Annotated in this window: 203 protein-coding genes and 2 pseudogenes (1 of these 205 only partly in view); 90 read left to right on the forward strand and 115 right to left on the reverse strand. The window is 68.7% G+C overall.

Features of this window, described 5'->3' with window-relative positions; all coding sequences use genetic code 11:
• From VPH43_RS21750 to VPH43_RS21780, 7 genes are all read right to left on the reverse strand, one after another.
• Window positions 1–796: the 5' end (the start) of a VPS10 domain-containing protein gene (locus tag VPH43_RS21750; protein WP_328579860.1), read on the reverse strand. It extends 1,529 nt beyond the left edge of the window; only the first 796 of its 2,325 coding nucleotides appear in the window; the start codon lies at window positions 794–796; its stop codon lies beyond the left edge, outside the window.
• Window positions 797–1,218: 422 nt separating this feature from the next.
• Window positions 1,219–2,529: a LacI family DNA-binding transcriptional regulator gene (locus VPH43_RS21755; RefSeq protein WP_328579861.1), complete on the reverse strand. Its 1,311-nt coding sequence runs from the start codon at window positions 2,527–2,529 to the stop codon at window positions 1,219–1,221.
• Between the two features lie 37 nt (window positions 2,530–2,566).
• Complete coding sequence (gene arr, locus VPH43_RS21760; protein ID WP_328579862.1) at window positions 2,567–2,965, reverse strand: NAD(+)--rifampin ADP-ribosyltransferase; 399 nt, start codon at window positions 2,963–2,965, stop codon at window positions 2,567–2,569.
• On the reverse strand, window positions 2,962–3,537 hold the full coding sequence (locus VPH43_RS21765; RefSeq protein WP_328579863.1) for a TetR/AcrR family transcriptional regulator: 576 nt from the start codon (window positions 3,535–3,537) through the stop codon (window positions 2,962–2,964). Before VPH43_RS21765 ends, arr begins: the two co-directional genes overlap by 4 nt.
• Before the next feature lie 109 nt (window positions 3,538–3,646).
• Window positions 3,647–5,125, reverse strand: a complete 1,479-nt coding sequence (gene gtfA / locus VPH43_RS21770) for a sucrose phosphorylase (protein ID WP_328579864.1) — start codon at window positions 5,123–5,125, stop codon at window positions 3,647–3,649.
• A gap of 60 nt (window positions 5,126–5,185) precedes the next feature.
• Window positions 5,186–6,526, reverse strand: a complete 1,341-nt coding sequence (locus tag VPH43_RS21775) for an MFS transporter (protein ID WP_328579865.1) — start codon at window positions 6,524–6,526, stop codon at window positions 5,186–5,188.
• A 36-nt stretch (window positions 6,527–6,562) separates the two neighbouring features.
• Window positions 6,563–8,893: a TonB-dependent receptor gene (locus VPH43_RS21780; protein ID WP_328579866.1), complete on the reverse strand. Its 2,331-nt coding sequence runs from the start codon at window positions 8,891–8,893 to the stop codon at window positions 6,563–6,565.
• Window positions 8,894–9,138: 245 nt separating this feature from the next.
• On the opposite strand from VPH43_RS21780, the gene VPH43_RS21785 reads away from it, so the two are divergent.
• The 5 genes from VPH43_RS21785 (at window position 9,139) to VPH43_RS21805 (ending at window position 14,315) form a co-directional block, all read left to right on the forward strand.
• Window positions 9,139–10,140 (forward strand): substrate-binding domain-containing protein, encoded by a 1,002-nt coding sequence (locus VPH43_RS21785; RefSeq protein ID WP_328579867.1) that lies wholly within the window; start codon window positions 9,139–9,141, stop codon window positions 10,138–10,140.
• Between the two features lie 226 nt (window positions 10,141–10,366).
• A complete protein-coding gene (locus VPH43_RS21790; RefSeq protein ID WP_328579868.1) occupies window positions 10,367–10,792 on the forward strand; it encodes a hypothetical protein in 426 nt (141 codons plus the stop codon).
• Window positions 10,793–10,894: 102 nt separating this feature from the next.
• Complete coding sequence (locus tag VPH43_RS21795; RefSeq protein WP_328579869.1) at window positions 10,895–11,869, forward strand: Bug family tripartite tricarboxylate transporter substrate binding protein; 975 nt, start codon at window positions 10,895–10,897, stop codon at window positions 11,867–11,869.
• A gap of 71 nt (window positions 11,870–11,940) precedes the next feature.
• The gene (locus VPH43_RS21800) at window positions 11,941–12,957 is read left to right on the forward strand and encodes a MerR family transcriptional regulator (RefSeq protein ID WP_328579870.1); all 1,017 of its coding nucleotides are present in this window, start codon (window positions 11,941–11,943) and stop codon (window positions 12,955–12,957) included.
• A 38-nt stretch (window positions 12,958–12,995) separates the two neighbouring features.
• Window positions 12,996–14,315 (forward strand): MFS transporter, encoded by a 1,320-nt coding sequence (locus tag VPH43_RS21805; RefSeq protein WP_328579871.1) that lies wholly within the window; start codon window positions 12,996–12,998, stop codon window positions 14,313–14,315.
• Between the two features lie 52 nt (window positions 14,316–14,367).
• Here the strand turns inward: VPH43_RS21805 and VPH43_RS21810 are convergent, their stop codons facing one another.
• The 7 genes from VPH43_RS21810 to VPH43_RS21840 form a co-directional block, all read right to left on the reverse strand.
• Window positions 14,368–14,628 (reverse strand): hypothetical protein, encoded by a 261-nt coding sequence (locus VPH43_RS21810; RefSeq protein WP_328579872.1) that lies wholly within the window; start codon window positions 14,626–14,628, stop codon window positions 14,368–14,370.
• Window positions 14,629–14,661: 33 nt separating this feature from the next.
• Window positions 14,662–18,183, reverse strand: a complete 3,522-nt coding sequence (locus VPH43_RS21815; RefSeq protein ID WP_328579873.1) for a choice-of-anchor D domain-containing protein — start codon at window positions 18,181–18,183, stop codon at window positions 14,662–14,664.
• A complete protein-coding gene (locus tag VPH43_RS21820; protein ID WP_328579874.1) occupies window positions 18,180–18,497 on the reverse strand; it encodes a hypothetical protein in 318 nt (105 codons plus the stop codon). Before VPH43_RS21820 ends, VPH43_RS21815 begins: the two co-directional genes overlap by 4 nt.
• Window positions 18,498–18,562: 65 nt before the next feature.
• On the reverse strand, window positions 18,563–20,290 hold the full coding sequence (locus tag VPH43_RS21825) for a sensor histidine kinase (protein ID WP_328579875.1): 1,728 nt from the start codon (window positions 20,288–20,290) through the stop codon (window positions 18,563–18,565).
• 192 nt (window positions 20,291–20,482) lie between these two features.
• A complete protein-coding gene (locus VPH43_RS21830; protein ID WP_328579876.1) occupies window positions 20,483–21,466 on the reverse strand; it encodes a Bug family tripartite tricarboxylate transporter substrate binding protein in 984 nt (327 codons plus the stop codon).
• Window positions 21,463–21,855: an AtuA-related protein gene (locus VPH43_RS21835; RefSeq protein ID WP_328579877.1), complete on the reverse strand. Its 393-nt coding sequence runs from the start codon at window positions 21,853–21,855 to the stop codon at window positions 21,463–21,465. Before VPH43_RS21835 ends, VPH43_RS21830 begins: the two co-directional genes overlap by 4 nt.
• Window positions 21,852–23,198 (reverse strand): acyclic terpene utilization AtuA family protein, encoded by a 1,347-nt coding sequence (locus tag VPH43_RS21840; RefSeq protein ID WP_328579878.1) that lies wholly within the window; start codon window positions 23,196–23,198, stop codon window positions 21,852–21,854. Before VPH43_RS21840 ends, VPH43_RS21835 begins: the two co-directional genes overlap by 4 nt.
• A gap of 70 nt (window positions 23,199–23,268) precedes the next feature.
• On the opposite strand from VPH43_RS21840, the gene VPH43_RS21845 reads away from it, so the two are divergent.
• Entirely contained in the window at window positions 23,269–24,168 is a 900-nt protein-coding gene (locus VPH43_RS21845) for a LysR family transcriptional regulator (protein WP_328579879.1), read from the forward strand.
• Between the two features lie 22 nt (window positions 24,169–24,190).
• Here the strand turns inward: VPH43_RS21845 and VPH43_RS21850 are convergent, their stop codons facing one another.
• Window positions 24,191–24,730, reverse strand: coding sequence for a sensor histidine kinase (locus tag VPH43_RS21850; RefSeq protein WP_328579880.1), 540 nt, complete (start codon window positions 24,728–24,730; stop codon window positions 24,191–24,193).
• A 4-nt stretch (window positions 24,731–24,734) separates the two neighbouring features.
• Here VPH43_RS21850 and VPH43_RS21855 point away from each other — a divergent pair, with 4 nt between their 5' ends.
• Window positions 24,735–24,902: a hypothetical protein gene (locus VPH43_RS21855; protein ID WP_328579881.1), complete on the forward strand. Its 168-nt coding sequence runs from the start codon at window positions 24,735–24,737 to the stop codon at window positions 24,900–24,902.
• 27 nt (window positions 24,903–24,929) lie between these two features.
• Here the strand turns inward: VPH43_RS21855 and VPH43_RS21860 are convergent, their stop codons facing one another.
• Window positions 24,930–25,919, reverse strand: coding sequence for a LysR substrate-binding domain-containing protein (locus VPH43_RS21860; RefSeq protein WP_328579882.1), 990 nt, complete (start codon window positions 25,917–25,919; stop codon window positions 24,930–24,932).
• Window positions 25,920–25,992: 73 nt separating this feature from the next.
• Between VPH43_RS21860 and VPH43_RS21865 the strand changes: the two genes are divergently transcribed.
• The 5 genes from VPH43_RS21865 (at window position 25,993) to VPH43_RS21885 (ending at window position 33,271) form a co-directional block, all read left to right on the forward strand.
• Window positions 25,993–26,349: a DUF2917 domain-containing protein gene (locus tag VPH43_RS21865; RefSeq protein ID WP_328579883.1), complete on the forward strand. Its 357-nt coding sequence runs from the start codon at window positions 25,993–25,995 to the stop codon at window positions 26,347–26,349.
• 97 nt (window positions 26,350–26,446) lie between these two features.
• The gene (locus VPH43_RS21870) at window positions 26,447–26,794 is read left to right on the forward strand and encodes a trypco2 family protein (RefSeq protein ID WP_328579884.1); all 348 of its coding nucleotides are present in this window, start codon (window positions 26,447–26,449) and stop codon (window positions 26,792–26,794) included.
• Window position 26,795: 1 nt separating this feature from the next.
• A complete protein-coding gene (locus VPH43_RS21875) occupies window positions 26,796–28,355 on the forward strand; it encodes a trypsin-like peptidase domain-containing protein (protein WP_328579885.1) in 1,560 nt (519 codons plus the stop codon).
• Complete coding sequence (locus VPH43_RS21880; protein WP_328579886.1) at window positions 28,333–29,331, forward strand: AAA family ATPase; 999 nt, start codon at window positions 28,333–28,335, stop codon at window positions 29,329–29,331. Before VPH43_RS21875 ends, VPH43_RS21880 begins: the two co-directional genes overlap by 23 nt.
• A 19-nt stretch (window positions 29,332–29,350) precedes the next feature.
• Window positions 29,351–33,271 (forward strand): hypothetical protein, encoded by a 3,921-nt coding sequence (locus VPH43_RS21885; protein WP_328579887.1) that lies wholly within the window; start codon window positions 29,351–29,353, stop codon window positions 33,269–33,271.
• A gap of 62 nt (window positions 33,272–33,333) precedes the next feature.
• Here the strand turns inward: VPH43_RS21885 and VPH43_RS21890 are convergent, their stop codons facing one another.
• Genes VPH43_RS21890 through VPH43_RS21900 form a run of 3 tightly spaced genes read right to left on the reverse strand, consistent with a single transcriptional unit; the run spans window position 33,334 to window position 34,733 of the window.
• The gene (locus VPH43_RS21890) at window positions 33,334–34,191 is read right to left on the reverse strand and encodes a class I SAM-dependent methyltransferase (protein ID WP_328579888.1); all 858 of its coding nucleotides are present in this window, start codon (window positions 34,189–34,191) and stop codon (window positions 33,334–33,336) included.
• Window positions 34,192–34,203: 12 nt separating this feature from the next.
• Window positions 34,204–34,554 carry a VOC family protein gene (locus VPH43_RS21895; protein WP_328579889.1) on the reverse strand — a complete coding sequence of 117 codons (351 nt, stop codon included), beginning with the start codon at window positions 34,552–34,554 and terminating at the stop codon, window positions 34,204–34,206.
• The gene (locus tag VPH43_RS21900) at window positions 34,551–34,733 is read right to left on the reverse strand and encodes a ribbon-helix-helix domain-containing protein (protein WP_328579890.1); all 183 of its coding nucleotides are present in this window, start codon (window positions 34,731–34,733) and stop codon (window positions 34,551–34,553) included. Before VPH43_RS21900 ends, VPH43_RS21895 begins: the two co-directional genes overlap by 4 nt.
• Window positions 34,734–35,116: 383 nt before the next feature.
• Here VPH43_RS21900 and VPH43_RS21905 point away from each other — a divergent pair.
• Window positions 35,117–35,356 (forward strand): annotated as a pseudogene (locus VPH43_RS21905) (methyl-accepting chemotaxis protein); the annotation flags it as partial.
• Window positions 35,357–35,409: 53 nt separating this feature from the next.
• Here VPH43_RS21905 and VPH43_RS21910 read toward each other — a convergent pair.
• On the reverse strand, window positions 35,410–36,012 hold the full coding sequence (locus tag VPH43_RS21910) for a hypothetical protein (RefSeq protein WP_328579891.1): 603 nt from the start codon (window positions 36,010–36,012) through the stop codon (window positions 35,410–35,412).
• 197 nt (window positions 36,013–36,209) lie between these two features.
• On the opposite strand from VPH43_RS21910, the gene VPH43_RS21915 reads away from it, so the two are divergent.
• From VPH43_RS21915 to VPH43_RS21960, 10 genes and pseudogenes are all read left to right on the forward strand, one after another.
• Window positions 36,210–37,751, forward strand: coding sequence for an FAD-dependent oxidoreductase (locus tag VPH43_RS21915; RefSeq protein ID WP_328579892.1), 1,542 nt, complete (start codon window positions 36,210–36,212; stop codon window positions 37,749–37,751).
• Window positions 37,752–37,824: 73 nt separating this feature from the next.
• A complete protein-coding gene (locus VPH43_RS21920) occupies window positions 37,825–38,340 on the forward strand; it encodes a DUF4142 domain-containing protein (protein WP_328579893.1) in 516 nt (171 codons plus the stop codon).
• Window position 38,341: 1 nt separating this feature from the next.
• Entirely contained in the window at window positions 38,342–38,647 is a 306-nt protein-coding gene (locus tag VPH43_RS21925) for a cupredoxin domain-containing protein (RefSeq protein WP_328579894.1), read from the forward strand.
• A gap of 8 nt (window positions 38,648–38,655) precedes the next feature.
• A complete protein-coding gene (locus tag VPH43_RS21930; protein WP_328579895.1) occupies window positions 38,656–39,348 on the forward strand; it encodes an RNA polymerase sigma factor in 693 nt (230 codons plus the stop codon).
• Between the two features lie 51 nt (window positions 39,349–39,399).
• Complete coding sequence (locus VPH43_RS21935) at window positions 39,400–40,311, forward strand: DUF6929 family protein (RefSeq protein WP_328579896.1); 912 nt, start codon at window positions 39,400–39,402, stop codon at window positions 40,309–40,311.
• 172 nt (window positions 40,312–40,483) lie between these two features.
• Window positions 40,484–41,707, forward strand: coding sequence for an MFS transporter (locus VPH43_RS21940; RefSeq protein ID WP_328579897.1), 1,224 nt, complete (start codon window positions 40,484–40,486; stop codon window positions 41,705–41,707).
• Window positions 41,708–41,796: 89 nt separating this feature from the next.
• Window positions 41,797–42,045 (forward strand): annotated as a pseudogene (locus tag VPH43_RS21945) (PAAR domain-containing protein); the annotation flags it as partial.
• 298 nt (window positions 42,046–42,343) lie between these two features.
• Complete coding sequence (locus tag VPH43_RS21950; protein ID WP_328579898.1) at window positions 42,344–42,991, forward strand: hypothetical protein; 648 nt, start codon at window positions 42,344–42,346, stop codon at window positions 42,989–42,991.
• Window positions 42,988–43,275 (forward strand): hypothetical protein, encoded by a 288-nt coding sequence (locus VPH43_RS21955; protein ID WP_328579899.1) that lies wholly within the window; start codon window positions 42,988–42,990, stop codon window positions 43,273–43,275. The genes VPH43_RS21950 and VPH43_RS21955 overlap by 4 nt, the downstream gene beginning before the upstream one ends.
• A gap of 92 nt (window positions 43,276–43,367) precedes the next feature.
• Window positions 43,368–43,838 carry a hypothetical protein gene (locus VPH43_RS21960; RefSeq protein ID WP_328579900.1) on the forward strand — a complete coding sequence of 157 codons (471 nt, stop codon included), beginning with the start codon at window positions 43,368–43,370 and terminating at the stop codon, window positions 43,836–43,838.
• Between the two features lie 232 nt (window positions 43,839–44,070).
• Here VPH43_RS21960 and VPH43_RS21965 read toward each other — a convergent pair whose 3' ends face one another.
• Window positions 44,071–44,661: a hypothetical protein gene (locus tag VPH43_RS21965; protein ID WP_328579901.1), complete on the reverse strand. Its 591-nt coding sequence runs from the start codon at window positions 44,659–44,661 to the stop codon at window positions 44,071–44,073.
• Window positions 44,662–45,183: 522 nt separating this feature from the next.
• Window positions 45,184–45,381 (reverse strand): hypothetical protein, encoded by a 198-nt coding sequence (locus VPH43_RS21970; RefSeq protein ID WP_328579902.1) that lies wholly within the window; start codon window positions 45,379–45,381, stop codon window positions 45,184–45,186.
• A gap of 193 nt (window positions 45,382–45,574) precedes the next feature.
• Between VPH43_RS21970 and VPH43_RS21975 the strand changes: the two genes are divergently transcribed.
• Window positions 45,575–45,949 carry a GFA family protein gene (locus VPH43_RS21975; protein ID WP_328579903.1) on the forward strand — a complete coding sequence of 125 codons (375 nt, stop codon included), beginning with the start codon at window positions 45,575–45,577 and terminating at the stop codon, window positions 45,947–45,949.
• 61 nt (window positions 45,950–46,010) lie between these two features.
• On the forward strand, window positions 46,011–46,967 hold the full coding sequence (locus VPH43_RS21980) for an acyltransferase (RefSeq protein WP_328579904.1): 957 nt from the start codon (window positions 46,011–46,013) through the stop codon (window positions 46,965–46,967).
• Here VPH43_RS21980 and VPH43_RS21985 read toward each other — a convergent pair.
• From VPH43_RS21985 to VPH43_RS22000, 4 genes are all read right to left on the reverse strand, one after another.
• On the reverse strand, window positions 46,964–48,013 hold the full coding sequence (locus VPH43_RS21985; protein WP_328579905.1) for a hypothetical protein: 1,050 nt from the start codon (window positions 48,011–48,013) through the stop codon (window positions 46,964–46,966). The genes VPH43_RS21980 and VPH43_RS21985 overlap by 4 nt on opposite strands.
• A 9-nt stretch (window positions 48,014–48,022) precedes the next feature.
• Window positions 48,023–48,736, reverse strand: a complete 714-nt coding sequence (locus tag VPH43_RS21990; RefSeq protein ID WP_328579906.1) for a zinc-dependent metalloprotease family protein — start codon at window positions 48,734–48,736, stop codon at window positions 48,023–48,025.
• A 7-nt stretch (window positions 48,737–48,743) separates the two neighbouring features.
• Window positions 48,744–50,120 (reverse strand): hypothetical protein, encoded by a 1,377-nt coding sequence (locus VPH43_RS21995; RefSeq protein WP_328579907.1) that lies wholly within the window; start codon window positions 50,118–50,120, stop codon window positions 48,744–48,746.
• A 148-nt stretch (window positions 50,121–50,268) separates the two neighbouring features.
• Window positions 50,269–50,919, reverse strand: a complete 651-nt coding sequence (locus tag VPH43_RS22000; RefSeq protein WP_328579908.1) for a glutathione S-transferase family protein — start codon at window positions 50,917–50,919, stop codon at window positions 50,269–50,271.
• Between the two features lie 108 nt (window positions 50,920–51,027).
• Between VPH43_RS22000 and VPH43_RS22005 the strand changes: the two genes are divergently transcribed.
• Genes VPH43_RS22005 through VPH43_RS22015 form a run of 3 tightly spaced genes read left to right on the forward strand, consistent with a single transcriptional unit; the run spans window position 51,028 to window position 52,383 of the window.
• Complete coding sequence (locus tag VPH43_RS22005; protein WP_328579909.1) at window positions 51,028–51,546, forward strand: AraC family transcriptional regulator; 519 nt, start codon at window positions 51,028–51,030, stop codon at window positions 51,544–51,546.
• The gene (locus VPH43_RS22010) at window positions 51,543–51,959 is read left to right on the forward strand and encodes a VOC family protein (RefSeq protein WP_328579910.1); all 417 of its coding nucleotides are present in this window, start codon (window positions 51,543–51,545) and stop codon (window positions 51,957–51,959) included. Before VPH43_RS22005 ends, VPH43_RS22010 begins: the two co-directional genes overlap by 4 nt.
• A 40-nt stretch (window positions 51,960–51,999) precedes the next feature.
• Entirely contained in the window at window positions 52,000–52,383 is a 384-nt protein-coding gene (locus tag VPH43_RS22015) for a DUF1801 domain-containing protein (RefSeq protein ID WP_328579911.1), read from the forward strand.
• Here VPH43_RS22015 and VPH43_RS22020 read toward each other — a convergent pair.
• The gene (locus VPH43_RS22020; RefSeq protein WP_328579912.1) at window positions 52,380–54,602 is read right to left on the reverse strand and encodes an ATP-binding protein; all 2,223 of its coding nucleotides are present in this window, start codon (window positions 54,600–54,602) and stop codon (window positions 52,380–52,382) included. The two genes, VPH43_RS22015 and VPH43_RS22020, sit on opposite strands and share 4 nt — an antisense overlap.
• 62 nt (window positions 54,603–54,664) lie before the next feature.
• Between VPH43_RS22020 and VPH43_RS22025 the strand changes: the two genes are divergently transcribed.
• From VPH43_RS22025 to VPH43_RS22035, 3 genes are all read left to right on the forward strand, one after another.
• On the forward strand, window positions 54,665–55,876 hold the full coding sequence (locus VPH43_RS22025; RefSeq protein ID WP_328579913.1) for an FIST signal transduction protein: 1,212 nt from the start codon (window positions 54,665–54,667) through the stop codon (window positions 55,874–55,876).
• A 12-nt stretch (window positions 55,877–55,888) separates the two neighbouring features.
• Complete coding sequence (locus VPH43_RS22030; RefSeq protein ID WP_328579914.1) at window positions 55,889–57,541, forward strand: hybrid sensor histidine kinase/response regulator; 1,653 nt, start codon at window positions 55,889–55,891, stop codon at window positions 57,539–57,541.
• Window positions 57,542–57,657: 116 nt separating this feature from the next.
• Window positions 57,658–58,698 (forward strand): hypothetical protein, encoded by a 1,041-nt coding sequence (locus VPH43_RS22035; RefSeq protein ID WP_328579915.1) that lies wholly within the window; start codon window positions 57,658–57,660, stop codon window positions 58,696–58,698.
• 25 nt (window positions 58,699–58,723) lie between these two features.
• Here VPH43_RS22035 and VPH43_RS22040 read toward each other — a convergent pair whose 3' ends face one another.
• The 26 genes from VPH43_RS22040 to VPH43_RS22165 all read right to left on the reverse strand — a co-directional run bounded on the left by VPH43_RS22040 (window position 58,724) and on the right by VPH43_RS22165 (window position 88,808).
• Window positions 58,724–59,317, reverse strand: a complete 594-nt coding sequence (locus VPH43_RS22040; RefSeq protein WP_328579916.1) for a GNAT family N-acetyltransferase — start codon at window positions 59,315–59,317, stop codon at window positions 58,724–58,726.
• Window positions 59,318–59,368: 51 nt separating this feature from the next.
• The gene (locus VPH43_RS22045) at window positions 59,369–59,644 is read right to left on the reverse strand and encodes a DUF2277 domain-containing protein (protein ID WP_328579917.1); all 276 of its coding nucleotides are present in this window, start codon (window positions 59,642–59,644) and stop codon (window positions 59,369–59,371) included.
• A 65-nt stretch (window positions 59,645–59,709) separates the two neighbouring features.
• Complete coding sequence (locus tag VPH43_RS22050) at window positions 59,710–62,760, reverse strand: discoidin domain-containing protein (RefSeq protein WP_328579918.1); 3,051 nt, start codon at window positions 62,758–62,760, stop codon at window positions 59,710–59,712.
• Window positions 62,760–63,581 (reverse strand): carbohydrate ABC transporter permease, encoded by an 822-nt coding sequence (locus VPH43_RS22055; protein WP_328579919.1) that lies wholly within the window; start codon window positions 63,579–63,581, stop codon window positions 62,760–62,762. The genes VPH43_RS22050 and VPH43_RS22055 overlap by 1 nt, the downstream gene beginning before the upstream one ends.
• A complete protein-coding gene (locus tag VPH43_RS22060) occupies window positions 63,578–64,459 on the reverse strand; it encodes a carbohydrate ABC transporter permease (protein ID WP_328579920.1) in 882 nt (293 codons plus the stop codon). Before VPH43_RS22060 ends, VPH43_RS22055 begins: the two co-directional genes overlap by 4 nt.
• Window positions 64,459–65,766: a sugar ABC transporter substrate-binding protein gene (locus VPH43_RS22065; RefSeq protein ID WP_328579921.1), complete on the reverse strand. Its 1,308-nt coding sequence runs from the start codon at window positions 65,764–65,766 to the stop codon at window positions 64,459–64,461. Before VPH43_RS22065 ends, VPH43_RS22060 begins: the two co-directional genes overlap by 1 nt.
• Window positions 65,763–67,223, reverse strand: a complete 1,461-nt coding sequence (locus VPH43_RS22070; RefSeq protein ID WP_328579922.1) for a glucoamylase family protein — start codon at window positions 67,221–67,223, stop codon at window positions 65,763–65,765. The genes VPH43_RS22065 and VPH43_RS22070 overlap by 4 nt, the downstream gene beginning before the upstream one ends.
• Window positions 67,224–67,235: 12 nt before the next feature.
• The gene (locus tag VPH43_RS22075) at window positions 67,236–70,217 is read right to left on the reverse strand and encodes a TonB-dependent receptor (RefSeq protein ID WP_328579923.1); all 2,982 of its coding nucleotides are present in this window, start codon (window positions 70,215–70,217) and stop codon (window positions 67,236–67,238) included.
• A 29-nt stretch (window positions 70,218–70,246) separates the two neighbouring features.
• Window positions 70,247–71,260, reverse strand: coding sequence for a LacI family DNA-binding transcriptional regulator (locus tag VPH43_RS22080; RefSeq protein WP_328579924.1), 1,014 nt, complete (start codon window positions 71,258–71,260; stop codon window positions 70,247–70,249).
• A gap of 34 nt (window positions 71,261–71,294) precedes the next feature.
• Window positions 71,295–72,353 carry a glucokinase gene (locus VPH43_RS22085; protein WP_328579925.1) on the reverse strand — a complete coding sequence of 353 codons (1,059 nt, stop codon included), beginning with the start codon at window positions 72,351–72,353 and terminating at the stop codon, window positions 71,295–71,297.
• Entirely contained in the window at window positions 72,350–73,693 is a 1,344-nt protein-coding gene (locus VPH43_RS22090; protein ID WP_328579926.1) for a GH1 family beta-glucosidase, read from the reverse strand. The genes VPH43_RS22085 and VPH43_RS22090 overlap by 4 nt, the downstream gene beginning before the upstream one ends.
• Window positions 73,694–73,855: 162 nt before the next feature.
• Complete coding sequence (locus VPH43_RS22095; RefSeq protein ID WP_328579927.1) at window positions 73,856–75,835, reverse strand: methyl-accepting chemotaxis protein; 1,980 nt, start codon at window positions 75,833–75,835, stop codon at window positions 73,856–73,858.
• A 138-nt stretch (window positions 75,836–75,973) separates the two neighbouring features.
• Window positions 75,974–77,041 carry a protein-glutamate methylesterase/protein-glutamine glutaminase gene (locus VPH43_RS22100; RefSeq protein WP_328579928.1) on the reverse strand — a complete coding sequence of 356 codons (1,068 nt, stop codon included), beginning with the start codon at window positions 77,039–77,041 and terminating at the stop codon, window positions 75,974–75,976.
• Window positions 77,038–77,520, reverse strand: coding sequence for a chemotaxis protein CheD (locus tag VPH43_RS22105; protein WP_328579929.1), 483 nt, complete (start codon window positions 77,518–77,520; stop codon window positions 77,038–77,040). The genes VPH43_RS22100 and VPH43_RS22105 overlap by 4 nt, the downstream gene beginning before the upstream one ends.
• Window positions 77,517–78,317, reverse strand: coding sequence for a CheR family methyltransferase (locus tag VPH43_RS22110; protein ID WP_328579930.1), 801 nt, complete (start codon window positions 78,315–78,317; stop codon window positions 77,517–77,519). The genes VPH43_RS22105 and VPH43_RS22110 overlap by 4 nt, the downstream gene beginning before the upstream one ends.
• A 19-nt stretch (window positions 78,318–78,336) precedes the next feature.
• A complete protein-coding gene (locus tag VPH43_RS22115; RefSeq protein WP_328579931.1) occupies window positions 78,337–78,870 on the reverse strand; it encodes a chemotaxis protein CheW in 534 nt (177 codons plus the stop codon).
• An 11-nt stretch (window positions 78,871–78,881) separates the two neighbouring features.
• Window positions 78,882–80,531, reverse strand: a complete 1,650-nt coding sequence (locus VPH43_RS22120) for a methyl-accepting chemotaxis protein (RefSeq protein ID WP_328579932.1) — start codon at window positions 80,529–80,531, stop codon at window positions 78,882–78,884.
• Window positions 80,532–80,600: 69 nt separating this feature from the next.
• Complete coding sequence (locus VPH43_RS22125; RefSeq protein WP_328579933.1) at window positions 80,601–82,760, reverse strand: chemotaxis protein CheA; 2,160 nt, start codon at window positions 82,758–82,760, stop codon at window positions 80,601–80,603.
• Between the two features lie 24 nt (window positions 82,761–82,784).
• Window positions 82,785–83,099, reverse strand: a complete 315-nt coding sequence (locus VPH43_RS22130) for an STAS domain-containing protein (protein ID WP_328579934.1) — start codon at window positions 83,097–83,099, stop codon at window positions 82,785–82,787.
• Window positions 83,096–83,464 (reverse strand): response regulator, encoded by a 369-nt coding sequence (locus VPH43_RS22135; RefSeq protein ID WP_328579935.1) that lies wholly within the window; start codon window positions 83,462–83,464, stop codon window positions 83,096–83,098. Before VPH43_RS22135 ends, VPH43_RS22130 begins: the two co-directional genes overlap by 4 nt.
• Before the next feature lie 15 nt (window positions 83,465–83,479).
• Window positions 83,480–84,616, reverse strand: coding sequence for a methyl-accepting chemotaxis protein (locus tag VPH43_RS22140; protein WP_328579936.1), 1,137 nt, complete (start codon window positions 84,614–84,616; stop codon window positions 83,480–83,482).
• Window positions 84,617–84,753: 137 nt separating this feature from the next.
• Complete coding sequence (locus VPH43_RS22145; RefSeq protein ID WP_328579937.1) at window positions 84,754–85,728, reverse strand: DedA family protein/thiosulfate sulfurtransferase GlpE; 975 nt, start codon at window positions 85,726–85,728, stop codon at window positions 84,754–84,756.
• Between the two features lie 33 nt (window positions 85,729–85,761).
• On the reverse strand, window positions 85,762–86,187 hold the full coding sequence (locus tag VPH43_RS22150) for a MerR family transcriptional regulator (RefSeq protein WP_328579938.1): 426 nt from the start codon (window positions 86,185–86,187) through the stop codon (window positions 85,762–85,764).
• Window positions 86,188–86,192: 5 nt separating this feature from the next.
• Complete coding sequence (locus VPH43_RS22155) at window positions 86,193–86,600, reverse strand: nuclear transport factor 2 family protein (protein WP_328579939.1); 408 nt, start codon at window positions 86,598–86,600, stop codon at window positions 86,193–86,195.
• Window positions 86,601–86,659: 59 nt separating this feature from the next.
• Window positions 86,660–87,928: a choice-of-anchor X domain-containing protein gene (locus VPH43_RS22160; protein WP_328579940.1), complete on the reverse strand. Its 1,269-nt coding sequence runs from the start codon at window positions 87,926–87,928 to the stop codon at window positions 86,660–86,662.
• The gene (locus VPH43_RS22165) at window positions 87,918–88,808 is read right to left on the reverse strand and encodes a hypothetical protein (RefSeq protein WP_328579941.1); all 891 of its coding nucleotides are present in this window, start codon (window positions 88,806–88,808) and stop codon (window positions 87,918–87,920) included. The genes VPH43_RS22160 and VPH43_RS22165 overlap by 11 nt, the downstream gene beginning before the upstream one ends.
• A gap of 565 nt (window positions 88,809–89,373) precedes the next feature.
• On the opposite strand from VPH43_RS22165, the gene VPH43_RS22170 reads away from it, so the two are divergent.
• Complete coding sequence (locus VPH43_RS22170; protein WP_328579942.1) at window positions 89,374–90,075, forward strand: GGDEF domain-containing protein; 702 nt, start codon at window positions 89,374–89,376, stop codon at window positions 90,073–90,075.
• 21 nt (window positions 90,076–90,096) lie between these two features.
• On the opposite strand, the gene VPH43_RS22175 is transcribed toward VPH43_RS22170, so the two are convergent.
• From VPH43_RS22175 to mltG, 7 genes are all read right to left on the reverse strand, one after another.
• Window positions 90,097–90,306 carry a hypothetical protein gene (locus VPH43_RS22175; RefSeq protein WP_328579943.1) on the reverse strand — a complete coding sequence of 70 codons (210 nt, stop codon included), beginning with the start codon at window positions 90,304–90,306 and terminating at the stop codon, window positions 90,097–90,099.
• A gap of 119 nt (window positions 90,307–90,425) precedes the next feature.
• Window positions 90,426–91,067 carry an ankyrin repeat domain-containing protein gene (locus VPH43_RS22180; protein WP_328579944.1) on the reverse strand — a complete coding sequence of 214 codons (642 nt, stop codon included), beginning with the start codon at window positions 91,065–91,067 and terminating at the stop codon, window positions 90,426–90,428.
• Window positions 91,064–91,852 carry a TatD family hydrolase gene (locus tag VPH43_RS22185; RefSeq protein ID WP_328579945.1) on the reverse strand — a complete coding sequence of 263 codons (789 nt, stop codon included), beginning with the start codon at window positions 91,850–91,852 and terminating at the stop codon, window positions 91,064–91,066. Before VPH43_RS22185 ends, VPH43_RS22180 begins: the two co-directional genes overlap by 4 nt.
• A gap of 28 nt (window positions 91,853–91,880) precedes the next feature.
• Entirely contained in the window at window positions 91,881–92,264 is a 384-nt protein-coding gene (locus VPH43_RS22190) for a PilZ domain-containing protein (RefSeq protein WP_328579946.1), read from the reverse strand.
• 78 nt (window positions 92,265–92,342) lie between these two features.
• Window positions 92,343–93,380 carry a DNA polymerase III subunit delta' gene (holB, locus tag VPH43_RS22195; RefSeq protein WP_328579947.1) on the reverse strand — a complete coding sequence of 346 codons (1,038 nt, stop codon included), beginning with the start codon at window positions 93,378–93,380 and terminating at the stop codon, window positions 92,343–92,345.
• Window positions 93,371–93,985, reverse strand: a complete 615-nt coding sequence (gene tmk, locus VPH43_RS22200) for a dTMP kinase (RefSeq protein ID WP_328579948.1) — start codon at window positions 93,983–93,985, stop codon at window positions 93,371–93,373. Before tmk ends, holB begins: the two co-directional genes overlap by 10 nt.
• A 7-nt stretch (window positions 93,986–93,992) precedes the next feature.
• Window positions 93,993–94,991 carry an endolytic transglycosylase MltG gene (gene mltG, locus VPH43_RS22205; RefSeq protein WP_328579949.1) on the reverse strand — a complete coding sequence of 333 codons (999 nt, stop codon included), beginning with the start codon at window positions 94,989–94,991 and terminating at the stop codon, window positions 93,993–93,995.
• Window positions 94,992–95,039: 48 nt separating this feature from the next.
• On the opposite strand from mltG, the gene ygfZ reads away from it, so the two are divergent.
• The 3 genes from ygfZ to VPH43_RS22220 are packed head-to-tail and all read left to right on the forward strand — an operon-like array spanning window position 95,040 to window position 97,335.
• Complete coding sequence (gene ygfZ, locus VPH43_RS22210; RefSeq protein ID WP_328579950.1) at window positions 95,040–95,978, forward strand: CAF17-like 4Fe-4S cluster assembly/insertion protein YgfZ; 939 nt, start codon at window positions 95,040–95,042, stop codon at window positions 95,976–95,978.
• A 27-nt stretch (window positions 95,979–96,005) separates the two neighbouring features.
• Window positions 96,006–96,323, forward strand: a complete 318-nt coding sequence (locus VPH43_RS22215; RefSeq protein WP_328579951.1) for a DUF4936 family protein — start codon at window positions 96,006–96,008, stop codon at window positions 96,321–96,323.
• Window positions 96,324–96,378: 55 nt separating this feature from the next.
• Window positions 96,379–97,335 (forward strand): NRDE family protein, encoded by a 957-nt coding sequence (locus VPH43_RS22220; protein WP_328579952.1) that lies wholly within the window; start codon window positions 96,379–96,381, stop codon window positions 97,333–97,335.
• A gap of 11 nt (window positions 97,336–97,346) precedes the next feature.
• On the opposite strand, the gene VPH43_RS22225 is transcribed toward VPH43_RS22220, so the two are convergent.
• Window positions 97,347–98,210 (reverse strand): YbgC/FadM family acyl-CoA thioesterase, encoded by an 864-nt coding sequence (locus VPH43_RS22225; protein ID WP_328579953.1) that lies wholly within the window; start codon window positions 98,208–98,210, stop codon window positions 97,347–97,349.
• Window positions 98,207–99,127, reverse strand: a complete 921-nt coding sequence (locus VPH43_RS22230; RefSeq protein WP_328580057.1) for an alpha/beta hydrolase — start codon at window positions 99,125–99,127, stop codon at window positions 98,207–98,209. The genes VPH43_RS22225 and VPH43_RS22230 overlap by 4 nt, the downstream gene beginning before the upstream one ends.
• Window positions 99,128–99,238: 111 nt before the next feature.
• On the opposite strand from VPH43_RS22230, the gene VPH43_RS22235 reads away from it, so the two are divergent.
• Together VPH43_RS22235 and VPH43_RS22240 are read left to right on the forward strand one after the other, a co-directional pair.
• Entirely contained in the window at window positions 99,239–100,387 is a 1,149-nt protein-coding gene (locus tag VPH43_RS22235; RefSeq protein ID WP_328579954.1) for an iron-containing alcohol dehydrogenase, read from the forward strand.
• Window positions 100,388–100,440: 53 nt separating this feature from the next.
• Window positions 100,441–100,842 (forward strand): VanZ family protein, encoded by a 402-nt coding sequence (locus VPH43_RS22240; protein ID WP_328579955.1) that lies wholly within the window; start codon window positions 100,441–100,443, stop codon window positions 100,840–100,842.
• A gap of 49 nt (window positions 100,843–100,891) precedes the next feature.
• On the opposite strand, the gene VPH43_RS22245 is transcribed toward VPH43_RS22240, so the two are convergent.
• The 8 genes from VPH43_RS22245 to VPH43_RS22280 form a co-directional block, all read right to left on the reverse strand.
• Window positions 100,892–101,989, reverse strand: coding sequence for an acyltransferase family protein (locus tag VPH43_RS22245; RefSeq protein WP_328579956.1), 1,098 nt, complete (start codon window positions 101,987–101,989; stop codon window positions 100,892–100,894).
• A complete protein-coding gene (locus tag VPH43_RS22250; protein WP_328579957.1) occupies window positions 101,986–103,461 on the reverse strand; it encodes a lipopolysaccharide biosynthesis protein in 1,476 nt (491 codons plus the stop codon). The genes VPH43_RS22245 and VPH43_RS22250 overlap by 4 nt, the downstream gene beginning before the upstream one ends.
• A gap of 7 nt (window positions 103,462–103,468) precedes the next feature.
• Window positions 103,469–105,040, reverse strand: a complete 1,572-nt coding sequence (locus VPH43_RS22255; RefSeq protein WP_328579958.1) for a TIGR03016 family PEP-CTERM system-associated outer membrane protein — start codon at window positions 105,038–105,040, stop codon at window positions 103,469–103,471.
• Complete coding sequence (locus VPH43_RS22260) at window positions 105,040–105,945, reverse strand: XrtA-associated tyrosine autokinase (RefSeq protein WP_328579959.1); 906 nt, start codon at window positions 105,943–105,945, stop codon at window positions 105,040–105,042. Before VPH43_RS22260 ends, VPH43_RS22255 begins: the two co-directional genes overlap by 1 nt.
• A 55-nt stretch (window positions 105,946–106,000) precedes the next feature.
• Complete coding sequence (locus VPH43_RS22265; RefSeq protein ID WP_328579960.1) at window positions 106,001–107,572, reverse strand: XrtA system polysaccharide chain length determinant; 1,572 nt, start codon at window positions 107,570–107,572, stop codon at window positions 106,001–106,003.
• Between the two features lie 9 nt (window positions 107,573–107,581).
• The gene (locus VPH43_RS22270) at window positions 107,582–108,223 is read right to left on the reverse strand and encodes an XrtA/PEP-CTERM system exopolysaccharide export protein (protein ID WP_328579961.1); all 642 of its coding nucleotides are present in this window, start codon (window positions 108,221–108,223) and stop codon (window positions 107,582–107,584) included.
• Window positions 108,224–108,261: 38 nt separating this feature from the next.
• Window positions 108,262–110,385 carry an XrtA/PEP-CTERM system-associated ATPase gene (locus VPH43_RS22275; protein ID WP_328579962.1) on the reverse strand — a complete coding sequence of 708 codons (2,124 nt, stop codon included), beginning with the start codon at window positions 110,383–110,385 and terminating at the stop codon, window positions 108,262–108,264.
• Window positions 110,386–110,505: 120 nt separating this feature from the next.
• Window positions 110,506–111,888 (reverse strand): TIGR03013 family XrtA/PEP-CTERM system glycosyltransferase, encoded by a 1,383-nt coding sequence (locus VPH43_RS22280; RefSeq protein ID WP_328579963.1) that lies wholly within the window; start codon window positions 111,886–111,888, stop codon window positions 110,506–110,508.
• Window positions 111,889–112,299: 411 nt separating this feature from the next.
• On the opposite strand from VPH43_RS22280, the gene VPH43_RS22285 reads away from it, so the two are divergent.
• From VPH43_RS22285 to VPH43_RS22345, 13 genes are all read left to right on the forward strand, one after another.
• Window positions 112,300–113,325 carry a polysaccharide deacetylase family protein gene (locus VPH43_RS22285; RefSeq protein ID WP_328579964.1) on the forward strand — a complete coding sequence of 342 codons (1,026 nt, stop codon included), beginning with the start codon at window positions 112,300–112,302 and terminating at the stop codon, window positions 113,323–113,325.
• 20 nt (window positions 113,326–113,345) lie between these two features.
• Window positions 113,346–115,085 carry a phosphotransferase family protein gene (locus tag VPH43_RS22290; RefSeq protein WP_328579965.1) on the forward strand — a complete coding sequence of 580 codons (1,740 nt, stop codon included), beginning with the start codon at window positions 113,346–113,348 and terminating at the stop codon, window positions 115,083–115,085.
• 252 nt (window positions 115,086–115,337) lie between these two features.
• A complete protein-coding gene (locus tag VPH43_RS22295) occupies window positions 115,338–116,594 on the forward strand; it encodes an O-antigen ligase family protein (RefSeq protein WP_328579966.1) in 1,257 nt (418 codons plus the stop codon).
• A gap of 1 nt (window position 116,595) precedes the next feature.
• On the forward strand, window positions 116,596–117,750 hold the full coding sequence (locus tag VPH43_RS22300; protein WP_328579967.1) for a glycosyltransferase: 1,155 nt from the start codon (window positions 116,596–116,598) through the stop codon (window positions 117,748–117,750).
• A 17-nt stretch (window positions 117,751–117,767) separates the two neighbouring features.
• A complete protein-coding gene (locus VPH43_RS22305; RefSeq protein WP_328579968.1) occupies window positions 117,768–118,970 on the forward strand; it encodes a glycosyltransferase in 1,203 nt (400 codons plus the stop codon).
• Window positions 118,967–119,629 (forward strand): polysaccharide deacetylase family protein, encoded by a 663-nt coding sequence (locus VPH43_RS22310; RefSeq protein ID WP_328579969.1) that lies wholly within the window; start codon window positions 118,967–118,969, stop codon window positions 119,627–119,629. The genes VPH43_RS22305 and VPH43_RS22310 overlap by 4 nt, the downstream gene beginning before the upstream one ends.
• 11 nt (window positions 119,630–119,640) lie before the next feature.
• Window positions 119,641–120,828: a glycosyltransferase family 4 protein gene (locus VPH43_RS22315; protein WP_328579970.1), complete on the forward strand. Its 1,188-nt coding sequence runs from the start codon at window positions 119,641–119,643 to the stop codon at window positions 120,826–120,828.
• Window positions 120,825–121,790 carry a polysaccharide deacetylase family protein gene (locus VPH43_RS22320; protein ID WP_328579971.1) on the forward strand — a complete coding sequence of 322 codons (966 nt, stop codon included), beginning with the start codon at window positions 120,825–120,827 and terminating at the stop codon, window positions 121,788–121,790. The genes VPH43_RS22315 and VPH43_RS22320 overlap by 4 nt, the downstream gene beginning before the upstream one ends.
• Window position 121,791: 1 nt before the next feature.
• Entirely contained in the window at window positions 121,792–122,922 is a 1,131-nt protein-coding gene (wecB, locus tag VPH43_RS22325) for a non-hydrolyzing UDP-N-acetylglucosamine 2-epimerase (protein ID WP_328579972.1), read from the forward strand.
• Complete coding sequence (locus VPH43_RS22330) at window positions 122,919–124,103, forward strand: glycosyltransferase family protein (RefSeq protein ID WP_328579973.1); 1,185 nt, start codon at window positions 122,919–122,921, stop codon at window positions 124,101–124,103. Before wecB ends, VPH43_RS22330 begins: the two co-directional genes overlap by 4 nt.
• A gap of 2 nt (window positions 124,104–124,105) precedes the next feature.
• Window positions 124,106–125,305 carry a hypothetical protein gene (locus VPH43_RS22335; RefSeq protein WP_328579974.1) on the forward strand — a complete coding sequence of 400 codons (1,200 nt, stop codon included), beginning with the start codon at window positions 124,106–124,108 and terminating at the stop codon, window positions 125,303–125,305.
• 328 nt (window positions 125,306–125,633) lie between these two features.
• Complete coding sequence (locus tag VPH43_RS22340) at window positions 125,634–126,299, forward strand: InlB B-repeat-containing protein (RefSeq protein ID WP_328579975.1); 666 nt, start codon at window positions 125,634–125,636, stop codon at window positions 126,297–126,299.
• A 55-nt stretch (window positions 126,300–126,354) separates the two neighbouring features.
• Window positions 126,355–127,953 carry a hypothetical protein gene (locus VPH43_RS22345; RefSeq protein WP_328579976.1) on the forward strand — a complete coding sequence of 533 codons (1,599 nt, stop codon included), beginning with the start codon at window positions 126,355–126,357 and terminating at the stop codon, window positions 127,951–127,953.
• A gap of 518 nt (window positions 127,954–128,471) precedes the next feature.
• Here VPH43_RS22345 and VPH43_RS22350 read toward each other — a convergent pair.
• A complete protein-coding gene (locus VPH43_RS22350; RefSeq protein ID WP_328579977.1) occupies window positions 128,472–129,386 on the reverse strand; it encodes a LysR family transcriptional regulator in 915 nt (304 codons plus the stop codon).
• Window positions 129,387–129,484: 98 nt separating this feature from the next.
• Here VPH43_RS22350 and metE point away from each other — a divergent pair, with 98 nt between their 5' ends.
• Window positions 129,485–131,764, forward strand: a complete 2,280-nt coding sequence (gene metE / locus VPH43_RS22355) for a 5-methyltetrahydropteroyltriglutamate--homocysteine S-methyltransferase (RefSeq protein WP_328579978.1) — start codon at window positions 129,485–129,487, stop codon at window positions 131,762–131,764.
• Window positions 131,765–131,872: 108 nt separating this feature from the next.
• On the opposite strand, the gene aceA is transcribed toward metE, so the two are convergent.
• A complete protein-coding gene (gene aceA / locus VPH43_RS22360; RefSeq protein ID WP_328579979.1) occupies window positions 131,873–133,171 on the reverse strand; it encodes an isocitrate lyase in 1,299 nt (432 codons plus the stop codon).
• A 648-nt stretch (window positions 133,172–133,819) separates the two neighbouring features.
• Here aceA and VPH43_RS22365 point away from each other — a divergent pair.
• Window positions 133,820–135,622 carry a S8 family peptidase gene (locus VPH43_RS22365; RefSeq protein WP_328579980.1) on the forward strand — a complete coding sequence of 601 codons (1,803 nt, stop codon included), beginning with the start codon at window positions 133,820–133,822 and terminating at the stop codon, window positions 135,620–135,622.
• Between the two features lie 44 nt (window positions 135,623–135,666).
• On the opposite strand, the gene VPH43_RS22370 is transcribed toward VPH43_RS22365, so the two are convergent.
• Window positions 135,667–136,146 carry an Lrp/AsnC family transcriptional regulator gene (locus VPH43_RS22370; protein WP_328579981.1) on the reverse strand — a complete coding sequence of 160 codons (480 nt, stop codon included), beginning with the start codon at window positions 136,144–136,146 and terminating at the stop codon, window positions 135,667–135,669.
• A 132-nt stretch (window positions 136,147–136,278) separates the two neighbouring features.
• Here VPH43_RS22370 and VPH43_RS22375 point away from each other — a divergent pair, with 132 nt between their 5' ends.
• The 5 genes from VPH43_RS22375 (at window position 136,279) to VPH43_RS22395 (ending at window position 142,744) form a co-directional block, all read left to right on the forward strand.
• Window positions 136,279–137,586 (forward strand): aspartate aminotransferase family protein, encoded by a 1,308-nt coding sequence (locus VPH43_RS22375; protein WP_328579982.1) that lies wholly within the window; start codon window positions 136,279–136,281, stop codon window positions 137,584–137,586.
• Between the two features lie 78 nt (window positions 137,587–137,664).
• Window positions 137,665–138,444, forward strand: a complete 780-nt coding sequence (locus tag VPH43_RS22380) for a gamma-glutamyl-gamma-aminobutyrate hydrolase family protein (protein WP_328579983.1) — start codon at window positions 137,665–137,667, stop codon at window positions 138,442–138,444.
• Window positions 138,445–138,488: 44 nt separating this feature from the next.
• Entirely contained in the window at window positions 138,489–139,856 is a 1,368-nt protein-coding gene (locus VPH43_RS22385; protein ID WP_328579984.1) for a glutamine synthetase family protein, read from the forward strand.
• A gap of 10 nt (window positions 139,857–139,866) precedes the next feature.
• Entirely contained in the window at window positions 139,867–141,240 is a 1,374-nt protein-coding gene (locus VPH43_RS22390; protein WP_328579985.1) for an aspartate aminotransferase family protein, read from the forward strand.
• Between the two features lie 13 nt (window positions 141,241–141,253).
• Complete coding sequence (locus VPH43_RS22395) at window positions 141,254–142,744, forward strand: aldehyde dehydrogenase (RefSeq protein ID WP_328579986.1); 1,491 nt, start codon at window positions 141,254–141,256, stop codon at window positions 142,742–142,744.
• Here VPH43_RS22395 and VPH43_RS22400 read toward each other — a convergent pair whose 3' ends face one another.
• Complete coding sequence (locus VPH43_RS22400) at window positions 142,745–143,440, reverse strand: Bax inhibitor-1 family protein (protein WP_442909328.1); 696 nt, start codon at window positions 143,438–143,440, stop codon at window positions 142,745–142,747.
• A 156-nt stretch (window positions 143,441–143,596) separates the two neighbouring features.
• Between VPH43_RS22400 and VPH43_RS22405 the strand changes: the two genes are divergently transcribed.
• Window positions 143,597–144,484 carry a LysR family transcriptional regulator gene (locus VPH43_RS22405; protein ID WP_328579987.1) on the forward strand — a complete coding sequence of 296 codons (888 nt, stop codon included), beginning with the start codon at window positions 143,597–143,599 and terminating at the stop codon, window positions 144,482–144,484.
• A gap of 24 nt (window positions 144,485–144,508) precedes the next feature.
• Here the strand turns inward: VPH43_RS22405 and VPH43_RS22410 are convergent, their stop codons facing one another.
• A complete protein-coding gene (locus VPH43_RS22410) occupies window positions 144,509–145,582 on the reverse strand; it encodes an asparaginase (protein ID WP_442909329.1) in 1,074 nt (357 codons plus the stop codon).
• A 161-nt stretch (window positions 145,583–145,743) separates the two neighbouring features.
• Window positions 145,744–146,169, reverse strand: coding sequence for a nuclear transport factor 2 family protein (locus VPH43_RS22415; protein WP_328579988.1), 426 nt, complete (start codon window positions 146,167–146,169; stop codon window positions 145,744–145,746).
• Between the two features lie 66 nt (window positions 146,170–146,235).
• Here VPH43_RS22415 and VPH43_RS22420 point away from each other — a divergent pair, with 66 nt between their 5' ends.
• Window positions 146,236–146,751, forward strand: a complete 516-nt coding sequence (locus VPH43_RS22420; RefSeq protein ID WP_328579989.1) for a winged helix-turn-helix transcriptional regulator — start codon at window positions 146,236–146,238, stop codon at window positions 146,749–146,751.
• Here the strand turns inward: VPH43_RS22420 and VPH43_RS22425 are convergent.
• Window positions 146,722–147,579, reverse strand: coding sequence for an S-methyl-5'-thioadenosine phosphorylase (locus VPH43_RS22425; RefSeq protein ID WP_442909330.1), 858 nt, complete (start codon window positions 147,577–147,579; stop codon window positions 146,722–146,724). The two genes, VPH43_RS22420 and VPH43_RS22425, sit on opposite strands and share 30 nt — an antisense overlap.
• Window positions 147,580–147,836: 257 nt before the next feature.
• On the opposite strand from VPH43_RS22425, the gene VPH43_RS22430 reads away from it, so the two are divergent.
• On the forward strand, window positions 147,837–148,073 hold the full coding sequence (locus VPH43_RS22430; protein WP_328579991.1) for a hypothetical protein: 237 nt from the start codon (window positions 147,837–147,839) through the stop codon (window positions 148,071–148,073).
• 49 nt (window positions 148,074–148,122) lie between these two features.
• On the opposite strand, the gene dusA is transcribed toward VPH43_RS22430, so the two are convergent.
• Together dusA and VPH43_RS22440 are read right to left on the reverse strand one after the other, a co-directional pair.
• On the reverse strand, window positions 148,123–149,124 hold the full coding sequence (dusA, locus tag VPH43_RS22435; RefSeq protein WP_328579992.1) for a tRNA dihydrouridine(20/20a) synthase DusA: 1,002 nt from the start codon (window positions 149,122–149,124) through the stop codon (window positions 148,123–148,125).
• Window positions 149,125–149,180: 56 nt separating this feature from the next.
• On the reverse strand, window positions 149,181–150,713 hold the full coding sequence (locus tag VPH43_RS22440; RefSeq protein ID WP_328579993.1) for a hypothetical protein: 1,533 nt from the start codon (window positions 150,711–150,713) through the stop codon (window positions 149,181–149,183).
• Window positions 150,714–150,952: 239 nt separating this feature from the next.
• Here VPH43_RS22440 and thpR point away from each other — a divergent pair, with 239 nt between their 5' ends.
• The 4 genes from thpR to VPH43_RS22460 all read left to right on the forward strand — a co-directional run bounded on the left by thpR (window position 150,953) and on the right by VPH43_RS22460 (window position 155,765).
• Window positions 150,953–151,459 carry an RNA 2',3'-cyclic phosphodiesterase gene (thpR, locus tag VPH43_RS22445; RefSeq protein WP_328579994.1) on the forward strand — a complete coding sequence of 169 codons (507 nt, stop codon included), beginning with the start codon at window positions 150,953–150,955 and terminating at the stop codon, window positions 151,457–151,459.
• Window positions 151,460–151,522: 63 nt separating this feature from the next.
• The gene (locus VPH43_RS22450) at window positions 151,523–151,798 is read left to right on the forward strand and encodes a hypothetical protein (protein WP_328579995.1); all 276 of its coding nucleotides are present in this window, start codon (window positions 151,523–151,525) and stop codon (window positions 151,796–151,798) included.
• A gap of 167 nt (window positions 151,799–151,965) precedes the next feature.
• Window positions 151,966–154,266 (forward strand): RICIN domain-containing protein, encoded by a 2,301-nt coding sequence (locus VPH43_RS22455; protein WP_328579996.1) that lies wholly within the window; start codon window positions 151,966–151,968, stop codon window positions 154,264–154,266.
• 134 nt (window positions 154,267–154,400) lie between these two features.
• Entirely contained in the window at window positions 154,401–155,765 is a 1,365-nt protein-coding gene (locus tag VPH43_RS22460) for a tetratricopeptide repeat protein (RefSeq protein ID WP_328579997.1), read from the forward strand.
• Between the two features lie 32 nt (window positions 155,766–155,797).
• Here the strand turns inward: VPH43_RS22460 and VPH43_RS22465 are convergent, their stop codons facing one another.
• The gene (locus VPH43_RS22465; RefSeq protein ID WP_328579998.1) at window positions 155,798–156,949 is read right to left on the reverse strand and encodes a carbohydrate-binding protein; all 1,152 of its coding nucleotides are present in this window, start codon (window positions 156,947–156,949) and stop codon (window positions 155,798–155,800) included.
• 270 nt (window positions 156,950–157,219) lie between these two features.
• On the opposite strand from VPH43_RS22465, the gene dksA reads away from it, so the two are divergent.
• From dksA to VPH43_RS22495, 6 genes are all read left to right on the forward strand, one after another.
• Window positions 157,220–157,726 (forward strand): RNA polymerase-binding protein DksA, encoded by a 507-nt coding sequence (gene dksA / locus VPH43_RS22470; protein ID WP_328579999.1) that lies wholly within the window; start codon window positions 157,220–157,222, stop codon window positions 157,724–157,726.
• Window positions 157,723–158,616, forward strand: coding sequence for an alpha/beta fold hydrolase (locus VPH43_RS22475; protein WP_328580000.1), 894 nt, complete (start codon window positions 157,723–157,725; stop codon window positions 158,614–158,616). The genes dksA and VPH43_RS22475 overlap by 4 nt, the downstream gene beginning before the upstream one ends.
• A gap of 79 nt (window positions 158,617–158,695) precedes the next feature.
• Window positions 158,696–160,690 (forward strand): PAS domain-containing hybrid sensor histidine kinase/response regulator, encoded by a 1,995-nt coding sequence (locus VPH43_RS22480; RefSeq protein WP_328580001.1) that lies wholly within the window; start codon window positions 158,696–158,698, stop codon window positions 160,688–160,690.
• 75 nt (window positions 160,691–160,765) lie between these two features.
• Window positions 160,766–161,404 (forward strand): ProQ/FinO family protein, encoded by a 639-nt coding sequence (locus VPH43_RS22485; protein ID WP_328580002.1) that lies wholly within the window; start codon window positions 160,766–160,768, stop codon window positions 161,402–161,404.
• A 123-nt stretch (window positions 161,405–161,527) separates the two neighbouring features.
• Window positions 161,528–162,685, forward strand: coding sequence for a tetratricopeptide repeat protein (locus VPH43_RS22490; protein WP_328580003.1), 1,158 nt, complete (start codon window positions 161,528–161,530; stop codon window positions 162,683–162,685).
• 73 nt (window positions 162,686–162,758) lie between these two features.
• The gene (locus VPH43_RS22495) at window positions 162,759–163,211 is read left to right on the forward strand and encodes an EF-hand domain-containing protein (RefSeq protein ID WP_328580004.1); all 453 of its coding nucleotides are present in this window, start codon (window positions 162,759–162,761) and stop codon (window positions 163,209–163,211) included.
• A gap of 8 nt (window positions 163,212–163,219) precedes the next feature.
• Here the strand turns inward: VPH43_RS22495 and VPH43_RS22500 are convergent, their stop codons facing one another.
• The 4 genes from VPH43_RS22500 to VPH43_RS22515 form a co-directional block, all read right to left on the reverse strand.
• A complete protein-coding gene (locus VPH43_RS22500) occupies window positions 163,220–163,579 on the reverse strand; it encodes a hypothetical protein (RefSeq protein ID WP_328580005.1) in 360 nt (119 codons plus the stop codon).
• A 92-nt stretch (window positions 163,580–163,671) separates the two neighbouring features.
• A complete protein-coding gene (locus VPH43_RS22505; RefSeq protein WP_328580006.1) occupies window positions 163,672–164,544 on the reverse strand; it encodes an SGNH/GDSL hydrolase family protein in 873 nt (290 codons plus the stop codon).
• Window positions 164,545–164,601: 57 nt separating this feature from the next.
• Window positions 164,602–164,811, reverse strand: a complete 210-nt coding sequence (locus VPH43_RS22510) for a cysteine-rich CWC family protein (protein ID WP_328580007.1) — start codon at window positions 164,809–164,811, stop codon at window positions 164,602–164,604.
• Window positions 164,812–164,825: 14 nt separating this feature from the next.
• A complete protein-coding gene (locus VPH43_RS22515) occupies window positions 164,826–166,445 on the reverse strand; it encodes an MFS transporter (protein WP_328580008.1) in 1,620 nt (539 codons plus the stop codon).
• A gap of 82 nt (window positions 166,446–166,527) precedes the next feature.
• Between VPH43_RS22515 and VPH43_RS22520 the strand changes: the two genes are divergently transcribed.
• Window positions 166,528–167,370: a phytanoyl-CoA dioxygenase family protein gene (locus tag VPH43_RS22520; RefSeq protein ID WP_328580009.1), complete on the forward strand. Its 843-nt coding sequence runs from the start codon at window positions 166,528–166,530 to the stop codon at window positions 167,368–167,370.
• A gap of 18 nt (window positions 167,371–167,388) precedes the next feature.
• Here the strand turns inward: VPH43_RS22520 and VPH43_RS22525 are convergent, their stop codons facing one another.
• Window positions 167,389–168,663: an esterase/lipase family protein gene (locus VPH43_RS22525; protein WP_328580010.1), complete on the reverse strand. Its 1,275-nt coding sequence runs from the start codon at window positions 168,661–168,663 to the stop codon at window positions 167,389–167,391.
• A 196-nt stretch (window positions 168,664–168,859) separates the two neighbouring features.
• Between VPH43_RS22525 and VPH43_RS22530 the strand changes: the two genes are divergently transcribed.
• The gene (locus VPH43_RS22530) at window positions 168,860–169,474 is read left to right on the forward strand and encodes a hypothetical protein (RefSeq protein ID WP_328580011.1); all 615 of its coding nucleotides are present in this window, start codon (window positions 168,860–168,862) and stop codon (window positions 169,472–169,474) included.
• A 7-nt stretch (window positions 169,475–169,481) separates the two neighbouring features.
• Here the strand turns inward: VPH43_RS22530 and VPH43_RS22535 are convergent, their stop codons facing one another.
• Window positions 169,482–170,222, reverse strand: a complete 741-nt coding sequence (locus tag VPH43_RS22535; RefSeq protein WP_328580012.1) for a CAP domain-containing protein — start codon at window positions 170,220–170,222, stop codon at window positions 169,482–169,484.
• Window positions 170,223–170,275: 53 nt separating this feature from the next.
• Here VPH43_RS22535 and VPH43_RS22540 point away from each other — a divergent pair, with 53 nt between their 5' ends.
• The gene (locus VPH43_RS22540) at window positions 170,276–170,734 is read left to right on the forward strand and encodes an NUDIX domain-containing protein (RefSeq protein WP_328580013.1); all 459 of its coding nucleotides are present in this window, start codon (window positions 170,276–170,278) and stop codon (window positions 170,732–170,734) included.
• A 29-nt stretch (window positions 170,735–170,763) separates the two neighbouring features.
• Here the strand turns inward: VPH43_RS22540 and VPH43_RS22545 are convergent, their stop codons facing one another.
• On the reverse strand, window positions 170,764–170,976 hold the full coding sequence (locus tag VPH43_RS22545) for a DUF3606 domain-containing protein (protein ID WP_328580014.1): 213 nt from the start codon (window positions 170,974–170,976) through the stop codon (window positions 170,764–170,766).
• A gap of 139 nt (window positions 170,977–171,115) precedes the next feature.
• Here VPH43_RS22545 and VPH43_RS22550 point away from each other — a divergent pair, with 139 nt between their 5' ends.
• From VPH43_RS22550 to VPH43_RS22560, 3 genes are read left to right on the forward strand one after another with little or no spacing between them, the layout of a single operon-like run.
• Window positions 171,116–171,463 (forward strand): GFA family protein, encoded by a 348-nt coding sequence (locus tag VPH43_RS22550; protein WP_328580015.1) that lies wholly within the window; start codon window positions 171,116–171,118, stop codon window positions 171,461–171,463.
• The gene (gene bla, locus VPH43_RS22555; protein ID WP_328580016.1) at window positions 171,460–172,335 is read left to right on the forward strand and encodes a class A beta-lactamase; all 876 of its coding nucleotides are present in this window, start codon (window positions 171,460–171,462) and stop codon (window positions 172,333–172,335) included. The genes VPH43_RS22550 and bla overlap by 4 nt, the downstream gene beginning before the upstream one ends.
• A 13-nt stretch (window positions 172,336–172,348) precedes the next feature.
• The gene (locus tag VPH43_RS22560; RefSeq protein ID WP_328580017.1) at window positions 172,349–172,666 is read left to right on the forward strand and encodes a hypothetical protein; all 318 of its coding nucleotides are present in this window, start codon (window positions 172,349–172,351) and stop codon (window positions 172,664–172,666) included.
• On the opposite strand, the gene VPH43_RS22565 is transcribed toward VPH43_RS22560, so the two are convergent.
• Complete coding sequence (locus tag VPH43_RS22565; RefSeq protein WP_328580060.1) at window positions 172,549–173,694, reverse strand: MBL fold metallo-hydrolase; 1,146 nt, start codon at window positions 173,692–173,694, stop codon at window positions 172,549–172,551. The two genes, VPH43_RS22560 and VPH43_RS22565, sit on opposite strands and share 118 nt — an antisense overlap.
• Before the next feature lie 160 nt (window positions 173,695–173,854).
• Here VPH43_RS22565 and VPH43_RS22570 point away from each other — a divergent pair, with 160 nt between their 5' ends.
• The gene (locus VPH43_RS22570; RefSeq protein WP_328580018.1) at window positions 173,855–174,463 is read left to right on the forward strand and encodes a TetR/AcrR family transcriptional regulator; all 609 of its coding nucleotides are present in this window, start codon (window positions 173,855–173,857) and stop codon (window positions 174,461–174,463) included.
• 26 nt (window positions 174,464–174,489) lie between these two features.
• Here VPH43_RS22570 and VPH43_RS22575 read toward each other — a convergent pair whose 3' ends face one another.
• A complete protein-coding gene (locus tag VPH43_RS22575) occupies window positions 174,490–174,963 on the reverse strand; it encodes a MarR family winged helix-turn-helix transcriptional regulator (protein WP_328580019.1) in 474 nt (157 codons plus the stop codon).
• Between the two features lie 38 nt (window positions 174,964–175,001).
• On the opposite strand from VPH43_RS22575, the gene VPH43_RS22580 reads away from it, so the two are divergent.
• Window positions 175,002–175,739, forward strand: coding sequence for a siderophore-interacting protein (locus tag VPH43_RS22580; protein WP_328580020.1), 738 nt, complete (start codon window positions 175,002–175,004; stop codon window positions 175,737–175,739).
• Between the two features lie 124 nt (window positions 175,740–175,863).
• Here VPH43_RS22580 and VPH43_RS22585 read toward each other — a convergent pair whose 3' ends face one another.
• From VPH43_RS22585 to VPH43_RS22665, 17 genes are all read right to left on the reverse strand, one after another.
• On the reverse strand, window positions 175,864–176,985 hold the full coding sequence (locus VPH43_RS22585; RefSeq protein WP_328580021.1) for an AgmX/PglI C-terminal domain-containing protein: 1,122 nt from the start codon (window positions 176,983–176,985) through the stop codon (window positions 175,864–175,866).
• Window positions 176,985–177,476, reverse strand: a complete 492-nt coding sequence (locus tag VPH43_RS22590; RefSeq protein ID WP_328580022.1) for an ExbD/TolR family protein — start codon at window positions 177,474–177,476, stop codon at window positions 176,985–176,987. The genes VPH43_RS22585 and VPH43_RS22590 overlap by 1 nt, the downstream gene beginning before the upstream one ends.
• A gap of 81 nt (window positions 177,477–177,557) precedes the next feature.
• A complete protein-coding gene (locus VPH43_RS22595; protein ID WP_328580023.1) occupies window positions 177,558–178,049 on the reverse strand; it encodes an ExbD/TolR family protein in 492 nt (163 codons plus the stop codon).
• A gap of 312 nt (window positions 178,050–178,361) precedes the next feature.
• A complete protein-coding gene (locus VPH43_RS22600) occupies window positions 178,362–179,009 on the reverse strand; it encodes a MotA/TolQ/ExbB proton channel family protein (RefSeq protein WP_328580024.1) in 648 nt (215 codons plus the stop codon).
• A 39-nt stretch (window positions 179,010–179,048) separates the two neighbouring features.
• Complete coding sequence (locus VPH43_RS22605; RefSeq protein ID WP_328580025.1) at window positions 179,049–179,351, reverse strand: hypothetical protein; 303 nt, start codon at window positions 179,349–179,351, stop codon at window positions 179,049–179,051.
• A complete protein-coding gene (locus tag VPH43_RS22610; protein ID WP_328580026.1) occupies window positions 179,348–180,052 on the reverse strand; it encodes a tetratricopeptide repeat protein in 705 nt (234 codons plus the stop codon). Before VPH43_RS22610 ends, VPH43_RS22605 begins: the two co-directional genes overlap by 4 nt.
• On the reverse strand, window positions 180,039–182,843 hold the full coding sequence (locus tag VPH43_RS22615) for a tetratricopeptide repeat protein (protein WP_328580027.1): 2,805 nt from the start codon (window positions 182,841–182,843) through the stop codon (window positions 180,039–180,041). The genes VPH43_RS22610 and VPH43_RS22615 overlap by 14 nt, the downstream gene beginning before the upstream one ends.
• Complete coding sequence (locus VPH43_RS22620; RefSeq protein ID WP_328580028.1) at window positions 182,830–184,680, reverse strand: tetratricopeptide repeat protein; 1,851 nt, start codon at window positions 184,678–184,680, stop codon at window positions 182,830–182,832. Before VPH43_RS22620 ends, VPH43_RS22615 begins: the two co-directional genes overlap by 14 nt.
• A 73-nt stretch (window positions 184,681–184,753) precedes the next feature.
• Window positions 184,754–185,362: an AraC family transcriptional regulator gene (locus tag VPH43_RS22625; protein ID WP_328580029.1), complete on the reverse strand. Its 609-nt coding sequence runs from the start codon at window positions 185,360–185,362 to the stop codon at window positions 184,754–184,756.
• 17 nt (window positions 185,363–185,379) lie between these two features.
• Entirely contained in the window at window positions 185,380–186,507 is a 1,128-nt protein-coding gene (locus VPH43_RS22630; RefSeq protein WP_328580030.1) for a DUF3570 domain-containing protein, read from the reverse strand.
• Window positions 186,494–186,712: a DUF4266 domain-containing protein gene (locus VPH43_RS22635; protein WP_328580031.1), complete on the reverse strand. Its 219-nt coding sequence runs from the start codon at window positions 186,710–186,712 to the stop codon at window positions 186,494–186,496. The genes VPH43_RS22630 and VPH43_RS22635 overlap by 14 nt, the downstream gene beginning before the upstream one ends.
• Before the next feature lie 2 nt (window positions 186,713–186,714).
• Window positions 186,715–187,206, reverse strand: a complete 492-nt coding sequence (locus VPH43_RS22640) for a peroxiredoxin family protein (protein WP_328580032.1) — start codon at window positions 187,204–187,206, stop codon at window positions 186,715–186,717.
• A gap of 5 nt (window positions 187,207–187,211) precedes the next feature.
• Window positions 187,212–187,865 (reverse strand): outer membrane beta-barrel domain-containing protein, encoded by a 654-nt coding sequence (locus tag VPH43_RS22645; RefSeq protein WP_328580033.1) that lies wholly within the window; start codon window positions 187,863–187,865, stop codon window positions 187,212–187,214.
• Between the two features lie 9 nt (window positions 187,866–187,874).
• On the reverse strand, window positions 187,875–188,642 hold the full coding sequence (locus VPH43_RS22650; protein ID WP_328580034.1) for an SH3 domain-containing protein: 768 nt from the start codon (window positions 188,640–188,642) through the stop codon (window positions 187,875–187,877).
• Window positions 188,643–188,665: 23 nt separating this feature from the next.
• Entirely contained in the window at window positions 188,666–189,295 is a 630-nt protein-coding gene (locus VPH43_RS22655; RefSeq protein WP_328580035.1) for a hypothetical protein, read from the reverse strand.
• Window positions 189,280–192,291, reverse strand: coding sequence for a hypothetical protein (locus VPH43_RS22660; protein ID WP_328580036.1), 3,012 nt, complete (start codon window positions 192,289–192,291; stop codon window positions 189,280–189,282). The genes VPH43_RS22655 and VPH43_RS22660 overlap by 16 nt, the downstream gene beginning before the upstream one ends.
• A gap of 52 nt (window positions 192,292–192,343) precedes the next feature.
• Window positions 192,344–193,300 carry an FAD:protein FMN transferase gene (locus VPH43_RS22665; RefSeq protein ID WP_328580037.1) on the reverse strand — a complete coding sequence of 319 codons (957 nt, stop codon included), beginning with the start codon at window positions 193,298–193,300 and terminating at the stop codon, window positions 192,344–192,346.
• Window positions 193,301–193,333: 33 nt separating this feature from the next.
• Here VPH43_RS22665 and VPH43_RS22670 point away from each other — a divergent pair, with 33 nt between their 5' ends.
• A complete protein-coding gene (locus tag VPH43_RS22670) occupies window positions 193,334–193,522 on the forward strand; it encodes a hypothetical protein (RefSeq protein ID WP_328580038.1) in 189 nt (62 codons plus the stop codon).
• Window positions 193,523–193,618: 96 nt separating this feature from the next.
• On the opposite strand, the gene VPH43_RS22675 is transcribed toward VPH43_RS22670, so the two are convergent.
• Window positions 193,619–194,434: a general secretion pathway protein GspB gene (locus VPH43_RS22675; protein WP_328580039.1), complete on the reverse strand. Its 816-nt coding sequence runs from the start codon at window positions 194,432–194,434 to the stop codon at window positions 193,619–193,621.
• A gap of 5 nt (window positions 194,435–194,439) precedes the next feature.
• The gene (locus VPH43_RS22680; RefSeq protein ID WP_328580061.1) at window positions 194,440–196,176 is read right to left on the reverse strand and encodes an AAA family ATPase; all 1,737 of its coding nucleotides are present in this window, start codon (window positions 196,174–196,176) and stop codon (window positions 194,440–194,442) included.
• 182 nt (window positions 196,177–196,358) lie between these two features.
• Here VPH43_RS22680 and VPH43_RS22685 point away from each other — a divergent pair, with 182 nt between their 5' ends.
• From VPH43_RS22685 to VPH43_RS22695, 3 genes are read left to right on the forward strand one after another with little or no spacing between them, the layout of a single operon-like run.
• Window positions 196,359–196,865 (forward strand): GNAT family N-acetyltransferase, encoded by a 507-nt coding sequence (locus VPH43_RS22685; protein WP_328580040.1) that lies wholly within the window; start codon window positions 196,359–196,361, stop codon window positions 196,863–196,865.
• A complete protein-coding gene (locus VPH43_RS22690; protein ID WP_328580041.1) occupies window positions 196,855–197,202 on the forward strand; it encodes an MmcQ/YjbR family DNA-binding protein in 348 nt (115 codons plus the stop codon). Before VPH43_RS22685 ends, VPH43_RS22690 begins: the two co-directional genes overlap by 11 nt.
• Before the next feature lie 22 nt (window positions 197,203–197,224).
• The gene (locus tag VPH43_RS22695; RefSeq protein ID WP_328580042.1) at window positions 197,225–197,728 is read left to right on the forward strand and encodes an ASCH domain-containing protein; all 504 of its coding nucleotides are present in this window, start codon (window positions 197,225–197,227) and stop codon (window positions 197,726–197,728) included.
• Window positions 197,729–197,731: 3 nt separating this feature from the next.
• On the opposite strand, the gene VPH43_RS22700 is transcribed toward VPH43_RS22695, so the two are convergent.
• From VPH43_RS22700 to VPH43_RS22710, 3 genes are all read right to left on the reverse strand, one after another.
• Window positions 197,732–199,336: a response regulator gene (locus VPH43_RS22700; protein WP_328580043.1), complete on the reverse strand. Its 1,605-nt coding sequence runs from the start codon at window positions 199,334–199,336 to the stop codon at window positions 197,732–197,734.
• Between the two features lie 21 nt (window positions 199,337–199,357).
• Window positions 199,358–200,527 carry a diguanylate cyclase domain-containing protein gene (locus tag VPH43_RS22705; RefSeq protein ID WP_328580044.1) on the reverse strand — a complete coding sequence of 390 codons (1,170 nt, stop codon included), beginning with the start codon at window positions 200,525–200,527 and terminating at the stop codon, window positions 199,358–199,360.
• Window positions 200,528–200,611: 84 nt separating this feature from the next.
• Window positions 200,612–200,977 (reverse strand): VOC family protein, encoded by a 366-nt coding sequence (locus VPH43_RS22710; RefSeq protein ID WP_328580045.1) that lies wholly within the window; start codon window positions 200,975–200,977, stop codon window positions 200,612–200,614.
• Window positions 200,978–201,218: 241 nt separating this feature from the next.
• Between VPH43_RS22710 and VPH43_RS22715 the strand changes: the two genes are divergently transcribed.
• From VPH43_RS22715 to lpdA, 4 genes are all read left to right on the forward strand, one after another.
• Entirely contained in the window at window positions 201,219–202,457 is a 1,239-nt protein-coding gene (locus VPH43_RS22715; RefSeq protein WP_328580046.1) for a 3-methyl-2-oxobutanoate dehydrogenase (2-methylpropanoyl-transferring) subunit alpha, read from the forward strand.
• An 83-nt stretch (window positions 202,458–202,540) separates the two neighbouring features.
• A complete protein-coding gene (locus VPH43_RS22720) occupies window positions 202,541–203,545 on the forward strand; it encodes an alpha-ketoacid dehydrogenase subunit beta (protein ID WP_328580062.1) in 1,005 nt (334 codons plus the stop codon).
• A 2-nt stretch (window positions 203,546–203,547) separates the two neighbouring features.
• Window positions 203,548–204,903, forward strand: a complete 1,356-nt coding sequence (locus tag VPH43_RS22725; protein WP_328580047.1) for a dihydrolipoamide acetyltransferase family protein — start codon at window positions 203,548–203,550, stop codon at window positions 204,901–204,903.
• A 3-nt stretch (window positions 204,904–204,906) separates the two neighbouring features.
• Entirely contained in the window at window positions 204,907–206,304 is a 1,398-nt protein-coding gene (gene lpdA, locus VPH43_RS22730; RefSeq protein WP_328580048.1) for a dihydrolipoyl dehydrogenase, read from the forward strand.
• Window positions 206,305–206,378: 74 nt separating this feature from the next.
• On the opposite strand, the gene VPH43_RS22735 is transcribed toward lpdA, so the two are convergent.
• Both VPH43_RS22735 and VPH43_RS22740 read right to left on the reverse strand, forming a co-directional pair.
• A complete protein-coding gene (locus VPH43_RS22735) occupies window positions 206,379–206,561 on the reverse strand; it encodes a hypothetical protein (RefSeq protein ID WP_328580049.1) in 183 nt (60 codons plus the stop codon).
• A gap of 118 nt (window positions 206,562–206,679) precedes the next feature.
• Complete coding sequence (locus tag VPH43_RS22740; RefSeq protein ID WP_328580050.1) at window positions 206,680–207,495, reverse strand: helix-turn-helix domain-containing protein; 816 nt, start codon at window positions 207,493–207,495, stop codon at window positions 206,680–206,682.
• Between the two features lie 185 nt (window positions 207,496–207,680).
• Here VPH43_RS22740 and VPH43_RS22745 point away from each other — a divergent pair, with 185 nt between their 5' ends.
• From VPH43_RS22745 to VPH43_RS22755, 3 genes are read left to right on the forward strand one after another with little or no spacing between them, the layout of a single operon-like run.
• Complete coding sequence (locus tag VPH43_RS22745; RefSeq protein ID WP_328580051.1) at window positions 207,681–209,066, forward strand: pyridoxal-phosphate dependent enzyme; 1,386 nt, start codon at window positions 207,681–207,683, stop codon at window positions 209,064–209,066.
• Complete coding sequence (locus tag VPH43_RS22750) at window positions 209,063–210,244, forward strand: trans-sulfuration enzyme family protein (RefSeq protein ID WP_328580052.1); 1,182 nt, start codon at window positions 209,063–209,065, stop codon at window positions 210,242–210,244. The genes VPH43_RS22745 and VPH43_RS22750 overlap by 4 nt, the downstream gene beginning before the upstream one ends.
• Before the next feature lie 55 nt (window positions 210,245–210,299).
• Entirely contained in the window at window positions 210,300–210,593 is a 294-nt protein-coding gene (locus VPH43_RS22755) for a hypothetical protein (RefSeq protein WP_328580053.1), read from the forward strand.
• A 17-nt stretch (window positions 210,594–210,610) separates the two neighbouring features.
• Here VPH43_RS22755 and VPH43_RS22760 read toward each other — a convergent pair whose 3' ends face one another.
• Both VPH43_RS22760 and VPH43_RS22765 read right to left on the reverse strand, forming a co-directional pair.
• The gene (locus VPH43_RS22760) at window positions 210,611–211,534 is read right to left on the reverse strand and encodes an aminotransferase class IV (protein WP_328580054.1); all 924 of its coding nucleotides are present in this window, start codon (window positions 211,532–211,534) and stop codon (window positions 210,611–210,613) included.
• A 44-nt stretch (window positions 211,535–211,578) separates the two neighbouring features.
• On the reverse strand, window positions 211,579–212,673 hold the full coding sequence (locus VPH43_RS22765; RefSeq protein WP_328580055.1) for a saccharopine dehydrogenase family protein: 1,095 nt from the start codon (window positions 212,671–212,673) through the stop codon (window positions 211,579–211,581).
• Between the two features lie 138 nt (window positions 212,674–212,811).
• Between VPH43_RS22765 and VPH43_RS22770 the strand changes: the two genes are divergently transcribed.
• Entirely contained in the window at window positions 212,812–213,285 is a 474-nt protein-coding gene (locus tag VPH43_RS22770) for an Lrp/AsnC family transcriptional regulator (RefSeq protein WP_328580056.1), read from the forward strand.
• Window positions 213,286–213,440 lie beyond the last annotated feature (155 nt).

The raw sequence follows: 213,440 nt of genomic DNA on the forward strand, positions 1-213,440 counted from the left end.
AGCTGAGGCCGGCCGCGCCGACGTAGTCCGGATTGATCGCGGCATAGAGGGTCTGGGTGGCCGTGCCGCTGCCCTTGGTGCCGGTGTCGAAGACGACCAGGCCCACGCCCATGCCGCTGCCGCCTGCGGCCTTGATCTGGTCGGCACTCAGCTTCACCGATGACAGCGCAGTGACCTGGGCCCAGGTGCGGCCCGAGTCGGTGCTCTTCCACAGGCCGGCCTCGCGGGAGCCGTAGAACAGCGTCGAGGGCTTGTTCGGATCGACCACCATGCGCTCGCCGATGGCGCGGCCGGCGTTGTTGCCGCCCAGCGCAAAAGGCAGGCTCACAAAGGTCCAGGTGTCGCCGCGGTCACTGGAGATGTACAGGCGGCCGTTGCCTTCGAAGGTGTACATGCCGGTGGCCATGTACACCAGCTGGTCGTTGTTGGGATCGAGGGCGATGCTCTCGATGCCGTGGTACCTGCTCTCGGCGGCCCCGAAACCCAGGCCGTCGGTGATGGGAGTCCAGGACGAGGTGGGCGGGTTCCAGCGGTAGGCGCCGCCGATGTCGGTGCGGGCGTACAGCAGGTTGGCGGTGGTCGGGTGGTAGATGAGGCCGGTGACGTAGCCGCCGCCGCCGAACTTCACGCTCTTCCACGTGGTAGCGGTCGCGGTGCTGCCACCGCCGTCCACCGGGGGTGGGGGTGGCGGCGGCGTGCCGCCGCCGCTGCCGCCGCTGCCGCCGCCCCCACCGCAGCCCGCCACGAGCGTGGCGGCGACGAGGGAAAGAACGGTGAGCTGTCTGCTGTACTTCATGGGGGAAAACCGGGTTTCAGTTTGAATGTCGAGAGCGCTGCGGCGCCGGTCACGGGGCCGTCATACAGCACGTACGTCGCCAGCGCCTGGCCGCGCGTGGTTGCGTCTGCGGCATCACTGCGCGCAACTCGAAGCCCTGCGGCGTGGCGTTGCGGAAACCGCCGGGCGTGTAGTCCATCGGCCCGACCAGCATGCGGGTGCGCCGTGAAGGTCCAGCAGCAGGTGACGCCTGGCTGTCGCCTCGGCCATGCGCTGGTAGAACATGACCATCTCGGCAGCCTTGGTTCACGATGATCGTCCGGTGGCGATATAGCGCTATATCAGCGTGAACGGATAATAGTTCGACGGTCGAATAAATTGGCTCAGGAAAACACCTATTCAGGCGTCCGCGCGACCGCGGACGCCTGGCCGGCGGCTCACGGTCAGGTGATGGTCAGAGAAGACCGCCGTGGTGGGGCCAGCGTGGCGCCAGGCACGATCTCGGTGGGCAGGACGATGCTGGATGGCCCGGCGTGGGGCTCACCTTGGTGCGACGTGTCGATGCGCCGCACCAGCTCTTCGACGGCGCGCCGTCCGAGCTCGTGCAGAGGCTGGCGCACGGTGGCCATCTGCACCCAGCGCGCCATCAACGTGTGGTCGTAGCCCACGACGGAGACGTCATCGGGCACACGCAGACCCCGGGCGCGCAGCACTTCCGCGCAGCCGAACGCGATGGCGTCGTTGCCTCCGAACACCGCTTGCGGCAACTGCCGGCCACGGTGGCGCCGCAGCCAGTCCTGCATCGCTTCACGGCCGCCCTCGATGGACAGCGGCGCGCGGACCACGTGGCCGGCCGCGGGTTTGACGCCGGCTTCGGCATGTGCGCGCATGTAGCCATGGACGCGCAAGTTCGGGCCCGAAAGGTCCGACGGCCCAGCCACGTACAGGATGCGGCGGTGCCCCATGGAAAGCAGCCGTTGCACCATCCCATGAGCGCCGGACTCGTCGTCCGACTCGACGTTCACGGCTCCGTTGACTGATCGGTCGGCCTGCACCGACACCATCGGCGTGTGCCGCGGCAACCAAGCGGAACCATCATCCTGGAGACGCGGGCCGAGCAGGATGAGACCATCAACGCGGCCATCGCACAGGGCCGGAAGACGCGCCGGAGCTTCCGCCCAGTCGTTCAGCGTGAAGACGGCCGTTGTCTGGCCGGCGGCAGTGGCACCTTGAATGACACCACTGAACACTTCGAGGAAGTAAAGGTTGGGCTCTTCGCCCAGGAAGTTGGCGACGAAGCCGATGGCATTCGTGCGACGGTTGGCCAGCGCGCGCGCGGTCGCGTTCGGCCGGAACCCCAGCTGCTCTGCGGCCGCCAGCACGCGCTCACGTGTCTCGGTCGACACGCGCGCCGAGCCACGACGCCCCCCGTTCAGCGCGGATGAAGCGGCCATTTCCGACACGCCGGCTGCACGCGCAACGTCCAGCAGCGTGGGTGCGTCGCTTCGGCGTCGAGTCCTGGGTGGTGTCGCGCGAGGGAGTGTCGGCTTCGATGTGGGCACGGAGGTTCGGCGCAGGCACAAGGTCGCAGGGTGGCGCGGCGCGCAGCGGCGCACTGTAGCACCGGCCTCGAGCGCGATGAACGTGATGACCGCTCGGAGTTCCGGGCGCTGTACAGGAGCGGCCTGTGACGGGTGAAGAGATCGGCGGGGCCAGGCGAAGGCGCGGCTCGGGACAGGTGGCGCATAGAGCATTTAACATAATGCACATTGTCGCGCATCCAGAAGCGGCCTAGTTGAGGATCTCGCCCATGCCCTCCTGGACACGGCGCCTGAGCTCCTGGACAAACTCGGCATCGAACGGCTCCCAGCGTTCGATCTCACCCACGACCCTCAAGGGATGCCGGCTTCTGTAGGAGCGCGTGGGGTTGCCGGGAAACTTCTTGTCCGTCACGTTGGGGTCGTTCTCGTATTCGCCGGTGGGCTCGACGATGTAGACCCGTGGCTTGCCGGGGCCCCTGGCCATCTCGGCGGCCAGGCCGGCGCCCTTGCTCAGCGCGGTGAAGTAGACGTGGTTCATCACCAGGCCGTCCTGGTAGTTGGACGTGAAGCCGGCGGTGAGCAGGTCGCCCACGCGCAAGTCCGCCTTGGTGCCGTGAAAGAACGGGCCGGAATCGAGCTCTGGCTTCATTTGCGCGTGTGGCCGGTTTGGCCGCCCTTCGGCCTGCACAGGCCATCAATGTAGAAATCCAGGTGCCGGTGGGCGATGGCGCGTTCTTGGCCAACGGGCAAACCGATGGCAAGCGGCCTGGCAAAGCGGATCGTGGCGAACACGATGTCGCGTTCCGAGACATCGTTGCCCAGTTTCCCGTCGTGCGCAGCGCGCGCGACCAGCGTTTTGAGGAGCGCCGCGGCACGGGCGCGGAGGTCGGGCCAATCGCGTTTTTCGAGGAGCGGGTGAATGATGTTCACCACTCCGATCCCGTTGTCCAGGGCCGCGTGCATGTAGCGGCGCAGCGCGTCCACCCCGTTCAACTTGCTCTGTGCGATGGCCTCGCCCGCGCTGATGCTTCTTTCGAGCGCATGGCGCGCCACGGCGTGGAGCAACCCCTGACGATCCGGGAAGTGGCGGTAGAGCGTGCCGATGCCCACGCCGGCGCGCTCCGCGATGGCGTCGCGTGACGGCTCACCGCCCGCTTCAAGGATGAGTTCGATCGTGACGTCCAGAAGGCGCTGGCGGTTCCTTTGCGCATCGGCACGCATGGCGTTCCCTGTTGCCGTTCTCGGCAAGCTCTCGCATAAGCGGAGTATATTCCTCCGCTTATTGGCGTCAACACCGTTGAAGGCTGAGGGAATCGCCGTCAGGTCCCGGTCAAGCACCGAAGCGGATCAGCTGCTCCTCTGCGCCCGGCAGACGGGACCGGATTCCATGCGCCCGAGTGCGTAGATCGACCACGAGCTCGATCTGCGCATCCTTGCTGCTCCAGCTCAGGTGCAGCGCGTTGTCCCCGGTTTCGTGCAGCTTGAAGGTCCCCGCGAAGGCGGGATGCGTGTTGCGCAGCCGGATCAGGTCGAACAACTGCCGCACCACCGGCTTGGCCAAGGCGGTGTCGAACGCAGCCGCATCGAAGCGCTGGCGGTTGATGTCGCGCCCTACCCCCGTGCGCCCCAGCAGCACCATGTCGTTCTCCCCTGCCAGCAAGCCCACGTAGTACACCTGCGGCACGCCGGGCAGGAAGAACTGCACTGCGCGCGCGATGAGGTAGTCCACATCCTTGCGTCCGAGCGCGTCGTAGTAGGTGCAGTTCACCTGGTACAGGTCCAGGTTGGACGCGGCCGCGCCGGTGGCCAGCCGGCTTTGCCCGCCGCTGGCCTGGTGGATGTGCTCCACCAGCTGGTCCAGTTCGTCATCGGGCACCAGCCCTGGCCGCGCCGGCGTCACGCTGCGGTCGGCGCCGATGTCGATGATGCCGATGCCGTCGTGTGTGTCCAGCACGGTGATGGCATTGGTCGGCCGCATGGCGATCCAGCGCTTCAAGGGCACGGCCGTGCCGAAGGCCAGTGCATGCAGCAGCAGCGGCGGAAGCGCGAAGTCGTACACCCAGCCCACGCGGCCGGCCACCTTGATCTGGGTGCGGTGGTGCGAGTGGATTTCCACCAGCACCTCGATGCCCAGTGACGTGGCTTCGGCGGACAGCTCGGCGATGAAGTCGAAGGTCTCGGGCAGCATGAAGCACGACGTGCCCGCCTTCTTGACCGCATAACCCACGGCGTCCAGCCGCACCATGCGCACGCCGCTGCGGCTCAAGGTGGCGAGGATGTCGCTCAAGTATTGCCGCCCTGCCGGGTGGTGCACGTCGATGTCGATCTGCTCGCCGGTGAAGGTGGTCCACAGCAGCCGGCGTTCGCCGCTGTGCAAGGTGAAGCTGGTGAACGGCAGGCCCGGGCGCGGGCGGTAGATGTCCAGCAGGTTGCGCTCGGTGGCCCCATGCGGAAACACGCTGCGCAGGGTGAGGAACATGCCGGCGTAGGGTGACTCCGCCCCATGCGCCAGGTAGTCGCTGAACTGCGGTGAATGCGAGGACACATGGTTGACGATCACGTCCACCATCAGGTCCACCTTCCGGCCCAGCTCGGCCACGTCCTCCCAGCTGCCCAGGCGCGGGTCCACGCGCAGGTGGTCGATCGGGTCGAAGCCGGCGTCCGCCCCGTCGATGCGGTCGAAAAAAGGCAGCAGGTGCACGCCGCCGAACAGCCCTTGCAACGGGCCCTTCAGCAGGGCCTGCAGCGCCGTGAAGGTGCCGCCCGGCAGGCGGTCGACATAGGTGATGAGTTGAACCTGGTTTTTCATGGGGCGGCCGGCGTGCGAGCGCCGGCAACTGCAAACGGAGAAGAAGGAGGTGCTGGTGGCTCAGTGAAGACCAGGCGCCACTCCGGGCGCCTGCGCTGTGGCCGGTGTGGCCGCCGTGCGCACCCGGCACGCGCACACCGCCGCCACCAGCAGCAGCGCACCGGCGAGCCGGATCACGTTTTCCGGCCGGCCACCCAGCCAGCTGCCGTAGAACAGCGGCAAGGTGGCGATCTGCAGCAGCATGGGCAGCACGATGAACATGTTGAAGATGCCCATGTACACGCCCACGCGGTGCGCCGGGATGCTGCCGGCCAGCAGCACGTAGGGGTTGCCCATGATGCTGGCCCACGCCAGGCCAATGCCCACCATCGGCAGGAACAGCCAGGCGCGGTCATGCAGCAGGGGCAGCGCCAGCATGCTCAGGCCCGCCAGCACCAGGCAGAGCGCATGCGTGCCCTTGGCGCCGAAGCGGCGGCCCAGCGGCAGCAGCAGGAAGGCGCCGACGAAGGCCACGGCGTTGTAGAAGCCGCCCAACTGCCCGTTCAGCAAGGCCGCCTCGCGCAGGGCCGGCGACGTGGGATCGGTGGTGCCGTAGAGCGTGGAGGCCAGCGCCAGCACCACGTACTGCCAGTAGCAGAACATCGCATACCACTGGAACAGCTTCATCCAGGCGAGCTGCCGCATGGTGGGCGGCATGTCGCGCATCGCCAGCCGCACCTCCCGCAAGGCAGCCATCCAGCCGCGCGGCTGCTGCCGCATGCGCTCGCGTTCCACCACGGATAGCGGCAGCTCCGGCGTGGTGCGCACCGACCAGACGATGGACGTGATCGAAAACACCGCGCCCACCAGAAAGGCCGCGATCGTGATGTGGGGCACGTGGTGGGCGTTGACAGCGTCCTTGTCCATGCCGGCCAGCACCATGATCGTGGGCGCCAGGTACGCCAGCGTCTGCCCCAGGCCGGTGAAAGCGCTCTGCATCAGGAATCCGATGGAGTGCTGCTCCGGTGCAAGCCGGTCGCCCACATAGGCGCGGTAAGGCTCCATCGTCACGTTGTTGGCCGCGTCCAGGATCCACAGCAGGCTGGCGGCCATCCACAGCGTGGGGCTGAAGGGCATGAGCAGCAGCCCCAGGCTGCACAGCAGCGCGCCGATCATGAAGTACGGCGTGCGGCGGCCCCAGCGCGAATCGGTGCGGTCGCTCCAGGCGCCGACCAGCGGCTGCACGATCAGCCCGGTCATCGGGCCGGCCAGCCACAGCAGCGGCAGGCTGGCCTCGTCCGCACCGAGGTAGCGGTAGATCGGGCTCATGTTGCTCTGCTGCAGCCCGAAGCTGAACTGGATGCCGAAGAAGCCGACATTCATGTTCACGATCTGCCAGAAGTTCAGGTGCGGCTTGTTCACGGGGGTGCCTTGTGCCTGGGGTGCCGCGCGACGGCGTCAGAACGAGTACTTCATCGCCACCCGCACGGTGCGCCCGTTGATCGAGCGGGCCGCATGGCCGTCGCCCTCGATCTCGGTGTAGCCGATGGCGTTGAACGCATTGTTCACGCTCAGCGAGAGGTCGACGTGCTCGCTCACCCGGTAGCTGGCGTAGGGGTTCACCACCACATAGGCCGGCATGGTGATCGTGTTCTCGTCGTTGCCAAAGGACTTTGTCGTACCAATGAGCGCGGCGCCCGCTTCCACCGGCCCGAAGGCATAGCTCGGCACCAGCTGGTAGGTGAGGTCGGCCTGCCGGCGCGGCTTGTGGCCCACGTTCGTGCCGTCCTTGGTGCCCGTGATGCGGGCGTGGGTGAGGGTGGCGCCGCCATTGATGCGGAAGTCGCCGACGCGCCAGCCAAGCTCGAGCTCCAGGCCCTTGGCGTCGTAGCTGTTGTCGGTGAACTTCTGCGAGGTGACCTCGTAGTTGCTCTCCTTGGTCTTGGCCTGGAACAGCGTGGCAAAGGTGGAGAAGCCACCGCTGCGCCACTTCACGCCACCTTCCACCTGCTTGAGCTGGTTCACGTTGACGGGCTGCGAGCCGTCCACCGGGTTGCCGTAGAGCAGCCGGTCCGCGGAGAAGGCGACACCATCGCTGGCCCGGGCGAACAGCGCGAGGTTCGGTGCCAGCTGCCAGTTGGCACCCACCGAGTACGAGGTGTGGGCCACCTCGTAGTTCACGACGCTGCGGCCGGCTTCGTTCCAGGTCTGCGCGAGCAAGTCGCCGCTCTGGAACCAGCCGGTGGCGCGCTGGTGGTCGCGGCGCACGCTGCCGTCCAGGGTGACAGGCCCGAGGTCCACCGACAGCGCGAGGTACGGCGCCGTCTGGCGGTATTGCACGTCGAAGGTGCGCACGCAGCAGCCGCCCCAGGTCTGCCACCCGTTGGACACCGGTTGCGTGGTGGGCTCGCCATTGGCATCCACCACGCGGGCGTTGGTGCCCTTCATCTCCAGGTTGTACTGGTTCCAGAACCAGGTCTCGGCCACGTTCTGCGTGCCGCTGAACAAACCCGCGGTCAGCGTGGTGTTGGCGCCGCCGAAGGTCAGTGTCTTGCTCAGCTTCAGGTCGTTGAACTGGTTGCCCAGGTCGTCGATCGAGGTGTTGAACAAGGTGGCCGTGAAAAACGGCTGGGTGCCATTGCTGCCGTTGTCGGCCGGGAAGGCGGCGATGAAGCGGCCGCTGTTGCTGGCGCGCCGGAACTTGTCGCTGAGCTGCCAGCCGTCGCCGAAGCGCAGGCTGGCCTCCAGTCCGATGGCGTCGCTCTTGACGTGCAGGCCGTCATGCGGATTGGTGGTCGCATAGCCGCCATCGCGTGTGAACACCTTGTCGGCGGTGAGGTGAGGCGTGATGAAGTAGGCCGTTCGCGGATTGACACCTGGAATCGCGTGGATGGAGCCGTGGCCCACGCCGGCGCTGTCCACCGAGTCCACCATCACCGGCACCGGCATGTAGGACGGTGTGCGGTCGTCCAGGTGCTTGAACGACAGGCGCACGAAGCCGTCGGCAAAGGTCTTGGTGAGGTTGCCGCGCAGCTGCCCGCCGTTCTCGGCGTTGTAGCCGGACTCGCGGGCGCCCTGCCCGGCGCGCTGGAAGCCGCCCACCTGGAACTTCCAGCCGCTGCCGAAGCTGCCGCCGTAGGTGAAGTCCAGGCGCGTCCCGGTGTGGCCGCCAAGCCCGAGGCTCAAGCCCGCGCTGCCGCCCTCCTCGCCCGCCATGCTGATGAAGTTGATGACGCCGCCGGGGGAGTTGGATGCGAGCGTGGACGCCGAGCCGCCACGCAGCGCCTCCAGCCGGTCGAGCATGAAGTCGGTGCGCAGGAACTGGTCGGCGGTGCCGAAGGCGATGTCGCCAAACAGCAGCACCGGCAGGCCGTCTTCCTGGAACTGCACGTAGCGCGAACCACCCGCCGAGATGGGCGCGCCGCGCACCGTGATGTTGGCGTTGCCCTCGCCGCCGCTGGATTCGGAGCGCACCCCTGGCACGCTGCGCAACAGCTCGGCAGAGCTCAGCGCGCCGCTCTTTTGCACCTGCTCGATGTCCATGGTGCTGATGGACACGCTCTGCTTCATCTTCGTGCGCGCCACCGATGTGCCGGTGACCACCACGCGCTCCAGGTTGAGCCCCTCGTTGCGCTCCGGCGCGGTGACGGGCTGCGCCGCCGCGGTGTCGCCAGCCGGCTGGGGCGCGGCTGCCTGCGCCTGCGGTGCGCTCGACTGCGCCTGGGCCGCCAGCGCGACGAAGGTGGCCGCCGCAACCGCCACGGCGCGGGGGATGGTGTTCATTGTCATGGAGGGTCTCCGAGGTGTTCGTGCTCCGCGATCCAACGGCGCGGTGGACGAGACTGTAGGGATTTATGCAAGCGGTTGCGCTAGTGGCTTTACTGACGAACAATGCAAACGCATGCAAACGGCTTTTCATCACCCCTGAGCGCCACTTCCTCACGCTTCGCTTCATGCCTCGACCGCCCGCCCCGAGCCCGTCCTCCCCCTCTTCAGCCGCCCTGCCCGGCGACGCAGCGCCACGCCGTGTGCAGATGTCCGACCTGGCCCGCCTGGCGGGTGTGTCGGTGTCCACGGTCTCGCGCGCCCTGGCGGGCAGCGAGCTCATCAGCCTGGAGACGCGCACCCGCATCGCGGAGCTGGCCAAGTCGCTCCACTACGCCGTGAACGTGGGCGCGCAAAACCTCGCCAGGGGCCAGAACACCACCGTGGGCGTCGTGCTGCCGCTGGACCCCTCCACGCGGCAACAGGTGTCCGACCCATTCTTCCTGGCGCTGGTCGGCTCGATCGCCGACGCGCTCACCGAGCAGGGCTGCGACATGCTGCTGACCCGCGTGGACGCCGATCACCTGGACCGGGCCGCCCAGCTGTATGACAGCGGCCGCACGACCGGCATCCTCCTCATCGGGCAGTGGCATCACCACGACCAGCTCAACAAGCTGGCGCTGCGTGGCGTGCCGCTGGTGGTGTGGGGGGCGCGGCTGCCGGGCCAGCTCTACTGCACCGTGGGCAGCGACAACGAAGCCGGCGCGCTCGCGGCCACGCGGCACCTGCTCCACCAGAAGCGCAAGCGCATCCTCTTTGTCGGCGATCCCGAGCTGCCCGAGGTGAACCGCCGCTACGCCGGGTACACGGCTGCGCTGCACGAGCGGCGCCTGGTGCCCCAGCGCGACCTGGTCCTGCCGGTGCCGTTTGCGGCCGACCTGGCGCGCGCCGCGATCGAGGCGCGCTGCGTGCAGCCGCTGGACTTCGACGCCGTGTTCGCGTGCTCGGACCTGCTTGCCATGACGGTGATGAACGCCCTGCGGGGCAAGGGCATCGAGGTGCCGCGTGACCTGCCGCTGGTGGGCTTCGATGACGTCGATCTCGCGCGCCATCTCCATCCGGCGCTCACCACCGTGCGGCAGGACATCACCGGCGCAGGACGCGCCATGGTGAGCGCGCTGCAGCAGCTTGCGGCCGGACAGGGGGTGGCCCCGATCCAGCTGCCCACCGAACTGGTGGTGCGGGAGAGCAGCCGTTGGGCTGGCCGCTGAAGGGCGACAGACGCGCGAACCGATGGAAGGGCGAACGCAGCGCAAGGAACGTCTTTTGCTTTCGCTCCTGCATTCATCAGCGAAATGTGGATCTTGGCGAGTGGATTGCAGTGTTCTCCTGAATCGACAACTGATTGAAGTCTCGACGCTCGGGGAACAGCTGCAACGCTGTGCCAAAAAAACCGCTGCCCGACATTTTTACCGCCAACTTTGCAACCACGCGTCCTTGCACGTGCTGGCCAGAGAGCGGTTCCTGCTGCCCGCATGGCGCAAGGTCGGCTGGAAGGACCTGTCCTCCGAATGCCTTGCCGCGCACTTTGATTTCAAGCGCGCGCTGGCCGACATGCTGGTGTCGCCACCGGGTAAGCCACAGTACGTTGGACACCTGGCTGCATTCATGCGGGCCACGGCAGTCCAGCGCGACATCGACCAGCGCATCCTGGTGCCGTCGCTGCGCACCGCGCTCCCCTTGGCCGAGCGGCGCCTGGTGTTCAACGACATCGAGCTGCTGTATGCCTCCCATACCGCGGATGGCCCGCCACAGCGCTCGGAGGCGTCGCCCTGGCATGACCTCGTGAACGAGGCGCAGGTGGTGCTGTCCTCGCTGCCGTCGGCCATGCCGGGCGGTGCCGACCAGCTCGAAGCTACATAGCGGCCACTTGGCGCTGGCGCACGGCGACGCGGCGGCAGGTTTTGGCGGTACGCTTGCGCGCTCCATCCCTCCACGAGAAAGCGCCCGATGAAGCCTGCCGTGATGCCCCGTTCCGCCCGCCGCCTCGCCTTGAAATCCCTGGTCGCGCTGTCGCTGCTGGCGTCGGCCGGTGCCTGGGCCCAGGGCAAGACCGTCAAGGTACTGGTGGGCTTTGCGCCCGGCGGCGGTACCGATGCCATCGCCCGCACGCTGGCCGAGCACCTCAAGGACGAGCTCGGCGCCACCGTCATCGTGGAGAACAAGCCCGGCGCCGGCGGGCAGCTGGCCGCGCAGGCGCTCAAGGCCGCGCCCGCGGACGGCAGCACCTTCTTCATCAGCCACGACCACACCATCTCCATCCTGCCGCTGGTGTCCAGGAGCCCGGGCTTCGACCCCGCGCGTGACTTCGTGCCCGTGGCCGGCTTCGCCAGCTTCGTCAACGCCTTCGCCGTGTCCGGCGGAACGCCGGCCAAGAGCCTGAACGACTACACCGCCTGGGTGAAGAGCCACGGCAACGGCCAGGGCGTCGTGGGCATACCAGCGCCGGCCTCCACGCCCGAATTCCTGGTGAAGGTGCTGGCCGAGCGCTTCAAGCTCGACCTGGTGCCCGCGCCCTACCGCGGCAGCGCGCCCATGATCGGCGACATGCTGGGCAACCAGATCGCCGCCGGCGTGGGCTCGGTGCCCGACTTCATCGAGAACCACAAGAGTGGCCGAGTGCGCATCGTGGCTGTGCTGGGCGGCAAGCGCCAGGCCATCCTGCCGGACGTGCCCACCCTCGCCGAGCTGGGCATTGGCGGCTTCGAGGACCTGCCGTACTACGGCTTCTTTGCCCCGGCCGGCACGCCCAAGCCGGTGATCGAGGACTTCTCGCGCGCACTGGCCAAGGTGATCGCCCGGCCGGACGTGAAGGAGCGGCTCACGGGCATGGGCCTGGCGGTGGAGTTCATGAACGCGCAACAGCTGGCCGCGCGCGAACGCGCCTACAGCAAGAGCTGGGCGGAGATCATCCGCACCAGCGGCTTCCAGCCTCAGTAGGCGGCGTCGCCGATGGAGCCTGACGCAGCGTCAGGCTTCAAACTGGCGGCTTCGACTCCCCGGAGCCCCACGTGCTCAAGATCGGCGAACTGGCCCGCCAGGCGGGCCTCACGGTGCGCACCCTGCACCACTACCACCACATCGGGCTGCTCTCGCCCACCGCACGCTCCGACGGCGGCTACCGGCTCTACGGCCAGGCCGACATCGAGCGGCTGCATGCCATCCAGGCGCTGCGCCAGCTCAAGCTGCCGCTGGAGGACATCGCCCGCCTGCTCGATGGCGGCGTGGCCATGCCGGTCATCGTGGACCAGCAGCTCGACGCGCTGGACCGCGAGATCCGCCAGGCGCAGGCGCTGCAGGTGCGGCTTCAGCTGCTGAAGCAGAAGTTCGGGCGCGGCGAGCTGCCCCAGCAGGAGGACTGGCTCGCCTCCCTGCGCCTGATGAACGCCTGCCAGCCGCACTTCAGCGCCAAGGAGCTCAAGGTCATCCTGGGCAACCTGCCGCTGGTGGCCGGCGAGCTCAGGCTGCTGATGGCGCTGGTGCGCGAGAAGATGGACGCCGGAGTGCCGCCCGACGGCCTGGACATCCAGCCCCTGGTACACCGCTGGATGACGCTGATGGCGGTCTGGATGAACGACGACCTCGGCCTGATGCGGCGCTGGGGCGAGGTGTATCGCCGCCATCATGCCGACATGGGCGGCAGCGGGCCGGACCTGGGCATGGTCGCCTACCTGGACCGCGCGATCGAGCACCGCATCGAAGCGCTGTCCCGGTATGTGTCCATGGAGGAAATCACCCGCATGGCCCGGGTACCGCTGGCGCAATGGCAGGCGATCGCCGAGCGCGCCGCGCAGGCCGTGGCAGCGAACGAGCCGCTGCAGGGCCCCGCGGCGCGGCAGCTCGCGTGCGACTGGCTCGGCTTGATAGACCGGCTGACCCGGGGCGACACCGGCTTGCGCGACCGGCTGATCACCGCCTACCGCGAGAGCGAGGTGCTGGCCGCCGCTGCGGCCATCCCGCCCGAAGGCCGCCGCTTCCTCGAGGCGGCCGCTGTGCATCACCAACTGCTTGACCCTGCCGTGGCGTGAGGCTTGAGACTCCTTTTCAACGCGAAAAGGAGTTCTCGATGTCCACCTCGTCCGGTGCCACCGGCACCGCTTCCCATCGGGGCGCGCAGCGCACTTCGCTGTTGCGCCAGCCGGGCTTCGCCTGGCTGGTGTCGGGCAGCTTCATCACCCTGCTGGGCGACCAGTTCAGCCTGATCGCCCTGCCCTGGCTGGTGCTGCGCATCAGCGGCGACCCGCTGCAGCTGGGCCTGGTGCTGGGCGCCATGAGCGTGCCGCGGGCGGTGTTCATGCTGATCGGCGGCGCGCTGGTCGATCGCCATTCGCCCAAGGCCGTGCTCATGTGGAGCAAACATGCCTGCACGCTGCTGCTGCTGGCGCTGGGCGGCCTGGTGATCGCTGATCGCCTGACGTTGCCGGCGCTGTACCTGCTGGCCTTCGGCCTGGGCCTGGCCATGGCCTTCAGCATCCCGGCTGGCAGCTCCATGCTGCCGCACGTGGTGCCGCCGGCGCAGCTGCAGGCGGCCAACGGCATCCTGCTGGGCCTGCGCCAGCTCACCATGTTCATCGGGCCGGTGCTGGCGGGGCTCACGATCGCCGGCATCGGCGCAAGCACGCAGGCGTCGCCACAGTCGTCGCTGGGCATCGGCGTCGCCTTCCTGGTGGACGCGGCGACCTTCGCGCTGTCCGCCTTCACCTTGTCGCGGGTGCGCCTGCTGGCCTCGCCGCGGCGCCCACCCCAGGCTGCCGGTGTGTGGCGCTCGGTGGCCGACGGTGTGGCCACGGCCTGGAACGACCGTGACCTGCGCAGCTGCTTTCTCTATTGGGGCGCGGTGGCCTTGCTGATCACCGGCCCGATGCAGGTGGCCCTGCCGGTGCTGGCCAGCCGCCTGCCTGGCGCCGGCGCCAACACGCTGGGTATGTTGGCCGGTGCCCACGGCGCGGGCACGCTGCTGGGCATGGTGCTGGCCGGTGCGCGGCCGGGTTGGCGTGCAGGCACCCTGGGCGCCACCTTGCTGCTGGTGGACGCGCTGGTCGGCCTGCTCTTCATGCCGCTGGGCCACATCGACAGCGTGGGCCCTGGCCTGGCGCTGCTGCTGGCCATCGGCGTGCTGGGCGGTTTCATGCAGGTGGCCATCTTCACCTGGATGCAACGCCGGGTGCCACCGCAGATGCTGGGGCGCACGATGAGCATCTTCATGTTCATCTTCCTCGGCGTGGCGCCGCTGTCGGGCGCGCTCACCGGCTGGGTGATGCGTGGCGTGGCGCTGCCCACGTTGTTCATCGCCTGCGGGGCGGCGCTGGTGGCCGCGGTGGGGGTGGCGCTGTGCTTCACCCGCATACGCCACGTCACTGACGCGCCACGCGCCGCGGCGGGCTGAGTGGTGTGAACGGTTCTGCGAACAAGCGTGGAGTGCAGGGGTCGGGTGGAGGTCAGGCGTCGTGGTGCCGGCCCCGCCAATACGCTAGACCAAGCGCAACGGCGATGGAGACCATGGCGACGAGGCCGACGTCGAACAGGACGTAGAGGAGGCTCTCGCGCCATTCGCCGCTCGCAAACGTTGCAAACGCGCCCAGCCCCATGCAGGACAGTGCCCACGCGATGCGCCGGGACTGGGGCCCACCCATGCGTGCCCAGGTGAAGCCCAGCAGCACGCCAAACGCGAAGGGGAACATCTCGAACAGTTCGGTCACGGGGTCACCTGCTACGTTGGTTGATCGGCGCCTTCACGACTTGTCGTCGTCCTGCATGTCGTCCCCTTCGTCGCCGCAGCAACCATCGATCGCCTGCGCATTGCAGGGGCCGTTGCACTGGCTGCCGCAGCAGCCGGCGTGGTGGTCGTCGTGGCCCTTGCCGCCGCAGCAACCACCGCAGCCGCCGGGGATGGTGTAGGCCATCACGTCCAGCGTTTTCACCGGAGTCGAAGGGTCGTCGCTGACGATGACGAGCTCGCACGCCCGGGGGCATTTCTCCGTCGCCTTGTAGCGGATGAGCACACTGAGGCACGAGCCGGGCCGCAAGGTCGCAGGGAACGGGTTGTTGACCAGCTTCCAGTGCGGGCTCTTGCGCTTGAAGGCCACGCTCGTGACGTGCAGGTCGCACTCGCCGACGTTGCACAGTGCGATCGTGCGCTCGCCCAGGCAGCATTCCTTGACGCCGCCGATGCAGGTGGAGCCGGTGACCACGAGCCGGCCCGAAGGGGCCTCGCCACGCAGCGTGACGGATTTCGGCCCGGCCGGGTCGTCGCTCGCCACGTTGATGGTGGCGGACTTCACGCCGAAGCTCGTCGGCGCGAAGCGGACAGGCATCGCGATCGCGGTGCCCGACGCCACGAGAATCGGATACGAAGCGACACCCGGAACCACGAACTGCCCGTCGGACGAGGTGATGCCGGTGACGGTGAGCACGCACCGGCCGCTGTTCACGAGGGTGAGCGCAAAGTCCTTGAACGAGCCGACGCACACCTTGCCGAGCTCGCCCGAATCGGCCACGACCAGGTCCAGCTCAGGCGGCGGTGCCCGGCCGCAGACCGCGATCGCCCGCACCCCGGCCGCGTCGTTGCTGAACACGCTCAATGTGCCGGCCTTCGGCCCGAAGCTGGCCGGGCGGAATCGAATCGGCAGCGTGATCGCATGGCCCGCCGCGACGGCAAGCGGATACGAGACGACCCCAGGCAACTCGAAGTCGGCCGCCGACGATGCGATGCCGGTCACACGCAGCACGCAGCTGCCGGCGTTGTGCAGCACGAGGTCGCGGTCCACGAAGCTGCCGCGGCATGCGGCTCCGAAGTCGCCGCTGTCGGCGATGGCGGTCACGAGCCGCGGCGCGCCCGGGACGCCGGTCGCGGCCAGATCCACCACCGGTGCGTTCGGGTCGTTGCTCAGGATGCGGATAGTCGCCGCCTCCCTTGCCGCACCCGCGGGCTGGTAGCGCACGGTGAAGTCCACGTGCTCGCCGGCCCGGATGACCAGCGGCGTGCCAGGCGTGGCCAGCACCGAGAAGCTGGTCGAGCCCATCAGGCGCTGCACGGCGCTGACCACCAGGTCGGCCGCGCCGACGTTGAAGACGGCGAGCGTGAGGAACTGCGGGCCCTGGCAGACCTCGCCGAACTCCAGGTTGTGCTCGAGATGGACTGCAATCGACGGCCATCGGGGCACGACGAACGAGAACACGCCGCGCCCGAAGGTGGCCGCGCGCAGCTCGCCGCGGTGATGGACGAGCTCGAACACCGGCGCGCGCGGAAAATGCAGGTCGTCCAGCACGCTCCAGCTGGCGCCTCCATCGACGGAGCGCAGCACGCCGAAATCGGTGCCGGCGTACAGCCCCGAGGGCGTTTCGCTGCCGTCGACCGCAATCGCGTTGAAGGGCAGGTCCAGCGGCGGGGAGATGTCGGTCCAGGTGGCGGCCGTCAGCGAAGTACGGAACACATGTCCGCCCGGAAAGCCGCTGAAGCCGCCGACGGCCGCGTAGATCGTCGCAGGGTCCTGCGGATCGAACGCGATCCCGCCGACAAAGCGCCCCGGCAGGTTGCGCGTGATGTCGGTGAAGGTGGGGCCGCCGGCGGCCAGCGCGTCGGTGGAGAGGAGCACGCGCCCCCCGACCGTGATGACGAGGTTGTTGCTTTCGGTTGGTGCCACGTCCGCTTCGCTGGCAGTGCCCGCGATGGCGACGCTGTTGGGCCAGGTCGCGCCGCCGTCCAGGCTCTGCCACAGGTTCTGGTTGCTGCTCGCGTAGACCACCCCGCCGTTGTTCGGATCGGTGGCGACCGCCGCCAGGTAGACGCCGACCTCCGCGGCCGACCACGGTGGGTCGATGCCGGCGTACGAGCCGCCGTCGTCGGTCGAGCGCAGGATCGTGGAGTTGCGGCGGCCGTAGACCTGCGCTCCCAACTGGCCGTCGTAGGCTACATCGAACCCGTCGCCGCCGGTACCGAATGTCCAGGTGGGCGCGGCGGCGCCGGCCGTGGTCACGACGCCGTTGTCCTGCAACGCGCCGACAGTGACGCTGGCGGTCGCATCGCGTTTCACGTCCAGGTTGTAGAACAGCGCGGTCTGCAGGCCCCCCGCGTTGAGCGACGTGAAGTTCACGCCGGCCGTGCAGCGGAAGATGCCGCCATCGTTGCCGCAGAACGCCACCGAGAGTGGGCCGGCCTGAGGTGCGAACGCCCATGTGTGCGTGTCGGCGTGCAGGCCGGTCAGGCCGGCAAAGGTGGCGCCGGCGTCGCTGGACCGCCCCTGCCCCAGCGTGCCGACGTAGACGATGTCGCCTGCGCCGTCACCGGGCGAGGCGGGGTCCACGGCCATGTGGAAGGCGTAGCCGCCATAGCTGGTGCCGATGGCTCCGATGGTTGCCGTGCCGGCCCTCAACGTCCAGTTGGCACCCTGGTCGGTGCTCTGGAACAGGCCCAGAGAATCCGCCGAGCCGAACGGCAGGCCGGTGCCGACCAGTGCGGCATAGAGCACCTGGATGCCCGCCGGACTTGCAGGCGTGGCCGGCGGCGCAAGCGCGACCACGACCTTGCCGACGCCACTGAAGCCGCCGGCGCTGATGCTTGTCGCGACGGCGGTCGTGGCCGCGTCGAGGATGGTGGCCCAGTTGCGCCCGCCATCAGCGGAGCGCACGACCCCTGTGCCGCTGATGCCCGCGTACAGGATGCGCGCGTTGGCCGGCGAGGTCGCATCCAGCACCAGCGAGCGCACGTCGCCCGCGGGCGCGCTGCCCTGGGTCCAGTTGAAGCCCCCATCGGTGGAGACGAACAGGCCTGCATTGCACGCGAGGTACAGCCTCTGGCCGTTGGCCGGATCGACGATGACGACGTTGATGATCCGGCTGAAGAAGATGCTCGCGTTGCTTGGCGTGGTGAGCGGGTAGCTGGAGCCGAGGCGGATCCAGCTCGCGCCTCCATCGGTCGATCGGAACAGGCCCGCTGGCGGTTGGGTCGAGTCGCCAGAGAACTGCGAGCCGTTGCGGCTGCTCGTGCCGACGTAGAGCGTGTCGGCGTTGGTGGGATCGATCGCGATGGCACCGGGCCCGCCGATGCCGAGCGATGGTGCGCGGTCGAAGACGGGTGTCCATGTGCTGCCGCCGTCGCGCGTGCGCCAGACGCCGCCCCACGCCGTGCCGATGAAGATGACGTCAGGGTTGTTGGGGTGCACGGCAATCGCCGTGACCTGACCGTTCGCATGGATGCCACCCTGGTCGATCGGGCTTGGGCCGATCGGAGCCCATGCGGTGCCGTTCAGGCTCATGGCTCGCCCCCGGTCTTCGGGGGCTCATCACCGGATGCGGGGGTGCCGGCGGGCGGGTCCATCGACGGCCTGACCAGCGCACCGGGGAGCCGGTACCACTGCTCGCGTGCAAGCGCATAGCGCTCGGGCGTCGGTGGAAGGCTGCCAAGAAAGCGTCGCCTCTCGATCTCGAGGTGCTCGTCGGGGTCGTCGTAGGGTTCTCGCGGCGGATGCTCGTCGCTATCGCCGTGGTTGCCCCCGCCGCCGTATCCGCCGCCCTGACCATCCTGGCTGTCGCGGGGGCGCCCGCCACTGCCTTGCTGCTTCTTCGCCATCGCCGCCTCCTTCGCGCAAGCCACCGGTGCGGCGCGTAGGTCCTAGGTTCGGCGACAGCCCGGGCTTATACAAGCTGCGAGGTAGGGGGTTGCGATGGGGAGCCTTCAGGCAGGTCCAGCTCGAACCAGAACGTGGAGCCCTCGCCCAGCGTGCTGCGCACCCGAAGCTCGCCCCCCATGGCGCGCACCAGCTCTCGGCTGATCGCCAGGCCCAGGCCCACGCCCTGGCGTTGCTGGAGGCCGTTGCCGGCCTGCTCGAAGGCACGGAAGATCCGCTCCAGCTCATGCGGCGCAATCCCGATGCCGGAATCCTCCACCTCGAAGCGCATGCGGCTGATGCCGGCCGCGGCCGCGGGCTGCGCACTCACATGCAGCACCACCTTGCCCGCCGGAGTGAACTTCACTGCGTTGTCCAGCAGGTTGAGCAGCACCTGGCGCAGCCGCAGCTCGTCGGCCACCAGCGTGGCCGGCAGGCCGGCGGCCTGCAGGTCGAAATGAAGCGGCCGCTCGTAGGTGCGCAGCTCGCAGGTGGCACGCAGCACCTCCAGCCAGGGCGCCAGCTCGAAGGGCGCCGGGTGCAGGGTGAGGCGGCCGGCATCCAGGCGGGCCAGGTCCAGCAGCTCCTCCACCAGGCGCAGCAAATGATCGCCGCTGCTTTCCACCAGCGCCAGCAGGCGCCGCTGCTCGGGCGTGGTGGTGCCGCGCGCCAACAGTATTTGCGTGAAGCCCAGCACCGCGTTCAGGGGCGTGCGCAGCTCATGGCTCATGCTGGCAAGGAACGCCGTCTTGGCCTGGCTGGCCGCCTCGGCTTCGGCGCGCAGCTGGCGTTCGTGCTCCAGCCGGCGCGCCTCGGTCATGTCGAGCACGAAGGCCACGCCCTGGTCGGTGCCCGCAAAGCGCGAGGCGCTGACGAGCACCGGCACCGTCGTGCCGTCCTTGCGCACCAGGTCCAGCTCGTAGGTGGCGGTGCCGGTCTCGCGCAGCTGCTGCATCGCCGCACGCGACGTTGCACGGGCATGGGGCGCGAGGTAATCCCGGCGCTGCACCTGGCCGGCGTCGAACTCCGCGCGTGTCCTTCCGATGATGGAGAGGAAGGCGTCGTTCACGTTGAGGATGGGTCCGCCGATTTCCGCGACGACGATGCCCACCACGCTGGCATCGATCAGTTGCCGCACCCGGGCCTGGGAGGCGGCCAGCGCCGCAGTGCGCTCCTCGGCGTCGCGCAGGGCTTTCACGAACATGCGTGCACCCACGGCGGCCATGGCGCCCAGCGCGCCCAGCTCCACCGCCGCTTCGCCAAGGAACGCCAGCACCTGGTGCACCGGCAGCCGGGCCAGACTGGCCGCAGCCGCCAGGGCAACCAACTGCAGCAACCAGGCCAGCGCCGCCGCGCCGGGGCGCACGAACAGGGCGGCCACCACGATGGCATACATGAAGGCCACGTCCACCGTGGGCACCGCGCCGGCATACAGCTGCGGGTCGATGCCCAGGGTGCTGGCCGCCACCATCAGCAGCACCAGGCCCCAGGCACCGGCGGTGCCGCCGCGGCGGTTGAGCCACCAGCACACGCCGCACAGCGGCGTGACCGCGAACACCACGCACACCGTGAGCGCCGGGCGGCCGATCGCCACGACCACCGCGCCCAGCAGCAGGGCCAGCACGGCCAGCGCCGCCAGCACCCAGCTCAGGCCGGCGTTCAGCGCGGCACGCACCGGGTCCTGCGTGTGCACCCGCGCGAACCAGCGGCAAGCCTCGGCGGCTTGCAGGCGCAGGGTGGTGATGGAGGCAGCCATGGCAGTGCGTGGGCGCTGCCGGAGTATCGGACAGCCCACCCTTCCCGTGGCAACCAGGAAACTAGGGGCTCGCGGGCGAATGCATGGCGGCGATGAGGCCCTTCATGGGCGCCGCCGCAACAACAGGCGACGTTGCCGCGCCACCCGGCTTGTTGTCCACTCGCGTCACCTCAAGGAGGTGTGCTCATGGCCTCATTCTGGGTCGATGCCCGCGGCCTTGATCACCCGGCCCCACTTCTGCGCCTCGGCCGCCTGGAACTGCGCCAGCTCCTGCGGGGTGGTGGTCCAGGCCTCGGCGCCGGCGGTGTCGAAGAAGGCCTTGGCGGCCGCGCCGCGCGTGGCATTGAGCAGCAGCTCGCGCAGGCGCGCGACCACCGGCTGCGGCGTGCCGGCAGGCACGTAGGCCGCGAACCAGTAGCCCATGTCGTAGCCCTTCACGCCGGCTTCGTCGAGGGTGGGCACATCGGGCAACAGCGGGCTGCGCTTCTGCGTGGAATAGCCCAGCGCGCGCAGCTTGCCCGACCTGATCTGCGGCATGCCGGTGGCGGTGTCGGTGATCATCAGGTCGATCTGGCCGCCCAGCAGGTCGGTCACCGCATTCGGGTTGCTCTTGTAGGGCACGTGCAGGATGTCGGTGTGCGAGAGCTGCTTGAACATCTCACCGGCCACCCGGCTCGATGAACTGCCGCTGCCGAAGCTCAGCTTGCCCGGCTTGGCCTTGGCCGCGGCCACCACGTCCGCCACCGTCTTGTAAGGTGCATTGGCGCGCGCCACCAGCACCTGCCCGCCCTTGCCCAGGCCGGTGACGGGCAGGAAATCCTTCACCGGGTCGTAGGGCAGCTTCTTGTAGAGGTGCTCGTTGGCGGCTTGCGTGGTGTTGGTGGTGATCAGCACCGTGTAGCCGTCGGCCGGTGCCTTGGCAGCGGCCTGCGCGGCCAGCATGCCGCTGGCGCCCGCCTTGTTGTCCACCACCACCGCCTGCTTGGTCTGCTCGGTGATCGACTGGCCGAGCGCGCGTGCCAGCTGGTCGGTGGCGCTGGCGGCGGCAAACGGCACGATGAAGGTGATGGGCCGTTCGGGGTAGTGCGCGCTGCCTTGCGCGGCAGCCGCCAGCGGGCTCAGGGCGAAGGCGGCAGCCAGCGCCAGCAGCGGCCGGCGGCGGTGGGGGTGCGTCATGGTGTGTCTCCGTTGGAATGGGTGTCAGGGCTGGGTGGCGCGCGCCTGAGCAGGGGCAGCAGCGCCAGCGGCAGCTGGATGGGCAGGTCCAGCAGCAGGAAGGACAAGGCCTTGCCGTGGCTGTCGAGGTTGAGCGCATCGTTCACACCGCCGTCCAGCACGTCGTCGAGCACGATGTTCATCGCGTGCAGCCGAGGCAGCAGGTACCGGCTCACCGGGCTGGGGCGGCGGTGTGCAAAGAGCTGGGCGACCGCGGCTTCGGTCACCTGCTCCACGATCACGCCGTACAGCGCCGGGTGCCAGGCGATCACGCTGATGTTGGACCGGTTGCCCTTGTCGCCGGTGCGGCCATGGGCCAGGTACTGCAGCGGTACGGTGACGGTGCTCATTGCACGAACTCCACGCGCGCCGGCACAAGCTCGCGCGGCACCAGGCAGGACCGCGTGCCCAGGCGCTGGCGCATGCCCGTGCGCACCCCGCCTCCGCCGGCCGGCCCGCAGGTGTAGAGCGCGGTCACTTCGCGCAGCAGGCGTTCGGCGCTGCGGCGCTCGGCGTGGTTGAGCGCCACCCGCAGCCGCACGTCGCGCGCGTCGCCCACCGGCAGCGCGTCCAGCCAGCGGCCGGCGTCGTCGGCGAACACGCTGGCCACGCCGATCAGGTCCACCCGCAGCGGCCCGAGCCCCGCCAGGCGTGCACGCAGCACGTCGGCAGCCAGCCGCGCGCGCGCTTCGGCGCCCCGCCCCGCATACGAGATCTCGCCCTCGGCCAGCCAGCCATGGGCGTGGAACACGTTGACCTTCAGGTGGCTGGGCCGCGGGTGGCCGCGCACACCGGCCAGGCGCACGAGGTCCGGGCCCACGGCCTGCACCACCGCGTCGCCGATGTCGGCCACCACATCGGGTGTCAGGTAGGCCGATGGGTCGTGCAGTTCGTAGAGCAGCTGCTCCTTCACCGTGTGTTCGTCCACGCAGCCGCCGGTGCCGTCGGCCTTGCCGAGGGTGCAGCTGCCGTCAGCCTGCAGCTCGGCGATCGGGTAACCGACGTTGGCGAGGTCGGGCACGTCCTTGAAGCCGGGGTCGGCGTAGTAGCCGCCGCACACCTGCGCGCCGCACTCGAGCAGGTGGCCCGCCATGGTGGCACCGGCGATGCGGCTCCAGTCGTCGGCTGCCCAGCCGAAGTGCGCCAGCGCCGGGCCCACGGTGAGCGAGGGGTCGGCCACGCGGCCGGTGACCACGATGTCCGCGCCCTCGCGCAGCGCCTGGGCAATGGCCTCCGCGCCCAGGTAGGCGTTGGCGCTGGTGATCTTGAGGCCCTGTGCGCTCGCGCCCAGGCACTCGCGCAGCAGCGCTTCATGGTCCGGATGGGAGAGGTCGTCGCCGGTGACCACCGCGATGCGGGGCGGCCGCAGCCCCAGGTCACTGGCGAGCCGCAGCAGCCGACGCGCCGCCGCCTGCGGATGGGCCGCGCCGAAGTTGCCGACGATGCGGATGCGATGGCGCAGGCAGTCGGCCAGCACCGGCTCGATCATTTCCACCAGCAGCGGCTCGTAGCCGGCCTCCGGGTCCGCCTGGCGGGCCAGCTGGGCCAGCGCCAGCGTGCGCTCGGCCAGGGTCTCGAAGATCAGCACCGCCGCGCAGCCGCGCCGGATCAGCGTGTCCACCACCGGACGGGCCGCGTCGGTGCGGTCGCCCGAGAAGCCGGCCGCCGAGCCGATGTACAGAGGGTGCGTCATGCCGCCGACTGTAGGATGGGCGCTTTGTGCTGTGAATTCGTTTGTTTGGATGAATTGATCGGGTAAGCCGATGAGTGAACCGAACCTGTCCACGCGCCAGCTGCGTGCCTTCGTGGAGCTGGCGGAGCTGCGCAGCTTCACGCGCGCTGCCGCCCGCTGCCATCTGTCGCAGCCGGCCTTCAGCGCGCTCATCCGCTCTCTGGAGCAGGCCGTCGGTGCCCGCCTGTTCGACCGCACCACCCGCACCGTCGGCCTCACCCCGGAAGGCAGCCTGTTCCTGGATGGCGCGCAGCGGCTGCTGCAGGACATGCAGGCCACCGTGGAGGACCTGGGCGCGCATGTGGCGCTGCGCCGCGGCCGCGTGTCGCTGGCCGCGCTGCCTGCGCTGGCGGCGGGGTGGCTGCCGGCCGTGCTGCAGGAGTTTCGCGGGCGCTACCCGGACATCGAGCTCGACATCGCGGACGCCCTGTCGGAGGAGTGCGTGGAGCGGGTGCGCGCAGGCCGGGCCGACTTTGCGCTGGCCGCCGTGCGCGCCAACGCGCCGGAGCTGGCCACCGAGCCGTTCTGCACCGACCGCTTCCACCTCGTCTGCCGGCGCGACCACCCCCTGGCCGCCAGGCGCCGCATCGCGATCGGCGCCCTCGCAGGCCATCACATGGTGAGCCTGGCCCGCTCCAGCAGCGTGCGCCAGCTGGTGGAAGCCGCGCTGCGGCCGCTGCAGATGCGCTCGGTGATGGAGCTGGAGCAGCTGAGCACCGTGGCCGGCATGGTGCGCGCCGGCCTGGGCATCACCGTGGTGCCCTCGCTCACGCTGTTCCATTTCGAGCACGCGGACCTTGTGACCCGGCCCCTCGGCACGCCGGCGCTGCGCCGCGAGATCTTCCTCATCCGCCGCAGCGACCGGGCGCTGTCGAGTGCGGCGCAGGCGTTGCTGGCGCTGGTGATGCGGCGCAAGCCGGGCCCGCGCTAGCGGCCGCAGGCACCGGCTGCCCTCAGTGCGGCTCCCTGGGCAGCAGCACGGTCGCGCGCAGCCCGCCCTGCGGCCGGTTCTCCAGCGTCAGGCTGCCGCCGTGCCGCACCACCAGCTCGCGCGCGATGTACAGCCCGAGGCCGCAGCCGCCGGTGTCGCGGCTGCGCGATGCGTCGAGTCGGAAAAAGGGCTGCATCACGGACTCCAGCGCTTCGGGCGGTATGCCGGGGCCCTGGTCGTCCACCGTGATGCGCACCGCCTTGGGCTCCGAATGCACCGTCACGTCGGCGCGCTGGCCGTGCCGCAACGCATTGCCGACCAGGTTGACCAGCACGCGGCGCAGCGCCATCGGCTGCACCAGGGCCACCGCGCTCCGGCCGGCCAGGCTGACCGGCTGCTTCAGCTCGGCGAGGTCGTCGGTGATGGCCTGCACCAGGGCGAACACGTCGGTGCGCTGCGGCGGCTCCTGCAAGGTGGCGCCGCGAAACACCTCGAGCGCGGTCTCGATCAGGCTGTCCATCTCGCGGATGTCGCAGATCGCCTTGCCGACGGATGTCTGCACCACCGTGTACCAGTCCGCCACCGGCTACAGCAGCAGCCTGAGCAACCTCTCGCGCATCAGCTTTGCCACCGACAACGTGTTCTCCGATGGGGTGACCACCGAGCTGGCCACCGTGACGGGCAACGTCACGGACGGCTACACGGCGGCGCTCACGGTGGGCATCTCCGTCTGACAGGCCGACCGCGCCAGCGGCAGTGCCCTACCGCCGCGCTGCCTTGCGGCCGGCGGGGCGCTCCAGCGGCGCGGCTTCCGCAAGCAGCCAGCGCACGAAGTCCTGCGCGTCGCGCTTGTGGGCGGCGTGCGGCGCCAGCTCCACGAAGTAGGCCCGCAGCGACGCGGCGCTGCTGCGAAACGGCGCCACCAGCTTGCGCTCGCGCACCAGGTCGGCCAGCAGCGGCAGGCGCCCGATCACCACGCCATGGCCTGCCACGGCCGCGGCCACCGCCTCCGAATACTGGGTGAACCTCAGGGTGTTGGAAGGCTGCAGCGAGTCCAGCCCCATCAGCTGCATCCAGGGTTCCCAATCCATGGTGGGCGTGCCGTGCGGCAGGTCCACGGTGAGCAGGGTGTGGTGGTGCAGGTCGGCCGGCACCTTGAGCGGGCGTTTGCGGTCGGCCAGCAGCGAGGGTGCGCACATCGGCTGCACCGCCTCCTCGAACAGCAGCGGCCCGTTGCCCCTGGCCCGCGGCACGAAGCGCACGGCAATGTCGATGCCGCTGCGCGTCAGGTCCACGATGTCCAGCGTGGCCGACAGGCGCACATCCACTTCCGCATGGTCGGCCGTGAAGCGCGCAAGCCGAGGAATCAGCCAGAACGACGCGAAGCCGGGCGTACAGGTGATGGCCACCTGGCGCAACGCCGCCGCGGGCCGCACACGCGCCGCGGCGTCCAGCAGCCGCTCCAGGCTGTCGTTCACCGCGCGCTGCATCACCTTGCCGGCTTCGGTAAGCGCCAGGGCGCGGTGACGGCGCTCGAACAGCGGCGTGCCCAGGTTCTCCTCCAGCTGCTGGATCTGCCGGCTCACTGCCGACTGCGAGATGAACAGCTCCTGCCCGGCGGCCGTGAAGCTCAGGTGGCGGGCCGCGGCTTCGAAGGCATGCAGCAGATCCAGGCGCAGGCGGCTCGATCGTGGCGTGGGCGGCTGCGGGGTCTGCTGCGACTTCGCATTCCTGATTTGCATGTCTGGCATGCGATTTCAGCGTTTGTGACCCATGGTGCGGCTCAGTATATTCATCTGCACCGCGCATGCAAAAAGGTTTTCCATGAACGCCTTCCACGCCCCAGCCACCCTCACCCTGCCGCCCCGTGCACTGCACACCCTGCATGACGCACAAGGCACGCAGATCACCTGCAACGAAGGCTGCCTGTGGGTCACGCTGGACCATGACCCGCGTGACATCGTGCTGGAGGCCGGGCAGAGCTTCACCGTTCCGGACGCGCGCCGCACGCTTGTCTATGCTTTGAAGGCATCCCGGCTGGCCCTGCAGGCGCCGCGGCCCGCACCGTCTGCCAAGGCGGGCGGCCGACTCTTCCACCGCACGCTGGCCGCGGCGATTGCGCAGGTGATGGGCCCCGGCGCGCAGGCGATGAAGGCGACGCTGGAAGGCCCCGGCCGCTGATCGCACCGCATCCCCAAGACGTGGGATGCATCAGGTAGGCACGCGCACCTGCGAAGACTATGATCGATCGTCCCTTGGCTCACGTGGGAGGCCGGTCATGGCAGACGAGACGATTCCGCTCAGTGAAGTAGTCTCGGCGCTGCGCACCGAGATCCTCACCGCCGTTGAACAGGCCGGCTCGCCGGATCTCAAGTTCAAGCTCGGCGCCATCGACGTCGAGTTCACGGTGGTCGTCAAGAAGGAAGGCGGCGCGGACGCCAAGCTCAAGTTCTCCATCCTCGGCGTGGGGGTCGAGGGCGGCGCCTCCGGCAAGGTGGCACGCGAGCAGACGCAGAAGGTCAAGCTCTCGCTCACGCCGGTGTTCGTGGGCGCCGATGGCCAGCCGCGCGAGCGCCTGATCAACCGCGGCGACACCGAGCCGCTGGTCCGCCAACCCAAGAACTAGCATGCGTGCCGAGCGGGTCGTCGAGCTGACGTTCCGCGAGGGCGCCAAGGTGCTCAGCCAGGGCAGCGGCTACCTGCTCACGCCGCGCCATGTGCTCACGGCGCGCCACGTGCTGGCGCCCCGGGCGCTGGGCGCCCGCTGCAGCGTGCAGCCGCTGGTGGACCCGGCCACCGCGCACCTGCCGGACGCGCAGCAGCTGCGGCCGCAGCCCATGCCCGCCAGCGTGTGCTGGCTGCACGACGACACGCTGGACGTGGCGCTGGTCGCGCTGGACCAGGAAGTGGCCGTGGCGCCCGAGCCGCCGCTGCTGGGCCTGGTGGCGGTGGACGACCTGTATGCCCACCCTTGCGAATGTGTCGGCTTCCCTGCCGCCGCGGTGGACGCGAGCCGCCTGCTCAAGGGCAACGCCAGCTACGTGCCCACGCACAAGCGCTTTGACATCGACGTCTTCGGCACGGTCAACGCCGCGCAGTGGGAAGAATGGGCGGGCTTTTCCGGCTCGCTGGTGTTCAGCCGCGGCCACGCGATCGGCGTGGTGCACACGGTCGACGGCCGCTGGCAGGGCAAGCTCACCGCCACGCCGCTGCGGCGCCTGGTGGACGAGCCGGCCTTCCAGGCCTTCTGGCGCGCCGAAGGGCTGCCCGAGCTGCGCCCGCGCCCGCTCTCCGGGGCCGAGGAGTCGCCACTGGAATTCATCGTGGGCCAGTTGCACCTGCTGGACCGCAAGGATCCCGTCAATGCGGTGCTGGCCACGCTGCGCAAGCTGCCGCCGCGTACACCGTCGCGCGTGTTCGTGGTGCCGGGCCTCACCAAGGACCTGCACCACCGCTTCATCCAGCGCCTGGCCGAAACACCCGAGATGCAGCGCCTGCTGGAGCGCGAGACCAGCGCGCCCGAGGTGATCCAGACCCTGCCCTGGCCGGAGACCACCGTGGTGGACGACCCGGCGGCCGCGCTGTGCGAACTGCTCGCGCCGCTGTACCGGGCCGCACGCCTGCCGCCACCCGGCGCCGACGCGCCCCCGGAGGCCGCCCTGTTGCGGCAGCGCCTGGACGATGGCGTGATGCCGCGCGCGTGCTGGGCGCTGGTGGAGCGCCCACGCGCCTTTGGCGGCCACGCTGAGCTGTTGCGCCGCCTCATCGCGTTCTGGATGACGCTGGACGCGGGCCGGCCGGCCGCGCTGTTCCTGTGCATCGACTGCGAAGAGCCGCCGCCGGCCAAGCCCAGCCGCTGGCGCAGCCTGTTCGCCAAGGCGCCGCAGCCCGAGGCGGACCTGCTCACCGCCATCGACGACGCGCTGGAGCGCTGGGCCGAACGCATGGCGCCGGTGGACGAGCTGGAGGCCATCGTTCCAACGCACGTCACGCCATGGATCACCGAGCTCAAGCAGCAGCAGCGGCTGGGCCGCGTGCGCCCCGGCATGCTGGACGTGCTGGACCTGTCGCTGCGCAACGCGCTGGGCGAGGGCCTGCGCCTGGCCGATGTCGGCGTGCGCATCGGCCCCTTGCTCCACGACGCCACCACAGCGGGAGGGCCCCATGCCCGAGCTGCCGACAACTGAGATCGCCGCGCCCCTGTACCGGCCCTACGCCTTTGGCGAGCCGGTCAGCGAGCGTTTTCGCGACCCCGCCGGCTACCAGGCCGACGACGACCTCGACGCCGCGGTGCGGGTGGCGCTGCTGCTGGGCATGCCGCTGCTGCTGACCGGCGAGCCCGGCTGCGGCAAGACCAGCGTGGCGGGGTGGCTCGCGCGCCGGCTGGGCCTGGGCGAGCCGCTGGTGTTCAACGTCAAGTCCACCACCGCCGGTCGCGACCTGCTGTACGAGTTCGACGAGCTGGCGCGCTTTCGCGACTCCCAGGCCGGCCAGGGCCGGCCGGTCACCGACTACCTTCGGCTCAACCCGCTGGGGCTGGCGATCCTGTTGTCCACCTCGCCGCACGACCGGCTGGGCTACCACCCGGTATCGCACGAGGCGCTGGCCCAGCGCTCCACGATGACCGTCATGCCCGACACCTTCGGCCAGCGCCATGTGGTGCTGATCGACGAGCTGGACAAGGCGCCGCGCGACACGCCCAACGACCTGCTGCTCGAGATCCTGGAGATGAAGTTCCTGGTGCGCGAAGCCGATGCCTGGATCACCGGCAACCCGGCGCTGCGGCCGGTGGTCATCATCACCAGCAACTCGGAAAAGAGCCTGCCGGAGCCGTTTTTGCGGCGCTGCGTGTTCCACCACATCAAGGCGCCGGACGACGCCATGCGCAGGCGCATCGTGGTGGGCCGGATGCACCCCTTCGCTGCGCGTTCCCAGGCCTTCGACTGGGCCATGCGCCTGTTCGACCGCCTGTCCGGCAACCTCGGCCGCCCGCCGGGCACCGCCGAGCTGCTGGCCTGGCTGACCGTGCTGGAGGAGCGCGCCCGCACCCTGCCCCTGGCGCGGCCCGCCGAGCTGGCGGCCGGCACGCTGGGGGCGCTGGCCAAGACGCGCGAGGACCTGGACCGCGCGCTGGCCGCCCTGGCCGACGCCGACGCGCCCTGAAGCACCGCGGAGGCCGCCGGTGGCCGACTGGATCGACACCCTGCCCGTGTGGACCGGCTACCTGCGCAGCCAGGGGCTGCGCGTGGGCGTGGGCGACGAGCTGCGCCTGGCGGAGCTGGCGCGCCGGCTGGTTGAACAAGGCATCGGCATCCCGAACGCCACGGATGCCGCACGCTGGTTCGGCCCGCTGCTCTGCCACAGCGCGGACGAACAGCAGCGCCTGCGGGCCATGCTGCGCACCTGGGAGGCGATGCTGCTCCAAGTGTCCGAGCCGGCCGCGCCGCTCTCTCCGGCGCTGGCCGCGGCGGCGCGCAGCCTGCACACCGGCCGGCGTCGCCTGAACTGGCGCTCGCCATGGCAGGCGGCCGGCGTGCTGCTGGGTGGCGCCATCGTGGCCGCGGTGCTGTTCCTGGCATGGCAGTGGATGTTGCGCCCCGTGATGCCTGCGCCGGTGGTGATCACCCCGCTGGCCACCGGCGCCGATACGGTGGTGGCCACGGGCGTGCTGTGGACCTCGCGTGCCTTCAACGCCCTGCTGTGGCTGGCCCCGCTGGCCGCGGCCTGGGCGGTGCTGCGGCTGCGCCGGCGCGAGCTCACGGTGCTGTGGCGTGGCTTGGCGCCGCGGGATGCGCCCACCGAGGCGCGCACGCTGCAGCTGGGCAAGCTGCCCTTGTTCCGGCTGGAGGCGCTGCGTGCGCCGCTGGCGGACTTCCGGCGCCACCGGCTGGTGGACGCCGAAGGCATCGATGGTGCACGCAGCGCCGCGGCCACGGTGCGAGAGGCCGGCCGGGTGACGCTGGTGAAGGCCAAGCGGCCTGCCCTGCCCGAATACCTGCTGCTGGTGGACCTGCGCGGCGACGACGACATCCTCTCGGCATTGGCGGACCGCCTGGCCGGGCTGCTGCGCGAAGGCGATGTGCGCGTGGACCGTTTCGACTTTCACGGCGACCCGCGCCGCCTGCGCCGCATCGACCCCGCGGGCCGGGACGCCGGCACCACCGACCTCGAAAGCCTGCGCGCCGCCTGCCCCGACCACCGGCTGCTGGTGGTGTCCGACGGCGCCAGCTTTGGCGACGACCAGGGCCGGCACCTGCGCAGCTGGGTGGAGCGCCTGAGCGACTGGCCCGAGACAGCGCTGCTCACGCCGCTGCCGCCGGCGCAGTGGGGCCCGCGCGAACGCACGCTGATGCGGCGCGGTTTCATGCTGGCCGAGACCACGCCCGATGGCCTGAAGCAGCTCGCGCTGCAGTTCCGCACCGAGCGCAGCGTGGAGCAGGCGCTCTCCGCCGGCGCACGCGCCAGCCGCTTCGACCGCCGCATGGCCGCCGACCCGTACCGCTGGCTCACCGGCCACGCACCCGACGCGCGCGAGGCCGAGCGCCTGCTGCTGGAGCTGCGCCAGGTGCTCGGCGCCCAGGCTTACCTGTACCTGCAGGCGCTGGCAGTGTTTCCGCTGTTGAGCCCCAAGCTCACCCTGGCGCTCGGCCGTGTGCTGGGCGACGAACAAGGCCAGCCGCTGCTCACCGAAGCGCATCTCGCGCTGCTGTGCCGCGTGCCCTGGCTGCGCAGCGGCCACCTGCCCGACTGGCTGCGCCTGGCGCTGGTGCGCGACCTTTCCCCCGAAGCCGGCGAGCAGGTGCGTGCCGCCTGGTCCACCCTGCTGGCGCCGGCCGCAGGTGAGGACGCAGAGCAGCTGCCGATCGAGGTGGTGCGCCAGGTCGATCCGGCGCTCCCGGCGCTGGTGGCGCGCCTGCTCAAGCGCAGCCCGCGCTACAGCGAAGCGCTGCTGCTGGCCTTTCTCAACCAGGAGGATCTGCCCGAGCTGGCGGTGGCCCTGCCCGAAGGCCGGCGGCGCGAGGAGGACGGGCCGTCGCGCGGCTTGCTGCGCGCAATGGCGGCGGCCGCATTGGCCGCTGCCATCGCCGGCGCGCTGTGGCTGCCCGACTGGTGGGGCGGCGTGCAGCAGCCGCGCTGGGTGACGGGGCTGTGGTGGGGCGCGCTGGGCGCTGGCGGGTTGGCGGTTTATGCCTGGTACGCCCACCTGCGTCGCTGGACGCCCACCACCGAACTGCCCATGCCGCGCTTCAGCCGCCAGTCGCCCTACCTGCGGCTGGAGCGCGTGCGTCTCGACCCCGACGAAGGCCTGCTCATGGCCCGCGTGTACGCCACCGCCTGCCTGGGATGCGCCTTCCTGGCCGCCTTGCTGCAGGGCCCCGATCCGGTGTGCCTGGGGCGCGTGATGCTGGCCGCTCAGCTGCTGGTGTGGGCCTTCCATGCCAAGGACCAGCCGGCGATGAAGTGGTGGCCGGTGCTGATGCTCACGCTGATGAGCGTGGTGTGGCTGGACCGGGGCAGCGACGCGGGCGCCTCGCGCATCGAGCTGGGTGCGTGGCTGGAATACGGTGCGCCGGTGCTGGCCGGCTGGATGGCCGCGCGCCACGGTTGGCCGGCGGCGCGGGCGGTGCTGCTGCTCACGCTGCCCGCGGCCCTGCTGTCGTGGCCGCTGGTCGATCCCATCTCCGGCCACGGGCTGCTGGTGGCCACCGGCGGCAGCACCGGGCTGCTGGTGCTGTGCCTGGTGGTCGCGCGCTTTGCGGGGGATTCCGGCTGGCGTTCACGCTGGCGCAGCGCCGCGCCGCCCGATGTGCGGGTCGTTGTCGCCTTGATGTTGCCGCTGGGCGTGTCGATCGGCCTGTCGCGCAGCAGCGTGTTGGGTTTTGCTGTGGGCTGGAGCCCCGAGCTGCTGCTGCTGGCGTCGGTGTTCGGGCTGGGGCTGGCTTGGCATCGCGCCCGCTGGGTGGTGTTGCTGGCCGCGCTGGTGGCCGCGGCCGGCACACTGGCCAATGCCAATGAGTGGCCCTGGCCCATGAGGTTGGACCTCGGGCCCGGGCTGCAGACGCGCGTGACCACCATCTGGCCGATGGCGGTGGCCTCGCCGCTGTTTGCCTGGGTGTTCGGCCGCGAGACCGCGCGCGCCCTGTGGGAGGCGCCGGCGCTGCCCGTGCCGGAAGCGCCACGCCTGATGCAGGCCTTGGTGATGCTGGCCTTCCTGGGCGTGGGCATCTACCTCAGCGTGCCGTCGTTCAACGGCCGCCACAGCGTCGCCAGCCCCATCCTGCACGACTTCGTGCCCTTGCTGGCCGTGGTGCCGGCCGGGCTGCTGCTGCGGCGGCGCCGGTTGATCGGGCTGCTGGTGGTGGCCTTTGGCGCATGGGGCCTGTTGCTGGCGGCAGCCGTGCTCGCCAAGAGCATGAACCTGCCACCCGATGCACTGCGGCCGCTCGAACTGCCGCGCCAGCCCGGCAACCTGGCCTTGTTCCCCATCGCACTGGGCCTGGCCCTGCTGCTGAACCGCCATGCCGACCGCCTTCGCCAGCCCGCGCCTGAGCCGATCGCGAGCCCCAGGCCGCTGCCGCTACTCGACTGGGGCCGCTGGACCTGGCCCGCTGCGCTGCTGGCACTGGCTGTGCTGATCGCGCCCGGCTTCGTGCGGCGTGAACAAACCACGCCGCAGTTCGACCTGCCCGCCGAGCCGAGCGCGGCCGGTGCGTCGGCCCCGGTGTCCGTGCCGGCGGCAGCCGAGCCTGCGCCGACTGCATCGCAGCCGCTGCCCACGCCGGTTCCTGCCGCCAGCGTGCCCACGCAGGGCACTGCGCCCTACGTGCCAGTGCCCACGCGCAAGACGCCGCCGGATGTGGCCAGGAAGAAGGCCTCGAAGGGGCCGGTCGCCCCCGTGCGGACACAGCCCGACCCGGCTGAGCAGACGCCCGTCGAGCCGGCCAAGGCGGTCACTGAACCATCGGGGGCTGCCAACGAATCAGCGGATGCGCCCTCCCAGACGCGGCAGCGCCCGCGCATCGAGCAGCAGGCGCCGCCACCGGAGCCAGCGGCCGAGCCCAACCAGCAGCAACAACGGCCCAGCAGCGTGCAGAAGAAGTGACGGTCATCCGCCAGAGGTGCAGGCGCAGCACCTCACCGGTTGAACTCAGGACGGTAGCGCGCTTATCGGGTCGCCACCAGCAACTGCTCAGCACTGGAGGGCCGAAGCCCATCGGCACGGCCTGCGAAGTAGCGCTGCGTCAGCTCGTCGGAGGACACGTGGCGGGCGTGGGCGAAGCCGCAGTCGCGCGCCAGCGCCAGCATCTCGTGCGGCGCGAAGAAGCTGATGAAGGGTGTGCCTCTGGCCCGTGCGCCCTTGGCCACCTGCCGCAGCACCGCCTGCTCTTCCGGCTCGGTGAGTTCGACCGGCAGCATGAAGCTCATGACGAAGGTGGAGCCGGAAGCGAAGGCGGCCACCTGGCGCAAGGTGGCGGCGATCGCCTCCTGGGACAGATACATGCTCACCCCCGCCGAAGCGACCACGGCAGGCGCCTGCCGGTCGAACCCCGCGGCCTGCAGCCGCTGCACCCAGTCGTCACCGGCTTCGAAGTCCACCGGCACGAAGCTCAAGCCCGCCGGCAGGCCGAACCCTTCGTCGAGCAGGCGCTGGCGCTTCCAGGCCTGGGTGCTGGGCTGGTCGATCTCGAAAACGCGCAACCGCGACAGCAAGTCCGGCCTCCGCTGGGCCAGGCTGTCTAGCCCCGCGCCGAGCGACACGTACTGCCGCACGCCGGCCTCCGCCTGCTCGGCCACCAGGTCCTCGATGAAGCGGGCGCGCGCCACGATGGAGGCACGGCTGCGCCGGGTGTGCTGCGGGTGCATGTCGCCGCGCCGTCGCCAGCCTGGCGCGGGCGCCAGCAGCCGAAGGCCGACCTCGTCGTTCAGCACATGAGGCGGTGCGTCCAGGGCCACATGCAGGGCGCGCCACAGCGCGACGCGCGCTGCCGTGGTGTCGGGCGCCGGTGCAATGGTGCTGTCCATGGCCCGCCCGCTTCAGCGCTGCTTCGCAGCCGGGGCCTGCAGGCGCCAGGTGCGGCCATCGGGGTCCCGCACCATCATTTCCTGCGTGCCCCAATGCGTGGGCGCAAAGGGTGACACCACATCGACGATCGGCTCGGTGCTGAAGCGGTCGGCGTCCGCCACCTTGAGCACGACCTGCATCTCGGGCGCTTCCGTGGTGGGCACCTCGGCGATGAAAAGATACGGGCCATCGCCGTTGCGCAGCTGGCCGGAGTGGTGGTCGGTTTCGAATTCGAGGCGGTAGCCCAGCGCCTGGAAGAACTTGGCCGCCTTGCCCCAGTTGTGGGTGGTGAGGAAAACCGCTTCGATGCCTTGCGTGCTCATTTCGCTTTGCCCTTTCCGGATGATGTTGCTGTGGGTTTGTGCGCGTCGAGGTAGACACGCAGCGCTTCAGCCACGAGGGCGGAGAGAGAAAGCTCCGCCTCGATGGCGTGGTGTTTCACCTCCCGGATCAGCGAGACCGGCAGGTACACGTTGAATTGCTTGACCTCATCGCTTGCCATAGCCGCTAGCGTACTAGCATCCTAAAAAGATAGCCGTTTCCCTGCCGATGACCCTGCTCGCTGAAGGCGCTTCACCCGCGGCGCCCAGGCATTGGGCCAAGCCGCGTCGGCCGGCCGCTGGCAGGGGCTGACGCAGCTGAACGTGAGCCGGACGCTGGCGCTGGCCAAGTCGGGCAACGGTGCGGAACTGAAGGCCTACATGGCACCGCAGATGACCAAGACCTCGGCCGAGATCACCGAGGTGCAGAAGGCGCTGGAGGGCAGCGTCACGTCCGGCCCGGCAAAGGCCCAGTTCGCCGACATTGCGGCCAAGCGCAAGCGCTACATCGCCACGCGTTATCAGGTGGGTCAAGGAAGCCAAGGCCTCCATGGCGCAGATCGACCAGGCGGTGAAACGCGTGACCGACATCATCGGAGAGATCCGCACCGCCTCCAACGAGCAGTCCGACGGCGTCGGCCAGGTGAACATCGCCGTGGCCGAACTGGACCAGAACACGCAGCAGAACGCCGCACTGGTGGAGCAGACCGCCGCTGCGGCCGAAAGCCTCAAGGAGCAGGCGAACCGGCTGGCCCAGGCCGTGGCCGTGTTCCGGCTGGAGCGCGATATGTCCGCGATGGCCTGAACGCCGTCCCGGCGCGGAACCGGCAGGCTCAGGCCGAGTCCTGGCCGCCGCCGCTACCGGCGCCGCAGCGCCGCCATGCCGCCGATCACCAGGCCCGCGGCGAGCGCGCCATAAGTGACGGCCAATGCCGTGTTCGACAGCCGCTTCTCGAACCCGGGGGTCAACCGATCCGGCACGAGCTTGAGGTCCACCACGGCCGCGACCGCCGTGGTGACCGCCGCATCCGTGATCACGCCGGCCGTGCTGGGCCGGGTGCGCCGTGCCTGCAACAGCTCGAACAAGGCGCCCCAGAAGAAGGTGGAGGCGTGGTGCAACACCTGGCCCACCGCGGTGTGCTTCCAGTCCGGCTCGTCCATGCTCGCGGCCTCGTCGCCCCACACGATGTGGCTGGTCGCGTTCAAGGGCGCATAGGCCGAGCCGTTCTCGCGCCGCCCCAGCAGCATGAGGGCGGCCGTGGACAACACACCGGCCGCCATGCTTTCCATCGCCCAGGCCGAGGGCGACGCTCGGCGGCCCACCTGGCGGGCCGCGTCGGCGGCCGCATCGAGCCGCGGGGCGGCTGCTTGCTTCGCTGCGCTGGTGGCCTCGCGCAGGGTGTTGAGCGCCGCGCCGGCGGAGGACTTCACTGTGCGGTTGAGCTGGTCCATGGTCTGCATGGCTGTTTTCTCCGATCGGGTGGCTGTGCCTTCTGCGCAGGCAAGGAGCGTTCCGGTTCAGAACGCTTCCCCGTCAGGGGGCAAAGGAGTTGCAAAGCCTTACGGCGATGGGGCTGCCGGCGGAAACGCGGGCGATGAACGTGGCGTCTATCCGGAAACCCGTCTCACCAGCAGCTTGCGAGCCGAAAGGAGCCACGATGAACACGAACGGTGCTACCCGGTCCTTCTGGATGACTTCCGCCACCTTGCCGGCCTTTCCCAGCCTGCCCGGTGACACAGAGACCGACGTGTGTGTCATCGGCGGCGGCATCGCCGGCCTGACCACCGCCTACCTGTTGTCGCGCGAGGGCCGGCGTGTGGTGCTGCTCGAAGCGATGGACAGCCTCGCCGGCGGCGAGACCGGGCGCACCACCGCCCACTTCATGCCGCCTGACGACCGCTACTTCCACATCGCGGAGTCCTTCGGCGAAGAGGCTTCGCGCAAGGTGGCCCGCAGCTTCAAGCTGGCCACCGACCTGGCGGAAACCATCGCGGGCACCGAGTCGCCCGATTGCAACTTCCAGCGCCTGGATGGTTATCTCTACTGCCTGCCTGGGCAGGACAAAACCATCCTGGACAAGGAGCTGGCGGCTGCCCGCCAGGCGGGCGTGACCGTCGAGCCCCTGCCCCAGGTACCTGGCCTGGTTTTCGACACGGGGCCGTGCATCCGGTTCGCCCACCAGGCCCAGTTCCACCCCTTGCGCTACCTCGCCGGCATGGCCCGGGCCTGCGCGCGCCATGGGGTGGCGCTCCACTGCGGCACGCGGGCGCTGGAGATCGGCGGCGACGCGCAGCGGCAGGTGGTGAAAACCTCGCACGGCGACGTGCACGCCTCAGCCGTGGTGGTGGCCACCAACACGCCGTTCAACGACCGGGTGGTGATGCACACCAAGCAGTCGGGCTACCGCACCTATGTGGTCGCCATGGAGGTGCCCATGGGCTCGGTGCCACCACTGCTGCTCTGGGACACCGGCGACCCCTACTACTACGTGCGGCTCGCCGCGAGCGAACCTGCCTCCGCCACCGACCTGCTGATCGTGGGTGGTGCGGACCACAAGGTAGGCCAGGACACGCACCCGCAACACCGATGGGACGAGATCGAGCGCTGGGTGCGCGAGCGCTTCCCCATGGCCGGCGCCACCGCCCACCGCTGGTCCGGCCAGGTGATGGAGCCGGCCGACCCGCTGGCCTTCTTCGGCCGCAACCCGATGGACGACAAGAACGTCTTCATCATCACCGGGGACTCGGGCACCGGCATGACGCATTGCACCGCGGGCGCCATCGCGGTCACCGACCTCATCATGGGCCGCAGCAACCCCTGGGCCGACATCTACGACCCGGCGCGCAAGGCCACGCATGGCCTGGCCGAGTTCGTGAAGGAGCAGGCCAACACGCTGGCCCAGTACAAGGAGCTGCTGACCGGCGGCGACGTGAACCACCCGGACCAGATCGCGCCCGGGCAAGGCGCCGTCGTACGCCAAGGGGTCCACAAGCTTGCCGTCTACCGCGACGAAGCCTCCACGCTGCATGTGCGCTCGGCGGTGTGCACCCACCTGGGCTGCGTGGTCGCCTGGAACCCCGCGGAAAAGTCCTGGGACTGCCCTTGCCATGCCTCGCGTTTCGGCATCGACGGCAGCGTGCTGCATGGGCCGGCCGGCGTTCCACTGCCCGAGGCCCAGCTAGACACCCCAGGTTCGTGAAGGCCTGCCCCCGGGAACGCGGCGCGCCCCCGTGACGTCAATGCCGTTCCACTCACCCCTGAAGGACAAGACCATGCGCAAGACCATCCTCACCCTGACGCTCCTGGCCAGTGCCGTGTTCGCCCAGGCCCAGCCCGGGCCCACCGACGCGCAGATCGCCCACATCGTGGTCACCGCCAACCAGGTGGACATCGACGCCGGCAAGCTGGCCGCGAAACAGGGCTCCTCCGACACCGTCAAGCACTTCGGCCAGATGATGGTGACCGACCACACGGCGGTGAACCAGCAGGCCACCGCCCTGGTGAAGAAGCTGAACGTGAAGCCGGAAAAGAACGACACCAGCGCCAGCCTGAAAAAAGGTGGCGACGACAACCTGGCCAAGCTGCGCGGCCTGAAGGGTAAGGCCTTCGACAAGGCCTACGTGGACAACGAGGTGACCTACCACCAGGCGGTGATCGACGCGGTGGACAAGACGCTGCTGCCCTCCGCCCGGAACGCCGAGCTGAAGGGGCTGATCGAGAAGGTGCGGCCCGCGCTGGTGCAACACCTGGAACACGCCAAGTCGTTGCAGGCCGAACTGGGGAAGTGAGGTGCGCGCCCTGCCGCTTGCCATCGCCCTGCTCGGCCTGCCAACCGCGGCGTTCTGCGCCAACCACGTGGTCACCATCGACGGCATGAGCTACCAGCCGGCCGTGCTGACGGTCAAACGTGGCGACCGCATCACCTGGCAGAACAAGGACGTCGTTCCCCACACCGCCACCAGCGCCGGCCACTTCGATTCGAAGCAGATTGCACGGGGGGCGCAGTGGTCATGGACCGCGGGGCCGAAGGGTCGGCATGATGTCGTCTGCACCTTTCACCCTGGCATGAAGGCGACCGTGGTGGTAGCGGAATGAACCCGGCGATGAGCTCCCTCGCGCCGCGCATGGCGGACGACGCGGCGCTGCTGGCCGCCATGCGCGCCGGCGACGCATCGGCCTTCGAACAGCTGATGCGCCGCTACAACCGACGGCTGTACCGCGTGGCCCGTGCCATGCTGAAGGACGACGCCGAAGCGGAGGACGCGGTGCAGGAGGCCTACTTGTGCGCCTATCGCTCGGCGGCCGCCTTCCGCGGGGACAGCGCGATCGCCACCTGGCTGACCCGCATCGTGGTCAACGAATGCACCAGCCGCCTGCGGCGCAGCACCCGGCGCCACAACATCGTGCCGATCGTGGCTGGCCTGGACGCGGAGCTCGAGGAAAGGACAGGGATGCCCGACGACCTCACCCCACCCGACATCGACGCGCCGGAGCGAGCCCTGATGCGCGCCGAGATGCGCGCCCTGCTGGAGGCCAAGATCGACGAGCTGCCGCAGGACTACCGCACCGTCTTCATGATGCGTGCGGTGGAGGAGCTGAGCGTGGAAGAGACGGCGCAATGCCTCGGCATCCCGGAAGCCACCGTGCGCACGCGCCACTTCCGCGCGCGCAGCCTCCTGCGCGAGTCGATCGCGCAGGAGATCGACGTGGCGCAGCGCGGCGCGTTCGATTTCGACGGCGAACGCTGCGACCGCATCGTGCAGGGCGTGTTGCAGGCGGTGCGCAACACGCCTTGAAGCCCGCTCGCTGACGGCGGCCCAGCGGCGCTGGCGCAAGCACAATGCCGCATGCTCACCCCCCAGCTGGTGCGCCGGCTCACCCTGGGCCCAGGCGACCACCCCGAAGGCCGGCCGCACATCAGCGCAGCCAGCGGGCTGGTGCGGGTGGGTGGCTCGCTGTTCATGGTGGCCGATGACGAGCGCCATCTGGTGCAACTGGCGGCGGAGCGCATCGCCGATGCACCGCTGCGGCTGGTGCGCCTGGCGCCCGGCCCGCTGCCCGCGGAACCAGTGGCGCGCAAGAAAGCCAAGCCGGACCTGGAGGCCCTGGTCCACCTGCCCGGTGCATCGTCGTCCCCGGCGCTGCTGGTGGCCCTGGGCTCCGGCTCGCGGCCGCAACGAGACCAGGCCTTCGTGTTCCAGGTGGACGAGGCCGGCGCCCTGGCCGGCCCCGCGGTGGCGGTGGCCATGGGCGCGCTGTGCGCCGCCCTGCGGCAGCGATTTCCAGAGCTCAACCTCGAGGCCGCCTTTGTGCAGCACGGGCACCTGCACCTGGTGCAGCGGGCCCATGGCGGGCAGCCGCTGAACGGCCTGGTGCGCCTGCCGATCGAGGCCGTGCGCCATTGGCTTGAAGGCACGACGCCCACCGCACCGGCCCCTGCTTCAGTGGATCTGCTCGACCTGGGCCAGGTGGATGGTGTGCCCCTGGGCATCACCGACGCCGCCGCCTGGCCGGCCGGTGGATGGATCTTTTCAGCGGTGGCCGAGGACACCTCCAACGCCTACGACGACGGCCGCTGCGTCGCCTCGGTGATCGGCCGGGTGGACCCGCACGGCCGGGTGGCCCGGTGCGAGCCGCTCCACGGCGCCCCCAAGGTCGAAGGCATCGCCGTGGCCGGGCCCGGCCTGCTCTGGATGGTGACCGACGCGGACGATCCCGCCCGGCCGTCCGAGCTGCTGCAGCTGCGCTGGCAGGCCTGATCCCACGCCCGCAACGCGGGCGCGGTGATGGTTCGCCCCACCGGATGTCGATCCGGCGGGTGCTCGATCGTCGTCATTCACGACACCCTTGTTACTCGCGCCGCCGGGCGGGGCCGCAGTAGCCTGCCCGCGAATCAACCGCATCAGCCAAGGACCCACCATGCCCTCCGGGATGAATGTTTTGCACACCCACTACCGTTGGATCATCGTTGCCGCGGGCGGCCTGCTCGGCTGCGTGGCGATCGGAGGGCTGTTTTCGCTGCCGGTGTTCCTGCGGCCCATCGCGCAGGACACGGGCTGGTCCACCACCGGCATCTCCACTGCCATGACCTTCGCCTTCCTGGCGCTGGCGGTCGGCAGCATCGGCTGGGGCGCCTTGTCCGACCGCGTCGGCCCGCGGATCGTGGTATTCACCGGTGCGGTGCTGCTCACTGCCGGCCTGGCGCTGGCGAGCCTGGCAACGTCGCTGCTGGCGTTCCAGCTGTTGTTCGGCGGGGTCGTGGGGCTGGCCGCCGCGGCGATCTTTGCGCCCATGATGGCCTGCGTGACCGGCTGGTTCGACACGCGCCGCAGCCTGGCGGTGTCGCTGGTGTCGGCCGGCATGGGCATGGCGCCCATGACCATGTCGCCGCTGGCCGCCTGGCTGGTGCAGGGGCACAGCTGGCGCACGTCGCTGCAGATCATTGCTGGGCTGGTGGCCGCCATCATGCTGCCGGTGGCGCTGCTGGTGCGCCGCCCGCCCGCGCTGGCTCAAGCCTCCGCCGCGGCAACATCACCCGGCACCGCGCACGAACCCGCCTTGTCTGTGGGCCAGGCGCTGCGCTCCGCGCCCTTCCTCATCCTGGTGACGACCAGCTTCCTCAGCTGCGCCACCCACTCCGGGCCGATCTTTCACACCGTGAGCTACGCCGTCACCTGCGGCATCCCGCTGATGGCGGCGGTGTCGATCTACAGCCTGGAAGGCCTGGCCGGCATGGGCGGCCGGCTGGTGTTCGGCCTGCTGGGTGACCGCTTTGGCGCTGCGCGCGTGCTGGTGCTGGCACTGCTGGCCCAGGCGATCGTGGTGCTGGGCTATGTGGCCGCGCGCCAGCTGGGCAGCTTCTACCTGGTGGCCGCGCTGTTCGGCTTCACTTATGCAGGCGTGATGCCGCTGTTTGCCGTGATCGCACGCGAGAACTTTCCGCTGCGCATGATGGGCACGGTGATCGGCGGCACCACCATGGCCAGCAGCCTCGGCATGGCGCTGGGGCCGGTGCTGGGCGGGCTGATCTACGACTCGACGTCCAGCTACACGTGGCTGTTCATCGGGGCGTTTGCGCTGGGGATCGGGGCTTCGCTGGCGGCAGTGGCGTTCACGCGGTTGCCGCGAGGGCGGATGGTGGCTGCAACAGCGTAAGCGTAGCGACGCCAAGCCCTCTTCAGGGGGATGTCACTGAGGCCGGCGCATCGATACCATCCCGCGCCAAACACAAGCGGGAGGAGAAGGTGCCCTCAAGACCTTTCATCGTGATCGGCGACAAGACCGATCACGGAGGGGAAGTGGTTGCTGCGTCGGCCGTCAGCTTCACAGGCGAGAAGATGATTGCCCGCGTTGGCGATCAAGTCACCTGCCCGAAACGGGGCCATGGGCCGACCACTATCGTGACCGGTGATCCGACGATGCTGGTCGATGGCAAACCGGTGGCGCGCCATGGCGACCTCTGCGCCTGTGGTGCCAGGTTGATCGCATCCCAATACGTCAGCTACACCGATGACGGAAGTGCGGCGGCTGCTGCTACACCGCCGGCCGCACCAGCACCGCCGCAGAGCCCGTCACAGGCAGCCGCTGCCCTTCTCGTAGCCGAGAAACCGAAATACGACCAGCGCTTTCTGGTAAAGGACCGTGCGACGGGAAAGCCGCTCGTCAACGTGCCGTATCGGGTGTCCATCGCTAGCACAGGCCAATTCATCACCGGCCAGACCAGCGCCGATGGCATGACCGACGCCATCTCTGCCGACATGCCCTTCACCGCGACACTCGAGGTTCCGTACTATGGCCACAGCGACAGCACCCCTCACGCCGACAGCGGACACGACGCCTGCAGTTGCTAGCGTCGATGTGCCGCTGGAGCCGAGCGGCGCTGCATGGGTTAACCGCTTTCCCACCAGCAAGTCCATCGATGATTGCGAAGAACCGTTCAAAACCGGCTTGCAGTCGTTCGTGAACGCGCTGGAGGCAGCCGGCGCGGAAGTCACCATCGCCGCGACCTACCGCCCGCCGGAGCGGGCGTACTTGATGCACTGGGCTTACATGATCGCGAAGAAGGACCAGGATCCGCAGAAGGTGCCGTCGATGGACGGCGTGCAGATCCAATGGGCGCACCAGGACGCGGAAGGCAAGTACTCGAAGACCGCTTCCGTGCAAGCAGCCAAGGACATGGTGAACGCCTATGGCATGCAGGCGCTCAACGTGGCGCCCTCACTGAAGAGCCGCCATACAGACGGCAAAGCGGTCGACATGAACATCAGCTGGTCAGACACCTTGAAAATCAACGACGCAGAAGGCAAGGAGGTGGAGATCAAGACCACCCCGCGCACGGGCATGAACACTGAACTCCACGCGGTGGGCAAGAGCTACGGCGTGGTGAAGTTCTATCTCGGGGCAGTGGACAAGCCCCATTGGTCAGAGGACGGAAAGTGAAGCATCTCTTCGCGATGGTTCCGGTGTGGGTCCTTCTTGCGTGTGCAACCTCAAACCCCATGCCGGAGGATGTGTCGAGATTCACTGAGCAACGAGATCGTTGCGACACACTGCGCGGCGAGTTGTCCGGCGAGGGTGTGGTGGATCGCGATGCCATCGATGCGATCAATCACTACTGCAAAGGGAGCGACAAGGCGCTCGCTGATTTGCTGAAGAAGTACGTGGGCAACAAGCCTGTTCTCGATCGGCTCAACCAGTACGAACCTACCATCGAAGCACGTTGACCAACGTGCTTTCACCTCGATGCAGTGCAGCCTCGAAGGCGTGCTGTTGAGGTACAGGCCTCGCATTCGCAACACACCCGCCAGAGTTCGAAATGCTTCATCGCTATCTCGCCCGACAGTACGTTGAACTGTTCTTCTCTACCGGGTCGATTCGCATCGGGTCGTTAGGCCTGTACCGTGATATGGAGAACTCAAAAAGCGATCTCCTTCGTGGGGACGCGGCGGAGGGAGTTTCCAGGACGACAGTTTTGGGAAATCACGATGAACTCACGCCGGAGAACATCCCCCCGTCGCTCCGCGGCATCATTGGTTTCTCACCGCCTGAGCCGGGCCAAAAAAGAACCGAATCGGTGCGCGACATTCGTTTCGAAGGCTTTGAGATAGACGACAGTGCCCGCAACCTCTATGTCATGTGTTTGAGCAATGCAAGGTCCTATCGACTGGCCAGACACTTTGGTGTCGATGCATGCATTTCAATACTTGATACAGATTCATTCTTCGCCTCTATCAATCGTCGCTTGCAAGGGTCGGCACGCTTCTTGGGCGTGCACAACTGCGTATAGCACTACCTGAACGAGAATGCGCGGACTTGGGGCGCGGTACTCAAGGAGCACCGAATTTGCACAGACGGAATGTCGATTGAGCGAGAAAAGGAAGTTCGCGGCTTGTGGTTTCCAACGCCAGGTTCACAACAACCGTCGTCCTTGACGATTGACTGTCCTGAAGCAGCCGCATTCGCAGAACCGTACTATTTGTGATCCTCGCCCCGTGCGTGCAGGATCGCTTGATACAGCTTTACTGGGATCCCGTGCCCGGCGAGGGCTCCGAACTTCTTGGCTCCGGTAGTCCTCGGCCCGCTCGGTTTATCCGTCGGACGCTTCCAATTGCGAACTCTGCGAAGTCGTGCCACTCGGCCCAGTCTTCGGGACCGTTCAGTGGTCTGCGCTGGATCCTTTCAATGATGGCGTTGTTGAAGCCCCGGAGGTTCACCATCGCGGACGCCATCTTCGGATCGAGGTGTTGCAGCGGGACCGCGCGGCCCACATCAAGTACTTCCTCCATCTTGTGCTCTGCGATTTCAAGGACGTCCTCCGCCTCGGCCCAAAGGCTGATCTTGAGGGCGAATAGGGATTCCAGCAGGGCATCGACGTAAGTGCAGGCGAGTTGATCCGCGTTCTTCGTTTGCTGTTGGTTCGCGTCATGGGCCAGCTTCAAGGCAACAATGACGGCGGCGAGCGAGAAGACACCCTGAAACCAGGCCGCTGCAGTTGCACCGGTTGCGTTATCCACGAACTTGTCCCAGCCCCATCGGTACAGAAGCCCAATGAACAAGCCAACTGCAGAAAGGCCGAAGGGCCACAGCATTTTTGCGGCGCGGCTGCCCATGTTCTATTCCCTCCAGTAGTAAGGGCGAATGGTAGCGGCGCATATCGGCGCCTCACCCACACGCCCCCACATGCCCACGGGCCGTACAAAACTGTACCCATCCTTCTGAATCAAGGTGCTGTTCCCGCACTCCGGGCACCTTGCTCCGCCATCGTCACCGGCCCCTGTGACCGGCCGCCTTCCGGCGACACCAGGATGCCCATCTCCTGCAGCGGAAATCCCTGCTCGTCCAGCACGCCCAGCATCGCGTAGTGGCCAGGTAGACCACCGCCGAGGGCCACGTCTGCTGCCGCCGTTCATGCGGCGCCAGCCCCGGCACAAAGGCCATGAAGTGCCCCAGGGCGCCGCGTAGCTCAGCAGCTTGGGCAGCTTCATACCGATCCACGCGGGGTCGATCACGCGCATGTCGAGTGACAGCACGCGCGCCAGCCCGTCCAGCGCGTGCGGGTAGTTGCCGGAGAAGCCCCAGAGCGCAGGGCCGCGTGCGCGCCGTGGCGTCCACACCGGGCAGCACCCCTTCCTTCAAGATGAGCGTGAAGTGCTCGCCCGGGTTGGGTTCTGCACGTCCACCGCCCATGCCAGGGTGCCGCTGGGGCCGGTGTGGGGCTCGTCCAGGCTGAACATGGCGTCGACCACCGGGGTGGGCGCCCTGCCCTCATCTTCGCCCGGCCACAGGCCCAGCTGTTCGCAGCGCCAGCGCACCACGGCGGCGGACACCACGCCCGGGAACTAGCGGGTTTCGCCGTGCGGGGGAAACCGGCATCTCGAAGCTGCGCTCTTCCTGCACGGTAGCCAGCGCGTCGAGCTTGCGCTTCACCCATGCGGTGTTCGTGGCGCGCAGGATGAGTCCGTCCGACGGCGCGTCGCGCAGGCTACGCGAGAATCCACCCGATCGTCCACCACCCGCCACGCCATGCTGTCATCCACCTGCCACTGCGGTGCCGTCCGCGTCGAGGTGCCTTCGGCGCCCGAGGAGCTCACCAACTGCAACTGCTCGTTGTGCCGCCGCCTGGGCGGCCTGTGGGCCTACTACCCGGCCGACACGGTGAAGGTGCATGGCCACCCAGAGAACACCGACGAATACATCCAGGGCGACCGCACCTTGCGCACCGTGCGCTGCAAGACCTGCGGCTGCACCACCCACTGGGAGGCGCTGGACCCGGCCAAGGTCACCAAGATCGGCGTGAACATGCGCAACTTCGATCCCGAGGGACTCGGCCCCGTGCGCATCCGCCTGCTCGATGGCGCGGACACCTGGAAGTCCTTCTACTGGGAGGACATCGCTTGAAAAAACCGGCCTGCTTGCGCGCCCGCAACGCCCGCCGCCGCGCTCAGGCGACACTGCGCGCATGAGCTCTCTTTTTTCCACGGTGCGCGGCTGCGCCGCCTTCCTGCTCCTGCTGCTGAACAGCGTGTTCTGGTGCAGCCTGCTGTTCATCTGCGCTTCGGTGAAGCTGCTGCTGCCCTTTACCGCCGTGCGCCGGCTCATCGACCCGGTGCTCAATGCCATTGCCACCAGCTGGATCGCCTGCAACACCGGCTGGATGCGCCTGACGCAGCGCACCCGCTGGGACGTGCAAGGTGTTGACACGCTGCAGCGCGATGGCTGGTACATGGTGCTGTGCAACCACCAGTCCTGGGTGGACATCCTGGTGCTGCAGCGGGCGCTGAACCGGCGCGTGCCGATGCTCAAGTTCTTCCTGAAGCAGCAGCTGCTGTACGTGCCGATGATGGGCCTGGCCTGGTGGGCGCTGGACTTCCCGTTCCTGCGCCGGCATGGCCGCGCGGCGCTGGCCAAGAACCCGGCACTGGCCCAGCAGGACCGCGACGCCACCCGCCGCGCCTGCGAAAAGTTTGCCCTGGTGCCCACCAGCGTGATGAGCTTCCCTGAAGGCACGCGCTTCACCGCGGCCAAGCACCAGGGCCAGCGCTCGCCCTACCGCCACCTGCTCAAGCCAAAGGCCGGCGCGCTGGCGATGTCGCTGGACGCCATGGGCACCAAGTTCCGTTCTGTGATCGACGCCACCATCGTCTATCCGCAGGGCACGCCCACGTTCTGGGAGTTCCTGTGCGGACGCACCCAATGTGTGGTGGTGCGGGTGCGCGAGCTGCCGATTCCGCAGGAGCTGTTCGGCGGCGACTATGCGGGCGACTCCGCGCACCGCGCCCGCTTCCACCAGTGGCTGGAGGCACTATGGACCGAGAAGGATGCGCAGATCAGCGCCCTGCTCGGCCCGGCAGCTGCGACCCGGCGCAGCGCGGGCGCATCCGACGCGGCACTCGCCACGCCGGCCGCGGACCGTTAGGCCGCCGCCGGGTCCGTGTCCCCCGTGCGCTTGTTCCACGGGCCTTCGCTGAAGGCGGTGGCTTCGAGCGCGATGCCGTCGTCGCTGACGCTGCCTTCCACCTGCACCGGCCGGCGCGCGCCGTGCGAGCGCAGGCTGAGCGCCATGCCATGGTCGGTGTGGCGCAGGCTGCCGGTCATGTCCACCTCCCCGCTGGGGCTGAGCACCGACAGGTGGATGGTGGCCCCGGCCGGGCGGGCCACGATGAGCCGGCGGGCCAGGTAGTCGGGCGAGCCACGTTCGTCCTGCATGGCCACGATGCCGAGCAGGCGGCGCTTTTCAGCCAGCGCGGCCAGCAGCCTGCCGCGCTGCAGCTCGGCCGACAGCAGCACCAGGTGGCGCGCATGGCCGCACTGGAAGGCATAGGCCAGCGCCGGGTTGAAGCGCAGGCCGTAGGTGGAGCCGCGAAAACGCCGCAACGTCTCCTGCACCTCCTCGGACGGCACGGAGGTGAATGCCACCCGCTCGCCGGCCGGCAGCAGCGCGCGCTCGGCGTCCTGGTCCACCGCGCCGCCGATGCGGTACAGGATGGCCCCACGCGCAAAGCCGCGCAGTTGTGTGAGCTGCGGCGTGGCGGCCTCGCCCAGCGCCGCGATCGCGCGGGCCGCCTCGCCATCACCCACCTTGGCCAGCGACTTCAGCAGCGAGGCTTCCAGCGCGGGCGGGCTGCCGCGCAGCGCCTGGGCCAGCGCGGTGCTGGAGCGCGGCACCGGAATGTCGCCCAGCACGGCGGCGGCCTGGCGCCGCAGCGCCGCGTCGGCCGCCGGGTCGTGCAGGATGGCGGCCACCAGCTGCGCGCTGCGGTCGTCGGGCGCGTTGTCGGCCACGATCGCCATGGCGAAGGCAAGGTTCAGGCGTCGGGCCGCCGGGGCGCCTTCGGCCAGCACCTGGCGGATGCCCTCCAGCTCGTCCGGCGTCGGCCGGGGCCGGCCGAAGGGCGGGCCGTCGAGCGCCAGCACCCGCTCGATGCGGGGGGTCAGCGGGATGCGGTGGTGTGTGTTGGCCATGCGAATCTCCTAGCAGGCGTCGCGCACCCAGCAGCTGGAGCGCATGGTGCTGCGCTGGCCGGAGGTGATGTCGCGGCTGTTCAGCGTGATCTCGCCGATGCCATCGTTGTTGCTGTCCACGCCCATCAGGTTGGTGGCCGAATTGGTGTGCACCAGCCCGAGGTAGTGCCCCACCTCGTGCGCCACGATGATGCCGAGGAAGTCGTCGGAACTGGTGTTCACCTCCACCACCGCACCGGTGCGGCCTTTGTCGTCCTTGTCGCAGGGACCGTCCGAATTGCTCCAGCCGCCGGCGTCGCTGATGGTCTGCACCATGAACAGGTCGATGCCGTCGTTGGGGCCCGAGTACGCCTCGGTGAGGTCGGTGGCTTCACCCGCGTCCACCGTGATGTAGGAGGTGGCGTCGGCATCGTGGATGTAGCGCCAGAAGATCTTGCGCACGCCGATGTCGGCCTGCTCGTAGATCTCGCGCATCAGGTCGATCGCATGCTGGGTGCTGATGGCCTGCGCCTGCGTGAAGGTGCCGGTGAAGCCGGGCTCATGCCCGACGAAGAACACACACAGGTTGATGGCCTTGGCGCGGATGTTGTCGATGTGGCGGTGGATGCGCAGGTCGCGGTCGATCGGCCCGTAGGGGTAGCCGAAGAGATCGCGACGGACCGACAAGGTGCCGGTCTTGTCCAGGCAGTGGTCGCAGGTGTCGCGGATGCTCACGGTGGTCATGGCGGCCTCACTGCAGCGCGATCACCATCGGGATCAGCCCGGCGCCCGCCTCGTGCGGCGCAATCGCCTTGCCGATCACCGCGCCGAAGGCCCGCATCGGGTCGGTGGCCCGCATCGCATGGCCTTCCAGGCTGGAGGGCGTGAGCAGGTCGCCGATGCGGATGGGCCCCGCTTCGTCCGTCACCTTCACATACGCCTTGCCCACCAGTGCAATCGGGCGCCGGTGCTTGCGGCCGGGCTGCTTGTCCAGCACGATGCCGGGCTGGTACGCCCCCGCGCCGGACACCACGCCTACCACGCCGGTTTCATGCGCGCGGCACGAGGGCCGCAGCCGTCCATCGGGCCCCAGCGCCATCACGGTGCCGGGCTCGGCGCACACCGTGGGCAGCACTTCGAACTCCTCCGCGCAGTCGGCGTTGCGCAGGGTGATGTCGCCGGCGTTGCCGTCCAGGTGGATGGTGGCGGCCCCGGTATCGAAGATGTCGTTGGCACCGCTGGCGTACAACAGCACGTCGCCATCGGAGCCATGGCCGCCCAGGCGCAGGTTGGAGTCGGGCCCCAGCGAGCCCACCTGGCGGCCTTCGGCGTCGTACAGCGACAGGCTCTGCCCGTCTGCATTGAGCAGGATGCGGCGGCGGCCGTTGCTGTCGTACAGGTCCACGTCGCCGTCGGAGCCGTTGCCGCCGAGTGTGAGGTTGGCGTTGTCGCCCAGGCGGCCAACCTCGCTGCCGCGTGAGTTGCGGATGCGCAGCCACTGGTTGTCGGCGTCCAGTTCGAGCCGCGTGGTGCCATTCGCGTCGCTGAGCACCACGTCGCCGTCGGAGCCGTTGCCGCCCAGGCGCAGGTTGGCGTTCTCGCCCAGGCTGCCCACCTGCTGGTTGCCGGCGTTGCGGATGCGCAGGCTCTGGCCGTTGGCATTGAACTCGAAGCGCGTGATGCCGGCCGGATCCTTGAGATACAGGTCACCGTCGAAGCCGCCGCCACCGCCCAGCGTGAGGTTGCCGTTCGGCCCCAGTTCGGCCACGGTGCTGCCGTCGGCGGCCTGCAGGCGCAGCATGTTGAGGTTGGCCGACAAGGTGGCGCGCACCTGGCCTTCGCGGTCCTTGAGCACCACGTCACCGGCGCTGTCGTTGCCGCCAAGGGTCAGGTCGGCATTGGGGCCCAGCAGCCCCACCTCCAGCCCGTCCGCGTTGCTCAGGCGCAGCCGGTGGCTGGCGGATTCCAGCTCGATGCGGGTGGTGCCGCTGGCGTCCGCCAGGCTCAGCGTACCGGCCTGGCCGTTGCCGCCCGCGGAGATGTCTGCGGCGTCGCCGTCCAGCGTGATGTTGGGGGTTTCGGATCCTGCCGGCGTGACGGTCAGGAACTGCTCGACGCTCTGGGCCATGGTCATCTCCTCGGTGGGTCATTGCCTGCAACCCAATGTGTGCCTCGGAGAAGTCGAAACGTATCCCTAGCTGGCGCCGGCAGTCCCCCCAGAAGCTGTCTTGTAAATGGCGGGGATTCGACAGGTGGGGTGAGCCAGCCGGCCCGCCCTACTGCTCATCGTCCTCGAACGAAAAGCGTCTGGCCCAGAAATCCCGCAGCCGGGGGTCGGTGTCCACCCGGCGCACGACGGGGGCCATCTTGGGTGCCACGTCGTAGAAGCGCTCACGCCAGGGGCCGAACCGGGAGACCACGGTGACATAGAGGTCAAGCACCGACAACTCGTCTCCGAGCAGGTAGCGCCCCGGGTCCAGCTGGCGGTCCATGTTGGCCCAGCAGAAGGCAATGCGGTCATGCACGGCATCGACCACGGTGCTGCGCAGCTCGGGCGGAGCGCCGATGCGCCCGACGTCGGGCTTGATCCAATGCAGGGAGTAGATCGCCGAAGAGACGTAGACCATCCAGCGCAGGTACTGGCGCCGCCTGCGCTCGTCGTCCAGGGCGGGTGCGAGCCGGGCCGACGGGTGGGCGTCAGCAAGGTAGATCAGGATCGCGGCGCTCTCGGTCATCACCTCCCCACCGGGGAGGACCAGCGTGGGAATCTGCCGCATCGGATTCTGCAGCCCGACGCGGTCCCGCGCGGATGCCTCCACCCAGGTGGCACCTTCGATCAGTGTGTAGGGGATGTCCAAGAGGGTGAGCGCTGCTTCGACGGAGATGGATCCCGAAGCTTCGGCGCCATAAAGGGTGATGGGGGTCATGTGCAGTTCCTGCGGGCCATGCGGTCCATGTTCGCATGCGCGCCTGGGCGCCAGGAGGGCACCGCCCGGGCGGTAAAGTGCCCGCTGCTCCACCGCACACCTCGATCCATGGCGCACAAGCGATCCACCGGCACTGGCGAAGAACCTGCAGCCAGCCAGGACCCAGCGCTCCTGCGCCGCCTGCTGCGCGCCAAGGACCGCATGGACGCCGCTTCGCACGAGGCCTGGCCGGTGCAGCGCCTGGCCAGCGTGAGCGGAGTGACCGAGGCGCACTTCGCGCGCTCGTTCAAGCAGGCCTTCGGCATCCCGCCGCACCGCTACCTGCTCACCCGCCGCATCGAGCGTGCGGTGGCACTGCTGCGCGACACCGATCAGCCCATCACCGAGATCGCCTTCCAGACCGGCTGGGGCAGCCTGGGCACCTTTGGCCGCACCTTCCGCGACATCACCGGCGAAAGCCCGCGCGCGGTGCGCGAGCGCGCGCAGGCGGCCGCCCACACGCTGGACCGGGTGCCCGCCTGCATCGTGAGCGCCGCTCACCGGCCCGACCTGACCACCGCAGTTTCGGAGAAGCGCCGCCAGGACGCCGACGCTATAAAAGCGCCTCCCAACAAGGAGATGCCATGAACCAAGGTGTGGATGTAGCCGGTGTGTATGTGCGCGACCAGGACGAGGCGCTCGCGTTCTATGTGGACAAGCTGGGGTTCCGGGTGCACACGGATGTGCGCAACGGCGACTACCGCTGGCTGACGGTGCAGCACCCGGACCAGCCCTCGTTCCAGCTCGGCCTGTTCAAGCCCGGCCCGCCGATGCACGACGCGGCCACCGCGCAAACGCTGAACGCCATGGTGGCCAAGGGTGCGATGCCGCCGCTGGTGCTCACCGTGGACGACTGCCGCGCGGCCTACGACCGGCTGCTCGGCCGCGGCGTGGAGTTCACGCAGGAGCCGATCGACCGCTACGGCGCGGTGGACGCGGGCTTCCGCGACCCATCGGGCAACGGCTGGAAGATGATCCAGCCGCGCCGCGCGGCGCATTGAGGCGCCGGCAGGAACAACCCCTCAGCGAAAGACAAGCGACATGAAAAGTCCCGCAGCGACCAGCGTCGTGTCCGCCACCCAGCGCATCGACGAAAAGATCGCCGAACTGTCCGACTGGCGCGGCGAGATGCTGGCCCACCTGCGCGCCCTCATCCACGAAGCGGACCCTGAAGTGACCGAAGAGTGGAAGTGGAGCGTGCCGGTGTGGTCGCACCACGGGATCATCTGCACCGGGGAGACCTACAAGAAGGCGGTGAAGATGACCTTCCCCAAGGGCGCTTCCCTGCCCGACCCCTCAGGCCTGTTCAATTCCAGCCTGGAGGGCAACGCGCGGCGGGCGATCGACTTTCATGAAGGGGACAAGGTGGATGGCAAGGCGCTGAAGGCGTTGATCCGGGCGGCAGTGGCGGCCAATAGGGGCTAGGAGTCATAGCCCGCGTGGCGCGCCTGGGTCCAGCGCGCCAAGACCGAGAGCAGCTGTGCAGCATCTACGGGCTTTGTGATGAAGTCGTCCATCCCGGCGGCCAGGCACTCGTGACGGTCTTCCTCGAAGGCGTTGGCCGTCATCGCGATGACGGGCACACCGCACAAGGCCGGTTGTTCCCGGATCCAGCGCGTGACCTGGAGCCCGTCCATGCCGGGCATCTGGACGTCCATCAATACCGCGTCGAATGCGCCTTCCTGCAGAAGCGCCAGCACCCCGTTGCCCGACCCCGTCACGGTCGTCTGCACACCGGCGCGCTCAAGGATGCTGCGGGCCACCAGCTGGTTGATCTCGTTGTCCTCCGCAATCAGCACATGCGCACCGGCTACGCTGCCCGGCGCGGCAAGCGTTGAAGGCTCCTGCTCCAGGGCGGTGGCAGCCCGGCCCAGGCGAACGGAAAAGTAAAAGCGGCTGCCTGCCCCCACCCGGCTTTCCACTTTTATCTCGCCGCCCATCAACTCCACAAGTCGGCGGCAGATGGCCAAGCCGAGGCCGGTTCCACCGAACCGGCGGGTCATCGAGTTGTCCGCCTGGTGGAAGGGTTGGAAGATTCGCGTCACTTTGTCGGCGGGAATTCCGATGCCGGTATCCCGCACTTCGAAGCACAGGCGAACACCGTCTGCATCCTCGCCCTCCACCCGCACGCTGACCTTCACCTCTCCGAGCTGTGTGAACTTGACCGCGTTGGAGACCAGATTGATGAGCACTTGCGCCAGCCGCAGGCGATCGCCCAAGACGGTGAGCCCTTCCACCCCGTCGGTGTCGTGGCACAGGTGCAGGCCTTTACCGGCGGCCTGCTGGGAGGTCTCACCCAAGACATCGCCCACCACGGTAGCCGGCATGAAGGGCAGCCTCTCCAGCTCAACCATGCCCGCTTCGATCTTCGACATGTTGAGAAGGTCGTCGAGCAGGCGCATGAGGTGCGTGCCGGACAGCAGGATCTTGTCGATGTAGCCTTTCACCGGCTCGGGAGGGTTCGCCATCATGGCCACCTGGGACAGGCCTATCACGCTGTTCATCGGTGTGCGGATTTCATGGCTCATGTTGGCCAGGAACTGGCTCTTGGCCATGTTGGCCGCCTCGGCTGCGTCGCGCGCCTTCGCCAGCTCCATGGTGCGGTTGTGCACCCGCGCCTCGAGTTCTGCCTCACGCTGCCTCAGCAGGCGCTCCACCACGATGAGCCTGTCTCGTTCATGCAGCAGCAGGTTTTGCCGGGCCGCAGCCAGGATCACGACGACACCGCCGCCGCAGGCCGCGACGATGCCCATGTGCGGTGGCGCGAACGGCGCATTGGCGAGCACGATGCCGCCTGCCGCGGCCACCACCATCGCCAGCGGCAGGAACCGGAGCACGCCCTCGCACAACCGGTCCCACTCGTCGCTGTGCAAGGGGTGGATGCCAAAGCGCCAGATGCCGGCCGCCATGACGACCTCCACCCAGGAGAACGACAGGTTCACCCATGCGCCATTGGAGGTGCTGCCCTCCAGGAACCGCAGGTTCCACACCGTCCAGCACAGGGCCAGAAGCACCAGCGCCACCGGCAGCAGGAGCGAACGGAAGGTGACCGCGGCCCGGCGGGTGAGCAGCAGCACGATGAGCAGGCTGGCCGGCGTGATGAGGCTCAAGGGATAGGCGGCCAACACGGCCACCTGGAACACGCTGTAAGCGCCCCGCTCGGGCAGGAGCAGCGCAAGCGACGCGGTGAAACTCCCCACTGCAAGAGATGCTGTGTCAAGGCGTGCCAAGCGCCATTCCGTCTGGTTGAGCTGCCGCGAACCCAGAACGCACAGGCCCACGGTCGCCGCCGGACCCAGCAGAAGGTAGAAGAAGTCCGACGGCCCGGGAAAAGGCAGCCACCCGGTCAGGACCTCCACGTCCCAGACGAGCTGCCCGACCAGGAAGGCGATCGTACCGAGCGCCATCCACCCGAGGGGCGCCCGGTACTCCGGCCGCAGCGCCTGGCGCCGCCAGGCCAGGACGGCCGCGAGCGCAGTCAGGCTGCTGCCGGCGGTCCAATGGATCAGGTCGAAGGTGGCGTCCTCGCCGCCGGCCTGCATCCGCGCCCCCACGCTTCCCACCACGAGCAGCACTGACAGGGTGGCGAAGGAGATGCGGGTCGCCGTTCTGCACACGAGACTACATGTCGGGCGGTCGTCCACGGCGAGAGCTTACGCCCTGGAGTGGTCAGCGGCAGCTGCGGCCGATGTCCACGGCATGACATTTGCGTGCGTCGCGCAGCTGCCCATCCTTGCCTTCCATCGTGAATCAAACGTACACCGCGCTCAGCACCGACCGCGACAGCCAGCGCGCCGGCGCACGCCTCGCCAGCGACATCCGGGCTGCCTTTGGCGGCGCGTCTCCCCATGCGGTGATTGTGTTTGCCTCTTCGTCGCACGACTGCGGCCGCTTGCTGCAAGCCTTGCGGCAAGGAGTGGGCAATGACGCCATCCTGACGGGCGCTTCCTCAGCGGGCGAATTCACGCACGGCGAGCAGACGGAGGGGGCGGTCTCGGCGCTGGCACTGCGCTCCAGCAGCCTCCAGTTCGCGCTCGGCGTGGGTCGCAACGTACAGGCGTCGCCGGCGCAGGCGGCCCGTGACGTAGTCTCCGGCTTTCGAGGAATGGCCGCGGGCGCTCTGCCTTACCGCGCGGCGATGGTGATGACCGACGCGCTGGCCGGCTATGCCGACGAAGTGGTGGACGGGCTCACGCTGGCCACGGGCGGCGGATACAGCTTCTTCGGTGGGGGCGCCGGCGACGATGGACACTTCAAGCAGACCCATGTGTTCGCAGGCACCGAGGTGCTGGGCAACGCGGTGGTCGCGCTCGAGATCCTTTCCCCGTCACCGATTGGCGTGGGCGTGGCTCACGGCTGGGACCCGGTGGGTGACGGTTACCGTGTGACCGAGGCCGACGGCGTGCGCGTGGTCAGCCTCAATGGCATGCCGGCGGCCGACGTCATTGCGCAGTATGCAGAAGCCACCGGCCAGCTCTTCGACCGGGCTGACCCCCTGCCCTTCTTCCTGCACAACATCCTCGGCATTCACAGCCCCAGCGGCTACCGGCTGCGCGTACCACTGGGCGTGGACGCTGACGGCACGCTGCTGTGCGCCGCCGCCGTCCCGCGCGGCGCTGTGGTCCACCTGATGAAGACAAGCGCGGAATCCGCGGTGAGCGCAGCCCGGCAGGCGACCCAGCACGCACTGCAAGCGCTGCAAGGTGGCCGTCCGGCGGTCGGCCTGGTGTTCGACTGCGTCGCCACCCGGCTTCGGCTTGGCCATGCCTTCAGGAATGAGCTGGACGCCTGCGCCGAGCTGCTGCAACCCGCGCAGTTCGTTGGCTGCAACACCTATGGCCAGATCGCACGCGCAGAAGGCCAGTTCGGCGGATTTCACAACTGCACGGCGGTGGTCTGTGTCCTGCCGCAGGCCTGAGATGAGGCCTGCGTGACCCTGCTGGCGCACATTGCCGCACTGGCCGACAGGCAGCAGAGGAACAGCGCCGCGCAAGCGCTGGCCGCCTACTTGAAGCTGGATGCAGTGGTGCTGCTGGTGCGTGACCCGGTCGTTGACGCAATGGTGCCGGCTGCCGGCATGGCGCAGACGCTGCGCGGGGGCGCGCGCTGGCGCGCTTTCGTCCGGCAATGCCGGGTCGACGGGCGACACGAAGCCGAAGTGGACCTGCCCGAAGGCCGCCTGCAGGCGGCGGTGGCGTTGTCGCGGAACCGGATGACCCTTGTTCTGCTGGGGCACGTGGAGCTGCAGGCCGAGCAATGGTCGGTGCTGGATGACGCGATGCCGTTGCTGGCTGCCATCCTCACGCAGGAGCAGGCTGTCATCGCAGCCGAGGCGGAAGCCCACGAATCGCGTGATGCCGCCTTGCGCGCGCACGCGCTCGCCAGCGCGCTGGAGGCCGCCCGCGCGGAAGGCGCCCGGCTCAACGCGGAGCTGCGCGAAGAGCATCTGCGCAAGGACGAGTTTCTTGCGATGTTGGCGCACGAGCTGCGCAATCCGCTCGCGCCGATCGTCACCTCGGTTCAGGTGCTGAAGCACCCTGCCTTGAGCGAAGACCGGCGCCGCCGGCAGATCGAGATCGTCCAGCGCCAGGCGGCGCAGATGTCGCGGCTGGTGGAAGATCTGCTCGACGTGTCCAGGGTGAGCCGGGGCAGGATCGAACTCAAGCGCGAGCCGGTCGACCTGCGTGCCATCTTGCGTGCCGCCGTGGAAGCAAGCCTCTCGCTGATGCACTCTCGCGGCCATCGGCTCACGGTGCAGCTGCCCGATGACCCGCTCCAGCTCAACGCTGACGTGGTTCGCCTGACGCAGGTTTTCTCCAACATCCTCCAGAACGCCGCCAAGTACACCGACCCAGGCGGCCGGATCGAGCTGGCTGCCCGCGCCGAAGGCGATCGTGCCGTTGTGAGCGTTCGGGACAACGGCATCGGGATCGAACCCGAACTGCTGCCGCGCATCTTCGACCTGTTCATGCAGGTTCCGGTGAGCATTGATCGATCCCAAGGCGGACTGGGCATCGGGCTCACGCTGGTGAGGCTGCTGGTGCAACTGCACGACGGTGAGATCGCTGCCGAGAGCACCGGCCCCGGCCAGGGCTCCTGCTTCACCGTGCGGCTGCCCTTACCCCCGGTGCGGCTCGTTTCACTTCCCTCGCCCACCGCCACCGCTGCGCCTTTGCGCCAGGCCCTGCGAATCCTCGTTGTCGACGACAACCACGACGCGGCCGACACCCTCGCCCACGCGCTGCAACTGCAGGGGCACAGTGTCCAGTGCGCCTATTCGGGCCCGGCAGCGCTGCAACGCGCGGAGGAAGTGGACATCGACCTGGTCTTCCTCGACCTGGGGCTGCCGCAGATGGACGGCTACGAGGTGGCCCAGCGCATGCGCCGCCAGCAGGAACGGCACCGCCCCTACCTGGTGGCACTCACCGGCTACGGCGCCTCCCGCGACCGGGAGCGTTCGCACACCGCCGGCTTCGACGACCATCGCGTCAAGCCGCTGAGCGACGCCGACCTGCATGCCGTGCTGCTCGCGGCGCAGGCGGCGGGAGCCCACGATATGTGCGCGCCGTTGAACGGAGCCTGATTCACCAGCCCGCCGGTCGCTGGTGTTCTTGGGGTCGGCCCGGCAGCCTGCATTGCTGTGCGGCATTCGCGATAGAGTCCACGAACGCCAAGTCCGTGGCACCGGGAGATAGAACGATGACGACGCGCCAACGCCGCTCGATGGTGGCCCTGTCCTCCATGCTGGCGATGCTTGCTGCCTGCGGCGGCGGTGGTTCGGGCGCCGAACCGGGCCCGCCTTCGCCGCCGCCGCCCCCGCCGGTGCTCAGCGATTCGCAACGTGCAGCGGCTGCCACGGCCACCATCGCCTCCAACCCCAAGTGCGCCCCAACGACGCTGGCCGCCTATTACTGGGAGATCGGCGATGCCAACGGCGCGAAGGTGTCGGGTTCGGTGGGCAACGGTGTGACGGCATCGACCAGCTTGTGGCTGTTCTCGTCGTCCAAATGGCTCTATGCGGCCAACGTCGTGCAGAAACACGGCGTGGTGGCCCAGGACGTGCCGTTCCTCAATTTCACCAGCGGGTATTCGACCTTCGGCAATGCGCCCATCTGCGTGGGCGTGCCGACCGTCGACGGCTGCCTGGTCGGGCGCGATGGCTTCGACCCGGCCACCGAGACACGCTTCGCCTACGACAGCGGCCACATGCAGCACCACGCCTCGGCCCTGATGAACCTCGGTTCCGCCGACAACGCGGCCCTGGCTGCCGACCTCAACGCGACCGTCGGCAACTTCAGCTTCAGCTACACGGTGCCCCAGCTTGCCGCCGGGGTGGTCGGCACGCCCCAGGCCTACGCTGGCTTCCTGCGCCGGCTTCTGCGCGGCGAGCTCGCGCTGGCCAATGCCCTGGGCAGCCACAAGGTCTGCGCGCAGGCGGCAGCGCCTGGCTGCAACGCCGCCTTCACCCCCGACAGCATCGGCACCGAAGCGTGGAACTACTCGCTCGGCCACTGGGTGGAAGACGATCCCACGGTCGGGGACCACGCGTTCAGCAGCGCGGGTGGCGGGGGTTTCTATCCCTGGATCGACAGCAGCAAGACCTATTACGGCCTCATCGCACGCGACACGCGCACCGAAGGCGCCGCGGGCTACCACTCAGCCGAATGCGGGCGCCTGGTCCGGCAAGCCTGGACCACCGGCCAGGCCGTCACCACGGCCACACCGACACCCAGCCGATAGGGGCGGTCGCCTGCGCGGCGGCAGCTCAGCGCTCGCGCTTCAGCTGCCACTGCAGGTGCGCCCGCACCTCCGGCCACTCGCCGGCCAGCAGGCTGTACATCACCGTGTCGCGCACGGTGCCGTCGCGCCGCAGCGCATGGTGGCGGATCACCCCGTCGCGCTTGGCGCCCAGCCGCTCGATCGCGCGTTGGCTGCGGAGGTTGAAGTTGTCGGTGCGCCAGCCAACCACCTTGGCGCCCAGCACCTCGAAGGCGTGGGTGAGCAGCAGCAGCTTGGCGGTGGTGTTCACATGGGTGCGCTGAGTGCGCTGCGCATACCAGGTCCAGCCGATCTCCAGCCGGTCGATGGCGGGCACGATGTCGTGGTAACTGGTGCAGCCGATCACCTCGCCGCTGGCCACCTCGACCACGGCAAACGGCAGGCGGTGCCCTTCGGCCTGCATCTGCAGCGCCCGCTGCACGTAGCCCAGCGTGTCGTCCGTGTCCGGCACGCTCGTGAACCGCAAGGTCCAGAGCTCGCCATCGGCCGCCGCGCGCTTCAGGCCGTCCACATGCGCCAGGGACAGCGGTTCAAGCCGGACCAGCGCATTGGCCAGCGTGACGGGAGCAACGTTCAGCATGGGTCGATACCAGGGATTGGGAGGGTGCCCGCATGCTAACGGCGCGGCGCTTCAGGCCGGGCTGCCGAACCGCGCCGCCGACTTCGCCCGCGCCTTGGCCGCTTCAACGTCCCGGTTGCGCGGCTCGGCCGTGGTGACAAGCGATGCGATCAGCGTCCTGGCAGAGGCCGCCACTTCCTCCACGGCACGCTCGAACGCCGCTTCGTTGGCCTTGGAGGGCACGTTGAAGCCGCTGAGCTTGCGCACGAACTGCAGCGACGCGTCGCGGATCTCCAGCTCGGTGGCAGGCGGCTCGAAGTTGAACAGCGTCCTGATGTTGCGGCACATGGCGGCTCCGGCTTGCCCTGGGCTGCCGATGATAGAAGGCGCGGCGTACGGCCGGGACGCCGCGTTCAGCGCGGCTCGTCCAGCCACACCGTGGCCGGGGCGCTGGGGATGTGCACATCCCTGCCCTGCCAGCGCAGCACAAAGCCGCCCGGTGGCGCCACGCCGGCGCCAATGTCGAGCCGCACCCGGCCGGCCTCGCGCTTCAGGCGATAACCCAGCCGGCCCCAGGGCGTGGACAGGCCATCGACCGCCACGCCTTCGTCCAGCCAGGCCGGCAGCACGCCGCCCGCCAGCACCAGCGTGCCATCGGCCTCCCGCTCATAGGCCAGCAGGTCCAGGGCCGAACGCAGGTAGTCCGACGACACCCAGGCATGCGGCATGTCGCCCAGGAAGCGCGGCTCGCGCGCATCCGGCAGCACCACCTCGGCCCACTGGTTCCAGCCCGCGGGCCGCTGGTGGCCAAAGAACCACCCCAGCAGCGCATGCGCGCGCTCGGGCTGCTGCAGGCGCACGAAGCTGCCCACGGTGCGCAGCTCATAGGGCGTGTAGTCCTTCCAGGCCCGCTGGCCGTCGCGCCGGGCCACCGCTTCCTGCCAATAGCGCTCGAAGGTGGCCGCCAGCAGCTCCGGCGGCAAGGCGGCCTGCGCCTGGGCCGGGTTGAGCGCCACCGTGGTGGACGTGGCATCGAAGTCGCCCAGCTCGGCGGCGCCGGGAACGAAGCCGATGCGGTGCTGGGCGGCCGACGTGCGGATGGAGGCCATCAGCTCGCGCTCGAACTCGTCCCGCCAGCCGGCCCAGCGGCGCGCTGCCTCCGCATGGCCGCTGGCTTGCGCCAGCTGCACCGCGTCCTTGTAGCCACGCAGGGCCCAGAAGTCATCCCAGTACGAGTGCATGGGCTTGTCGGAATAGCCCTCGTGGCTGATGGAGGCCGGCATCAGGCCCCACAGCGCCTGCTGGCCGGGCTGCTGCTGCGCGGGCGTGCGCTGGCTCTGGCGCAGGCCTTCCATGTACTGCGTGGCCGCTTCCACCTGCGGCCACAGGCGCTCCAGCAGCGCGCGGTCGTGCGTGTGGCGCCAGAGCTCGGCCACCGCATAGAGGAACTCACCGCTGCTGTCGTTTTCCACCACCGGGTCGGCGCCGCGGGCGTCCACGCAGCACGGCACCTTGCCGTTGGCGAACAGCTGCTGCGCATACCACTGCACGAACTCGCGCGCGGCCGGCACTTCACCCAGGCGCAGCAGGCCAGCCACCATCATGGCGCCGTCGCGCACCCAGGTGCGCTGGTAGCTGCGCGTGCCCGGCTGCAGCGCGGGCCCGTTGCGCGAGAGCAGGATGTGGGCAAGCGCGCTGCGCAGGCTGTCGTGCAGCGGCCGGGCTGCCGCGGGCAGCTGCAAGGCCACCCGGTTCAGGCGTTCGCGCCAGTGCGCCGCCACGGCGTCGAAGCGGGCCTGCAGCGCGGCCTCGTCCAGCGGCGCGGTGGGCAGCGGCCCGGCCAGCGGCGCCATCAGGGTCACCTGCCGGCTGCCGTGGGCCGGGATGTCGAGCCGGTAGGTCAGCACGGCGGAGGCCAACGCGTTCGGGTCCTGCAGCCGGGTCAGCGGCGGCAGCGGCATGCCGGCCTGCAGCGCAGCCAGCGGGGAGACGCTGTCGAAGGCGGCGGCGCTCACCGCGGTAGGCGGCCGCAAGGGGCGCAACGCCGGCTGGCCATTGACCTGCAACACGGCGTCGGCCCATTGCAGCTGCCGCACCGGGCTCACCCCGCCGGGTGTGCTCAGGAACTGCTGCGGTGGGTTCACCTGCCAGGGCCTCAGGGCCAGCACCAGCGTGGCCTTCAGCGGGCGGTCGCCGGGGTTGTGCAGCGTGTAGCGCGTCAGCAGCTGGGCGGTGCTGCGGCTGCCGTCACCGGCCGCCTCGACGTCCAGCGTGAAGGCCGCATGGCGCCACTGCACGGCCGGCATCGGCAGGTAGCCCTCGCGCAGGCGATGGCCGATCTGCACATCGGGCCAGGCCACCAGCTGCGCCCCGGCGCCGCCGTTGGCGCCGCCCGTGCCGTCCAGCAGCACGAAGGGTTCGACGCTGGGCCCGCCGGGCGCCAGCTCGATCGCTCCGTCCTCCGACATCAGCGCGGACTGCGAGCCGCCCCCATCCACGCCCACCACCGTCCAGTAGTTCTGCTCGCCATGGAAGGCCCGCGGAAACCAGCCGCGCGGCTGGCTGGCAGCCAGCTCGGTGAGCATCGCGTTCAGTCCCGGCCATTGCGCGGCACTGCGCAACGCCAGCGCGTCCAGCGCATAACGGGTACCCGGGCCGCGCAACACACGCAGGCGCAAGTGCCGGGCCTCGGACTCCGGCAGGAACAAGGTGTCGGTGTGGCCGTCACCGTTGCGCACGCTGCGGAGGGTGCGCCAATGGCGTGTGTCCTCGGACGCTTCCACGTCGTAGTCGCCGGCGTGCAGCCCGGGCTGCCAGCGCAGCAGCAGGCCGTTGAACTCACGCACCGCGCCCAGGTCCAGGGCCAAGCTGCGCCGGCCGGCGGGCGCCTGCCAGCGGATCGGTGCCAGCGGCGGCGGTTCGGCCACCGGCAGCTTGGTGAGGCTCAAGCGCTCGAAGCACACCGAGCCCTTGCCACCACCGCCCCGCGCGGCCACCACCACCAGCTCGATGGCGGCCGCCTGGCGCAGCACCTTGTCCTGCGTGGGGCCCCAGGCGAAGCTGATGTGGCGCTTTTTCAGGCGCAGCGTGGTGCCGGCCGGCTCGAACCGACGCTGCGGCCGGTTGACCCACCAGACGTTGTCGCCGCTGGCGTCCACCAGCTTGAACTGGAAGTCGTTCAGCGGCCCCTCGCCGCGCAGGCGCAGCTCGAACTGGTAGTTGGCCGGCAGCTGAAGCGGCAGCTCGCGCCGCAGCACCGCATAACCAGACACGCCGTTGAAGTCGTAGTCCAGGCACAGGCCGCGAGCGCCTTCGCTGCGCAGCTGTGCGCTCACCTGGTCGGAGGCCGTGGCCGTCCACCCGCCCGGCTGGCGAAAGTCGTCCAGCACGCGCTGCGGCGCGGCGCCCGCCAGCCCGCACGCCGCCAGCAGCAGCGCCACCATCGACCGGCGCACCGCGCGCATCACTTGACGCTCCCCATCGTCAAGCCCGCCATGTAGTAGCGCTGCAGCGCCAGGAACAGCAGCAGCACGGGCAGCACGGTAACGACGGCGCCGGCCATCATCAGCTCGTTGTCCTGCACGTGTTCGCGCGACAGCGAGGCCAGCGCCACCGGCAGGGTGTGCAGTTCGCTGTCGGTGAGCACGATCAGCGGCCACATGAAGTCGTTCCAGCTGCCGAGGAAGCTGAACACCGCCAAGGTCACGAGCACCGGCGCCAGGATGGGCAGCACCACCGAGAAGAAGATGCGGAACTCGCCCGCGCCATCCAGGCGTGCGGCTTCCAGCAGCTCGTCGGGCACGTTGCGCGCGTACTGCCGCACCAGGAAGATGCCGAAGATGCCCGCCAGCCCCGGGATGAGCACACCCGCATAGCTGTTCACCAGCCCCATGCCCTTGAGCATCAGGAACAGCGGCAGCATCGCCACCTGGCCGGGGATCACGAGCGCGGCCAGCAGCGCGCTGAACAGCTTCTCCCGCCCCCTGAACTGCAGCTTGGCGAAGGCATATCCCGCCATGGTGTTGAACAAGGTGGAGATCAGCGTGGTGGCCAGCGCGATGAGCAGGCTGTTGATGAAGGTGCGGCCCATGCCCCCGCGCCCAAAGAGCGCCCGGTAATGCTCCAGCGTGGGCTCATGCGGCAGCAGCGGCGGCGGCACGGTGTTGGACGCACCCGCCGGCATGAAGGACACCGACACCATCCAGGCCAATGGCGCCAGGGCCATGAAGGCAGCCAGCAGCAGCACGCCATTGACGGCCAGGCCGGCCAGCAGGCGGCCTTTCATGCGCGGCTCCCCGCCAGGCGCAGCAGGCCGCGTGTGATGACCACGATGATGACGAACAACACGAAGGCCACCGCCGAGGCCAGCCCCAGGTTCCACCAGCGGAAGCCTTCTTCGTACATCAGGTACAGCACGCTCACCGTGCTCTGCAGCGGCCCGCCCTGCGTCATGACATACGGCTCGGCAAAAAGCTGGAAGTAACCGGCGATGGTGAGGATGCTCACCATCAGCAAGGTGGGCCCGAGCAGCGGCAAGGTGATGTGGCGCAGCTGCGCTACGGCGCCGGCACCATCGAGCCGCGCGGCCTCGTACAGGTCCTCGGGAATGGCCTGCAGCGCGGCGATGAAGATGATCATGTTGGCGCCGAAGTTCTTCCACACCGCGAACAGGATGATGGTGGGCATGGACCAGTGCGGATCCCCCAGCCAGTCGATGGGCGCGATGCCGATCTGCGCCAGCGCATGGTTGACCAGCCCGTAGCGCAGGTGGAACAGGTAGCGCCAGATCACCGCCACCGCGACCAAGGTGGTGACCACCGGCGCGAACAGGGCCGTGCGCACCAGCGGCTTGAAGCGCGCGAGCTTCGATTGCAGCAGCACCGCGCAGCCGAGGGACACCAGGATCGACAGCGGCACGCCCAGCGCCACGAAGTACGCCGTGTTGCCCAGCGCGCGCCAGAACAGCGGCATCTGAAGCACCTGCGCGTAGTTGCCCAGGCCGGTGAAGCGCAGGTTGGCCAGGTCGGCCAGCGCATAGAGGTCGAAGTCGGTCAGGCTCAAGGCCAGCGCGGCCACCACCGGCACGGCGAAGAACAGGCCGATCACACACAGGGCCGGCGCGATGAAGGCCCAGGCGGCCAGCTGCTGGCGGTTCACGTTCATCATTCCGTCTTGCGCCCGCTGCGCGCCAGCATCCAGCGCCGCTTTTCCAGGAAGCCGTTCACCCGCTGGTCCAGCGCATCGGTGATGCCTTCCACCGGCAGGCCCTGGCGCACTGCCCGTTCGGCGAACTGCTGCATCTCCTGCGCGATGCGTTCCCACTCCGGCACCGCGGGCGCGGGCACCACCCGCTCCAGCTGCTCGGCGAAGGCCCTGGCCTGCGGATCACCGGCCAGCGCCGGTGCCTGCCAGCTGCTGCGGCGCGGCGGCAGGTTGCCGGTGAGTGCATAGAAGCGCTGCTGCACCGTCGGCCGGCACAGGTATTCCACCAGCCGCGCCGCATCGGCCTTGCGCTTGGAGCGCTGGAAGATCACCAGGCTGGAGCCGCCGGCGGTGGACGCACCCGGGCCGTCGGGCCCGGGCAGCGGCGCAGTGTTCCAGCGGCCCTGCATGCCGGCCGGCAGGCGGCGGCGGAATTCGCCGATGTTCCAGGGCCCCGTGATGTAGAAGGCAAAGCGGCCGCGGGCGAACTCCTGCGACACGTTGGCCACCTCGTTGTTGTTGGCCGGTGGCGCCCAGCCGCGCTCGAACATCTGCAGGTAGAAGCCGAGGGCGCGGCGAAAGCCTGCGCTGCTGAAGTTGCCGAAGCGCCCACCTTCGCGCAGCAGCGGCTCGCCCTGTTGCAAGGCCAGCGCCAGCAGCGGCTCGAATTCATTGAGCGGCAGCAGCATGGGTGTGCGCACCGTGCCCTGGTGCAGCGCCTGCTGCATGCGGCGCCACTCGTCCCAGGTGCGCGGCGGTGCATCGAAGCCGGCATCGCGCAGCAGGTCGCTGCGGTAGAACAGCAGCCGCGTGTCCACGTACCAGGGGATGCCCACCAGGCGCTGGCCGATGAGGTTGGTCTGCCAGATGCCGGGGAAGTGGTCGGCCGCCGGCACGGCGCTGCGCGTGTCCACCCACTCGGTGAGCGGCGCCAGCGCCCGCAGCGCGTCCATCTCCGGCAGCCAGGTGTTGCCCATCTGCGCCAGGTCGGGCGTGGCATCGCCGGCAAAGGCGGTGAGCAGCTTCTCGTGGGCTGCGGTCCAGGGTAGCTGCTCCACCCTCACCCGCAGGCCTGGGTTCTCACGCTGGAAATCGGGCAGCAGTTCGGTGACGACTTCGCCTTCGCGGCCCATGGCCCAGAAGCGCAAGGTTCGGTCCTTGGCCGACGGTGCACAGGCGCCGAGCGTGGGCAGTCCCGCCACAGCGGCCGCCCGCAGCCATTGCCGGCGCGCCGCATCGGGCGCGCCTGGGGGCCGTCCGCGGTTCATTGCGCAGCGAGCCAGCCGCCGGTGAAGCCGGCGCGTTCCAGGCCGCGCCGCAGTGCCGGGTGCTTGCGCATGTGTTTCCAGACCAGCTCGTCGCGGTAGTTGGCGATCATGCCGATGATCGGGCCCTGGTCGATGCCGAGGTAGTCGGTGTCCACCCAGCCCCAGCCGGCCACCACGCGGCCGTTGGAGAGCTTCACGTCGGTGAGCGTGAAGCTGCGGTTGAAGGCGTCCAGGAAGCCGTACTGGCCGTAGACCACCGAGCCGTAGCGCTGGTGCATGGCCTGCGCGGCAGGGATCACCACCTCGGGCGCGAAGGGCAGCGAACCGAGCGCTGCGGTGGGCGCGATGGTGCCGTCGTCGCTGCTGTCGCGCAGGCCGGCACCGCGGGCGCGGTAGTCGTGGAACTGGCGCTGGCGGCCCTGCCAGTCGGGCGCCCTCATGGTGCCGGGCCCGTCGCACGCGGTCAGGCCCCACACGTCGGCACCGTATTCGCGCCAGCCCTGCGGGTTGTGGATGGCGTACTGGCGCTGGGCCAGCGTCGCGCGCCGGCTGTTCTCGAAATAGTCCAGCCCCTTGCCGCGCATGAAGGCATCGCGAATGCCACGGAAGTCCACCCACACATGGCTGTACTGGTGCCAGAACAGCGGCGCGCCGCCCAGGTGCTGCTGGCCCTGGAACGTGCCCCAGGTGTCGCCATAGGTGGCGGTGAAGGCCGTCCACGCCGCCGGCTCCACCGCATGGGTGGGCGAGCCCAGTGCGAGCAGGTACACGATCATGGCTTCGTCATAACCGCGGTAGTCGTGCGGGATGAATCCCGACTCCGGCTTCCAGCCCATGCTGATGAGCGGGCTGCGCACCTGGGCCCAACGCCAGTCCACGCGCTGGTAAATGCGGTCCACCAGCGTGCGGATCTCGGCTTCGCCCGGGTCCTGGCCATCGAAGTACTGCTGCGCGAACAGCAGGCCGGCCAGCAGCAGCGAGGTGTCCACGGTGGACAGCTCCACCCCGCTGTCATAGCGCAGGCCGGTGCGCGCATCGAGCCAGTGATAGAAGAAGCCCTGGTGGCCGGCGGTGCCGGTGGCCTGCGGGCCCTGCGGCGCATTGGCGAAGAAGCGCGCCGTGGTGAGCACCCGGTCGCGCGCCTGGGCCCGGCTGACGTAGCGGCGCTCCACGCCGTCCACATAGGCAGTCAGCGCGAAGCCGACCGACGCGATGCTGGCAAAGTGCGGGCTGCTCGGCCAGCGGTCGGGCACCAGGCCGGTGGTGGGGTTGGCGGTCTCCCAGAAGAAGTTGAAGGTGCGGCGCTCGATGTCGTCGAACAGGGGCGGCAGCGCGGGGTGCGGCACCACCGCCACCGGCTCCACTGTGGCCGGCGTGGCCGCGCTGCCCGATATCTGGCAGCCGGTGAAGCCGACGGCCAGGCCCAGCCCCAGCAGCAGGGCCAACGAGGACGACATGCGCCGCATCGATCAGAACGCGTAGCGTGCGGTCAGCTTCACCGTGCGCATCGGCCCCGCCATGCCGTTGGGCTTGCCCAGGTTGGCGTTGTCGCCGCCCAGGTAGTTCTGCGGGTTGCCCGGGCCGCCGCCCCAATCGTCGAAGCCGCCATAGTTGATGCTGTTGAACAGGTTCAGCACGTCGGCACGCACGGTGATGCGGCCGAACCCGACGCCCACATCCTTGGCGATCCCGAGGTCGAACTGGCGGAAGGCCTTGCCGTCGCCCTTGACCGTGACGCAGCCCTTCTGCCCGTTCTCGGTGTTGAAACCACCCGAGCAGTCCACGATGCGGCGCGGCAGGCCGGAGCCCAGCGTCATCTTGCCGGACAGCACGATGCCCCACGGCAGCAGCCGGTCGGACAAGGCCGCGGCCACCAGGCGATGGCGCTCCACGTCCTTGGATGGATTCCAGCCCGCGGTGGAGCGGCCGTAGGTCCAGTTGAAGATGTTGTTGGTCCACTCGTTGTTGGTGGTCTTGCCGTCGCTGTAGGTGTAGGTGGCCGACACCGTCCAGCCCGAATCGCGGGTGTAGGGCTTGTCGAGCTTGAAGTACACCGTCTGCGTCTTGGCCTGGCTGATGAAATCGCCCAGGATCAGCGTGCCGAAGCCCTGCGGCCCACCCCACAGCGGATCGATCGGGCTTTGCGTGCCCCAGCCGCCGTTGGGGTCGCGGTTGCCGCCGAACCAGTTGAACTGGTTGTGTGCATACGAGTTGGTGTAACCCACCTCGCCGTTCCACGGGCCCAGCGCCTGGCGCAGGCCGAGCGCGAACTGGTCGGTGTAGGGCATCTTGTGGTCGTTCTTGATCAGCCAGATCTCGCCGCCGGGCTGGGCGTTCTTCTGCAGCTCGTCCAGCGCATGGTTGGCCATGGCGCGATCGTAGGCGCGGCCCCAGCCACCGAACACCACCGACTGCTTGTCGCCCAGCAGGTCGTAGGAGAAGCCCAGGCGCGGCTGCCAGGCACCCTTGAAGGCCTTGCGGCTGGAGCCGTTGCTGATGTAGTCGGAGATGTTGATCCCGCCCTTGGCCAGCGACTGGGCATAGGTCTGCCCCGGCGCCGGCGTGATCCCGGCACGCTCCACGTCCGGCGCGAACAGCGCGGCCACCCGGTCGGCCGGCGTCACGTAGTTGTTGTTGAGTGCGTTGTCCTCATAGTCCCAACGAACGCCCAGGTTCAGCTCCAGCCGGTCGGTGACGCGCCAGTCGTCCTGGAAGTAGATGCCGAACTGCCGGTCCTTGAAGCTCACGCCGGCGGCCGGTATGGCGCGGTCGATGTGGCACTGCAAGGTGTCGACAGGAGTGTCGGTGTGTGGCGGCTGCGCGGGCGAGGTGGGCGCGGACGGCAGGCAGTTGCCGGTGGCCGCGTCGTAGTACGGCAGGCCGGTGGTGGAGTCGATCACCGTGCGCACCACGTCCACGCTGCGCGAGGTGCCGGAGAGGTCGAACTTCAGGTCCTTGACCTTCACGCCGGTCTTCATCACATGGCCCAGCAGGCCGAGGAAGGTGAAGTCGTCCTGCACGAACACGCCCTTCTGGTGCCTGTCCTGTGCATCGGGCGAACCACCGGTGAACAGCACGTCGCCCACGTTGCCGATCCAGTTGGACGGCGGCGGCGAGGCCACGTACTTGACGAGGGGTGCCGTGCTGTTCGAATGGGGATGCCACTGGTAGTCCTCGTAGCCGATGCGCGCCTCGTTGAGGAAACGATCGCGCGACCATTCGTGCGTGAGCTCCAACCGCGTCTCGTCGTTCGAGCGGTTCTTCTCGTTGCCGATGACGCTCAGGCCAACGGGCCGGTTGTCCTCCGGGATCAGGTCGGTCTCGCGCCGCACCCGGGCGGTGAGCATCAGGCGATGGTCCTCCGCGAGCTGGGCATCGAGCCGGCCGAACAGCAGATCCTCATTGAACTTGGCGATGCCCGAGCCCTGCATGGCCACCAGGGAGGGCACGATGCCGGCGTTGGCCGGCAGGCGGTCCAGGTTCTGCGCCACCACCTCGCGCGAGGTCTCGATCGTCTTGCCCTCGTAGGCCACAAAGAAGTGCAGCGTGTCCTGCTGGATCGGGCCGGAGAGGTTGAAACCGTACTGGTTCTGCGTGGAGTCGGGCTTGTCGATGCCCTTGGCCTTGGCTTCCTTTTCAAAGGGGCTCAGCGCCGTCCACGATGCACGTGTCTGGTCGAAGAAGGCCTCGCCATGGAAGCTGTTGGTGCCGGACTTGGTGACGGCTGTGATGGCCGCGCTGCTGACCTGGTCGAACTCGGCCTTGTAGTTCTGAGAGATCACCTTGTATTCGGCGATGGCCGACTGCGGAAACGGGTTGCCGCGCGATGAATCGAGCCCCGACACGCCGCCGCGCAGGATGTAGTTCTTCTGTCCCACGCCGTCGATGAAGACATTGACGTTGTCCTGGTTCTGCGCGCCGTTCTGCAAGGTGACATTGCCGCCTGGATCCTGCGTAAAGCGCACGCCCGGCGCCAGGTCGGCAAAGGCCAGGAAGTTGCGCGTCACCTGCGGCAGGTTCTCGATCTGCGCGCGCGACACGTTCGTGCCGACCTCCGAGGTCTTCACGTCCTTGCGCTGCTGTGCGCCCACGATCACCACCTGCTGGGCGGCCGCACCGATGGCGAGGTCCAGCGAGGCCTGCTCGCCCACACGCACGGTGACCAGCTCGGATTTCTGCTCTCCGCCGGGACCCACCACCCGGATTTCATAGCTGCCCGGCGCCAGCCCGGTGAGCACATAGGAGCCATCCGACCGCGTGGTGGTGCGGTAGGTGTTGCCGTTGTCCTTGTTGACGGCCACCACCGGCAGCCCGGCAGGCGCCGCCGCGGCCGCGCCCGTGATGCGGCCCTGGATCGTGGAGCTGCTCAGCTGCGCGTGCACGCCACCAGCCAGGGCCAGCAGCACGGCGGCAGCCAGTGCATGTCGATGAAAAGCGCGGTGCGTCGTCATGTCTCCAAGTCCTTTTTGTGCGTCGTGGGTCAACCCGTGGCGCCTGGGGGCGCCGGGGCGGTGGACTGCCGGGCCATCAGCTCGACAGCAAGGGTCTGGTGGCGCACCGCGGTGGGTGCATTGCTTTCGATGGCGCTCACCAGCCGCTCCAGGGCGAGTGCGCCCAGGTCCGCGATGCGCGCGCGCACGGTCGTGAGTGCGGGCGTGACGTAGCGCGCGATCGGGATGTCGTCGAAGCCGGCGAGCGAGATGTCCTGCGGCACGCGCAGGCCCGCGTCAGACAAGGCCGAGAGGCAGCCGATGGCCATCATGTCGTTGCCGGCGAACACCGCGCTCGGGCGCTCGGGCTGCTGGGCCAGCTCATGGCCGGCGTTCCAGCCCGACTCCTCGTTGAAGTCGCCCGGCAGCACCTGCAGCTGCACGCCGAGCTCGGCCGCGGTGGTGGTGCAGCCGCGCAGCCGCTCCTGCGCTTCGTAGTTGTGCTGCGGGCCGGTGATGAAGGCGATGCGCCGGTGGCCCAGGCCGGCCAGGTGGCGCACCATCTTGGCGGCGCCGCCGAAGTTGTCCACCGCGAGGCTGGGCACGCGCGAATGCGCCAGGTGCGTGTTGAGCAGCACGGTGGGCATGCCGGCCGAGAGGTCGTCGCCCAGCGCCTCGGCATCCACCTGAGGCCACAGCACCAGCAGGCCGTCCACGCGGCCGCGCATCGCGTTCACCGCGGCGGTAGCGTCCTTGGCGTTGCCGTGCGAGCCCGACACCAGCAGGTGCAGCCCGTGGGCACGCGCCGCCAGGTCGATGCCGCGGATGAGCTCCGAGAAGTACTCGCCATGCAGGTCGGGCAACACCGCGCCCACGGCCTGGTTGCGCCGGGTGATCAGGCTGCGCGCCGCGCTGGAAGGCGTGAAGCGCAGCTCGGCCGCGATGGCCACGATGCGGTCGCGCGTCTCCGGCGTCACGTTGTCGTGGCCGTTCAGCGCGCGCGACACGGTGGCCACCGACACGCCGGCGGCGCGGGCCACATCTCGGATGGTGCTGTTGCTCATGGCGGATGATGTAATCGTTTTCATCGCCAAATTGTCAGGCCGCGCGGGCCTTCGCGTGCAAGCTCCATTGGCGCGCCAACGCGGCGGCCCCCAGCAGCGCAGGCTCGGGGTGCAGCACCTGCCGCAGGGGCACACGCTCCAGCGTGTTGCGCAGGCGGGCCTTGGCCACGAAGCGCTCGCGAAAGCGCGGCGCCTGCAGCCAGGCCTGCAGCGACTGCAGCAGGCTGCCCACGAGATAGGTGCCCTGCCAGGCGCCCAGGCACAGTGTCATGTCGCCCGCAAAACCGGCCAGCAGCAGGCAGAAGCGCTCCACCGCGTCGATGCATTCGCTGTTGTCGCCCAGCGCGCCGGCAACGATCTCTTCCGACGACGGCGGCTCCAGCCACACATGGCCCTGGATCTCCTGCTGCGCCAGGAACAGGTTGCGCAGCCCCGGACCGCTGAGCACGCGCTCGTACGACACCCGGCCGAAACGCCTGCTCAGCACCCGCAGCAGCTGCACTTCCATCTCGTCGGCCGGTGCCAGGGCGGCATGCCCGCCTTCGGTGGGCCACACCCGCCATTCACCGCCCTGGAGCCAGGCACCGGCCACGCCCAGGCCGTGGCCGGGCCCGATGACGGCATGCATGCGCGCGCCACCGTCGTCCGGCGCCGTGTCGGGCTCGCACAGGGGCATCACGTCGCCGGGGCCGAGCAGGCCGATGCAGGCGGCGAGGGCCGCAAAGTCGTTCACCAGCAGCACGTCCTCCAGCCCCAGGGCCGCCTGCAGGCTGCTGCGCTCCAGCGTCCAGGGGTGGTGGGCCAGGTGCACACGCTCGCCGTCCACCGGGCCGGCAGCCGCCACCACCGCCGCCGCCGGCTCGCAGCCCAGCTGGGCACCGTAGTGCCAGGCCGCATCCGCCAGGCGGGGAAAGTCGGCCACCTGGTAGCGCCGGATCGATTCCGGCATCAGCACGCCCGGCAGGGCCGCGTCGGCCAAGGCCAGGCGGATGTGGGTGCCGCCCACCTCGACCAGCAGGCTCAGCGCCCAGTCGCCCAGGCGGCGGCGTGGCGCGGTGGCCGCGGCCAGCGTGGGCGGCATGGCCGCTTTCACTCGGCAGCTCCGTTGCGGGCGATCACGCCGGCGTAGTAGCGCGCGCTGTGCTTGGGCGTGCGCTGCTGGGTGGCGAAGTCCACATGCACCAGGCCGAACCGTTTGGAGTAACCCAGCGACCACTCCATGTTGTCCAGCAGCGACCAGGCGAAGTAGCCGCGCAGGTCCACACCCTGTGCCCTCGCCTGCGCAATGGCGGCGATGTGCTTGCGCAGGTAGTTCACCCGCAGCGGGTCGTCCACCTGCCCGTCCTCGGCGGTGGGCGGGTCGAAGAAGGCCGCACCGTTCTCGGTGACGTACTGCGGGATCGCACCGTAGCGGTCGCGCGCCCACACCAGGGTGTCGGTCAGGCCTTGCGGGAACACCTCCCAGCCGGTTTCGGTGTAGGTGGCGCCAGGCTGCTTCACGGCGCTGGCGCGCACCGGCCAGTTGACTTCGTCGTGGCGCGTGACGCTGCGGGTGTAGTAGTTGATGCCCAGAAAGTCGATCGGCTCGCCGATGAGCTGGAAGTCCTCGGCCGGCCACTCCGGCCAGGCTTCGCCGAACACCTCGCGCATCTCGTCCGGGTAGCGGCCGAGGAACACCGGGTCCAGGTACTGCCGGTTCATGTAGGCGTCAGCCCGCGCGGTGGCCGCCAGGTCGGCCGCGCTCTGGGTCGCGGGGTACTTGGGCTCGATGTTCACCACCAGGCCGACCTGGTGCTTGCCTTCGGCGCGGTACGCGCGCACCGCCGCGCCATGGGCCCGCAGCAGGTTGTGCGAGGCGATCGGCGCCTCGAAGCGGTTGCGGTGGCCGGGGGCGAGCGCGCCATGCAGGTAGCCGCCGTCCGTGACCACCCAGGGCTCGTTGAGCGTGGCCCAGAGCTTGATGCGGTCGTCCAGCTTGCGGAACACCAGCCGCGCGTAGTCGGCGAACCAGTCGGCCACATCCGGGTTGAGCCAGCCGCCGCGGTCATCCAGCGCAGCCGGCAGGTCCCAGTGGTAGAGCGTGGCCATGGGCTGGATGCCGTTGGCCAGCAAGGTGTCCACCAGGCGCTCGTAGAACGCCAGCCCGCCCGGGTTGACCGCGCCCCGCCCCTGCGGCAGCACGCGGGCCCAGGCGATGCTGAAACGGTAGGCCTTGAGGCCGAGCTCGCGCATCAGCTGCACGTCCGCTTCCATGCGGCGGTAGTGGTCGCAGGCGACATCCCCGGTGTCGCCGTCCTTCACCAGGCCCGGCGTGCGCACAAAACGATGCCAGATGCTGGGGCCCGCGCCATCGGCGAGGGGCGAACCCTCGATCTGGTAGGCGGAGGTGGCAGCACCCCAGAGAAAGTCAGAAGGAAATGCAGGTTGGGTCACGTGGCGGATTTGATGTAAACGTTTTCATGGATCATAAAAACGGTTACATGGGCCGTCAAGCGCGCACCGCCTGGGATAAACCCGGTTGGTCTGAAAAAACAAAACCCCTGGCGCTCGGCCAGAGGGCTCATCGAAAAAGAACTCGGCGCAGGCGGGTGCGCTTCAGGCCACCCGCCGCAAGGCGGCGCGCGCCGTGCTGGCATTGGCGGGCTCGTGTGCGTCCAGCTTGAACGTGTTCACCAGTCCGGCCAGTCGCCCGGCCTGATCGTCGAGCTTTTCGGCTGCAGCGGCGGCCTGCTCCACCAGCGCGGCGTTCTGCTGCGTCAGCTCGTCCATGTGGTTCACGGTGACGCTGATCTGGGCCAGCCCGGTGCTCTGCTCGCTCGATGCGTGGGTGATCTGGCCGATCGCTTCGGCCACCTGATGGATGGCCCGCACGGCCTGCTCCATGGTGCCGCCGGCCTCGCCGACCACGCGTGCGCCGGTGTCCACCTGCTCCACGCTGGCGGAGATCAGGGTCTTGATCTCTTTTGCGGCCTGGGCCGAGCGCTGGGCGAGCGAGCGCACCTCCGAGGCCACCACCGCGAACCCGCGGCCTTGCTCGCCGGCACGGGCCGCTTCCACCGCCGCATTGAGCGCGAGGATATTGGTCTGGAAGGCGATGCCGTCGATCACACCGATGATGTCGGCGATCTTGCGGCTGCTGGCCTCGATGCCCTGCATGGTCTGGATCACGTGCTGCACCGAGGCGCCGCCCCGTTCGGCGAGCTCACGCGCCTGGCGCGCCAGCTCGTTCGCCCCGCGTGCGTTGTCGGCGTTGTGCTTGACGGTGCTGGTGAGCTCTTCCATCGAGCTGGCCGTTTCCTCCAGCGAGGCGGCCTGCTGCTCGGTGCGGCGCGACAGGTCGGCATTGCCCTGTGCGATCTCGCGCGAGGCGATGGCCACGCTCTCGGCGTTGCCGCGCACCTCGCCCACCACGCGGTGCAGGCTGTCCTTCATGGCCTTCAATGCGGTCATCAGCTTGGCGATCTCGTCCCGGCCGCGCACTTCGGCGTCACCGGTCAGGTCGCCGGCGGCCACCTGCTCGGCCAGGAGCACCGCGCGGTCCAGCGGTCCGGTGATGCTGTGCACCACCACGCGAGCCAATGCGCCCACGCCAAGGATCATCAGCGCCAGCAGGCCGAACTGCACGATCTCCGTGCGGCGCAGGCTGGCCACGCGCTCGGTGAGCTCGTCCTCCAGTGCCTGCAGCGCCGCCTCTTCCAGCGCGAACAGGCCGTCGATGGTGGCGGTGAAGCTGGCGATGTACTGCGGCGCCGGGTACTGCAAGGACTCGGCCGACACCACTTCCTTGGTGGCCAGTGCCAGGGCGGCCTCGATCGGCGGCTTGGCCTCGTTCACCTTCGCGGCCAGCTTCTGCTTGAGCGCCGGGTTGGCATCGAACACCTTGCCGAAGGCCGTGCTCATGCCTTCGTACTGGTCGGTGGAGCTGCGCACCAGGCCGGCCAGCATGGCGCGCCCTTCCGGCTCCACCTTGCCCTCGGCCAGGAAGCCGGCGCCGCGCGCACGCGTCTGGCCCAGTGCTTCGGTGGCATAGGGCAGCTTGATCAGCGTGGCGCTCATCAGGTAGTAGGTGTCCGCCTGCGGGTCCAGGATCAGGCCGGTATGGTCCAGCAGGCCGTCCAGCGTCTTGAAGTAGCGTGTGATCAGCGCGGCGTGCTGGGTGCTGGATTCGGCGGCGGAGAGCTTCCTGTCGTCCACCGCGGCCTGCAGCGCCTGCCAATCCTGCTGGGCCAGGCGCCAGGCGTCGGCCATGCCGGCGGGCAGCGTCTCGGCCTTGAACCGGGTGTCCAGCGTGGCGATGGCCTTGGCCACTTCCGCCTTCTTGGCATCGCGGGCGGCGGCCACGCTGGCGTTGCCGCCCAGCAGCCCGGCAGACAAGCCACGGTGCTGCTGCGTCAGCTGCACCAGCTTCATCAGCTGGCGCGCCGGCTCCACACCCTGGCGTTCGCTTTCGGCGGCACCGATCAGCTCGCGCGACAACTTCAATTGCAGGTACAGCGGGACGCTGATCGCAGCGAGGACGAGCACGCCCAACAGCAACAACTTGTGCCCGACGGAGAGCCGATGGATCAGATTCATGATGAGTCGCCTTGCCTTTCCGCCCGATGGATGCGTGTGCGCCTCGGAACTTCGGAATATCCCTTTCAGGGATGTCGGCAGGAAGACCACCCGCCTTGATGCCACGCAAACCCTTGGGCCGGGCCGCTGCCTGGGCACTCAGAACTGGCGGCCGTGGCGCTCGATCTCGGTGGCCAGCGCTTCCAGCGGGAGTGAACGTTCCACGCCGCCGCGGCGCACCGCTTCCTTCGGCATGCCGTACACCACGCAGCTGGCTTCGTCCTGGGCCATGGTGCGGGCACCGGCCTGGCGCATCTCCAGCAGGCCGGCCGCGCCGTCGTCGCCCATGCCGGTCATCACGATGCCCAGTGCATTGGCGCCGCAGGCCCGCGCGGCCGAGCGGAACAGCACGTCCACCGACGGCCGGTGGCGGTTGACCAGCGGGCCGTCGATCACGTCCACCACGTACTGCGCGCCGCTGCGCCGCAGCAGCATGTGCTTGCCGCCGGGCGCGATGAGCGCGCGGCCGGGCAGCACGCGGTCGTTGTGCTCCGCTTCCTTCACCTCGATGGCGCACAGGCTGTCCAGCCGGGCGGCAAAGGCGGCGGTGAACTTCTCCGGCATGTGCTGCACGATCACCAGCCCGGCACACACCTGCGGCAGGGCGGTGAGCACCACCTCCAGCGCCTGGGTGCCGCCGGTCGATGTGCCGATGGCCACCACGCGCTCCGTGGTCTGGCTCATGGCCCGCTGCGCCGACGGCGGCAGCACGGCGTCGGCATTCAGCTTGGGCGGCGCGGAAGGTGGTGCGGTGCGCCGCAGGTTGGCGCGCGCTGCCGCCCTCACCGTGGCCACCAGGTCGTCGGCGCTGTCGGAAAGAAACTGCTTCAGGCCCAGCTTGGGCTTGGTGACGATGGCCACCGCGCCGGCGGACAGCGCGTCCAGCGTGGTCCTGGCGCCTTTGTCGGTGAGGGTGGAACAGATCACCACCGGCGTGGGGCGCTCGGCCATCAGCTTGCGCAGGAAGGTGATGCCGTCCATGCGCGGCATTTCCACGTCGAGCACGATCACGTCGGGCCAGCGCTGCTTCATGCGCTCCATGGCCAGCAGCGGATCGGCCACCGCACCCATCACCTCCAGGCCGTCGGCGGCCTCCAGCAGGCCGCCCAGCACCTGCCGCACCACGGCGGAATCGTCGACCACCAGCACCTGGATCGGCTTGTTCATTGCGCCCCCACGCCGGGCGGGCGCACCTGGCGCGCCCAGACGTTGCCGGTGGCGATCTCGAACACGATGTTGCGGTGGCCGGCGCCGAACAGGCTTTCGGCGCGCACCTCGATGCCTTGCGCACGCAGCAGGCGGCGCGCGGCTTCTCCATTGCGGCGGCCCACATCCACCGGGCCGCTGCGCGGCTGCGCCGGAAACATGTGGCCGCCGCCGAAGATCTTGGCCTGGCAGCGCGAGGCGGGCACGCCGCGCCTGGCCAGCCCTTCCAGCATGAGCGCCATCGCGCCTTCGGCGTAGCGCCCATCGCGGCGCACCGGCGCGCGCACGGCCCCGGCGGTCAGCAGGAAGTGCGACATGGCACCCACATGCAGCACCGGGTCCCACAGCGTGATGGACACGCAGGAGCCGAGCAGCGTGTGCACCTCGTGAGTCGAGTCGCCCACGAACCACTCGCCCGGGTTGAGGAACACCACCTTCACGGCTTCCGGTAGATCGAAGGGGCGACCGCCGTCACGGCGTTGCTCACATCGTTGAGGCTTTCCGAATGGCCGATGCACAGGTGTCCCCCCGGCTTGAGCAGCGCCACCACGCGCGCCACCACCTGGCGCTTGGTGTCGCCGTTGAAATAGATCATCACGTTGCGCAGGAACACCAGGTCGAAGCTGCCCAGCTGCGGCAGGGCCGTGTTGAGGTTGACCTGCGCGAACTGCACCCGCTGGCGCAGCGCCTTGTCCACCAGCAGGGTGCCCTCCTGCGTGCCGGTGCCGCGCAGGCAATAGCGCTTCAGGTAGGCCGGCGGAATGTGGCGCGCGCGCTCCATCATGTAGTGGCCGGTGCGTGCCCGCTGCAGCACGCGCTGGCTGATGTCGCTGCCCAGCACCTCCCACGGGGCCGAACCCATGCAGTCGGCCAGCACCATGGCGATGCTGTAGGCCTCCTCGCCGCTGGAGCTGGCCGCGCTCCACACCCGCAGCGCCCTGCCCTGGGCGGCCGCCTCGGTGGCCAGGCGGCGCAACAGCTCGAAGTGCTTGGGCTCGCGGAAGAAGTAGGTTTCGTTCGTGGTCAGCAGGTCGATCGCGACCTGTGCCTCGGCCGCGCCCTGCGGGCCGTTCAGCAGCTCGAAGTAGGCACCAAAGCTGTCGCACCGGTGCGCCGCGAGCCGCTTGGACAGGCGGCCGCACACCAACGGCTTCTTGGCGTCGGACATCGTGATGCCGGCGCTGTCGAAGATGAAGCGCTGGAAGCGCTGGAACTCCGCCGCGGTGATCGGTGTCATCGGTCGCGTGCCGGCGGTGTCACGCCGCCAGGGCCTGGGCTTCGGCGCTGGCGTCCTGCAGCGCGCCCAGTTCGTCCAGCGACAGCACCTGGTCCACGTTGAGCAGGATGACGAAGCGGCCCTTCACCTTGCCCATGCCCTGGATGAAGTCGGTGCGGATGCGCGCACCGAAGGCCGGCGCCGGCTCGATGTCCGCCGGCGCGATCTCGATCACCTCGTTGACCGCGTCCACCACCACGCCGATCACCTGGCTGTCGTCACCGGCCTGCACTTCGACGATCACGATGCAGGTGCGCTTGGTCACCTCGCTGGCCGGGCGGCCGAAGCGGGCCTGCAGGTCCATCACCGGCACCACCGCACCGCGCAGGTTGATCACGCCGCGCACACTGGGCGGCATCATCGGCACGGTGGTGAGCTGGGCGTACTCGATGATCTCCTTGATGCACAGGATGCCGATCGCGAAGGCTTCGCCGGCCAGCATGAAGGTCAGGTACTGGGCCGGCTCATGGACCGGCGGTGCGCTCTGCGGCGCGACGGAATGTTGCGTGCGCATGCGGGTCTCCTTCAGAACCGGGCGAACTGCGACTCGTCCACCGCGTCGGCCTGTGCCACCATTGCCAGCGGCTTGCGGTGGGAGGCCTTGGCCGCCTTGTGGATGGCCCGGTTGGCCAGCGCCACATGCGCGGTGCGCGGGCCGGCGCTGCCGCCGTTGAGCTTGAAGAAGGCCATGGCCTGCTGCAGCTGCTCGGCCTGGCCGCTCATCTCCTCGGCGGTGGCGGCCAGCTCTTCGGAGCTGGAGGCGTTCTGCTGCGTGGTCTGGCTGAGCTGGCTCACCGCGCCGTTGATCTGGCCCACGCCCGAGCTCTGCTCCTGCGAGGCGGCGCTGATCTCCTGCACCAGGTCGGAGGTCTTCCTGATGTTGGGCACGATGGAGTCCAGCAGGCGGCCGGCCCGCTCGGCCAGGTCCACGCTTTCGCTGGCGACGGTGCCGATCTCCTGCGCTGCCACCTGGCTGCGTTCGGCCAGCTTGCGCACTTCAGCGGCCACCACCGCGAAGCCCTTGCCGTGTTCGCCGGCGCGTGCGGCCTCGATGGCCGCGTTCAGGGCCAGCAGGTTGGTCTGGTAGGCGATGTCGTCGATGATGCCGATCTTCTGTGCGATCTGCTTCATCGCCGTGACGGTGGCCTTCACCGCCTCGCCGCCCTCGGTGGCTTCGGTGGCCGACTTGGTGGCCATGCCATCGGTGACGCGGGCGTTCTCGGTGTTCTGCGCGATCGAGGCGGTCATCTGCTCGATGGAGGCGCTGGTCTCTTCCACCCCGGCCGCCTGCTCGCTGGAGGCCTGCGACAGCGACTGCGCGGTGGCACTCACCTCCTCCGAGGCGCCGGCCAGTGCCTCGGCACTGGAGTTCACTTCTGCCACCACCTGCGACAGCTTGTTCACCATGTTCTGCATGGCGCTGAGCAGCTGCCCGGTCTCGTCCTTGGAGGTGGCGGCGATCGACACCGTGAGGTCGCCCTCGGCCAGCCGGTCGGCCACCTTCACCGCCTCGCCCAGCGGCTTGCTGACGCCGCGGCTGATGAACACGCCCATCAGCACGCCGATCACCACGGCGCCCGCGATGGTGCCGATCATCAGCGTGCGGCTCTGTTCATAGAGTGCCGTGGTTTCTTCGGCGGCCTGCTTGCCGCGCTGCTCCTTCAGCACGGACAGGTCGGTCAGCAGGTCGTCCAGCACGCCGGCCTTGGCCAGCAGGGCCTGGGTCTGCTTTTCCATCGCCTCGTCATGTTCCAGCAGCTTGCGGTTGCCTGCGGCGGCCAGCACCTGGTTGAGATCGCGCTGGTACTCGTCCCAGTGGCTGTTGAAGCTGGCGAAGATGGCCTTGGCCTTCTCTGTCACGAACAGCGGCCGGGCCTTCTCCAGCTCCTGCTTGAGCGTCTCGCTGGCCTTCTGGATCATGCCCAGCTGCTTGGTGCGCTGCTCTTGCGTGGTGGCCAGCATGAAGTTGCTGCGCGCCCGCCCGATGTAGATCAGGTTGATGTTGGCTTCCTTGATGTGCGACAGGCCGATCAGCTCCAGCTCGTACAGCCGGTCGGCCGCGTCATTGAGCTTGCTGGCGGTGTTGACACCCACCAGGCCGACGATGCCGCTGAAGGCGGCCACGATCAGGAACGCCACGACGAGGCGGATACCGATCTTGATGTTGGAGAACATGGTGCAGGTCCTTTGCGGCGCGGTCGCCTGGAATGGTTGGCTGGAAGTGGATGAAACGGATAGCGAGACTCAGGTACCCGCGCTGGACGAGACAGGTTCTGGCGCTTCGCGGGCCTGCGCCATGAGGGCGGGCACGTCGAGGATCAGGGCGACCTCGCCATTGCCCAGGATGCTGGAGCCGCTGATGCCGCGCACCTGCGCGAACATCTTCGACAGGGGTTTGATCACGGTCTGCGCTTCGCCCAGCAGCGCATCGACCATCAGCCCGGCCTTCTGCCCGGCGTGCTTGACCACCACCAGGTTCTCGCGCGGGCCGCTGGGCCCCTGCACGCCGAAGAGCTCGCGCAGGCGGATGACCGGCAGCACCTCGCCACGCAGGTCGGTGTAGTCGCGATCGGGGTCGTTGCGGAAGGCCAGGCATTCCTCGACCATGTCCAGCGGCAGCACGAAGACCGAGCGGCCCACGCCGACCTGGAAGCCGTCGATGATGGCCAGCGTGAGCGGCAGGCGCACGGTGACCGTGGTGCCCTCGCCTGCTCGGCTGGCGATGCTGACGCTGCCGCGCAGGGCGGTGATGTTGCGCTTGACCACGTCCATGCCCACGCCGCGGCCGGACAGGTTGGTGATCTTCTCCGCGGTGGAGAAGCCCGGTTCGAACACCAGGGCAAAGATGTCGGCGTCGCTCATGTGGCGCCCGGGTTCCACCAGGCCACGCTCCACGGCCTTGGCCAGGATGCGCTCGCGGTCCAGGCCGCCGCCGTCGTCGCCCACCTCGATGACGATGTTGCCGGAGTCGTGGAAGGCGTTGAGCCGCACGGTGCCCCGGGCCGGCTTGCCGCGCGCCTGGCGCACGCCGGCCGCCTCGATGCCATGGTCCATGGCGTTGCGCACCAGGTGCGTCAGCGGATCAGCGATGCGCTCGACCACCGTCTTGTCCAGCTCGGTGTCCTCGCCGCTGACCTGCAGCACGATGTCCTTGCCCAGCTCCTGCGACACGTCGCGCACCACGCGCTGGAAGCGGCTGAAGGTGGAGCCGATCTTCACCATGCGCAACTGCAGCGAGGCGTCGCGCACCTGCTCCACCAGCGTGGACAGCACGCTGTGGCTTTCCTGCAGCTCGCTCACCCGGGTGGCCCGGGCCACCAGCTGGGCGCCGGCCGCGGCGATCACCAGCTCACCGACCAGGTTGATCAGGTGGTCCAGCTTGTCGGCGTCCACGCGGATGGACTGCGTGTCCGGCCCGCGCCCTTCCTTCAAGGTCTTCTGCTTGTTCAGCGCTGCCTGCACCGCGGCCGGCTGCACCGTGCCCTGCTCCACCAGGATCTCGCCCAGCGGCGGTGCGAACGCCACCGCAGCCTGCACACCCAGTGCCTCCTTGAGCTCGCGCTCTGTGAGCGCGCCGCAGCGCACCAGGATGTCGCCCAGGCGGGCCGGTGGTTCCGGCAGCGCTTCGATCAGCGCCAGGTATTCGCCCAGCTTGCTGTGCGGCGGCAGGATGCGCAGCTGGCAGTCGTCGCGCACGAAGTCGAACACGCTTTCGATCGTGGCCTTGTCGGCCCGGCTGTCGAAGGCGATCTCGAACCCGAGGTAGCAGGTTTCCGGGTCCATCGCCTCCGGCGGGGGCAGGCCCTCGTCCATGGTGGCGATGGCGGTCACCGTGCCCAGCGTGCCCAGGTAGCGGATGAAGGCCAGCGGGTCCATCCCGTTGCGCAGCACATCCGGCCCGAAGCGCAGCGAGATGTGCCAATGCTCCGAGCGGTCGGTGCTGGTGAGCTCGCCAGGCGATGGCAGCGCCGGCTGCGTGGCCGCGATGCGGCCCGCGCCGGCGGGTGCGCCGAGGTAGGCGCCCAGGCGCTCCACCAGCGGCGCGCCTGCATCAGCGAGCGCCTGGCTGGCGTCGCCGCGATGGCGCTCCACCTCGGTCACCAGGGCGTCGATGTGGTCCTTGCAGGCCAGCAGCAGCGACACCAGCGCCGCGTCCAGGGCGAGTGCGCCGTTGCGCACCTCGTCGAGCACGCTTTCCACCACATGGGTGAAGGCGACGATGCGGTCCAGGCCAAACAGGCCGGCGCTGCCCTTGACGGTGTGGGCCGCACGGAAGATCGCGTTGACGAGCTCGGCGCGTGCCTCCTCGCCGGCGCTGTCGATCGCCAGCAGGGAGGATTCCATCTCCACCAGCAGCTCGCGGCTTTCGACGATGTAGGTCTGCAGGGCCTGGTCGATGTTCATGGCTCTAGCTTTCCGAAAGCCGCTTCACGCGCCCGCAGGCGTGGGAAGCGGGTCGCCGAAGTAGGCGTGCAAGTCGAGCAGCTGGAAGACGTCGTTCACGGCGGCGCTGTGGCCCACCAGCCGCAGCGCCCGCTGGCGCGCAAGCGCGCTGCGCCTGGCCAGCATGAGCAGCTGCACGCCGGCGCTGTCGATCTCGGTCACGCCGGACAGGTCGAGCTCCAGTGCGGGGGCACCGTCCAGCGCGGCGAGCAACTGCGCCTTGAGCTCGGCCGCGCGGTAGATGTTGAGCTCGCCGCGCAGGCTGAGCCGCTCGGCGGCCGGCGCGTTCACCGGACTCATGGTGCCACCAGCTTCTGCACGACCGACAGCAGCTGCTCCGGCCGGAAGGGCTTGACCACCCAGGCCTTGAGCCCGGCCTCCTGGCCGGCGCGCTTCTTGGCCTCGGCGCTTTCGGTGGTGAGCATCACGATGGGCGTGAACTTGTACAGCGGCAGCTGCTTCACGGCCTTGGCGAAGCCCAGCCCATCGAGGTTGGGCATGTTGAGGTCGCTGACGATCAGGTGCACCTTCTGGCCGTTGAGCTTGGCCAGCGCATCCTTGCCGTCGCTGCCTTCCAGCACGTCGTAGCCGGCGCCCTTGAGTGCAATGCCGACCACCTGCCGCAGCGAGGCGGAGTCGTCGACGATCATGATGGTCTTTGCCATGGGGAGTGCTCCGCCTCAGAAAAAGGTGATCTCGGTGTCCGCCGGCGCTGCCGCCTGCGCCTGGCCGCCGCCGTGCACGGCGCGTTCTTCATGCGTGGCGTAGCTCAGCGCCAGCTCGCCCAGCAGCGGCTCGGCATCCGCGGGTTGCAGCAGGCCGTCGGCCTCGAAGCGCCGCCGGCTCGCGTCCAGCGCGTCCGGCATGCGCTCGATGTTGGACTTCACGTGCGACACGATCTGGTTCACACGGTCCTGGAACTGCAGCTGCACCAGCGCTTCGGACACCTCCTCGCGGATCTCCACGCTGCGCTCGCGCAGCACCGCGGCCGAGTCGGACAGCGCCTGCGTGGCGCCTTGCAGGCCGCCCAGCACTTCGCCGATGCGGTGCTGGCACAGCTGCACCGACTGCGCGTCCTGCCGGGAGGCGGAGGTGGCGCTGGCATGCGTGGCCAGGATGGCGTCGCTGATCACGGCCACCTTGTCGCTGATGCGCTGGCCGGTCTCGCCTGACAGCGAGGACAGCTTGCGCACCTCCTGCGCCAGCACCGCGAAACCGCGGCCCTGTTCCCCCGCATGGGCCGCCTCGATTGCCGCATTGATCGCCAGCAGGTTGGTCTGCCAGGCGATCTGGCCCACGTCCACCGCCATCTGGCGCAACTCGTCGGTGAAACCGGTGAGCTCGGTCACCTTGGCCATCATGGCCGCCTTGCCGTCCAGTGCGGACTGCATGGCATCGACCACCTTGCGCAGCTCCTGGCTGCTCTGGGCAAACAGGGCGGCGAGTTCCTCACCACCGGCCGCACCCTGGGTCTGCAGCGCCTGCTCCAGGCGTTCCACGATGGCACCGAAGCGCACCGCCAGGGCCGACACCGCGGTTTCCATCTGGCCGCGCGAGCTTTCCAGCTGCCCGCTCCACACCGGCGCCAGCTGCTGCGCAAACCGATGGTTGCCCTGCATGTAGCCATCGATGACGGCTCGGCACTCGCGCTCGCGCCGCACCAGCTGCCAGCTGCAGGCCGCGCCCAGCGTGAGCAGCACGGCTGCGGCCACACCGGCCGGTACGCCGGCGCCCGCAAGGCCGAGCAACAGTGCCGAGGCCAGGGCGCCGATGGCGGCGGGCGCGGCAAGCAGCGGTCGAGGCAGGAGCGAAGTCATGCGGTGACTTCGACCCACCGCATGGCGGCCGTATAGGGATTTCACCGAGGCGCCTGCCACCGGGTGTGCACAGCACCACGCCGTGCCCCACCACCGGCGGAACTTTGTGTCCAGCGCTGCGCCGAGCGCGGTGCTTGTCAGCCGGCGGTGGCCACCGGCAAGGCGAGATCGCCCACCGACACCACCTCGGCCAGCGGCTTGCCGGCCGCCACCCAGGCGTCCAGGCCACCCGCCAGGGGCCGCGCACGCACCAGCCCGGCGTCGGCCAGCAGCCGCGCCGCGCGGGCAGCGGACACCTCGTTGGGGCAGCTGCAGTACAGCACGATGTCACGGTCGCGCGGCAGCTCGCCCGCAATGGCGGGCACCGCATCCAGCTCCACCGTGATGGCACCGGGAATGCGGCGCCCATCGGCCTGGGCACTGGCGGCCGAGCGCACGTCGATCACCACCGGCGCATCGCCCTGCTGCATCAGCCGGTGCAGCTGGTCCACGCTGATGCGCTCGATCTCCACCGAGCGGGCGAAGCGCCGGCGGCGCCACAGGCGCAGCGCCACCGCGGCGGCCAGGGCCAGCACCAGCACGCCGAAGGCCACCGCGCCGGTGCCTGCCATCACGTCCAGCACCTGCTGGATCTGCGTGCTGAACACCATGCCCAGCGCGAGGAAGGCCCCTGTCCACACCAGCGCCGCCAGCACTTCGAAGGCGACGAAGCGGCCGATGGACATGCCCAGCGCACCGGCCATGGGCGCCGCCACCACCGACACGCCCGGCACGAACTTGGCCGCCACCAGCGAGCTGCCGCCCCAGCGGCCAATGAGCGCCTCGCTCTGGCGCACGCAGGTGTCCGGGGACAGGGAGATGCGGCACAGCAGCCGCATCACGCGGTGGCCGTAGTGCCGGCCGGCCTGGAACCACAGCGCGTCACCGGCGATGTTGGCCACGACCGACACCGCGACCACGGCGGCCAGCGACAGCTGGCCGGCCGCACCCAGCCCACCGGCCACCACCAGCAGTGGCGACGCGGGCACCGGCGCGCCAATGCGCGCGGCGAGCGTGGTCACAAAGACCACGAGCACACCATGCTCCACCAGCAGGGCAATCAGTTCGGGCATCGGCCCAGTGTGCCGCAGCCGCGGAAGCCGCATTCAAGGCAGGCTCTTCGGCCGCTCGCCGGTGGCGATCCATTCCCCGTAGAAATCGAGCTTGCCGTCCAGCAGCTGCAAGGCCTGGGTGCATTCGGCGATGGTCTGCTGCACCCGCGTGCGGTGCGCTGCCAGCAGCTCGCGCCGTTGCTTCAAGGTGCTGCGCCCCTGTTTCACCAGCGCGGTGTAGCGCCGCATCTCGGCAATCGACATCCCGGTGCGGCGCAGCCGCTCCATCAGCTGCAGCCAGCCCACGTGGCGCTCGGTGTAGCGGCGCCGCCCGGCGGTGTCGCGCACCACGCCGGGCACCAGCCCCTGCGCCTCGTACCAGCGGATGGTGTGCACGCTGCGCCCGGTGCGCCGGGCGAGCTCGCCGATGCCCAGGGCGGGAACTGGCGCCGAGGCGCGATGGGGCGTGGCAGCTTGCATGCGGGTCAGCGCTGGTACCAGACGTGGAAGACGTGCAGCGAATCGTAGTACTCGCGCACCTCGCAGATGCGGCCGTCGCGCACGCGCATGACCGTGTGGTATTCGTTGTCGTAGACGCGGCCGTTCTTCAAGGTGCCGTGCGACTGCACCTCCAGCGCCACCGTGTCGCCCTCGGCCACCATGTGCTTGACCCGCATGCGCAGGCCGTCTTCCAGCTGGGCCGTCATGCGGCGGAACACGCGGGCAATCTGCTCCTTGCTGAGCGTGCCCGTACCGGGCAGCTGATCCGGCTTGCCGGCCAGCCACCATGTGGCGTCATCGGCCAGCGTCGCCAGCGCACCGTCGATGTCGTTGGCATCGAAGCGGGCGAAGAAGCTGGCCGCCAGCTGCTTGTTGTCTTGAAGGCTGTTCATCGGGGGACTCCGGTTCGTGAAGGGACGGCGCCATTTCACGACCTAGAGTGCACTCGATGTCAAGGGCCTTTTTCGAGCTGGTTCACGTGCTGCTGCGCGTCCTGGAGGTCCCGGTTCAGCTCGGCCAGGTAGCGCGTGCGTTCCTCGCCCGACCATTCCGCGTCGGCAAACGACGCGAGCGCATGCACGGCGCTGGTGTGCACCTTGCCGGCGCGGCGCGGCATCAGGCTGCGATCGGGAAAGGTGTCGGGCCGCAGCAGTAACGCCTCCACGTCGCGCAAGGCCAGCGGGAACGCCGGCTTGCCGTCGCGCACCAGCTTGCCGAACAGGCCCAGCCGGAACTCCTGCGCGCCAGCGGCCACCTCGTCGTTGAAGGTGAGCAGCGCAAACGGCTTGCCCGTCGCGTCATCCACCCGCGCGGTGACCACGTAGCGCCCGGGCTCGCGCACCTGGGCCTTGAGGTAGAAGTTGAGCGAGCCGTCTTCCATCGCCTCGCGCACGCCGCCCGCCCAGGTGGCCGGTGGCTCGGGCGTGTAGAAGATGTCGAAGTAGGTCGCGCCCTGCTGGCCGCGGTATTCGAGGAAGACCTCCACGCGGATGGCACCGGCCAGTCGTGCGAAGCCCTGGCTGGCCGGTTGCAGCCGGGTGCTGAAGACGCGGTCGCCCGCCGTGGCGTCGCCGGCCGCGCCCTCGTCGTTGAACTCGACCGGCAGGACCGGGAAGTACGAGGCGGTGTTCGGCGCAGGCACTTCGCGCGCGGCGGCCCGCAGCACGCGCAAAGGTTGAGCAGCGCCGGCTTCGTCGCGCACGGCCACGGTGAAGCGCACGCTCTCCTGCCCTTGCACGAACACCCGCTCCTGCGAGGTGCTGAGCTTCACGCCCTGCACGAGCTTGCCGTCCGGCGAGCGCAGTGCATGTTCCTCGGTGATGGGCTCGTTGGGATGGACCTGGTCGGGGTGCTCGGCGATCGGCCGCGACTCATGGGGATAGCGGGTGGCAGCGCGGTAGCCCTCGAGCGACGCACGTGCGCGCTCCAGGCGCAGCTGCCACAGCTGCAGCTGCGCCTCGCGGGCCTGAAGGCCGGCGGCACTGTAGGGCGCACCGGCCAGGGCGCGGCCCGCGGCCCAGCCGCGTGGCGGCACCGATGCAGCGGATGCCACAGCGGCTGGCCCGGCCGGCGCGGCGGCCGGTGCGGCGGCAGCCCGCGGCGCCTCGCTCACCGACCACAGCAGCCAGGCCAGCACCAGCCCGGACGCCGGTGCCACCCACCAGGCCCAGTGCCCTTGCTGCGCTGCGCGGCCGGCCCGGCCTGCGCGGCTAGCGCGCATTGAGCTCCATGTCGGCGCGCACCTTGGACACCACGCCGCCCCAGTTGCCGTTGGTGTAGTGGTTCAGGGATTCGTTGTCGTCACGGAACACCACCGAGTGGTTGGTCCACTTGGCGCGCCCGCCTTCGGCCGCGCTGGTGCCCAGCGTGAGGTCGTTGCAGAACCAGTCCGAGGGGTTGCAGTACGAGCCGCCGGAGCTGCCCGAGACGCCGCCGCTGGAGTGGTAGGCCACCGCCTCGTCGTCCTGCCCGGGCAGGATGCCGGAGTACAAGGTGCCCTTGGCCCCGGCATACATGTAGAACATCTTGCCGCGGGTGTTGTTGTGGTTGTACATGGCACGCGCGGTGGTGGTCTTCAGGTCCTGCACCAGCGGCTCGGACGTGGCCCAGGAGCCGGCGTCGGACAGCTCCGAGCCACCAGCCGCCCCAGCGGCGACGTCCACCCACTTGATGTTCCAGCCGGTCTGCGTGGTGCCGTCGCTGTTGCTGCACTGGCCCGACGCATTCGGCGACGGGTTCTTCTTGTAGCGGGCGGAGCCGCCGTACATGTCCAGCGTGTAGCCGATCATCAGGTCGCCCGCGCTGTGCACGGCGATGTAGCACCAGTTGGGCCCGGTGCAGTAGCAGTCCAGCGCATCGCGTACCAGGTAGTTCTGGTCGGAGATGTGGTGGTAGCCGTCCCAGTTGACCGACTTCTTGTTCACCCCGGCATTGGCCGACGACGGGCCCCAGTAGCTGAAGTCGGCATGGTTGCCGAGCTGGCCACCGCCGGTGCGGCCATTGATCCAGAGGGAATAGTTGGTGGCATAGGCCGTCATGGCCCCCAATGCCGCGGCGAGCGCCACCCACTTCAACACCGACCCGATCCAGGAAGAACGCATGCTGCCTCCGTTGGCTGGTGTGCCGTATTGCACGACTGTGCGAGGCCAGTATCAAATCGGCGCACTCCGTGCCGCAGCGGGATTTCCCGGTGCCCAGAATCAGCGCGCCGCAAAGACAACAAACCGGCTTCCGAAGTCATGACCCATCCGCAGTCTGCCCGTCGACTCACGGCGTGGTTGCTGGGCACCGAGCCCAAGCAGCGGCTGCGGCTGCTGCGCTCGCTGCTGGGTGGCGGCGTGTGCGCGGTGGCCATTGGCGTGGTGCTGTTCTGCGTGGCGAGCGGTTTTGCCCGTCCCGACCCTGCACGATGGCTCGTCGCTTACCTGGTGGGCGGCATGCTGTGCTTCTTCACCACGCTGCGCGTGGGCTGGAACCAGCGCTTTGCCGAGCCCTCGCTCACGCTGCCGCAGATGGCGTTCGCCGTGACCGGCATGACCGGCGCCTACGCGGTGTGCGGCCCGGCGCGCGGCGCCTTTTTGCCGCTGCTGGCGTGTGCCATGGTCTTTGGCTCATTCACGCTGCCACGGCAACGCATGCTGCAAGCGTGCGGCCACGCTGGTGTTGTTGCTCGCCACCTGCATCGCCATGCCGCTGCTGGACCCGCAGCGCTACGACGCGCGGGTGGAGGCCGTGCACTTCCTGCTTTGCCTGGTGTCGCTGCCGGTGATCTCCGCAGTGGCTGCGGACCTGAGCACCACGCGCGCCAAATGGAAGGCCCAGCGCCAGGCGCTGGCCGACGCGCTCGGGCGCATCCAGATCCTGGCCACGCGTGATGAACTCACCGGCCTGGTGAACCGGCGCCACATGCAGGAGCTGCTCCACACTGAAACCCTGCGCGCGCGCCGCAGCGGCCACGCGGCCTGCATCGCCATGCTGGACCTGGACTTCTTCAAGGCGGTGAACGACCGTTTCGGCCACGCCGGCGGTGACACGGTGCTGAAGACTTTTGCGAACCTGGCCGTCGCGACCGCGCGGCGCTCCGACGTGGTGTGCCGCTGGGGCGGCGAGGAGTTCCTGTGGCTGCTGCCCGACACAACTGCGGCGGACGCCGAGCTGGCACTGCAGCGCCTGCATGTGCGCTTGTCGCAAACCGCGGAGTGGATCGCGGGCGAGTCGCTGCAGATCACCATGTCCGCCGGCATGACGGAGCTGCGCGGCGGGGAGGCGCCGGAGGCGGCGGAGGCGGCGGTGGAGCGCGCCGATCAGGCCTTGTACGAGGCCAAGCGCCAGGGGCGCCACCGCACGGTGGTGCGGCTGGGGCCCTGAGGGGCCCTTGCGCCGCGACCGTTATTCGTCGTCGGTCAGGTCGACTTCGCGGTCGAAGTCCTCGACCGCCGCTTCGCCACCCTTCTTCGGGATCAGCGGCTTGTCCAGCGGGCGGTACACGCGGCGGTGCAGGCCGTCGAGGCGGGCCGATGATTCGATGGCCTGGAGCACGCTTTCCGGGTTCATCATCAACGCGAACGGGTTGATGGGGGCAGCTTGGACTTGGGCCATTCGGATCTCCGGTCTGACGCGAATTGCGTCTTGGTATGACCGGACTGTAGGAGCCCGAGCCCATGCGCCATAGTCGGCGCCGGCCCAAACACCGTGTCGGAAAGGCGCTGACAAGCGCGTCAGCGCAGCAGAGCCTGCAGCCGCTGGGCCAGCGCCTCGCGCCCGGCCAGGCGGGCAAAGTCGGCCGCGGTGAGCGACTGGTCATTGCGCAGCTTGGGGTCGGCCCCGCGGGCGAGCAGCAGTTGCACCGAGGCTTCACTGCCGTATCGCGCGGCCATCATCAAGGGCGTGGTGCCGTTCGGCGCGCGGGCGTCCACCGGGGCGCCCTTGTCCAGCAGCAGGGCGAGCGCCTTGGGTTCGGGGCCGCTGGCGGCATAGAGCACCGGCGACCAGCCCTCGCGGTGGAGCGTGGCGCCGCGGTCCAGCAACCGGCTTTCCCAGTCGGCCCGGCCGCGAAGCGCCGCCATCATCAGCGGCGTTTCGCCGGCCGTGTTGCTCGCGTTGACGTCGGTCTCCGGATGGCGCAACAAGGCGTCCGCCGCGTCGAAGGCGTTGCCACGCAGTGCCAGGTACAGGCCCACCTGCCCTTTCTCGTCCCGTGTGTTGGGATCCATGCCACGCTGGAGTAGGCCCTGCACGGCGCGGCCGTCGTTGCGCTGGATGGCCTGGAAGAAGTCTTCGTACGAGCCGGCGTTGGCGAATGAAAACGAAGCCGTGACAAGGAGATAGACAACGTTTCTGAGAAACCACTTTAAGTTCATCGTATGGCCTCCGGCACGCGAAAGAGGCGTTCAAAGTTGGCGCTCGTGGCCTGCGCCACCGCTTCGACCGGCAGGCCCTTGAGCTGGGCGACCTGGGCCGCCACATGCGGCACGTACGACGGGTTGTTGGTCTTGCCGCGGTAGGGCACCGGCGCCAGATACGGGCTGTCGGTCTCGATCAGGCAGCGGTCCAGCGGCACGAAGCGGGCGACGTCGCGCAGCGCCTCGGCGGTCTTGAAAGTCAGGATGCCGGAGAAGGAGATCATGAAGCCCAGGTCCAGCGCGGCGCGGGCCACCGCCTCGGTTTCGGTGAAGCAGTGGAAGACGCCGCCAACCTGGCCGCCGCCCTCCTCCTTCAGGACGGCAATGGTGTCATCACTGGCGCTGCGGGTATGGATCACCAGCGGCAGGCCGGTCTGGCGCGCGGCCCGGATGTGCACCCGGAAGCGCTCACGCTGCCATTCCATGTCGGCCACCGAGCGGCCGTTGAGCCGGTAGTAGTCCAGCCCGGTTTCACCCAGGCCCACCACCCGCGGGCGCTGCGCCAGGTCCAGCAGGGTGGCGAGGTCGGGTTCGGCCACGTCCTCGTTGTCGGGGTGCACGCCCACCGTGGCCCAGAAGTTGTCGTAGGCCATGGCCAGCCCATGCACCTCGGGAAACTCTTCCAGCGTGGTGCAGATGCACAGGGCCCGGTCCACCCGGGCCTGGGCCATGGCCGCGCGGATGGTGTCGAGCTGGCTTTTCAGCTCGGGAAACGTGAGGTGGCAATGCGAGTCGACGTACATCCGGAGGATGTTAGCCGGGGCCTCGCTCTCAGATCGTCTGGGTGGGCTTGGAGGAGGAGATCGACGTGCCGAGGATCTCCTCGATCTTCAGCTTGAGCAGGCGCGTCTTTTCGTCACCGGGGAAACGCACGCCCACGCCCTGGGTGCGGCCGCCCGACGCATTGGCCGGGGTGAGCCAGGCCACCTTGCCCGCCACCGGATAGCGCTGCGGATCATCCGGCAGGGACAGCAGCAGATAGATGTCCTCGCCCAGCTTGTACTCGCGCGTGGTGGGCACGAACAGGCCACCATCGGTGAGCAGCGGGATGTAGGCCGCATAGAGGGCGCCCTTTTCGCGGAACACCAGCTGGATGACGCTGGGCCGCGCCGGCGCTGCGGGCGTCGTCAGGTTTTTGGGGATGGGCTCGGTCATGTCAGTGCCGCCCGGCCGCCCGAAGGCTCTGACGCGCCCCCTCGGGGGGCAGCGAACGAAGTGAGCGTGGGGGCTTTTTCATCGCGTGTTGAGTGTAGCGAAGCGTTTCTGCCGCGCGTTCGCAGCCGGCGGCCAGGCGCGTGCACCTTCCAACACCAGCGACTCGATCAGCAGCGGCGCGTTCCACGGATGCTCGTCATGGCGAGCCGTGCGTGTGAGGTTTTTGGCCCAGGCGCTGAGCATGGCGAGATGAGCGCCGGCCGGCACGCTGGCTTCGGGAAAGTAGCGCGGCGACGCGCCCAGGGCGACCAGCATCGCGTCATGGCAAAGTTTGTGCAAGGTGTCCACAACCCGGGGCACCGGCCAACCGGCCAGCGGGCGCGTGTCGCCCCGTGCCACCGCGGCCGGCACGGCCGACCAGGCGCCGGCATCCACGCCATCGGCGGCCAGCGCCGCCGCGTCCATCGGGCGCCCGCCCGCGGCGGCGAGCAGCACGTCCGCGCCCTCCACGCCCTGTGCCTGCAGCCAGCCCAGGCTCTGCTCCGCCGGCGGCAGCGCCAGCGCCCAGCGCTGGCAGCGGCTGCGGATGGTGGGCAGCAGCAGTTCGGGGTCGGAGGCGCTGAGCACCAGGCGCACACCCTCGGGAGGTTCTTCCAGCGTCTTCAGCAGCGCGTTGGCCGAGATCGCATTCATCGCCTGCGCCGGATGGATCACGATCACCTTGGCGCGGCCACGCGAGGAGGTCTTGTGCGACCAGACGATGGCCTCGCGCACCGCTTCCACCTTGAGCTCGCGGCTGGGCTTGGCCTTCTTGCTGTCGGCGTCGCGCGTCTCGCTCTCGCCTGCCCAGCCCAAGGACTCGCGCAGTGCCTCCGGGATGAGCAGGCAGAAGTCCGGATGCGTGCGCGATTGCAGCAGCCGGCAGCTGGCGCATTCGCCACACGCCTGCAGGTCCAGCGGCGATTCGCACAACCAGGCCTGCGCCAGCGCCAGCGCGAACTCGAACTGGCCCACGCCGCTGGGGCCATGCACCAGCATGGCGTGGCCGCGCTGATGGCGCAGCGCCTCGGCCAGCGGCTGCGCGAGCCAGGGGGGCAGCGGCGCGCTCACTGCCACGGGGGTGACGCCATCACCGCGGTGATCTGGGCCCATACCGCATCGCGCGGCTGCTCGGCATCGATGCGCACCATGCGCTGCGGTGCCGCAGCGCAGCGGGCGGCATAGGCCTGGCGCACGCGCTCGAAGAAGGCCACATCCTGGCTTTCCAGCCGGTCGGGCTGGCGCGCCGCGGCCCGGCGCTGGGCGGCCACAGCCGGGCTGGCGTCGAACCACAGGGTGAGGTCGGGCTGGCGGCCTTCCTGCACCCAGGTTTCAAGCTGGCCGAGGATGCGGCGGTCGAAGCCGCGGCCACCGCCCTGGTAGGCAAAGGTGGCGTCGGTGAAGCGGTCGCACAGCACGGTGGCGCCGCGCCGCAAGGCGGGCTCGATGCACTCGCGCAAATGGTCGCGGCGGGCGGCAAACACCAGCAGGCTTTCGGTGAGCGCGTCCATGCCGGTGTGCAGGAACAGCTCGCGGATGCGTTCGGCCAGCGGCGTGCCCCCGGGCTCGCGCGTGACCACGACCTCGTGGCCGCGCTCGCGCAGCCAGGCCGCCAGGGTGTCGATGTGCGACGACTTGCCGGCGCCGTCGATGCCTTCGAAGGTGAGGAAACGGCCGTTCACTGGGAGCCTAGCGGGAGGCAGCGCGCTGGTATTTGTCCACCGCCCGATTATGTTCGGCCAGGTTCTCGCTGAAATGGCTGCTGCCGTCGCCGCGCGCGACGAAATACAGCGCCTTGGTGACATCCGGCTTCACGGCGGCGCGCAAGGAGGCCATGCCGGGCATGGCGATCGGCGTGGGCGGCAGCCCGGCGCGGGTGTAGGTGTTGTAGGGGCCGTCGGTGAGCAGGTCCTTCTTGCGCAGGTTGCCGTCGAAGCGCTCGCCCAGGCCGTAGATGACGCTGGGGTCGGTCTGCAAGGGCATGCCCAGGCGCAGGCGGTTGCAGAACACGCCGGCCACCATGCCGCGGTCGGTGGAGGCGCCGGTTTCCTTCTCCACGATGGAGGCCAGCACCAGGGCGTCGTCCATGCTCTTGAGCGGCGTGTCCGCGGCGCGCTGCTCCCACGCCTGCTGCAGGCGCCGCTGCAGCGCCTGGTGGGCGCGCCGCATCACGGTGAGGTCGCTCACGCCCTTGCTGTAGGCATAGGTGTCGGGGAAAAAGCGGCCTTCGGGCGACACGCCGGGCGAGCCCAGCGCCTGCATGATCTGCGCGTCGTTCATGCCCGCACTGGTCTGCTTGAGCGACTTGGCCTTGGCGAGCTCGGCGCGCCACTGGCGGAAGGTCCAACCTTCGATCAGGCGCACATGCTCCAGGGTCTCCTCGCCCTGCACCATCTTCTGCAGCAGCTGGTAGGGCGTGGTGCCCGGGCCGGCCACATAACTGCCCGCGCGGATGCGGCGCGCCTGGCCGGACCAGCGGAACCACTCATACAACCACAGGGGCGATGTCTGCACGCCGGCCTGCACCCAGGCCTGGGCGATGTCGCGCGGCGGCGTGCCGGGCTCGATGGACACCTCGGCGGTCGGCCCCGCCAGGGGCAGCGGATGGTTGATCCACCAGGCGATCGAGCCGCCGAGCGCCAGGGCCGCGAGCAGCAGCAGCACAAGCATCCAGCGCAGCAGGCGCATCACAACCCTATCGAAGCTTCGGACATGGGGCGAAATGATAATCGGCGCATGACCAGCCCCCTTCCCCCCTCGCCCCTCGAAGGCAGCCTGCGCCTGGCCGACTGGGGCGTGATCCGCGCCCATGGGCCGGAGGCCGCCAGCTTCCTCAACAGCCAGCTGACGCAGGACATGCTCTCGCTCACCGAAACGCAGGCCCGGCTGGCGGGTTATTGCTCACCCAAGGGCCGGCTGCTGGCGAGCTTCGTGGCCTGGCGCGCCGATGCTGACACGGTGCTGCTGGCCTGCAGCGCCGACCTGCTGGCGGCCACGCTCAAGCGGCTGTCGATGTTCGTGCTGCGCGCCAAGGTGAAGCTGAGCGACGCGAGCACGGAGCTGGCCGTGCGCGGCCTGGCCGGTGCCGCCGCCACCCATGCGCTGGGCGAGCACGCGCCGCCGGCGGCGTGGCGGGTGGGCCGGGTGGGCACCGCGCAGGTGGTGCGCCTGCCGGACGCGCAGGGCGTACAGCGTTACCTGTGGTGCGGGCCCGAGGCCGCGGTGGCGCCCGAGCTGGGGCCTTTGCCACCCGATGCCTGGGCCTGGCTGGAAGTGCAGAGCGGCGTGCCGCGCCTGACGGCGGCCACGGTGGAGCAGTTCGTGCCACAGATGGTGAACCTGGAGGCGCTGGAGGGGGTGAACTTCCGCAAGGGCTGTTATCCCGGCCAGGAGGTGGTGGCGCGCAGCCAGTACCGCGGCACGCTCAAGCGGCGCAGCTTCCTCTTCGAGGCGGACGGCCCCGCCCGGCCCGGCCAGGAGGTGTTCCACAGCGCCGACCCCGCCCAGCCCGCCGGCATGGTGGTGAACGCCGCCTCGCTGGACGGCGGCCATGCGGCACTGGTGGAGATCAAGCTCTCTGCGCTGGACACCGGCAGCCTGCACCTGGGCGCGGCCGATGGCCCGATGCTGCGGCGCCAACAATTGCCGTATGCCCTGCCGCAGGGCGCGGACTGACGCCCGCTCTGCCAACACCGTCACGCCATGCCCAGCGGCCAGCGCCGGCTGTTCATCTACTATCGGCTCGCCGAGCGCGACCTGGCCCCAGCGTGCACCGCGGCCCGGCATGCGCAGGCTGCCCTGTGCGCGCGGCACGCGGGCCTGGTGGCAGCACTGCTGCGGCGCCCCGAGGCGTCCGTCGACGGGCTGCACACGGTGATGGAGACGTATGTGATGGACGCGCAGTTCAACCCCGCCGGCATCGATGCCGCGCTGCAGGACATGATCGACACCGAACTCGCTGCCGCCTTGCGGCCCTGGCTTGCGGCGCAAACGCGCCATGTGGAAGTGTTTGTGGAATGACTCGCGTGCAGTCCCCCCGTGATGGCGCAGCCGCTGCAGCGGCCTGGAGTACGGCATGTGCCTGGTAGCGCTGGCGATCGACCAGAGTTCGCGCTTTCCGCTGGTGCTGGCGGCCAACCGCGACGAATTCTTCCAGCGTGCCACCGCGCGCCTGAGCTGGTGGTCACCCGGTGGTGGTGCACCCGACATCCTGGGCGGGCGCGACCTGGAAGCGGGCGGCACCTGGCTCGGCCTCACCGCCGCCGGCCGATTGGGCCTGCTGACCAATGTGCGCCGCCCATCGGCGGTGGACCCGCATGCGCCCAGCCGCGGCGCGATCGTGCCGTTGTGGCTGCGCGGCGACCTGCCGCCCGACCGCTTCTGGATGCAGGTGGCGCTGTCGGGCCACAACCCGTTCAACGTGATCGCGGCGGATTTCCGGCGCGGCGAGTGTTACTGGGCCAGCAGCGAAGTGCCGGCGCCGCGCCGCCTGGAACGGGGGCTGTACGGCTTGTCCAACGCGTCGCTGGACACACCCTGGCCCAAGGTGGAACGGCTCAAGGGCAGCATGCGCGATGCACTGGCGCTGTCCACCTCCACCGATGAGCTCTCGTCGCACCTGTTCGACGCGCTGGCAGACCGCACCTTCGCGCCCGACCCCGACCTGCCGCAGACCGGCGTGCCGCTGGAGCTGGAGCGCCAGTTGTCGTCGGCCTTCATCCTGTCGCCCGACCAGCGCTACGGCACCCGCTGCTCCACCCTGGTGGTGACCGAGCGGGTCAACAAGCGGCTGGTGACGCATGTGCTGGAGCGCAGCTTCACCGCCAGCTCGCGCGTGGCGCTGCTGCGCCGCTCCAGCCTGCAGGACTGGCCGCCCCGCTACACGGTGGAGGGCCCGGCCGAAGTGGCCGTGCAGGCCCCGGTGTCCGAGAGCGAGGAAACAGGCAGCGACGAGCTGAGCGCCGTGCTCAAGCGTGGCCGCGCCCGCGGCCTGCTCAAGCCTGCCGTGCCGCGGCGGCGCGCCCGAGCCTGAGCACCCGCGCGCTACAGCGCGCGCACCATCTCCACATGCGTGATCCCGGCCTCGTCGAAGGCGGGTCCACGCTCCACGAAGCCGGCGCGGCTGTAGAACGGCGCCGCACTCATCTGCGCATGCAGCACCGCCTCGCGGAAGCCTTGGGTGCGGGCGGCGTCCATCAGCGCGTCCAGCACCGCACGGCCGACCCGGCTGCCGCGCATGGTCTGGCTCACCGCCATGCGGCCGATCTTGGCCACGCCGGGCACGTGTTCGAGCAGCCGGCCGGTGGCCAGCGGCACGCCGAAGCGGTTGTAGGCCACCGCATGGGTGCAGCTCGGGTCCGCACCATCCCATTCCATCTCGGCCGGGATCTTCTGCTCGTCCACGAACACCGCGCGGCGGATCTGCTGCGCGTCGCCGCCCAGCTCGTCCCAGCCGCCCACGCGCACCTCCACCATCGTCTTGCCGGCCTCGAAGCCCTGCAGCACGTCGCGCAGCTCCTGCGGCACCGGCCGGGAGGTCTGCGTGTGCGGGTCGGCGAACACGTAGACCAGCTCGCCGCTGACCAGCAGGTCCTCGCCGCGGAACACGGCCGCGCCGAAGTTCATCGATGAATTGCCGATGCGCGCGCAGCGGATGCCCACGTCCAGCACGTCGTCGTAGCGGGCGGAGCTTTCGTATTCCAGCGTGGCCTTGCGCACGAACAGGTCGCCGCCCAGGTACTCCATGGTCTGCGCGTAGGGCAGCGCCATGGCGCGCCAGTAGCCGGCCACCGCGTTGTCGAAATAGGCGAGGTAGTGGCCGTTGAAAACGATCTTCTGCATGTCCACTTCCACCCAGCGCACGCGCTGGCGGTCGAGGAAACGGAAGTCCTTGCGGCGAATGCTCATGAGGGGGTGTTCCAGGCTTGGCGCAGCGCCTGGGCAGCGGCCTGCTGGGCCTGGCCTGCCTCGGGAATCGCGCGCCCCATCTTGATGAAATCGTGCACCAGGCCGCGGTACAGCTCAAGCTGTACCGGCACGCCTTCCATGCGCAGCCGGTCCGCATAGGCCAGGCCTTCGTCGACCAGCGGATCGCATTCGGCCAGGATCACGCAGGCCGGTGCAGCGCCGTGCAGGTCCTCGGCCAGCAGCGGCGCGAAGCGCCAGTCGGTGCGATCGGCCTCGCTGATGTATTGGCGGAAGAACCACTCGATGCTCACGGCATCGAGCAGATAACCTTCGGCAAAACGCTGGTGCGACGGTGTATCGGCATGCGCGGCGGTGCCGGGGGTGATGAGCAGCTGCAAGGCCAGCGGCAGGCCGAGGTCGCGCGCATGCAGGGCGCACACGGCCGCCAAGGTGCCACCGGCGGAATCGCCGCCCACCGCCAGGCGCGTGCCGTCCAGGCCGAGGGAAGCGCCCTGCTCCGCCAGCCAGCGCATCGCCGCCCAGCTGTCGTCCACGGCGGTGGGGAAGCGGTGTTCGGGTGCCAGCCGGTAGTCCAGCGCCACCACCGCGCCCCCGCTGCGCAGGGCGAGCTGCCGGCACAGGCTGTCATGGGTTTCCAGGCCGCCGATGGTGAAGCCGCCGCCATGCAGGTACAGCAGCACCGGCAGTGCCGCGGCCGCCGAACTGGCATACAGACGAGCAGCCAGCGGTGCGCCATCGGGGGCCGGCATGCTGAAGTCCTGCACCCGCGCCAGCGGCGCACGTGGCGGCTCCAGCACCTCGGCGGCCTTGACGTAGGCCTCGCGCGCCGCCTGCGGCGTCATCGCATGGAAGGGTGGTCGGTTGGCGCGGCGGATGCGCTCGAGCACGCCGCGCATCTGCGGGGTCAGAAAAGGTGTAGCCAAGGTGACAGGGCAACGCGGGGTGAGCCCGCATGGTCGCGCGAGTGTGCCAGAGCCATACTGGAGCCGCGTTTCACGAGCACAGCCATGGCCTTCATCTACTACCTCACCCAGATCCAGCTCGACTTCGGCGCGGTGAAGCTGCTGCCTGCCGAATGCGAACGTGTGGGCATGCGCAAGCCGCTGGTGGTCACCGACGCCGGGGTGCGCGCCGCGGGCGTGCTGGACATCGCGCTGGCAGCGCTGGCGGGCTTGCCGCATGCGGTGTTCGACCAGACACCGTCCAACCCCACCGAAGCGGCCGTGCGTGCCGCTGCCGAGGTCTACACCCGTGAGCGTTGCGACGGCCTGATCGCCGTGGGCGGCGGCTCCAGCATCGACCTGGCCAAGGGCGTGGCCATCGCCGCCACCCACCCCGGCCCTCTCAAGACCTACGCCACCATCGAAGGCGGCAGCCCGAAGATCACCGACCAGGTGGCGCCGCTGATCGCGGTGCCCACCACCGCAGGCACCGGCAGCGAGGTGGCGCGCGGCGCGATCGTCATCGTGGACGATGGCCGCAAGCTCGGTTTCCACAGCTGGCACCTCCTGCCCAAGACCGCCATCTGCGACCCGGAGCTCACGCTGGGGCTGCCGCCGCTGCTGACCGCGGCCACCGGCATGGACGCCATCGCCCACTGCATGGAAACCTTCATGGCGCCGGCGGTCAACCCGCCCGCCGACGGCATCGCATTGGACGGGCTGGAACGGGGCTGGGCGCACATCGCGCGTGCCACCGCCAACGGTGCGGACCGCGAAGCGCGCTGGAACATGATGAGCGCGAGCATGCAAGGCGCCATGGCCTTCCAGAAGGGCCTGGGCGCGGTGCATTCGCTCAGCCACAGCCTGGGCGGTGCCAATCCGCGGCTGCACCACGGCACGCTCAACGCCTTGTTCCTGCCCGCGGTGGTGCGCTTCAACGCCGGCGCCGACAGCATCCAGCGCGAGCGCCGGCTGCAGCGCATGGCGCACGCCATGGGCCTGGCCAGCTGCGACAGCCAGGGCACCGAGGTGGCGGAAGCGCTGCGCGAGATGAACGCCCGGCTGGGCCTGCCGAGCGGACTGAAGGCCGTGGGCGTGGGCGAGGACCTGTTCGACCGCATCATCGACGGCGCGATGAAGGACCACTGCCACAAGACGAACCCACGGGTGGCGACTGTCGAGGAATACCGCGAGATGCTGCGCGCTTCCTTGTGACCAGGCCACCGCGGCGGCGACAATAGCGGGATTTCCCCACTACCGCCCCTGCAATGCCGTCTCCCTCGAATCCCAGGCCTCTCGCGGCCCTGCAACTGCTGCGCTCGGTCTGGTTCTGGCGCGTCCTGCTGGCGTTGCTGGTCTGCGTCGTCGCCTACCTGGCATTGACGCCCGAGCCGCCGAGCGACATGGCGACCGGCTGGGACAAGGTCAAGCACATGATGGCGTTCTCCACGCTTGCCGTTTGCGCGCAATTCAGCGGGCTGCGCACGCGCTGGCCGCTCATGCTGGCGATGGCAGGGTTGCTGGCCTTTGGCGGCGCCATCGAAGTGATCCAGCCGGAGGTGGGCCGGAACGCGGAATGGGCCGACCTGCTTGCGGACGCCGTGGGCATCCTCGCCGGGACGAGTGCGGCGCTGTGGCTGTCGCGCAGCCGCCTCATGCGCAAAGCCTGAGTTTCAGGCGCGAGCCCGCGCAACACGAGGCAGGTGCGGGCAACCCGCCCTACTCCTGGCCCAGTGCGGCTGCGCGCCGGGGCGACCGGGCTGCCAACGCCGCATCGATGAGCCGCTTCATTGCTGCGGAGATGGGGCGCTCGAGGTAGCGGTGAACCACCCAGGCCAGCAGCAGCATGGCCGCCAGCAGCCCCCAGAACAGCAGGTGCGGCTGCACCCTGCCATGCAGCCGGTTGATCACCATGAAGCCGATGTTCTCGTGCAACAGGTACAGCGGATAGGTGAGCGCTCCGCAGGCCACCATGCCGGGATGCCGCAGCACCGCGATCCCGCGGGTGGACACCACGTACAGCCCGACATAGAACACGGCGATCAATGCCGCCGGCCACCAGGGATCGACGACATGCGGGGCGTAGCGCTGGGACACGGCAGCTGCGCCGCTGGCCGCGTCGTACGCGGCCAGCGGAAAGCTGGCAAGCAGCAACGCCAGCCGCCGCCGGCTCACACCCTGGCTGTGCATCAGGTAGCAACAGGCACCGGCGATGAACAGCGCCGCATGGTGCCCGAGCAGCCAGGTGGACACCCTGCTGTCCGGTGCGATCTGCAGGACCAAGGCGACACCCAGCCACAGCCACAGCAGGCGCTCGACATGCCGCAGCCAGCCCAGCGCCAGCACCAGCAGCACCATGGCGTAGAACCGTATCTCCACGAACAAAGACCAGTAGACGCCGTCGACCAGGCGCACGTCGGGGGCGACGAACTCGCTGAGCATCGTCATGTTGATCAGGTACTGCGCCAGGCCCACGCCAAAGTGCGGGTCGGCGAACAGCACGATGCAGATCGCCGTGAGGCTGCAGCACACCCAGAACGCCGGATAGAGCCGCACCACCCGGGACACGACGAAGCGGCGTGCACTTCCGCTCTGTGCGCTCATCAGGATGACAAAGCCGCTCAGCATGAAGAACAGCTGCACGCCCAGGTAGCCGTACTTGGCGGCCGGCATGAGCGGTTCGTACACCGCCTGTGTGTAGTGCTGCGTGGCGCCTCCCCGGAATGCCCAATGGAAGAACACCACCATCAGCGCCGCGATGAAGCGCAGCGCGTCGATCTCCAGCACGCGGTGCGGCGAGCGGCCTTCGGGGTTCATGTGGTTCTCGACCGGCCGGTGGCGAGCAGCAGGCGCAAGCGCGCATGCACGGCCTGTCGTTCTGCTGCGGACAATTGCGTGCGCCACAGCGCCGCCATGAACACGGCCAGCAGCACCAGCTTCGCGGCGATGGCCGGGCCGCCGGCGGACGGCAGCACGGTGCCCGCTGCATAGAAGCCGGCCAGCAACGCGACCACGGTCATCAGGCGGCCGCCGTCGTAGTGCACCGGGAAGTAGCGCTGGGAGATGCGGTTGGTGAGCCAGACGGACACCACCGCGTCGCACAGCGCAATGGCGCAGGCACCTTGCAGGCCGAAGCCCCAGATCAACGGAAAGGCCACCACCAGCATGGCGGCACTGCGCGCCAGCGTGATGGTGACCAGCTCACCCGTGCTCTTGTTGACCAGGATGCCGGTCTGCAGCAGGTAGTTCAGGGTGTGCAGGCTGGCCGCGACCACCAGCAAGGGCATGAGCGCTGCCGCCGGCGCGTAGGCATCGGTGGCGATCCATCGAACGACGTCGCCGGTGAAGTAGACCAGCGCCAGGCTCACGACCGCCAGGGCCGCTGCCATGTAGCGCATCAACGCCGCCTGGATATCCCCGGCATCCGGCCGGTCCATGATGGTGAAGCGGAAGGCGCCGTACGCACGGCTGAACGGCTCGCCCAGCAGGTCCGAGATGAGCTTGGCGAACTTGGTGGCGAGCGCGAACACGCCCAGTGCCTCCAGGGACAGCATGCGGCTGACCGCGAAGCGGTCCAGGTTGCCGGACACCGAGGCGATCACGGTCACGTAGAGGAAAGGCAGGCTGTAGCGCAACACAGGCTTCAGCTTGGCCCAGCGGAAACGCAAGCCGCAATGGCGCACGGTATAGGCCGACACCACCACCCAGCCGAACACCACCGCCAGCAGGTTGCCGCCCAGCACTCCCTCGACGCCCGCGTGGAACTGCGACAGCAACAGCACATTGGCGATGCACTGCACCACCAGCTTGGCGAGGGACACGGTGACGAAGAAGATCGACTTCTCCCGTGCCCGCAAATAGGCCAGCCCGACCTGGGACGAGAGTTCGAACACCAGGGTCACCAGCACCAGCCCCAGTCCCAGGTTCGATGGCCGGCTGCCCATGGCCAGCTCCGCCACCGGGCCCACCACCGAGCCGATCAGCACGACGCCTGCCCCGCAGATCATCAGCGAGGCGATGAGGTTCGTGCTGACGACCTCCTGCCGGTCCTGGGCCTGCTCGTACTCGAAGTAAAAGCGCAGCGTCGCGTGGGCGATGCCCACGGACAGCAGGCTGGACACCACGGCCGACACGGCATAGAACAGCTCCAGCCCGCCATATTCGCCCACCGTCAGGTAGTGCGCATAGAGCGGCAGCAGCACAAAGGCACCGACGCGGTTGAGCGCATTGCCGACCGCGTAGATGGCCGAGTGCCGGAAGAACCGGTTGACGACGCTGGGGCTCGACATCGATGGCTCAGAAGCGGTGGTTCAGGCTCAGCAGCAGCGAGGTCGTCTCCGACGACGCCACACCGGCCACATTGCTGCGCAGGCGTCCATAGCGAAGGGTCGTCGCCAGGGTGGTGCGAGGGGCGAGCTGGTCGATCAGGCTGACACGCACGTCGCCTTCATCGGTGCGGTCCCCTGCCCGCGCGGCCAGCCCTTGCACGCGGGATGCGGACAGCGTGACGTCCGCCGACCGGGTGGCAGTGAGCCGGCGGGTCAGCGAGGCCGCGCCACCGATCTGCCGGCTGTCGCCGTCGGCGACGATGGACGATGCGGCGTCCAGGCCGGGCAGCCGGCGCAGGGTGCGCACGTGCGCGTCGAGCGTCACGATGTGGCGGACGCCCAGCAGCAAAAGACGCGCGTTCGCGCCGGACTCGAGCTGCGGATAGCGGGTGGCGAGGTCCATCACCTGCGGCAGCCCGATCATCATGCCGCGCCGGCCCAGCGCTTCCTCGGCCGCCTGCGTGGCAGGCAGTCCGCCGGCTATGTTGGCCTGCGGGCTTCTGGCGCCCACCATCGCCGCGGCCTGAGTGCCGAAGTCGCTGGCTCGGGTGGCCGCACCCACGGCGCTGCTGGTGGTAGAGGGGCCACGATGTGCTCGCAGGGACAAGGACGACCTCGGTGTGCGAAAGCCGATGGACAGCTCGCCCCCGGTGCTGAAGAAGCGGCGTTCAATGCGACCCGTCACATCGGTGCGTGCGCTGGGCGCCCAATGCAGGGTGAGGCCGCGCACGGTGTCCGAGACGTCCACGTTCGAGACCGTGCCCCGTTCATGCCCGGCCACCACGCCGAGCACCAGGTCGGCGTCCACGATGGCATAGCTCAGCTGGCCGCGCACCGTGTCCAGCGTCACCTGCTGGTCGATCCCCTCGCCTTCGGTCCTGCTGTCATCGCGGTCCAGCTCGAGGGCGGCCCCCAGCGGGACCGGCTGCCGTTCGAGCCGCAGCGTGGTGTGATGGCCTCGCAGGTCCGCACCCCGAGGCGCCTGGCCCGAGGCCGCGGAAAGCGACGCATTGGTGTGCAAGGACTCCTCGTGCCGGGCGAAGGCCTCGAAGCGCGGGGCGAATTCCCAGCGCAGCGTGGGCGCCAACCGGTACTCGGCGGCGGTGCGGCGGTTGGTAGTGGACACATCGACGACCCGGGACCCGAAGGGGTCGGCTTCCACCTGGTGCACACCCACGGTGCCCTCGACAGACAGCAGCCGCGGCACCAGCGTGGCCGAGACCGAGGCATCCACGCGGGGCTGCACGCTGCCGTCCACCGTGCCACGCGCTGAATCCACCAGCCCCACCCCGGCATCGACCGCCAACCGGAGCGAGCTGCCCACCGCGGACAGCCGCAAGCCCGGCCGGACCGCCATCACCAGGTCGGCGGTCCGACCCTGCGCGGAGCCCGGGCGGCTGTTGTCCGTGACCAGTGCCTGCGTCTGCACGGAGGCCTCGTGTGTCCACACCTGCGCGTGCGCCGCGGCGGCCACCAGCGTCATGGGGCCGAGCGCAAGGGCACGCATCCAGCGCGCGTTGGTGGCGCGGGCAGGCTTCATCAGTAGTAGTAGCCGTAGCGCCGGTCGTTCAGCGGCTCAGCGCAGCGATTGAGCACCGTCATGACCTTCGGGCATTGTTCGACGGCGGCAAACGCTTCGGTGACTGCGGAGCGAGACGTGTTCCCGGCCTCCACCACCATCACGACCTGGCCGACGCGCGCGGCCAGCACCTTGGCTTCCGAGGTGAGCAGCAGCGGTGGCGCGTCGAACACGATCACACGGTCGGCGTAGCGGTTGGACAGGTCGACAAGCAACTGCTCCATCGCCTCGCTGCCCAGCAGTTCGGTCGAACGTGCGTTGCGCGTGCCGGCCGGCAGCAAGGTGAGCTTGGGCACGTTGGTCTTCAGCAGCACGTCGGCCGGCTCCAGCGAGGGCTCGGTCAGCAGGTCGAGCAGGCCACGCGCGGCGGGCAACCCGAGCCGGTCGAGCACGGACGGCCGCACCACGTCGGCGTCGACCAGCAGCACCGACGTGTCCACCTCCATCGCCATGCTCAGCGCCAGGTTGATGGCGCAGAAGGTCTTGCCCTCGCGCGGCAGCGCGCTGGTGACCATGATCAGCCCTTCACGCGTGCCTGGCTTGCGGCCTGCCTCGCGCACATTGCGCAGCAGCGGCTGCTTGATGTGGCGAAACTCTTCCGCAAGCTCCGAGCGGGCGTCGCTGGACACCAGGAAGCCGTTCGCTTCCATGCGCCCCAGATCCAGCACCACCTCGGCGGATCGGCGCGACGGCTCGCTCGGCGCCTGCCGGGGCATGGCCGGAATGCCCGGGGCCGCCCGCAGCATGGCAGCAACGGGCATTTCCGCCGCCGCCGCACCGGCGTCCGGGCCAGGCCGAACCGGCACGTCGATGCCCGCCCGGTTCAGCTCTTCCAGCCGTTGCGCGGCCTTCTGAATGATGCTCACTGCGCGCTCTCCCTGGCTGCGGTTGCGCGGCCTGCGACGATGCGGGCCAGCCGGCTCATGTGACGATCCTCACGGGGGCAGCATGCAGCGCCATCCACACCACCCACCCCAGCTGCAGCAGCAGCAGCGACCCGGTGGCGATGACCAGGCGCCTGATGTCCGCGCGCCGTGCCACCTGGTCCGCCGGCAGGCGCACGGCGGCCACCGTGCCGATGACCGGTCGGCCGAACGCCTTGCGCAGTGCCTCGGAATCGTTGAAGGTCGGGTGCAAGTGGTCCTTCAGCAGAGCGGCCGCAATCCCGACCGCCAGCGTGACCAGCAGGGTCAGCACCGCCAGCGGCACGCGCCCGGGAAACACAGGGGTGGGCGACACACGGGGCGGCTCGACGATGCGGAAGTCCGCGAGCTGGTGCGATTCGTCCAGCTTGACACCCAGGGACGCCGACTCGCGGCGAGACACCAGCTGGTCGTAGTTGCGTCGGATCACGTCATAGTCGCGATTCAGCTGGGCCAGTTCGGCTTCCACCTGAGGGATCTGGCCCGCGCGCTTGCGCACCTCGTCCAGCTGCACCTGCTGGGCCGACAGCTGGGCACGCAGCGATGCCACCTGCGCCTCGGATTCGGCCAGCGCGATGCGGATGCGCTGGTAGACCGGGCTGGTTGCCGCGCCGCGGCCGCTCTTGATGCCGCGCGCACGCGCTTCGGCTTCCTGGCGCTTCTGCGTCTCCAACTGGCCGATGATGCGGCGGGCACTCACCACATCGGGGTGTTCGTCGGTGTAGCGGCGAAGCAGCTCATCGAGCTGGCGGCGCTGGGCTTCCAGCCGGACGTCAATCTCGGAAGGCACGACCGCCCCGACAGGCATCGCATCCGCAGGCAGTTGAGGCTCCTCGTGCGACAGCTCGCGGCGGTAGGAATCCCGCGTCTGCTCCGCGGCCGAGAGCTCCAGCCGGACGCGGTTCACCGCGTCGGACAGCGTGGACATGCGGGTGAAGTAGTCCTGGTTGGAGACACCGGTGACGCCGAAATTGCGAAGCTTGAAGTCCTTCAGCCGGTTCTCCGCCTCGACGAGCTTGGTCTCGTAGGCCTTGATCTGCTCGTCGATGAAGCGGCTGGCGTCCTCGGAGTCCCGGCGCTTCTGCCCGGTGGTGGATTGCACGAACAGGTCGACCGTGGCCTCCACCAGCTTGCGCGCGCGCTCCGGGCTCTTGTCGCGATAGCTCACCGCATACAGGTTGCCGCTGCCCGCGCTTTCGACCTTGATCTGGTTCATCAGCCGCGTGACCTCCCGCTCGTGCTCCGAGGAGTCGCGCGCTGCACCGGGCAGGCCCGCCTTGCTCATCACGGCTTCGACGTTGGGGCGGGAGACCAGCGTGCGGGCAAGCATCTTCACCTGCTGCTCGATGTCCGGCTGGTACGCCAGCCCTTGCATCAGCGGCTTCAACACCGTTTGTGTGTCGACATAGATCTTCGCGTTGGCTTCGTACCGTTCCGGCATCACGGTGATGACCACGGCGCACAACAGCCCCACCGGCCATGCTGTGGCGACCGCGAGCCAGCGCCACTTCCACACCGCCCTTGCGAGCGTGCGGGCCTGGGCGATGAGAGCGTTGCCTTCGTTTGCCATGGATGGCCTTCAGAACCAGCTCTGCGGCACGATCACGATGTCGCCCGGCAGGATGGCGGCATTGGCCGAGATGTCGCCGCGCTTGAGCAGGTCCTTCAGGCGCACGCTGTACTGCTTGCCGCCTTCGGCGCCGCGCACCAGCACGGCGCTGTTGCCGTCGGCGAACTCGGTCAGGCCACCGACCTGGATCATCAGGTCCAGCAGGGTCATGTTCTGCCGGTACGGCACCGCCTGAGGACGGGCCGCCTCTCCGACGATGCGGATCTGCTGCGAGTAGACGCCCTGGAATCCGCCCACGACGATGCTCACGACCGGTTCGCGAACCACCTTCTTCAAGGCGTCTTCCACGTCCTTGGACAGTTCCGCGGTGGTCTTGCCCGCGGCGCGCATCTCCGGAATCAAGGGTGCGGAGAACGAGCCGTCCGGGCGCACGGTGACCGGCGCAGACAGCTCCGGATTGCGCCAGACCACGATGTTCAGCGTGTCCAGAGGTCCGATCACGTACGGTGTTGCCGGACGATCCACCACCAGGGGTGCCGGCGGATGAGAGCTCGTGCTGCCGCAGGCGGCGAGGGCGAGGGTCACTGCCGCCAAGGCCATGCCGGCGACGCTGGTGAGCAGCCGGCGACCGGCGAAGCGTGAAGGGTTCATGCGGGCCTCGACAGGTTGGGCTTGGGGGCGGATGCAACTCATGGGGTCACCATTTCGGAATATTCGGCGCTGGGCGCCTGGGGCGAGCTGCCGTGCCGACGCAGCCAGCTTTTCAAGTGGGATGCGATGCGCTGGGCCGCGCCACCGTCCCAATAGAGGCCGCGATCCTCGTCATCGCGCTGCTGCGACAGCAGGCCCTGCAGTTCCTTCAACGCCTGGTTGGGATGGCGCACCAGGCGGATGGAACTGCCGGTGACCATCTCCGGTGTGATGGCCTCCACCGGCGCGATGCACATCGCGGGCACATTCATGGACTGCACTTCTCCGGACAGATGCATGTCCGCGCCGAGCACAGCCGCCTGCGCCGATTCCAGCAGCCCCAGCACCTCCAGGTAACTGGCTTGCGGCACCACCGCCACCCGGGCCTTCGCCAGCAGCTTCTGCAGATCCCTGTTGCGCATGGCCAGCTGGGTGTGGTGCTTCACCGGCCACACCAGCGGCACGGCGGTGCTCAACATGCACACGGTTTTCACCTGGGCAGCGAACTGCGCCTCGCTGCCGTCCGCGTCCGCGCAGTACTGGGCGGTCACCACGGCATAGCCCGTGTCCCCCAGCCCGTCGGCGCCCACCCTCTGGAGCGTGGTGCGCGCCGGCACCGCGTGGGGCCTCAGCAGGTGCAGCACGTTGTCCAGCAGATGGCCCACGCCGCGTACACGGTCCGCGGGCACGCCTTTGCGCTGCAAGGCATAGTGCGACGGGATGCTGCCGACATAGAACACCTGCACCAGCCGGTCGAGCAGTTCGCTGTTCATGCCCTGCGCGCCGGCCTCCCCGATGACATCGGCTTCCAGCCGCAACAGTGGAATGTCGGACTTGGCCGCCACCATGCAGCAGGCCAGCAGGGTGTCGCCCTCGCCCAGCGCGAGCACGGCCCGGGGCGAGAGTTCGACAAGCAGCGCATCGAATCGCGTCTGAGCCACTGCAGCGCACTCCGCGTAGCGCCCCTGCGTGGCGCCGAGGTGCACTTCCAGCGCAGGCTGGCGCAACCGCTCGGTGAGGCCACCGCCGGGCGTCACGGCGCCCTGGGTTCCAGGGTTGACCAGCACCAGTGGAGGCAGGCCCGCATCCTCGCTGAGGCTTTGCGCCAGGGCGAGGGCCTTCAGGTAGGCCATCGGCGTGTCCACCAGGCAGACGATCGGCTTGTGAACAGAGACCACCGAGTCCGTGCGCAACCGCACCACGTCGGCGTGGCCGGTCCAGGCGCTGCGGGCCACGGGCGCCAGCGCCGTGGCGGGCACCTCCTGGGTCAGGACCGGCGCCGCGGCCGATACGGCCGGGGTGTGCGCCCCGCCCATTTCGCGCATGAAGTCGATCGCGACCGCATCCACATCCGTCAGCTCGATGGCGTCCTGACCGCCAAGGTAGGCGCCCAGCAGCAGCCGGTTGCACAACAGGTTGATGCGGCGCGGCACCCCGCGTGTGTGGTGATGGATGCGGGCAAAGCTCTCTTCCGCAAACGAAGGCCTGCCGGTCCAGCCCACGCGCTGCAAGCGATGCTCCACATAGGCACGGGTCTCCGCCTCTTCCAGCGGCCCCAGGTGGCAGGAGGCGATCACGCGCTGACGGAACTGCTCCATCGAGTCGGACTGGAGCACCTGCCTGAGCTCGGGTTGCCCCACCAGGAAGCTCTGCAGCAGTGCGCGGTTGCCGAGCTGGAAGTTCGACAGCATGCGCAGTTCTTCCACCGCGGCCGCAGGCAGGTTCTGCGCTTCGTCCACCAGCAGCAGCGCCCGCCGTCCCGACAGCGCGAGGGAGGTCAGGAACGCCTCGATGCTGGCGATCATGTCGGCCTTGCCGGCACCGCGCAGGGCAATGCCGAACGCGGTGATGATCGAGCGCAACAGGTCGCCGGACTCCAACTGCGTACTGACCACCTGCGCTGCCACCACGTCCTGCGACTGCAGGCTGTCGATCAGCGTGCGAACCAGCGTCGTCTTGCCCGCTCCGATCTCACCGGTGACGACGATGAAGCCTTCGCCCTGATAGACCCCGAACTTCAGGTACGCCAGCGCGTGGTTGTGCCCACGGCTGTCGAAGTAGAAGCCGGGATCCGGGCTCAGCTGGAACGGCGGCCCGGAGAAGCCGAAATGCGACTCGTACATCCGATTCGATCCTCAACGGCGTACAGCAAAGGCCGCGATTGTCCCGACCGACACTGGGCACGTCCAGCGTCCTGGGCACTCGATCGTGGTCGGTCCTGTGACTTGCGACGCGACAGGCTGCTACTTGGCCCCTTCGCCGAACAGCACGACGGTGACGGTCTCGATGAGCACAAGCAGATCGAGGAAGAGGCTGTTGTTCTTGACGTAGTACAGGTCGAACTGGTGCTTGCGGCGTGCGTCGTCGATCGACGAGCCGTACTTGTAGCGGATCTGCGCCCACCCGGTGAGCCCCGGCTTCACGCTATGGCGAAGGTCGTAGTACGGGATCTCCTTGCGCAGCAGTTCAACGAACGAAGGGCGCTCGGGACGCGGGCCCACCATGCTCATCTCGCCACGCAGGACGCTGATCAGCTGGGGCAGTTCGTCGATGCGGCACTTGCGAATGAACGCGCCCACGGCGGTGATGCGGGCGTCGTTCTGCTGGGCCCAGCGGGCCACACCATCGGCTTCAGCGTCGCTGCGCATGCTGCGGAACTTCAAGCACATGAAGGTGCGGCCACCCAGGCCCACACGCTCCTGCCGATAGATCACGGGCCCGCGGCTTTCGAGCTTGATCGCAAGTGCCGCCACCAGCATGATCGGCGACGCCAGTGCCAGCAACATGCTGGACGACACGATGTCGAACACGCGTTTGACGAAGCGTCGCACCGGCCCTTGCACGAACCCGCCGCCATACACCAGCCAACTGGCTTTCAGGCTGTCCACGGGCACTTCCGCGTGGGTGCGCTCATAGAAGCCAGCCAGGTCCAGCACGGTCACGCCGCGTGAGCGGCAGGCGAGCAACTGCTCCATCGGCACGTTGCCGCCGCGCTGTTCCCGCGCCGCAACGATGATTTCGCGCACGCGGCGCTTCTTGACGATCTCTTCCATGGAAAGGCGGCTGGAGAGCACCTTGCCATCGTGACCAGCGAACGATTCTTCCCCGGTGGGATAGAAGCCCACCACCTCACGGCCCATGCGGCCCAGATCCTGAGCGACGCGTTGGGCATCCGGGCCGGTCCCGACGATCAACACGCGCGGCGTGCCGATCGCGTGACGAAGCGCCACCAGGAGCACACGAACCACGACAAGCCCGATCACCAGCAGCGCCATCTCGGCGACGAGCTGGCTCGTGTCAATGCCAAAAGGGTGCAGCGCCAAGGTGGTGATGGCCGCTGCGCCCAGCAACGCCAGCAGCAGGCGGGTCAGCATGGCGCCACGCGACACCGGGACCGCATTGCGGCGATAGATGCCGACCACGGAGAACAGCAGCGGCATCGCCACGGCATAACTGCCCGCGGTCACCAACGTATTCTGCGAATGCGTGTCCCACGGCACGCCCTGTGCACTGCCGAAGTTGGACACCAGCAGCGGTACCGCAAGAAAGCACAGCAACGCATCGGCGAGCAGCATCAACAGCGTCGCTATCGAGACATGGTGATGGAAAACCCGAACGTCGGTCATGTGCCCTCCTCCGATTCGCCGGTTCATCCAGCGAGCATTTACTTGATGTGCAACGCATTGTGTCCCCGGGAGACACGCAGCAGAAGCGCCCAGACAAGGGGGGTGCCTTCGAGGCGGCTCGCCTCGCCTGTGAACTAGTTCACATGTGGTGTCGGGGTCGCGCGGTGTACCTTGCCCCAGCGGCGTTACTTCTTGACACTGTCAGGTGGAGCGGACAAGAGTACCGCGACCGTTGGGGCGCGCCGGCGTTCACCAATGCCCGCACCTGTGGGGATGCCAGACGGGCAGGGCATTCCTAGAATCGCTCCGCATCGCGCCTACGTCATGTCCCCGGCGCGCCGGGAATGCCCCGCAAGAGTGCCCGACGGCACGCGGCGGCTACCGGGGCAAAGCGCGCAAGGAGCACTGTAGATGTTGGGCAAGAAGGCCATGCTGGGCTCCGCCCTGGGTGGGAGCGGCATTGCAACGGCCAGGCTGAAGCTCGGTCCGGCGCGGCACAACGAGCTCCTGATACTGGCTTACCACCGCGTGTGCGACCTGGATGACGAGCAGACGCTCGCCCGGGACCCGGAACTGGTGAGCGCGTCGGTGAGCGACTTCGAACAACAGATGCGCTTCGTGCGCGAGCACTTCACGCCCCTGCGCTTCGCCGATGTCATCGAGTGCCTGGACAGCGGGCGCCCGCTGCCACCGCGCAGCCTGGTGGTCACCTTCGACGACGGCCATCTGGATGACTACACGCACGCCTTCCCGGTACTCAAGGCACTGGGCGTTCCGGCTTGCATCTTCCTGTCGACCGACTACGTCGGAAGCACCCAGATGTTCTGGTTCGACCGCGTTGCGCTGCTGCTGTATGGCGCACCCGCGGGCCGCTGGCAGATCGGTGGCCACCTGCTGGAGCTGGCCCAGGACGACGTGGCCGCCCGGCGCGCGGCCACACGCAAGTACCTGCGCACCCTGAAGAGCCTGCCCGACCACCAGCGGGTCGAGGGCCTGAACATGCTGGAGCAGCTGTTTGGCGCCGGCGTGCCGGCGGCAGCGGTTCCTGCCCGCTCCGCATTGAACTGGGACGAGGTGCGCGAGATGGCGCGCAACGGCATCGAATTCGGCTCCCACACCTGCTCCCACCCCATACTCACGCGGCTGGACGATGCGTCCTTGAAGCGCGAACTCACCGAATCGCGACGCATCATCGGCGAGCAGTTGAGGCGACCCGTGGACGTGGTCGCCTACCCGGTCGGCAAGTCCGATGCATTCGACGCGCGGGTCATGGCCATGAGCCAAGGCTGCGGTTATCGCCTCGGCGTCTCCTACGAAACCGGCACGAACACCCTCGCCCGCCTCGAGCACTTTGCCTTGCGGCGGCTGCCGGTGGAGCGCTACACCGAGTTGCGGTTCTTCAAGAGCCTGCTTGCATTTCCGGCGTTGTTGGCGTGAACACGAACGCTGCACAGGCGGTGCTGCCGCCGCTCACCGAAACCGACACCTATATCTTCTGGTCGGCCAACGAAGGCGCGGGCTGGATGCACCTGCTGCCTCCGCTGGCCGGCAGGCGCATCCTTTGCGTGGACGCGTCGGGCGCGGTGGCATGGGCCCTGGCGCGCGAGAGCCGGGAAGTGACCGTCCTGCATTGGGCGCCCCACTGGCCGGACAGCGGGCATGCGCCTTCGAAGAACCTCACCAACGTGTCGTCGGTCTCACTCGACGAGTTGCTGCGCAACGCCCACACGCCGGGTTTCGAGCGCTATGACGGCCTGGTGATCCACGACCCCCAGGGCGCGCGGTTGCACGAATCGGCCCTGGCCGGGATCACCAGGCTGCTCGGCGACGGCGCCCCGTGGCTGGCCCCGGACGGATGGATCTATCTGGCCGCTCGCAATCCGGGTTCACTTCAACGCTGGCGCGACAGGCTGCGGCGCGCGGTGGACCTGCAGCCGCCGCCGCTGCCGGCCGCCACCCTGCCCCGCCTGCTCAGGAGCGCAGGGGCTCGCAGGATCGCGGTGTATCCGTATCTCATGGTGAACGGCCGCGTGGCCGAGGTGCTGCCGCGGTCCGGCTATCGTGCGACGAAGAATCGCGAGGCACAAAGCGAACGGCTGAAGGAATGGCTCTTCGGAGCGAGGCTCGCCCCGCGTCTGGCGCCGGCCATCGGCCTGGTGGCCTTCCGCCAAAGCACGACCGTGTCGACACTGGACGCCCTGGTGCAGCGCATCGGCGGTTTGCGCAGCAGCAGGCAGGCGGGTGGCAGCGCACCGGTGATGAAACAATACCTGGTGTTCGCGGGCCACAAGGCGATCATTGCCGCCGGATCCCCCGAGCAAGATGGGGCCGACGTCGTCGCGGTGCTGACGGCGGACGCCATATCGTCGCGCGGTCGCAGCATCGAAGCTCCCCAGCTCGAAGCGTTGGCGCGCATCCCCGCGGTGGCGCCCCTGGTCCCGCGGCTGCTCGACCGGTTCAACGTCGATGGCGCCCGCTGCTTCGTCATGGAGCGCATCCCCGGTGTGACGCTTGACCAGGACGTGCCGCCATTGGAGCGGGTGTCGGAAGCGGCCCACGAGTTCCTGCTGCTGCTGCACCGCGAGACCGCAGTGCAGACGGCCATGGACGAAGCCGGGTTCGACCGGCTGGCGCTCCCCGTTCTGCGGGCCGCGCAGGAGCGCAACCCCGAGTTCTCCAGCCTCATCGGTGCTTGGCTGGCACCGTTGCGCCAGGCACTGAAGGAGCACACCCTGCCAGCCGTCTACCAGCATGGCGACTTCAAGGTCGAGAACGTCATCTATGAGCCGACGTCCTGCCGGTTGTTGTCGGTGATCGACTGGGAACATGCGCGCCGGCCGGGCCTGCCGCTGCTCGACCTGCTGTACCTGCTGGCCTACAACCGGGTGATCCGGGGTGCGCACTGGACCGAGGCGATCGATGCGCTCATCGTGCGGGCCGAATGGAGCGAGCTTGAACGCCGCCGGCTCGAACAGTACATGCGGGCGTTCGCGCTGGACGCGTCGCTGCTGCCCGCCCTGCGCGCGCTGTTCCTGGCGCATCACATCGGTTGCCGTATCCATCTGCCCACCGACGGGGCCTTGCACGACAAGGTGAGCGACATGCTCGTTCAACTCACCCAGGTGCTGCACGACCGGCCGGTCCTGCGCGTTCTGCCTGCGGCACCCCACGGTGTGCCCGAAGCGATGGCACCCTGAGCTTTGCGCAACTTGTTCACGACCGGGGCGCGCGAAGCGGGCGGGAACAACCCAATCGAGGGGGGTCGTTGACAGGGCATCTTCGTAAAATGCATGACAGCGTGTAGTCGACGCTGACGCGTTGCTTCGGTATGCGCATCTCCACCACGGTGGAAGGCCTCGTTTCGAGGGCCGACGCTGCGACCGCCTGATCCCCTTCTGGAGCCCCTCGCATCCCCGGTGTTCGGGTGCGCTGCATCTAACGCCACACCGATGAGCCGGCTGCTTGTCTTTCTGTACCTCGTTGCACAACTTGTCCGCCCGCAGGACTGGTTCGGCCCGCTCATGGGGTTTCCGACCGGCTATGTGCTCACCCTGCTCATGTTCCTGGGCGGCTTCACGGTGTACCTGCGCGACCACCAGTTCTTCTCGATACCGCAGAACCGTCTGATCCCCCTCTATGTGCTGGTGATCTTCATTGCCACCTGGCACGGCACCCAGTTCAGCCAGGGCCTGGACGAGGCGACCACCTTCGCCAAACGCGCCCTCGCCTTCTTCGGCATCGTCTGGCTGGTGAACACGCCCGAGCGCGTGCGGTTCACGCTGAGCAGCTATCTGGTGCTGGCCGCGTTCCTGGCGTTCCAGGCGATCCTGCAGGCGCAGAACGGCGTGTCCTGGGGCGGCGCCACCCTCATGCCGGGCTACGAGGAGATCCGAGTGCGCTGGCATGGCGACTGGGATGGCCCCAACGTCTTCGCCATCCTCTTCATCATCTCGTTCGCGATTGCGCTGGAGCGGGTGTTCGGGCCCTACGGCGCGACCGCCCGTTTCTTCGGCGCCGTGGTGGGCGCCCTGTCGCTGGTGTCCATCTTCTTCACCAACTCGCGCGGCGCGGTGCTGGCCGTGCTGGCGCTCACGGCCTACTACTTCAAGGACCGCTTCAGCAAGCCCGTGGCGCTGCTGCTGGCCGCCGGGACGGCGCTTGCGGTCACGGCGTTCGGCCCTTCGCGCATGAGCGAGGTCAACACCAACGAGGCATCGGCACACGAGCGCACCTGGCTGTGGGAGCAGGGCCTGCAGCTTCTGAGGGAGAACCCGGTCTTCGGCATCGGCAGGGCGATGTTCTCCAAGCGGGTCGACCTCGGGCTGATTGCGCACAACAACTACGTGCAGAACTTCACCGAGCTGGGCCTGCCGGGATTCTTCATCTTCATCTCGCTGTTGTGGTTCAGCCTGAAGGCGGGCCTGATCCTGGCCCGGCTGAAGAGCCCGGAGCATGGCTGGGCTGCTTCCTACGGTCGCACCATCCTCGGCATCTTCATCGGCTATGCGATCGCGACGTTCTTCGTCGTGATGGAGCTGGACCTGCTGTATTTCATGATGGGCCTGTGCATGGCGATCTATCTCTCCTGCCGGCGCAGGATTCCGGAGCTGCCGGTGTTCAGCATGACCTGGACCGACGTGAAGATCGTCGTGGCCGGCATGGTGGCCCTCATATCGGCCGTCTGGTTCGTCGCACACAAGGCTTGACATGGAAAACCCCGTTGCAACGCAGGCAGCTTCGCGCCGGCTGCTGTTCCTGAACCACTCGATGCGCATGGGCGGCATCGAGACGATGATCCGCGACTTCGCGTTCGGCTTGAGCGGACGCGGGTTCGAGCCGTCGGTGGCGGTGTTTTCCGGCGGCGGGCCGCTGGTGGAGCAACTCAGCGCCAGCCATATCGCGGTGGCGGACCTGCACAAGCGCGAGGGGCTGGACGTACGGCTGGTGCTCCGGCTTCGCAAGCTGCTGCGCGCGCAGCGCATCGACGTGGTGCACAGCCATAACTACTCCGCCTGGCTGTACGCGGTGCTGGCCAGTCGCGGGCTGGGCGTACGGGTGGTGCACACCGAACACTCGCGTGTACAGCCGCTGGCGCGCCGGCATGCGCTGGAGCGCTGGCTGGGTCGCCGCACCGACGCCGTGGTCGGCGTGTCCGCTGACGTGGCGCACTCCCTGGTCCACGATGTCGGCATCGATGCCCACCGGGTACGCTTCATTCCCAACGGCATCGACCTCAGGCGCTACCGTCCGCAGGCCGACTTGCGCGAGGCGCTGCGCCGGTCCATCGGAGCAGACGATGAGGCCATCGTGTTTGGCATCGTGGCTCGGCTGGTGCCCGTGAAGTCGCACCGCACGCTGATCGATGCGTTCCAGCGGGTGCTGCAGGCCTGCCCGGCCGCGCGCCTGCTGATCGCCGGCGACGGGCCGTGCCGCGGCGAACTGGAGTTGCAGGCCCGGCAGGCCGGGCTGGAGGCGGCCGTGACCTTCGCCGGCGAAGTGAAAGACACCGAGCGCATGCTCAACGGCATGGATGTCTACATGCTGTCGTCCACCGACGAGGGCATGAACCTCACGCTGCTGGAAGCCATGGCGACCGCATTGCCGGTCGTTGCCACGGCAGTGGGCGGGAACCCGGAGGTCGTGGCCGACAAGGTCAGCGGCCTGCTGGTGCCGCCGCTGGACCCGCAAGCCATGGCCGAGGCGATGCTGGCCCTCGCCCGTGATCCGCAGCGCCGCGCGGCCCTGGGCGCACAAGGCCGCCGGCGGGTGGAGGACGGCTTCTCGCAGGAGCGCACGCTGCAGGCCTACGCCGCGCTGTACGAAGGCCGGCTGGGCGTCGTGCCGGCCCTGGCAGCCGCATGATGAACACGGGATCGCGCATGCGCCGCCTGCACGTGCTGGCCTTCACCAGCCTGTTCCGCACACCGAGCGAGAAGGTCCGTGCGCCCTTCACCAGCGAATTCCTTCGTGCGCTGAAGGAGTTCGCCGATGTGACGCTGGTGTGTCCGATTCCCTGGGCGCCCGACATCGCGTTCACACGCGACCGGCCCGACTGGGCCCGCTTCGTGACGGCACCGCGCTGTGCCGAGGTGGACGGCGTCCAGGTGCACTACACCCGCTACCCGATGATCCCCAAGTTGTCGGGCGTGCTGCAGCCAACGCTGCAGGCCTGGGCGGCCTGGTCCACCGTGCGTGCCATCCACGAGAAGCAACCGGTCGACGTGGTGAACGGCCGCTTCGTCTATCCCGATGGGGTGGCCGCTGCCAGGCTCGCCCGCCGGCTCGGCGTGCCCTACGTGCTCACCGCGTTGGGCACCGACATCAACATCTACGCCACCCAGCGCCTCAAGCGCGGCCAGGCCGCGCGTGCGCTGCAGCAGGCGGCACACGTCACCGCGGTGAGCCCGGCACTCGCCGACCGCATCGCCGAACTGGGGGTGGACCGGAGCCGCATTGCCGCCGCCGTCAATGGCATCGACCTGGACCGGTTCCGCCCCGATGGCGACCGGGTCGTGCTGCCGCCGGGCGCTCCGGGCGAAGGCCGCAAGACCCTGCTGACGGTGGCCCGGCTGTCGCAGGAAAAGGGCCTGCACGTGCTGGTGGACGCGTTGGGCCTGCTGGCGCGGCAGGGCCGTTGCGACTTCCATACGGTGCTGGTGGGCGATGGCCCCGAACGGGACGCGCTGCAGGCGCGGCTGCATGAACTGGGCCTGCAGGACCGAGTGACCCTGGCCGGCGAGGTGGACCACGCCGCGGTGCCGGCCTGGCTGCGCGGCGCAGCGGGTTTCTGCCTGCCGAGCTTCCGCGAAGGCACCCCCAATGTGGTGATCGAGGCGCTGGCCACCGGCATTCCGGTCACGTCCACCAACGTCGGCGGCACGCCGCTGCTGCTGAACGACAGCAACGGGCTGCTGGTCGAGCCGGGGCAGGCCGAACCCCTGGCGCAGGCCCTGCACACGATGATGTCCCGCGCGTGGGACCGGGACACCATCCGCCGTTCGGTGGCCCACATGTCGTGGCGCTCCGAAGCCGAGCGCCACGCCCAGCTGTTCGAACGCATTGCCTGCGGGGCGGTGGCATGAGGGCCGGCAGTGCGATCAAGGGGTGGATCCGGCGCCGGCTGCTGAGCCGGTGGGTGGTGTGCGAGGTTCGCGGCGCGCCGGGGCAGGTCGCGCTCACCTTCGACGACGGCCCCCATCCGGAATACACCCGCGCGGTGATGGCGGTGCTGGAGGCCCATGGCGCCAAGGCCACGTTCTTCTGTGTGGGCGACCAGCTTGCCCGGCAGCCGGCGCTGGTGGCCGAGATGAAGGCGCGAGGCCACGAGATCGCCAATCACTCCATGACGCATGCCGAGTTTGCGCAGCTGGGCCATGAAGGCATCAGCACAGAACTCGACGGCGTGTTCTCGATGCGCGATGCGGGGGGAGCGCCTGTGGCGGCGCAGGCCTACTTCCGCCCACCTAAGGGGGTTATCAACGTCCCGGTGCTTCGGTATTGTGCCGCCCGGGGCAAGCGGATCATCTACTGGAACCGCGATCCCAAGGACTACGCCACCCGTGGGGTCGAGGAAGTCATGGCGGGGCTTGCAGAGCAGCCGCTGACCGCAGGCGACATCGTGCTGCTCCACGACAAGATGCCCCACTCCGCCGCCAGCGTCCAACACATCCTGCAGCGCCTGGAGGCGTCCCGGTTGAAGGCCGTGACGGTCTCCACGCTCCTCGCTGCGGCCGCCCTATGAATCCCGCGCGCATGAAGATCGTCTACGTCCACCGCACCCGCGCCCAAGGCGTCGAAGCCGTGCACATCGGCCAGATCGTGCAAGGCTTCCGCACGCTCGGCCACCAGGTCGCGATGCTGTCGCCGGTGGGCGACTACATCGAGCACATCACGCCCGCCAAGGCACAGCAGCCCGCGCGGCAAGGCAAGCCCGGCTTGCTGCACCGGCTGGTGGACCGCCTGCCGGAGATCGCCTTCGAGCTGATGGAGATGGCCTACAACGCCAAGGCGGTGTGGGAAGGCCTGCGCCGCTTCCGGCGGCGTTCGGTCGACGGTGTCTATGAGCGTTATGCGATCTTCGCCGTGGCCGGTGCGCTGCTCGCACGCTGGTGGAAGGTGCCGTTTGTCATCGAGGTGAACTACACCTCGATGAGCCCGCTGGTGCGTGAGCGCAGCGCGCTGCTGAAGCCGCTGGCCCGCTGGGTGGACGGTTGGCTGTTCCGCTCCGCGACGCACCTGCTCGCGGTGTCGTCGTACCTGAAGCAGCACCTGGTGGAAGAGTTCGGCGTCGATGCAGGCCGCGTCTCGGTCGTGCCCAACGCGGCCGACCCTGCCGTCTTCGATCCCGAGCTGGCCCTCAAGGCTGAAGCCCCCGCACTGCCGCCGGGCCGCATCATCGGCTTCGTCGGCGGTTTCTACCGCTGGCATGGCCTCGATCTGCTGGTGGAGGCCTTCACCCGCATTGCGGCCGAGTTCCCCGATGCGCACCTGCTGCTGATCGGCGACGGCCCGATGCGCGGCGAGATCGAGGCGCTGGCGCGCGACAAGGGTCTCACCGGCCGCGTGCTGATGCCCGGCCGAATCGCCCACGCCAAGCTGGTGCCCTACGTGGCGCGTTTCGACATGGGCGTGATGCCCGACTCCAACCTGTACGGCTCGCCCATGAAGGTGTTCGAGTACATGTCGATGGCGGTGCCGGTGGTGGTGCCCGACTATGCCCCGCTGCAGGACGTGGTCACCGACGGCCAGCAGGGCCGCATCTTCCGCCGCAAGGACGTGGCGCACCTGACCCAGTGCATGGCCGAACTGCTGCGTGACGACACGCAGCGCCGGCAGATGGGTCGCACTGCCCGCCAGTGCGTGCTTCAAACGCACAACTGGCTGAACAACGCGAGCACTTCGCTCGGTTTCCTCACCTCGAAACGGAGCCTGGCGTCATGATTCTTCCCGACGGCCTCTACCGCTGGATCACCAAGCAGAACCACAACCTGCCCCTGATCGGCCTCATCACCTTCGGCATGCCGAAGGTGTTTGTGCGCAGCATCTACAACGGCAACCGCGGCAAGCAGCTGTGGGGCGACAAGAAGGCCTGCGTCACGCTGTCCTTCGACTGCGACTACCCGGAGGACTGCGAGGACATGCCGGCGGTGATGGGCATGCTGGCGCAATACAAGCTGAAGGCCAGCTTCGCCGCCGTGGGCCACTGGGTCGAGAAATATCCGCGTGAACACGCCATGGTGCTGGAGCAGGGCCACGAGCTCATGAACCACACCTACTCGCACCCGGACAACGAAATCCTCAACCCCGGCCGCAAGTTCCGCTACATCAGCGCAGCCGAGAAGCTGGAAGAGATCGAGCGCTGCCACGAGATCGTGCGGGGGTTGTATGGCCACGAAATGACCGGCCTGCGCATTCCGCACTTCAAGCACCTGTTCTCCGAGGACATCTACCCCCTGCTGAAGCAGGCGGGCTACGCCTATTCGTCGTCGACCTGGCTCACCAACACGCCCACGCGGGGCCTGCCCTTCATGGCGCCGGAAGGCATTGCCGAATTCCCGCTGGCCACCTGCCCGCTGCACCCGTTCACGGTGTTCGACACCTGGCATTCGCTGAATGCCGAGCGCCTGAGCCACCGCATCATGCATCGCGGCCCGGACGACTACCTGATGCTGTTCGAGGAGCTGATCCGCGTGGGCAAGGCCACCGGCTCCTACATCAACATCTACATGGATCCGCTGGACGTGAAGAAGATTCCCGGCTTCCAGCGCATGCTGGAGCTGCTGAGCGACCCGGAACTGATCGTCACCACCTACACCGACTACCTGAGGGACGGCCTGCCGGTGATCGGCGCACCGGTGCGGCAAGCAGATGCGCTGCCCCGCATGGAAGCAAAGGCGGCCTGACGTGCGAGTTGCCACCATCTTCGGCACGCGGCCGGAAGCCATCAAGCTGGCCCCCTTGTGCTTTGCATGCGAACGTGCGGGCGTGGAGAACCATGTCATCGTCACGGCCCAGCACCGGGAGCTGCTGGACCGCGCGCTGGCTGACTTCTCGCTGGTGCCGGCACACGACCTCAACGTGATGCGGCCCAACCAGGACCTCTTCCACACCACCTCGGCGGTGTTGCTGGGCCTGCGGGACCTATACCGCTCGATCCGGCCCGACTGGGTGTTCGTGCAGGGTGACACCACCACCACCTTTGCCGGCGCGCTGGCCGCGTTCTACGAACGGATCCCGGTGGCGCACGTGGAGGCCGGGCTGCGCACCGGCGAGCGCTATTCGCCCTTCCCGGAAGAGATGAACCGCCGCATGGCCGGCGTGCTGGCCGACATGCACTTCGCGCCCACGTCGCGTGCGCGTGAGAACCTGCTGCGTGAAGGTGTGGCCGAGCGCGATGTGCTGGTGACCGGCAACACCGGGATCGACGCGCTGCTGTGGATCCTGGAGAACCGCAAGCCCGACCTGGCCCGGAGCCTGCCCCCCGCAGCCGCTGCGGCGCTCGGGTCGCGCTTCCTGCTGCTGACCACGCACCGCCGCGAAAGCTTCGGCGGGCCGATGCTGGAGGCCTTGAGCGCCGTGCGCGACGTGTGCGAAGCCACACCCGACCTGCATGTGATCTTCCCGGTGCACCCCAACCCGAACGTGCGCGCCCAGGTGGCGCAGGCGCTGCCGAACGTGCGCAACGTGCACCTGATCGACCCGCTGGACTACGTGACCTTCTCCCACCTGATGGCCCGCGCCACTGTGATCGTCACGGACTCGGGCGGCATCCAGGAAGAAGCGCCCACGCTCTCCAGGCCGGTGGTGGTGTTGCGTGAGAGCACCGAACGTCCCGAGGGCGTGGAAGCAGGCGTGGCCGTGCTGGCGGGAACCCGGCGCGACCGGGTGCGCGACATCCTGATGTCACTGCTGCACGACGAAAGCCGCTATCTGGCCATGACCGGAAAACCCAACCCGTATGGCGACGGCCATGCATCTGACCGCATCGTGGCCGCGGTGCTCGAACGCCAACGCCAACGGAGCGCCGCGCAATGAAAATCCTCTTCCCGTACATGGCGCGCTGGTATTCGCTCAACTGGAGCCGCTACCACTCCCTGCTCACCGCGCTGGCCCAGCGCGGGCATGAGGTGCATGTGATGCAGCCGCCATCCATGCCCTCGGCCGAGACCAACTTCGTGGAGATCGCGCCGGTGCCCATTCCCGGGCTGAAGGTGCACGACGTGCCGGTACCGGCGTGGTTGTGGCAGCGCAAGTTCCCGCTCGACAAGCTGGTGAAGAAGGCGCTGTATTCGTTGTACTCGGTGCGCTATGCCCGCCGGCTGGCACGCAGCGAACACATCACCCACGTGCTGCTGTACAACATCCCGCAGGCACCGCTCGCCCGCATTCCCGGTGTGTCCACCGTCTTCGACTACGCCGACGACTACATGGACATGCTGCGGTACGAACTGGGCCGCTTCAGCATCCGCCCGCTGATGGCGCTGGCCCAGGGGCTGCTGAACCACATGTTCCGCTCGGCGAGCCTGGTGACCACGGTGTCCCATGTGCTGGGCGACCAGGTGCACGGTGCCGTGCAGGTGCTGCCCAACGGCGTCAGCATGAACAAGGTCCGCGCTGCCGATGGCGTGGGCCCGGAAGGCGGCCCGCAGCGCCGACCGGTGGTGGGCTTCCTCGGCAGCTTCGAGTACTTCATTGACTTCGATCTCATCCTCGACACGGCGAGCCAGCTGCCCGATGTCGACTTCGTGCTTGTCGGCCGTGGCCGCGACCATGCCTACGTGGAATCGGAAGTTGCGCGGCGCCAGCTCGCCAACGTGAAGCTCACCGGCGGCGTGCCACATGCCGAGGTGTTCCATCACATCGCGCGCATGGACATCTGCCTCAACATCTTCAAGAAGATCCCGGTGTCCGAGCGGGCCTGCCCGATCAAGCTGTTCGAATACGCGGCGATGCGCAAGCCCATCGTCTCGACCCGGCTGGCCGAGCTGAAGCATGTGGACAAGGGCTTCCTGTACTACGCCGACACCGCCGACGAAGCCGTGGCGGCCATCCAGCGCATCCTGCAGGCGCCCGAAGAGGCCATGCAGCGCGCGCTGGCGGGTTGCCAGCACACCGTCACCCACTACACCTGGGACAAGATCGCGCTCGACTTCGAACGGGCGGTGGGCGAAACGCTGCCGGTGGCCACGCCGGGTGTCGCACCCGCACGGAGCTGAACATGGTGTTCTGGTTTGCCGCCGCGCTGGTGGTGCTGGCTGCCGCCGCCCTGGCCGCCGGCCTGTACCAACGCAACGTGCACCTCTGGATAGCGGGCCACACTCGGCGCGCCGTCGCGCTGGCCTGGGCGGGCACGCGCCGTCATCCGGGGCCCACGCACCTGATGTTCCTGTTCGTGGACCACTACGAGCCCCTGGCGGCCGGCGCGGACGATGCGCTGGGACGCCGCCGGGTGCAACGCTGGCTGGACGACTATCCCCGGCTGGCCGGCAAGTTCACCGACGCCGACGGCTGCCATCCGAAGCACTCGTTCTTCTACCCCGAAGAGGAGTACCGCGCCGAATACCTCGACATGCTGGGGCAGCTGTGCAGCGACGGCTTCGGCGAAGTGGAAGTCCACCTGCATCACGACAACGACACGGCCGCAGGCCTGACGCACAAGCTGCAAGGGTTCGTCGCCACCCTGCACCAGCGGCACGGCATGCTGCCCTTCCATGAAGGCCGGCCGCGCTTCGGTTTCATCCATGGCAACTGGGCGCTCGACAACTCGCGCTGCGACGGCCGCTGGTGCGGTGTCAACAACGAACTGAAGGTGCTGGCCGACAACGGCTGCTACGCCGACTTCACGCTGCCGTCCGCGCCCAACGACACGCAGACCAGCACGGTCAACTCCATCTACTACGCCGTCGACGACGTCGCCCGGCCGAAGTCGCATGACAAGGGCGCCGCCGTGGTGGCGGGCCGGCCGGGCAGCGGAGACCTGCTGATCTTCCAAGGCCCGCTCACGCTGAACTGGAAACGCCGGCGCCTCGGCCTGTGGCCCAAGACGGAAAACGCGGACATCGAACCGCACGAAGTTCCGGTCGCCGAGCGCCTGCGCCTGTGGGTGCGGCAGTGGGTGCACGTGAAGGGCCGCCCGGAGTGGGTGTTCGTGAAGGTGCACACCCACGGCGCGATCGAGCGCAATGCCGACTGGATCTTTGGCGGCGAGTGCGAGCGCCTGTTCGAAACGCTGGACGGACACTACAACGACGGCAAGCGGTTCGTGCTGCACTACGTGTCCGCCCGGGAGGCGTACAACATCGTCAAGGCGGCCGAAGCCGGCAAGACGGGCGATCCTGGCGCCTACCGCGACTTCCTGTTGCCCGCTCCACCGCACCTGCAGGTCTCGCCGCGCGAAGCGGCCCGCTCCACGGCTTGACCCGTTGCTGCCGCCGCGCCGTGACAAATCTGCACCTCGGGCACGTCCATTGCTCTGAATTTGTAACAGCACCCCCTTTGGGGGGAGCACCGGCATGGACCATCGCGCGCCCCGCTGACACAGACAGCGCTTGCCTGTGATGCTGCGCGGGGCGTGACAGAGTCCACGCCCCGCGTGTTCACACGCAGTAACACCTCTACCCCCACTCCCCTTCAACCTCTCGCCCGTGCTGCCGAAGCAGCAGGCATCGCTGGTGTACCAGGCGATGTCCGGACGCCGCGGACCTGTCGTAGACGGCGTCGATTCAGCAATCTATGAGAGGTGAGAGATGTTCTTCGGGCCGAAGAAGTGGATTGGCGTTGCCTTGCTGGCGACGGTCATCGCAGGCTGCGGTGGGGGGACAGGCAATGAGGAGGCCGACAACACGGCCACCGCCGAAGCGACCGATGGCACCGCCACGGCGCAACGCTTCATACCGATCGGAAGCAGCAAAGGCTATTTGCTGACCGTGACTCCGCCCACCAACGGCAAGGTCACCAGTTCCCTGTTGGGCATTGATTGCGGCGCATCGGCCACGCGTTGCGCCGCACGCTTCACCTCCGGAAGCGTCGTCACCCTGACTGCGACACCAAGCAGCGGCTACAAGTTCAGCGGATGGAGCGGGGCCTGCACCGGCACCAGCACCTGCACGGTGACGATCGCGGGCGACCTGCTGGTCTCCGCGGCGTTCGGCACCAGTTCGACGCCCACCCCGCCACCCAGCGTGCACACGGTGCAGCTCAGCTGGAGCCCTGCCGTGGAGGCCACGGTCACGGGTTACAAGGTTTACCATGGCACCCAGAGCGGCGTCTACACCGACAGTTTCGCCTCGGCAGTGACGTCGACCTCGTACAGCACGTCGGTCTCGGGCAGCCATTTCTTCGCCGTGAGGGCGGTGGACACGAATGGCAATGAATCGCCGAGTTCTGCCGAAGTCAGCATTGCCATTCCCTGACACGCAGGGTGAAGAGCAGTTTTGCGCGTGCAAAATCAAGAATCGAGGTAATCACATGTTGATCCAACGCAAGTTCCTGCCGTCGCTTGCTGCCGCCCTGCTGTGGCTGATGACAAGCGCAGCGTCCGCGGCCACCTACTACGTGGCAACGACCGGCAGCGACTCCACGGGAGACGGCAGCACCGCCAACCCCTTCAAGACGATCGGGGCCGGCCTGAACAAGATGGCCAGCGGCGACACGCTGATCGTGAAGGCCGGCGTCTACCAGGACAAGGCGAACTTCATCAATCCGCGGATCAACAAGGTGCCCAGCGGCGCGCCGGGCAAATACACCACCATCATGGCCGAGACACCGTACTCGGTACGCATCAAGAACACGGCTGCGCTGGACTACTACGACAACCTGGTGCTGCTCGATGGCAGCTACGTGCGGGTTGACGGCTTCGTGTTCGAGCAGGTCAACACCCAGTACCCGCCGACGACCGGCTTCATGGCCGGCAACCACAACAAGATCACCCGCACGATCTACAAGCGCGTGGGCAAGACGGAAAACTATGGCGGCTGGTTCTGGATGGGCGGCACCGACAACCTGCTCGAGGACTGCGCCGGCGTGGGCTCCGCGCGTTATGGCTTCGCCATCGGCGGGCCGACCGACAACGCCCAACGGCTGATCATTCGCCGCTGCGTCGGCCGGGTGGACTATTCCATCTCCACGGAGCCGAAGGCCACGTTCAACGTCTACGGCAACGACAACGGCAATACCAACGTCCGCGACATCCTGCTGCAGAACTGCATCGCCGTGGACGGACGCAAGGGGCCCACCACGGGCGATGTGACCTACGGCGCGTTCTACTTCCCGAAGAATCCGCTGAACGTCACCCTCCAGGGCAACATCGCCCTGAACGTCGAGTCCGAGTACGCCGACTTCTTCATCAAGGAGATGCTCGGCGACAACATCAAGATGGTGAACTCGGTGGCGTGGGGTGCGAAGGCACCGTCCGGCATCCGGGCCAACGGCACCAGCAGCAACACCTCCCTGAGCCTCGACCACGTGACCGTCGGCGGCCATGCCAGCGCCTACTACAACAAGGATGCGGCCGGCGCCCGTGTGCTCACGAATTCGCTGTTCGTGAACAACACGGCGCTGGCGGACGGCAGCGATGCCGGGTGGTCGACCATGACCAACAACGGGTTCTTCCCCACCACCCAGCTCAAGGGCCTGAACCCGCTGTCCGCTACCAGCTCCACGCTGAAGTACATCGTGCGCCCGGAGGCCGGCTCCATCCTGTCCAGCAAGGCCACCGATGGCGGGGACGTGGGCGCCACCATCACCAAGCGGTACGGCAAGAGCGGCACGCTGTGGGGTGAGTCAGGCTATGACCAGCTCACGACCGAATCGTTGTGGCCCTGGCTGTACGAGGACCACATCAAGGCGGTGTTCGCGGAGTCCAACCCGGCCCCGAGCGGCGCCGTGCCTTCCACCAACGACACCACGCGCGGCTTTGCCGGCTCGACCGACGCCTTCGGCAAGCCGCAGACCTTGACCCGCTACATCTGGCAGTACCTGAACAACCAGATCCCGGCGGACATCTACGGAACGGCCCCGGCTCCCTTGCAGGCACCTTCCGGCCTGAAGGCCACCTTGGTGAAATAGCCCGGTTCCATCGCGTACCGGCAACGGTTCACTCAGCGTCCTGCGGGACCTTTCAATGCAAACACGGATCTCGCGCTGTCTTCTCCTTGGCCTGCTGACAGCCGCCGTGGCGGCTTGTGGTGGCGGTTCGTCGGCTGATGCGTCCACGAGTTCGCCGTCGTCGAATTCGCCGCCACCCCCCAGCGGCAGCCCGGCTCCCGCACCTCCCAGCCCACCCACGGCGTCTTCATGGACCGTCAGGCTGGCCTGGGACCCGATTGCCGATCCCACGCTGGTCGGGTACCGGCTGTACCACGGTGCCACGCCGGCGGCGGATGTCGACACCCTCTTTGTCGGGCCTGTCGAGAGTATCGACTACCAGACATCCGAGCCGGGTACGCATTACTTCACCGTTGTCGCGGTCGCGTCGGACGGCACCGAGTCCCCTCGCTCCAGCGTGGTTGCCGTGCCGCTTCAGTGACACGGGCATGCGCCAACCGGGGCCCGGCCGAAGCTTGGCCCAGGCTCCGAACGCGACTTCAAAGCAGCTCGATGCCGTCCAGTTGTGCCGCGCAGGTCTGCCGCACGATGGAGATGAAGTCGGCCAGGTAAGGCTTGGCGCCCAGCGCCTTGGGCGCGCTGGCGTGCAGCTCGCTCCACAGGCCTTGCGCACCCACCCGCTTGGCCACCACGTAGTCGTGGTCCACGTAGTTCTTGACACCCCAGTTCGGCAGGGCCGCAATGCCGCGCCGGCTGGCCACGAGTTGCAGGATGGCAACCGTGAGCTCGGCCGTGCGGCGCTGCAGCCGCACGCCTGCGGGCCACAGCACCTCCCGGATCAGGTCGATGCGCTGCTCTGGCACCGGGTAGGTGATCAGGGTTTCGCCCTGCAGCTCCTCGGCCTGCACACGGCGCTTGCGGGCCAGCCTGTGCTGGTTGGCCAGCACCACCAGGATCTCGAAGCGGAACAGCGGCACCACGTGCAGCCCGGTCTTGCGACGCGGACGTGAGCCGATCACCAGGTCGGCCTTGCCGTCGGCCAGCAAGGCCAGTGGATCGGGGTGGAAGCCTGCCACCAGGTCCACCTCCACTTCGCTCCAGCGGCGCCGGAACTCGTCCATCACCGGCATCAGCCAGTCGAAGCAGGTGTGGCATTCCAGGGCAATGCGCAGCTCGCCGCGGGTATCGCCCTGCAGCCGAAGCAGGTCACGCTCGGCGGCTTCCACCAGCGCCGTCACCTCCTGCGACAGCTGCAGCAGCCGCTGGCCCGCGGCGGTGAAGCCCAGGCCCGCGCGTGCGCTGCGCTCGAACAGCACCACGCCGTAGTGCGACTCCAGCGCGCGGATCTGGTGCGACAGCGCCGACGGCGTGAGGTGCACCCGCTCGGCCGCCGGTGCCAGCTTGCCCGAGGCTGCGATGGCCAGCAGGGAGCGCATATGCCGTGTTTCGATCATGGATGAATCGTTTTCATCAGTGCATGAAAACATGCCGATTGATTCATTCTAGGCCGCTCGCGAGACTGCCTGATCCCTCTTTCGCAAGGACTGCACTCATGGCCCGCTCCCACATCCTCGGATTCCCGCGCATCGGCGCCCAACGTGAACTGAAGTCGGCGCTGGAGGCGTTCTGGCGCGGCGACACCAGCGAGGCCGAGCTCCAGGCCACCGGCGCGCAGCTGCGCGAGCGCCATTGGGCATTGCAGCGGGAGGCCGGGCTCTCGCAGGTGACCGCCGGCGACTTCTGCTTCTACGACCATGTGCTGGCCCACACCCTGCTGCTGGGCGCGCTGCCGGCACGCTTCGGCTTCGACGCACGCCATCTCACGCTGGCACAAGGCTTCGAGCTGGCGCGTGGCAACGCGGCACAGCCGGCGATGGAAATGACCAAGTGGTTCGACACCAACTACCACTACCTGGTGCCGGAGCTGGGCCCGCAGACACGGTTCGACGGCGGCCACGACGCCTGGTTCGAGCACATCGACCAGGCGCTGCAACACGGCGGCGAGGTCAAGCCAGTGCTGCCCGGGCCGATCACCTATCTGCGCATCGCCAAGAGCCACACGGCCGGCTTTGACCGCTTGAGCCTGCTGCCCGCCCTGTGCGACGCGTATCGCCGCATCCTGGCCCGGCTGGCGGCCCGCGGTGTGCAGTGGGTACAGCTGGACGAACCGGCCCTGTGCACCGACCTCGATGAGCGCTGGCTCGCGGCGACGGACACCGCCTATGCGGCGTTGGCCGGCAGCGGCGTGCGGCTGCTGCTGGCGACCTACTTCGATGCGGTGGATGCCGTACAGCGCGTGGCCCGCCTGCCGGTGCAGGGCTTCCACGTGGACCTGGTGCGTGCGCCGCAACAGCTGGGCGCCTGGCGCGCGGCGTTGCCGGGCGATGCGGTGCTGTCGGCCGGCGTGGTGGACGGCCGCAACGTCTGGCGCACCGACCTGCGGCCGGTGCTGGGTACCCTGCAGCTGCTGCACGAGGCGCTCGGGGACCGCCTGTGGGTGGCGCCTTCGTGCTCGCTGCTGCACGTGCCCGTATCGCTGGCCGGCGAAGCGCACCTGGACCCCGCACTCAAGCCCTGGCTGGCGTTCGCCACTGAAAAGCTGCAGGAGGTGGTCGTCCTCACACGAGCGCTGAACGAGGGCGAGGCCGCCGTCGCGCAGGCATTGCAAGCCAGCGACAGCGCCCGCGCTTCACGCACACAGTCCCGCCGTGTCACCAACGAGCTGGTGCGCAAGCGGGTCGCAGCGCTCACGCCGGCCATGGCAGAGCGCCGAAGCGCCTTTACCGCCCGCATCCAGGCCCAGCAAGCCGCCTTGAAACTCCCTTTGCTGCCCACGACCACCATCGGCTCTTTTCCGCAGACCTCCGACATCCGCCGGGCCCGGGCGGCCTGCAAGCGTGGGGAGCTGTCGGCGCTGGACTACCTCCAGCGCATGCGCGAGGAGATCCGCATTGCCATTCGCCAGCAGGAAGCCCTGGGCCTGGACATGCTGGTGCACGGCGAGGCCGAGCGCAACGACATGGTGGAGTACTTCGGCGAGCAGCTCTGGGGCGTCGCGTTCACCGAGAACGGCTGGGTGCAGAGCTACGGCTCACGCTGCGTCAAGCCGCCGATCATCTTTGGCGATGTCTACCGGCCTGAGCCGATGACGGTGGAGACCGCCACGTATGCACAGTCGCTCACCGAGCGGCCGGTCAAGGGCATGCTCACCGGGCCGGTAACCTTGTTGCAATGGTCCTTCGTGCGCGACGACCAGCCGCGCGAAGCCACGCTGCGCCAGCTCGCCTTGGTCATCCGCGACGAAGTGCTGGACCTGGAGAAGGCCGGCATCCGCGCCATCCAGATCGACGAACCCGCCTTCCGCGAAGGCCTGCCGCTGAAGGCCCGCGACCAGCCGCGCTACCTGGAGCAGGCGGTGGGCGCCTTCAAGCTGGCCGCCGGCGGCGTGCGCGACGACACGCAGATCCACACCCACATGTGCTATTCGGAGTTCAGCGACATCCTGCCCGCGATCGCGGCCATGGACGCCGACGTGATCACGATCGAGACCTCGCGCTCCAACATGGAGCTGCTGGATGCCTTCGGCAGCTTTCGCTATCCGAACGACATCGGCCCCGGCGTGTACGACATCCACTCGCCTCGGGTGCCGAGCGCCCAAGCCATGCAGTCGCTGCTACAGCGTGCCTGTAAGGTGATTGCGCCCGAGCGCTTGTGGGTCAACCCCGACTGCGGATTGAAAACCCGCGGCTGGCCAGAAACCGAAGCCGCACTGAAGAACATGGTGGAAGCCGCCCGAGAAGTCCGGGCGGCCCTCGCCGCTCAAGCGGCGTAGTCACTCATGCTGGAGCCCCCTCGTGGAGGGGGCACGGGGGAGCACCACTGCACCGTGCGGCCCAGAGCCAGAGGCTCTGGGCCAGCACGGCTGAGCGCCCAAAGGCGCTCAGCCGTGCTTCTTGTCGAAGAACTGTTCGTCTTCGGTCGAGCCCTTCAGCGCGGCGGTGGACGCTTCCTTCTCGATCGTGGTGGTCACGGCGTCGAAGTAGCCGGTACCCACCTCGCGCTGGTGCTTCACCGCGGTGAAGCCCTTCTCGGCGGCGGCGAACTCCTTCTCCTGCAGTTCGACGAAGGCGCTCATGTTGTTGCGCGCGTAGCCGTAGGCCAGGTCGAACATCGAGTAGTTCAGGCTGTGGAAGCCGGCCAGCGTGATGAACTGGAACTTGTAGCCCATGGCGCCCAGCTCGCGCTGGAACTTGGCGATGGTGGCATCGTCCAGGTTCTTCTTCCAGTTGAAGGAAGGTGAGCAGTTGTAGGCCAGCAGCTTGCCGGGGAACTGCTTGTGGATCGCGTCGGCGAAGGCCTTGGCATAGGCCAGGTCCGGCTTGCCGGTTTCGCACCACACCAGGTCGGCGTAGGGCGCGTAGGCCAGGCCGCGGCTGATGGCCTGCTCGAGGCCCGGCTTGGTGCGGAAGAAGCCTTCCACGGTGCGCTCGCCGGTGCAGAACGGCTGGTCGTTCTCGTCCACGTCGCTGGTCACCAGGTCGGCGGCTTCCGCATCGGTGCGGGCCACCAGCACGGTGGGCGTGCCCATCACGTCGGCCGCCAGACGGGCCGCCACGAGCTTGGCCACCGCTTCACGCGTGGGCACCAGCACCTTGCCACCCATGTGGCCGCACTTCTTCACCGAAGCCAGCTGGTCCTCGAAGTGCACGCCCGAGGCGCCCGCTTCGATCATCGACTTCATCAGCTCGAAGGCATTGAGCACGCCGCCGAAGCCGGCTTCCGCATCGGCCACGATGGGCGCGAAGAAGTCGACATCGTTCTTGCCTTCGGACCACTGGATCTGGTCGGCGCGCTGGAAGGTGTTGTTGATGCGCTTGACCACCGACGGCACCGAGTTGGCCGGGTAGAGCGACTGGTCGGGGTACATCTCGCCGGCCAGGTTGGCGTCACCCGCCACCTGCCAGCCGGACAGGTAGATGGCCTTCAGGCCGGCCTTCACCTGCTGCATGGCCTGGTTGCCGGTCAGCGCGCCCAGGGCATTGATGAAGGGCTCGGTGTTGATCAGGTTCCACAGCTTCTCGGAGCCGCGCTTGGCCAGCGTGTGCTCGATCTGCACGGAGCCGCGCAGGCGCACCACATCGGCGGCGGTGTAGCCGCGCTTGATGCCCTTCCACCGGGGGTTTTCGGCCCAGTCTTTTTCGAGGGCGGCGGTTTGCTGTTCGCGGGTGGGTTGGCTCATCGATAGCTCCTTCAGGTAGATCAACAAAGTGGAAACGGTCTGGGGTCAAGCGTACCGAGAAGCGCGGCAAGCGGGAAGACTTATGTCTTATATAAGACACAAAAGCGCATGCAATAAAATCAACAACTTAGGATTCCGATTCCATGATGCGCAATGCGTCACACCAGGATGGAAAACGGGGACAGCGGCCTGACGCTCTGCTTTTTGCAATACGAAATGCAGATTTCTGTATGTGAAACGGCGGGGCGACGCGAAAACGCAGCCGCGCAGGGCGCAGGCAATTGCAACAACAAGTATTTACTGTCGCGACTGCGGGGTGACTGCCGGAGCCAAAGGCCTGCGGCCGCCCTGTAAAGCCAGCTATGCGAGCCCTGTGACCACGCGAGCCAGCATCGCGCCGGCCCCCTGATACACCCGCGGCCCGGGCCACGTTTACCCCGTTGCCGCATCGGGACCGGGCCCGTAAAAACCGCAGCCGCAGGTTCGACGGCTTCACCAAAAGTGCTGCCCGACGGGCCGCGGGAAGGCCCGGGTGCCGTACCCATCCACCGATGGTGCTGCTGCACATCTTCCCAATCAGGCATGGCCATCGATGGGCAACGGCATGCACACCTCCTGGAGAACCTGATGTTCGGTAAGACACGAAAAATGCAGCTGAGCGCCTGTGCGGCGGCTGTGACGATGATGCTCGCCACCACGGTTTGGGCGGGTGGGTCGGAAACGACCTTCGGTGCAACTGCAACGAGCGCGGCGCAAGCCCAGGCCGAGCCCACCGATCGCATGATCGTGAAGTACCGCGACGTGCAAGCCACGATCGCACGTTCGGCCCGCCTGGGCCCGGTGCGCGCGGACCGCCTGGCCGCCCTGCAGGCCTTTGCCAGCCAGCACGGTGCCGTGCTGAGCCACCTGCGCAACAACGCCCTCGGCGCCCACATCCTCAAGCTGGACCGCCGCCTGAGCCCCGAGCAGGCCGCTGCCCTGGCCGCGCGCCTGAAGGCCAGCGACCCGTCGATCGAGTACGCCGAACCGGACCGCATCATGCAGCCGCTGCTGACGCCGAACGACAGCCAGTTCGCCAGCCAGTGGGACTTCCACGAAGCCACCGCCGGCATCAACGCCCCGGCCGCCTGGGACCTGTCCACCGGCTCCGGCGTCACCGTCGCGGTCATCGACACGGGCTACCGCCCGCACGCCGACCTGGCGGCCAACATCGTGGCCGGCTATGACTTCATCAACGACGCCGCCGTGGGCAACGACGGCAACACCCGCGACAGCAATCCGCAGGACCCGGGCGACTGGGTGACCTCTGCCGAGTCCAGCCAATCGGGTGGCCCGTTCCAGGGCTGCCGCGTGTCCAACAGCTCATGGCACGGCACGCACGTGGCCGGCACCGTGGCCGCGGTCACCAACAACGGCACCGGCGTGGCCGGCGTCGCGTTCAATGCCAAGGTGCAGCCGGCCCGCGTGCTGGGCAAGTGCGGTGGCTACACCTCCGACATCGCCGACGCCATCATCTGGACGTCCGGCGGCAGCGTGAGCGGCGTGCCCGCCAACGCCACGCCCTCCCGCGTGCTGAACCTGTCGCTGGGCGGCTCCGGCAGCTGCGACACGACCACGCAGAACGCGATCAACAGCGCCCGTTCGCGCAACGCCGTGGTGGTGGTGGCCGCCGGCAACAGCAACGCCAATGCCGCCAACTTCAGCCCCGCCAGCTGCTCCGGCATCGTGACCGTGGCCGCCGTGGGCCGCACCGGCGCCCGCGCCAGCTATTCCAACTACGGCTCGGTCGTGGCACTCGCCGCACCGGGGGGCGACGGCAGCAACAGCATCCTGTCCACGCTGAACAGCGGCACCACGTCGCCCGGCAGCGACAGCTATGCCGGCTACCAGGGCACGTCGATGGCCTCGCCGCACGTGGCGGGCGTGGCGGCACTCATGATCGCCAAGAAGCCATCGGCCACGGTGGACGAGGTGATCAGCAAGCTGAAGTCCACAGCGCGGCCCTTCCCGGCCACCTGCAGCCAGTGCGGTACCGGCCTGCTGGACGCCAGGGCGGCCGTGGCGGCCATGGGCACCATCGACCCGCCTCCGGGCACCAACGAGGTGGAGCCCAACAACAGCCAGGGCACCGCCAACTTCCAGTCCGCGCCCGTCACGCTGAACGCCGCCATGGGCTCCAGCACCGACCAGGACTGGTTCAGCCTCGACCTGCCCGCCGGGCGCACGCTGTCGGTCACGATGACGCCCAACAGCAGCAGCGACTACGACCTGTACGTCTACAACAGCAACGGCACCCTGATCGGCTCGAGCGAAAAGGGCGCCGGCGCAGTGGACTCCGTGTCGGTCACCAACACCGGCAGCAGCACCTTCAAGCGCTATGTGAAGGTGATCTACTACAGCGGTGGCACCGGCAGCACCAACGGCAAGTACACGGTCAAGCTGGCCTGGTGACCTGACCCCTCACTGACCCGTTGATCGCGACGGCCCTGCACGCTTCACAGCGTCAGGGCCGTTGTTCTTTTCACGGTGCGCAGCACCAGCATGGAGTTGGAACGCCGCACGCCCGGCAGGCGGATGAGCACCTGCGAATGAAAACGCTCCAGGTCTTCCGCATCCCGGTAGGTGAAGCGGATCAGATAGTCGTTGGAGCCGGCCACGTAGAAGCAGTCCAGGATCTGCGGCTCGTCGCGCACCGCGCGCTCGAAAGCCTCCACCTGCGCAGCGCTCAGCGTCTCCAGGTTGACGATGGTGAAGCTGGTGCCCGGCTGCCCCACCGCCTTGGGGTTGAGCAAGGCCACGTACTGTGCGATGACGCCCGAGTCCTCCAGCTGCTTCACGCGGCGCAGGCAGGCGGACGGCGACAGGTGCACCCGCTCGGCAAGCTCCACGTTCGAAAGCCGGCCATTGGCCTGCAGCTCATGGAGGATGGCGAGGTCGATCGCATCAAGTTGCGGCACGGCGGGAGCGGATCGCATCTTCTGCTACAGGGCCATTAAAAGACCGCATGATATTGCGCCACCACGGGTGAACCACTAGCGCTTGACGCAGCACATTGTGCGCCGCGCTCTCTAGACTGCCTGCAACCCGGACCCGACCAGCCACACACCATGACCACCTCACTCGACGCCTACTGGATGCCCTTCACCGCCAACCGGCAGTTCAAGAAGGCCCCTCGCCTGCTCGCCAAGGCGGCCGGCATGCACTACTGGACCGACGACGGCCGCCAGATCCTGGACGGCGTGGCCGGCCTGTGGTGCGTGAACGCCGGGCATGCGCGGCCAAAGATCGTGCAGGCCATTGCCGAGCAGGCGGCTCAGCTGGACTACGCGCCGCCCTTCCAGATGGGCCATCCCAAGGCCTTCGAGCTGGCCGAGCGGCTGGCCGCCATCGCGCCCGCGGGCCTGGACCGGGTGTTCTTCACCAACTCGGGCTCGGAGTCGGTGGACACCGCGCTCAAGATGGCGCTCGCCTACCACCGCGTGCGCGGCGAAGGCTCCCGCACCCGGCTGATCGGGCGCGAGCGCGGCTACCACGGCGTGAACTTCGGCGGCATCTCGGTGGGCGGCATGGTGGCCAACCGCAAGATGTTCGGCACGCTGCTGGCCGGGGTGGACCACATCCGCCACACCCACGACGCGACGCGCAACGCCTTTACCAACGGCCAGCCGCTGCATGGTGCCGAATTCGCCGACGACCTGGAGCGCCTGGTCGCGCTGCACGATGCCTCCACGATTGCCGCTGTGATCGTGGAGCCCATCGCCGGCTCCACCGGCGTGCTGATCCCGCCGCAAGGCTACCTGCAGCGCCTGCGCGAGATCTGCGACAAGCACGGCATCCTGCTGATCTTCGACGAGGTCATCACCGGCTTCGGCCGCACGGGCAACCCTTTCGGCGCGCAGACCTTCGGCGTCACGCCGGACATCATCACCGCCGCCAAGGGCGTCACCAACGGCTGCGTGCCCATGGGCGCGGTGTTCGTCAAGCGCGCGATCCACGACGCGTTCATGAACGGCCCGGAGCACCTGGTGGAGTTCTTCCACGGCTACACCTACTCGGCGCATCCGCTGGCCTGCGCCGCCGGCCTGGCCACGCTGGACACCTATGCCGACGAAGGCCTGCTCACCCGCGCGGCCCAGATGCAGGGCTACTTCGCGGACGCGCTGTTCTCGCTGAAGGGCCTGCCCAACGTGATCGACATCCGCACCATCGGCCTGGTGGGCGGCATCGAGCTGCAGCCGCTGCCCGGCGAGCCCGCCAAGCGGGCGTTCAACGTGTTCCTCGACTGCTTCGAAAAGGGTGTGCTGATCCGCACCACCGGCGACACCCTCGCGCTGTCGCCGCCGCTGATCATCGAGAAGGCGCAGATCGACCAGATCATCGACACCATCGCGGGGGCGCTGAAGCGGGCTGCTTGACTCTGCCGGACGGGTTGGCACACTCGATGCATCCAGCCAGCGCAGGGTGGCGCGCCAACCGCGGCCACCCCCAGCCCGATGAGTTCAACGATCACTTCCCGGACCGGGGCCAAACCGGTCGTCCTGATCCCCGCCTGCAACCGGCTGCTGGGACGCCACGTCTACCACGTCGCGGGCAAGAAATACATTGACGCGGTGCGGCTGGCCGGCTGCCAGCCGCTCATCGTGCCCAGCGCCACCGGGCAGGAACTGGACGCGCTGCTCGACATCGCACACGGCGTGCTGCTCACCGGCTCGCCGTCCAACGTGCACCCCAGCCACTTCCAGGAGGACGTGCTGGACCCGGCCCTGCCGCTGGACCCGGAGCGCGATGCCTGGACGCTGCCGCTGATCCCGAAGACCATCGAACGCGGCATGCCGCTGTTCGCCATCTGCCGCGGTTTCCAGGAGATGAACGTCGCACTCGGCGGCTCGCTGCACCAGGCGGTGCACCGCGTGCCCGGCTTGCGCGACCACCGCGACGACGAAACCCAGCCGATCGACGTGCAGTACGGGCCGGCACACGAGGTGCTTGTGGAGCCGGGAGGGCTGCTGGAACGCATCCTCCAGGCGCCGAGCATCCAGGTGAATTCGCTTCATGGACAGGGCGTCAACCGTCTGGCGCGCGGTCTGCGCGTGGAGGCGCGTGCGCCCGATGGCCTGATCGAGGCCTTTTCGATGGAGCAGGCGCCCGGCTTCGCGCTGGGTCTGCAATGGCATCCCGAATGGCGCGCCGAGCACAACCCAGTTTCGGTGAAGCTGTTCCAGGCCTTCGGCCAGGCGGCGCTGGCCTACCGGGAGCGTCCGCCTCACACCTAGCGTTGCGTTCCGCGCCAGGAACCGTCAACTCAACAGGTGTATTCATGGTCGTGCGAGACAACTTCACATTCAGCGAGCTGGAGCAGTGGCTCAACGAGCGCCGCGTCACTGAGATCGAGTGCCTGGTGCCCGACCTCACCGGCGTGGCGCGCGGCAAGATCCTGCCGCGCGAAAAATTCACCGAGGACCGCGGCATGCGCCTGCCCGAGGGCGTGGTCGCCATGGGCGTGACCGGCGAGTTTCCGCAGGAGGGGCCCTACTACGACGTGATCAGCCGCACCGATTCGGACATGCACCTGCGGCCCGACCCGGCCACCGTGCGCATCGTGCCCTGGGCGGTGGACCCCACGGCCCAGGTCATCCACGACTGCTACGACAAACACGGCAAGATCGTGCCGCACGCGCCGCGCTCCGTGCTGCGCCATGTGTGCCAGCTGTTCGAGGCCGAGGGTTGGGAGCCGGTGGTCGCACCGGAGCTGGAGTTCTATCTCGTGGCGCGCAACACCGACCCCGACATTCCGCTCAAGCCTCCCGTGGGCCGCAGCGGCCGCTCCGAAACCTCGCGCCAGGCCTACTCCATCGACGCGGTGAACGAGTTCGATCCGCTGTTCGAGGACATCTACGACTACTGCAAGCAGATGGAGCTCAACGTCGACACCCTCATCCACGAGATCGGTGCCGGCCAGATGGAAATCAACTTTTTCCACGCCCACCCGCTGCCACTGGCCGACGAGGTGTTCTTCTTCAAGCGCACGGTGCGCGAGGCTGCCCTGCGGCACGACATGTTCGCCACCTTCATGGCCAAGCCGATCGCCGGCGAGCCGGGCAGCGCGATGCATGTGCACCAGAGCCTGATCGACAAGGCCACCGGCCGCAACCTGTTCAGCAACGAGGATGGCACGCCCAGCCAGGAGTTCTACTGGTACATCGGTGGGCTGCAGCGCTACATCCCGGCCTGCATGGCGCTGTTTGCGCCCTATGTGAACTCCTATCGGCGGCTGGCGCGCTACACCGCGGCGCCCATCAACATCCAGTGGGGCATCGACAACCGAACGGTGGGCATCCGCTCGCCGGTAGCGTCGGCCAACGCGCGCCGCATCGAGAACCGCGTGATCGGCGCCGACGCCAACCCCTACGTCGCGCTGGCGGCCACGCTGGCCTGCGGCTACCTCGGCATCAAGCAGCGCATCGAGCCCTCGCCCGAATGCCAGGGCGATGCCTACCTGGGTGACCACCAACTGCCGCGCTCGCTGAGCGAAGCGCTGCTCCTGCTGCTGAAGGAGACCGACCTGCACGAGGTGCTGGGCAAGGGCTTCGTCACCGTCTACACCGAAGTCAAGGAAATCGAATACGCCGAGTTCATGAAGGTGATCTCGCCCTGGGAGCGCGAACACCTGCTGCTGCATGTGTGAAGGAGCCGCCATGACGCGCAGCACGCAAGACTGGCAGGCCGCCGATTCGGCGCACTTCCTGCACCCCTTCACCGACTACCAGACGCTGCAGCGCAAGGGCGCGCGCATCATCACCAAGGCGGACAACGTCTACCTCTGGGACAGCGACGGCCACAAGATCTTCGACGCGATGTCGGGCCTGTGGTGCGTGAACGTCGGTTATGGCCAGCAGGCGCTGGTGGACGCTGCCACCCGCCAGCTGAAGGAGCTGCCCTTCTACAACGCCTTCTTCCAGACCGCCACGCCGCCCGCGATCGAGCTGGCCGAGCTGCTGTCGCAGGTGACGCCACCGGGCTTCAGCCACGTGTTCTTCACCGGCTCGGGCTCGGAGGGCAACGACACCATCGTGCGCATGGTGCGGCGCTACTGGGACGTGCTGGGCCAGCCGCAGCGCCAGTTCATCATGAGCCGCAAGAACGCCTATCACGGCTCCACCATGGCCGGCGCCTCCCTGGGCGGCATGACCGGCATGCACGCGCAAGGTGGGCTGCCGATCCCCGGCATTGCGCACATCGAGCAGCCCTACTGGTTTGCCAACGGCCGCGGCATGACTCCGGAGGAGTTCGGGCTCACGGCGGCCGGGTGGCTGGAAGCCAAGATCGAGGAGCTGGGCCCCCACAACGTGGCCGCTTTCATCGGCGAGCCGGTGCAGGGCGCTGGCGGCGTGATCATCCCGCCCGAGACCTACTGGCCCGAGATCCAGCGCATCTGCGACAAGCACCAGATCCTGCTGGTGAGCGACGAGGTCATCACCGGCTTTGGCCGCACCGGTCGCTGGTTCGGCTGCGAGCGCTTCGGCTTCCGGCCCGACCTGATGACCTTTGCGAAAGGCGTCACCTCCGGTTATGTGCCGCTGGGCGGCGTGATGGTGGGCGAGCGCGTGGTGCGTGTGCTGATCGACCAGGGCGGTGAGTTCGAACACGGCTACACCTATTCCGGCCATCCCGTGGCCTGCGCAGTGGGCCTGGCGAACATCCGGCTGATCCAGCAGCTGGGCCTGGTGGAGCATGTGCGCGACGATGTCGGGCCCTACCTGGCCGAACAGTTCCGTGCGCTGGCCGACCACCCGCTGGTGGGCATGGCCGAAACCTGCGGGCTGATGGGTGCCCTGCTGCTGGTGAAGGACAAGGCCCTGGGCCTGCCCTTCCCTTCCGAGCTTCATCTGGGCATGGTGTGCCGGGGGCATTGCTTTGCCAACGGGCTGATCATGCGGGCCGTGGGTGACCGCATGATCGTGGCGCCGCCGCTGGTGACCACCCGCGCGCAGGTGGACGAGATGACCGCGCTGATCCGGCGCTGCCTGGACCTGACGCTGGCCGACGCCCAGCGCGGAGGTTGGCCTTGACGAAAGACGCACCATGACGCAGATCAACTGGCATGAACGTGCATCGGCGCTGCGCTTCGATGGCCGTGCGCTGATCGACGGGGAACGCCGGGACGCGCACAGCGGCGAAACCTTCGACTGCAAGTCGCCGATCGACGGCCGGGTGCTGACCCCCGTGGCCCGCGGCCGCGAGGCCGACGTGGACGCGGCGGTGAAAGCCGCCCGCGCCGCCTTCGACGACCAGCGCTGGGCCGGCAAGCCACCCGCCGTGCGCAAGCGCATCCTGCAGCGCTTCTCGGACAAGATCCTCGCGGCCAAGGACGAGCTGGCCCTGCTGGAAACGCTGGACATGGGCAAGCCCATCCAGTACTCGCTCAGCGTGGACGTGGCCTCTACCGCGCGCTGCATTGCCTGGTATGCCGAGGCGATCGACAAGGTGTACGACGAGGTGGCACCTACCGCCGCGAATGCGCTGGCGCTGATCACCCGCGAGCCCATGGGCGTGATCGGCGCAATCGTGCCCTGGAACTACCCGATGATCATGGCCGCGTGGAAGCTCGGCCCGGCACTGGCCGCGGGCAACTCGGTGGTGCTCAAGCCCAGCGAGAAGTCACCCCTCACCGCCCTGCGCCTGGGCGAGCTGGCCATCGAGGCCGGTGTGCCGCCGGGTGTGTTCAACGTGGTGCCCGGCTTCGGCCATGAAGCGGGCGAAGCGCTGGCCCTGCACATGGAGGTGGATGCCATCGGCTTCACCGGCTCCACCCGCACCGGCCGGCGCATGCTGGAGTACGCCGGCCGCTCCAACCTCAAGCGCGTGTACAACGAGCTGGGCGGCAAGTCGGCCTTCGTGGTGTTTCCTGATTTCAAAGACCTGGCGCGTGCGGCGAAGACCGTGGCCGCCAGCATCTTCTTCAACCAGGGTGAATCGTGCAATGCGCCGTCGCGCGTGTTGGTGCACGAGAGCATTGCCGACGAGTTCGTGCGCATCACGGCGGCCGAGGCGCCCAACTACCAGCCGGGCGACCCGCTGGACCCGGCCACCGAAATGGGCGCCATCGTCGATGAAACACAACTGCGCACCGTGCTCGGCTACATCGCCACCGGCAGCAGTGAAGGCGCCACCTGCGTGACCGGCGGGCGCCAGGTGCGCCAGGACACCGGTGGCTACTACGTGCAGCCCACCATCTTCGATCACGCCGCCAACGGCATGACGATCGCCCGCGAGGAGATCTTCGGCCCGGTGCTGTCGGTGATCCGCTTCAAGACCGAGCAGGAAGCCGTGCAGCTGGCCAACAACAGCGCCTATGGCCTGTCAGCCAGCGTGTGGAGCGACAACCTGAGCCGCGCGCACCGGGTGGCGCGCGCGCTGCGGGCAGGCATGGTGCATGTGAACCAGTACGACGAGGACGACATCACCGTGCCCTTCGGTGGCTACAAGCAGTCGGGCAACGGGCGGGACAAGTCCCTGCATGCCTTCGACAAGGTCACCGAGCTCAAGACCACCTGGATCCGCATCGATCCGTGATCATTCCTCCCGGCTGCCGCCGATGCCCAGCAGCATGAGCAGCGACTGGAACACGTTGTACAGGCTCAGGTACACGCCCAGCGTGGCGGTGATGTAGTTGGTTTCCAGGCCGTCTCGCACCCGCTTCAGGTCGTGCAGGATGAAGGCCGAGAAGATGCCGATGGCCATCACCGACAGGGCGATCATCAGCGCGCTGGACTGCAGGAAGATGTTGGCGATGCCGGCCACCATCAGCATCACGGCGCCGACGAAGAGCCACTTGCCCATGGCCGACAGGTCGCGCTTGATCACGGTGGACAACGAGGCCATGCCCAGGAAGACGGCGCCGGTGCCGGCGAGGGCCAGCATGATGAGGCTCGCCCCGTTTGCCAGCCCGAGCACAGCACCCACCAGGCGCGACAGCATCAGGCCCATGAAGAACGCAAAGGCCAGCAGCACCGGCACACCGGCCGAGGAGTTCTTGGTGCGCTCGATGGCGAACATGAACCCGAAGGCACCGACCAGGAACACCACCAGGCCGACACCGGGCGACATCGCCGCCGCCATGCCGGTGGCCACGCCGATCCAGGCGCCCAGCACCGTGGGCACCATGGACAGCGCCAGCAGCCAGTAGGTGTTGCGCAGCACGCGGTTGCGCGCCACCGCGGACGCGCCTGCACCGCCATAACTTGTTGAAACAGCCTGCAAGTTGTTCACGAGGTTCTCCTTGGATGGGTGCCTGCATCCCCGGTGGGACGGACGGCACGGTCTGGCCACTCTAGTGGCCTTCGACCCTCAGAAGAAGCAGAAGTCATCTTCGTTTAACTTCGCTTTTTACGAACCCGGCGGCGCCACCTCACTAGAATGCCCGGCATGAACCTGCCCTTCAACTACAGGCACCTGCACTACTTCTGGGTGGTGGTGAAGGAAGGCGGCATCGCGCGCGCGGCGGAGCGCCTGGGCATGGCGGTGCAGACGGTTAGCTCACAGGTGGGCGACCTGGAGCGCTCGCTCGGCTTCACGCTGCTGAAGTCCTCCGGCCGCCGGCTGGAGCTCACCGAGGCCGGCAAGGAGGCGTTTCGCCATGCCGAGGCCATCTTCCAGCTGGGGGCCGAATTGCAGGGCGCGGTGCGCCAGGCCGCCACCTCGGCCACGCGCAAGTTCGCGGTCGGGATCACCGACGGCCTGCCCAAGGCGGCCGTGCTGCGCCTGCTGGAGCCGATCTCCCGGATGGACTCGGTGCACCTGCAGGCCTGGGAATACGGCTTCGACGACATGCTGGCCGCACTGGCGCTGCACCGGCTGGACCTGGTGCTGGCGGACCGGCCCGCGCCGCACAACGCCAACCTCAAGGTGTTCAACCACCGGCTGGGCGCCGCCTCCATCGAGTGGTACGCCGCGCCGGCGCTCCACACTGGCACCGCCCTGCCCTTCCCGCACAGCCTGGGTGAGCTGCCCTTGCTGCTGCCGACGCACGACATGGCCCTGCGCACCCGCATCGACCAGTGGCTGGATGCGCAGAAGCTGCGTCCGCGCGTGGTGGGTGAGTTCGCCGACAGCGGATTGATGGCCACCTTCGGCGCCCACGGGATGGGCGCCTTCCCCGCCACGGGTTGGTCGCGCGACGACCTCACGCGTGGCCGGGGGCTGGTGCTGCTGGGCGCCTCGCCGGACGTGCTGGAGCAGTTCTATGCGATCAGCGCGGAGCGCAAGATCCAGAACCCGCTGATCCAGGAGATCCTGGCGCAGCAGTTCGATTGAGGCGCCCGGCGAGGCGGACGGCCCTCAGTACTGCCAGAAGATGCGCTGCAGCTCCTTGGTGTCGCTGGTCTTGGTCAAGGCCAGCGCCGCCAGGATCTTGGCCTTCTGCGGGTTGAGGTCGTGCGCCACCACCCAGTCGTACTTGTCGTCCGGCTGCTCGGAGTTGCGCAGCACGAAGCCGTCACCCACGCGCGAGGAGCGGATCACCTGCAGGCCCTGGGCACGCAGCGCACGCAGCTTGTCCACCGCATAGTTGGCCACCGAGCCATTGCCGGTGCCGGCATGCACGATGGCCTTGGCGCCACTGCGCTGCACGGCGTCGTACAGCTCCAGCGACATGTTGCCCGAGCCGTAGACGATCTGCACTTCGGGCAGCGCGTCGATGGTGTCGATGTCGAACTCGCTGCCCATGGTGTGGCGCTTGGCGGGATGGCGGAACCAGTAGGTCTGGCCTTCCACCGCCATGCCCAGCGGGCCCCACTGGCTGGTGAACGCGTTGGTCTTGATGTTGATGCGCTTGGTGACGTCGCGGCCGGAGTGGATCTCGTCGTTCATGGCCACCAGCACGCCCTTGCCGCGCGATTGCGGGCTGCCGGCCACCACCACGGCGTTGTAGAGGTTGAGCATGCCGTCGGCCGACATGGCAGTGCCCGGGCGCATGGAGCCCACCACCACCACCGGCTTGTCGCTGTGGATCACCAGGTTCAGGAAGAAGGAGGTTTCCTCCAGCGTGTCGGTGCCATGGGTGACCACGATGCCGTCCACGTTCGGATCCTTGGTGAGCGCGGACACACGCTTGCCCAGGGTGACCAGCTTGTCGTTGGTGAAGCTCTCGGACGCAATCTGGAAGGCCTGCTCGCCGCGCACCTGCGCCACGTCGGCCAGCTCCGGCACGCCGGCGATGAGCTTGTCCACCGGCACCTTGGCCGCCTGGTAGGTGGCGCTGTTGGCGGCGGTGGCGCCTGCGCCGGCGATGGTCCCGCCGGTGGCCAGGATCACCACGCGCGGCTTGGCGGGGGCCTGGGCGACGGCCAGCGCCGCAGAGGCGCTGAGAGCGATGGCCGCCATGCAGCGGACGAACAAGGAACGCGACAACATGAAATCTCCTCGGAACATTTGATGGTTGGCGCCGGGCTCGGCGCGTCATCAATGTAGGAGCAGCTGCCGGTGCGAGTGTTGCCGTTTTGGCACCCGTGCACGGCGAAAATTTCGGAAATCCACCGGTGACGCATGAGGCCATGCCGCCACGGCATGAAGGGTCATGCGGGCGCGCCCCTGGCGCTGCGCTCACAGGCTTCGGCCAGGACCTGCGTGTCGAGGTAGAGCACGTCCTCCACCACCTTGCCCCAGCGCAGCTTGAGGTACTGCACGCCATGGTTGGTGATCTGCCCGCCATCGGGCATGGGCACGGTGTCGGTGAAGCGGGTGAGCACGCGGGTGTTCCATGGCAACCCGCGCACATGCACGTCGTGCAGCTCGAAGCGGATGCCGGGAAAGGTGCGCAGCAGGCGCTCAAACCAGTCGGTGACGGCGGCCTTGCCGCGCACGTCGGCCGCCAGCGCATGCCGGCCCGGGAAGCGCAGCCACGCCCGCTCGTGAAAGCGGGCCAACACCGGCGCGGCCTCACCCCTGCTGAGGCTGGCAAAGCCGCCGCGAACAATGCGTTCCACCACGAATGCGTACATCGCACCCTCCATCAAGTTTCTTCAGGGAACTTTCATCGTACCCCATGGCGCTCTAAGATCCAACCCATGCCGCTGCGTACCGCTTTTTCCGAGATGAACTGCTCGCTGGCCCGCGCGCTGGACCAGATGGGCGATCCCTGGGCGCTGCTCATCCTGCGTGAATGCTTGATCGGGGTGGAGCGTTTCGACGACTTCCAGCAGGCGCTGGGCGTGGCGCGCAAGGTGCTGGCCGACCGGCTGGCGCGGCTCACCACCCACGGGCTGCTGGAGCGGGTGCCGCTGGACGGCAGCGGCAAGCGGGCCGCCTACCGGCTCACCGACAAGGGCCACGCGCTGGTGCCGGCGCTGGTGGCGGTGATGCAGTGGGGCGACACCTGGGTCTCCGGCTCGGGCCGCGAGCCGGTGCGCCTTACCGGCGCCCGCGGCGCGGTGCTGGCGCCGGTGCAGTTGCGCACGTCGCAGGGCAAGCCGGTGCCGCCCCACCAGGTGCGCATGGCGCCGGGCCCGGGGGCCGACCGGCGAACCCGCGGCCACCTGGCGCAGTGCGCCGCGCTACAGGACGCGCCCGGCCACCACGCGTAGCTTGTCCAGCAGCACCGGGTCGCGAGCCGACGGCGCCGTGATCAGTGCATGGTCCAGCGCGCGCCGGCAGGCACACTCCGGCGCTGCGGCGTCATTCACCACCTGCCGCACCATCCCGCTCACCAGTTCCTTGGCCTGCCCGGCATTGGCCAGCAGCACCCGCACGATCGCGTCCACCGTCACCGTGTCATGGTCGGGATGCCAGCAGTCGTAGTCGGTCACCATCGCCACCGCGGCGTAACACAGCTCCGCCTCGCGCGCGAGCTTGGCTTCGGGCAGGTTGGTCATGCCGATCACGTCGCAGCCCCAGGCGCGGTACAGGCGTGATTCGGCCAGGGTGGAGAACTGCGGGCCCTGCATCGCGAGGTAGGTTCCTCCACGCCGGTGCGGCACATCGGCGGCCTGCAGGCTTGCCTGCACATGGTCGCCAAGCCGGCCGCACACCGGCTGCGCCATCGCCACATGGGCCACCATGCCGGTGCCGAAGAAGGAGCCCGCCCGGCCGCTGGTGCGGTCCACGAACTGGTCCACCACCACGAAGGTGCCCGGCGGCAGGTCGCGCCGCAGGGAACCCACGGCGCTGACGGCCAGCACGTCGGTGACACCCAGGCTCTTGAGCGCATGGATGTTGGCGCGGTAGTTCACCTCGTCGGGCGGAATCCGGTGCCCGCGCCCGTGGCGCGGCAGGAAGGCGATTGGGGCTCCGGCCAGGCGGCCCACCAGCACCTCGTCGGAAGGCGGCCCCCAGGGCGTGTCGCAGTGCACCCAGCGTGTGTCCGTGAGGCCCGGCAAGTCGTACAGCCCACTGCCACCGATGACACCCATCATGTTCATGAAAACCTCCTACCAGCCCGCAGCGCCACCGCGCGTGGCGCCGCCTCCGGATCATGCCGGAGCACCCACGCAGCCCGCGCAGCGCGGCCCAGCCCCGATATGCGGGCACAACCGCACGAAGCGGGCGGCTAACACGCGCCGAACATGGGCTGGCTCAACATAAGGGTTTACCCCAGTGGCATAGTGAGCACACCGGCCAAAGTAAGCCGCGGCCCACGAAGCCGCACGCGATGGCCGGATTGGAAACCACCATGTCCACCTATCTTCATATCCAAGTGCCGGCACAGACGGCCATTCCCCGCGGCGCCGTGCTTGTGGGCCGCCTGATCGAAACCTTCCAGGCCTATGCCAAGGCCCGCAAGGCGGAGCGCAAGCTTCGCGAGCGTGCCCATGACGCGCGCCGGGTGCGTGAGCTGGCCAACCGCCTGCAGTCGTCCGACCCCGGCATGGCCAGCGATCTGCGCTGCATGCTCGACCGCGACTGCTGAACCCGCGGGCTTCGTCCGCCTCGCGGGGAGAACGCCCGCCCGGACCTGGTCAGGCCATCGTGGCAGGCAGGAGCGCTTCACGGGCCAGCGCCTGCACCTCGTGGGCGGGCCTCTCCTTCAGCCGGTGGTCCGACCACACCTGGCGCCAGCGCCGCGCACCCGGCACGCCGTTCCACAAGCCCATCATGTGGCGCGATATGTGCGACCACGGCGTGCCGCGCGCCGCCTGCCGCTGCATGTAGGCCACCATGGCGTCCTCGACCGCTGCGCGCGTCAGATCGGAAGGCGGTTCGCCGAAGAAGCGCGCGTCCCACTCGGCCATCACCCAGGGGTTGTGATAGGCCTCGCGGCCGAGCATCACGCCGTCCAGGATCTGCAGCTGTTCGGCCACCTGCTCGTTGGTCTTCACGCCGCCGTTGAGCACGATGGTCAGCTGCGGGAATTCCCCCTTCAGCTGGTGCACGAACTCGTAGCGCAGCGGCGGCACCTCGCGGTTTTCCTTCGGGCTCAGGCCCTGCAGCCAGGCGTTGCGCGCGTGGACGATGAACACCTCGCAACCTGCGGCCGCCACGGTGCCGACGAAGTCGCGCACGAAGGCATAACTCTCGGTGCGGTCGATGCCGATGCGGTGTTTCACCGTCACCGGCAAGCTGGTGGCGTCGCGCATCGCCTTCACGCAGTCGGCCACGAGCCGCGGTTCGTTCATCAGGCAGGCGCCGAAGGCGCCGCGCTGCACCCGCTCGCTGGGGCAGCCACAGTTGAGGTTCACCTCGTCGTAGTGCCAGCGCTGCGCCAGCCGGGCGCACGCGGCCAGGTCGTCCGGCTCGCTGCCGCCGAGCTGCAGCGCCACCGGATGCTCCTCATCGTTGTAGTCGAGGTGGCGCGGCACGTCGCCGTGCAATAGCGCGCCGGTGGTCACCATCTCGGTGTAGAGCAGCGCATGCCGGGTGATCTGGCGATGGAAGTAGCGGCAATGGTGGTCGGTCCAGTCCATCATCGGGGCCACGGACAGCCGCCAGGCACTTCTCCCAGAGGAAACTTCTTTCTCCATGGGCGGCATTGTGCTGCCGACTTCCGCACTGCCACCGGCCGCGGCCGCCAGCTCGTTCAGTCCTTCGCACCCAGCGCGTTGGTCCGGCGTGCAGATCCTCCGGCCAGGTGCTCGTACGACAGCGTGCCGACGATGCTGCCGTTGCCGGTCAGTTGTGGGGATCGTGGCCGGAAGGACAGGTCGATGTCGTCGAACCCCAGAACCGCCGCATTGCTGCCACGCTCGTTCTTGGCGGCGTTGCTGGACGGGCAGTACCCGACGTACACGTTGGCATCGATCCGTTTCGCACCCGGTGCCTGGCCGCCGATGAAGAACGGGTACAGCTCATGGCCCGCATCGTCGTAGTAGCGCGAGAAGGCGACGAAGGTGTTGTGCTCGACGGTCAGGCCCCAGGCCCGGCTGGTGGAAGCGGATTCCACGCCGAAGGTGATCGATGCGCCATTGGACTGGTTGCCGGAGCGGTTCTTGACGAAGATGTTGTTGCGCGCCTCCAGGATGCCGCCGTCCGGCACGTCGAGCAGATAAGCCTCGGCCTGGGTGCCCGCAGCCGCACGCTGGCCGCTGAGGTAGCTGCCCTCCACCACCGTGCGCTGCGCACGCGACTTCAGCTCGTGGCCATAGAACGAATCGTGGCTCCATGACCCCCGCACCAGGAACGTGAAGCCGGGGTCGGTCTTGCTGGCGTTGATGTAGGCGTTGTGCTCGGGGCCGCCTGCGCCGCCGTTGCTGTCGAGCTCGACATTTTCGAGCAGCAGCGTGCCGCTGTTGTTGCCGGTGGCGAAGATGCCGTTGGCCGAGTGCTGCTTGAAGCCAGCGATGCGCACGCGGCGCAGCGTGAGGTCTTTCGCGCCGTTGACGTAGATGCCCGCCTTGCCGATGTTGCCTCCCCCTGCCGCGTCCACGATGTCGATGTTCTCGATGGTGATGTTGGTGGCCGGCTTGACCACCGCGCCGCTGGCGTCGAAGCGACCCTCGATGTAGACCAGCGACTGGCCATACGTGGCGTTCGACGCGCCGGTGGCCGGGTTGACGATGACCGGCCGCACACCATCGACGGACACACCCCGGATCGTGATGTTCTCCGGCACGCTGAACACGCCCGCCGAATAGTCGGCATCGTTGGCTGCGTTGGGGCCGAGGTAGATCTGCATGTCGCGGCCGCTGTAGACCGCCGGGTAGACCTTGAACACGTCCCCGCTCCGGTACTGCAGGTACGGCTGGCGCCGGAACGGGCCGACCGCCGTGTCCCCGCCATCGGCGCTGTTCGGCTTGGAATAGCCCTTGTCGCCGCCCAGCGAGGTGTAGGTGGCGATCACGACGCCGTTGCGCACCTGCTCGATGCGCGGTGTGCCGGACGTCGCGGGTGCATCCTGCTTCTGGATGCTCGCGGGGTTCCAGGTCCACTGCGCCGGGTAGTTGCCCGTGGCGCACTGATCGGTGCCGTACTGGGTGGCTGGGGAGTAGCCGACCTGTGACGACACCGGCGCCGACGCGGCTGGCGTGGGGGCGGCGGCCTCGCCCGGCCCTGCCCCCGCGTCGGATGACTGGGACCCGCCGCAACCTGCGAGCACCAGGGCGAAAAGCAACACGGCTATCTTCTTGCTGGACATCTTCCGTCTCTCCTCCGAGGTGGCGAAGTAGGCCGAAAGACCAGCGCAGCCGTCAACCACTGAAGAGATCGGTTACGACACAAAACGGCGCTCTGCGTGAACTTGGCCTTCCCATCGTGCCGAACGAATCGCCTGCTGCGTCGCTGGCGCCGGCACATGGGTTGCCGCCGTTTGCCGGGCGCCTTCATCCGCCCTCACGCCCCCGCAGCATCCTCCACATGGACACCGCCCGCCTGTTCCTGGCGCTCTGGCCCGACGAAGCCATCCGCGCCCATCTTGCTCGTGCGCAGGCCACCCTGCCTTGGCCGGCCGGCGCCCGCCCGACCCTTGCGGAAAACCTGCACGCCACGCTGCACTTCATCGGCGCGGTGCCAAGCGATCGCCTCGTGGCGCTGATACCCGCGTTGGCCGTCCCGCCGCGCCGCATCGAGCTGCAGTTGGACCGGCTGGAGCTCTGGCCCAACGGCATTGCCGCCTGGGTGCCCGGCACCACCCCTGCCGCCCTGCGGGCGCTGCACGGCGAGCTCGAAGAACGCCTGCGCGACCTGCAGCTGCCCGTCGAAGCCCGGCCCTATCGGCCGCACGTGACACTCGCGCGCCGTGCCACCGGCCTGGACTCTCGAACCCCGGGCGCACTGCCGCCGCTGCAATGGCATTGTGACGGGCATGCCCTGGTGGAGTCGGCCGCGGGCCGGTACCGCGTGCTGCATCGCTACGACGCCTGAGCCGCTTCATGCCGTGAAGCCCCTGCGGCGCTCTCGGCGCACCGGCAGCGCTATGGTGAGCCCATGACAGTTCGCGTCGAATGCGGCCCGTCCGCCCAGGGGGAGCCAGAGCCGGTGGTGCTGTGGCTGGGCCGGCGCCGCCTGCAGGTGCTGGAGGTGGTGGACCGCTGGTTCGCACCGGCCATGCGCTGGTTCAAGGTGCACACCGAGGACGGGCAGCTCTATGTGCTGCGGCTGGACGAACACTCCGGCCGCTGGGAACTGGCGGCGCTGACCCGCCAGGCCGACGCGCCCAATTCTGCGCACCCGGCATCCCGCGGCCCGCGCATGAGCCACTGATCCGGCCGGGGCGCACGCCCGCCTTGTCACCCCCTGTCACCCCCGCCGGCCCCGCGCTGGCGCGCCGCACTTCCAGAATCGAACCGCGTCGCGGCCCGCCATGCGGCATCCAGCCCGCATCACTGCGCCGCACGGCGTGTCGTGCAGTCCATTCATCGGGGAGTGTCATGTATTCCAACTCAGGTCTGATCAGAAACCTGGCCAGGTGGGGGCGCACAGCAGCCCTGCTGGCCGCGGGCGCCGCGCTCGGCAGCGCGGCGATGGCGCAAACGCCCACCACGGCGGTGGCCCAGCACTCGGGCAAGTGCCTGGACGTGCGCGGCGGCCCGGGCGCCACCGGCGACGGCGCGCGCATCGAACAATGGGCCTGCACCGGCCAGTCCAACCAGGCGTGGACGCTGAAGGACATGGGCGGTGCGCGCTACGAGTTCATCGCCAACCACAGCGGCAAGTGCATGGAGGTGCTCAACGGCGCCACCGCCAACGGCGCGGCCATCCAGCAGGCCACTTGCACCGGCATGCCGCAGCAGCTGTGGACGCTCAAGAGCCAGGGCAATGGCACGTACCAGGTGCTGTCAGTGCCCAGCGGCCGCTGTCTTGACGTGACCGGTGGCCCCACCGCCACCGCCGACGGCGTGTTCACCGAGCTGTGGGACTGCACCGGCCAGGCCAACCAGATCTGGGCCCTGACGCCGCCCGCCACCGCGCAGGCGCAGCAGGTGGTGGTGCAGCATTCCGGCCAGTGCCTGGACGTGCGCGGCGGCGTGGCCGCCACGGCCGATGGCGCCCTCATCGAGCAGTGGCCCTGCAGCGGCATGGACAACCAGAAATGGACCCTGCGCGACATGGGCAACTCCAGGTTCGAACTGGTGGTCACCAGCAGCGGCAAGTGCATCGAGGTCAGGAACGGCGGCACCGCCAACGGCTCGGCCATCCAGCAGGCCACCTGCACCGGCAGCACGCGCCAGCTGTGGACCGTGAAGCCGCTGGGCGGCGGGCAGAACCAGATCATTGCCGCGGGCAGCGGCCGCTGCCTGGACGTGACCGGCGGCCCCGGCGCCACCGCGCAGGGCACCCTCACCGAGCTGTGGGACTGCACGGGCCAGCCCAACCAGTCGTGGGCCTTCAGCGCCAGCGGCTCCACCCCACCGCCGCCCACCGGCACGCCGGGGCCCTATGGCCAGGATGCCTCGCAATACAACCTGGTGTTCGCCGACGAGTTCGAAGGCACCAGCCTGGACACCAGCAAGTGGATCGATCACCTCTGGTACCAGCCCGCCGACACCACGCCCAACTATGCGGTGAGCAACGGCAGCCTCAAGATCTGGCCCGTGGCCGGCACCGACTACAAGCGCGACTACCGCCACATCACCACCGACGGGCGCTACTACCAGACCTACGGCTTCTACGAGATCGAGGCCAAGCTGCCGCGCGGCAAGGGCCCGTGGCCGGCGTTCTGGCTCTACAACCACGATTCCGCCGGCGACTTCCGCCCCGAGATCGACATCATGGAGGCCTACCCGGGTGGCGGCCCGAACAGCGGCTGGTCCGACGCCAACCTGCACCCCACCGCCTTTGCGGCCACTGTGTGGCGCGGCAACCCGGGCGACCAGGCCGGCTTCAAGATGCTACAGACCACCGACCTGTCCGCCGGCTTCCACAAGTACGCGGTGAAGTGGGAACCGGGCAAGCAGACCTTCTACTTCGACGGCCAGCCGTTCTACACGCTCAACGTGAGCATGAGCAATCGCATGTACATCCTGCTCAGCTTCCAGTTCGGCAGCGCCAGCGGGCCGGGCGATGCCAGCACCCCCACCGGGCAAGGCAACTCGTTCGAGGTGCGCTATGTGCGGGCCTGGAGCTTCAAGAACGCGCAGACCGCGGCCAAGGTGGTGGCCTACCACGGCGACTCCACCGTCTGGGGCTACCGCTCCGGCGTGGGCGACCAGGTGCCCACGCCGGCACCCAGGGCCTTTGCCGATGCCCTCATCGCCGCCGGCCGCGAGGTGGATGTGCGCAACGAGGGCGTGAGCGGCACCACCGCCTGCGACCTGCTCAACGGCACCGACGGCAAACACGCGCCGTGGTCCAGCTACATCGCCTCGTCGCCCGCGCAGGCGGTGATCATCAACCACGCGATCAACGACGAATGGCGCTACGACGTGGCCACCTACCAGTCCTGCCTGCGCCAGCTGGCGCAGCTGGCCAAGGGCCGCGGCAAGCAGGTGATCTTCGAGACCCCCAACCCCACGCGCGACAGCGGCCCGAATGGGCTGGACGTGTACGTCAACGCCATGAAGCAGGTGGCCTCGCAGGAGGGCCTGCCAGTGATCGACCAGTACGCCAACCTCACGGCCTACCTCAACGGCCGCAGCATCACCACGATCTGCCCGGACGGGGTGCATCCGAGCGAGGACGTGTACATGATGAAGGGCCAGTACGCGGCACAGCGGTTCGCCGGCATGTGACCGGTCGCTGAAGCGACACGGCTGTGCGCGATTCGCACAGCCGTAACGGCTTGAAAAAGCGCGGCCTGGCGCGGTGATGCCCCACCGATACTCCGGGCCGGGCCGCGCGGGTCGGACATCTGCCGGTCCGTTGCATGACGGCCGACACCACCGCACCTCCCCAGCAGCAACAGCACACGGCCACGCCGGCTTTGGCACTGCCACGCAACGTGGTGGAGGCAGAGCTCAACCGCATGCTCGCCAGCCCCGAGTTCGCGCCCTCGCCACGCCAGCAGCGCTTCCTGCAGTACCTGGTGCACCACGCGTTGGCCGGCCAGGGCGTCACCCTGAAGGAGACGGTGCTGGCGGTCGAAGTGTTCGGCCGCCATGCCGACCGGTTCGATCCCCGGCAGGACAGCATCGTGCGGGTGGAGGCCGGCCGGCTGCGCCGCCGGCTCGCGCGCTACTACGGCGGCAGCGGCAAGGGCTCCTGCATGCGGGTGGAGCTGCCGGTGGGCAGCTACGTGCCGCTGCTGCACGCCCATCAGGCGCTCAAGGATGCGGCGGCCACGCGTCGCGCTCGCGACCTGGTCGAGCGGGGCGAGAACTTCCTGCGCCAGACCAGCGAGGAGGCCATGCGCAAGGCGCTGCAGCGCTTCCAGGCAGCAGTGCGTGAAGCGCCCGCCTATGCCCGCGCCTACAAGGGCCTGGCGCGCGCCTGCACCGGCCTGGTGGCGTGCTGGCACGAACCCGCAACGCCCTGGATCGCGGATGCGCTGGCGGCGTTCAAGCATGCCGCGGCGCTGGACCCGTCGGACGCCGAGACCGTGATGCTGATCGGCGGCCTGCACCACCGCTACGACCACGACTGGGCCTTGGCCCGGCCGTGGCTGGAGCGCGCCGTGGAGATGAGCCCGAACAACGCGATCGTGCGCTGCGGGCGCGGCTTCTACCTGGTGCTGGCCGGTGCTGACGAGGAGGCGGAGCAGGAGCTGCAGCTCGCGCGTCGGCTCGACCCTCACTTCCTGCAGGCGCGCCAGTTCATGGCCGGGCTTCGGGTGGCACAGCGCCGCTGGGACGATGCGGACAAGGAACTGGAGGCGCTGCTGGACATCGCGCCCGGGTACTTCTCGGCCCAGCTCACCGTGGCCGACGTGTTGCGCTATCGCGGCCGGCTCGAGGCGGCGCAGGTGGTGTATCGCCGCGTGCAGCACGCCTTTCCCACGCATGCCGCCGGCTGGCTGGGCGAGGCCCAGGTGTTTGCCTTGCAAGGCCAGAGCAACGCATGCGAACAGGCCATCGCCCAGGCGCGCGAACGCATGGGCGGCACCATTCCCACCTATGCGATGGCCAAGGTGCTGGCGTGTGCGGGCCAGGTGGACCAGACGCTGGCGCTGCTGCGCGAGAGTGCTGCCACTCGCGACCCGGGTTTCCTGTTCGGCAACATCGAGCCGGCCTTCGATCCCTTGCGCAACCACCCGGACTTCGTGGCGCTGTACCGGCGCGTTCGCGCGCCGTAGCATGGGCCGCGTAAGCGGCCCGTGCCGAACAATCACCGCGTGATGCGGATCCAGTTCAGGTTCCAGCCGCCCGCGAGCGCCTTCACCGCGATCTGCTGCTGCCCGGCGCCCAGCTGCACCTGGTGCGACACCGTGGTCCAGTTCTGCCAGCCGCCGGTGGCAGGCACGGTGACGCTGCCATAGACCGGCGTTCCGCCCGCCTTCTCCAGCTGAAGCTGGCCGCCGCCGTTGAGGCTGGCCACCCGGTACTGCACGGTGTAGGTGCCCGCCACCGGCAGGTTCACGTTCCAGACCACCCAGTCGTTCGGATCGATCCAGCCGAGATCGAGCCCGCCCTCGTTGCAGGACTCGGCCTGCATGCCGGACATGGCGGCGTAGTTCTCCGCCTCGATCTGCACCGAGAACTGCGGCTTCTGGTACACGCGCACGTAGTCCACGTACATCTTCGCCGGCAGCCCCGCATCGTCGACGTTGAAGCCGGGCCAGTTGCCGCCGATCGCCAGGTTGAGCAGCAGGAAGAAGTCGCGCTGGAACTCGTCGGTGCCGCCCGCACCATTGGCGATGTTGATCACGTGGTACTGCGTGCCGTCGACGAACCAGCGGATGGCCGTCGGATCCCACTCCACCGCGTAGACATGCCAGTCGGTCACGGTGGTGGCCACGTGGCCGCCGTAGGAGGCGTAGCTGCCGTTGTCGGCCTGCCAGTGCACGGTGCCGTAGACGTCCGAGCCGGTGTTCACCTGCTCCATCACGTCGATCTCGCCGGAGGCCGGCCAGCCCACGCTGGTGATGTTGCTGCCCAGCATCCAGAAGGCCGGCCAGGTGCCGAGCTTGGCGGGCAGCTTCATCCGGGCCTCGATGCGGCCGTAGCGGAAGTTGCGCTTGCCCTGCGTCTTCATGCGGGCGGAGGTGTAGCGGTAGCCGCCGAAGTCCTCTCGCCTGGCGGTGATCACCAGCGCGTCGTTCTCCACCGTGGCGTTCTCGCGCCGGTAGTACTGCAGTTCGTTGTTGCCCCAGCCGCCCGTGCCGTTGCCGGTTTCGAAGACCCAGTCGGGCCCGATGCTGCCGTGGAACTCGTCGGACCACACCAGCTGCCACTGGGCCATGGCCGGCGTCGCTGCCAGCAGCATGGTGCACAAGGGCGCGGCCAGCCGCACCAACATGGACTTGAAGAACGAACGCATGCAGGAACCTCCGCCTATGAAAGCGCAACCATTGCGCTGCCAGGAAATTCTGCAAGCGCGTTGAAAGCGATTTCAGATGGGTTTACCCGCACTGGCTCGCAAGGTCGTTTTCAGATGTGTGCAGATGTGGATGCATGGGCCCGCGGTCGTCGGGCGATACGGGCCCGGGCACGCGTCAGCAAACCCTGACATCGGGTGCGCTGGCCCGCTGATGCCATGCCCGCAGCGCGCTGCCTATGCTGCGCGGACCGCATAGTTGATGGATGGACCATGTACGCTGCAAGCACCACGCCGACGGCCACGGCTGCCCTGCCCCCGCAACGCCAACCCGTGCGCACGCCGCGCGCCAAGGGCCGCGCCGGCCGCGAGCTCTCCGAGCAGGAGGTGCTCGCCATGGCACCGGACGACTACATGAACGAGCTGCAGCTGGACTTCTTCCGCGCGCGGCTGGAGGCCCTGCGCGCCGGCCTCGAGGAGAAGGCGCAGGCCACCACGCAGGGCCTGCGCGAAGTGGAACTGGGCGCACCCGACCTCGCCGACCGCGCCACCATCGAGGAAGAGCATGCACTGGAGCTGCGCACGCGTGACCGCGAACGCAAGCTGCTGCGCAAGATCGAGGAGTCGCTGCAGCGCATCAGCAGCGGCGACTACGGTTGGTGCGAAGAGACCGGCGAAGAGATCGGCGTGGCGCGCCTGATCGCACGCCCCACCGCCACCTTGACGGTGGAGGCGCAGGCGCGGCGCGAACTGCGCCACCGCATGTTCGGCGAGCAGTGATCTATCCGCCGGAGGTTGAGCACCAGGTCCTGGAAGCGAACGGCCAGCGCCTGTACACCGCGGCGGCCGGCCCGGCTGACGGGCCGCTGGTCATCCTGCTGCACGGGTTTCCGGAGTTCTCCTTTGGCTGGCGCCACCAGCTGGGCGCGCTGGCTGCGGCCGGCCTGCGCGCGGTGGCGCCGGACCAGCGCGGCTACGGCCTTTCCAGCAAACCGAAGGGCCACGCCGCCTACGCGCTGCCGGAGCTCGCCCGCGATGTGGTGGCATTGGCCCGGGCGCTGGGCCGCGACCGGTTCAGCGTGGTTGGGCACGACTGGGGCGGGCTGGTGGCCTGGCAGCTCGCCGCGTGCCACGACGACACGGTGCAGCGTGCCGCCATCCTGAACGCTCCACATCCACAGGCGCTTCGGCAGCACCTGTGGCGCAGCCCGACGCAAGCCTTGCGAAGCGCCTACATCGCCTTCTTCCAGCTGCCCTGGGCACCCGAAGCCCTGCTGGGCGCCCACGGCCACGCGCTGCTGGAGCAGGCGCTGGTCGGCAGCAGCCGCGAGGGCACGTTCTCCGAGGAGGAACTGCGCGTCTACCGTGACGCCTGGTCGCAGGAGGGCGCGCTCACGAGCATGCTGAACTGGTACCGCGCGATCACGTTGAACCGCTCGGCCCGGTGGCCGCGGGTGCGCCTGCCGGTGCGCCTGCTCTGGGGCGACCGCGACAGCGCGCTGGAAGCGCCGCTGGCCGAAGCGTCGGCCGCCGCCTGCGGGCAAGGGGAAGTGATCCACCTGCCGCAGGCCACCCACTGGCTGCACCACGAGGAGCCGGAACGGGTGAACGCACTGCTGGTGGAGTTTCTGCAACCGCTGCTCTCCCAGGCGGGCACCTGCCAGACCTGACAGGTGTGCGCCGCGGCCGGCTTCCGTAGAGTAGGAAGCTGGCCGACGTGCGCATGGCGCCGCGGCTCAGGGAGAAACGATGAGTGAGAGCTCCGACACCACCGGTCCGCCTGCGGGCGGCGACGGCACGCCACAGCAGCTCGACAGGCTGCTGTTCGAAGCGAACCCGCTGCCGCTGTGGATCTACGACCTGCAGACACTTCGCATCCTCGACGTCAACGAGGTCGCCTGCCAGAAGTACGGCTACAGCCGCGAAGAGTTCCTGGCGCTGACCATCCGCGACATCCGCCCCCCCGAGGACATTCCCCAGATGGAAGCGTCGGTGCGGGACACGCCGGAAAAGAGCTTCAACTCCGGCATCTGGCGCCACCGCCTCAAGGACGGCGCGCTGATCAATGTGGAGATCACCTCCCACGAGATGATCTATCACGGCCGCCGCACGCGCTTTGTCTGCCCGATCGACGTGACGCAGCGTGTGCGCGCGGAGGCCGCGCTGCGCGAGCGCGAGGCCGGCCTGCGGCGCGCCCAGGCGCTCACCGCGCTGGGCCATGTGATCACCGGGCCGGACGGCGGCTTCGAGAGCTGGTCCGAAACCCTGCCACAGCTGGCCGGCATCCAGCCGGCCGACATGCCCACCAGCACCCGCGAGTGGCTGGGCCGCCTCGTGCATCCGGACGACCGCGAAGCCTTCCGCGCCAAGAGCGTGGAAGCGGCGCGCACCGGCACCCGCGTGGACGTGGAGTACCGGCTGGTGCAGCCCGGCGGCCGGCTGGTGGAGATTCGCCAGGTGATCGAGCCGATCGAGGGTAGCCGGGATCCGGCTCACGTGCGCTGGTTCAGCACCTTGCAGGACGTGACCGAGCAGAAGCAGGCGCAGGCGCGGGTGATGCGCCTGAACGAGGAGCTGGAGCAGCGTGTGCGCGAGCGGACCACGCAGCTCGAGGTGTCCAACCACGAACTGGCGCTGGCCACCGCGGCGGCCGAGCGGGCCAACCGGGCCAAGACAGAGTTCCTCTCGAACATGAGCCACGAGCTGCGCACGCCGCTGAACGCCATCATCGGCTTCGGGCAGCTGCTGGCCGCACCCAAGGGCCCCCTCGGTTCGCCCGAGCAGGCCGTGGTGTTCGTCAACCACATCGTGCGCGCCGGCCGCCACCTGCTCACCCTCATCAACGACCTGCTGGACCTGGCGCAGATCGAATCGGGCAAGTTCAAGGTCGCCATCGACCGGCTGCCCTTGGGCGAAGTGCTGGCCGAATGCCAGGCCATGATCGAGCCGCAGTCGCAGCAACGCGGCATCCGCTTGCTGTTTCCGGCCGAGGCCGACGTGCAGGTGCTGGCCGACCGCACCCGGCTGAAGCAGGTGCTGCTGAACCTGCTGTCCAACGCGGTGAAATACAACCGCGAACGCGGCGCGGTGGTGGTGGACCACAGCACCATCGCGCCCGGCCGGGTGCGCATTACCGTGCAGGACACCGGCGGCGGCCCGCGGGCGGTCCAGGTGGAGGCGCTCTTCCAGCCCTTCAACCGGCTGGGCCAGGAGGCCGGCAGCGCCGAAGGCACCGGCATCGGGCTGGTGGTGACCAAGCGCATGGTGGAGCTGATGGACGGCCAGATCGGCGTGAACAGCACACCGGGCATGGGCACGCTGTTCTGGGTGGACCTGCCGGCCGAGGTGCCCCACCCGGCCCCCGCCGCGCAGCGCACCACCGTGCTGGTGGTGGAGGACGACGCCGCCAGCCTGCAACTGGTGCAGCAGGTGCTCGCCGCCCGGCCCGACCTGCAGGTGCTGTGCGCCACCGACGGCCGGCGCGGCGTGGAGCTGGCGCGCCAGCACCAGCCAGCCCTGATCCTGATGGACAACAACATGCCGCACATGAGCGGGCGCGAAGCGCATGCCCTGTTGCGCCAGGAGCCGGCCACGGCCAGCATCCCGATCATTGCGCTGAGCGGCAACGCGTCCGCCACGGCGGTGGAGCAGGGCCGCGCCAGCGGCTATGTGGCGTATCTCACCAAGCCGCTGGATCCGGCCGAGCTGCAGGCCGCGGTGAACCAGGTGCTCCGGCCGGAGTGAGCGCGCCGCATGCCGGGCCCCCCTGCCGGCGCGCGAGTGGGCACAATGGCGCCTTTGCCGCTCCGCCGACGCTTCATGTCCTCCACTCCTCCGCAGACCGCAACCGCCTCCGCCGAATCGAACGCAGCGGCCTGCGCCGACCAGCTGAAGGCGCTGTTCCCGGCGCTTTTTGTCGGCCCCGCCAAACCCCTGAAGCTGAAGATCCAGGCCGACATCCAGGAGCGTGCGCCCGGCAGTTTCACCAAGCAGGCGCTGTCGGCCTTCTTCCGGCGCTACACCGGCAGCACCTCGTACCTGATCGCGCTCACGCGCTCGCCGCACCGCTTCGATCTCGACGGCCAGCCCGCCGGCGAGATCAGCGAAGAGCACCGCAAGGCGGCCACGGAAGAACTGGAGCGCCGCCGCGCCAACCAGCAGGCGCGGCGCGCGGTGGAGGACGAACAGCGCCGCAACCGCGCCCAGCTGCTGCGCGACTACGAACGCACCACCCTCACTCGCGCCAACTTCTGTGCCCTCAAGGGAGTGGAAGAAGCCGAACTCGATGGCCTGCTGGACATCGCGCGCAAGGAGGCCGCCGAAGCGCCACCGCCGCGCCGTGACGGCCCCGGCCGCCCACCGCAGCGCCCCCAGCGCCCGCCCAGGCCCCAGGGCCGGCCTGACCGCCCCGACCGACCGCGCCAGGACGGCAAGCCGCAGCGCGAACGCAGCGCCTGAGGGCCGGCCAGGCAGCGCCGGCTGCCAACAATGCCCGCACTGCCAGGCGCAAATGCCGTAGGCAGCGGCGCGTGCGGCTGCTACGCTGAACGCTCCATGATGGGGACGCCCGCGGAGACCGCCATGCGGCACTGGATCACGCTCCTGCTTTGCGCATTGCTGGCTGCCTGCGCGAGCGCGCCGCCCGCGGTGCCCGCCCCGACCCAGCTGCTGAAGGACGCGCTTTTCGCAGCGCCAGCCCGGCCGGTGAGCGCCAAGGAAGTGTTCCGCCTGAGCGACGACATGCGTCGCTTCATCGACCAGCAACTCACTTTCAAGCTGCGCCAGACCAACGGCAGCCAGCGTGCGCTGGTCGAAACCCTGTACCGGCAGCAGGAGCTCAAGCTCGAATACGACACCGCGCAGACGCGCAACGCGGCTGAAGCCTTCGCCGCCCGCTCGGGCAATTGCCTGTCCCTGGTGATCATGACGGCCGCCTTCGCCAAGGAGCTGGGCCTGCCGGTGCACTACCAGAGCGCCATCGTTGAAGACATGTGGAGCCGCACCGGCGACCTGTACTTCGTCAACGGCCATGTGAACCTGGCGCTGGGCCGGCGGCTCGCCGACGCCCGGACCGTCTACGACGGAGACCAGTACGTGGTGGTGGACTTCCTGCCGGCCTCGGACATCCGCGGCCTGCGCACCCGCGAAATCAGCGAAGCGACCGTGGTGGCGATGTACATGAACAACCGTGCCGCCGAAGCGATGGCGCATGGAAACATTGATGACGCGTACTGGCTGGCCCGTGAAGCGGTGCTGCAGGATCCGGCCTTCCGGCCGGCCTACAACACCCTGGGCGTGGTGTACCTGCGCGCTGGCCATGCGGCCGAAGCGGACCAGGTGTTCGCCCAGGTGCTGGTGGGCGACCCGGCCAACCTGGTGGCCTTGTCGAACCGGGCCGCTGCCCTGCGCGCTTTGGGCCGCGACGCTGAAGCCGAAAGAATCACCCAGCGCCTGGCCCAGCTCGAGCCGTATCCACCCTTCCACTTCTTCAAGCTGGGCGTGGCCGCCATGGGCACGGGCGACTACCGATCCGCACGCGACTGGTTTGCCAAGGAAGTGGACCGTGCCGGCTATTACCATGAGTTCCACTTCTGGCTCGGCGTGGCCCACCTGCGGCTGGGCGAGACGGCGCAGGCTCGCCAGCACCTGCAGCTGGCCCTGGAACAAAGCACCACGCGCGGCGACCACGACCTGTACGCCGCCAAGCTGGCCCTGCTGAAGTCCAAGCGCACCCAGTAGCTTGGCTTGCCGGCCATGCCGGCACCCCGCTTGCTGCTCGGGCAGGGATGTCCACTGCCCGAAGGAGCCTTTCATGAACCGGATCTCATCTTCCGCCGCCCTGGCGCTTGCGGCCGCATTCGCGCCTTGGGCCGCTCAAGCGGGCCCGGTCGCCATCCAGACCGGCCCGGTGCACACCGAAATGAACATGATGGACACCAACAGCGACGGCAAGCTCACCCCCGAGGAACACGCCGCCGGCGCACAGCGCATGTTCCAGGCCATGGATGCCGACAAGGACGGCCGCGTCACCGCCGCCGAGATGGACGCTGCGCACCAGAAGATCACCGGCGAGAAGAGCAAGCCGGGCGACATGCCGGCAGCCGAAAAGATCCGCACCATCGACAGCAATGGCGACGGCGTGCTGACGGCCGAGGAACATGCGGCCGGCTCACGCCGCATGTTCGAGGCCATGGACGTCAACCACGACCGGCAGCTCACCTTCCCCGAACTCGCCAGCGGGCACCGGCGCCTGCAGGGCCGGTAGCCGGGGCCTCAGCTGGTGGACGAGCCGCTGCCCGGCATGCCGGGTGGCAGCTGCACCGTGACCAGCAGCGACGCGTCGCGCAGCGCCCGCACGGTATAGCGCGTCTGCGCCGGCAGCAGCACCAGCTGCTGGGCTGAGAGCTGGCAGGCGCCGCCCTCTCCTTCGAGCGCCACTTCACCCTCGATGCACTGCACCGTCACTTCGCCGTACACGCTGTGCGGCGGCAGCGCCTGGCCGGCGGGCAGCACGATGCGCATGAGCTCCAGCGAATGTGTCTTCAGGATCGCGTGGTTGGCGGACCGGTTCAGCTGGTCGCCGAGCGGCGAAATGTCGATCGCTTGCCAAGGCTTGGCGTGGGACAAGGCCATGAAGATGCTCCGGAAAGTGCACTCCCTGGCCCACCAGCCAACCGTGTGCCATGCCCCGGGCGCAGCCGCATCCGCTGTGGTGTCCGCCGGGGCTACGGAGGCAGCACGCGGTTGAGCTCGGCCGCCAGCACCTGCGCCAGCCTGCGGTAGCCGCCCGGATTGGGATGGATCTCGTTCACCCAGTCCGCGCTGTTGCCGGTGCTGCCGAGGGCCGCCCGCTCCAGCGTGCCGCGGGTGTCCACCACCACCACGCCCGGCAGCGCGGCCGACCCGCCAGCGCGTGCGTCCAAGGCCAACAGGGCCTGCGCCAGGCGGTCCACCAGGAAGTCGGTCACCTGCACCTGCAGCGCCGGTGCCAGGCCACGCGCCTGGAATGCCGGGAACAGCCACGGTCCGCGCACCGGCGCGAACAGGAAGGAGGCCGGCGCACCGCGTGGCGTGGGGTAGTCGTAGGTATGCAGCACCACCGGCACGCCCACACTCAGGCTGCCCGGGGCATCGCGCAATGCGACGATGCGCGCCACGTCCTGCTGCACGCTGCCCAGCAAGCTCTCCAGCAGGTCGAGATCGACGTGGCTTTGCGGCTGCGCCGGATCACCCTGAGGCGCCGGCCGCAGCAGCGTGTGCACCTCTTCCATCAGGTCGTTGCCGCCGCCGCTGAGCAGCAGCGCATCCCAGCGGTAATTGAACCGGGGCTTGGCCAGCAGGCGCACCAGGTCCGGGTTGCCGGCCAGCGCCGCCATGTGCCGCAAGGTGTCGCCCGGATAGGCCAGGTTGAAGATCTGCGCGCTGTCGCGCAGGCGCAGCTCCAGCAGCAGGTTGGACGACGGCAGGCCGGAGATCGTGAACCACGAGTCGCCTTCGGCCAGCAGGTGCCAGCGGAACTGCGGATCGTCCAGCAGGTACGGGCCTTCACCCGATCCCAGCTGCAGGGGCTGCAGGACCTGGGGCGCGAACATCGGCATGGTGGGCTCCTGGTTGCGGCTGGCCTGCACTAGCGCGGCAGCGGATGTGCCTGCTGCCTATTCGCCCCGGGGCACTTGCGGCCCGGCGGCGCAGCGTGGGCACAGGCAGGCCTGGTTGCGCTGCGCCTCGGGCACGCGCGCCAGCGCCTCGCGCGACACGGTGGCCCGGCTGCACCAGCAGTCGACGTCGAAGCGGCCGCACCGGGCGGGCGCACAGTCGTTGGGCCCGCCGCACAGCGGGCAGCGCAGGTTGGGCAATGGCTGCATGCGGCCACTATGCCTCAGCGCTCCACCGCCTGGGCCAGGTACCGCGACACGGCGGGCGGCGTGTCGCCGATGTGGAAGGCCAAGCGGCGCTCGCGCAGCGCGATGTCGAAGGCCGTCATGCGCTCGAAATGGCGCAGGTGCTCCACCCATGATTCATCGACGAACTGCTCCACGTAGCGCCCGTTGTCGGCGGCATCGCGAAACAGGCTCCACGACAATACGCCATGGCGCAGCCGGTTGCGCCGGCTTTCCTGCATCACCGCCAGGAACTGCGGCGCGGTGGCCGGATCGATGCGGTACTCGATGGTGATCAGCACCGGCCCTTCGTGGGGACCCAGGTCGATGTCGGTGCCGGCGGGCCGGGTGAACTCCGCCGGGGTGAGGTCCTCGCTCACGAGGCCGGCTTCGAGCCGGAAGCGGCGGGTGACCGCCAGGCTGAGCACCGCCCCGATGGCGGCGCACACCAGGCTGGTGCGCACGTCGGTCCAGGTGGCCACCTGGCCCCACAGCGCCGCACCAGCCGCGCTGCTGCCCATCAGCGCCATCTGGTAGATCGACATGCCGCGCGCCCGCACCCAGTCCGGCAAGGCGAGCTGCGCCGACACGGTGAGCGAATTGGCCGCCGTGATCCAGGCGGCGCCCGCCACGATCATCGCGGCGCCGGCCACTTGGGGGTTGGGCGCCACGCCCAGCACCAGCATGGCCGCTGCCTGCAGCACCGTGCCATAGGCCACCAGCCCGTCGCGTGACACGCTGGCACGCAGGCGCGGCAGGTACAGCGCCGCCACGATGGCGCCGGCGCCCATGCAGGCGAGCAGCAGCGTGAAGGTGCCTGCGCCGCCACCGTGCAGGCCCTTGGCCACCAGCGGCAGCAAACCGAGCATCGCCATGGACTGCAGGAAGAACAGCGCCACCCGCAGCAGCACCGCATGCATGCGGCGCGACTGGCGCACGTACTGCAGCCCCACCCGCATGGCGCCGAGGAAGCGCTCGGCCGGCAGCGCGCTGGCCTTCTCCTCGCGCTTCCAGCGCCGGATCACGAAGGCGGCGCCGACCGACAGCACGGCGTTCAAGGCGAACACATAGGCGCTGCCCAGCGCGGCGATGATGGCGCCGGCCACGATCGGGCCGATGATGCGCGAGGCGTTCATCGCCACGCCGTTGAGCGCCAGGGCGGTGGGCAGGTGCTGGCGCGGCACCACCTCCGGCACGATGGCCGCGAACACCGGCCAGCGCATGGCCAGGCCCACGCCGTTGGCGAAGGTGAGCAGCAACAGCAGCGGCGCGTTCATCGCCCCGAACACCACCACCGCGCACACCAGCAGCGCCACCGCGGCCACCCATACCTGGGTGACCATGAAATAGCGCCGGCGGTCGGCGATGTCCGCCAGCGCACCGCTGGGCAGCCCGAGCAGGAACACCGGCAAGGTGGAGGCCGACTGCACCAGCGCCACCATCACCGGCGAGTTGCTCAGCGAGGTCATCAGCCAGGCAGCGGCCACATCGTTCATCCACATGCAGACGTTGGCCGTCACCCACACGCCCCACAACATGCCGAACACCGGGTTGGCGGTCAGCGGGGTCCAGGCGGAGATCGGGCGCTCACTGGGCGGGCGTTCGCGGGGCGCATCCATGGGCTGGAACTTAGCACCCGAGATGCCCGCGACGGCGACGGCAACTACGCACGCGCCGGCACAGGGTTTGCCGGCAGAGCGCATGGCCAGCAACCCGCACGAGTACGACCCGGCCGCAATCATGGGCGGCCTCTACGGCGACGGCATCATCGCGCTCAAAGGCGCGTTCAGCCCCGACTGGGCCGACCGGATGCACGAGGACATCCTGCAGCTGTTCGAGGAAGCCCGCTCACGACCGCGCGGTGCACTGCCGCGCGGGCCCGCGCGCTACTACGTCGAGGTGCATCCCGAACGCCTGCGCGGCTTCGTGGACATCGTCACCCACCCGTGGTTCGTGGCCGTCTGCCGCGCGGTGCTGGGGCCGCAGTACCAGGTGGTGGAAGTGGGCTTCGACATCCCCGGCCCGGGCGCGCAGGACCAGCCCTGGCACCGCGACTTCCCGGCGCCGGACGCCACGGTGATCGGCCGCAGCCTCGATTCGCTGGCCTTCAACCTCACCGCGGTGGACACCACGCCGGAGATGGGCCCGCTGGAGATTGCGCCCGGCACGCAGTGGGACGACTTCGGCGGCCGCGACGCGCCGAACCGCGAGGCCGGCATGTTCCCGCCGAAGTCGCTGTATCCGCGCTACGAAGCGCGCGCCCAGACCCGCATGCCGCAGCGCGGCGACATCTCCGCGCGCTCGGCGCTCACCATCCACCGCGGCACGGCGAACCGGTCGCAGTGGTCCCGGCCGGTGCTGGTGGTGGGCGTGGACGCGCCCGGCGCCGGCAATGCGGCGCGGCACGACCTGCAGGTGACACGGCCTTACTTCGAGGGCCTGCCGGCCGAGGTGCGCGAGCACCTCACCTGCCGCGTGGTGGACCAGCTGCAGCACATCGAGCAGGCCCACGCGATCGAGGGCCTGCTCAAGCCGGAGTACTGAAGCGGCGTATGGGGCGGTTTAGAGGCTGCGCAACTGGTCGACGTGCGCCTTGTACCAGCCCACGCTGTCGAAGAACAGCGTCCAGCCGATGATGTCGAAGTGGTCGTAGCCGCCCATCAGGCCTTTCCAGTTCCAGGCCCCGGCTTGTGGCGTGCCGCCGCGGCTGATGTCACGCACGGTGACCGGCCGCGCATAGACCTGGCCCGCGCCGTTCATCGCCCAGGTGGGTGCCTTCTGCGCCACGGTGTTCACCACCGCGTCGCTGGGGAACCAGCTGCTGTCGCTCACCGGCGGGAACGGGCGGCTGTCGTGGTAGTAGTTGCCCATGAAGCCCGGGCCGGCAAAGGCACCGATCAGCAGGTTGGTGTCCAGGTTGGGATACGACCAGCCGGTAAGCAGGCCGGTGTAGCTGGAGTTGGTGCTCCAGGAGAAGTAGTAGACGTTGGGCTGGTCCTTCACCCAGTCGTTCTCGGCCATCGCGCCCGCGGGGCTCAGGTCGTAGGGTGACAGGTCCTTGATGCCGCTGCTCCACAGCGGCGAGCCCATCACCCGGTTCATGTACTGGCTGAAGGTCTCGCTGCTGGTCTGCGGGCCAATGCGCCACTGGTCCATCTTGAAGTCGTAGATCTTGTTGGCGCCGGTGGCGTTGGCAACGCCCGCGATGCCGGTGACCAGCTGCTGCACCACCGGCACCCAGTCGACGATGCGGTAGGCCAGCGTGGTGCCGTCGTTCGGCGTGGCGATGGTGGTGACGCTCTTCACCCAGCTCGCGTTCACGCTGTAGGGAAACAGCCCCGGGTTCGCCGGCGCGCCGTTGGCGGCGAGCATCTGCACCAGCATGCGTGCGGTCTGCCCGCCCATGCTGTGGCTCACCAGGTGCACCGGATGGTTGGCATCCCAGTCCCGGTACAGGCCGGGATAGCAGGTGCGGCCGTTGTGATACGTGTCCTCCGGCTTGCGCAGGTGGCCAGCGTCGTTGGCGTGCAGCATGCCGTAGTCCACGCAGCCGCCCTTGATCTGGTAGAAGAGCTCAACCGCACGGTCCCAGTTGGAGCTGAAGGGCCCCACGACCGCCGTGCGCACCAGCTGGTCGCTGTAGCGCGACTGCAGCTGCGATTCCAGATTGGTCAGGCCGCCCCAGTATTTGTAGCCCAGCATTTCGGTGGGCCCGAAGCCGGCAAAACCATGCACCAGCACCACCGGATGGTGGTTCGCCGCCAGCGCGGACACCGCGCTGCCACAGAACAACACGACGGCGCCGAGTGCACGCCGCCACAAGCTTGAACTTCTCATGCAGGTCACCTTGGTTGGGATCGTTGTTGGGCTGCATGGTGGGCGCTCAGGAGCCCGCTGGCATTGGCTTGCGCGGCCAAGCTGGTGACCTTGGCCGGCCATCGGCGGGCACGTGGTTTGCGCTTCAGGGAGAACCCGGAGGCCGAAGGCTCGTACCATCCTGGCCATGCCTTCACATCGCTTGCGGTACCCCAGCATGAACACTTGGCACACCACTTTCGGCATCGCTCTTGGCCTGGTCACTGCAGTGGCATCGGCCGCCGACCCCAACCACGGCAAGGCCGCGGTGCGCTGCGAAGACGCCGTCTCGGACACCATCGTGCAGACGCGCGGCAAGCAGGCGCAGGACGTGCAGTTCATCGGCACCAAGCGCGCGATCACCTCGGACGGCGACGACATCGGCGTCAAGGGCGAAGGCCGCTATCGCCGGGCCGCCGCCACGGTGCCCTTCACCTACAGCTGCGCCTTCAACGTCAAGACCGGCGGCACGTCCGGTGTGGTGTTCAAGGAAGCGGCCGACACCGGCAGCGGCGACACCAAGGCCGCCTGGCAGCCCGACCTCACCAATGTGTCGCCGCAGGCTTGCGAGACGGCCGTGGCCGCCCTGCTGAAGGACCAGCATCCGCGTGTCAGCGGCATCGCTTTCCGCGCCGACACGCGGCAGTTGCAGCCGGCCCCCAATGCGCGCATCGGCCTCGAGGGCCAGGGCAGCCTGCAGCGCGCGCCCGGCATGAACGCCAATGCCTTCAAGTACCGCTGCGAGTTCGACGCCCGCAGCGGCAAGGTGCTGGCGGCCAAGGCCAGCGACTAGAGGTTGTTCAGCGGCGCGCTACGACGTTCAGGCGGCCGCTGGCGCCGGCGCGCTCCACCAGATAGCGCTCGCCGTCGGCCGGCCGCACGGTGACCGCCTCGCGTTCGCCGGGCAGGCGCAGCTCCACCGCCGGCGCCCGGCACACCTGGTGCGTCCGCGTCACGCCAGTCGGCAGCGTGTAGCGTTTGCCTTGCAGCTGGTAGTCCACCGCCACCGGCGCCGTGTTGCCCAGGCGGAACCGGATCGCCTGCGTCATGCGGCGGCCGAACATCTGCACCGCGTAGTAGTGGCCGTTGACGCTGCTGTGCACCACCGCCACGCCGGTCTCACGCGCATCCGGGTCCAGCATGTTGTGCCGGTGGGGCGGTGACTGCTCCCAGCCGGTGGCCAACCGCGAAGCGAGCTGCGCACCCTGGAAGCCGGCCGAGCTGTATTCGTACGCGATGTTCTCGGCGATCAGGCAGAACTCGTAGCCAGCCGCCATGGCCCGATCCGACGGCTGCCGGCCATCGGCTTCATGGCCGTACCTGGTGGTGCGCGCCATGAACTGCGCAAACTGCCGCGCGGCGTCGTTCAGCTCCGGCGCGGGCGTGGTGGGCCGCAGGCCGTTCGCCTCGCGAAACCGGTTGGTCTGCTCGATGATCGCGCGCTGCACCGCGGCCAGATCCGGATCGCCAGCAGCAGCAGCAGGCGCGCCCGACCACGCCGCGCACAGCACCCATGAAGCGAGAAGACAACGGATCAACATGGCAAGGGCTTGCTGCGAATGCCGTGCCCGTTGCGAGCGCGCAGAATGAGGCCATGAAGACCACGAGCTGCGGCATCCTCGTGCTCAACGGCCAGGCCGAGCTGCTGTTGTGCCACGCCACCGGCACGGCCTACTGGGACATTCCCAAAGGCGGCATGGACCCAGGCGAAACCGAATGCGAGGCCGCCCTGCGCGAGACCAGCGAAGAAACCAGCCTGCACTTCGAGCCCGCGCAGCTGCTGGACCTTGGGCGCTTCCTCTACCGACCGGGCAAGGACCTTTACCTGTTCGCCGCCCTGACCGAGCGGGTGGACACCGGCCGGCTGGTGTGCCGATCGCACTTCGTCGATCACTGGGGCCGCTCCCGCCCGGAGATGGACGGATTCGCCTGGACCCGCTTCGCCGACGTGCCGCAGCGCTGCGCCAAGAGCATGACCGCGCTGCTCACTCGCAGCCTGGCCTTGCCCGACGTGCTGCACCGCCTGCAAGGCGGGCGCACCAGTGCCCTCTGAACCGCCGCAGCAGCCCGGCGACGCCTCGGTCAGGCCGCCTGCTGGCTTTCAGCGGCGGCTTCGCGCAGTTCGGTGAGGCGGATGCGCACCAGGTGCGTCTCGTTGCCGACCTCCCGCACCAGGCTGCGCAACTCGTCCTCCGACACTTCGAGCACGCGCGTCCAGTAGGCCACCTGCCAGGGTTCGCTCAGCAGGATGCGCATGCGGTCATGCACCGCCAGGGTGTCGTAGCTGTCTGACATGTGGTCTGTCCTTGATGTGGGCGGGCCGAGGTGGCCCGGTACCCTGGTTCGGCAAGCTGCATGCCCCCCGGGATTTGCCGCAGTCCAGTCGTGGGCTATCGTTTGCCGTCCGTCGATTTGCGAAAAAGGAGATGTTGAGATGCTTTACCAAGGCAGCTGCCACTGCGGCCGCGTGCGCTACGAAGTCGAAGGCGACCTGCAGCAGGCCATCGAGTGCAACTGTTCGCATTGCAGCCGCAAGGGCTACCTGCTGTGGTTCGTGCCGCGGGAGAACCTGCGTTTCCATGAAGGCGAAGACCAGCTCTCGACCTACCTGTTCAACAAACACGTGATCCGGCACCAGTTCTGCCCCAACTGCGGTTGTGCACCCCTGGGCCAGGGCACCGACCCGGCCGGCAAGCCGAAAGCCGCGGTGAACGTGCGCTGCCTGGAGGGCGTGGACCTCGCGGCCCTCCAGCGCATCCCCTACGACGGGCGCAGCAAGTGAGCGGCGCCATCCGACGCCGGACGCTGCTGTGGTCGCTGCTGCCATGGGCTGCCAGCGGCGCTGCGCGGGCCGCACCCGCCGACGCCAGCGCCGCGCTTGCTGCCCTGCAGGCCCGCACGGGCGGGCGCATCGGCGTGTACGCGCTGGACACCGCATCGAGGGCCGAGCTGGCTTTCAACGCCAGCGAGCGCTTTGCGATGTGCTCCACCTTCAAGCTGCTGCTCGCGGCGGCGGTGCTGCACCAGGTGGACGCCAAGGCGATCGCGCTGGAGGAGGCGGTGCCCTACGGCCAGGCCGACATGGTGCCGCATGCGCCAGTCACTTCGGCACACCTGGCCGAGGGCCGGCTGAGCGTCGAGACGCTGTGCCAGGCGATCGTGGAGGTCAGCGACAACCCGGCGGCCAACCTGCTGCTGCGCCGCATTGGCGGGCCTGCAAAGCTCACCCGCTTCGTGCGCGGCCTGGGTGACACGGTGACGCGGCTGGACCGGTACGAGCTTGCGCTGAACAGCAACCTGCCCGGCGACGAGCGCGACACCACCACACCCAAGGCGATGGTTCGCACGGTGGAAAAGCTGCTCACGGCCGATGTGCTCTCGGCCGCCTCACGCGAGCGCCTGATCTCCTGGCTGGCCGCCTCGCCCACCGGCTTGCAGCGGCTGCGCGCCGGCCTGCCGCCGGGGTGGAAGGTCGGCGACAAGACCGGTACCGGCACGCGCGGCGCCGTGAACGATGTGGCCATCGCGTGGCCACCCGGGCGTCCACCGATCCTCGTTGCCTGCTACCTCAGCGGATCGTCCTGGTCCACCGAACGGCTCGCCGAGGTGCACGCTGAAGTGGGCCGCCTGGTCGCGCAGGCCTTCACCGGCTAGCGACAATGCCCTCATGTCCGACGAGAACCAGATCCACGTCCCGCCCTCGTTCACCGCGCTGTACAGCGACGCGCGCCAGCGCCTGAGCGTGCCGATGGCCGAGCTGCGCGCTCGCTATGAGCTCTGCGAGGACCTGGCGCAACAGCTGGTGGACCACAGCCAGCAGGTGCATCACGACCTCGGCGTGTCGCAGGACGAGGTGCTCGCGCGCAGCTACGCCGGCTTGTGCTCGGCCGATTCCGGCTTCAGCGGTGCGGAAGCCGGCTGGGTGGTGCGCCGGCTCGCCGAAGTGCTGGGCTGGCCCTGGGACGACGCCGTGCTGGGCGGCTGAACCTCACGCCACCAGCGCTCGCCCGCCTGCGGCGCTTTCAGCGACAAGCGCTCCCCCATGCGCGGCGTGGCGAGCGGCACACCGCGCGCGTCGGCCAACGCCTGGATGCGGTCGAAAGGTTCATGCCAGGCGTGCATCGCGAGGTCGAAGGTGCCGTTATGCACCGGCATCAGCCAGCCGCCTTTGAGGTCCAGGTGCGCTTGCAGGGTCTCTTCGGGCTGCATGTGCACCTCCGGCCATTGGGCGTCGTAGGCACCGGTCTCCAGCATCGTCACGTCGAAGGGCCCGAAGCGTTCGCCGATGGTCTTGAAATCGGCGTGGTAGCCGGTGTCGCCGCTGAAGAACACCTTCAGGCCGTCGGTGAGGATGGCCCAGGACGCCCACAACGTGCGGTCGCCATCGTTCAGCCCACGCCCGGAGAAGTGCTGTGCCGGCGTGGCGACCAGGCGCACGCCCTGCACCGTGGTCTGCTGCCACCAGTCAAGCTGGCGCACCTTGGCCGGGTCCACGCCCCACGCGATCAAGCGGTCGCCCACGCCCAGCGGCGTGATGAACAGCGCCACCTTGGGCGCGAGCTCGAGGATGGCGTCGTGGTCCAGGTGGTCGTAGTGGTCATGTGACAGCACCACGGCCTTGATCGGCGGCAGCTCGGCAATGCTGATCGGCGGGGCATGGAAGCGTTTGGGGCCGGCCCATTGCACCGGTGAGGCGCGCTCGCTGAACACCGGGTCGGTGAGGAAGAACGCGCCGCCCAGCTTGAGCAGCATGGTGGAGTGCCCCAGCCGGTACAGGCTGTTGTCGGGCGCCTGCAGCAGGCTTTCGGTGCTGAGCGCCTGCACCGGGATGGGCGCGCGCGGCACGGTGGTATCGGGCTTCTGCGTCATGAAGCGCCAGCTGATCTGCAGCGTCTTGCCAAAACCCGGCGCCTGGCGCGGCACCACGTTGTGGAACTTGCCGTCGCGCTGCTGCGGTGAATCGGCATGGGCGGCGGGCAAGGTGGTGCAGGCACAAAGGGAGAGGTAGGCCATGGTGCTGATGACTCCGGCAGCGAGCAGTGAACGGGACAGGCGTGTCATGCGGCGGGCTCCTTGCGTCGCATGAGGCGACAGACATTGGCAACGCGATAAGTACACTGCACAGTGTAGTTTCGTTTTCGGAAAAGTAAACCGTCCGGTGTAAGATTTGTGCATGACCCCGGCACAGCGCCTCACCGACCGCAAACGCGAAGCCATCGTGCAGGCCGCGATCGCCGAGTTCCGCGCCAATGGCTTCGACGCGACCAGCGTGGACAAGGTGGCTGCGCGCGCCGAGGTGTCCAAGCGCACGCTGTACAACCACTTCCCGAGCAAGGACGAGCTCTTCGAGGAGATCCTGCGCGAGCTCTGGCGCTGCAGCGCCAGCCTGGAGGAACGGCCCTACGACCCCGATGCGCCGCTGCGCGACCAGCTGGTCGCCTTGATGATGCAGAAGATGGCGCTGCTGGGCGACGACAGCTTCCTGGACCTGGCCCGCGTGGCGATCGCCCGCGCCCTGCACACACCGGAACAGGCGCACGAGATGGTGCAGCGCCTGGGCGAGAAGGAAAGCGGCCTGGTGGGCTGGATACGGGCGGCGCAAAAACATGGCCGCCTGAAGGCAGGTGATGCGGCCCTGGCTGCCCAGCAGCTCGAGAGCCTGGTCAAGGGCGCGGCCTTCTGGCCGCAGGTGGCGATGGGGCAGCCCAAGCTGAATGCGCGCGCGCAGCGCCAGGTGGCCACGTCCGCGGTGGACCTGTTCCTCAGCCACTACGGGGCCTGAGCCCGCCATCGGGCGCAGCCTGGCACTCAGTCGTGAGCGTCGAGGTTGTGCTTCACGCGCTGCAGCAGCGCAGCGAGTTGCGCCCGCTCCTTGTCGCTCAGGCCCGCCACGGCCAGCGCCCTCACCTTCTGTCCCTGCTGGCGCAAGGCGCGCTGCACGGCCTCGCCTTGCACGGTGAGCGCGAGCCGCAGGTTACGTCGGTCGGCCGGGTCGGCTTGCGCCTCCAGCAGCCCCCGCTCGCGCAGGCCCTTGATCAGGCGCGCCAGCTGCGCCTTGTCGCGGCCGCTGTGCGCCACCAGGTCGCTCTGCGTGGCATCGGGATGGTGGGCAAAGAAGCCCAGCACCTTGCTTTCCATGTGGGTGATGTCGTGTGGCCCGTCACGCAGCACCTGGTACTGCAGCGACCGGTACTGATGCATCACGGTGTGCACCAGCTCCAGCACGTCATCGTCGCCCAGCATCGTTCGCGCATGGTTGACTTTATCAACTGACTTGGTCATGATGGGTGACATTGTCAACCAAACAGGACACCGACGCCATGAGCGACCACCTGAGCGCGCCGCGTGTGCAGCGCATCCGCCACGAGATCCACCGCCGTGAGCTGCAGGTGCTGCGTGTGCACGACCTCAGCCCGCACATCCGCAGCATCACGCTCACCGGTGACGCGCTGGATGGCTTCGCCAGCAGCGGCTTCGACGACCATGTGAAGCTGATCCTGGACACGGGCGCGTCGGAGCCGGTGCGACGCGACTACACGCCACGCCGCTACGACGCCGCTGCCCGCGAGCTGGTGCTGGAGTTCGCACTGCATGGCGATGGCCCCGCCGCCGCCTGGGCGGCCCAGGCGCAGCCCGGCCAACGGGTGGTTGTGGCCGGACCGCGCGGTTCGTTCGTCATTTCGCCGGACCATGACTGGCACTTGCTGGCCGGTGATGACACCGCCCTGCCAGCTATCGCGCGCCGACTGGAAGAGCTGCCCGCCGGCGCCCACGCGATCGTGCTGCTGCAGGTGGACCCGCTAGACCGCCGCGCGCTTGTTAGCCGCGCCAACGTAGAGTTGCAATGGGTGGACGATGCCGAAGGCCTGATCGCTGCCGCACGCCGGCTCACGCTGCCGCCCGGCGAGGGCTACGCCTGGTGCGCCGGCGAAGCCGGCACCATGGCCCAGCTGCGTCGCGTGCTGGTGGACGAAAAAGGCCTGGACCGCCACGCGGTCCGCGCCAGCGCCTACTGGAAGCGCGGCGCCATCGCGCACCACGAAGACCTGGAAGCGTGAGTACCTCCAGCCTCCGCAGCTGCGCAGCAGCGCGGCCCAGCGGCCGCCGTGGATCTGGCTCCGCCAGGCCACTGGCGGCGCCCCCTTGAGGGGGCAGCGCCGCAGGCGCTCCGAGGGTGGGCCATCAGGACGGGAGAAAGTCCACCGGGTACGTGATCACGATCTGGTTCACGTCCTTGGCGCCAAAGTCGAACTGGCGGATGCGCGCGAGCAACTTGCCTTCCAGCTCGGCGGCATGCAGATCGCTGGACTCGATACGGCAGTCCACCACGTTGCCAGCCGGTGCGATCGTGAGCTTGAGCACCACCTTGCCCTGCAGCGAGGGGTCTTCGCGCAGCGCCCGGTTGTAGATCGCGTAGATCGCGCCCTTGTTGCGCTCGAACACGAGGCGGATCTCCTCGATCGAGCGCGACGGTTTGCCGCCACCGCCGGCCTGCAAGGTGCCGCCCTTGCCGCCGCCACTGCCCACGCCCATGCCGTTGCCGTCGCCCTTGCCGCCGCGCACACCGCCGGCGCCTGCGCCACCCCCACCGCCGCCACCGGCCACGCCGGCCACCAGCGTGGTGGCCCGGCCGGCCAGGCCGCCGCCGCCGGTGTCCCGGCTGTAGCCCGCGGTGTTGATGCCGCCGCTGCCGCCGGTGGCGTTGGAGGTGATCAGCGATCGATCCGGCAGGCCGGGCTCCTTGCCCGCTCCCACGCCCACGCCGACACCACTGCCGACCCCCTTCCCCGGTTTGATGTCCTGGTTGAGCTGCACGGCCACCGGCGCGCCGCGCAGTTCTGCCAGCTCATTGCTCATGGCCAGCAGGCCGACGCCAGCCGCCTTGCGGCGGATGCCGTCCAGCACTTCACCGGGCGGTTTGTTGGGCTGCGGGTTGCGCGCTTCGGGCGCCACCGCATGCTTCATCGTCGGCTCGGCTTTCACCGGCTTGCTTGGCTTGGCGGCCTCCGCCTTGGCGGTCGGCGCGGGCACCGGTGGCTCTTTCGTGCGCTCCGCCTTCACCACCGGGGGTGGTGGTGGCGGTGGCGCTTCGCGTTCCAGCACCAGCTTGGTGAGGCGCGGCGGCAGCTCCTGCGGCCGGGCCCGGTCTTCCTTCATCACCGGCAACCACGGCAAGGCAATGGCCAGCAGCAGGCTGACCAGCAGCACCCGCTGCACGATGCGTTTGAAGCGCACCTCGTCGTCGCTGGACACCGACCATGGCAGGACCGGCGCGCGGAATGAAACGGCGAGTGTGGCGCTCATCACGACCCCCTCTGCCGCACGGCAAACGATACGTCGCTGAACCCCGCGCGGGCCGCCGTGTACATCACCTTGCGCAGCAGCTGGTAGGGGATGTCCTTGTCACCCATCAGCGTGACGGCCTTGGCCTGCCCTTCGTTCTCCTTGCGGATCACCTGGCGGCTGGCCTGCAGGTCGAGCTCGGCCTTCAGGGGCTCGATCAGATCGCCCTGCCCGGCCAAGGTGTCGGTCACCGACGCAATGCGCCGGCCTTCAACCAGGATCTCGGTGCCGCTGACCACCACCACCACGGTTTCGCGCGGGCTTTTTTCCGACACCGACTCGGGCAGCTTCACCGCCTTGGTGCTGGGCAGCAGCTCCACACCCCCCGCACTGGAGAGCAGGAAGAAGATCAGGATGGTGAACACGTCGATCAACGAGACGAGGTTCATGTCCACCATCGTCTGGTTGCGGTTCTTGCGTTCCGCGCGTTTCTGGATCGGGGTGAGTTTCATGTCGGTACCGCCCGGCCGTCCGAAGGTACTGACGCCCCCGCGGGGGGCAGCGAACGAAGTGAGCGTGGGGGCTGGTTCATGTCACTTCCTCACCGGCGCATCGCCAACGGAGATGTTGGGAAACAAGTCCGCCTTCACCACCTTGCCGTCCTTGGCCGTGTTGGCCGAGCGCATCGCATCCATCACCTGCACCAGCGTGTCGTACGGTGTGTTCGGCTCGGCCAGCACGGTGGCGTCGGCCTTGTCCGGGAAGCGCGTCTTGATCTGCACCATCAGCGCGGCCAGCGAGTGCACGTCCTGGCCCTTGGCCGTGACGGGGATGCGCTGGATCAACCCGCCGATGCGGTCGCCGACCTCCAGCGCGTCGGGGCGGATCACCACCTCGAGCTGCAGGTTGTCGGGCTTGAGTTGCTCCACCGCACCGCTGCTTTGCGCCGGCAGCGTGAGGTCGATGACCGCCAGGCGCGAGAACACCGCGGTGGACAGCAGGAACGGCACCAGCACGACGATCAGGTTGATGAACGCCGTGATCTCCAGGTGGGCCGGCGTCTTGCGCAGGCGTCTTACTCGCATGGGGGTTGCTCCAGCGGTGTTGTTCTTTTCGGCGATCGGGCGGGATCGGGCCGGCGGGGCGCTGTGCGCCGCTCATGTCCCCCGGCGCGGGCTGCGCCCACGCCTCCTCCTTTACTTCGCTCTGCACAACGCCCCACCGGCCCGATCTGGCACCACGGGAGCACTGCCGCGAGCGGCCCCATCGGTGATTGGACGAGTGGGCTGGGTGGCCAGCGCAGTGAAGTAAAGGAGGAGGCCGCGGCCGCAGGCCGCGGCCGGGGGACATGAACGGGGCTGGTCGCCCAGCCCACTTGTCTCGCTCGGTCCATGAACTCAGCGCCCCTGCTCAGCCTTCAAGCGCTGAACCAGGTTCAGAAAGCTGATCTTCGCGGCCTCCAACCCGTCCACGATCTCGCTGGTCTTTGCCTGCAGGAAGGCATGGATCAGCAGGAAGGGAATCGCCACCATCAGCGCGAACGCGGTGTTGTTCATCGCGATCGAGATCGATGCGGACAGCATCTCGGACTTCTCGGCCGGGTTCACCTGCGCCACCGCGGTAAAGCCCTTGATCAGGCCGATGATGGTGCCCAGCAGGCCCACCAGGGTGATCACGTTGGCGAAGGTGGCGATGTAGTGGGTGCGCTTTTCCAGGCGCGGCACGATTTCCATCATGCCTTCCTCCATCGCCGCGTCCAGGTCCTCGCGGCGGCCGGGGCTTTGCATGCGGGCCAGGCCATAGCTCACGATCTTGCCGATCGCGGCGTCGGACTTGGCGGTGATGCCGTGCACTTCCTTGAACTGGCCCTGCTGCAGCATCGGCAGCACATGCGACCAGACCTTGCGGTTCTCGCTGCGGGCCTTGTTCAGGAAGATGAAGCGCTCGATCGCGATCGCGAGGCCCAGCGCCATGATCAACAGGCTGGGATAGATGAACAGGCCGCAGTCCTGGAAGAACTTCACTGCCGTGCTGAATGCATTCATGGGGTCACTCTCCAAAGTCGCTTTGAGTCTTCAATCACTTCATTTCGGCTGCGCTGCCGCAGCACGCGCCTGCACCTGTGCGTCGTATTGCACGTGGCGGCGGAACACATCCCGGTCCACGGGGGCGAGCGCCTCGTCGAGCACACTCACCACCGGGCGGCCGGACAGGTCGCCCGCCGTGGGCTTCTTCCAGGGCACGATGTAGAGCACCTTGGGCAACTCGCGGTTGCCGATGATCTGGGTGCGGTCGATGTTGGCCTGGTCCGGGCTTTGAGCGGGCGGCGGTGTCTGCGCCCATGCGGGCAGGCACAGCACCGCCAGGCATGCTGCGAGCATCTTCATGATTTCTCCTTGCCGCTGGCCGCCACCGCGGGCGGCTTGCGGTTCTTGAGGTCCGCGACCCACTTGCTCACCACCGGGTCGCCGGCGGGCGACAGCGCGAGATAGCGTTCGTACAGCGCCAGCGCGCGGGCGCCGTCCCACAGGTACAGGTCGTGCAGCACCGCCAGGTTGAGCACGGCCGCGGCGTAGTTCGGGTCGAGCGCCATTGCTTTTTCGTAGGCCTCGCGAGCCTTGGCGAACTGGCCTTGCTGGCGATAGGCGATGCCGAGCTGATTGAGGTACAGCGGCTGCTCGGGGCTGGCCTGCACCGCCCGCTCGAGCTCGGCCACCGCCTCGGGCAGCTTGCCGGCCTGGCGATGGATGAGGCCCAGGTTGGCATGCGGGCCGCCGAACTCCGGTTTGGACTGGGCCAGTGCGCGCAACGCGCGTTCGGCCTCGTCGGTGCGGCCGGCGCGCAGCAGGCGCAGTGCATCGTCAAAGGCACGTTGCACCGAGGGGTTCACCGGCGTCGTGGGGGCAGCGCGGGCCACCGGCGCTGCTGCTGGGTTGGTTGCGGTCGTCGTCGGCGACGCGGCCGGCGCCGCGCCTGCAGGCGCCGGCGCCGGCTTGCCACCCAGCGCCTCGGGCAAGGATCCACAGCCCGCCAGCGCGCACAGCGCCGCCAGCAGCCCGGCGCGCAGCAGCGTGTCAGCGGATCGCATCGATTGCTCCTTCGCTGCGCTCGCTCTTGCCATAACGCACGGGCCGCAACTGCGCCAGCGCCTTCAGGCTGCTCTGCACCCAGGGGTCGTAGATCCCGTTGGCGGTGCGACGTGCGTTCAGCTCATGCAGCTCGGTGGCCTTTTCCTCGAAGGGAAACGCCTGCTCTTCCAGCATCACGTTGTACTGCTCCAGTTCCGCCTTCGACAGCTTCTTGGGGCGCTGAGACGTCATCAGCGCCTTGCCGAAGTCCTGGTAAAGCGCGGCGGTGTGGAAGGTGGCTGCAGTGGTGACTTCGGCCACGCCGTAGTCCGCCGCCACGGCGTAGGCCTTGAGCACCTTCTCCATCTCGGTCTTCTTGAGCTTCAGCTGCTTGGCCAGCGGCTCCACCAGTGCCACCTTGCGGTAGCCCTCGAGCACCGGCTCCGCCAGGGCGAGCGCCGCCGTGGCGCCCAGGGTGCGGGTGCGGGCGGTGCGCTCGGTGCCACCAGCCTGGTCGGCCTGGAACACGTCCTTCATCAGGGCCAGCTCACGCGCCGAGTTGCCGTCCTGCCTGGCGATCTTGGCCAGCCGGTAACGTGCTTCCACCGCGAGCTCCAGCGGTTGCGGGTTCTGCTGCAGGTAGCGCTCGTAGGCCTTGGCCGCGGGCGCGCGCTGGCCGGCCTTTTCATACAGCTCGGCCGCCTGCCAGAGCGCGGCACGCGCCACCTCGGGCTCCTTCTTGGCAGCGGACAGGCGCTCGAACTCCGCCGCGGCCGAGCCCCACTGGCCCTTCTCGCTGTAGGCCAGCGCCAGCTTGGTGCTCACCTCGCCCTGCAGCGGGTGCTGTGGGTAGCGCTGGCGGAAATCCTCCAGCGTGCGAGCCGCAGCGTCCCAGTCCTTCAGCGCGATCAGCTGCGCGGCGGCGTCGTACTGCGCGGTAGCGCGCACGGCCGATTGCGGCGCGACGGTGGCCACCCGTGCGAAGTGCGCCACGGCATCGCGCGCCTGGCCATCGGCACGGGCCTTCTCGCCTTGTTTGTACACAGATGCCGCCAGGCGTTCGGTGAGGTCGGCGCGGGCGGCGTCCTTCTCGGGGGTCAACGCCAGCACCTCGCCATAAGCCTGCTCGGCGCGGTCGAAGCTGCCGCGCTCGAAGGCGGTGTGGGCCACCACCGTCCAGGCCACACGCCGCTGCGCCGCGGCGGCCGGCGGCTGCAGCGCCAGCACCTGCTGCGCCACGCTGGTGGCCTGCTCGGTGTCGTTCAGCGCGTAGAGCTGCTCGGCGGCATGCGTGAGCACCGGGCCGGTGCGGGCGTCGCTGCCAAAGGTCTTGGCAAAACGCAGCGCGCTGGCCACGTCGGTGCGCTGCAGCGCCGGCAGCTCCGCGGCCGGTGCCGCCTTCTCGAGCGCGGCATAACTCAGCAGCGCCGCATAACCCGCGTCGGCGCTCTTCTCATGCGTGGGGTAGCCATAGGCCGTCTTCTCGTACTCCACGGCGGCTTCGGCATGGTGCTTGTCCTCGAACAGCAGCTCGGCCAGCAGGAAGTTGTTCTGCGCGGTGTCGGGCTCGGACGGGAAGGCCTTCAGGTAGCTGCGGTACCAATGCACCGCTTCCTGGTAGTCGGCGCTGGCCTTGCTCTTCTGCGCGCTGGCGTGATAACGGCGGGCCAGCTCGGCCAGGTGGGTCTTGACCAGCGGCTGCGCGCGTTCCCAACCTTGCGGGTTGGTGCGGCGGAACTCGCTGTCCGCACCATAGCGGCCGACGTATTCCTTCTTGGCGTTCAGTGCCTGGGCGTCGAAGCCGGCCTGGGCATAGATCTCAATCACGCGTGCCTGCAGCACCGGTGCCTGCGCATGCAGCGGGTTGCGGCGGGCAAAGAGGCTGTAGGTGTCGGCCGCGTCCTTCACCCGCTCCTGCTTGAGGTAGAGCTCGCCCAGTTGCTGGTACACGCGGAACTCGTAGGTGCGCCGGGTGTCGCTGGTGATGAAGGCGGGGATGCTTTCGGCGCCCTGCAGGTTCTCCAGGCACAGGCCGGTGACACGGAAGGTGTCTTCCACCAGCTCGCGGTCGGCCCGGCTCAAGGCAGCGATCGCGGTGAGGTCGGCTTCGTCTTCAAGGCCGGCCACCTTGAGGTCCAGCACGCCGAAGAAGGAGGCCAGTGCCTCTTCCAGCCGGCCCTGCTTGAACACCGACCAGCCGTGCATGAAGAGCGCACGTTCCTGGTAGGCGCTGGATTCGCTCTTGAGCACGCTGCCGTAGGCGGCTTCGGCCTTGGCGTAGTCGCGCATCGTGAACAGCAGTTCGCCGCGGCGGAACTGCGCCTCGTCGCGGTAGCCGGTGGCCGGGTAGTCGCGCACCAGGCGGTCCAGCGTCCTGAGCGAGCTCTCCAGATCGCCGCCCTGCTCCTGCGCCCGCGACAGCTGGTAGAGCACGCGGTCGTTGCCGGGGTCCTTGGGATAGGCCGCCAGGTAGTCCTGGTAGCGCGCGATGGCCGGCCGGTAGTCGGGCGCGCCGTTGTGCGCCTGGCCGGTGGCGGCGTAGCGGTTCTCCGCGCCGTCCATCTCCAGGTCGCCCAGGCGGCGCAGCGCTTCGGCGCGTTGCGTGGCGCGCGGAGCGGCAGCCAGGAAGTCGCGATACGCCGCGATCGCCTTGTCTTCGCTGCTGGCGATGCCCGGGTCCTTCTCGACCGCGATCTCGCGGCCGGCCAGGGTCTTGAGCGTGGGTTCGTTGTCCGGTGTGCCGCGCTTGCTGGCGCAGGCGCACAGCAGGCAGGCCAGCGCCACCACGGTGAGGCTGTTACCGGGCCGCATTGCCGCCCTCCTTCACCTGCTGGCCGCGGTCATACGCGCGGTCATAGAGCTGGGCCACCGCAAAGCGCGCCTGCATGGTGTATTCGGCCAAGCGCTCCTTCTGGCGCGTGAGCTGGGCCACGGCCATGTCCTGCACCTGGCGCTGCTGCTCGCCGCTCAAGGCGAGCACGCGCGGGATCAGCACCTGCACGCGCCGGTCCAGCGCCGCGATGCGCTCGGCAAAACGCTCGAAGCGCACCGGCTCGTCGCGCTGGGCCTGCGCCAGCGCGACGTCGCGCTGTTGCGCCTGCTCCAGCTGCTGGGCCATGGTCTCCAGCCCCTTGCGCGCGGCCCAGGCGCGTGCCGGCTGGGCCTGCGCCAGCTGCCAGGTGAGCGCGCCTGACACGCGGCGTGCGCGTTCACGCGCGGTGGCCAGTTCAGGGTCATCGCCCGGCTGCTGCAGGATGGCCTGCACTCGCGCCAGGCGCTCCATCAGTTCGCGCTCCTTCGCATCCGCGAAGGCCACGCCATCGCCCCGCGCTTCGGCCGCTTTCATCTCATCGGCCAGCGCCTGCTGCCGCTGCTGCATCGCTGCGAGGCCGCTCTGGCTCGCCTGCTCGCGCACCTTGGGCAGGCGCTCGGCGAAGGCCTGGCGCCGGGTGGCGAGCATGTCGCTGAACACACCGATGGTCTCGGCCCATCGCTGCAGATTGCTGGCGAGGAAGCGCAGGTCGCGGTAGTTCTTGAAGGCTTCCTGGAACTCATGCTCGGCCAGCACCTGGCTCAGGTGGCCGGCATGCGGCATCTGCGGCAGCTCCTTGAGCGTCCAGAACCAGCCCATCTCCTCGCCCGGGTTGTGCTCCAGCAGGCCGTCCACCAGCTTGCCGGCGCGGATGGCGGCGATCGACTCGTCCAGCGCCTTCGCTTCCCGCTCGAACGCGGCAATCGCGTCCTGGTAACGCTGCAGGGCCTGGCCGTAGGCACCGACCTCCGCATAGGCATAAGGCACGGCGATGCGCGCTTCCAGCACCGAGGCATCACCGGGGTCGCGCTTGGCCAGCTCGGTCCAGGGCACCAGCGCGGCCTTGGGCAGCTTCATCGCCGCCGCGGCCCAGCCAAAACCGAGCAGCGCCTTGTTGGACTGCAGGCTGGCCAAGCGCACCCGCTCCAGGTAGCCGCGGGCGGCCTCCGGCTGGTTGTCGTGCAGGGCCGCAAAGCCCAGCGCCACGTTGGCCTTGTCACGCAGGCTGCGCTGCTCCTCGTCCTCGGCCGGCGTGCGGCCGAGTTCGTCCAGCCAGCGGGTGCCACCGGCGGTGTCGCCGCTGCGCACCAGCGCCACGCCGAGGTTGAAGCGGGCATAACGGCCCGCACTCGGGCTGGCCGTCATGGCTTGCAGCACGTTGGCCGCGCCGGCATGGTCACCGCGCGCCAGCAGGATGTTGGCCTGCAGCAGGCGGCGCTCGTCCTCCAACGCCGGCGGCAGGTGGTTCTCCACATGGCCGATCGCTTCCTGGGCCTCGGCCAGCAGGCCACGCTGGTAGCGGATCTTGGCGAGGTAGAACCAGGCGCGGTCGCGCACCGGCGGCGCAGCACCCTTGTCGATCAGCTGGGCGAAGATCTCGCCGGCTTCGCGGTGCAGGCCGAAGGACAGCAGCAGGCCGCCGCGTAGCACCTCGGCCTCGTCCGCATGGTGGCCCACCCGGCCGAAATGCTGGGACACCATCAGGCTGGTGACCGAGCTGAAGTAGTGGTCCTGGTAGAAGTGGAACAGCGTGTCGCCATAGTGCGGGTCCTGCACCAGGTGGGCAGCCGGCTGCGGCGCCGCCGCCGAAGCGCCCAGCGCCGATACGGCGGCCATGGCCACCACGGCACGCCGCACTGCACGCGCCCGTGGCCAGACGAAGGAGACCGAACCCGACAGCCGCATCACGTCACTGCCACACTTTCACGTCGAACTCGGGCTGCAGCTTCTTCTCGGAATCCTTGATCTGCAGCTCGATGTACTTGGGCTCGGTGCCCTTGTCGAACTTGAGCGTGGTGCCGCGCTTGTAGTCGCGGTCGTGCGGGCCCTTGCCGGTGAAGAAGGCCACGATCTGGTGCTCGCCGGCCTTCAGGTTGCCGAGATACACCCGCTGCACGCCACCGCGGTGCAGCGCCGCCACTTCCAGCGGGGTGTAGAGGTAGTTGGTGACGACCTTGTCGTCCAGCTTGATCTGCACCGAATCCAGCGAGAACAGCGCGCCCACGTCCATGGACACGAACAGCGCCACCTGCGTGCTGGCGGGAAACAGCAGTTCCTCCTCCAGCACCAGCAGGTCGCGGTTCAAGCGAATCACGTCGCCCTTGGCATCCTGGATGCGGTTGTCCAGGCTGGCCTGGGGCTGGGCCGCGCTGGCGGCAGCGGCTGCGGGCACTGCTGCAGCGGGCGCGCTGGCGGCGGCCGAGGGCGCCGCCGCGGCATCGGCGGCCCAGGCTGGGGGCACGAGGGCCGCCGCGAAACACACGGCGGCGATCAGTGCGCGGAAGGTGGGCTGGAACATGCGACGCACTCTCTCGATCAATAGGTTGCCGACACGAACACCTGGAACACGTTCGCGTTGTAGGTGTAGGCCGCGCCGGTGCGGATGTCGGTGAAGTCCTTGAAGCTGAAGCGCACCAGTTCGTAGGCGCCGTTGAGCTTCACTTCGTATTTGCCGGGCACGCTCTTGAGCTTGTAGGCCACCTTGGCGCCCAGCCCGACGGTGTTGTAGCTGCTGAGCTGCCGGTTGCGCGACACATAGGTCGTCTCGAACGCGGCGTTGTCGCTGTAGAACAGCGCATGCTGCTGGCTGTAGTAACGCAGCGTGGCGTCGGCCAACCACGCATCGCCGAAGCTGCGGCTGGCGCCCACGTCGAAGGTGTGCGCCTTGATCGCCCAGGTGTCCCAGAAGTAGCGGTAGTCGGCGTGGATGGCGGTGCGCTCCACCACGTTGCCGGTCACACCGAGCTTGATCGCCCGGCTGGTGCGCGTGCGCGGGTTGCGCTCTGGCACCGCGGCGCCGAACACACGCGCCACCCGGTAGGGGCTGCCCAGGTAGCCGTTGTCCGACACCACCTCGGCGTTCAGGCTCATCAGCCAGGTGGGCGACAGGATCTGCGTGGCGCCCAGGCGGTACTTCCAGTGCTGCGCGGTGTCGGAGAAGGCCTCGTCCGCATGGCGGCGCACCTTGTCGGAGCCGCGGCTGAAACCGAAGGCCACCGTGGTCATGCCGCCGAAGACTTCCTGCGACACGTCCAGGCTCATGCTGCTCGCGTCGTAGTCGGGTTCCTTGCTGCTGGTGCCCGACAGCGTGATCAGCGAATCGCGGTAGGCATAGTCCAGGCCCAGGCCGAACTCGTTGCGCGTTTCCTTGTAGGGGCTGGCGGTGGTGACCACGTCGATGGACGCGTTGCTCACCATGTCCACGTAGTAGGTGCCGGAGACCGACACCTTGTCCGCGATGCTCTTCCGCACCAGCAGGGCCGGGCCGGTGGCCTTGACGCCGCCGCCGTCGTACACATGGATCATGGCTTCGGCGGTGTCCTCCGGCAGGTCCACCGCGTGGGCGGCACCACCGGCGAGCGCGCCGCCGATCAGGCCCAGCACCGCCTGCAAGGCACGCTGCCACCAGCGCGCCCAAGCCAGCAGAGCGTCAGTTGCAGCCACAGCCGCCTCCTTGCACACCGTTGGCGCCATGCGCGCCTTCGCGCACTTCGCGCACGTGCTCGAAATGCTTGTCGGACAGTGCGCCGCGGCTGGCCTTCATGATCGGATCGGCCAGGCGCTCGCGCTCATACGGCTTGACCCAGGGCTGGATGGCGCAGCCGCTCACCAGACAGGCCGCGATGGCGGCCAGCAGACAACGCAGCATGCTCATTCCTTCAGCAGCTGGCGGATCTGCTGCTCGTAGGTGGCCTCGTAGCCGTCCTTGTAGCCGCGGTGCACGTACCGCACCTTGCCATCGCGGTCGATGATCACCGTGGACGGCATGGTGCTCAGGTCGTAGAGCTTGCTGACCTTCTTGTCGGTGTCCAGCAGCACGGGGAACTTGACGCCGAGCTTGCCCGCCACACCGGCCGCGTTGCTGGTGTCGTCGTCCACGTTCACGCCCAGCAGCACGAAGCCGGCGCTCCTGTACTTGTCGTAGAGCTTGTTCAGCTGCGGCATCTCCTGGCGGCAGGGACCGCACCAGGTGGCCCAGAAGTTCACCATCACCACGCGGCCGCGCTGCTCCTGCAGCCGCAGGTTGGGGCCGTCGAGCGCGCGCAGGGTGAAGTCGGGCGCCGCGGCAGAGGGCGCGACGGCGTGCGCGCAGAGCGACAGCAACAGCAGGCTGCTCGCGAAGGCACTTCGGAGGTAATTCATGGGGTTCAGAAGAAGAAGGTCACGCCGGCCGTGAGCTCGAGGTTCTGCGTGCTCTGGCGCTTGCCCAGCACGTCGAGCGAGAAGATGTGGTCGCGCATGTCGACCTGCAGCGCAGCCCAGTCGGCCAGGAACACCCGCACGCCCACACCGACGTTGAAGGTCTGGCGCTTCTGCTCCAGCAGGCTGGTGCTGCCGACGCCGCCGATGACGTAGACGGCCGAGGCCTTGGCACGCTTGCTGCCGAGGAAGATCTCCCCCGGCAGGATGTTGTAGCCAATGGACAGGTTGTAGTACTTGAGCGTCTGCGTCTCTTCGGCGAACACGCCGCCCGGCAGGATCTGCCGGAAGGATTCGTCGCTCACCTTGGTCTGCGCGTACACGCCCTCGACGAAGAAGTCCTCGGTGATGTGATAGCCCAGGCGCAAGCCGCCCACCGCGCTGGCGCCGAAGTTCTGCGTGGCGTAGGTGCCGCCAAACAGGCCCACCTCGAAGTCGTTGGACGGAATGCGCGGCGGTTTCACGTCGCGGCGGTCCACCTCGGGCACGATGACCTGCTGGCTGCCCGCCGCAGCGGGCGCCGCGTCGGCTGCGTGGGCGCTGGGCAGCAGGAGGCCGAGCGCACAGGCCAGCAAGGAAGAGAGCTTGGAGAAGTGGCGCATGGGTTGTTCTTAGAAGAAGAAGGACAGGCCCGCGGTGACGGCCCGGTATTCGGTGGTGCGGGTGTCGGCCACGTAGGCCGTGTACAGCGTGTAGTCCAGTCGCACCACGAAGCGGTCGCTCAGGTGGTAGCGCGCACCGACCACCGCATTGGCCAGCTGGGCGTTGGTGGTGCTGGCGCCCACCAGGCTGGAGTTGGGAATGTTCTTGAACTTGCCCAGGCCGATGCCGAGGAAAGGTGACAGGCGCCGGTCTGACCAGGGCTCGGCCTGCACGTTGACATGCCAGAAGTCGGTGCCGGAGAACACACCCTGCACCTGGCCCAGGCTGAACTCGGCCGACAGCGTGTCCGACAGGCGATAGCTCGTATAGAACTTCAGCATCGGCTCGGACTTGAACCGGCCCCAGGCGGCGCCCAGCTGCACGCGGCGGTTGAGGTAGTCGTCCACCAGCACGTCGCGGAAGGTCTTCTGCCCGCCAGCCGAGGTGAGCGTGGTTTCGAGCTGTTGGCGCGTGACCCACCCTTCCCTGCCGTTGGCGGTGCGCACCTTGTACCAGTCGGTGTGGCGCAGCAGCACCTCGATCCACTCGCCCTTGGCGGCGACGTGGAACACCGGATAGCCGCGGCCGGCGCCGGTGTGCAGCTCGATGTAGGGGTCGGTGACCTGCAGCTTTTCCAGCGGCGCGTCCTCGGCGAACGCGGAGGCCACGCCCAGCACCGCGCAGCACAGCGCCAGGATGGCCACCGCGCGCAGGAAGATGACGGCAAAACCGTTCATCGGAGGCTCGTCGTGGGCGCTGTTCATTGGGTGTTGCAGGTGCCGGTCGCCGGATCGGGCGGGGTGAACATGCCGTTGGCGGCGGTGCTGAATTCGTCCTGGCCTTGCGGCGTGGGATGGGTGATCCAGTACTCGAACAGCTTGACCAGCGGGTCCTGGTCATTCGGGAAGATGAGGCCGCCGCCATGCAGCACGTTGAGCAGGCGCGGCTTGGCGATCAAGCGGCTGTCGGTGGTGGAGCCGATCACCACCTCGCCTTGCGCCGAATAGAAGTTCTTGTACATGTCGGTCAGCCGCACCGCGTCCGGCGTGTTGGCCGGGTCGCTCAGGTCCACGGGTTGCGCGGTGGGCACCACGCGAAAGGCACCGCCGGTGCCGGTGGCGGTGGCGTGGCAGCCCGATGCAGCGCAGGTGTTCACCGTGGTCACGCCGTTCACGGTGCTGGGCAGCGGCGCGTTGAACACCGGGTTGATGCACTTCTGGAAATACGCGAACGACAGCCGCTGGCCGGAAGCCGGCGGTGGCGGGTTGCTCACGTCCGGCGGGTTGTCCAGCGGGTTGCCGCCACCGCCGCAGCCGGCCAGGGCGGCCGCTGCGGCGAGGCAGGTGCCGGCCACCCGAAGGCGCCGGCGCAGGCTCAGGGGTTGGGACATCCGGTGAGGATCCAGTTGGCGATGCTGTTGTAGGCCGTGCTGCCCACCGGCAACACCGCGGTGGTCTGCGTCGTCACTGCCGCCGGATGCGGCACGGTGGACGGCTTGTTCAGCAGGTAGTTCTGGTCCGCATGGCAGGTGTCGGAAATCATCGTCAGCGTGACGTTGAAGTCGCCCTCCGCGTCGCCGGTGAGCACGAAGCGGTTGTCGCGGAACGAGGTGGTGAGCGGCGCCGCCCCGTTGCTGCCCACCGCCTGGTGGCAGCTGGCACATTGCGAGCGCAAGGTCGGGTACACCTGCGCCTCGAAGGTGGCCTGGCTCAGCGTGCTGACGGTGCGCACGCCGCTGGCGCCATCGAATGGGTCGTTGTAGTACTTGCCGCCCAGGTCGATCCACTCGGCCACCAGGCGCTTCTCGGCCGCGTTCAACATGGTGGCGTGGTTGGGCGCGGGGCTGGGCGGCGTGGGATGTGCCGTGCGCGCGGAGGCGCCGGCCATCAGCTGCTGGCCCCAGAGGATTTCCACCAGCCGGCTCTTGCGTGCCAGGCCGAAGGCTTCGCCTTCGCTGGCGGCCGTGTCCACCAGCGCGGGACCGCGCACGATGACGGGCACGCCCTCTTCGATGCGCGTTTGCGGCCGGCCGGTGGTGGGGTCGATCACCGGGTCACCCACCATCAGCTCTTCATACGAGGTGACGCGGCCGGTGCCCGCCACGGTGGCCCGCAGGTCCAGCTTGGCCGGCGTGCTGTGGCAGTTGACGCAGGTGTTGGTGCCGCGGTCGCGCGTCCACAACGGGGCGATGTGGTCGGGGTAGTTGATGATGCCGTTGGTGGGCACCGGGGTGGCCAGGTTGTCGGCCGGGTTGGTGTTGCCGGTGTAGCGCACGGCGACCGGGGGCCGCGCGGTGACGCCGCTCTTGGTGGTGTCGGCCCAGATGTCGCTGCTCACCATGTCGGCCACCAGGCTCAGGGCCGTCGGGTCCAGCCGGGTGCGGGTGGAGGCCATGGTTTCACCGGCCTGGTGGGCGGCGGCCATGGCCGTCTTCAGGCCTGCGGGCACGCTGTCCACGATGGCGCCGGAGTTCAACGCACCGCCGCGGCGCGGGCTGTGGCAGCCGTCGCAGGTGCGGCGCTCGCCGGGGCGCACCTGGATCCAGTTGGTGTGGGTCTGGAAGGCGCGGCCTTCGGCATCCACCACCGCCAGGGCGATCGGCGTGTCGGCCGGCACCTTGAGCTTGAAGGAACCATCCGGCTCGATCGGCGCATAACCCAGGATCTGCTGCATCTCGAACTCGGTCTCGCCGATCGCGCTGCGCAGGCCCATGGTGCTGGAGGGCGGCGCCACCGCACGCACCGCACGGATGAAGCGGGCCGGCGAGCACAGGTAGGCCGGGTCGGCCGGGTCCTTCATGCGCTTGAGGTCGGCCACCTGCGCACGCGTGTCGCCCGGGTCGGTGGGCGCGGTCTTGGGGATGGCGGTGGTGCAGTTCGGGCCCAGGTCGGCGGCGGTCAGCACCGCGTCGCCCATGCGGCCCAGGCCGTCGGTGTCGTAGACGCTGCGCACTTCCAGCAGGCCCATGTCCTCGGTGGCCAGCACCGGGTCCACGTTGGTGGGCTCGGTGGCGTTGGGCTCGGTGCGTGCCTGGATGGCCACCGGGTCGGTGTACATGAAGCCCGGGGGCGGCGCGGCCACGTTGAGCCAGGTCTGCTTGGCGGGGTCGAACATGTAGATGGCGTAGGACGGCGGCACGTTGTCCTGCACCTCGTCGGCCGCTGCCTCGTCCATGGTGCGCTCCTCTTCGGACAGGCGCGCGACCTCGGCTTCCGTCAAGGTGGCGCACGGCACCACCACACCCTTGCGGGTGACCTCGCAGGGCCGGTAGGCGACCAGCACGCGGTTGGTGCCATCCCACAGCGGATAAGGCGTGGTCACGCGGCCCCAGCGCGAAAAGCCGCCGTTGAGGTTCAGCGGCTTGGTCGGATCCACGGGCTGCATCTGGCCGCCCTGCACCGGCACGGTGGAATTGGCCGGCGTGTTCTGCTCCGAATAGTTGGCCGCATCCACGAACACGAGCGCGCCGCCTTCATGGGTGCGCGACAGCGGCATCAGGTCGGACGACAGAAAACCCTTGTACGGGCCGGCCGGGTCCATGTCGCGCGGATGCAGGAAGCTGTTGCCTTCGCTGTGCGCACCGTACAGCACGAACACGTCGGTGCCGTCCGGCTTGGCACGGAACACCTTGAAGTGGTTGCGTCCGCCCACATGGTCCCAGCGCGAGAACATCACGTCGCCGTTGGGCCGGATCACCGGGTTGCGGTCGTGGCTCTGGTTGAACGAGGTCTGCTCGATGTGGCCGCCCTGCGCGTCCATCTGGTGCAGGTTGAACACCCGCTCGCGCTCGTACTCGTCCAGCGCGTAGTAGCTCTTGCCCAGCGCCTGCTTCTGGAACGACTTGGTCTGGCGGTTGGACGAGAAGACGAAGCCCTTGCCGGCCGGCAGGTACACCGGGTCCACGTCATCGTCCTGCGTGGAGGCAGTGATGCGCCGGAAGCTGCCGCCGGTGAGGCCACCGGTGGTCATGTCGTATTCCCAGATGTTCCAGTGGCCGGTGCAAGCCGGCTGGCCGCCGATCTTGGACGTGTTCGACGCGGGGCAGCGCATCGAGAAGACGATCTTCTTGCCGTCGTACGACACCTCGGGGTCGGACGCATCGCCCTGGCCCTGCGTGAACTGCGCGGTGATGTTGTGCTCGGGTGCGCTGGGCGAGGACTTCTCGCGGATGATCAGGTCGCCACCGGGCGCGCTCGGCGCGCCGTTGGTGGGGTTCATGCCGATCGTGTTGACGCGCTTCACATACGCGATGGGCACGTCGCCCTGCACGGTGACAGTGCTCTCCTCGCTGCTGGTGCCGCTGCCGCAGGCGCTGAGCGCCGCGGCCAGCACGGCGAGCGCCGCCGCTGCGGCGCCCCGGGCCCGGATTGCTGTTGAATGGTCCATCTGATCCTCCTGACGTTCGATCCCTGAGCGAGCTGCTGGCGGTTGTTGGTTCTTATTGCTGGGATGCAGCGCCGCCGAGCAAGCCCGACGAACAGTGCAGCACCCCGGCCGCATCGACCACGACAGCATCGACGCCAGGCTGCGACTCCACGAGGCGCAGGCCATCCTTCACACCCATCACGAACACGCTCTTGGACAAGGCTTCGGCCGTCAGGCCGTCGGCTGCCAGGATGGTGACGCTGTGGATGCTGGTGGGCGACTTGCCGGTCTTCGGATCGATCAGGTGGTGCCAGCGCACGCCGTCCTGTTCGAAGAAGCGCTCGTAGTCGCCCGAGGTGGAGATCGCCACGTCTTCTAGTGGCAGCACGGCCACCACCTCGCCGGGGCGGCGCGGGTGGCGGATCGCAATGGTCCAGGGCCGGCCGCGCCGGTCGCCGATCACGCGGCTGTCGCCGCCGGCGGACACGATGGCGTGGGCAACACCGTGGCGGCGCAGGATCGCGGTGGCATTGTCGACCGCGTGGCCCTTGGCGAAGCCGCCCAGGTCGATGCGCACGCCCTCGCGCGCGAAGCACACGGTGCGCGCCACCGGGTCGAGCAGCAGATGGCGATAGCCGATGGCCTGGCGCGCTGCGGCCAGCGCTTCCTCGCTCGGGCGCACATGCTCGCGGTAGTCGTACAGGTGGCCCGCGCCGGCATAGGTGATGTCGAAGGCGCCGGCCGACAGGCGCGAGAACTGCACTGCGCGCTGCAGCAGGCCGAACATCTCCTCGCTCACATGCACTGGCCACTGGGCCGCGTTGCGGTTGATGCGCGAGAGCTCGGACTCCGGCTTGAAGGGGCTCATCGACCGGTCGATGCGGTGCATCTCCGCCATGACGGCGGACATGGCGGCGTTGGCGTCAGCCCGCTGGGCGGCCCACAGCTGCACGCTGATGGCCGTGCCCATGATGGCTTCTTCACGCTGGAACCAGCCGCCTGCCGCCTGCGCCCGCTGTTGCCACGGCAAGGCTGCGCCCGGCGCATGTCCCTCACGAAGTGAGTGCACTTCAACCCCTCTTTGCTGATCTGCGGCGGGCACGCAGGCCCGGCCTTATGGCTGGACCTACGCAGGTCACGTGCCCGCAATGCCGCGCATGATGCGACCGGCACGCTGCAAAAAGGCGTCACTAGTTGGCAGCGCGCGAGCGGCTTTCATCCGGTCACCGAAGAAACGGTTGACCGTTTTTGACGGTGAGCTGCGAGCGAATGCGTCAAACGTGACAGGACGAAACGCGAATCACGCCGGCGACAGCGGCGCGTGATGCACGGCCGCGCCGATCGGGCTTCAGTACGTGATGCGGAAGCGGTAGCCCTTGTAGCGCAGCACGGCGAGCTTCAAGCGGATCTGCTCCAGCGTGAGCTCCGGACCGAGCTTGTCGTTCTCGTGCAGCACCTGCCCATTGAGGATGAGGAAGCGGTTCGCCGGGCTCTCCGAATAGATGGACCCCCCCACCACCAGCGGCGGCAGCTCGCGCTGGATCTCCGGCGGCAACTCGCGTTGCGACAGGATGCGGCCTTCGGGTTGGGTGTCGTGGCCGGCCGCGTCGGTTGCCGGGCGCGCGGCTGCCGTTGCATCGGGCACCGGGCCGGGCGTGGTACGCGCGGCCACTGGCGGGGCCTTCTGTGCTGGCTGTACTGGCTGTGCTGGCTGTGGTTGTGTGGGCGGCCTGGCGACGACGGCAGGCGACTCGGCGACTCGCGTGGCCGCCGGTGGGTGCGCAACGGCCGGCGGCGGCTGGACGACCGGCGGGGCTGGCGCAGGCGCCTGCGTGGCGGCCGATCCGTGCGCCTGCGTGATCGGTGCCGGCATCGGGGCCGGTGGTGTGGCCACCACCGATGGCGCAGCAGACGGCAGCAGCGCAGGCGCAACAGCGATGGGGCCCGCCGGCGCTTCGGCCTGCGGCCACAACCGCCACACCAGCGCGCCCACGAGCACGGCGCCCGCGCCCACCGCCGTCCACATCCACGGCGCCAACGCCACCGGGCCACGCTCAGCGTCCGATGCGGCGGGCATCGGCTGGGTGTGCAACCCCGGCACGCCACCGCGCGCCAGCTCGCGTTGCGCGTCTGCTTTTTTCAGGGCGTCGAGCACATAGGACACGGGCTTTACCTCGGCGAAGTCAGGCGCGGCTCGTCGATGCCGGTGGCGCGGTTGAGCTGCATGAGCGTTATGGGGCCGGCCAGGCCGTCCGGCTTGAGGCCCTGGGCCACCTGGAAGGCCGCGATGCGCGCGCCCAGCGGACGTTCACCGGACGCCGCCGTGCCGGCTTCGCCGGGCAGCTGGGCCAAGCGCGCGGCCAGCCAGTCAGCCAGGGCGCCGCCCGCTGCTTCCGCAGGCTTGCCGGGATAAGTGGGCGGCGCGCGCCAGAAGGTGGCGAAGTCGCCGCGCCACAGCTGCGCCAGCCGGCCCAGCGACACCGTGCGCGGGCCGTCAGCGGTGCGCAGCACGGCGCCCTGCGCATTGAAGCCCAGCAGCAGCGCATAGGCGGGGCGCGGTGCGCCGGCACGGTCGTCATGCAGGGTGAGGATGCCGGGGCGATCGAGCTGGTGGATCAGGGCCAGGCTGCCGGCCGTGCTGCGGAAGCACTGCACCTGCTGGCGCTGCGCCGCTTGGCAAGGCTCGCCCTCCCCCAATGCCAGGCCCCAGGCGGCCGCCAATTGGCGCCATGCTTCCTTCTCCGACGCCAGCCAGCCCACTGCTGCGTCGTCGGCCAGGGGCGGCATTGGTACGACCGTGCTCGCCACCGCCGTGGATGCCGCAGGGGCAGCTCGTGCCCGCGCCACGACCGCGCCGTCCGCGCCGGTGGAAGACGCTGCATGGGCCCGCGCGGTACCGGCCGGCGCGGTGCTGGCGCCGCGCCGCCAGCCGGTGTCCAAGGTCAAGGCCGCCAGTGCGAACAAGCCGGCACCTGCCACCAGGCCGAGCGCCAGGCGCAGCGCCGCAGAGCGGCCCGGGCGTGCCGGTGGGCCCCCCCCGCCATGCAGCGGCGATCCGTGCGCAGGCAGCAATGCCGGTGCGGCGCCGAGGTCGAACACCTCGGCGGCCGCCTTGTCCACGATGCGCCGGTCCACCACTGGCTGACCGCTGGCATAGGCGCCCAGCAGGGCGCGGTCGCACAACAGGTTGATGCGGCGCGGCACACCGCGCGAGATGCGGTGGATGCGCTGCATCGCCTTGCGGTCGAAGGGCAAGGCCTTGCCCAGCCCCGCCACACCGAGGCGGTGGCGGATGTACTGCTCGGTTTCGCGCTCGGACAGCGCGTCCAGGTGGAAACGCGCAATCACCCGCTGGGCCAGCTGCTCCAGCTCCGGCCGGGCCAGCATGCTACGCAGCTCCGGCTGTCCGATCAGCACGATCTGCAGCAGCTTGCGCTCGCTGGTTTCCAGGTTGGTCAGCAGGCGCAGCTGCTCAAGCACATCGGCCGACAGGTTCTGCGCCTCGTCGATGATCAGCACGTTGTTCTGGCCGACCGCGTGCGTACGCAGCAGGTAGTCGTTCAGCGCGTCGACATAGTCCTTCACCGTCGGCTGGCCCGGCCCGGCATGTTCATAGGGGATGCGGAACTCGTCGCACACCGAGCGCAGCAGCTCCTCCACTGTGAGCTTGGGGTTGAAGATGTAGGCGACGTTGCAGCGCTTGGGCAACTGCTCCAGGAAGCAGCGGCAGACCGTGGTCTTGCCCGCGCCGATCTCGCCGCTGAGCAGCACGAAGCCGCCGCCCCCGCGCACACCGTACAGCAGGTGCGCCAACGCCTCCCGGTGGCGCTCGCTCATGAAGAGGTAGCGCGGATCGGGTGCGATGGAAAAAGGCTCTTGCTTGAGGCCGAAGAAGGAGGCGTACATGGTGGGAGGCAGCACCACGGCCGCCCTGCAAGGCGGCCGGACACCAGCCGTGAAGTCTATCGCTCCACCCGCGTGCACCCGCGGCCGCGCCACAGGGCGCAGCGCGCGGCCTGCGCCGGCAAGGGTCCCGCAGGCCCGCCACAATGGCGCCTCTGCATGGCGACCCGGCACGAAGCCCACCGATGCACATCCCTACCCTCACCACCGACCGCCTCGTGCTGCAGCCGCCCGGTGCGCAAGCGCAGGCCGTGTATCAACGGTTCTATACGGATGCGTCGGCCTCCGCCGCCTATGGCGGGCCGCTGTCACCGGGCGCTGCCTGGGCCCGGCTGGCCGCGGACCTGGGCGGCTGGCAGCTGCAGGGCTTTGGTGTCTGGCTGATCCAGCGGCGTGAACAAGGTGACCTGGTGGGCGTGTGCGGCTTCTGGCAGGGCCTGGGCTGGCCGCGCGAACTCACCTGGTGGCTGCTGCCCGAGGCGCGCGGCGCGGGGCTGGCGTACGAAGCGTCCCAGGCCGCGGTGGCGCACGCCTATCGTGAATTCAAGTGGGACAGCGTGGAGACCTACATGCACGACAACAACGGGCCGGCCAGGGCGCTGGTGCAACGGCTGGGCGGCCAGAAGATCGGCCGCCAGCGCTTTCCCGACGGGCTGGACCGTGACCTCTACCGCATCCCGCATGCCGGCTGAGCGCCTGCTGGCGCGGCTGCGCCGCTTCGCCCTGGCACTGCCCGAAGTGACCGAGGAGCCGCACTTCGACTACGCCTCCTGGCGCGTCCGAGGCAAGATCTTCGTCACCGTGCCGCCGGACGGACAGCACATGCACGTGTTCGCCGCCGAACCGCATCGCGAACCGGCGCTGGCCATGCATCCCCACTTCCTTGAGAAGCTCACCTGGGGCAGCAAGGTGGTCGGCCTTCGCGTCGACCTGCGCCAGGCCGACCCATCGGTGGTGGAGCCACTCGTGCTGCATGCCTGGGAAGCGAAGGCACCCAAGCGCCTGGTGAACCAACGGACCCAGCGCTGAACGGTCTGGCTACCTCCCCCCCATGATCCCGGCAACCACCCTCCCCGAAGCCATCCAGGCATTCTGGAACGACTTCGCCCGCCAGCATGGAAACGGGGTGCACGCCCGCTTCTACGAGTCGTTCTGCTTCTGCGACAACGAAGCCGACGCGGATGCCTTGGCCGCGCTGGTCCTCGCGGGCACCAAACGGGCGACCGCCGGGCTGGCGTGGAGCAACGAACACCACGGCACGCCCATGCCGACACCGGGTGCGTTGAGCGTCGTGACCACCTGGGCTGGCGCGCCGGTATGCGTGATCGAAACCACGGCGGTTGAACTGCTGCCGTTCGACCAGGTGAGTTCCGAGTTTGCCGCGGCCGAGGGCGAAGGCGATGGATCGCTCGCCTACTGGCGCGACGCACACTGGCGCTACTTTTGCCGCGAGTGTGAACGCCTGCAGCGAACGCCCACACCGCAGATGCCGGTGGTGTGCGAGCGGTTTGAGGTGGTGTACCCCGTGCGGTCTGGCGTCACGCCAGCCGCCTGATCCTCAAGGCCCGCCGGGCGTGGCCAGCCGCAGCTGCGCGCCGTAGCTGTGATAGCGGCTGCGGAGCTCGTCGATGCGGTGCTGCAGCGCGTCGGCCTCGCGGATGGCCGCATGGTGGCGCTGCAGCGTGTGCTCGGCCAGGTCCAGCAACCGGCGGTTGAGGGTTTCTTCCGAGCCGGCCAGCAGCGCCTCCACCGCCGCCTGCGGCTTGCGCTGCACCGACAGGGTGACGCCCTGCTCCGCCAGCTTGCCGATGTGGCTGTGGCCCTCGCGGATGGTGCCCACCACGTCGGCCTCCAGCCGGGCGGCACTGGCCAGCAGCTCCGTGCTGGCCTTGGACACCGCAAAGCGCCGCGCCAGCCGGGTGAGCGACGCGTCGATGTCCTCCATCGGGTGGTCTTCACGGGCCAGCCGTGCGGCCAGCATGAGCGCATTGCAGGCGGCCTCGAAATCGAACAGCGGATCGTGCACCGCTTCGAGCATCTGCCGCACCTGCGCCACCGCATCGGCCATGCGGCCTAGCGACAGCAGGCGCAACGTGTCCAGCACCGCACCAAAGCGCACCAGGCGCGCACTGCCGGGCACGCTGGCCAGGATGCGGCCGAAGCTGCTGTGCAGCTGCGCCAGCGGCCGGGTCTGGCGCCGGTCGAACTGCAAGGTGGCCAGCAGGACCAGGCCCTGCAGGTCGTATTGTTTCGCGCTCAGGCCGATGTCGGTGGCCTGCTGCAGCGCGTCGGTGGCTTCCGTGGGGTCGCCATAGTAGAAGGCCAGCACACCGAGCTTCTGCAGCCGCGGCACGCTGCCCGGCGTGAGCTGCGCCGCGCGCCGCATCGCGGCCAGCGCGTCCTGCGAATGGCCTTGTTCCAGCAGCGTGCGGCACATCAGGTCGTAGGCATCCGACTGCCCGGGCTGTTGCGCCAGCAGGCTCTCCAGCGTGCGACGGGACGCCGCCGGGGCACCGGCTTCGCCCGGTGGCGCGGGCGTGATGCCGGTGCGCGCCCACGGCAAGGCCTTGGTGGCCAGCACCGCCTCCTGCAGGCGCATCGCCGCTTGCGCATCGCCCAGCTGCAGCAGCAGTTCAGCGCCGATGCGGGCGGCTTGCACCCAACCTTCGGTCTTGGCCTCGTACAACGCGGTGCACAGCTGCGCCGCTTCGGCAAAGGCCTTGTTCTCCACCCGGTCCAGGATGGGCTGCAGCAGGCGCTTGCGCCGCCGCGCTTCCTGCAGCTTGTGGCGCAGCGCCTCCCGGGTATAGGGCCGGATCAGGTAGGCATCCAGCGCAGCCTCGGCGGCTTCGGCCACCTGCGCATAACCCGCGTCACTGGAGATCAGGATCACGATGGTGGACAGCGGCAGCTGCTGGGCCTGGCGCAGCTGGTCGATCAGCTGCTGGCCGGTCATGGGGTCGTCGGCAAAGCTCGAGTCGCACAGCACGATGTCGTACTGCAGTGCCGGCAGCACCCGGGCCGCGTCCGTGGGCCTCTGCAGCTGGTCGACGTGGCCGACGCCAAAGCGCTTGAGCGCGCTGGTGAGCTCGGCGCGCGAGGCCAGGTCCCCGTCGATCACGCAGGCGCGTGCGCTGCCGATGTCCGGATCGATGGGTTTCATGCGGACCAATATGCCATGGGCTCAGGCACAGGTGCGCACGGTGCCCTTGCCGGCGTGTTTGGCCAGGTACATGGCCGCGTCGGCCCGGCTGAGCAGGCCGGTGGGCTCGTTGGCGTCCTGCGGGTACACGGCTATGCCGATGCTGGCGCTGATGCGATGCTCCGGATGGGCGGGCAATAGCGGCTCCTGCACGGCCTGGATCAGCCGCTGTGCCAGCAGCTGCGCGCCTTCAGCCGTGTAGGCTTCCAGCAGCACCGCGAACTCGTCGCCGCCCAGGCGGGCCACGAAGTCGCTGCGGCGCACCACCCCGGCAAAACGCTGGGCCACCGCCTGCAGCAGCTGGTCGCCCACATGGTGGCCCAGCTCGTCGTTGATGCGCTTGAAACCGTCCAGGTCGATGAACAGCAGCGCCCGCTGCTCGTCCTTGCGCGCCGCGCGTGCGATGCTGCGGGCCAGCTCGTCGCTGAAGTGGCGCCGGTTCGGCAGCAGGGTCAACGCATCCTGCAGCGCCTGTTGCGCCAGCCGGTCGGACAAGGCCTGGCGCGCGCGCACCTGGGCCGCCAGCGACCGATAGGCCACCACGCCGCCACCCAGCATCAGCGCCAGCACCAGCACCTCCACATACAGCAGCACGGTACGGCGGCCATCCACCACGCGGGCCAGGTGGTCATGGGTGGCGGCTTCGCGCTGCTTCAGGTCGGCCAGGGTGCCCAGCACGCGCTCCATGGTCTCGCGGTCATCCTCCGCTGCCACCAGCGCGCGCGCACGCTCGGACGCACCTGCCTTGCGGGCGTCGATGGCCGCCTGCAGCTGCGTGAGCTTGCGCTGCGCGGTCTGGGCCAGCAGCTCGATGTCGTGCAAGGTGGCCGAATCCTCGGCATAGACGAAGCGCAGGTTGGTGAAGGCGGAGGCGGCGCGCACACGTGCCCCCTCGTAAGGCTGCAGCTGCTCGTCCCGGCCGGTGATCAGGAAACCGCGTTGCCGGGTTTCGGCATCCAGGATGCTCACCAGCGCACGGTCCAGCTCCACCGAGCGCGCGAGCGATTCGGCACCCAGCTCCTCCACGCGGTCGGCCGCCACCTTGATGAAATAGCTGGAGGCCACCGCCGCCACCATCAGCCAGCCCACGGCCACCATGCCGTAGGCCAGCTTGCGCTCCACGGCGACTGGCTTCGATGGTGACAGCGTCATGCTCGTGTAAACCCTTAAGCAGGGCTGCAGTGCCGCGCTGAAAAGCAGTATCGGCCGGTTCGCCACGCCGGTTGAATGGCGCCCTTAGAGGGTTTGCCCGATGCGCCACAGCACACCGCTGGGGTCCACCATCGCGAAATCGCGCATGCCCCAGGGTTTGTCGGACGGCGCTTCGCAGCGCACGCCGTGGCGCAGCACCACCGGCTGCAGCGCCGCCCACCAGCGGTCCACATCCTCGACCTGCAGGTGCATCATGAAGTTGTCGGCCAGCTCGGCCCGGTAGAAGTTCTGCAGCAGGAAGCTGCAGGGCCCGTGGCGGAACTGCGCCACCTCGTCGTTGGCCCATTCCATGGTGAAACCCAGCTCTTGGTAGAAGCGCTGGGCGAGGACAAAGTCCTTGGCGGGAACAAAGGCCTTGGCCTCGACGGAACGCAGGTGCTGGGCTGTCATGGCGCGCATCATGCCGGCCGGCGCCCATGCGCCCGCCCCCAAACACCAGGGATTCCCCTCTCCGGCCGGGCGGGCTTGGCGCCGCGGTGGTCCGCAAAAATCCAGTACCCTTGCCTCGCATGCCGCGCACGGACACCCCGCACGCGGTTTGCCCCACCGGCATGGCACGCGGCCACCCTGCGTGCTGGCCTCTTTCAAGCGACACACCGCTCGACACGATCGGGCACGGAGCTGAATGCGCATGAGCACAGAGCAAGCGCCGCTGCGTCTGCACGTGCCGGAGCCCACCGGGCGCCCCGGCTGCAAGACCGACTTTTCCTACCTGCACGTGTCGCCCGCCGGCACCGTGCGCCGCCCCCCCACCGACACCACCCCTCAGGACACGCACGACCTGGCGTATGCCTTGGTGCGCGTGCTCGACGAAAACGGCCAGGCCGTCGGGCCGTGGGCGCCCGAGATCGATGCCACCCGGCTGCGCAAGGGCTTGCGCGCGATGATGAAGACGCGCATCTTCGACGCCCGCATGCTGATCGCGCAGCGCCAGAAGAAGCTGTCGTTCTACATGCAGTGCCTGGGCGAGGAAGCGATTGCGGTGGCCCACTCCCTGGCGCTGCAACAGGGCGACATGTGCTTTCCCACCTATCGGCAGCAGGGGCTGCTGCTGGCGCGCGACGACATCTCCATGGTCGAGATGATGTGCCAGCTGATGAGCAACGAGCGCGATCCCCTCAAAGGGCGCCAGCTGCCGGTGATGTATTCGTACAAGCGCGCCGGCTTCTTCACCATCTCGGGCAACCTGGCCACGCAGTTCATCCAGGCGGTGGGCTGGGGCATGGCCTCGGCGATCAAGGGCGACACCAAGATCGCGTCGGCCTGGATCGGCGACGGCGCCACGGCGGAATCGGACTTCCACACCGCCCTCACCTTCGCCCACGTGTACCGCGCGCCGGTGATCCTGAACGTGGTGAACAACCAGTGGGCGATCTCCACCTTCCAGGCCATCGCGGGCGGCGAGGCGACCACGTTCGCTGCCCGCGGCGTGGGCTGCGGCATCGCGTCGTTGCGGGTGGACGGCAATGACTTCCTCGCGGTGTATGCCGCGTCGCAATGGGCGGCCGAACGCGCACGCAGCAACCTGGGCCCCACGCTGATCGAGTGGGTGACCTACCGCGCCGGCCCGCACTCCACGTCCGACGACCCGTCGAAGTACCGGCCGGCCGACGACTGGCAGCGCTTCCCACTGGGCGACCCGATCGCTCGGCTGAAGCAGCACCTCATCGCCATCGGCGAATGGTCGGACGCCCAGCACGACCAGGTGCAGAAGGAACTGGAAGCCGAGGTGGCCGCCGCGCAGAAGGAAGCCGAAAGCCACGGCACCCTGCTGGACGGCCACATCCCGAGCGCGGCCTCGATGTTCGAGGACGTCTACAAGGACATGCCGGAGCACCTGCGCCGGCAACGCCAGCAGTTGGGGGTATGAACATGCTCACGAAGACCAAGGAAGCCGCACCCGGCAACGAGCCGGGCAGCGAGCCGGGCAGCGAGCTCGGCAAGACGGCCTCGATGACGATGATCCAGGCCTTGCGCTCGGCCATGGACGTGATGATGGCGCGCGACGAGAACGTGGTGGTCTACGGCCAGGACGTGGGCTACTTCGGCGGCGTGTTCCGCGTGACCGAAGGGCTGCAGGCCAAGTACGGCAAGTCCCGCTGCTTCGATGCGCCCATCTCCGAAGGCGGCATCGTGGGCACCGCGGTGGGCATGGGCGCCTACGGCTTGCGGCCGGTGGTGGAGATCCAGTTTGCCGACTACTTCTATCCGGCGTCTGACCAGATCGTGTCGGAAGCAGCGCGCCTGCGCTACCGCTCGGCGGGCGACTTCACCGCGCCCATCACCATCCGCATGCCCTGCGGCGGCGGCATCTATGGCGGCCAGACGCACAGCCAGAGCCCGGAGGCGCTGTTCACCCATGTGTGCGGCCTGCGCACCGTGATGCCCAGCAACCCCTACGACGCCAAGGGCCTGCTGATCGCCTCGATCGAGAACGACGATCCCGTGATCTTCCTGGAGCCCAAGCGGCTGTACAACGGGCCGTTCGACGGCCACCACGACCGCCCGGTGGTGCCCTGGTCCAAGCACCCAATGGGCAAGGTGCCGGAGGGTTACTACAGCCTGCCGCTGGACAAGGCCGCGGTGTTCCGCCCCGGCAAGGACCTGACCGTCATCACCTACGGCACCATGGTCTGGGTGTCGGATGCGGCGGCCACTGAAACCGGCGTGGACGCCGAGATCATCGACCTGCGCACGCTGTGGCCGCTGGACCTGGACACCATCGTCGAATCGGTGAAGAAGACCGGCCGCTGCGTGGTGGTGCATGAAGCCACCCAGACCAGCGGCTTCGGCGCCGAGCTGACCTCGCTGGTGCAGGAACATTGCTTCTATCACCTGGAAGCGCCCGTCGAGCGTGTGGCGGGCTGGGACACGCCCTACCCGCATGCGCAGGAGTGGGCCTATTTCCCGGGCCCCGAGCGCATCGGTGCCGCGTTCAAACGTGCGATGGAGACCTGACCGTGGGCATGCATGTGATCAAGATGCCGGACATCGGCGAAGGCATCGCTGAAGTGGAACTTGTGGCCTGGCGCGTGCAGCCGGGCGACGAGGTGAAGGAAGACCAGATCCTGGCCGACGTGATGACCGACAAGGCCACGGTCGAGATTCCCTCGCCGGTGGTCGGCAAGGTGGTATCGCTGGGCGGCAAGGTGGGTGAGCAGATGGCGGTGGGCGCCGAGCTCATCCGGCTGGAGGTGGACGGTGTAGGCAATGTGAAGGGCGATGCGCCGGCGCGGCCGGCTGCGACAGCGCCTGGGCCAGCACCGGCGTCATCCGCATCGTCGGCGCCGCTGACCAGTTCACCGCCGGTGTCCCCCGAAGGTGGCACGGCGGTCGCGCCGGTGCTTTCACCGAGCACCACTTCCAAGGGCGCACCCGCCGAGCAGGCGAAGCAGCCGGTCGTCGCGCGTGCGCCGGTGGCGCCTACGCGCCCGGCCGGCGACAAGCCGATCGCCTCGCCGGCCGTGCGCCGCCGCGCCTGGGAGCTGGGCATCGAGCTGCAGTACGTGCATGGCAGCGGCCCGGCCGGGCGCATCGTGCATGAGGACCTGGACGTCTACCTGGCCTCGCGCGGCCAGCCGATGGGCACCGGCCTCAGCAGTGCCTACGCAGAGCGCCATGAGGAAGAGGCCACTCCCGTCATCGGCCTGCGCCGCAAGATCGCGCAGAAGATGCAGGACGCCAAGCGGCGCATCCCGCACTTCAGCTATGTGGAAGAAGTGGACGTCACCGAGCTGGAAGCGCTGCGCACCAAGCTCAACACCAAGTACGCGGCCGAGCGCGGCAAGCTGACCTTGCTGCCGCTGCTGGCGCGCGCGGTGGTGCTGGCGGTGCGCGACTTCCCGATGATGAACGCACGCTTCGACGACGACGCCGGCGTGGTCACCCGCCATGGCGCCGTGCACCTGGGCATCGCCACGCAGACCGAGGCGGGGCTGATGGTGCCGGTGGTGCAGCATGCCGAGTCGCGTGATCCCTGGGCGATCGCGGCTGAAGTGAGCCGCCTGGCGGAGGCCGCGCGCACCGGCAAAGCCTCGCGCGAGGAGCTGAGCGGCTCCACCATCACCATCACCAGCCTGGGCGCGCTGGGTGGGATCGTCACCACGCCGGTGATCAACCATCCGGAGGTGGCGATCATCGGCGTCAACCGCATCGTGGAGCGGCCGATGATCCGCGGCGGCGCGGTGGTGGCGAGGCAGATGATGAACCTGTCGTCCTCCTTCGACCACCGCGTGGTCGACGGCATGGATGCAGCGGAGTTCATCCAGGCGATTCGCGCGATGCTGGAGTCGCCGGCGATGCTCTTTGTGGAGTAAGCGATGGCCACACAAACAACAACGCTGCTGGTCATCGGCGGCGGGCCGGGCGGCTACGTGGCCGCCATCCGGGCCGGCCAGCTTGGCATCCCCACCGTGCTGGTCGAAGGCGACAAGCTGGGCGGCACCTGCCTCAACATCGGCTGCATTCCGTCCAAGGCGCTGATCCACGCCGCCGAAGAGTTCGACAAGGTGCGCCACTACGCCAACAGCTCGCCGCTGGGCATCCACGTGCAGTCACCCGGCATCGACCTGGCTCAGACGGTGCGCTGGAAGGATGGCATCGTGGGCAAGCTCACCGGCGGAGTCGGTGCGCTGCTGAAGAAGAACGGCGTGCAGGTGGTCAAGGGCTGGGCCAGCATCGCGGACGGCAAGACGGTGGACGTCAAGGCGACCGACGGCAGCACGCAGCGCATCCAGTGCGAACACCTGCTGCTGGCGACGGGCTCGGTGCCAGTGCAGTTGCCCTCCATGCCGTTCGGCGGCAACGTGATTTCGTCAACGGAGGCGCTGACTCCAGCCACCCTGCCCAAGCGCCTGGTGGTCGTCGGTGCCGGCTACATCGGGCTGGAGCTGGGCATCGCCTACCGCAAGCTGGGCGCCGAGGTGGCGGTGGTGGAAGCCACAGAACGCGTGCTGCCCACCTACGACGAAGAGTTGACCAAGCCGGTGCTGGCAGCGCTCAAGCGCATGGGCGTGGTGCTGCACCTGGGCTGCAGCGTGCAAGGCCTTACCGACACTGGCAATGCGGTGCGGGTGCGCAGCGCCACCGCCGATGAGTTCGCCTTGCCGGCTGACCGCGTGCTGGTGGCCGTGGGGCGCAAGCCGCGCACCGAAGGTTTCAACCTGGAATCGCTGCAGCTGGACACGGCAGGCCGCGCGCTGAAGGTGGACGACCAGTGCCGCACCTCGATGCGCAACGTCTGGGCCATCGGCGACCTCACCGGCGAGCCGATGCTGGCGCACCGCGCGATGGCACAGGGCGAAATGGTGGCGGAGGTGATCGCGGGCCACAAGCGCCGCTTTGCGCCGGCGGCGATGCCGGCCGTGTGTTTCACTGACCCGGAAGTCGTCGTCGTCGGCCAGTCACCCGCGGAGGCCGAACACGCAGGGCTCGACTGCATCAGCGCGATGTTCCCGTTTGCTGCCAATGGGCGCGCCATGAGCATCGAATCCACCGACGGCTTCGTGCGCGTGGTGGCACGGCGCGACAACCACCTCATCCTGGGCTGGCAGGCGGTGGGCCGGGCCGTGTCCGAGCTGAGCACGGCGTTCTCGCATTCCATCGAGATGAGCGCCCGGCTGGAGGATGTGGCGGGCACCATCCATGCGCATCCCACCCTGGGCGAGGCGGTGCAGGAAGCCGCCCTGCGCGCCCTGGGGCACGCACTGCACATCTAAAGCGAAGCGGAGTCACCGTCTTGCTTCTGGACGGTGACTTCGCCTGCCCCGCAGGCGGTGCCGCTGGCGGTTGCCTACAGGCAGTCCTGCTCGGCGAACAGTTCGTCGGCCACGCGTTCCGGGCAGGCCGCCGTGCCGTAGGCCAGGTGCATTTCGGTGGCGAGCTCCATCGCCTCGGGCGCGGCCACCAGGTGGCGCAATTGGATGCGCTGTGCGCAGCGCTGGATCCAGGTCGGGTTGGTGTTCTCGTCCGGCATGTGATGTCCTCGTTGCAGTTGAAGCCATCGTAGGGCGGGTGGCTCGCTGCGCGAATCCGAGAAGTGCTGACGCCGGTGTCGGACAGCGCCTACAGGGTCCAGGGAGGGTTCCGCCGCGCTACAACGCCACGTGCATCGGATCCTTGCGCGGCCTGGCGAGGTAGGCGCTGGGCGTGATGCCGGCAAAGGCCTTGAACTCATGCACCAGGTGAGCCTGGTCGTGCAGCCCGGCGTCCACTGCCAGCCGGGCCCACTCCACGGGGCCGCCGCCGTGGAGGTGGCCGATCAAGGCGCGGAAGCGGCATACGCGGGCATAACGCTTGGGACTCATGCCCACCTGCTCGTTGAACAGCGCGCGCAAGCGCCGCTCGCTCAGGCCGCAGTGGTGCGCCAGCCCGGCGACACGCGCCATCGTGGGCTCGCGTGCAAGCGCAGCCAGCGCCCAGCTCACGGGCGATGCAGGGCCGGCGCGAGGCACCTGCCGCGTCAGCCAATCGCTCAACCGCACCAGCCGCTGGGCGGCGGCAGGCGCTTCCAGCAACTGCTCACGCAACAGTCGCGCGCGAGCGCCGAACAAGGCCTCCAGGCCAACTTCGCGATCGCACAGGCCATCCAGGCGCTCGCGCAGAAAGGCAGCGGCACCGCCGGGCTGGAACACCACGCCCATCACCGCCACCTGCTCGTCCGTGTCGATGATGATGCTGCGCGTCTGCGGCCCAGCCAGCACCGCGGCCGGACGCCGCTCGCAGGTGTGCACGTCGTCGTCGGAATAGGCGCGTGTCTCCTCTTCCGCCAGATTGATGATGACCGACACCATCGGCATCGGCAGCACCCGCTCCAGCGCAAAGGAAGCGCCTGGCGCCACATGCCAGTCCCACAGCTTGTCCACGAAGGGACGCAGCGGTGGCGGCGCCGGCAGGGTCATGAAGGCCATGGCCGCAAGCGTAAACCGTGGGCCGCCGCCTCGGTGCTTGCCCTCATGCGGATAACGACCATGCTCATGCCTTGGGGATCGTGGGCCCCGGTCGCGCGGCGTATGCTCCACCGCCTCTACCGACAACTTTGCTGCGCGCACTGTGGCGGCCACCAGCGGCTGCAGACCGACGCAGCCTCAACGCCATGAGTGTGACTTCCACCCCTTCCACCCGGCCCGCGATACTGGACCTGATCGGCAACACACCCCTGTTGCAGGTCACGCGCTTCGACACCGGCTGTTGCCAGCTTTTCCTCAAGCTCGAATCGCAGAACCCCGGCGGCTCCATCAAGGACCGCATCGGCCTGGCGATGATCGAGGTGGCCGAACGCGAGGGCCGGCTCAAGCCCGGCGGCACGGTGATCGAGGCCACGGCCGGCAACACCGGACTGGGGCTCGCCCTGGTGGCGCGCGCCAAGGGCTACAAGGTCTGCCTGGTGGTGCCGGACAAGATGTCGGCCGAAAAGGTGCTGCACCTCAAGGCCCTGGGTGCGGAAGTGCACACCACGCGGTCGGACGTGGGCAAGGGCCACCCCGCCTACTACCAGGACTTCGCCGCGCGGCTGGCGAAAGAAATCCCGGACAGCTACTACATCGACCAGTTCAACAACCCCGCCAACCCGCTGGCCCATGAGACGACCACCGCTCCGGAGATCTGGCAGCAGATGGGGCACCGCATCGATGCCATCGTGTGCGGCGTGGGCTCCGGCGGCACCCTCACCGGCTTGAAGCGCTACTTCGGCAAGGTGAGCCCGAACACCGAGATCGTGCTCGCCGACCCCAAGGGCTCGGTGCTGGCCGACTACATCGCCACCGGCAAGGTGGGGGAAGCCGGCTCCTGGGCGGTGGAAGGCATCGGCGAGGACTTCATCCCCTCCATCGCCGACCTGTCCGGCGTGCGCACCGCCTACACCATCGACGACGAAGAGAGCTTCGGCACTGCGCGCGAGCTGCTCAAGCGCGAAGGCATCGCCAGCGGCTCATCCACCGGCACGCTGCTGGCGGCGGCGCTGCGCCACTGCCGCGCGCAGAAGACGCCCCAGCGCGTGGTGACCTTCGTGTGCGACACCGGCACGCGTTATCTGTCCAAGGTGTTCAACGACCATTGGATGTTCGACCAGGGGCTGCTGCATCGCACCACGGTGGGCGACCTGCGTGACCTGATCTCGCGCCGTTTCGAGGACGACGCGGTGATCAGCGTGAACCCCGACGACGCCCTGCTCACCGCCTTCCAGCGCATGCGCGCGGCCGACGTGTCCCAGCTGCCCGTCATCCAGGAGGGGCGCCTGATCGGCCTGCTCGATGAATCCGACGTGCTGCTGCGGGTGCACGGTGACTCGGAGCGCTTTCGTGAGCCGGTGCGCTCGGCCATGAGCCAGCGGGTGGAAACACTGCCACCCAACGCCGACTTGAACACCCTGCTGTCCACCCTCAACGCCGGCCTGGTGGCCGTGATCGCCGACCGCCAGCGTTTCTATGGACTCATCACCCGGTTCGACCTGCTGAACCACCTGCGGAGAAGCCTCGCATGAGTGCGAACGACAACGACCACGGATTCAACACCCGCGTGATCCACGGCGGGCAGACCCCCGACCCGACCACGGGCGCGATCATGCCGCCCATCTACGCCACCTCCACCTATGTGCAAAGCAGCCCGGGGGTGCACAAGGGCTACGAGTATTCACGCTCGCAGAACCCGACCCGTGAGGCTTTCGAGCGCTGTGTGGCCAACCTCGAGAACGGCCAGCGCGGTTATGCCTTCGCATCGGGGCTGGCAGGCATGTCGACCGTGCTGGAGCTGCTGGACAGCGGCTCGCACGTGGTGGCCAGCGACGACCTCTACGGCGGCTCCTTTCGCCTGTTCGAGCGCGTGCGGCGGCGCAGCGCGGGCCATGATTTCAGCTTCGTGGACCTCACGAATCCGGACCGCCTGCGCGCGGCCATCCGGCCGGACACCAGGATGCTGTGGGTGGAAACACCCTCCAACCCGCTGCTCAAGCTCACCGACTTGGAAGCAGTAGCCGCCATCGCGCGCGAACACGGCCTGATTGCCGTGGCGGACAACACCTTTGCCAGCCCCTGGGGGCAGCGGCCGCTGGACCTGGGCTTCGACATCGTGGTGCACTCCACCACCAAGTACCTCAACGGCCACTCCGACATCGTGGGCGGCGTGGCGGTGGTCGGCAAGCAGCCGCACCATGCGGCGCTGGCCGAGCAGCTGGCATTCCTGCACAACGCGGTGGGTGCGATCGCGGCGCCCTTCGATTCGTTCATGGCCTTGCGTGGCGTGAAGACACTGGCCATCCGCATGGAGCGCCACTCCAGCAATGCGCTGCAGCTGGCGCAGTGGCTGCAGGGCCAACCGAAGGTGGCAAAGGTGCACTACCCCGGCCTGGAGACGCATCCGCAGCACGCCCTGGCCCGCCGCCAGATGCGCAACGGCTTCGGCGGCATGATCTCCATCGAGCTCCAGTCCGACCTGGCCGGCTCACGTCGCTTCCTGGAGGCCTGCGAGCTCTTCTCCCTGGCCGAAAGCCTGGGCGGCGTGGAAAGCCTGATCGAGCATCCGGCCATCATGACGCACGCGTCCATTCCCGCCGAGCAGCGGGCCGCACTCGGCATTGGTGACACGCTGATCCGCCTGTCGGTGGGCATCGAGGACGTGAACGACTTGCGCGGCGAGCTGCAGCGGGCGCTGGCCGCGGTGTAGCTGGCGGGCACGGCGGTTGCGGAGCAAGGCTGTCCCGCTTTGCGAAGGAACCGCCATGAACGCCACCACCGCCCTGCTCACGCTGGCCCTCGCCATGCCCGCCGCGTGGGCGCAGACCGGCACGGCGAGCAATGACCCGAATGCGATGCCGCAAGGCCCGGTGGGCACGGCCCGGGCCGATCGCCAGAGCGACCAGCAGGCAGCCTATGAGCGTGCCCGGGCCGATTGCCGCAAGGAGCCGCGCCGTACGCGCCGCAATTGCATCGTCGAGGCGCAGAAGGACTATGACCGGGAACAGACCGGCGGTCCGGCGCTGAACCTGTCGCGGCCGGCGCTCACGCCGCAATAGCTGCGGCCCCGTCCGCGTCAGGCGCGGTCGCCGGGAAGCGGCCGCACCGCTTCGCTGTAGCGCGGGTCGGCATGCAAGGCCCAATACCCGTGTTGCAACTGCGTGGTCACCGGGCCGAACGCGCCGGGGGCGCGGCCACCCACCGGCTGGCCATCCACCTGCGCGATGGCGATCACACCACCACCGGTGCTGGTGAGGAACACTTCGTCCGCGATGCGCAATTCGTCGGCCGCGAGCGGCCTCTCCTGTGTCTCATACCCGGCAGCGCGGGCAAGCTCGATCGCCGTGCGGCGCGAGACACCCTCCAGCACACCGGCATCGGGTGTCACCACCAGCGGCGCAGCGCCTGGGCGGGAGAACACCGCAAACACGTTGAAGCCAGGCCCTTCGGTGACATGGCCCTGGGCATCCGGCAGCACCACCGTCTCGCCGCCGCGGTCGTAGGCTTTGAACAGGCCGCTCACGAAGTCCAGCCAGTGGTAGTTCTTGATGCGCGGATCCACGCTTTGCGCCGGGATGCGTTGCGCGTCGCTGACGATCAGGTTCACGCCGCGGCGCTGTTTGTCGGGGTCGGCGATCCACACGAAGGGAATGGCAAACGCCATGAAACGGTTGGTGCAGCTGCGCGGGTCGCGCGAGCCCGGAGTGGGCATGCCGCGTGTGCAGAGCACTTCCACGTAGGCATCGCGCAGGCCGGCGCGGGCCACGCATTCGTGCATCACGCTGCGCATCTCTTCGCGCGTGACGCCGGGGTCCAGGCGCAGAGCCTTCAGGCTGCGTTCGAAGCGGTCAAGGTGGTCATCCAGCCGGAAGAAGCGGCCCTGCCACACGTGCGCGACGTCATAGGTGGCGTCGGAGTGCAGGAAGCCCCAATCGAAGATGGAAATCTTGGCGTCTTCCGGAGCGACGAAGGCGCCATCGATGTACGCGCAGCCTTGCATGCGGCCATCATAGGGGAGCGGTCGCCCCGCTCCCCTGCCGTGCGTCAGCCGATCGACTCGACCTGGCGCGACTGCTGATAGGCGCTGCCGAACCGGTTGGCAAGGAACGCCGGCAGTTCTACTTCCTCCTGGCGAATGAAGCCCTTCTGCGGCAGCTTGCCTTCACGGAACAGGTCCACCGCGGCACAGATGCCGGCCGCCGTGGTGATCTGGATGGCGGACAGCGGATGGCTTTCGTCGCGGTCGGCAAAGATCTTGCGCGCGAACACCTCCTGCACCAGCGAGCCGTTGCGCAGGCCGCTGACGGTGACGAACACCAGCACCACGTCCTGCATGGTCATCGGCACCGAGCGGCGCATGATGTCCTTCAGCGTTTCCTGGTCGCTCTTCAGCTGCAGCTCTTCCAGCAGCATCCACATCAGGTCGCGATGGCCGGGATAGCGCACGGTCTTGTAGTCCAGCGAACGCACCTTGCCGGCCCAGGTTTCGCACAGCGTGCCCAGGCCACCGGAGGTGTTGAACGCCTCGTACTCCACCCCGTCGAGCGAGAAGTGCTCAAGTCCCTCGAGCGCCATCACCTCCACCGGGTTGCCATCACGGATGGATTCGCAGGGATGGCAGTACTCGTTGATCAGGCCGTCGACGCTCCAGGTGAGGTTGTACTTCAGCGCATTGGTCGGAAACGCTGGCAGCGCGCCCACACGCATCTTCACGTCCTGCACGCTGTCGAATTGCTTGGCCAGGTGATGCGCGACGATGCCGATGAAACCGGGCGCCAGGCCGCACTGCGGCATGAAAGCCGTGCTCGAGCCTTTGGCCAGATCCTTGATGGCACGCGTGGCGGCCACGTCTTCGGTCAGGTCGAAATAGTGGCAACCGGCTTCGCGCGCCTGCGTCGCGGCAACGGTGGCCAAGTGGTAGGGCAGCGCGTTGATCACCGCATCGTGACCACGCAGCGCTTCCAGCAACGCCCGCGCATCCGACGTGTCCGTCACGGTGGTACGGACCTTCATGTTGCCCAGCTTGGCCAGCGAGGCCTGGCTTTTGTCAACCACGGTCACCTGGTAGTCACCGCTTTCGCTCAGCAGCCGAGCGATGAGTTGACCGATATGACCTGCTCCCAGCAGCACGACGCGCATGGTGTTCTCCTCAAGAAATGATGGCGAAGTCTAGAGAGCGTGGGGGTCGGAAGATAGCGCGAGTTCGTCGAAAACCCGTGTGTGGCTGACGTATCGTCAGCGTTACGATGCGAATCGTCAGAGTTTCCGTTTTACGCGATGCCCAGAATCTCCGCGCGCCCGGCTTTCCCCGCCACTGTCAAAGACCAGCTCGATCGGGACCTGCTCGCCCTGCTGCAGGCGAACGCGCGGGAATCAGCCGCCAATCTCGCACGCAAGCTCGGTGTAGCACGCACCACGGTGTTGGCCAGGGTGAGCCGCATGGAGCGCGAAGGCGTGATCGTGGGCTACACCGTGCGCTTGGGGCAGGACGAGGCGGATCGTGGGGTCAACGCGTACGTGGGTATCACCACTGAGCCCAAATCGGGTCGCGACGTGACCCGCCGCCTCGCCCGGATACCGGAGCTTCGACAACTGTGCTCGGTGAGCGGCGAATTCGACTACATCGCGCTGCTGCGCGCTGAATCGATGCCCCGGCTGGACGCGCTGCTGGACGAGATCGGAGAGATCGAGGGCGTGATCAAGACGACCACGTCAGTGGTACTCGCGGTGCGCACGGACCGGACGGCTTGATCCGGTGTCGCTGATAAGCGAACCGTCGCTCCAAAGCAAAACCCCCGCCAGATTACTCTGGTGGGGGTTTAAATAAATAGCCTGACGATGTCCTACTTTCACACGGGAATCCGCACTATCATCGGCGCAGAGGCGTTTCACTGTCCTGTTCGGGA

The sequence above is a fragment of the Ideonella sp. BN130291 genome, assembly GCF_036231905.1.
Classification (GTDB): Bacteria; Pseudomonadota; Gammaproteobacteria; order Burkholderiales; family Burkholderiaceae_C; genus CAMLIZ01.

Bases quoted from the DNA above. Each gene is read 5' to 3' on its own strand.
- VPH43_RS21895 (WP_328579889.1), bottom strand. From the start codon at position 34,554: ATGAGCACGCAAGGCATCGAAGCGGTTTTCCTCACCACCCACAACTGG.
- VPH43_RS22005 (WP_328579909.1), top strand. From the start codon at position 51,028: ATGGCGCACAAGCGATCCACCGGCACTGGCGAAGAACCTGCAGCCAGC.
- VPH43_RS22430 (WP_328579991.1), top strand. From the start codon at position 147,837: ATGTCCACCTATCTTCATATCCAAGTGCCGGCACAGACGGCCATTCCC.
- VPH43_RS21960 (WP_328579900.1), top strand. From the start codon at position 43,368: ATGCTTCATCGCTATCTCGCCCGACAGTACGTTGAACTGTTCTTCTCT.
- VPH43_RS21785 (WP_328579867.1), top strand. From the start codon at position 9,139: ATGTCCGACCTGGCCCGCCTGGCGGGTGTGTCGGTGTCCACGGTCTCG.
- VPH43_RS22755 (WP_328580053.1), top strand. From the start codon at position 210,300: ATGAACGCCACCACCGCCCTGCTCACGCTGGCCCTCGCCATGCCCGCC.
- VPH43_RS22395 (WP_328579986.1), top strand. From the start codon at position 141,254: ATGACGCAGATCAACTGGCATGAACGTGCATCGGCGCTGCGCTTCGAT.
- VPH43_RS22240 (WP_328579955.1), top strand. From the start codon at position 100,441: ATGCCGTCTCCCTCGAATCCCAGGCCTCTCGCGGCCCTGCAACTGCTG.
- mltG (WP_328579949.1), bottom strand. From the start codon at position 94,991: ATGCGCCTGCTGCGCTGGATGCTTGTGCTGCTGCTGCTCGCGGCCCTG.
- VPH43_RS22015 (WP_328579911.1), top strand. From the start codon at position 52,000: ATGAAAAGTCCCGCAGCGACCAGCGTCGTGTCCGCCACCCAGCGCATC.
- VPH43_RS22165 (WP_328579941.1), bottom strand. From the start codon at position 88,808: ATGCGTTCTTCCTGGATCGGGTCGGTGTTGAAGTGGGTGGCGCTCGCC.
- VPH43_RS22375 (WP_328579982.1), top strand. From the start codon at position 136,279: ATGACCACCTCACTCGACGCCTACTGGATGCCCTTCACCGCCAACCGG.
- arr (WP_328579862.1), bottom strand. From the start codon at position 2,965: ATGAAGCCAGAGCTCGATTCCGGCCCGTTCTTTCACGGCACCAAGGCG.
- VPH43_RS22610 (WP_328580026.1), bottom strand. From the start codon at position 180,052: ATGCGATCCGCTGACACGCTGCTGCGCGCCGGGCTGCTGGCGGCGCTG.
- VPH43_RS22080 (WP_328579924.1), bottom strand. From the start codon at position 71,260: ATGAGCAACAGCACCATCCGAGATGTGGCCCGCGCCGCCGGCGTGTCG.
- VPH43_RS21985 (WP_328579905.1), bottom strand. From the start codon at position 48,013: ATGGCCAACACACACCACCGCATCCCGCTGACCCCCCGCATCGAGCGG.
- VPH43_RS22505 (WP_328580006.1), bottom strand. From the start codon at position 164,544: ATGCCGATGTTCGCGCCCCAGGTCCTGCAGCCCCTGCAGCTGGGATCG.
- VPH43_RS21765 (WP_328579863.1), bottom strand. From the start codon at position 3,537: ATGCGTGCCGATGCGCAAAGGAACCGCCAGCGCCTTCTGGACGTCACG.
- VPH43_RS22140 (WP_328579936.1), bottom strand. From the start codon at position 84,616: ATGACTTCGCTCCTGCCTCGACCGCTGCTTGCCGCGCCCGCCGCCATC.
- VPH43_RS22540 (WP_328580013.1), top strand. From the start codon at position 170,276: ATGAAGACCACGAGCTGCGGCATCCTCGTGCTCAACGGCCAGGCCGAG.
- VPH43_RS21990 (WP_328579906.1), bottom strand. From the start codon at position 48,736: ATGACCACCGTGAGCATCCGCGACACCTGCGACCACTGCCTGGACAAG.
- VPH43_RS21995 (WP_328579907.1), bottom strand. From the start codon at position 50,120: ATGGCCCAGAGCGTCGAGCAGTTCCTGACCGTCACGCCGGCAGGATCC.
- VPH43_RS22460 (WP_328579997.1), top strand. From the start codon at position 154,401: ATGACGGCCGACACCACCGCACCTCCCCAGCAGCAACAGCACACGGCC.
- VPH43_RS21795 (WP_328579869.1), top strand. From the start codon at position 10,895: ATGCCCCGTTCCGCCCGCCGCCTCGCCTTGAAATCCCTGGTCGCGCTG.
- VPH43_RS22265 (WP_328579960.1), bottom strand. From the start codon at position 107,572: ATGGCAAACGAAGGCAACGCTCTCATCGCCCAGGCCCGCACGCTCGCA.
- VPH43_RS22450 (WP_328579995.1), top strand. From the start codon at position 151,523: ATGACAGTTCGCGTCGAATGCGGCCCGTCCGCCCAGGGGGAGCCAGAG.
- VPH43_RS22485 (WP_328580002.1), top strand. From the start codon at position 160,766: ATGTCCTCCACTCCTCCGCAGACCGCAACCGCCTCCGCCGAATCGAAC.
- VPH43_RS22340 (WP_328579975.1), top strand. From the start codon at position 125,634: ATGTTCTTCGGGCCGAAGAAGTGGATTGGCGTTGCCTTGCTGGCGACG.
- VPH43_RS22770 (WP_328580056.1), top strand. From the start codon at position 212,812: ATGCCCAGAATCTCCGCGCGCCCGGCTTTCCCCGCCACTGTCAAAGAC.
- VPH43_RS21890 (WP_328579888.1), bottom strand. From the start codon at position 34,191: ATGGACAGCACCATTGCACCGGCGCCCGACACCACGGCAGCGCGCGTC.
- VPH43_RS22300 (WP_328579967.1), top strand. From the start codon at position 116,596: ATGGAAAACCCCGTTGCAACGCAGGCAGCTTCGCGCCGGCTGCTGTTC.
- thpR (WP_328579994.1), top strand. From the start codon at position 150,953: ATGGACACCGCCCGCCTGTTCCTGGCGCTCTGGCCCGACGAAGCCATC.
- VPH43_RS22575 (WP_328580019.1), bottom strand. From the start codon at position 174,963: ATGACCAAGTCAGTTGATAAAGTCAACCATGCGCGAACGATGCTGGGC.
- VPH43_RS22705 (WP_328580044.1), bottom strand. From the start codon at position 200,527: ATGACGCTGTCACCATCGAAGCCAGTCGCCGTGGAGCGCAAGCTGGCC.
- VPH43_RS22035 (WP_328579915.1), top strand. From the start codon at position 57,658: ATGACGACGCGCCAACGCCGCTCGATGGTGGCCCTGTCCTCCATGCTG.
- VPH43_RS22370 (WP_328579981.1), bottom strand. From the start codon at position 136,146: ATGCGATCCGCTCCCGCCGTGCCGCAACTTGATGCGATCGACCTCGCC.
- VPH43_RS22640 (WP_328580032.1), bottom strand. From the start codon at position 187,206: ATGAATTACCTCCGAAGTGCCTTCGCGAGCAGCCTGCTGTTGCTGTCG.
- VPH43_RS22570 (WP_328580018.1), top strand. From the start codon at position 173,855: ATGACCCCGGCACAGCGCCTCACCGACCGCAAACGCGAAGCCATCGTG.
- VPH43_RS22095 (WP_328579927.1), bottom strand. From the start codon at position 75,835: ATGAATCTGATCCATCGGCTCTCCGTCGGGCACAAGTTGTTGCTGTTG.
- VPH43_RS22315 (WP_328579970.1), top strand. From the start codon at position 119,641: ATGAAGATCGTCTACGTCCACCGCACCCGCGCCCAAGGCGTCGAAGCC.
- VPH43_RS22525 (WP_328580010.1), bottom strand. From the start codon at position 168,663: ATGAGAAGTTCAAGCTTGTGGCGGCGTGCACTCGGCGCCGTCGTGTTG.
- VPH43_RS22550 (WP_328580015.1), top strand. From the start codon at position 171,116: ATGCTTTACCAAGGCAGCTGCCACTGCGGCCGCGTGCGCTACGAAGTC.
- VPH43_RS22335 (WP_328579974.1), top strand. From the start codon at position 124,106: ATGGTGTTCTGGTTTGCCGCCGCGCTGGTGGTGCTGGCTGCCGCCGCC.
- VPH43_RS22620 (WP_328580028.1), bottom strand. From the start codon at position 184,680: ATGGCCGCCGTATCGGCGCTGGGCGCTTCGGCGGCGGCGCCGCAGCCG.
- VPH43_RS22545 (WP_328580014.1), bottom strand. From the start codon at position 170,976: ATGTCAGACAGCTACGACACCCTGGCGGTGCATGACCGCATGCGCATC.
- VPH43_RS22765 (WP_328580055.1), bottom strand. From the start codon at position 212,673: ATGCGCGTCGTGCTGCTGGGAGCAGGTCATATCGGTCAACTCATCGCT.
- VPH43_RS22745 (WP_328580051.1), top strand. From the start codon at position 207,681: ATGAGTGTGACTTCCACCCCTTCCACCCGGCCCGCGATACTGGACCTG.
- VPH43_RS22590 (WP_328580022.1), bottom strand. From the start codon at position 177,476: ATGAAACTCACCCCGATCCAGAAACGCGCGGAACGCAAGAACCGCAAC.
- VPH43_RS22650 (WP_328580034.1), bottom strand. From the start codon at position 188,642: ATGAACGGTTTTGCCGTCATCTTCCTGCGCGCGGTGGCCATCCTGGCG.
- VPH43_RS21860 (WP_328579882.1), bottom strand. From the start codon at position 25,919: ATGCCAGACATGCAAATCAGGAATGCGAAGTCGCAGCAGACCCCGCAG.
- VPH43_RS22720 (WP_328580062.1), top strand. From the start codon at position 202,541: ATGACGATGATCCAGGCCTTGCGCTCGGCCATGGACGTGATGATGGCG.
- dksA (WP_328579999.1), top strand. From the start codon at position 157,220: ATGTACGCTGCAAGCACCACGCCGACGGCCACGGCTGCCCTGCCCCCG.
- VPH43_RS22595 (WP_328580023.1), bottom strand. From the start codon at position 178,049: ATGCGAGTAAGACGCCTGCGCAAGACGCCGGCCCACCTGGAGATCACG.
- VPH43_RS22580 (WP_328580020.1), top strand. From the start codon at position 175,002: ATGAGCGACCACCTGAGCGCGCCGCGTGTGCAGCGCATCCGCCACGAG.
- VPH43_RS22100 (WP_328579928.1), bottom strand. From the start codon at position 77,041: ATGAACAAGCCGATCCAGGTGCTGGTGGTCGACGATTCCGCCGTGGTG.
- VPH43_RS21820 (WP_328579874.1), bottom strand. From the start codon at position 18,497: ATGGCGAAGAAGCAGCAAGGCAGTGGCGGGCGCCCCCGCGACAGCCAG.
- VPH43_RS22180 (WP_328579944.1), bottom strand. From the start codon at position 91,067: ATGAACTTAAAGTGGTTTCTCAGAAACGTTGTCTATCTCCTTGTCACG.
- VPH43_RS22365 (WP_328579980.1), top strand. From the start codon at position 133,820: ATGCAGCTGAGCGCCTGTGCGGCGGCTGTGACGATGATGCTCGCCACC.
- VPH43_RS21870 (WP_328579884.1), top strand. From the start codon at position 26,447: ATGGCAGACGAGACGATTCCGCTCAGTGAAGTAGTCTCGGCGCTGCGC.
- VPH43_RS22420 (WP_328579989.1), top strand. From the start codon at position 146,236: ATGCCGCTGCGTACCGCTTTTTCCGAGATGAACTGCTCGCTGGCCCGC.
- VPH43_RS22645 (WP_328580033.1), bottom strand. From the start codon at position 187,865: ATGCGCCACTTCTCCAAGCTCTCTTCCTTGCTGGCCTGTGCGCTCGGC.
- VPH43_RS22130 (WP_328579934.1), bottom strand. From the start codon at position 83,099: ATGAGTCCGGTGAACGCGCCGGCCGCCGAGCGGCTCAGCCTGCGCGGC.
- VPH43_RS22380 (WP_328579983.1), top strand. From the start codon at position 137,665: ATGAGTTCAACGATCACTTCCCGGACCGGGGCCAAACCGGTCGTCCTG.
- VPH43_RS22225 (WP_328579953.1), bottom strand. From the start codon at position 98,210: ATGAGCATTCGCCGCAAGGACTTCCGTTTCCTCGACCGCCAGCGCGTG.
- VPH43_RS22010 (WP_328579910.1), top strand. From the start codon at position 51,543: ATGAACCAAGGTGTGGATGTAGCCGGTGTGTATGTGCGCGACCAGGAC.
- VPH43_RS22535 (WP_328580012.1), bottom strand. From the start codon at position 170,222: ATGTTGATCCGTTGTCTTCTCGCTTCATGGGTGCTGTGCGCGGCGTGG.
- VPH43_RS22310 (WP_328579969.1), top strand. From the start codon at position 118,967: ATGAGGGCCGGCAGTGCGATCAAGGGGTGGATCCGGCGCCGGCTGCTG.
- VPH43_RS21815 (WP_328579873.1), bottom strand. From the start codon at position 18,183: ATGAGCCTGAACGGCACCGCATGGGCTCCGATCGGCCCAAGCCCGATC.
- VPH43_RS22230 (WP_328580057.1), bottom strand. From the start codon at position 99,127: ATGCGCGGCGTGCTCGAGCGCATCCGCCGCGCCAACCGACCACCCTTC.
- VPH43_RS22350 (WP_328579977.1), bottom strand. From the start codon at position 129,386: ATGATCGAAACACGGCATATGCGCTCCCTGCTGGCCATCGCAGCCTCG.
- VPH43_RS22245 (WP_328579956.1), bottom strand. From the start codon at position 101,989: ATGAACCCCGAAGGCCGCTCGCCGCACCGCGTGCTGGAGATCGACGCG.
- VPH43_RS21805 (WP_328579871.1), top strand. From the start codon at position 12,996: ATGTCCACCTCGTCCGGTGCCACCGGCACCGCTTCCCATCGGGGCGCG.
- VPH43_RS21825 (WP_328579875.1), bottom strand. From the start codon at position 20,290: ATGGCTGCCTCCATCACCACCCTGCGCCTGCAAGCCGCCGAGGCTTGC.
- VPH43_RS22280 (WP_328579963.1), bottom strand. From the start codon at position 111,888: ATGACCGACGTTCGGGTTTTCCATCACCATGTCTCGATAGCGACGCTG.
- VPH43_RS22680 (WP_328580061.1), bottom strand. From the start codon at position 196,176: ATGTACGCCTCCTTCTTCGGCCTCAAGCAAGAGCCTTTTTCCATCGCA.
- aceA (WP_328579979.1), bottom strand. From the start codon at position 133,171: ATGAGCCAACCCACCCGCGAACAGCAAACCGCCGCCCTCGAAAAAGAC.
- VPH43_RS22585 (WP_328580021.1), bottom strand. From the start codon at position 176,985: ATGAGCGCCACACTCGCCGTTTCATTCCGCGCGCCGGTCCTGCCATGG.
- VPH43_RS22175 (WP_328579943.1), bottom strand. From the start codon at position 90,306: ATGGCCCAAGTCCAAGCTGCCCCCATCAACCCGTTCGCGTTGATGATG.
- VPH43_RS22390 (WP_328579985.1), top strand. From the start codon at position 139,867: ATGACGCGCAGCACGCAAGACTGGCAGGCCGCCGATTCGGCGCACTTC.
- VPH43_RS22330 (WP_328579973.1), top strand. From the start codon at position 122,919: ATGAAAATCCTCTTCCCGTACATGGCGCGCTGGTATTCGCTCAACTGG.
- VPH43_RS22465 (WP_328579998.1), bottom strand. From the start codon at position 156,949: ATGCGTTCGTTCTTCAAGTCCATGTTGGTGCGGCTGGCCGCGCCCTTG.
- VPH43_RS22160 (WP_328579940.1), bottom strand. From the start codon at position 87,928: ATGCGCGCTAGCCGCGCAGGCCGGGCCGGCCGCGCAGCGCAGCAAGGG.
- VPH43_RS22125 (WP_328579933.1), bottom strand. From the start codon at position 82,760: ATGAACATCGACCAGGCCCTGCAGACCTACATCGTCGAAAGCCGCGAG.
- VPH43_RS22415 (WP_328579988.1), bottom strand. From the start codon at position 146,169: ATGTACGCATTCGTGGTGGAACGCATTGTTCGCGGCGGCTTTGCCAGC.
- VPH43_RS22600 (WP_328580024.1), bottom strand. From the start codon at position 179,009: ATGAATGCATTCAGCACGGCAGTGAAGTTCTTCCAGGACTGCGGCCTG.
- VPH43_RS21980 (WP_328579904.1), top strand. From the start codon at position 46,011: ATGAGCTCTCTTTTTTCCACGGTGCGCGGCTGCGCCGCCTTCCTGCTC.
- VPH43_RS22220 (WP_328579952.1), top strand. From the start codon at position 96,379: ATGTGCCTGGTAGCGCTGGCGATCGACCAGAGTTCGCGCTTTCCGCTG.
- VPH43_RS22045 (WP_328579917.1), bottom strand. From the start codon at position 59,644: ATGTGCCGCAACATCAGGACGCTGTTCAACTTCGAGCCGCCTGCCACC.
- VPH43_RS22660 (WP_328580036.1), bottom strand. From the start codon at position 192,291: ATGGACCATTCAACAGCAATCCGGGCCCGGGGCGCCGCAGCGGCGGCG.
- VPH43_RS22040 (WP_328579916.1), bottom strand. From the start codon at position 59,317: ATGCTGAACGTTGCTCCCGTCACGCTGGCCAATGCGCTGGTCCGGCTT.
- VPH43_RS22075 (WP_328579923.1), bottom strand. From the start codon at position 70,217: ATGACGACGCACCGCGCTTTTCATCGACATGCACTGGCTGCCGCCGTG.
- VPH43_RS22635 (WP_328580031.1), bottom strand. From the start codon at position 186,712: ATGCTGCGTTGTCTGCTGGCCGCCATCGCGGCCTGTCTGGTGAGCGGC.
- VPH43_RS22150 (WP_328579938.1), bottom strand. From the start codon at position 86,187: ATGCAAGCTGCCACGCCCCATCGCGCCTCGGCGCCAGTTCCCGCCCTG.
- VPH43_RS22250 (WP_328579957.1), bottom strand. From the start codon at position 103,461: ATGTCGAGCCCCAGCGTCGTCAACCGGTTCTTCCGGCACTCGGCCATC.
- VPH43_RS22110 (WP_328579930.1), bottom strand. From the start codon at position 78,317: ATGACACCGATCACCGCGGCGGAGTTCCAGCGCTTCCAGCGCTTCATC.
- VPH43_RS22655 (WP_328580035.1), bottom strand. From the start codon at position 189,295: ATGTCCCAACCCCTGAGCCTGCGCCGGCGCCTTCGGGTGGCCGGCACC.
- VPH43_RS22495 (WP_328580004.1), top strand. From the start codon at position 162,759: ATGAACCGGATCTCATCTTCCGCCGCCCTGGCGCTTGCGGCCGCATTC.
- VPH43_RS22615 (WP_328580027.1), bottom strand. From the start codon at position 182,843: ATGCGGCCCGGTAACAGCCTCACCGTGGTGGCGCTGGCCTGCCTGCTG.
- VPH43_RS21920 (WP_328579893.1), top strand. From the start codon at position 37,825: ATGCGCAAGACCATCCTCACCCTGACGCTCCTGGCCAGTGCCGTGTTC.
- VPH43_RS22740 (WP_328580050.1), bottom strand. From the start codon at position 207,495: ATGGCCTTCATGACCCTGCCGGCGCCGCCACCGCTGCGTCCCTTCGTG.
- VPH43_RS22385 (WP_328579984.1), top strand. From the start codon at position 138,489: ATGGTCGTGCGAGACAACTTCACATTCAGCGAGCTGGAGCAGTGGCTC.
- VPH43_RS21875 (WP_328579885.1), top strand. From the start codon at position 26,796: ATGCGTGCCGAGCGGGTCGTCGAGCTGACGTTCCGCGAGGGCGCCAAG.
- VPH43_RS22750 (WP_328580052.1), top strand. From the start codon at position 209,063: ATGAGTGCGAACGACAACGACCACGGATTCAACACCCGCGTGATCCAC.
- VPH43_RS22145 (WP_328579937.1), bottom strand. From the start codon at position 85,728: ATGCCCGAACTGATTGCCCTGCTGGTGGAGCATGGTGTGCTCGTGGTC.
- VPH43_RS22480 (WP_328580001.1), top strand. From the start codon at position 158,696: ATGAGTGAGAGCTCCGACACCACCGGTCCGCCTGCGGGCGGCGACGGC.
- VPH43_RS22295 (WP_328579966.1), top strand. From the start codon at position 115,338: ATGAGCCGGCTGCTTGTCTTTCTGTACCTCGTTGCACAACTTGTCCGC.
- VPH43_RS22715 (WP_328580046.1), top strand. From the start codon at position 201,219: ATGAGCACAGAGCAAGCGCCGCTGCGTCTGCACGTGCCGGAGCCCACC.
- VPH43_RS21780 (WP_328579866.1), bottom strand. From the start codon at position 8,893: ATGACAATGAACACCATCCCCCGCGCCGTGGCGGTTGCGGCGGCCACC.
- VPH43_RS21950 (WP_328579898.1), top strand. From the start codon at position 42,344: ATGGCCACAGCGACAGCACCCCTCACGCCGACAGCGGACACGACGCCT.
- VPH43_RS22735 (WP_328580049.1), bottom strand. From the start codon at position 206,561: ATGCCGGACGAGAACACCAACCCGACCTGGATCCAGCGCTGCGCACAG.
- VPH43_RS22235 (WP_328579954.1), top strand. From the start codon at position 99,239: ATGGCCTTCATCTACTACCTCACCCAGATCCAGCTCGACTTCGGCGCG.
- VPH43_RS22275 (WP_328579962.1), bottom strand. From the start codon at position 110,385: ATGTACGAGTCGCATTTCGGCTTCTCCGGGCCGCCGTTCCAGCTGAGC.
- VPH43_RS22560 (WP_328580017.1), top strand. From the start codon at position 172,349: ATGTCCGACGAGAACCAGATCCACGTCCCGCCCTCGTTCACCGCGCTG.
- gtfA (WP_328579864.1), bottom strand. From the start codon at position 5,125: ATGAAAAACCAGGTTCAACTCATCACCTATGTCGACCGCCTGCCGGGC.
- VPH43_RS21845 (WP_328579879.1), top strand. From the start codon at position 23,269: ATGAGTGAACCGAACCTGTCCACGCGCCAGCTGCGTGCCTTCGTGGAG.
- VPH43_RS22405 (WP_328579987.1), top strand. From the start codon at position 143,597: ATGAACCTGCCCTTCAACTACAGGCACCTGCACTACTTCTGGGTGGTG.
- VPH43_RS22285 (WP_328579964.1), top strand. From the start codon at position 112,300: ATGTTGGGCAAGAAGGCCATGCTGGGCTCCGCCCTGGGTGGGAGCGGC.
- lpdA (WP_328580048.1), top strand. From the start codon at position 204,907: ATGGCCACACAAACAACAACGCTGCTGGTCATCGGCGGCGGGCCGGGC.
- VPH43_RS22425 (WP_442909330.1), bottom strand. From the start codon at position 147,579: ATGATGGGTGTCATCGGTGGCAGTGGGCTGTACGACTTGCCGGGCCTC.
- VPH43_RS22155 (WP_328579939.1), bottom strand. From the start codon at position 86,600: ATGAACAGCCTTCAAGACAACAAGCAGCTGGCGGCCAGCTTCTTCGCC.
- VPH43_RS22565 (WP_328580060.1), bottom strand. From the start codon at position 173,694: ATGGCCTACCTCTCCCTTTGTGCCTGCACCACCTTGCCCGCCGCCCAT.
- VPH43_RS21915 (WP_328579892.1), top strand. From the start codon at position 36,210: ATGAACACGAACGGTGCTACCCGGTCCTTCTGGATGACTTCCGCCACC.
- VPH43_RS22000 (WP_328579908.1), bottom strand. From the start codon at position 50,919: ATGACCCCCATCACCCTTTATGGCGCCGAAGCTTCGGGATCCATCTCC.
- VPH43_RS22065 (WP_328579921.1), bottom strand. From the start codon at position 65,766: ATGAACCGCGGACGGCCCCCAGGCGCGCCCGATGCGGCGCGCCGGCAA.
- VPH43_RS22455 (WP_328579996.1), top strand. From the start codon at position 151,966: ATGTATTCCAACTCAGGTCTGATCAGAAACCTGGCCAGGTGGGGGCGC.
- VPH43_RS22070 (WP_328579922.1), bottom strand. From the start codon at position 67,223: ATGTCGTCCTCGTTGGCCCTGCTGCTGGGGCTGGGCCTGGCCGTCGGC.
- VPH43_RS21865 (WP_328579883.1), top strand. From the start codon at position 25,993: ATGAACGCCTTCCACGCCCCAGCCACCCTCACCCTGCCGCCCCGTGCA.
- VPH43_RS22520 (WP_328580009.1), top strand. From the start codon at position 166,528: ATGGCCAGCAACCCGCACGAGTACGACCCGGCCGCAATCATGGGCGGC.
- VPH43_RS21840 (WP_328579878.1), bottom strand. From the start codon at position 23,198: ATGACGCACCCTCTGTACATCGGCTCGGCGGCCGGCTTCTCGGGCGAC.
- VPH43_RS22500 (WP_328580005.1), bottom strand. From the start codon at position 163,579: ATGGCCTTGTCCCACGCCAAGCCTTGGCAAGCGATCGACATTTCGCCG.
- dusA (WP_328579992.1), bottom strand. From the start codon at position 149,124: ATGGAGAAAGAAGTTTCCTCTGGGAGAAGTGCCTGGCGGCTGTCCGTG.
- VPH43_RS22190 (WP_328579946.1), bottom strand. From the start codon at position 92,264: ATGACCGAGCCCATCCCCAAAAACCTGACGACGCCCGCAGCGCCGGCG.
- VPH43_RS21975 (WP_328579903.1), top strand. From the start codon at position 45,575: ATGCTGTCATCCACCTGCCACTGCGGTGCCGTCCGCGTCGAGGTGCCT.
- VPH43_RS22625 (WP_328580029.1), bottom strand. From the start codon at position 185,362: ATGTTCCAGCCCACCTTCCGCGCACTGATCGCCGCCGTGTGTTTCGCG.
- VPH43_RS22510 (WP_328580007.1), bottom strand. From the start codon at position 164,811: ATGCAGCCATTGCCCAACCTGCGCTGCCCGCTGTGCGGCGGGCCCAAC.
- ygfZ (WP_328579950.1), top strand. From the start codon at position 95,040: ATGACCAGCCCCCTTCCCCCCTCGCCCCTCGAAGGCAGCCTGCGCCTG.
- VPH43_RS22060 (WP_328579920.1), bottom strand. From the start codon at position 64,459: ATGAACGTGAACCGCCAGCAGCTGGCCGCCTGGGCCTTCATCGCGCCG.
- VPH43_RS21880 (WP_328579886.1), top strand. From the start codon at position 28,333: ATGCCCGAGCTGCCGACAACTGAGATCGCCGCGCCCCTGTACCGGCCC.
- VPH43_RS21965 (WP_328579901.1), bottom strand. From the start codon at position 44,661: ATGGGCAGCCGCGCCGCAAAAATGCTGTGGCCCTTCGGCCTTTCTGCA.
- VPH43_RS22255 (WP_328579958.1), bottom strand. From the start codon at position 105,040: ATGAAGCCTGCCCGCGCCACCAACGCGCGCTGGATGCGTGCCCTTGCG.
- VPH43_RS21755 (WP_328579861.1), bottom strand. From the start codon at position 2,529: ATGCTCTATGCGCCACCTGTCCCGAGCCGCGCCTTCGCCTGGCCCCGC.
- VPH43_RS22120 (WP_328579932.1), bottom strand. From the start codon at position 80,531: ATGTTCTCCAACATCAAGATCGGTATCCGCCTCGTCGTGGCGTTCCTG.
- VPH43_RS22055 (WP_328579919.1), bottom strand. From the start codon at position 63,581: ATGAAAGGCCGCCTGCTGGCCGGCCTGGCCGTCAATGGCGTGCTGCTG.
- VPH43_RS22490 (WP_328580003.1), top strand. From the start codon at position 161,528: ATGCGGCACTGGATCACGCTCCTGCTTTGCGCATTGCTGGCTGCCTGC.
- VPH43_RS22690 (WP_328580041.1), top strand. From the start codon at position 196,855: ATGCCGGCTGAGCGCCTGCTGGCGCGGCTGCGCCGCTTCGCCCTGGCA.
- VPH43_RS21900 (WP_328579890.1), bottom strand. From the start codon at position 34,733: ATGGCAAGCGATGAGGTCAAGCAATTCAACGTGTACCTGCCGGTCTCG.
- VPH43_RS21940 (WP_328579897.1), top strand. From the start codon at position 40,484: ATGAATGTTTTGCACACCCACTACCGTTGGATCATCGTTGCCGCGGGC.
- VPH43_RS22320 (WP_328579971.1), top strand. From the start codon at position 120,825: ATGATTCTTCCCGACGGCCTCTACCGCTGGATCACCAAGCAGAACCAC.
- VPH43_RS22135 (WP_328579935.1), bottom strand. From the start codon at position 83,464: ATGGCAAAGACCATCATGATCGTCGACGACTCCGCCTCGCTGCGGCAG.
- VPH43_RS22410 (WP_442909329.1), bottom strand. From the start codon at position 145,582: ATGTTGTCGCGTTCCTTGTTCGTCCGCTGCATGGCGGCCATCGCTCTC.
- VPH43_RS22115 (WP_328579931.1), bottom strand. From the start codon at position 78,870: ATGCGCACGCAACATTCCGTCGCGCCGCAGAGCGCACCGCCGGTCCAT.
- VPH43_RS22305 (WP_328579968.1), top strand. From the start codon at position 117,768: ATGCGCCGCCTGCACGTGCTGGCCTTCACCAGCCTGTTCCGCACACCG.
- VPH43_RS22700 (WP_328580043.1), bottom strand. From the start codon at position 199,336: ATGAAACCCATCGATCCGGACATCGGCAGCGCACGCGCCTGCGTGATC.
- VPH43_RS22605 (WP_328580025.1), bottom strand. From the start codon at position 179,351: ATGAAGATGCTCGCAGCATGCCTGGCGGTGCTGTGCCTGCCCGCATGG.
- VPH43_RS22050 (WP_328579918.1), bottom strand. From the start codon at position 62,760: ATGCGCGCGGTGCGCCGGTCGATGGTGGCGCTGCTGCTGGCGGCGTGC.
- metE (WP_328579978.1), top strand. From the start codon at position 129,485: ATGGCCCGCTCCCACATCCTCGGATTCCCGCGCATCGGCGCCCAACGT.
- VPH43_RS22760 (WP_328580054.1), bottom strand. From the start codon at position 211,534: ATGCAAGGCTGCGCGTACATCGATGGCGCCTTCGTCGCTCCGGAAGAC.
- VPH43_RS21930 (WP_328579895.1), top strand. From the start codon at position 38,656: ATGAGCTCCCTCGCGCCGCGCATGGCGGACGACGCGGCGCTGCTGGCC.
- VPH43_RS22345 (WP_328579976.1), top strand. From the start codon at position 126,355: ATGTTGATCCAACGCAAGTTCCTGCCGTCGCTTGCTGCCGCCCTGCTG.
- VPH43_RS22515 (WP_328580008.1), bottom strand. From the start codon at position 166,445: ATGGATGCGCCCCGCGAACGCCCGCCCAGTGAGCGCCCGATCTCCGCC.
- VPH43_RS22530 (WP_328580011.1), top strand. From the start codon at position 168,860: ATGAACACTTGGCACACCACTTTCGGCATCGCTCTTGGCCTGGTCACT.
- VPH43_RS21935 (WP_328579896.1), top strand. From the start codon at position 39,400: ATGCTCACCCCCCAGCTGGTGCGCCGGCTCACCCTGGGCCCAGGCGAC.
- VPH43_RS22215 (WP_328579951.1), top strand. From the start codon at position 96,006: ATGCCCAGCGGCCAGCGCCGGCTGTTCATCTACTATCGGCTCGCCGAG.
- VPH43_RS22695 (WP_328580042.1), top strand. From the start codon at position 197,225: ATGATCCCGGCAACCACCCTCCCCGAAGCCATCCAGGCATTCTGGAAC.
- VPH43_RS22270 (WP_328579961.1), bottom strand. From the start codon at position 108,223: ATGAACCCTTCACGCTTCGCCGGTCGCCGGCTGCTCACCAGCGTCGCC.
- VPH43_RS21910 (WP_328579891.1), bottom strand. From the start codon at position 36,012: ATGCAGACCATGGACCAGCTCAACCGCACAGTGAAGTCCTCCGCCGGC.
- VPH43_RS21835 (WP_328579877.1), bottom strand. From the start codon at position 21,855: ATGAGCACCGTCACCGTACCGCTGCAGTACCTGGCCCATGGCCGCACC.
- VPH43_RS22185 (WP_328579945.1), bottom strand. From the start codon at position 91,852: ATGTACGTCGACTCGCATTGCCACCTCACGTTTCCCGAGCTGAAAAGC.
- VPH43_RS21830 (WP_328579876.1), bottom strand. From the start codon at position 21,466: ATGACGCACCCCCACCGCCGCCGGCCGCTGCTGGCGCTGGCTGCCGCC.
- VPH43_RS22685 (WP_328580040.1), top strand. From the start codon at position 196,359: ATGCACATCCCTACCCTCACCACCGACCGCCTCGTGCTGCAGCCGCCC.
- VPH43_RS22710 (WP_328580045.1), bottom strand. From the start codon at position 200,977: ATGACAGCCCAGCACCTGCGTTCCGTCGAGGCCAAGGCCTTTGTTCCC.